The sequence below is a fragment of the Fictibacillus solisalsi genome (assembly GCF_900103485.1).
Classification (GTDB): domain Bacteria; phylum Bacillota; class Bacilli; order Bacillales; family Fictibacillaceae; genus Fictibacillus_C; species Fictibacillus_C solisalsi.
Genome location: NZ_FNHW01000001.1, coordinates 500,324 through 728,040 on the forward strand (window position 1 = coordinate 500,324; position 227,717 = coordinate 728,040).

General features: G+C 44.5%; 243 protein-coding genes, 5 riboswitches and 1 other annotated feature (2 of these 249 running past the window's edge). Of the genes, 160 read left to right on the plus strand and 83 right to left on the minus strand.

Going from position 1 to position 227,717, the window contains the following annotated elements; genetic code table 11:
- From BLT53_RS02585 to BLT53_RS02595, 3 genes are all read right to left on the minus strand, one after another.
- A protein-coding gene (locus BLT53_RS02585) for an FAD-binding oxidoreductase (protein ID WP_090232552.1) crosses the window boundary here: on the minus strand, window positions 1-1,012 show its 5' portion. It extends 347 nt beyond the left edge of the window; 1,012 of the gene's 1,359 nt are visible here — the first part of the coding sequence; its start codon is at window positions 1,010-1,012; its stop codon lies off the left edge, out of view.
- Window positions 1,013-1,151: 139 nt separating this feature from the next.
- Window positions 1,152-2,261, minus strand: coding sequence for an AI-2E family transporter (locus BLT53_RS02590; RefSeq protein WP_090232554.1), 1,110 nt, complete (start codon window positions 2,259-2,261; stop codon window positions 1,152-1,154).
- A 41-nt stretch (window positions 2,262-2,302) separates the two neighbouring features.
- Window positions 2,303-2,749: a DUF4385 domain-containing protein gene (locus BLT53_RS02595; RefSeq protein ID WP_090232555.1), complete on the minus strand. Its 447-nt coding sequence runs from the start codon at window positions 2,747-2,749 to the stop codon at window positions 2,303-2,305.
- A gap of 213 nt (window positions 2,750-2,962) precedes the next feature.
- Here BLT53_RS02595 and BLT53_RS02600 point away from each other — a divergent pair, with 213 nt between their 5' ends.
- The 4 genes from BLT53_RS02600 (at window position 2,963) to BLT53_RS02615 (ending at window position 6,126) form a co-directional block, all read left to right on the plus strand.
- Entirely contained in the window at window positions 2,963-3,151 is a 189-nt protein-coding gene (locus BLT53_RS02600) for a hypothetical protein (RefSeq protein WP_090232557.1), read from the plus strand.
- 27 nt (window positions 3,152-3,178) lie between these two features.
- Window positions 3,179-4,117, plus strand: a complete 939-nt coding sequence (locus tag BLT53_RS02605) for a nucleoside hydrolase (protein ID WP_090232558.1) — start codon at window positions 3,179-3,181, stop codon at window positions 4,115-4,117.
- Window positions 4,114-4,554, plus strand: a complete 441-nt coding sequence (locus tag BLT53_RS02610; protein WP_090232560.1) for a GNAT family N-acetyltransferase — start codon at window positions 4,114-4,116, stop codon at window positions 4,552-4,554. The genes BLT53_RS02605 and BLT53_RS02610 overlap by 4 nt, the downstream gene beginning before the upstream one ends.
- Window positions 4,555-4,746: 192 nt before the next feature.
- Complete coding sequence (locus BLT53_RS02615) at window positions 4,747-6,126, plus strand: L-cystine transporter (protein WP_090232561.1); 1,380 nt, start codon at window positions 4,747-4,749, stop codon at window positions 6,124-6,126.
- Between the two features lie 92 nt (window positions 6,127-6,218).
- Here the strand turns inward: BLT53_RS02615 and BLT53_RS02620 are convergent, their stop codons facing one another.
- Complete coding sequence (locus tag BLT53_RS02620; protein ID WP_170834202.1) at window positions 6,219-6,593, minus strand: avidin-fold protein; 375 nt, start codon at window positions 6,591-6,593, stop codon at window positions 6,219-6,221.
- A 196-nt stretch (window positions 6,594-6,789) separates the two neighbouring features.
- Here BLT53_RS02620 and BLT53_RS02625 point away from each other — a divergent pair, with 196 nt between their 5' ends.
- Together BLT53_RS02625 and BLT53_RS02630 are read left to right on the plus strand one after the other, a co-directional pair.
- The gene (locus BLT53_RS02625; RefSeq protein WP_090232568.1) at window positions 6,790-9,549 is read left to right on the plus strand and encodes a response regulator; all 2,760 of its coding nucleotides are present in this window, start codon (window positions 6,790-6,792) and stop codon (window positions 9,547-9,549) included.
- A gap of 12 nt (window positions 9,550-9,561) precedes the next feature.
- The gene (locus BLT53_RS02630) at window positions 9,562-10,416 is read left to right on the plus strand and encodes a CheR family methyltransferase (protein WP_090232570.1); all 855 of its coding nucleotides are present in this window, start codon (window positions 9,562-9,564) and stop codon (window positions 10,414-10,416) included.
- 40 nt (window positions 10,417-10,456) lie between these two features.
- On the opposite strand, the gene BLT53_RS02635 is transcribed toward BLT53_RS02630, so the two are convergent.
- On the minus strand, window positions 10,457-11,617 hold the full coding sequence (locus BLT53_RS02635; protein ID WP_090232571.1) for a SpoIIE family protein phosphatase: 1,161 nt from the start codon (window positions 11,615-11,617) through the stop codon (window positions 10,457-10,459).
- A 191-nt stretch (window positions 11,618-11,808) separates the two neighbouring features.
- Here BLT53_RS02635 and BLT53_RS02640 point away from each other — a divergent pair, with 191 nt between their 5' ends.
- Window positions 11,809-12,264: an OsmC family protein gene (locus tag BLT53_RS02640; RefSeq protein WP_090232573.1), complete on the plus strand. Its 456-nt coding sequence runs from the start codon at window positions 11,809-11,811 to the stop codon at window positions 12,262-12,264.
- Between the two features lie 30 nt (window positions 12,265-12,294).
- Here the strand turns inward: BLT53_RS02640 and BLT53_RS02645 are convergent, their stop codons facing one another.
- A complete protein-coding gene (locus BLT53_RS02645) occupies window positions 12,295-12,831 on the minus strand; it encodes a GNAT family N-acetyltransferase (protein ID WP_090232575.1) in 537 nt (178 codons plus the stop codon).
- A gap of 165 nt (window positions 12,832-12,996) precedes the next feature.
- Between BLT53_RS02645 and BLT53_RS02650 the strand changes: the two genes are divergently transcribed.
- The 10 genes from BLT53_RS02650 to BLT53_RS02695 all read left to right on the plus strand — a co-directional run bounded on the left by BLT53_RS02650 (window position 12,997) and on the right by BLT53_RS02695 (window position 27,737).
- Entirely contained in the window at window positions 12,997-13,524 is a 528-nt protein-coding gene (locus BLT53_RS02650) for a DinB family protein (protein WP_090232576.1), read from the plus strand.
- Between the two features lie 89 nt (window positions 13,525-13,613).
- Window positions 13,614-15,776 (plus strand): type IA DNA topoisomerase, encoded by a 2,163-nt coding sequence (locus BLT53_RS02655; RefSeq protein WP_090232578.1) that lies wholly within the window; start codon window positions 13,614-13,616, stop codon window positions 15,774-15,776.
- Window positions 15,777-15,872: 96 nt separating this feature from the next.
- Entirely contained in the window at window positions 15,873-16,541 is a 669-nt protein-coding gene (gene rpiA / locus BLT53_RS02660; RefSeq protein WP_090232579.1) for a ribose-5-phosphate isomerase RpiA, read from the plus strand.
- A 71-nt stretch (window positions 16,542-16,612) separates the two neighbouring features.
- Window positions 16,613-16,837, plus strand: a binding site (T-box leader).
- Window positions 16,838-17,162: 325 nt separating this feature from the next.
- Window positions 17,163-19,082 (plus strand): threonine--tRNA ligase, encoded by a 1,920-nt coding sequence (gene thrS, locus BLT53_RS02665; protein WP_090232581.1) that lies wholly within the window; start codon window positions 17,163-17,165, stop codon window positions 19,080-19,082.
- Between the two features lie 309 nt (window positions 19,083-19,391).
- Window positions 19,392-20,744, plus strand: a complete 1,353-nt coding sequence (locus tag BLT53_RS02670) for an aspartate aminotransferase family protein (RefSeq protein WP_090232582.1) — start codon at window positions 19,392-19,394, stop codon at window positions 20,742-20,744.
- A 7-nt stretch (window positions 20,745-20,751) separates the two neighbouring features.
- Window positions 20,752-22,263 (plus strand): pyridoxal phosphate-dependent decarboxylase family protein, encoded by a 1,512-nt coding sequence (locus BLT53_RS02675; RefSeq protein ID WP_090232584.1) that lies wholly within the window; start codon window positions 20,752-20,754, stop codon window positions 22,261-22,263.
- Window positions 22,257-24,020 (plus strand): IucA/IucC family protein, encoded by a 1,764-nt coding sequence (locus tag BLT53_RS02680; RefSeq protein WP_090232585.1) that lies wholly within the window; start codon window positions 22,257-22,259, stop codon window positions 24,018-24,020. The genes BLT53_RS02675 and BLT53_RS02680 overlap by 7 nt, the downstream gene beginning before the upstream one ends.
- Window positions 24,010-24,603, plus strand: coding sequence for a GNAT family N-acetyltransferase (locus tag BLT53_RS02685; RefSeq protein ID WP_090232587.1), 594 nt, complete (start codon window positions 24,010-24,012; stop codon window positions 24,601-24,603). Before BLT53_RS02680 ends, BLT53_RS02685 begins: the two co-directional genes overlap by 11 nt.
- Complete coding sequence (locus BLT53_RS02690; RefSeq protein WP_090232588.1) at window positions 24,572-25,948, plus strand: lysine N(6)-hydroxylase/L-ornithine N(5)-oxygenase family protein; 1,377 nt, start codon at window positions 24,572-24,574, stop codon at window positions 25,946-25,948. The genes BLT53_RS02685 and BLT53_RS02690 overlap by 32 nt, the downstream gene beginning before the upstream one ends.
- Window positions 25,935-27,737: an IucA/IucC family protein gene (locus BLT53_RS02695; RefSeq protein ID WP_090232590.1), complete on the plus strand. Its 1,803-nt coding sequence runs from the start codon at window positions 25,935-25,937 to the stop codon at window positions 27,735-27,737. The genes BLT53_RS02690 and BLT53_RS02695 overlap by 14 nt, the downstream gene beginning before the upstream one ends.
- A 44-nt stretch (window positions 27,738-27,781) precedes the next feature.
- Here the strand turns inward: BLT53_RS02695 and BLT53_RS02700 are convergent, their stop codons facing one another.
- Complete coding sequence (locus BLT53_RS02700; protein WP_244520338.1) at window positions 27,782-28,972, minus strand: AGE family epimerase/isomerase; 1,191 nt, start codon at window positions 28,970-28,972, stop codon at window positions 27,782-27,784.
- Between the two features lie 153 nt (window positions 28,973-29,125).
- Between BLT53_RS02700 and BLT53_RS02705 the strand changes: the two genes are divergently transcribed.
- Genes BLT53_RS02705 through BLT53_RS02725 form a run of 5 tightly spaced genes read left to right on the plus strand, consistent with a single transcriptional unit; the run spans window position 29,126 to window position 32,831 of the window.
- Window positions 29,126-29,884, plus strand: a complete 759-nt coding sequence (locus tag BLT53_RS02705; RefSeq protein ID WP_090232593.1) for a hypothetical protein — start codon at window positions 29,126-29,128, stop codon at window positions 29,882-29,884.
- Between the two features lie 3 nt (window positions 29,885-29,887).
- Complete coding sequence (locus BLT53_RS02710) at window positions 29,888-30,274, plus strand: GntR family transcriptional regulator (RefSeq protein WP_090232595.1); 387 nt, start codon at window positions 29,888-29,890, stop codon at window positions 30,272-30,274.
- Window positions 30,267-30,974 carry an ABC transporter ATP-binding protein gene (locus tag BLT53_RS02715; RefSeq protein WP_090232596.1) on the plus strand — a complete coding sequence of 236 codons (708 nt, stop codon included), beginning with the start codon at window positions 30,267-30,269 and terminating at the stop codon, window positions 30,972-30,974. The genes BLT53_RS02710 and BLT53_RS02715 overlap by 8 nt, the downstream gene beginning before the upstream one ends.
- Complete coding sequence (locus tag BLT53_RS02720) at window positions 30,971-31,897, plus strand: ABC transporter ATP-binding protein (protein WP_090232598.1); 927 nt, start codon at window positions 30,971-30,973, stop codon at window positions 31,895-31,897. Before BLT53_RS02715 ends, BLT53_RS02720 begins: the two co-directional genes overlap by 4 nt.
- A 28-nt stretch (window positions 31,898-31,925) precedes the next feature.
- Window positions 31,926-32,831: a DUF2705 family protein gene (locus BLT53_RS02725; RefSeq protein ID WP_090236658.1), complete on the plus strand. Its 906-nt coding sequence runs from the start codon at window positions 31,926-31,928 to the stop codon at window positions 32,829-32,831.
- 38 nt (window positions 32,832-32,869) lie between these two features.
- On the opposite strand, the gene BLT53_RS24905 is transcribed toward BLT53_RS02725, so the two are convergent.
- The 3 genes from BLT53_RS24905 to BLT53_RS02735 are packed head-to-tail and all read right to left on the minus strand — an operon-like array spanning window position 32,870 to window position 34,405.
- Window positions 32,870-33,025, minus strand: coding sequence for a hypothetical protein (locus BLT53_RS24905; protein WP_170834203.1), 156 nt, complete (start codon window positions 33,023-33,025; stop codon window positions 32,870-32,872).
- Window positions 33,026-33,077: 52 nt separating this feature from the next.
- Window positions 33,078-34,109: a glycosyltransferase family 2 protein gene (locus BLT53_RS02730; protein WP_090232601.1), complete on the minus strand. Its 1,032-nt coding sequence runs from the start codon at window positions 34,107-34,109 to the stop codon at window positions 33,078-33,080.
- 32 nt (window positions 34,110-34,141) lie between these two features.
- Window positions 34,142-34,405, minus strand: coding sequence for a hypothetical protein (locus BLT53_RS02735; RefSeq protein WP_090232603.1), 264 nt, complete (start codon window positions 34,403-34,405; stop codon window positions 34,142-34,144).
- 154 nt (window positions 34,406-34,559) lie between these two features.
- Between BLT53_RS02735 and BLT53_RS02740 the strand changes: the two genes are divergently transcribed.
- Both BLT53_RS02740 and BLT53_RS02745 read left to right on the plus strand, forming a co-directional pair.
- Window positions 34,560-35,186: a LysE family translocator gene (locus BLT53_RS02740; RefSeq protein ID WP_090232604.1), complete on the plus strand. Its 627-nt coding sequence runs from the start codon at window positions 34,560-34,562 to the stop codon at window positions 35,184-35,186.
- Window positions 35,187-35,286: 100 nt separating this feature from the next.
- On the plus strand, window positions 35,287-35,580 hold the full coding sequence (locus BLT53_RS02745) for a DUF5658 family protein (RefSeq protein WP_139168362.1): 294 nt from the start codon (window positions 35,287-35,289) through the stop codon (window positions 35,578-35,580).
- 95 nt (window positions 35,581-35,675) lie between these two features.
- Here the strand turns inward: BLT53_RS02745 and BLT53_RS02750 are convergent, their stop codons facing one another.
- The gene (locus BLT53_RS02750) at window positions 35,676-36,944 is read right to left on the minus strand and encodes a DHH family phosphoesterase (RefSeq protein ID WP_090232607.1); all 1,269 of its coding nucleotides are present in this window, start codon (window positions 36,942-36,944) and stop codon (window positions 35,676-35,678) included.
- Window positions 36,945-37,081: 137 nt separating this feature from the next.
- On the opposite strand from BLT53_RS02750, the gene BLT53_RS02755 reads away from it, so the two are divergent.
- From BLT53_RS02755 to BLT53_RS02795, 11 genes are all read left to right on the plus strand, one after another.
- Window positions 37,082-37,675, plus strand: coding sequence for a nucleotidyltransferase domain-containing protein (locus BLT53_RS02755; RefSeq protein ID WP_244520340.1), 594 nt, complete (start codon window positions 37,082-37,084; stop codon window positions 37,673-37,675).
- Between the two features lie 5 nt (window positions 37,676-37,680).
- Window positions 37,681-37,920 carry a hypothetical protein gene (locus BLT53_RS25330; protein ID WP_244520341.1) on the plus strand — a complete coding sequence of 80 codons (240 nt, stop codon included), beginning with the start codon at window positions 37,681-37,683 and terminating at the stop codon, window positions 37,918-37,920.
- Window positions 37,921-38,158: 238 nt separating this feature from the next.
- Complete coding sequence (locus BLT53_RS02760) at window positions 38,159-39,133, plus strand: S8 family peptidase (protein ID WP_090232609.1); 975 nt, start codon at window positions 38,159-38,161, stop codon at window positions 39,131-39,133.
- A 34-nt stretch (window positions 39,134-39,167) separates the two neighbouring features.
- Entirely contained in the window at window positions 39,168-39,305 is a 138-nt protein-coding gene (locus BLT53_RS24910; protein WP_170834204.1) for a hypothetical protein, read from the plus strand.
- Between the two features lie 316 nt (window positions 39,306-39,621).
- Window positions 39,622-40,179 (plus strand): cysteine hydrolase family protein, encoded by a 558-nt coding sequence (locus BLT53_RS02765; RefSeq protein WP_090232611.1) that lies wholly within the window; start codon window positions 39,622-39,624, stop codon window positions 40,177-40,179.
- A gap of 157 nt (window positions 40,180-40,336) precedes the next feature.
- Window positions 40,337-41,029 (plus strand): response regulator transcription factor, encoded by a 693-nt coding sequence (locus tag BLT53_RS02770; protein WP_090232613.1) that lies wholly within the window; start codon window positions 40,337-40,339, stop codon window positions 41,027-41,029.
- The gene (locus BLT53_RS02775; RefSeq protein ID WP_090232614.1) at window positions 41,007-43,241 is read left to right on the plus strand and encodes a sensor histidine kinase; all 2,235 of its coding nucleotides are present in this window, start codon (window positions 41,007-41,009) and stop codon (window positions 43,239-43,241) included. The genes BLT53_RS02770 and BLT53_RS02775 overlap by 23 nt, the downstream gene beginning before the upstream one ends.
- Window positions 43,242-43,366: 125 nt before the next feature.
- Window positions 43,367-44,308: a magnesium transporter CorA family protein gene (locus BLT53_RS02780; RefSeq protein WP_090232616.1), complete on the plus strand. Its 942-nt coding sequence runs from the start codon at window positions 43,367-43,369 to the stop codon at window positions 44,306-44,308.
- A gap of 222 nt (window positions 44,309-44,530) precedes the next feature.
- Complete coding sequence (coaA, locus tag BLT53_RS02785; RefSeq protein WP_090232617.1) at window positions 44,531-45,496, plus strand: type I pantothenate kinase; 966 nt, start codon at window positions 44,531-44,533, stop codon at window positions 45,494-45,496.
- A 258-nt stretch (window positions 45,497-45,754) separates the two neighbouring features.
- Window positions 45,755-46,399, plus strand: coding sequence for a methanogen output domain 1-containing protein (locus BLT53_RS02790; protein WP_244520342.1), 645 nt, complete (start codon window positions 45,755-45,757; stop codon window positions 46,397-46,399).
- 110 nt (window positions 46,400-46,509) lie between these two features.
- Window positions 46,510-47,298: an alpha/beta fold hydrolase gene (locus tag BLT53_RS02795; RefSeq protein WP_090232621.1), complete on the plus strand. Its 789-nt coding sequence runs from the start codon at window positions 46,510-46,512 to the stop codon at window positions 47,296-47,298.
- 39 nt (window positions 47,299-47,337) lie between these two features.
- Here the strand turns inward: BLT53_RS02795 and BLT53_RS02800 are convergent, their stop codons facing one another.
- Complete coding sequence (locus tag BLT53_RS02800) at window positions 47,338-47,535, minus strand: cold-shock protein (protein WP_090232622.1); 198 nt, start codon at window positions 47,533-47,535, stop codon at window positions 47,338-47,340.
- 220 nt (window positions 47,536-47,755) lie between these two features.
- Between BLT53_RS02800 and BLT53_RS02805 the strand changes: the two genes are divergently transcribed.
- The gene (locus tag BLT53_RS02805; RefSeq protein WP_090232624.1) at window positions 47,756-48,124 is read left to right on the plus strand and encodes a LapA family protein; all 369 of its coding nucleotides are present in this window, start codon (window positions 47,756-47,758) and stop codon (window positions 48,122-48,124) included.
- Window positions 48,125-48,173: 49 nt separating this feature from the next.
- Here BLT53_RS02805 and BLT53_RS02810 read toward each other — a convergent pair whose 3' ends face one another.
- The 4 genes from BLT53_RS02810 to BLT53_RS02825 form a co-directional block, all read right to left on the minus strand.
- Window positions 48,174-49,151: an aldo/keto reductase gene (locus BLT53_RS02810; protein ID WP_090232625.1), complete on the minus strand. Its 978-nt coding sequence runs from the start codon at window positions 49,149-49,151 to the stop codon at window positions 48,174-48,176.
- A 126-nt stretch (window positions 49,152-49,277) separates the two neighbouring features.
- Window positions 49,278-50,702 carry an alanine/glycine:cation symporter family protein gene (locus BLT53_RS02815; RefSeq protein WP_090232626.1) on the minus strand — a complete coding sequence of 475 codons (1,425 nt, stop codon included), beginning with the start codon at window positions 50,700-50,702 and terminating at the stop codon, window positions 49,278-49,280.
- A gap of 130 nt (window positions 50,703-50,832) precedes the next feature.
- Window positions 50,833-51,186 (minus strand): DUF2512 family protein, encoded by a 354-nt coding sequence (locus BLT53_RS02820; protein WP_090232628.1) that lies wholly within the window; start codon window positions 51,184-51,186, stop codon window positions 50,833-50,835.
- A 60-nt stretch (window positions 51,187-51,246) separates the two neighbouring features.
- A complete protein-coding gene (locus tag BLT53_RS02825; protein WP_090232629.1) occupies window positions 51,247-51,456 on the minus strand; it encodes a hypothetical protein in 210 nt (69 codons plus the stop codon).
- Window positions 51,457-51,615: 159 nt separating this feature from the next.
- Between BLT53_RS02825 and BLT53_RS02830 the strand changes: the two genes are divergently transcribed.
- Window positions 51,616-51,858: a hypothetical protein gene (locus BLT53_RS02830; protein WP_090232631.1), complete on the plus strand. Its 243-nt coding sequence runs from the start codon at window positions 51,616-51,618 to the stop codon at window positions 51,856-51,858.
- A 54-nt stretch (window positions 51,859-51,912) separates the two neighbouring features.
- Here the strand turns inward: BLT53_RS02830 and ade are convergent, their stop codons facing one another.
- The 8 genes from ade to BLT53_RS02870 all read right to left on the minus strand — a co-directional run bounded on the left by ade (window position 51,913) and on the right by BLT53_RS02870 (window position 60,684).
- Window positions 51,913-53,652: an adenine deaminase gene (gene ade, locus BLT53_RS02835; protein WP_090232632.1), complete on the minus strand. Its 1,740-nt coding sequence runs from the start codon at window positions 53,650-53,652 to the stop codon at window positions 51,913-51,915.
- Between the two features lie 66 nt (window positions 53,653-53,718).
- Entirely contained in the window at window positions 53,719-55,068 is a 1,350-nt protein-coding gene (locus BLT53_RS02840; RefSeq protein WP_090232634.1) for an NCS2 family permease, read from the minus strand.
- A 242-nt stretch (window positions 55,069-55,310) separates the two neighbouring features.
- Complete coding sequence (locus tag BLT53_RS02845; protein WP_244520343.1) at window positions 55,311-55,628, minus strand: XdhC family protein; 318 nt, start codon at window positions 55,626-55,628, stop codon at window positions 55,311-55,313.
- Window positions 55,610-56,434, minus strand: coding sequence for an XdhC family protein (locus tag BLT53_RS02850; RefSeq protein ID WP_090232636.1), 825 nt, complete (start codon window positions 56,432-56,434; stop codon window positions 55,610-55,612). The genes BLT53_RS02845 and BLT53_RS02850 overlap by 19 nt, the downstream gene beginning before the upstream one ends.
- On the minus strand, window positions 56,431-58,725 hold the full coding sequence (locus BLT53_RS02855; protein ID WP_090232637.1) for a xanthine dehydrogenase family protein molybdopterin-binding subunit: 2,295 nt from the start codon (window positions 58,723-58,725) through the stop codon (window positions 56,431-56,433). The genes BLT53_RS02850 and BLT53_RS02855 overlap by 4 nt, the downstream gene beginning before the upstream one ends.
- Window positions 58,706-59,599 carry an FAD binding domain-containing protein gene (locus BLT53_RS02860; RefSeq protein WP_090232639.1) on the minus strand — a complete coding sequence of 298 codons (894 nt, stop codon included), beginning with the start codon at window positions 59,597-59,599 and terminating at the stop codon, window positions 58,706-58,708. The genes BLT53_RS02855 and BLT53_RS02860 overlap by 20 nt, the downstream gene beginning before the upstream one ends.
- Entirely contained in the window at window positions 59,599-60,198 is a 600-nt protein-coding gene (locus BLT53_RS02865) for a nucleotidyltransferase family protein (protein WP_090232641.1), read from the minus strand. The genes BLT53_RS02860 and BLT53_RS02865 overlap by 1 nt, the downstream gene beginning before the upstream one ends.
- A gap of 3 nt (window positions 60,199-60,201) precedes the next feature.
- On the minus strand, window positions 60,202-60,684 hold the full coding sequence (locus tag BLT53_RS02870) for a (2Fe-2S)-binding protein (RefSeq protein ID WP_090232642.1): 483 nt from the start codon (window positions 60,682-60,684) through the stop codon (window positions 60,202-60,204).
- A 175-nt stretch (window positions 60,685-60,859) separates the two neighbouring features.
- Here BLT53_RS02870 and BLT53_RS02875 point away from each other — a divergent pair, with 175 nt between their 5' ends.
- The 15 genes from BLT53_RS02875 (at window position 60,860) to BLT53_RS02945 (ending at window position 73,653) form a co-directional block, all read left to right on the plus strand.
- Window positions 60,860-62,182 (plus strand): nucleobase:cation symporter-2 family protein, encoded by a 1,323-nt coding sequence (locus BLT53_RS02875; RefSeq protein WP_090232644.1) that lies wholly within the window; start codon window positions 60,860-60,862, stop codon window positions 62,180-62,182.
- A 95-nt stretch (window positions 62,183-62,277) separates the two neighbouring features.
- The gene (locus BLT53_RS02880) at window positions 62,278-63,750 is read left to right on the plus strand and encodes a dihydroorotase (protein ID WP_090232646.1); all 1,473 of its coding nucleotides are present in this window, start codon (window positions 62,278-62,280) and stop codon (window positions 63,748-63,750) included.
- Window positions 63,751-63,764: 14 nt separating this feature from the next.
- The gene (locus BLT53_RS02885) at window positions 63,765-64,355 is read left to right on the plus strand and encodes a cysteine hydrolase family protein (protein WP_090232647.1); all 591 of its coding nucleotides are present in this window, start codon (window positions 63,765-63,767) and stop codon (window positions 64,353-64,355) included.
- A 6-nt stretch (window positions 64,356-64,361) separates the two neighbouring features.
- The gene (locus tag BLT53_RS02890; protein WP_090232648.1) at window positions 64,362-64,931 is read left to right on the plus strand and encodes a UbiX family flavin prenyltransferase; all 570 of its coding nucleotides are present in this window, start codon (window positions 64,362-64,364) and stop codon (window positions 64,929-64,931) included.
- Window positions 64,928-66,268: a UbiD family decarboxylase gene (locus tag BLT53_RS02895; protein ID WP_090232650.1), complete on the plus strand. Its 1,341-nt coding sequence runs from the start codon at window positions 64,928-64,930 to the stop codon at window positions 66,266-66,268. The genes BLT53_RS02890 and BLT53_RS02895 overlap by 4 nt, the downstream gene beginning before the upstream one ends.
- 18 nt (window positions 66,269-66,286) lie before the next feature.
- Window positions 66,287-66,550: a BMC domain-containing protein gene (locus tag BLT53_RS02900; RefSeq protein ID WP_276203838.1), complete on the plus strand. Its 264-nt coding sequence runs from the start codon at window positions 66,287-66,289 to the stop codon at window positions 66,548-66,550.
- A gap of 16 nt (window positions 66,551-66,566) precedes the next feature.
- Window positions 66,567-67,439, plus strand: coding sequence for a hypothetical protein (locus tag BLT53_RS02905; RefSeq protein ID WP_090232652.1), 873 nt, complete (start codon window positions 66,567-66,569; stop codon window positions 67,437-67,439).
- 12 nt (window positions 67,440-67,451) lie between these two features.
- Window positions 67,452-67,769 (plus strand): BMC domain-containing protein, encoded by a 318-nt coding sequence (locus BLT53_RS02910; RefSeq protein WP_090232654.1) that lies wholly within the window; start codon window positions 67,452-67,454, stop codon window positions 67,767-67,769.
- Window positions 67,770-67,835: 66 nt separating this feature from the next.
- Window positions 67,836-68,114: a BMC domain-containing protein gene (locus BLT53_RS02915; RefSeq protein ID WP_090232655.1), complete on the plus strand. Its 279-nt coding sequence runs from the start codon at window positions 67,836-67,838 to the stop codon at window positions 68,112-68,114.
- Between the two features lie 2 nt (window positions 68,115-68,116).
- On the plus strand, window positions 68,117-68,842 hold the full coding sequence (locus BLT53_RS02920; protein ID WP_090232657.1) for a hypothetical protein: 726 nt from the start codon (window positions 68,117-68,119) through the stop codon (window positions 68,840-68,842).
- A gap of 12 nt (window positions 68,843-68,854) precedes the next feature.
- Complete coding sequence (locus BLT53_RS02925) at window positions 68,855-69,133, plus strand: EutN/CcmL family microcompartment protein (protein ID WP_090232659.1); 279 nt, start codon at window positions 68,855-68,857, stop codon at window positions 69,131-69,133.
- A gap of 4 nt (window positions 69,134-69,137) precedes the next feature.
- Entirely contained in the window at window positions 69,138-70,958 is a 1,821-nt protein-coding gene (locus tag BLT53_RS02930) for an adenine deaminase (RefSeq protein ID WP_090232661.1), read from the plus strand.
- Window positions 70,958-71,641, plus strand: coding sequence for a cyclase family protein (locus tag BLT53_RS02935; protein WP_090232663.1), 684 nt, complete (start codon window positions 70,958-70,960; stop codon window positions 71,639-71,641). The genes BLT53_RS02930 and BLT53_RS02935 overlap by 1 nt, the downstream gene beginning before the upstream one ends.
- 11 nt (window positions 71,642-71,652) lie before the next feature.
- Window positions 71,653-72,279 (plus strand): DUF1989 domain-containing protein, encoded by a 627-nt coding sequence (locus BLT53_RS02940; RefSeq protein WP_090232665.1) that lies wholly within the window; start codon window positions 71,653-71,655, stop codon window positions 72,277-72,279.
- A 39-nt stretch (window positions 72,280-72,318) separates the two neighbouring features.
- Window positions 72,319-73,653 (plus strand): 5'-deoxyadenosine deaminase, encoded by a 1,335-nt coding sequence (locus tag BLT53_RS02945; RefSeq protein WP_090232667.1) that lies wholly within the window; start codon window positions 72,319-72,321, stop codon window positions 73,651-73,653.
- Between the two features lie 6 nt (window positions 73,654-73,659).
- Here the strand turns inward: BLT53_RS02945 and BLT53_RS02950 are convergent, their stop codons facing one another.
- The 5 genes from BLT53_RS02950 to BLT53_RS02970 form a co-directional block, all read right to left on the minus strand.
- A complete protein-coding gene (locus BLT53_RS02950) occupies window positions 73,660-74,787 on the minus strand; it encodes a Ger(x)C family spore germination protein (protein ID WP_170834205.1) in 1,128 nt (375 codons plus the stop codon).
- Entirely contained in the window at window positions 74,787-75,899 is a 1,113-nt protein-coding gene (locus tag BLT53_RS02955; RefSeq protein WP_090236661.1) for a GerAB/ArcD/ProY family transporter, read from the minus strand. The genes BLT53_RS02950 and BLT53_RS02955 overlap by 1 nt, the downstream gene beginning before the upstream one ends.
- 9 nt (window positions 75,900-75,908) lie before the next feature.
- A complete protein-coding gene (locus BLT53_RS02960) occupies window positions 75,909-77,408 on the minus strand; it encodes a spore germination protein (protein WP_090232670.1) in 1,500 nt (499 codons plus the stop codon).
- 126 nt (window positions 77,409-77,534) lie between these two features.
- Complete coding sequence (locus BLT53_RS02965) at window positions 77,535-78,560, minus strand: C40 family peptidase (RefSeq protein ID WP_425284694.1); 1,026 nt, start codon at window positions 78,558-78,560, stop codon at window positions 77,535-77,537.
- Between the two features lie 180 nt (window positions 78,561-78,740).
- Window positions 78,741-79,037: a PAS domain-containing protein gene (locus BLT53_RS02970; RefSeq protein ID WP_090232672.1), complete on the minus strand. Its 297-nt coding sequence runs from the start codon at window positions 79,035-79,037 to the stop codon at window positions 78,741-78,743.
- A gap of 134 nt (window positions 79,038-79,171) precedes the next feature.
- On the opposite strand from BLT53_RS02970, the gene BLT53_RS02975 reads away from it, so the two are divergent.
- Together BLT53_RS02975 and BLT53_RS02980 are read left to right on the plus strand one after the other, a co-directional pair.
- Window positions 79,172-79,537, plus strand: coding sequence for a winged helix-turn-helix transcriptional regulator (locus BLT53_RS02975; RefSeq protein ID WP_090232673.1), 366 nt, complete (start codon window positions 79,172-79,174; stop codon window positions 79,535-79,537).
- A gap of 70 nt (window positions 79,538-79,607) precedes the next feature.
- Window positions 79,608-80,270, plus strand: coding sequence for a VOC family protein (locus tag BLT53_RS02980; protein ID WP_090232675.1), 663 nt, complete (start codon window positions 79,608-79,610; stop codon window positions 80,268-80,270).
- A gap of 39 nt (window positions 80,271-80,309) precedes the next feature.
- Here BLT53_RS02980 and BLT53_RS02985 read toward each other — a convergent pair whose 3' ends face one another.
- From BLT53_RS02985 to BLT53_RS02995, 3 genes are read right to left on the minus strand one after another with little or no spacing between them, the layout of a single operon-like run.
- Window positions 80,310-81,392 (minus strand): Ger(x)C family spore germination protein, encoded by a 1,083-nt coding sequence (locus tag BLT53_RS02985; protein WP_090232676.1) that lies wholly within the window; start codon window positions 81,390-81,392, stop codon window positions 80,310-80,312.
- Window positions 81,385-82,482: a GerAB/ArcD/ProY family transporter gene (locus BLT53_RS02990; RefSeq protein WP_090232678.1), complete on the minus strand. Its 1,098-nt coding sequence runs from the start codon at window positions 82,480-82,482 to the stop codon at window positions 81,385-81,387. The genes BLT53_RS02985 and BLT53_RS02990 overlap by 8 nt, the downstream gene beginning before the upstream one ends.
- 35 nt (window positions 82,483-82,517) lie before the next feature.
- Window positions 82,518-84,035 (minus strand): spore germination protein, encoded by a 1,518-nt coding sequence (locus tag BLT53_RS02995; protein WP_244520344.1) that lies wholly within the window; start codon window positions 84,033-84,035, stop codon window positions 82,518-82,520.
- A gap of 143 nt (window positions 84,036-84,178) precedes the next feature.
- Between BLT53_RS02995 and BLT53_RS03000 the strand changes: the two genes are divergently transcribed.
- Complete coding sequence (locus BLT53_RS03000) at window positions 84,179-84,625, plus strand: GNAT family N-acetyltransferase (RefSeq protein ID WP_090232681.1); 447 nt, start codon at window positions 84,179-84,181, stop codon at window positions 84,623-84,625.
- A 19-nt stretch (window positions 84,626-84,644) separates the two neighbouring features.
- Here BLT53_RS03000 and trhA read toward each other — a convergent pair whose 3' ends face one another.
- The 6 genes from trhA to BLT53_RS03035 all read right to left on the minus strand — a co-directional run bounded on the left by trhA (window position 84,645) and on the right by BLT53_RS03035 (window position 89,013).
- On the minus strand, window positions 84,645-85,286 hold the full coding sequence (gene trhA / locus BLT53_RS03005; protein ID WP_090232682.1) for a PAQR family membrane homeostasis protein TrhA: 642 nt from the start codon (window positions 85,284-85,286) through the stop codon (window positions 84,645-84,647).
- 87 nt (window positions 85,287-85,373) lie between these two features.
- Entirely contained in the window at window positions 85,374-86,084 is a 711-nt protein-coding gene (locus tag BLT53_RS03010) for an amino acid ABC transporter permease (RefSeq protein WP_061968659.1), read from the minus strand.
- Window positions 86,085-86,098: 14 nt separating this feature from the next.
- The gene (locus BLT53_RS03015) at window positions 86,099-86,752 is read right to left on the minus strand and encodes an amino acid ABC transporter permease (RefSeq protein WP_090232684.1); all 654 of its coding nucleotides are present in this window, start codon (window positions 86,750-86,752) and stop codon (window positions 86,099-86,101) included.
- A 63-nt stretch (window positions 86,753-86,815) separates the two neighbouring features.
- Complete coding sequence (locus BLT53_RS03020) at window positions 86,816-87,571, minus strand: glutamate ABC transporter substrate-binding protein (RefSeq protein ID WP_090236662.1); 756 nt, start codon at window positions 87,569-87,571, stop codon at window positions 86,816-86,818.
- 68 nt (window positions 87,572-87,639) lie between these two features.
- Window positions 87,640-88,368, minus strand: a complete 729-nt coding sequence (locus BLT53_RS03025) for an amino acid ABC transporter ATP-binding protein (protein WP_090232685.1) — start codon at window positions 88,366-88,368, stop codon at window positions 87,640-87,642.
- A gap of 222 nt (window positions 88,369-88,590) precedes the next feature.
- On the minus strand, window positions 88,591-89,013 hold the full coding sequence (locus BLT53_RS03035; RefSeq protein ID WP_090232689.1) for an organic hydroperoxide resistance protein: 423 nt from the start codon (window positions 89,011-89,013) through the stop codon (window positions 88,591-88,593).
- A gap of 181 nt (window positions 89,014-89,194) precedes the next feature.
- Between BLT53_RS03035 and BLT53_RS03040 the strand changes: the two genes are divergently transcribed.
- The 4 genes from BLT53_RS03040 to flgM all read left to right on the plus strand — a co-directional run bounded on the left by BLT53_RS03040 (window position 89,195) and on the right by flgM (window position 90,645).
- Entirely contained in the window at window positions 89,195-89,434 is a 240-nt protein-coding gene (locus BLT53_RS03040) for a hypothetical protein (protein WP_061968669.1), read from the plus strand.
- Window positions 89,435-89,591: 157 nt separating this feature from the next.
- On the plus strand, window positions 89,592-89,933 hold the full coding sequence (locus BLT53_RS03045) for a hypothetical protein (RefSeq protein WP_061968671.1): 342 nt from the start codon (window positions 89,592-89,594) through the stop codon (window positions 89,931-89,933).
- A gap of 193 nt (window positions 89,934-90,126) precedes the next feature.
- Window positions 90,127-90,366, plus strand: a complete 240-nt coding sequence (locus tag BLT53_RS03050) for a hypothetical protein (protein WP_061968674.1) — start codon at window positions 90,127-90,129, stop codon at window positions 90,364-90,366.
- 18 nt (window positions 90,367-90,384) lie between these two features.
- Window positions 90,385-90,645 (plus strand): flagellar biosynthesis anti-sigma factor FlgM, encoded by a 261-nt coding sequence (flgM, locus tag BLT53_RS03055; protein WP_090232690.1) that lies wholly within the window; start codon window positions 90,385-90,387, stop codon window positions 90,643-90,645.
- A gap of 36 nt (window positions 90,646-90,681) precedes the next feature.
- On the opposite strand, the gene BLT53_RS03060 is transcribed toward flgM, so the two are convergent.
- The gene (locus tag BLT53_RS03060) at window positions 90,682-91,098 is read right to left on the minus strand and encodes a phage holin family protein (RefSeq protein WP_090232692.1); all 417 of its coding nucleotides are present in this window, start codon (window positions 91,096-91,098) and stop codon (window positions 90,682-90,684) included.
- A 269-nt stretch (window positions 91,099-91,367) separates the two neighbouring features.
- Between BLT53_RS03060 and BLT53_RS03065 the strand changes: the two genes are divergently transcribed.
- The 3 genes from BLT53_RS03065 to BLT53_RS03075 all read left to right on the plus strand — a co-directional run bounded on the left by BLT53_RS03065 (window position 91,368) and on the right by BLT53_RS03075 (window position 94,300).
- A complete protein-coding gene (locus BLT53_RS03065; RefSeq protein ID WP_061968683.1) occupies window positions 91,368-91,643 on the plus strand; it encodes a hypothetical protein in 276 nt (91 codons plus the stop codon).
- Window positions 91,644-91,797: 154 nt separating this feature from the next.
- Window positions 91,798-92,832, plus strand: coding sequence for a YkvI family membrane protein (locus BLT53_RS03070; RefSeq protein ID WP_090232694.1), 1,035 nt, complete (start codon window positions 91,798-91,800; stop codon window positions 92,830-92,832).
- Between the two features lie 124 nt (window positions 92,833-92,956).
- Complete coding sequence (locus BLT53_RS03075) at window positions 92,957-94,300, plus strand: APC family permease (RefSeq protein WP_170834206.1); 1,344 nt, start codon at window positions 92,957-92,959, stop codon at window positions 94,298-94,300.
- 207 nt (window positions 94,301-94,507) lie between these two features.
- Here the strand turns inward: BLT53_RS03075 and BLT53_RS03080 are convergent, their stop codons facing one another.
- The 3 genes from BLT53_RS03080 to BLT53_RS03090 all read right to left on the minus strand — a co-directional run bounded on the left by BLT53_RS03080 (window position 94,508) and on the right by BLT53_RS03090 (window position 96,193).
- The gene (locus BLT53_RS03080; protein ID WP_090232696.1) at window positions 94,508-95,449 is read right to left on the minus strand and encodes a YecA family protein; all 942 of its coding nucleotides are present in this window, start codon (window positions 95,447-95,449) and stop codon (window positions 94,508-94,510) included.
- Between the two features lie 143 nt (window positions 95,450-95,592).
- The gene (locus tag BLT53_RS03085; RefSeq protein ID WP_090232697.1) at window positions 95,593-95,823 is read right to left on the minus strand and encodes an IDEAL domain-containing protein; all 231 of its coding nucleotides are present in this window, start codon (window positions 95,821-95,823) and stop codon (window positions 95,593-95,595) included.
- Window positions 95,824-95,950: 127 nt separating this feature from the next.
- The gene (locus tag BLT53_RS03090; protein WP_090232698.1) at window positions 95,951-96,193 is read right to left on the minus strand and encodes a hypothetical protein; all 243 of its coding nucleotides are present in this window, start codon (window positions 96,191-96,193) and stop codon (window positions 95,951-95,953) included.
- 160 nt (window positions 96,194-96,353) lie between these two features.
- A riboswitch (TPP riboswitch) is annotated at window positions 96,354-96,456 on the plus strand.
- Window positions 96,457-96,540: 84 nt separating this feature from the next.
- On the opposite strand from BLT53_RS03090, the gene thiD reads away from it, so the two are divergent.
- The 9 genes from thiD to BLT53_RS03135 all read left to right on the plus strand — a co-directional run bounded on the left by thiD (window position 96,541) and on the right by BLT53_RS03135 (window position 103,678).
- Window positions 96,541-97,347, plus strand: a complete 807-nt coding sequence (thiD, locus tag BLT53_RS03095) for a bifunctional hydroxymethylpyrimidine kinase/phosphomethylpyrimidine kinase (RefSeq protein WP_090232699.1) — start codon at window positions 96,541-96,543, stop codon at window positions 97,345-97,347.
- Window positions 97,344-98,162 (plus strand): hydroxyethylthiazole kinase, encoded by an 819-nt coding sequence (thiM, locus tag BLT53_RS03100; protein ID WP_090232701.1) that lies wholly within the window; start codon window positions 97,344-97,346, stop codon window positions 98,160-98,162. The genes thiD and thiM overlap by 4 nt, the downstream gene beginning before the upstream one ends.
- Window positions 98,162-98,842, plus strand: a complete 681-nt coding sequence (thiE, locus tag BLT53_RS03105; protein ID WP_090232702.1) for a thiamine phosphate synthase — start codon at window positions 98,162-98,164, stop codon at window positions 98,840-98,842. The genes thiM and thiE overlap by 1 nt, the downstream gene beginning before the upstream one ends.
- A 64-nt stretch (window positions 98,843-98,906) precedes the next feature.
- Complete coding sequence (locus BLT53_RS03110; protein WP_090232703.1) at window positions 98,907-99,149, plus strand: hypothetical protein; 243 nt, start codon at window positions 98,907-98,909, stop codon at window positions 99,147-99,149.
- A gap of 115 nt (window positions 99,150-99,264) precedes the next feature.
- Window positions 99,265-99,867: an ArsR/SmtB family transcription factor gene (locus BLT53_RS03115; protein WP_244520345.1), complete on the plus strand. Its 603-nt coding sequence runs from the start codon at window positions 99,265-99,267 to the stop codon at window positions 99,865-99,867.
- Window positions 99,864-100,115, plus strand: coding sequence for a hypothetical protein (locus BLT53_RS03120; protein ID WP_090232705.1), 252 nt, complete (start codon window positions 99,864-99,866; stop codon window positions 100,113-100,115). The genes BLT53_RS03115 and BLT53_RS03120 overlap by 4 nt, the downstream gene beginning before the upstream one ends.
- Before the next feature lie 24 nt (window positions 100,116-100,139).
- Entirely contained in the window at window positions 100,140-100,721 is a 582-nt protein-coding gene (clpP, locus tag BLT53_RS03125) for an ATP-dependent Clp endopeptidase proteolytic subunit ClpP (RefSeq protein ID WP_090232706.1), read from the plus strand.
- 113 nt (window positions 100,722-100,834) lie between these two features.
- Complete coding sequence (locus BLT53_RS03130; protein ID WP_090232708.1) at window positions 100,835-102,358, plus strand: MDR family MFS transporter; 1,524 nt, start codon at window positions 100,835-100,837, stop codon at window positions 102,356-102,358.
- 93 nt (window positions 102,359-102,451) lie between these two features.
- Window positions 102,452-103,678, plus strand: coding sequence for an MFS transporter (locus BLT53_RS03135; RefSeq protein WP_090236667.1), 1,227 nt, complete (start codon window positions 102,452-102,454; stop codon window positions 103,676-103,678).
- A 41-nt stretch (window positions 103,679-103,719) separates the two neighbouring features.
- Here the strand turns inward: BLT53_RS03135 and BLT53_RS03140 are convergent, their stop codons facing one another.
- Complete coding sequence (locus tag BLT53_RS03140) at window positions 103,720-103,947, minus strand: hypothetical protein (RefSeq protein WP_090232710.1); 228 nt, start codon at window positions 103,945-103,947, stop codon at window positions 103,720-103,722.
- Between the two features lie 204 nt (window positions 103,948-104,151).
- On the opposite strand from BLT53_RS03140, the gene BLT53_RS03145 reads away from it, so the two are divergent.
- The 4 genes from BLT53_RS03145 to BLT53_RS03160 are packed head-to-tail and all read left to right on the plus strand — an operon-like array spanning window position 104,152 to window position 107,958.
- Window positions 104,152-104,871 carry a ThuA domain-containing protein gene (locus BLT53_RS03145; RefSeq protein WP_090232711.1) on the plus strand — a complete coding sequence of 240 codons (720 nt, stop codon included), beginning with the start codon at window positions 104,152-104,154 and terminating at the stop codon, window positions 104,869-104,871.
- Between the two features lie 23 nt (window positions 104,872-104,894).
- On the plus strand, window positions 104,895-105,932 hold the full coding sequence (locus tag BLT53_RS03150; RefSeq protein ID WP_090232713.1) for a Gfo/Idh/MocA family protein: 1,038 nt from the start codon (window positions 104,895-104,897) through the stop codon (window positions 105,930-105,932).
- Complete coding sequence (locus BLT53_RS03155; RefSeq protein ID WP_090232714.1) at window positions 105,929-106,993, plus strand: Gfo/Idh/MocA family protein; 1,065 nt, start codon at window positions 105,929-105,931, stop codon at window positions 106,991-106,993. Before BLT53_RS03150 ends, BLT53_RS03155 begins: the two co-directional genes overlap by 4 nt.
- Window positions 106,990-107,958, plus strand: coding sequence for a sugar phosphate isomerase/epimerase family protein (locus BLT53_RS03160; RefSeq protein ID WP_090232716.1), 969 nt, complete (start codon window positions 106,990-106,992; stop codon window positions 107,956-107,958). The genes BLT53_RS03155 and BLT53_RS03160 overlap by 4 nt, the downstream gene beginning before the upstream one ends.
- 35 nt (window positions 107,959-107,993) lie before the next feature.
- Here the strand turns inward: BLT53_RS03160 and BLT53_RS03165 are convergent, their stop codons facing one another.
- From BLT53_RS03165 to sspL, 4 genes are all read right to left on the minus strand, one after another.
- Window positions 107,994-108,404 carry a YtxH domain-containing protein gene (locus BLT53_RS03165; RefSeq protein ID WP_170834207.1) on the minus strand — a complete coding sequence of 137 codons (411 nt, stop codon included), beginning with the start codon at window positions 108,402-108,404 and terminating at the stop codon, window positions 107,994-107,996.
- Window positions 108,405-108,528: 124 nt separating this feature from the next.
- On the minus strand, window positions 108,529-108,714 hold the full coding sequence (locus BLT53_RS03170; protein WP_090232719.1) for a cold-shock protein: 186 nt from the start codon (window positions 108,712-108,714) through the stop codon (window positions 108,529-108,531).
- A gap of 69 nt (window positions 108,715-108,783) precedes the next feature.
- On the minus strand, window positions 108,784-109,752 hold the full coding sequence (locus tag BLT53_RS03175) for a helix-turn-helix transcriptional regulator (RefSeq protein WP_090232720.1): 969 nt from the start codon (window positions 109,750-109,752) through the stop codon (window positions 108,784-108,786).
- Window positions 109,753-109,915: 163 nt separating this feature from the next.
- Window positions 109,916-110,053 carry a small, acid-soluble spore protein L gene (gene sspL / locus BLT53_RS03180; protein ID WP_061968733.1) on the minus strand — a complete coding sequence of 46 codons (138 nt, stop codon included), beginning with the start codon at window positions 110,051-110,053 and terminating at the stop codon, window positions 109,916-109,918.
- Between the two features lie 130 nt (window positions 110,054-110,183).
- Between sspL and gnd the strand changes: the two genes are divergently transcribed.
- Both gnd and BLT53_RS03190 read left to right on the plus strand, forming a co-directional pair.
- Window positions 110,184-111,080, plus strand: coding sequence for a phosphogluconate dehydrogenase (NAD(+)-dependent, decarboxylating) (gene gnd, locus BLT53_RS03185; RefSeq protein WP_090232722.1), 897 nt, complete (start codon window positions 110,184-110,186; stop codon window positions 111,078-111,080).
- A gap of 73 nt (window positions 111,081-111,153) precedes the next feature.
- Window positions 111,154-111,672, plus strand: a complete 519-nt coding sequence (locus BLT53_RS03190) for an acyl-CoA thioesterase (protein WP_090232723.1) — start codon at window positions 111,154-111,156, stop codon at window positions 111,670-111,672.
- Window positions 111,673-111,828: 156 nt separating this feature from the next.
- Here the strand turns inward: BLT53_RS03190 and BLT53_RS03195 are convergent, their stop codons facing one another.
- Entirely contained in the window at window positions 111,829-112,035 is a 207-nt protein-coding gene (locus BLT53_RS03195) for an alpha/beta-type small acid-soluble spore protein (RefSeq protein WP_061968741.1), read from the minus strand.
- A gap of 220 nt (window positions 112,036-112,255) precedes the next feature.
- Here BLT53_RS03195 and BLT53_RS24625 point away from each other — a divergent pair, with 220 nt between their 5' ends.
- From BLT53_RS24625 to BLT53_RS03210, 4 genes are all read left to right on the plus strand, one after another.
- The gene (locus BLT53_RS24625) at window positions 112,256-112,699 is read left to right on the plus strand and encodes a hypothetical protein (RefSeq protein WP_139168363.1); all 444 of its coding nucleotides are present in this window, start codon (window positions 112,256-112,258) and stop codon (window positions 112,697-112,699) included.
- Window positions 112,596-113,384 carry a membrane protein insertase YidC gene (gene yidC / locus BLT53_RS03200; RefSeq protein WP_090232725.1) on the plus strand — a complete coding sequence of 263 codons (789 nt, stop codon included), beginning with the start codon at window positions 112,596-112,598 and terminating at the stop codon, window positions 113,382-113,384. Before BLT53_RS24625 ends, yidC begins: the two co-directional genes overlap by 104 nt.
- 108 nt (window positions 113,385-113,492) lie before the next feature.
- Entirely contained in the window at window positions 113,493-114,272 is a 780-nt protein-coding gene (locus BLT53_RS03205) for a Cof-type HAD-IIB family hydrolase (protein WP_090232727.1), read from the plus strand.
- 131 nt (window positions 114,273-114,403) lie between these two features.
- Window positions 114,404-115,279: a patatin-like phospholipase family protein gene (locus BLT53_RS03210; protein WP_090232728.1), complete on the plus strand. Its 876-nt coding sequence runs from the start codon at window positions 114,404-114,406 to the stop codon at window positions 115,277-115,279.
- Between the two features lie 38 nt (window positions 115,280-115,317).
- Here the strand turns inward: BLT53_RS03210 and BLT53_RS03215 are convergent, their stop codons facing one another.
- From BLT53_RS03215 to BLT53_RS03225, 3 genes are read right to left on the minus strand one after another with little or no spacing between them, the layout of a single operon-like run.
- Window positions 115,318-116,280, minus strand: a complete 963-nt coding sequence (locus BLT53_RS03215; protein ID WP_090232730.1) for an ABC transporter ATP-binding protein — start codon at window positions 116,278-116,280, stop codon at window positions 115,318-115,320.
- Window positions 116,281-116,297: 17 nt separating this feature from the next.
- Window positions 116,298-117,080, minus strand: coding sequence for an ABC transporter permease (locus BLT53_RS03220; RefSeq protein ID WP_244520346.1), 783 nt, complete (start codon window positions 117,078-117,080; stop codon window positions 116,298-116,300).
- Window positions 117,081-117,083: 3 nt separating this feature from the next.
- On the minus strand, window positions 117,084-117,869 hold the full coding sequence (locus BLT53_RS03225) for an ABC transporter permease (RefSeq protein ID WP_090232731.1): 786 nt from the start codon (window positions 117,867-117,869) through the stop codon (window positions 117,084-117,086).
- Between the two features lie 210 nt (window positions 117,870-118,079).
- On the opposite strand from BLT53_RS03225, the gene BLT53_RS03230 reads away from it, so the two are divergent.
- Window positions 118,080-120,140: a peptidoglycan D,D-transpeptidase FtsI family protein gene (locus BLT53_RS03230; RefSeq protein ID WP_170834208.1), complete on the plus strand. Its 2,061-nt coding sequence runs from the start codon at window positions 118,080-118,082 to the stop codon at window positions 120,138-120,140.
- 131 nt (window positions 120,141-120,271) lie between these two features.
- On the opposite strand, the gene BLT53_RS03235 is transcribed toward BLT53_RS03230, so the two are convergent.
- Window positions 120,272-120,364 carry a YjcZ family sporulation protein gene (locus BLT53_RS03235; protein WP_090232735.1) on the minus strand — a complete coding sequence of 31 codons (93 nt, stop codon included), beginning with the start codon at window positions 120,362-120,364 and terminating at the stop codon, window positions 120,272-120,274.
- 207 nt (window positions 120,365-120,571) lie between these two features.
- Here BLT53_RS03235 and BLT53_RS03240 point away from each other — a divergent pair, with 207 nt between their 5' ends.
- The 12 genes from BLT53_RS03240 to BLT53_RS03290 all read left to right on the plus strand — a co-directional run bounded on the left by BLT53_RS03240 (window position 120,572) and on the right by BLT53_RS03290 (window position 129,372).
- Window positions 120,572-120,667 (plus strand): YjcZ family sporulation protein, encoded by a 96-nt coding sequence (locus BLT53_RS03240; RefSeq protein WP_090232737.1) that lies wholly within the window; start codon window positions 120,572-120,574, stop codon window positions 120,665-120,667.
- A 117-nt stretch (window positions 120,668-120,784) separates the two neighbouring features.
- A complete protein-coding gene (locus BLT53_RS03245) occupies window positions 120,785-121,327 on the plus strand; it encodes a copper resistance CopC family protein (RefSeq protein ID WP_090232738.1) in 543 nt (180 codons plus the stop codon).
- 22 nt (window positions 121,328-121,349) lie between these two features.
- The gene (locus BLT53_RS03250; RefSeq protein ID WP_090232740.1) at window positions 121,350-121,868 is read left to right on the plus strand and encodes a MogA/MoaB family molybdenum cofactor biosynthesis protein; all 519 of its coding nucleotides are present in this window, start codon (window positions 121,350-121,352) and stop codon (window positions 121,866-121,868) included.
- Between the two features lie 143 nt (window positions 121,869-122,011).
- Entirely contained in the window at window positions 122,012-122,185 is a 174-nt protein-coding gene (locus BLT53_RS24630) for a Fur-regulated basic protein FbpA (RefSeq protein ID WP_139168364.1), read from the plus strand.
- A gap of 133 nt (window positions 122,186-122,318) precedes the next feature.
- The gene (locus tag BLT53_RS03255) at window positions 122,319-122,732 is read left to right on the plus strand and encodes a CBS domain-containing protein (RefSeq protein ID WP_090232741.1); all 414 of its coding nucleotides are present in this window, start codon (window positions 122,319-122,321) and stop codon (window positions 122,730-122,732) included.
- A 60-nt stretch (window positions 122,733-122,792) separates the two neighbouring features.
- A riboswitch (cobalamin riboswitch) is annotated at window positions 122,793-122,993 on the plus strand.
- A 131-nt stretch (window positions 122,994-123,124) separates the two neighbouring features.
- A complete protein-coding gene (locus BLT53_RS03260) occupies window positions 123,125-125,392 on the plus strand; it encodes a ribonucleoside-diphosphate reductase subunit alpha (RefSeq protein ID WP_090232742.1) in 2,268 nt (755 codons plus the stop codon).
- Window positions 125,393-125,402: 10 nt separating this feature from the next.
- The gene (locus tag BLT53_RS03265; protein WP_090232744.1) at window positions 125,403-126,440 is read left to right on the plus strand and encodes a ribonucleotide-diphosphate reductase subunit beta; all 1,038 of its coding nucleotides are present in this window, start codon (window positions 125,403-125,405) and stop codon (window positions 126,438-126,440) included.
- 130 nt (window positions 126,441-126,570) lie between these two features.
- On the plus strand, window positions 126,571-126,966 hold the full coding sequence (gene crcB / locus BLT53_RS03270) for a fluoride efflux transporter CrcB (RefSeq protein ID WP_090232745.1): 396 nt from the start codon (window positions 126,571-126,573) through the stop codon (window positions 126,964-126,966).
- Window positions 126,963-127,319 carry a fluoride efflux transporter CrcB gene (gene crcB / locus BLT53_RS03275; protein ID WP_170834209.1) on the plus strand — a complete coding sequence of 119 codons (357 nt, stop codon included), beginning with the start codon at window positions 126,963-126,965 and terminating at the stop codon, window positions 127,317-127,319. Before crcB (BLT53_RS03270) ends, crcB (BLT53_RS03275) begins: the two co-directional genes overlap by 4 nt.
- Window positions 127,320-127,361: 42 nt before the next feature.
- Complete coding sequence (uptA, locus tag BLT53_RS03280; protein ID WP_425284647.1) at window positions 127,362-127,952, plus strand: undecaprenyl phosphate transporter UptA; 591 nt, start codon at window positions 127,362-127,364, stop codon at window positions 127,950-127,952.
- A gap of 91 nt (window positions 127,953-128,043) precedes the next feature.
- Window positions 128,044-128,226 (plus strand): hypothetical protein, encoded by a 183-nt coding sequence (locus BLT53_RS03285; protein ID WP_090232747.1) that lies wholly within the window; start codon window positions 128,044-128,046, stop codon window positions 128,224-128,226.
- Between the two features lie 78 nt (window positions 128,227-128,304).
- A complete protein-coding gene (locus tag BLT53_RS03290; RefSeq protein ID WP_090232749.1) occupies window positions 128,305-129,372 on the plus strand; it encodes an NAD(P)H-dependent flavin oxidoreductase in 1,068 nt (355 codons plus the stop codon).
- A gap of 42 nt (window positions 129,373-129,414) precedes the next feature.
- On the opposite strand, the gene BLT53_RS03295 is transcribed toward BLT53_RS03290, so the two are convergent.
- From BLT53_RS03295 to BLT53_RS03315, 5 genes are all read right to left on the minus strand, one after another.
- A complete protein-coding gene (locus BLT53_RS03295) occupies window positions 129,415-129,711 on the minus strand; it encodes a DUF948 domain-containing protein (protein WP_170834210.1) in 297 nt (98 codons plus the stop codon).
- Between the two features lie 84 nt (window positions 129,712-129,795).
- Entirely contained in the window at window positions 129,796-130,575 is a 780-nt protein-coding gene (locus tag BLT53_RS03300) for an IucA/IucC family C-terminal-domain containing protein (protein WP_170834211.1), read from the minus strand.
- On the minus strand, window positions 130,547-131,368 hold the full coding sequence (locus tag BLT53_RS03305) for an ABC transporter ATP-binding protein (RefSeq protein WP_090232752.1): 822 nt from the start codon (window positions 131,366-131,368) through the stop codon (window positions 130,547-130,549). Before BLT53_RS03305 ends, BLT53_RS03300 begins: the two co-directional genes overlap by 29 nt.
- 11 nt (window positions 131,369-131,379) lie before the next feature.
- Window positions 131,380-132,426, minus strand: coding sequence for a FecCD family ABC transporter permease (locus BLT53_RS03310; protein ID WP_090232754.1), 1,047 nt, complete (start codon window positions 132,424-132,426; stop codon window positions 131,380-131,382).
- On the minus strand, window positions 132,423-133,430 hold the full coding sequence (locus BLT53_RS03315; protein WP_090232756.1) for a FecCD family ABC transporter permease: 1,008 nt from the start codon (window positions 133,428-133,430) through the stop codon (window positions 132,423-132,425). Before BLT53_RS03315 ends, BLT53_RS03310 begins: the two co-directional genes overlap by 4 nt.
- A gap of 197 nt (window positions 133,431-133,627) precedes the next feature.
- Here BLT53_RS03315 and BLT53_RS03320 point away from each other — a divergent pair, with 197 nt between their 5' ends.
- From BLT53_RS03320 to BLT53_RS03335, 4 genes are all read left to right on the plus strand, one after another.
- Window positions 133,628-134,545 carry an ABC transporter substrate-binding protein gene (locus BLT53_RS03320; RefSeq protein ID WP_090236675.1) on the plus strand — a complete coding sequence of 306 codons (918 nt, stop codon included), beginning with the start codon at window positions 133,628-133,630 and terminating at the stop codon, window positions 134,543-134,545.
- A gap of 204 nt (window positions 134,546-134,749) precedes the next feature.
- Window positions 134,750-135,637 carry a permease gene (locus BLT53_RS03325; RefSeq protein ID WP_090232757.1) on the plus strand — a complete coding sequence of 296 codons (888 nt, stop codon included), beginning with the start codon at window positions 134,750-134,752 and terminating at the stop codon, window positions 135,635-135,637.
- A gap of 14 nt (window positions 135,638-135,651) precedes the next feature.
- Window positions 135,652-136,494, plus strand: coding sequence for a TIGR03943 family putative permease subunit (locus BLT53_RS03330; protein WP_090232759.1), 843 nt, complete (start codon window positions 135,652-135,654; stop codon window positions 136,492-136,494).
- 99 nt (window positions 136,495-136,593) lie between these two features.
- Window positions 136,594-136,908: a hypothetical protein gene (locus tag BLT53_RS03335; protein WP_090232760.1), complete on the plus strand. Its 315-nt coding sequence runs from the start codon at window positions 136,594-136,596 to the stop codon at window positions 136,906-136,908.
- 128 nt (window positions 136,909-137,036) lie between these two features.
- Here BLT53_RS03335 and BLT53_RS03340 read toward each other — a convergent pair whose 3' ends face one another.
- The gene (locus BLT53_RS03340; protein ID WP_170834391.1) at window positions 137,037-137,669 is read right to left on the minus strand and encodes a deoxynucleoside kinase; all 633 of its coding nucleotides are present in this window, start codon (window positions 137,667-137,669) and stop codon (window positions 137,037-137,039) included.
- A gap of 208 nt (window positions 137,670-137,877) precedes the next feature.
- Here BLT53_RS03340 and BLT53_RS03345 point away from each other — a divergent pair, with 208 nt between their 5' ends.
- Both BLT53_RS03345 and BLT53_RS03350 read left to right on the plus strand, forming a co-directional pair.
- Window positions 137,878-138,501 (plus strand): DsbA family oxidoreductase, encoded by a 624-nt coding sequence (locus tag BLT53_RS03345; protein WP_090232763.1) that lies wholly within the window; start codon window positions 137,878-137,880, stop codon window positions 138,499-138,501.
- A gap of 470 nt (window positions 138,502-138,971) precedes the next feature.
- Entirely contained in the window at window positions 138,972-140,210 is a 1,239-nt protein-coding gene (locus BLT53_RS03350; protein ID WP_244520347.1) for an MDR family MFS transporter, read from the plus strand.
- A gap of 173 nt (window positions 140,211-140,383) precedes the next feature.
- On the opposite strand, the gene BLT53_RS03355 is transcribed toward BLT53_RS03350, so the two are convergent.
- The gene (locus BLT53_RS03355) at window positions 140,384-140,725 is read right to left on the minus strand and encodes a hypothetical protein (protein ID WP_090232765.1); all 342 of its coding nucleotides are present in this window, start codon (window positions 140,723-140,725) and stop codon (window positions 140,384-140,386) included.
- Window positions 140,726-141,496: 771 nt separating this feature from the next.
- On the opposite strand from BLT53_RS03355, the gene BLT53_RS03360 reads away from it, so the two are divergent.
- Window positions 141,497-141,709: a hypothetical protein gene (locus tag BLT53_RS03360; RefSeq protein WP_090232766.1), complete on the plus strand. Its 213-nt coding sequence runs from the start codon at window positions 141,497-141,499 to the stop codon at window positions 141,707-141,709.
- Window positions 141,710-141,749: 40 nt separating this feature from the next.
- Window positions 141,750-143,003, plus strand: a complete 1,254-nt coding sequence (locus BLT53_RS03365) for an ATP-binding protein (RefSeq protein ID WP_090232768.1) — start codon at window positions 141,750-141,752, stop codon at window positions 143,001-143,003.
- Window positions 143,004-143,055: 52 nt separating this feature from the next.
- Here BLT53_RS03365 and cspD read toward each other — a convergent pair whose 3' ends face one another.
- Entirely contained in the window at window positions 143,056-143,256 is a 201-nt protein-coding gene (cspD, locus tag BLT53_RS03370) for a cold-shock protein CspD (RefSeq protein ID WP_061968810.1), read from the minus strand.
- A gap of 267 nt (window positions 143,257-143,523) precedes the next feature.
- Here cspD and BLT53_RS03375 point away from each other — a divergent pair, with 267 nt between their 5' ends.
- The 9 genes from BLT53_RS03375 (at window position 143,524) to map (ending at window position 151,943) form a co-directional block, all read left to right on the plus strand.
- On the plus strand, window positions 143,524-144,201 hold the full coding sequence (locus BLT53_RS03375; RefSeq protein WP_090236677.1) for a GntR family transcriptional regulator: 678 nt from the start codon (window positions 143,524-143,526) through the stop codon (window positions 144,199-144,201).
- 75 nt (window positions 144,202-144,276) lie between these two features.
- Window positions 144,277-145,176, plus strand: a complete 900-nt coding sequence (gene hpaI, locus BLT53_RS03380) for a 2,4-dihydroxyhept-2-ene-1,7-dioic acid aldolase (RefSeq protein ID WP_244520460.1) — start codon at window positions 144,277-144,279, stop codon at window positions 145,174-145,176.
- Window positions 145,176-145,967 carry a fumarylacetoacetate hydrolase family protein gene (locus BLT53_RS03385; RefSeq protein ID WP_090232770.1) on the plus strand — a complete coding sequence of 264 codons (792 nt, stop codon included), beginning with the start codon at window positions 145,176-145,178 and terminating at the stop codon, window positions 145,965-145,967. Before hpaI ends, BLT53_RS03385 begins: the two co-directional genes overlap by 1 nt.
- On the plus strand, window positions 145,951-147,465 hold the full coding sequence (gene hpaE / locus BLT53_RS03390) for a 5-carboxymethyl-2-hydroxymuconate semialdehyde dehydrogenase (protein WP_090232772.1): 1,515 nt from the start codon (window positions 145,951-145,953) through the stop codon (window positions 147,463-147,465). The genes BLT53_RS03385 and hpaE overlap by 17 nt, the downstream gene beginning before the upstream one ends.
- A 42-nt stretch (window positions 147,466-147,507) precedes the next feature.
- Window positions 147,508-148,983, plus strand: a complete 1,476-nt coding sequence (gene hpaB / locus BLT53_RS03395) for a 4-hydroxyphenylacetate 3-monooxygenase, oxygenase component (protein ID WP_090232773.1) — start codon at window positions 147,508-147,510, stop codon at window positions 148,981-148,983.
- 11 nt (window positions 148,984-148,994) lie between these two features.
- Window positions 148,995-149,978, plus strand: coding sequence for a 3,4-dihydroxyphenylacetate 2,3-dioxygenase (hpaD, locus tag BLT53_RS03400; RefSeq protein ID WP_090232774.1), 984 nt, complete (start codon window positions 148,995-148,997; stop codon window positions 149,976-149,978).
- Between the two features lie 15 nt (window positions 149,979-149,993).
- Complete coding sequence (locus BLT53_RS03405; RefSeq protein WP_090232776.1) at window positions 149,994-150,260, plus strand: pyridoxamine 5'-phosphate oxidase family protein; 267 nt, start codon at window positions 149,994-149,996, stop codon at window positions 150,258-150,260.
- A 216-nt stretch (window positions 150,261-150,476) separates the two neighbouring features.
- Window positions 150,477-151,079, plus strand: a complete 603-nt coding sequence (locus tag BLT53_RS03410; protein ID WP_090232777.1) for a TVP38/TMEM64 family protein — start codon at window positions 150,477-150,479, stop codon at window positions 151,077-151,079.
- Between the two features lie 117 nt (window positions 151,080-151,196).
- The gene (gene map, locus BLT53_RS03415) at window positions 151,197-151,943 is read left to right on the plus strand and encodes a type I methionyl aminopeptidase (RefSeq protein WP_090232779.1); all 747 of its coding nucleotides are present in this window, start codon (window positions 151,197-151,199) and stop codon (window positions 151,941-151,943) included.
- A 174-nt stretch (window positions 151,944-152,117) separates the two neighbouring features.
- Here map and BLT53_RS03420 read toward each other — a convergent pair whose 3' ends face one another.
- Window positions 152,118-152,966 carry a bifunctional 5,10-methylenetetrahydrofolate dehydrogenase/5,10-methenyltetrahydrofolate cyclohydrolase gene (locus tag BLT53_RS03420; RefSeq protein ID WP_090232780.1) on the minus strand — a complete coding sequence of 283 codons (849 nt, stop codon included), beginning with the start codon at window positions 152,964-152,966 and terminating at the stop codon, window positions 152,118-152,120.
- Window positions 152,967-153,020: 54 nt separating this feature from the next.
- A riboswitch (ZMP/ZTP riboswitch) is annotated at window positions 153,021-153,110 on the minus strand.
- Between the two features lie 131 nt (window positions 153,111-153,241).
- Here BLT53_RS03420 and mgtE point away from each other — a divergent pair.
- Window positions 153,242-154,600 (plus strand): magnesium transporter, encoded by a 1,359-nt coding sequence (mgtE, locus tag BLT53_RS03425; RefSeq protein WP_244520348.1) that lies wholly within the window; start codon window positions 153,242-153,244, stop codon window positions 154,598-154,600.
- A 48-nt stretch (window positions 154,601-154,648) separates the two neighbouring features.
- Here mgtE and BLT53_RS03430 read toward each other — a convergent pair whose 3' ends face one another.
- Window positions 154,649-154,852: a hypothetical protein gene (locus BLT53_RS03430; protein WP_090232782.1), complete on the minus strand. Its 204-nt coding sequence runs from the start codon at window positions 154,850-154,852 to the stop codon at window positions 154,649-154,651.
- Window positions 154,853-154,977: 125 nt separating this feature from the next.
- On the opposite strand from BLT53_RS03430, the gene BLT53_RS03435 reads away from it, so the two are divergent.
- Together BLT53_RS03435 and BLT53_RS03440 are read left to right on the plus strand one after the other, a co-directional pair.
- The gene (locus tag BLT53_RS03435) at window positions 154,978-155,487 is read left to right on the plus strand and encodes an NAD(P)H-dependent oxidoreductase (RefSeq protein WP_170834212.1); all 510 of its coding nucleotides are present in this window, start codon (window positions 154,978-154,980) and stop codon (window positions 155,485-155,487) included.
- Window positions 155,488-155,685: 198 nt separating this feature from the next.
- Window positions 155,686-156,471 (plus strand): GNAT family N-acetyltransferase, encoded by a 786-nt coding sequence (locus BLT53_RS03440; protein WP_090232785.1) that lies wholly within the window; start codon window positions 155,686-155,688, stop codon window positions 156,469-156,471.
- A 68-nt stretch (window positions 156,472-156,539) separates the two neighbouring features.
- Here the strand turns inward: BLT53_RS03440 and BLT53_RS03445 are convergent, their stop codons facing one another.
- Window positions 156,540-156,959 (minus strand): MarR family winged helix-turn-helix transcriptional regulator, encoded by a 420-nt coding sequence (locus BLT53_RS03445; protein ID WP_090232786.1) that lies wholly within the window; start codon window positions 156,957-156,959, stop codon window positions 156,540-156,542.
- 390 nt (window positions 156,960-157,349) lie between these two features.
- On the opposite strand from BLT53_RS03445, the gene BLT53_RS03450 reads away from it, so the two are divergent.
- The 13 genes from BLT53_RS03450 (at window position 157,350) to BLT53_RS03505 (ending at window position 176,411) form a co-directional block, all read left to right on the plus strand.
- Window positions 157,350-157,994, plus strand: coding sequence for an N-acetylmuramoyl-L-alanine amidase (locus tag BLT53_RS03450; RefSeq protein WP_090232788.1), 645 nt, complete (start codon window positions 157,350-157,352; stop codon window positions 157,992-157,994).
- Between the two features lie 95 nt (window positions 157,995-158,089).
- Window positions 158,090-158,212: a hypothetical protein gene (locus BLT53_RS25575; RefSeq protein WP_280138790.1), complete on the plus strand. Its 123-nt coding sequence runs from the start codon at window positions 158,090-158,092 to the stop codon at window positions 158,210-158,212.
- Between the two features lie 218 nt (window positions 158,213-158,430).
- Window positions 158,431-160,041 (plus strand): ribosomal protection-like ABC-F family protein, encoded by a 1,611-nt coding sequence (gene abc-f, locus BLT53_RS03455; protein ID WP_090232790.1) that lies wholly within the window; start codon window positions 158,431-158,433, stop codon window positions 160,039-160,041.
- Between the two features lie 87 nt (window positions 160,042-160,128).
- Window positions 160,129-160,962 (plus strand): STAS domain-containing protein, encoded by an 834-nt coding sequence (locus BLT53_RS03460; protein ID WP_170834213.1) that lies wholly within the window; start codon window positions 160,129-160,131, stop codon window positions 160,960-160,962.
- Window positions 160,963-161,074: 112 nt separating this feature from the next.
- Window positions 161,075-161,278 carry a WYL domain-containing protein gene (locus tag BLT53_RS03465; RefSeq protein WP_090232793.1) on the plus strand — a complete coding sequence of 68 codons (204 nt, stop codon included), beginning with the start codon at window positions 161,075-161,077 and terminating at the stop codon, window positions 161,276-161,278.
- A 24-nt stretch (window positions 161,279-161,302) separates the two neighbouring features.
- Entirely contained in the window at window positions 161,303-161,671 is a 369-nt protein-coding gene (locus tag BLT53_RS03470) for a YhjD family protein (protein ID WP_090232795.1), read from the plus strand.
- A gap of 46 nt (window positions 161,672-161,717) precedes the next feature.
- Window positions 161,718-162,356, plus strand: coding sequence for a serine/threonine-protein kinase (locus BLT53_RS03475; RefSeq protein WP_090232796.1), 639 nt, complete (start codon window positions 161,718-161,720; stop codon window positions 162,354-162,356).
- 115 nt (window positions 162,357-162,471) lie between these two features.
- Complete coding sequence (addB, locus tag BLT53_RS03480; protein WP_090232798.1) at window positions 162,472-165,972, plus strand: helicase-exonuclease AddAB subunit AddB; 3,501 nt, start codon at window positions 162,472-162,474, stop codon at window positions 165,970-165,972.
- A complete protein-coding gene (addA, locus tag BLT53_RS03485; RefSeq protein WP_090232799.1) occupies window positions 165,969-169,733 on the plus strand; it encodes a helicase-exonuclease AddAB subunit AddA in 3,765 nt (1,254 codons plus the stop codon). Before addB ends, addA begins: the two co-directional genes overlap by 4 nt.
- A gap of 28 nt (window positions 169,734-169,761) precedes the next feature.
- Window positions 169,762-170,937, plus strand: a complete 1,176-nt coding sequence (locus BLT53_RS03490; RefSeq protein WP_090232801.1) for a metallophosphoesterase family protein — start codon at window positions 169,762-169,764, stop codon at window positions 170,935-170,937.
- Window positions 170,934-174,332, plus strand: a complete 3,399-nt coding sequence (locus BLT53_RS03495; RefSeq protein WP_090232802.1) for an AAA family ATPase — start codon at window positions 170,934-170,936, stop codon at window positions 174,330-174,332. Before BLT53_RS03490 ends, BLT53_RS03495 begins: the two co-directional genes overlap by 4 nt.
- A gap of 220 nt (window positions 174,333-174,552) precedes the next feature.
- Window positions 174,553-175,227, plus strand: coding sequence for a YIP1 family protein (locus BLT53_RS03500; RefSeq protein ID WP_090232804.1), 675 nt, complete (start codon window positions 174,553-174,555; stop codon window positions 175,225-175,227).
- 14 nt (window positions 175,228-175,241) lie between these two features.
- On the plus strand, window positions 175,242-176,411 hold the full coding sequence (locus BLT53_RS03505; protein ID WP_170834214.1) for an efflux RND transporter periplasmic adaptor subunit: 1,170 nt from the start codon (window positions 175,242-175,244) through the stop codon (window positions 176,409-176,411).
- 145 nt (window positions 176,412-176,556) lie between these two features.
- Here BLT53_RS03505 and BLT53_RS03510 read toward each other — a convergent pair whose 3' ends face one another.
- Complete coding sequence (locus BLT53_RS03510; protein WP_090232808.1) at window positions 176,557-178,332, minus strand: B12-binding domain-containing radical SAM protein; 1,776 nt, start codon at window positions 178,330-178,332, stop codon at window positions 176,557-176,559.
- 150 nt (window positions 178,333-178,482) lie between these two features.
- Here BLT53_RS03510 and BLT53_RS03515 point away from each other — a divergent pair, with 150 nt between their 5' ends.
- The 4 genes from BLT53_RS03515 (at window position 178,483) to BLT53_RS03530 (ending at window position 182,015) form a co-directional block, all read left to right on the plus strand.
- The gene (locus tag BLT53_RS03515; RefSeq protein WP_090232810.1) at window positions 178,483-178,776 is read left to right on the plus strand and encodes a 4a-hydroxytetrahydrobiopterin dehydratase; all 294 of its coding nucleotides are present in this window, start codon (window positions 178,483-178,485) and stop codon (window positions 178,774-178,776) included.
- 23 nt (window positions 178,777-178,799) lie between these two features.
- Window positions 178,800-179,696: a fumarylacetoacetate hydrolase family protein gene (locus BLT53_RS03520; RefSeq protein WP_090232811.1), complete on the plus strand. Its 897-nt coding sequence runs from the start codon at window positions 178,800-178,802 to the stop codon at window positions 179,694-179,696.
- Between the two features lie 67 nt (window positions 179,697-179,763).
- Entirely contained in the window at window positions 179,764-181,188 is a 1,425-nt protein-coding gene (locus BLT53_RS03525) for an NAD-dependent succinate-semialdehyde dehydrogenase (protein WP_090232813.1), read from the plus strand.
- A 38-nt stretch (window positions 181,189-181,226) separates the two neighbouring features.
- Window positions 181,227-182,015 (plus strand): SDR family oxidoreductase, encoded by a 789-nt coding sequence (locus BLT53_RS03530; RefSeq protein WP_090232815.1) that lies wholly within the window; start codon window positions 181,227-181,229, stop codon window positions 182,013-182,015.
- A 115-nt stretch (window positions 182,016-182,130) separates the two neighbouring features.
- Here the strand turns inward: BLT53_RS03530 and BLT53_RS03535 are convergent, their stop codons facing one another.
- On the minus strand, window positions 182,131-183,324 hold the full coding sequence (locus BLT53_RS03535) for an ornithine--oxo-acid transaminase (protein ID WP_170834215.1): 1,194 nt from the start codon (window positions 183,322-183,324) through the stop codon (window positions 182,131-182,133).
- A gap of 147 nt (window positions 183,325-183,471) precedes the next feature.
- On the opposite strand from BLT53_RS03535, the gene BLT53_RS03540 reads away from it, so the two are divergent.
- Entirely contained in the window at window positions 183,472-183,834 is a 363-nt protein-coding gene (locus BLT53_RS03540) for a DUF1516 family protein (protein ID WP_090232818.1), read from the plus strand.
- 63 nt (window positions 183,835-183,897) lie between these two features.
- Here the strand turns inward: BLT53_RS03540 and mtnA are convergent, their stop codons facing one another.
- From mtnA to BLT53_RS03555, 3 genes are all read right to left on the minus strand, one after another.
- Complete coding sequence (mtnA, locus tag BLT53_RS03545) at window positions 183,898-184,944, minus strand: S-methyl-5-thioribose-1-phosphate isomerase (RefSeq protein ID WP_090232819.1); 1,047 nt, start codon at window positions 184,942-184,944, stop codon at window positions 183,898-183,900.
- Between the two features lie 5 nt (window positions 184,945-184,949).
- The gene (gene mtnK / locus BLT53_RS03550; RefSeq protein ID WP_090232821.1) at window positions 184,950-186,161 is read right to left on the minus strand and encodes an S-methyl-5-thioribose kinase; all 1,212 of its coding nucleotides are present in this window, start codon (window positions 186,159-186,161) and stop codon (window positions 184,950-184,952) included.
- A gap of 79 nt (window positions 186,162-186,240) precedes the next feature.
- A riboswitch (SAM riboswitch) is annotated at window positions 186,241-186,396 on the minus strand.
- A gap of 101 nt (window positions 186,397-186,497) precedes the next feature.
- Window positions 186,498-187,283 carry a carbon-nitrogen family hydrolase gene (locus tag BLT53_RS03555; protein WP_090232823.1) on the minus strand — a complete coding sequence of 262 codons (786 nt, stop codon included), beginning with the start codon at window positions 187,281-187,283 and terminating at the stop codon, window positions 186,498-186,500.
- A gap of 99 nt (window positions 187,284-187,382) precedes the next feature.
- Here BLT53_RS03555 and BLT53_RS03560 point away from each other — a divergent pair, with 99 nt between their 5' ends.
- From BLT53_RS03560 to BLT53_RS03590, 7 genes are all read left to right on the plus strand, one after another.
- Window positions 187,383-188,555, plus strand: a complete 1,173-nt coding sequence (locus BLT53_RS03560) for a pyridoxal phosphate-dependent aminotransferase (protein WP_090232825.1) — start codon at window positions 187,383-187,385, stop codon at window positions 188,553-188,555.
- 80 nt (window positions 188,556-188,635) lie between these two features.
- Window positions 188,636-188,742, plus strand: a riboswitch (SAM riboswitch).
- Between the two features lie 83 nt (window positions 188,743-188,825).
- Window positions 188,826-190,067, plus strand: a complete 1,242-nt coding sequence (gene mtnW / locus BLT53_RS03565; protein WP_090232827.1) for a 2,3-diketo-5-methylthiopentyl-1-phosphate enolase — start codon at window positions 188,826-188,828, stop codon at window positions 190,065-190,067.
- The gene (locus BLT53_RS03570) at window positions 190,064-190,726 is read left to right on the plus strand and encodes a 2-hydroxy-3-keto-5-methylthiopentenyl-1-phosphate phosphatase (RefSeq protein ID WP_090236680.1); all 663 of its coding nucleotides are present in this window, start codon (window positions 190,064-190,066) and stop codon (window positions 190,724-190,726) included. The genes mtnW and BLT53_RS03570 overlap by 4 nt, the downstream gene beginning before the upstream one ends.
- Window positions 190,723-191,349: a methylthioribulose 1-phosphate dehydratase gene (locus BLT53_RS03575; RefSeq protein WP_090232828.1), complete on the plus strand. Its 627-nt coding sequence runs from the start codon at window positions 190,723-190,725 to the stop codon at window positions 191,347-191,349. The genes BLT53_RS03570 and BLT53_RS03575 overlap by 4 nt, the downstream gene beginning before the upstream one ends.
- A 35-nt stretch (window positions 191,350-191,384) precedes the next feature.
- The gene (locus BLT53_RS03580) at window positions 191,385-191,921 is read left to right on the plus strand and encodes a 1,2-dihydroxy-3-keto-5-methylthiopentene dioxygenase (RefSeq protein ID WP_090232830.1); all 537 of its coding nucleotides are present in this window, start codon (window positions 191,385-191,387) and stop codon (window positions 191,919-191,921) included.
- Window positions 191,922-192,046: 125 nt separating this feature from the next.
- Window positions 192,047-193,390: an FAD-dependent oxidoreductase gene (locus tag BLT53_RS03585; protein ID WP_090232831.1), complete on the plus strand. Its 1,344-nt coding sequence runs from the start codon at window positions 192,047-192,049 to the stop codon at window positions 193,388-193,390.
- The gene (locus BLT53_RS03590) at window positions 193,387-194,415 is read left to right on the plus strand and encodes a class I SAM-dependent methyltransferase (protein ID WP_090232833.1); all 1,029 of its coding nucleotides are present in this window, start codon (window positions 193,387-193,389) and stop codon (window positions 194,413-194,415) included. Before BLT53_RS03585 ends, BLT53_RS03590 begins: the two co-directional genes overlap by 4 nt.
- A 19-nt stretch (window positions 194,416-194,434) precedes the next feature.
- Here the strand turns inward: BLT53_RS03590 and BLT53_RS03595 are convergent, their stop codons facing one another.
- A complete protein-coding gene (locus tag BLT53_RS03595; RefSeq protein ID WP_090232836.1) occupies window positions 194,435-195,547 on the minus strand; it encodes an AI-2E family transporter in 1,113 nt (370 codons plus the stop codon).
- 158 nt (window positions 195,548-195,705) lie between these two features.
- Between BLT53_RS03595 and asnB the strand changes: the two genes are divergently transcribed.
- Window positions 195,706-197,556, plus strand: a complete 1,851-nt coding sequence (gene asnB / locus BLT53_RS03600) for an asparagine synthase (glutamine-hydrolyzing) (protein WP_244520350.1) — start codon at window positions 195,706-195,708, stop codon at window positions 197,554-197,556.
- A gap of 33 nt (window positions 197,557-197,589) precedes the next feature.
- Here asnB and BLT53_RS03605 read toward each other — a convergent pair whose 3' ends face one another.
- Window positions 197,590-199,347, minus strand: coding sequence for a glycoside hydrolase family 13 protein (locus tag BLT53_RS03605; RefSeq protein WP_090232837.1), 1,758 nt, complete (start codon window positions 199,345-199,347; stop codon window positions 197,590-197,592).
- Between the two features lie 156 nt (window positions 199,348-199,503).
- Between BLT53_RS03605 and BLT53_RS03610 the strand changes: the two genes are divergently transcribed.
- Window positions 199,504-200,547, plus strand: a complete 1,044-nt coding sequence (locus BLT53_RS03610; RefSeq protein WP_090232839.1) for a LacI family DNA-binding transcriptional regulator — start codon at window positions 199,504-199,506, stop codon at window positions 200,545-200,547.
- 39 nt (window positions 200,548-200,586) lie between these two features.
- Here the strand turns inward: BLT53_RS03610 and ligD (BLT53_RS25335) are convergent, their stop codons facing one another.
- The 4 genes from ligD (BLT53_RS25335) to BLT53_RS03625 form a co-directional block, all read right to left on the minus strand.
- The gene (gene ligD / locus BLT53_RS25335; RefSeq protein ID WP_244520351.1) at window positions 200,587-201,501 is read right to left on the minus strand and encodes a non-homologous end-joining DNA ligase; all 915 of its coding nucleotides are present in this window, start codon (window positions 201,499-201,501) and stop codon (window positions 200,587-200,589) included.
- Window positions 201,474-202,427, minus strand: coding sequence for a non-homologous end-joining DNA ligase (gene ligD, locus BLT53_RS25340; protein WP_244520461.1), 954 nt, complete (start codon window positions 202,425-202,427; stop codon window positions 201,474-201,476). Before ligD (BLT53_RS25340) ends, ligD (BLT53_RS25335) begins: the two co-directional genes overlap by 28 nt.
- A gap of 9 nt (window positions 202,428-202,436) precedes the next feature.
- Window positions 202,437-203,264, minus strand: a complete 828-nt coding sequence (ku, locus tag BLT53_RS03620; protein WP_090232841.1) for a non-homologous end joining protein Ku — start codon at window positions 203,262-203,264, stop codon at window positions 202,437-202,439.
- 106 nt (window positions 203,265-203,370) lie between these two features.
- A complete protein-coding gene (locus BLT53_RS03625; RefSeq protein WP_090232842.1) occupies window positions 203,371-204,240 on the minus strand; it encodes an SDR family oxidoreductase in 870 nt (289 codons plus the stop codon).
- A 160-nt stretch (window positions 204,241-204,400) separates the two neighbouring features.
- On the opposite strand from BLT53_RS03625, the gene BLT53_RS03630 reads away from it, so the two are divergent.
- Entirely contained in the window at window positions 204,401-205,552 is a 1,152-nt protein-coding gene (locus tag BLT53_RS03630; protein WP_090232844.1) for a histidine kinase N-terminal domain-containing protein, read from the plus strand.
- Between the two features lie 118 nt (window positions 205,553-205,670).
- Window positions 205,671-206,903, plus strand: a complete 1,233-nt coding sequence (gene hmpA / locus BLT53_RS03635; protein ID WP_090232845.1) for an NO-inducible flavohemoprotein — start codon at window positions 205,671-205,673, stop codon at window positions 206,901-206,903.
- Between the two features lie 42 nt (window positions 206,904-206,945).
- Here the strand turns inward: hmpA and BLT53_RS03640 are convergent, their stop codons facing one another.
- Entirely contained in the window at window positions 206,946-207,083 is a 138-nt protein-coding gene (locus BLT53_RS03640; RefSeq protein ID WP_244520352.1) for a DUF3941 domain-containing protein, read from the minus strand.
- A gap of 44 nt (window positions 207,084-207,127) precedes the next feature.
- A complete protein-coding gene (locus BLT53_RS03645) occupies window positions 207,128-207,994 on the minus strand; it encodes a DegV family protein (protein WP_090232848.1) in 867 nt (288 codons plus the stop codon).
- A 157-nt stretch (window positions 207,995-208,151) separates the two neighbouring features.
- On the opposite strand from BLT53_RS03645, the gene BLT53_RS03650 reads away from it, so the two are divergent.
- A complete protein-coding gene (locus BLT53_RS03650; protein WP_090232850.1) occupies window positions 208,152-209,003 on the plus strand; it encodes a YitT family protein in 852 nt (283 codons plus the stop codon).
- A gap of 178 nt (window positions 209,004-209,181) precedes the next feature.
- On the opposite strand, the gene BLT53_RS03655 is transcribed toward BLT53_RS03650, so the two are convergent.
- Window positions 209,182-209,439 (minus strand): NifU N-terminal domain-containing protein, encoded by a 258-nt coding sequence (locus BLT53_RS03655; protein ID WP_090232852.1) that lies wholly within the window; start codon window positions 209,437-209,439, stop codon window positions 209,182-209,184.
- Between the two features lie 19 nt (window positions 209,440-209,458).
- A complete protein-coding gene (locus BLT53_RS03660; protein ID WP_090232853.1) occupies window positions 209,459-209,911 on the minus strand; it encodes a GNAT family N-acetyltransferase in 453 nt (150 codons plus the stop codon).
- Window positions 209,912-210,036: 125 nt separating this feature from the next.
- On the opposite strand from BLT53_RS03660, the gene BLT53_RS03665 reads away from it, so the two are divergent.
- Window positions 210,037-210,645 carry an SGNH/GDSL hydrolase family protein gene (locus BLT53_RS03665; protein WP_090232856.1) on the plus strand — a complete coding sequence of 203 codons (609 nt, stop codon included), beginning with the start codon at window positions 210,037-210,039 and terminating at the stop codon, window positions 210,643-210,645.
- A gap of 29 nt (window positions 210,646-210,674) precedes the next feature.
- On the opposite strand, the gene BLT53_RS03670 is transcribed toward BLT53_RS03665, so the two are convergent.
- The 3 genes from BLT53_RS03670 to BLT53_RS03675 form a co-directional block, all read right to left on the minus strand.
- A complete protein-coding gene (locus BLT53_RS03670) occupies window positions 210,675-210,935 on the minus strand; it encodes a DUF3813 domain-containing protein (RefSeq protein ID WP_090232857.1) in 261 nt (86 codons plus the stop codon).
- The gene (locus tag BLT53_RS24915; protein WP_170834218.1) at window positions 210,936-211,079 is read right to left on the minus strand and encodes a hypothetical protein; all 144 of its coding nucleotides are present in this window, start codon (window positions 211,077-211,079) and stop codon (window positions 210,936-210,938) included.
- Window positions 211,080-211,196: 117 nt separating this feature from the next.
- Window positions 211,197-212,012, minus strand: a complete 816-nt coding sequence (locus BLT53_RS03675; RefSeq protein WP_090232860.1) for a Cof-type HAD-IIB family hydrolase — start codon at window positions 212,010-212,012, stop codon at window positions 211,197-211,199.
- A 139-nt stretch (window positions 212,013-212,151) separates the two neighbouring features.
- Here BLT53_RS03675 and BLT53_RS03680 point away from each other — a divergent pair, with 139 nt between their 5' ends.
- The 15 genes from BLT53_RS03680 to BLT53_RS03755 all read left to right on the plus strand — a co-directional run bounded on the left by BLT53_RS03680 (window position 212,152) and on the right by BLT53_RS03755 (window position 226,310).
- Entirely contained in the window at window positions 212,152-212,421 is a 270-nt protein-coding gene (locus BLT53_RS03680; protein WP_090232861.1) for a hypothetical protein, read from the plus strand.
- A gap of 118 nt (window positions 212,422-212,539) precedes the next feature.
- A complete protein-coding gene (locus tag BLT53_RS03685; RefSeq protein ID WP_090232863.1) occupies window positions 212,540-213,304 on the plus strand; it encodes an alpha/beta fold hydrolase in 765 nt (254 codons plus the stop codon).
- Between the two features lie 48 nt (window positions 213,305-213,352).
- The gene (locus BLT53_RS03690) at window positions 213,353-214,633 is read left to right on the plus strand and encodes a molybdopterin molybdotransferase MoeA (protein ID WP_090232864.1); all 1,281 of its coding nucleotides are present in this window, start codon (window positions 213,353-213,355) and stop codon (window positions 214,631-214,633) included.
- Window positions 214,603-215,124: a molybdopterin-guanine dinucleotide biosynthesis protein B gene (gene mobB, locus BLT53_RS03695; RefSeq protein WP_090232866.1), complete on the plus strand. Its 522-nt coding sequence runs from the start codon at window positions 214,603-214,605 to the stop codon at window positions 215,122-215,124. Before BLT53_RS03690 ends, mobB begins: the two co-directional genes overlap by 31 nt.
- A complete protein-coding gene (locus BLT53_RS03700; protein WP_090232867.1) occupies window positions 215,121-215,588 on the plus strand; it encodes a molybdenum cofactor biosynthesis protein MoaE in 468 nt (155 codons plus the stop codon). The genes mobB and BLT53_RS03700 overlap by 4 nt, the downstream gene beginning before the upstream one ends.
- Complete coding sequence (locus tag BLT53_RS03705) at window positions 215,585-215,821, plus strand: MoaD/ThiS family protein (protein ID WP_090232869.1); 237 nt, start codon at window positions 215,585-215,587, stop codon at window positions 215,819-215,821. Before BLT53_RS03700 ends, BLT53_RS03705 begins: the two co-directional genes overlap by 4 nt.
- A gap of 336 nt (window positions 215,822-216,157) precedes the next feature.
- Window positions 216,158-217,204, plus strand: a complete 1,047-nt coding sequence (argC, locus tag BLT53_RS03715) for an N-acetyl-gamma-glutamyl-phosphate reductase (protein ID WP_342027839.1) — start codon at window positions 216,158-216,160, stop codon at window positions 217,202-217,204.
- Between the two features lie 26 nt (window positions 217,205-217,230).
- Window positions 217,231-218,448 (plus strand): bifunctional ornithine acetyltransferase/N-acetylglutamate synthase, encoded by a 1,218-nt coding sequence (gene argJ / locus BLT53_RS03720; RefSeq protein WP_090236682.1) that lies wholly within the window; start codon window positions 217,231-217,233, stop codon window positions 218,446-218,448.
- A gap of 13 nt (window positions 218,449-218,461) precedes the next feature.
- Entirely contained in the window at window positions 218,462-219,211 is a 750-nt protein-coding gene (gene argB / locus BLT53_RS03725; protein WP_170834219.1) for an acetylglutamate kinase, read from the plus strand.
- Window positions 219,208-220,362 (plus strand): acetylornithine transaminase, encoded by a 1,155-nt coding sequence (gene argD / locus BLT53_RS03730; RefSeq protein WP_090232876.1) that lies wholly within the window; start codon window positions 219,208-219,210, stop codon window positions 220,360-220,362. Before argB ends, argD begins: the two co-directional genes overlap by 4 nt.
- Before the next feature lie 71 nt (window positions 220,363-220,433).
- Window positions 220,434-221,513 carry a carbamoyl phosphate synthase small subunit gene (locus BLT53_RS03735; RefSeq protein WP_090232877.1) on the plus strand — a complete coding sequence of 360 codons (1,080 nt, stop codon included), beginning with the start codon at window positions 220,434-220,436 and terminating at the stop codon, window positions 221,511-221,513.
- On the plus strand, window positions 221,506-224,649 hold the full coding sequence (gene carB / locus BLT53_RS03740) for a carbamoyl-phosphate synthase (glutamine-hydrolyzing) large subunit (protein WP_090232879.1): 3,144 nt from the start codon (window positions 221,506-221,508) through the stop codon (window positions 224,647-224,649). Before BLT53_RS03735 ends, carB begins: the two co-directional genes overlap by 8 nt.
- Window positions 224,646-225,590, plus strand: coding sequence for an ornithine carbamoyltransferase (argF, locus tag BLT53_RS03745; protein WP_090232881.1), 945 nt, complete (start codon window positions 224,646-224,648; stop codon window positions 225,588-225,590). The genes carB and argF overlap by 4 nt, the downstream gene beginning before the upstream one ends.
- Before the next feature lie 55 nt (window positions 225,591-225,645).
- Window positions 225,646-226,041 (plus strand): hypothetical protein, encoded by a 396-nt coding sequence (locus tag BLT53_RS03750; RefSeq protein ID WP_090232882.1) that lies wholly within the window; start codon window positions 225,646-225,648, stop codon window positions 226,039-226,041.
- Between the two features lie 89 nt (window positions 226,042-226,130).
- On the plus strand, window positions 226,131-226,310 hold the full coding sequence (locus BLT53_RS03755) for a YjzC family protein (RefSeq protein WP_090232884.1): 180 nt from the start codon (window positions 226,131-226,133) through the stop codon (window positions 226,308-226,310).
- Window positions 226,311-226,333: 23 nt separating this feature from the next.
- Here BLT53_RS03755 and BLT53_RS03760 read toward each other — a convergent pair whose 3' ends face one another.
- Complete coding sequence (locus BLT53_RS03760; protein WP_090232886.1) at window positions 226,334-227,506, minus strand: M20 family metallopeptidase; 1,173 nt, start codon at window positions 227,504-227,506, stop codon at window positions 226,334-226,336.
- Between the two features lie 62 nt (window positions 227,507-227,568).
- Window positions 227,569-227,717, minus strand: partial view of a YjzD family protein gene (locus tag BLT53_RS03765; protein WP_061968958.1) — the 3' portion only. The gene runs 43 nt beyond the window's last position; 149 of the gene's 192 nt are visible here — the last part of the coding sequence; the start codon falls outside the window, past its right edge; its stop codon occupies window positions 227,569-227,571.

Here is a 227,717-nt window from a genome sequence, read left to right on the forward strand (position 1 = left end):
GCCAAATGGTCGTTTGCTGATTGGGTGCATTTTCAAGAAATTGTTTCATGGTTTCAATGGCCTTATCAGGAAGTGCCTCATAAATAAATGAACCCGAACGCTTGAAGGGAGCCGCAAGATTTCCAGCCGGGGAATTAAAGAAGTTTACGGCTTCTATATATGGGATGGACTTAATCATCACAGTTAATGGAGTACCGGTCTTCAATAGAGGTGTAATCAGCTTTTCCAATTCCTTTGGGGAACCGGTGAATTCGCCTGAGGCAGTAATGGTTCCTGAAGCAAAAAGTTCGATTTGGGAAGTCAGGCGACTGTCGGTAAACGGAGCCCAGTTTTGCCAGGAGTTATAGGAGGCATGGAAGTCTTCCCAATTCCAGGTGATTGAGAAAATGGATACGTTGCCCACAGGATATACCCTGAACTTAAAGGCTGTAACAATGCCGAAGTTGCCGCCTCCTCCGCCGCGGCATGCCCAAAATAACTCACGGTGCTTCGTATGACTGGCACAAATGACTTTTGCACCATGTTTTTCGCAAGGAACGACGATCTCTATTTCTTCAATGCTGTCACATGTTAAGCCATAGGCGCGGGTTAGCATACCAATTCCCCCGCCGAGTGCCAGTCCACTGAGACCTACGTTATGGGATGTACCTGCAGGAATCGTTACCCGGTTGTCCCACAGCTGCTGATAAACCGTTCCCAGTTCAGCGCCTGCTTGAATATAAGCCATTTGCTGCTCAGGATCATACACAATATCTTTCATTTCACTGACATCAATAATGAGACCGCGGTTTACCAGAGAAAAATTTTCATAGCTGTGCCGACCGCTTCGGACGCGGAAAGGGGTTCTGTGTTCCCTCGCCCACTTTAGAGCATTTTTTACGTCGCACCGGTTTTGGCAAAAAACTATGATGCAAGGATATTTTTGAATGCTAAGATTCAAGTTTTGCCTGTCTTTACGATAGGAGGGACTTCCTGGTACAACAATTTTACCTGTTAGTCTTGTCCGGCTCAATTTTTCATTCCCCTTGTTCACATGGATTAAATAAACCTAGACCTATAGTATGTGAGCAAGTGAAATTCGGTTTGGACAGCTTGCATGGCAGATTTACGAAAACAGCCCGCCGTTTATTGGGCGGGCGCGTTCGTTTATATTAATCTACAATTTTTATGCCATTGTGTTCCTTTTCTCTGTTTAATTGGTACAGCCGGTACGTATGACTCACAATGACTTTTAGCAGGGCATAGAACGGAACGCCGAGAATCATTCCGAGAAATCCTGCCATATTTCCTGCAACCAGAAGGATAAGGATTACTGTTAGCGGATGGACATCGAGTTTTCTTCCCATTATCAAAGGTGACGTAACATTACCGTCGATTTGCTGTACCACAATGACCACGATGGCTACTTTCAATGCCATGAACGGAGACATGATCAATCCGATAATGATGGCCGGAATAAACGCGATAAAGGCACCGAGAAACGGAATGATATTCGTAATCATGGCCGTAATGGCAAGTATCAATGAATAATCAAGACCGATGATGCTGTAGCCGATATACATCATAACTCCGACGAGAAATGCAGCAATCGCCTGGCCCTGAATATAGGAGCTGAGCGCCTCGTCCATATCTTTTAGAATTCGTTTCGCTTCGGAAGCTTGTAAATAGGGAAGAACATTCTCAACCCGGCTTCCGAGACCTTCACTGTCTTTAAGCATATAGAAAACGATGAATGGTACAGTAACGATTACCGTTGCAATGCTGGTAATGATCCCAATTAAGCTGGTTATTTTGTCACCGAGGTTATTGGCGAAATCCTTAGCGTAATCACTCGCTTTCTTTGTGATGCTGTCCAGGGTAAGATACTCGTTTTGCTGAAAGCGCGAAAACCATTCATTTTGCTTCAGTCCATTGATTTTATCGTTAAGAGCGTCCACGATCTGCGGCGTATTTTTAATAAGTCCCTGAAACTGATTTTGCAGCTGTGGCCCCAAAAGAAAGACAAGAAGAGTTCCAAGCCCGATAAATAAAAGATAGATTAACAGTATGGATAAGGCTTTGGGCACACGATGCTTTCCAAGGTAATAGACAATGGGTCGAAGCAAATAAAAAATAACTCCGCCAATCAAAAACGGAAAAAACAAGGTTGTGAAGATGATTTCAAGCGGCCGGAAGATAAAGCTTACTTTGGTCGAGAGAAAAATAATGATTAGAATAATAATAATACCGTATCCAATCCGAAAATATTTTGAGTTTGGCATTTAATCACCTCTGATTTAAATGGTATGTCGTTGAGCGGGCTTTATCCATAGCGGCGTTGGTGTTCTTTTTTACATTTAAGATATTCTTCATCTTCTCTGGCCATTTTCCATTTTTTCATGAAGATGGCTGCCGATTCTGCTTTGGTTTCATCGATTTGTCTATCGTTTATCTTGCCTTCTTTATCGTATTTTCTCCCACCTTTATAATTCGTGTATCTTCTGGCCCTGGTATAGCCCATCTGCAAAAATTTTCTTGCCATATCCATTCCCACAAGATCATTCTCCTTTTTGTATTCCAAAAAAAGCTGATAGATTTTCTCGGAGGACACTTTTGCAATTTCGGGAGTTTTGAAACGCCAATGAGGGAGAATTTCACTTTTGTAAGGTTCAACGAGCAGGACTCCTTGCTCTCCTCTGCCAACTTTGTATTTTTCCGGGTGCTTGCGGAAATCAATGTGCTTAAAATCAAGATCATAATCAAATCCCATCTATAGCGCCTCCTCCTAATATCACCATACTTCCCGTTTCTCTCTATTCTTAAAACGTTTAAGGGAAAGAGCGGTTTAGCTGCATGGTGAAAATTACATGGCCTGAAACTATCAGTATATTGAAAGTTTATTGAATATTATTCCCCCCCTATTGGCATTTTGGGTTCCCTGATTTACTATAAGGGATAGTTAAGCGAGGAAAGAGGGATAAGGATGGGGTATATCATAATAGCTCTCATCGCAGGTGTGCTGATAGCAGCTTTAACCATATTTATTGGTCTGCAAAAGGATGCAAAATATGGTTCTTCCACGAAAAGCAATTTAACGAGACTTACGGCCATCTATGTTGCGTTGATTATTTTTTGTCTTATCGGTCTTGGGTTGTACATAGGAAATCTCTGATCAATGATTACGAAAGGAAGAGCATAAATGAAATTAACCATACTTGATGTCGATACGGGAATAGATGATGCACTGGCCATTGCTTATGCCGTAAATTCCCCAGAGCTGAACATCCTTGGCATTACAACTGGATTTGGGAACGTTTCCGCCGAAGAAGCGACAAGGAATACGTTCCAGGTTCTTCAGCTTCTGGGCAGAAATGATATCCCGGTGATAAAGGGAGCGGACCAGCCGTTCCGAAGAGAAACGACACGGCACAGAGCGTATGATGTGCATGGAAAAGACGGACTCGGAAATATAGGACTTCCAGATCCCGCGGCAATTGTCCCGGATACCCATGCCAGTGATTACATCATATCCATGGTGAAAAAGTACCCAAATGAAGTCACTCTGGTGACTGTAGGGACTCAAACGAATATGGCATTGGCGATAGAAAAGGATCCTTCGATCATTACTATGGTAAAAGAGGTTATCATCATGGGCGGCGCGGTCACTGTCCCGGGAAATGTTACGTCTTATGCTGAAGCTAATTTTTATGCTGATGCGGAAGCTGCTGATTATGTTCTTCGTTCCGGACTGCCTATTACTCTTGTGGGCCTCGACATTACCATGCAAACTCTTTTGAAAAGAGAGTCCCTTGAAGATTGGAGAGGCAGAGGGATTGAGATTGGAACGGCTTTTGCAAACATGTGCAGTTTTTATATGGATTTCTACGAACAAAACAATCCCCATCTTGGCGGATGTGCACTGCATGACCCGCTCGCTGTTGCGGTGGCTGTTGAGCCCTCCTTTATTAAAACAAAAACGATGCAGGTAGATGTTTCAACAAACAAACAAAACTTGGGCCAAAGCATTGGAAAGGATTCACAACAGGGAATTAAGGTAGGGCTGGAAGTGGATAAAGAGGCTTTTACCTCGCATTTTCTTGAACGTATTTTGCCTTGTGAAAAGGAGCAGCGAAAATAATGAACATTAAATCAATTACACCCGAACAAGCCTATCCGGTAAGGCACAAAATCCTTCGGCCCAACCAGACCATTGAGGATTGCCACTTTCCGGGTGACCATGAACCAGACACCTTTCATTTAGGCGCATTTATCGGAGATGAACTGATTTCCATTGCTTCTTTCTATAAAGAAAAACATCCTGATTTGGACGGTCATGTCCACTACCGTTTACGAGGGATGGCAACATTGGAAAACTTCCGTAAAGAAAAAGCGGGTAGCAGCTTGCTCGCAAGTGGCGAAGAAATCCTTAAACAAAGGAAGAGTGACCTCTGGTGGTGCAATGCAAGAACAGGCGTGGCAGGGTATTATAAAAAAATCGGTTTGCAGGAACACGGAGATGTTTTTGAATTGCCTGGAATCGGACCGCATATCGTCATGTGCAAAAAACTTTCATAACCCGGTGCACATAGAGGAAAACATCCTGGCATATGATGTAACAAATCCATACCGCACCTGAATTTGCTGATCAGACATGCTGAAGGCTCGCTTTTTTAATGAAGTGGGTCTTTTTTTGTATCAAAGAGGGGAGGGAAGGTAAGTAAAGTTCTGCGGTAGGGATACTGGCATTTAACAAGGAGGAAAAGTACAATGACCGTTTTCTTAATTGTTGTTAACATTGCCGTTTTGCTGCTGATCGCAGGAAGCCTTTATTACTTGCAGAAAAAGCAGGTTTCTTTTTCCAAAAGAGTGTTTACGGCCTTGGCTGCCGGTATCATCTGGGGACTTATTCTACAGTTTATTTATGAGCCATCTTCTTCGGTCCTGACCCATTCAACCGACTGGTATTCAATTATCGGGGGAGGCTATGTTAAACTTCTGCAAATGGTCGTAATGCCGCTTGTCTTTGTGTCTATTCTTTCAGCATTCACCAAGCTGAAATTAACGAATAATGTGGGGAAAATCAGCGGTTCAGTGATTGGAATCCTGATTGGAACTACTGCCATTGCCGCTGCCATCGGGATTGCAGCAGCTCTTTCCTTTAACTTGGAGGCAGTACACCTTTCAAATGGCAGTGCAGAAGCCGCCAGGGCGGCAGAACTGCAGACCACATTTGAAACGGTGAAGGATAAAACCTTGCCCCAGCAGGTTCTTGATCTCCTGCCTGCAAATCCATTTCTTGATTTTACTGGCGCCAGGCCAACATCCACCATCGCAGTTGTTATCTTTGCAGCCATAATTGGGGCGGCTTATCTTGGCGTAAAACGGAAGCAGGAGGAGCACGCGGCTCTTTTTGCAAGCTTTGTTGATGCCATTCACTCCATCGTTATGAGGGTTGTAACGCTCATTCTCCGGCTTACGCCCTATGGTGTGCTTGCTTTGATGACAAAGACCGTGGCTTTAAGCAATCTTGACGCGATTGCCAAATTGGGTAAGTTTGTGGTTGCCTCATATGTTGCTCTGGCTTTAATGTTCGTGATTCATTTACTTTTCATCGCTTTTTCGGGGCTGAACCCCCTCACCTATATTCGAAAGGCTATCCCCGTGCTGTCGTTTGCTTTTACATCCAGAACGAGTGCCGGGGCGCTTCCACTGAACATCAGTACCCAAAAAAGCCTCGGAGTGCCTGAGGGCATTGCCAACTTTGCTGGTTCCTTTGGACTTACCATCGGGCAAAACGGTTGTGCAGGAATCTATCCGGCGATGCTGGCGGTGATGATTGCTCCGTCTGTGGGAGTGAATCCGATGACCCCATCCTTTATTCTTAGCCTGATCGTGATCGTTGCCATCAGTTCTTTTGGTATTGCCGGTGTGGGAGGAGGAGCGACATTCGCTGCACTTCTTGTCCTTTCCTCTATGAACCTTCCGGTCGCTTTGGCAGGGCTGCTCATTTCGGTTGAGCCGCTGATTGATATGGGCAGGACCGCGCTAAACGTAAGCGGAGCTATGACAGCGGGGATTTTAACCAGCAAAGCCCGAAAAGAACTCGATACCTCCGTTTACCATTCTCCGGTTCAAGAACTGGAGTGATGAGGAGCAAAAAACCTGGAGATACGGTTCTCCAGGTTTTTTGCAATTTAGCCGGAACCCTTTGTAGAGGATTCCGGCTCCTTTCATGTAATTTAGTTAAAAATGATTTGCGGTGTATAAATCATCTCAGAGACTTCTTCCACAGCAATGACTTCTTGACGGCTTTCTTCTCCAGATGGAGTCCACGTTTCGGTGAGTTGAAGTCTTCCATCGGGCAGAATATGTGGAACAGCGGTGCATTTCCCTCCTCTAATTTCATGGTCCTGGTTGATGTGGCTGTAGGTCATTTGAATGCTCCCGTTTTCATCAACCATCCCAACCATATTTCCCTTCAGGATATCACCGCCGGAGTAGGTTGCAGTAAGGATTGGCCCCTCTTGTTTATATGAAAAATAGGTTTTGGACGAAACTTCACCTTTTTTTGCTTGTCGAATCGTTACAAACTGGCGGTTATTGTAATCAATCATTTAACGCGTCCTCCCTTTAAAGTTTTAAAGATAATGATATCAGAAGAGAAAGAAAATTAAAACAGAAAATTCTGTTTTTTTATTATTTTCGGGAGGATTTCTTGTTGGCTTGATGAATAAGTTCTTGCTGTCTTTATTGGTAATACTTGTTTATAATAGATTACGTGAATATGACTTTAAAAAGGCGGATGATAGAATGACAGGGAGAAAGAGATTCGGTATCCGGGGTAAGATATTTACCGGATATCTCGTCATTATTCTGTGTCTGGTCGTTTCAATAATCGCAGTAAACAATCAAATTTCCTCCATGCAGACGGAGCGGAATTATATTATTAACCACGACATTGAGGTGCACGGGCTTACGAATGAAATTGAAAAGCAAGTTCTGGATATGGAAAACGGGCAGCGCGGTTTCATCATTACAGGAGATGAAAGCTATCTTGAGCCCTATAGCATGGCGGCAAGTGATTGGAAAAGTAATTACAACAAATTGTATGATTTAATTTCCGATAATCCATCACAGCAAAAAAGGCTGCAGGATATCCGCGATAATATCAATGAATGGATTCAATATACGGCTGAACCTTCCATACAGATGAAGAGAGAGGGCCAGGATGGAGATATCCTTTCTTTTTTCAAGAAAGATACCGCCCGGAGCAAGGGAGTAGAAGACATCCGCAACCAGTTTGATACGTTCCGGACAACGGAAAAAGGATTCACCAAAGAGAGGGCGGACAAGCTTGATAACCAAAATGCTGTATTGAAGACAAGCTTATATGTACTGTTGTTCTTTGTTGTCCTTGTATCTGCGGCGATTGCTGTGTTTGTTTCCGGTTCCATTGTAAAGACCGTAAAGGCGGTTGTACGATCCATATCCGCCATGTCATCGAACGGTGATGTCACCCAGAGGATCAATGTGAAAAGCAGGGATGAAATCAGAGATTTAGCCGATGCGACAAACAGCCTGCTTTCCGTTGTTGAAAGCAGAGAATGGCTCCAGTCAAGTACAAATGAAGTAGTAGAGCGTTATCAGGGAACGTCTACGATTAAAGTGCTTGGTGAAAAGTTTATTACAGGGGTTGCCCACTTTACGAAGGCATCCGCGGGGGCTATTTATATCCGTGAAGGAGAAGGCGGTAAGGCTTCTTTTATGAAAAAAGGGGCTTATGCTGCTCCGATGAATTCGGCCGGACGGGATTCCTTTAAACTTGGAGAGGGGCTTATCGGCCAATGCGCCGCTGAAAAGCGCCTGATGGTAATTGATCATCTTCCGGACGACTATCAGCTGATTGGGACTGGACTTGGTGATGTTCACCCAAGAAGTTTGCTGATTGCACCGGTAATGTTTGAGAATGAAGTTATTGCGGTATTGGAGCTTGCTTCTCTTGAAGCATTTACCCAAGAACATATTGATCTTGTGGAAAATACTACGAAAACATTCGGACTAACCATTGACAGTGTTATTCGCCGAATGGAAGTTGTGCGCCTGTTGAAGGAATCCCAGGCTATCACTGAAGAACTCCAGGCTCAATCGGAAGAACTTCAGACGCAATCCGAAGAGCTGCAAATGCAGTCTGAGGAATTACGCATGATCAATGAGCAACTCGAACAGCGCTCCATTGAAGCTGAAGGGAAATCAGCGGAACTTCAGCAGGCAAAAGTGGAACTCGAAGAAAAGGCGAAGCAGCTTGCATTAAGTTCCCGTTACAAGTCTGAATTTCTGGCCAACATGTCCCATGAGCTGCGTACACCACTCAATAGCATCCTGATCCTGTCTGAAATGCTTGCCGAGAATTCTGCAAACGGACTTTCCTCAGAGGATGAGGAGTTTGCACGGGTTATTCATTCATCCGGACAAGATTTATTGAACCTGATTAATGATATTCTGGATTTATCCAAGGTGGAGGCAGGCAAGCTGGAAATGCATTTCAGCGAAGTAAACATGAGCGAATTGCCTTCTCAGATTGAACGGAATTTTGGCCATATGGCCGATAAGAAAGGGTTAACCTTTGATGTGAAAAAAGATTCGGATGTTCCAGATATCTTTTATACGGATGAAAAGAGGTTCCAGCAGATTATCAAAAACCTGCTTTCCAATGCATTCAAGTTTACAGAGGAAGGCAGTGTCTCGCTGCATATAGTAAAAGACAAGGCATTCCATCCGCAGGTGGGCGCCGATCACTGGCTGAAGCTCTCGGTAAAAGATACAGGGATCGGAATTCCGAAGGACAAGCATGATCTGATATTTGAAGCCTTCCAGCAAGGGGATGGGGCGACTGTTCGGAAATACGGAGGAACCGGTCTGGGTCTCTCGATTTGCCTGGAATTTGTTAAACTGCTTGGTGGGCAGCTGGAGCTTGAAAGTGAAGAGGGAGAAGGAAGCACCTTTACGCTTTACATCCCGAGCCTGCCGAACGGGCTTATGCATAACGCTCCGATTCTGGCGATGGAGGAATCAGAAAGCGAGGTTGCCGCTGCCATTTCGGACGATGCAGCACCCGCAAAAGAAGTGAAGGCAACCGATGACTACACCATCCAAGAACAAGAAGATATCTCTGTTAAAGAGGATGAAAGCTTCTTTAAAGGCAAAACGGTATTGATTGTCGATGATGACCACCGTAACATTTTTGCGTTAAAAACGGCTCTGGAAAATGAAAAAATGAATGTAATAACAGCGGAAAATGGTACTCAATGCCTGGAAATGCTTGGAAATGAAAATGACGTTGACCTGATTTTGATGGACATTATGATGCCTGTGATGGATGGGTATGAAACGATGAGAAGAATCCGCGCAAACGAGCGCGTGGCCAATATCCCAATCATCGCCCTGACCGCTAAAGCCATGAAGAGTGACCGGGAAAAATGCTTGGAAGCAGGGGCTTCGGACTATATCAGCAAACCGCTTAAAATTGAACAGCTGTTTTCTGTCATGAGAGTCTGGATAATAAACAAGTAAGGAAGAACACGGATGAACAATCAAGTAATGTTAAGTGAAGAAGAACTGGACATCGGATTAGTGGAATGTATTGAAGTCGATTTGCTGCTTGAAGCGATTTACCGTTTGTCCGGCTTTGATTTCAGAAAGTACATGAAGTCCTCCATCATCCGGCGGATTCAAAACCGGATGAGACTGGAGCGGATTGGCACCATTACGGCACTTCAGGAAAAAATTATTCATGAAAAGGGATTTTTAGAAAAGATCCTCAACGATTTTTCCATTAATGTAACCGAAATGTTCCGTGATCCTTCATTCTTTCGTTCGTTTCGCCAAAAAGTGGTTCCTGAGCTGAGGAAGCTGGAGAGCATACGCATTTGGCATGCAGGATGTGCAACCGGTGAGGAAGTCTATTCCATGGCAATCCTGCTTGAAGAGGAAGGGCTTGCGGATAAAACCACAATCTATGCTACTGATATGAATGAAAATGTACTTCAAAAGGCAAAACAAGGAACCTTTTCTTTGGTGAAAATGCAGACGTACACGAAAAATTACATGCAGGCTGGCGGAACAGAGGAGTTTTCCGAATATTACACAGCGGATGACCATTTTGCTTATTTCCGTCCCTCTCTTCTGAAGAACATCAGCTTTGCCCAGCACAATCTGGTAACGGATTCCTCGTTCAATGAGTTCCATGTGATCATTTGCCGGAACGTGTTGATTTATTTTACAAGCGAACTGCAAAACCAGGTTCAAAATTTATTTTATGAAAGTTTATGCCCGGGTGGTTTTCTTGGTCTTGGTGACAAGGAATCGCTAAGGTTTTCAGAAAAGACGCCGCATTACATGGAGTTCGACTGCACCGAAAAAATATATCAAAAACGATAAAAGACGGGCTAATGGCCCGTCTTTTTCTGTTACTATTTTTTTATAAGATGGACGTTACTTTGCTTGCCTGTGCCTGAATCATCAGAATACACATATCATCCTGCTGGTTGCCAAGTTCTTCTTCCGGGATCACCAGGTGGATTGGAGACGTAATCGTTTGATTCCACTTTTGTGAAGCGATGTATTGCAGCTTTTCGAGCAGCACATTTTCATCTTTATTGGCCTCAACCACTCCGTCTGTAAAAAGAAGGAGCTGGATGTCATTCTCAAAGTGGATGGTGGATTTTGTCACCTTCATCTGGTCAAAAAAGCCAACAGCACAGCTGCCTCTCTCCAGCATGCAAAGTTCGGAATCATCGACTAAAACATAGCCTGGAGGGTGGCCGGCATTGACATATTCCACAGTCTTGCTTTCTGTATCGATTACAAGATAAATGCAAGTGAAATAATAATTGTAAAAGTTTTTTTGATTATAAAGCAGTGCCATATACCGGTTCAGCTCTTTGATCACGAGTTCAGGATCTTCAAGCATCTTGATCGCATCCCTCATAACGGAGGAGATGTACATACAGACGAGAGAAGAGGACAAGCCATGACCCATCATATCCAACAGAATGACGCCGTATCGGTGGTCATTGAAACGGTGCCAGTAATACATATCACCAGCCAGCTTAAAAGAAGGCAGATGGGATACATTGATTTGAATATTGTCCTGAAGAAGAGGGGGATTCAAGAGACTCCGCTGAACCTGCATCGCCAAGTCCAATTCATCCCTGATTTTTTTCTCCTGCTCCATGTGCCAGTCTTTTTCATACTTTAAGCGGAGGGCGACACGAATACGGGCAAGGAGCTCAATTTTATTAATTGGTTTTGTTATGTAATCCATACCCCCGACATCCAACGCCTCAGCCAGTTTATTGGCGTCCTCGAGTGCGGTAATAAAGATAATGGGGATATCCTTTAACCGCTCGGTTTCCTGAATGCGCCGGCAAGCCTCGATTCCGTCAGTTTCCGGCATCATGATATCAAGAAGAATCAAATCAACGTCTGGCTTGGCAGCCTGGGGTTTGTCGATTTGAAGATAATCAAACAGCTGGCCGGCCGATGAGAGAGACACCGTATTTTCATAGCCGGCACCTTTTAATATTTTATCAATAACAAATAGATTCACAGAATTATCATCTACCATAAGAATGGTCATGGACGGTTTTCTCCTTCAATTAATCTTATCTATTCAACCAAATGAAATAAACATCACGTCATATTCTATTATTATACTAGAAATGCGGAAGAAAGGTATTATTTACCCTTTAGCATGCAAAAACCATGAGAGAACGATGAACAACTGATAAAATCATAGTAATGGCATTCATGTAACGAGGAGGAACTGAAATGGCACAACATTCATTTCACTTAAAAGCAAACTGGCCTGGTCTTCGCAATGATGTAGGAGAAATAGAGAGCGGAAATTTAACAACAAAGATTTCCATCCCGACGGAAATGGATGGTCCAGGTGTAGGAACCAATCCGGATGAAATGCTCCTTGGAGCTGCGGCAACTTGTTATATTATTACGCTCGCTGCGATGATGGAGCGCAGCAAGCTTGAAAAAGAGAGTTTAACGATGGAATCAGAAGGAATTGTTGATGTGACCAAAGGGGTTATTACCTATAGAAAAATTATTCACCGCCCTCTTATTGTATTAAAGGCAGATGCCTCACAAAAGGACAAGGAGCTGGCGCAACGTCTTGCCGAAAAAGCAGAAACATCCTGCATGATCACAAGGGCTATCCAGGGTAACGTGCAAGTCAGCCTGCAAGCAAAGGTGATCACCGGGCAAAATCAATAAACCAGCACAATTGTGCTGGTTTTAATTTGTTTACATACCAGCCCATTCGTGTTCCAGGATACTGTAAAGAAGTGAATCCCGCCAGCCGTTCTTCATTTTTAAATCTTCTCGCATCGTCCCCTCTTTTGTCATTCCGAGCTTTTCCAAAACGCGGATGGAGCCGGTGTTTTCGGGGTGGCATGTTGCGTAGATCCGGTGAAGGTGAAGAACCGTATACCCTAAATGAAGAAGAAGGGCCCCAGCTTCTGTAGCGTACCCGCTGCCCCAGAAATCAGGGTGGATGATATATCCGATTTCCCCGATCTTATTTCCGAAATCCCGTATGTTCAGCTCTGCTACACCGATTAATTCTTCCTTTTCCTCTTCAATGACCGCAAATGCGAACCGTGACCTTGGGCTTTGTTTGGTATCCCTGATCGCCTGATTTACAAACTTCAGTGTATCTTCTTCTGAATTAGGTCCCCATGGCTGATAGCGGCAGGAAATATCGAGACCTGCATAGGAATGGATGGATTTCCAGTCTGTCTGCCTTAATTCACGCAAGCGGATTCTTTGTTGAACTGCCATGAATGGTGGTCCTCCAATATAAAAATTGTTTACTTAATAGAATAGTTCTTCACAGAAAGATGTTTTCCTGTTTCATTGAATGATATGTCCCAACAGAGCAGGAAGATCTTTACTCTTATCGAATCCATTAGGGGTATCTATTAATCGAAAAAGGGTGATGGGAGAATGGAGAATTATTCTTTGAAAATCATGGATTATCATCATTGGGCCAACCAAAAATGGTTTGAACACTTAAAAAAGCTTCCTGATAGCATGCTGACTCAAAAAATCACCAGTGTATTTCCAAGCCTGATGGATACACTTGTTCATATGCTAAAAACAGATTTTATCTGGCTATTGGCCATTTCAGGCAAGGAATATGAAGAAACCATCGGCATGTTAAATGAATTCAATGAAAAATTGCAGGGCATGTCACTGGCCGGACTGGAAAAACAATTTAATGAGATCACCGGACAATATGTATCCTTTCTGAACGGAATTGATGATCCGATACAGACCATTACGATTGCTCATCCGAAATTTGGTGAGGCTAAGGCACCCCTGCAGGACCTCATTGGCCATGTGGTTAATCATGGCACCTATCACCGCGGCAATCTGACGGCCATGCTCCGGCAAATGGGTGAGGCAGGGGCTCCAACCGATTATATTTTTTATTTGTATGAAGAACAGGCGTTATTCGCTCACAAACATTAAAGCAGTAGAACATTTCTATTCTTAAGGTGAGAGTGCTATAATAAAAAGGAGTACAAATGTTCGAAGTTTTCGTTTTCTAGGAGTGAAACATGAAGTTAATTATTGCGGAAAAACCATCACAGGCCCAGGCACTTGCAGGGCCTTTTTCTAAAGTGAAAAAACAAAAAGGCTTTTATGAGATTCCTCCTCAAGATCCCTTTCCTGACGGAGCTTATTTAACCTGGTGTGTGGGACATCTTTTGGAGCTGGTGCCGCCCAAGGAGTATAAACCGGAATGGGAAAAGTGGAAGCTTGATACATTGCCGATGATGCCGGAGCGGTTCCGTTACAAAGTATCTCCATCCAAATGGGATCAGTTTCAAATCATTAAAAAGCTGGCATTTGATTCAAAGGTTACCGGGATTATTGGAGCGACGGATGCAGGGCGGGAAGGGGAGCTCATTTATAAGTCGCTTCTGATGAACATGAACTGCAAAAAACCGGTGATGCGTCTATGGATTTCCTCCTTGACCAAGAAAGCGGTCCTCGAGGGATTCCGTCATTTAAAAAGCGGGCAGGAAACGCTGCCTGTCTTTTTTGAGGCGTATTCCAGGGCATGTGCGGACTGGCTCGTGGGATTAAACACTACAAGAGCGTATACACTGCTTATGCAAAAAAAAGGAATAAGGGAAACTTTCCCAACCGGAAGAGTTATGACACCCACTGTTGCTTTGGTGGTGAAACGAGAAGCTGAAATTGAAAATTTTAAACCAGAGTCATTCTTTGAAGTCATTGGGGAATTTGATGTGAACGGGAATCAGTATAGCGGAAAATGGCAGGAAAAAGAAAACAGCCGTCTCAAAACAAAAGAGGAGGCAGAGGCGATCGCCGAACGAACCAAGGATCAGCGCTGTGCGGTTGCCGATGTTAGAAAGGAACGAAAAGAATATCCTCCGCCTATGCTGTATAACCTTTCTGCTCTGCAGGCAAAAGCTAATCAAATCTACAAATACTCGCCTGAAAAAACGCTGAATATTACAAGTGAGCTGTACTTAAAAAAGATGGTCAGCTATCCGCGGTCAGACAGCTCCTATATTACGGAGGAAGAGGCAAAAACACTGCCAGCGATATTGCAAAAGCTTGGCCAGCATGAAAATTATAAACATTTATTGCCCGCCCCCAAACGTTCGCTGATGGGAAATCCGCGTTTTGTGAATGCAGCAAAGGTTTCTGACCACTATGCCATCATTCCCACGGAAAATGTGGCAAACCCTGAAAAACTAAGCAGGGATGAGCGGAATATCTATGACCTGATTGTAAGAAGCATAATCGCTGCCCATTATGATAAAGCCGTTATGGATACTACTACGATTGTAACGAAAGTCAATAACCGCGATGAGTTTATATCCAAGGGAAAAGTAATTATACAAGAGGGCTGGCGCAAGGTCCTGTTTGAAAAAAACACTAAAAAAGAAGACAATGAAGAAAATGCTGTATTACCTGATGTCCAATCAGGGGAAACTGGTACAGTGGAACAGGTAGGCATCCGGGAAGGAAAGACGCAGGCCCCCAAGCGATATACTTTGGGAAGCCTGGTGACCCTAATGAAAACAGCAGGAAAGATGATCGAAGATGAAGAGCTAAGCAAGGTACTAAACCAGGTCCAGGGGCTTGGAACGGAAGCCACGAGAAGCAGTATCATCAAAAAAATTGAAGAACTTGACTATATTCGTGTTCAGAAAAATCAAGTGTTTGCGACTGAAAAAGCAAAAGCATTAATTATTGCCATCGGTGAGGATTCCATTTTAACCTCGGCGGAAACAACAGCACTCTGGGAGCAGCGCCTGCATGAAATTGGAAAAGGCAGAGCGGATGCTAAGCAATTTATGGATATGACCAAAAGGATGACAGAGAAAGTGATCAAGGATGCTATTGCGGCGTCCGGGAGCTGGAAAGTGGAACATTTGCCCGTGTCCAAGACGGCGAAAGCGGCAAATGAGCCTCTCGGAATGTGTCCGTTTTGCGGGAAAGATATTGTCCATATTGCCATTAAACGCAGTGATTTTTACGGCTGCAGCGGCTATAAGGAAGGATGCAAATTCACGATTTCGGGCAGAATCGCCAAAAAGAAACTGTCACCTGCACAGGTGAAAAGGCTTTTGGAAAAGGGTGAAACCACCAAGCTCAAAGGGTTTAAAAGCAAGCAGGGTAAACCATTTGCAGCTGCTCTTGCCCTGAATAAAGAGACAGGAAAAATTGAGTTTAAAATGTAAGTCGAAGCGTGTTCACTTTTAGGTCTGGCTTTTACCGGTTATGATATCCTAAAGTCAGAAGGGCAGACGAAACCAAACCCAAAAGGAGACAGGGCCATGAATCAAAAACAACTTGCAGGCGAAAAAGCAGCCGATTACATCGAAGACGGGATGACGGTCGGACTTGGCACAGGCTCCACCGTGTTTTATACAATACAAAAGGTAGGAGAGGCTGTGAAAAACGGTCTTCGGATAAAGGGTGTATCAACGTCAGCTTCTACAACCAAGCTGGCTCAATCTCTTGGTATACCGCTTGTCTCGATTGATGACGTGGATAAGATCGACTTAACCATTGATGGTGCGGATGAAGTAGATCCCGAGCTGAATGGCATTAAAGGAGGAGGAGGGGCGCTTTTGTTTGAAAAAGTGGTTGCTAATGCCTCCGCCAAAGTAATTTGGGTGGTGGACCCCGCCAAGAAGGTGCAAACATTGGGGAAATTTCCTCTTCCTGTGGAAGTGATACCGTTTGGTGCACAGCGTTTATTTCGATATTTTGAAAAACAGAGTCTTTCGCCGGTGATCCGGAACAAAGAAAACGCCCCTTATGTGACTGACAGCGGCCATTATATTATTGATCTTCATTTGGAGGAGATTCGCGAACCCGGGCAGCTGGCAACATGGCTTGACAGTCTGACGGGTGTAGTAGAGCACGGCCTGTTTTTGAATGGTGCCGATCTTATCGTGGTCGGTGGGACTAACGGTCCGGAAATCATTGAAAAAAAATAAGGACACTTAAAAAAATTCTTGTATCATTTTGGAATATGCTGTATATTCTATTTTAATAAAACCGAACGGTTAAAAAAGCATTGAAAGGAACATGAGCCATTCTGTACGGTTGCACAGAGAGGAAGGGTGCTGAGAACTTCCCAACGCAGCGGAACGGCTTACCATCCTAGAGCTGTATGGGTGAACACAGTAGCCTATACCGCAGACGCTGCGTTAAAGCTAAGGAGCCATCAAATAGCCATGATGTTTGATGGGAATCTGGGTGGAACCACGGGTAAAACGCACTCGTCCCTTTGTTTGGGATGAGTGCGTTTTTTATATTTCTCATCTCCTAAATCGAAATAGTGTAGAACAGGACAATATCTACTGCCAACCGGTCATACAGAGAAGGAAGGAGAGCTGAGAACTTCCTGACAAAGGGGCATCGATTACCGCCTGGGAGCTGAATGGGTGAACTGGATTGACTAGCTTATTCCGCAAATGCTGCGTTAAAGCAAATGGAGCCGCCATTGACCGGTAATGGCGGGAACCAGGGTGGAACCACGGGTAAAAGCACGCTCGTCCCTAGATTTGGGATGGGTGTGCTTTTTGTTATTTAAAAACAGAATGGAGAGATGAAAAATGAAAGAAAATGAAATCAGCCTTCAGTTCCCCGATGGTTCCCGGCACAGCTATCCACAAGGAATATCGGTTCAAGAAATTGCGGCTTCCATCAGCCGGGTATTAAGCAAAAAAGCAGTTGCCGGCAAGGTAAATGGACGGCTTGCAGATCTCAGCACATCTCTTGAAGAAGATGCGGACATTGAAATTATTAGTCTGCAATCTCCTGAAGGCGAAGAGGTTTTAAGGCATAGCGCAGCCCACGTTCTTGCACAGGCGGTTCAACGGATTTACGGTGAGGTGAAGTTTGGGGTCGGCCCTGCCATTGAAAATGGATTTTATTATGATTTTGATCTACCAGTTTCCATCTCTAAAGAAGACCTTTCCGCCATAGAATCTGAAATGAAGAAAATCATTGCCGAAAATTTACGGATTGAGCGATTATCGGCAACAAGAGACGAAGCCGCCCGCTACTGGCAGGATAAGCAGGATGAACTCAAGCTTGAATTGCTTCGTGATATTCCTGAAGGAGAGGTGATCACTTTTTATAAACAAGGTGAATTTCAGGACCTTTGCCGGGGGCCTCACCTTCCTTCAACAGGCTGGATTAAGGCATTCAAATTAACTTCGGTTTCTGGTGCCTACTGGAGGGGAGATTCCGATAACCGGATGCTGCAGCGGATTTATGGCGTTGCGTTTTCTTCTAAAAAGGAACTGGAAGAGCATCTGCAGTTCTTGAAGGAATCTGCCAAACGAAATCACCGGAAGCTTGGTAAAGAACTGGAGTTGTTTATGTTTTCCGACGAAGCTCCAGGAATGCCGTTTTTCTTGCCGAAAGGACAGGTGATCCGAAAGGAACTCACTGGATTTTTACAGAAATTCCAGGACATTGGCGGGTTTGAAGAGGTCAGGACTCCGCTGATGATGAACCAGAGGATGTGGGAGAAATCGGGCCACTGGGGGCATTACAAGGATAATATGTATTTTACGAACGTGGATAAATTAAGTTATGCACTAAAACCCATGAACTGCCCTGGCCATATGCTGATTTACAAAAGTAAGCGGCGCTCCTACCGGGAACTTCCGTTGAGGTTGGCAGAGTTTGGACAGGTGCATCGCCATGAATACAGCGGTGCGTTGAACGGACTCTTGAGAGTCAGAACGTTTTGCCAGGATGACGCTCATATTTTTGTAACACCTGAGCAAATTGAAGAGGAACTGGCATCTGTTATGCGAGTTGTCAATGAGGTCTACAGCACATTTGGCTTTTCTTTCGAAATCGAGCTTTCCACACGGCCTGAGGATTTTATGGGAAATGAAAGGCTCTGGGATCAAGCTGAAAGCGCTCTGGCAACTGTATTGCAAAAGGCAGGTTTCTCTTACCGGATCAATGAAGGAGACGGCGCGTTTTACGGTCCGAAAATTGATTTTCATATCCGAGATGCCATAAACAGAAGCCATCAATGTGCAACGGTCCAGCTGGATTTTCAAATGCCGGAAAAGTTCGACCTTCATTATGTGGATGAGCATAATGAAAAGCGACGTCCGGTAGTCATTCACCGTGCGGTTCTTGGTTCCATTGACCGCTTTTTGGGTATTCTGATTGAACATTATGCTGGAGCCTTTCCGGTTTGGCTTTCTCCGGTGCAGGTGAAAATTATTCCCATATCGCTTGATGCGCATTCGGATCATGCAAAGGAGCTCCTGCAACAATTAAAAGATGCAGGAATCAGAGCAGAAGCGGATCTCAGAGAGGAGAAACTGGGCTATAAAATTCGTGAGGCGCAAATGCTGAAAACTCCGTATACTCTCGTAATCGGTGATGAAGAAGTCAAAAACCAAGTAGTCAGCGTAAGAAGGTACAGCGAAAAGGCGTCTCGGTTTATGAAACCGGATGATTTTCTAAATAAACTCAAGGTGGAAATTGAGAATAAAAAATAACGTGTAAGAGAGAATTTCTCATGCAAATGAGAAATCTCTCTTTTTCTATTTTTTAGTACAAAAGTGCTATTACTTCTCCTTCGATAAGTGGAGAAAGGTGTTTCAGAACTATTGCCCTCAACAAGGGCTAAAATCCATGGCATGTAATGAATTTAGGCATACTTGGCAACCAGATAACCGTATGGTTTGCAAGTGGAACTTAAGTGATAATGGTTCTCAAGTATGATTGACGATGAGAATGGTTTTCATTTAGAGTAGAGGATGTAAATGTTAATGAAAATCATTATCAATTAAAGGAGTTTGAGATAGATGGCTACACAACAATTAACAAAGAATGAGTTTCTTCTAAAACAGCAGGCGCACAGAGAATCCAATGCCCGTTCATATCCGCGCAGAATTCCTATTGCGATCGAAGAAGCAGAGGGTATTTTTGTAAAAGACGTGAACGGAAAAATCTATTATGACTGTTTGGCAGGCGCGGGAACTCTGGCGCTAGGACATAACCACCCTGTGATAATCGAGGCTATACAACAAGTGATCAAGGACAAGCGCCCTCTTCATACGCTTGACCTTACCACCCCGGTCAAGGAAGAGTTTGTGACCGAGCTGTTTGACAGCCTTCCGAAGGAATTTGCCCCAAAAGCTAAGATCCAATTTTGCGGGCCGACAGGTGGAGATGCCATTGAGGCAGCCATTAAATTAACAAAAACTGCAACAGGACGGCAAAGCATTCTATCCTTCCAAGGGGGGTATCACGGATCCACGCATGGCACAATGGCACTCAGTGGCAACCTTGGGCCAAAGGAGAAAGTAAGAGGCCTTATGCCGAATGTTCACTTTTTGCCATATCCATACACTTACCGGGATCCGTTCGGTATTGGCGGAGAAGAGTCACATCGCATCAGCTCGCAATACATCGAAAATCTGCTCGATGATCCGGAAAGCGGAATCCTTGCACCAGCAGCCATGATCCTTGAAGTCGTTCAGGGGGAGGGCGGCAGCATTCCGGCACCTATTGAATGGCTGCAGGAGATGAGAAGAATCACCAAAGAACGGGGTATACCTCTCATTATTGATGAAGTGCAGACAGGAATCGGAAGAACAGGGGAATTCTTTGCTTTTGAACATGCCGGAATTGTACCGGATGTACTCGTTCTGTCAAAAGCCATCGGAGGGAGTTTGCCACTATCCGTTGTGGTTTATGATAAAGCACTCGACCAATGGTCACCGGGAGCTCACATTGGGACGTTTAGAGGGAACCAAATGGCGATGGCAGCAGGCACAGCCACCCTTAACTTCATTAAAGAGCAAGACTTGTCCGGGCATGCGAAAAGGATGGGAGAGCTTCTTAGTGAAAAGCTTGAGCAAATTCAGTTATCTTATCCGCAAATCGGCGATGTGAGAGGGAGAGGATTGATGATTGGTGCGGAAATCGTCAATCCGGAAGGCAAGAAAGGGAAAAACGGAAGCCATCCTGCTGCTCCATCGCTCGCCAGTGCGATCCAGCGTGAATGCTTCAATCGCGGGCTGATCCTTGAAGTCGGCGGACGCCATGGCAGTGTGGTTCGTTTTCTGCCGCCGCTTATCATTACAGAAGAGCAAGTCCTGGATGTAGCCTGGATATTTGAACAGGCCATACAGGAAGCTGTCAATGGAGAGTAATTAACATATGACTACAGTGGTTAATATAAAAACGAAATTTGATGACTTGTTTATCAAGGAAGGATTGAGCGGCCAGGATGCCTACCTTCAAGCAATCGATCAGACAAAGAAGGTAGTTGCGGATGTTTCGGCTCAAGCGAGAGGGCCGTTTTCCGGAGAAACGCCACAGATGATTCAACGTGCGGTACAAGAGATGAAACTGGCTACAGAAAAAGGCCAGCCGCTTGAAACGGTATTGGAGGATGTAGGGACATTGCTTCTTCACAGCATCCAGGTGAATCATAAAGCATGCATCGGGCATCTTCACTGTCCCCCGCTCGTTCCTGCCCTTGCGGCTGAAGTGGTGATCAGTGCGGGCAACCAATCTCTGGATTCATGGGATCAAAGCTCAAGTGCCACCTATCTTGAACAAGAGTTGATTGACTGGCTTTGCAACCGCCTTGAATTGGGGGAAAACGCGGATGGAACGTTTACCAGCGGAGGAACACAATCGAACTATATGGGCCTTCTGCTCGCAAGGGATGCATATTGCGAAAAGCGATGGAACTGGAATGTACAGAAGAAGGGATTACCCCCTGAAGCTCGCCGGTTACGAATCCTATGCTCGGAAGCCGCTCATTTTACGGTGAAAAAATCCGCTTCACAGCTGGGTCTTGGTGAAGACGCAGTGATACTGGTGAGCACAGACCCCCATCAACGAATGTCTTTAACAGATCTGAAAGAGAAACTTCTAATCTTGAAAGCTGAAAGTCTGCTGCCTTTTGCACTGGTCGGGACGTGCGGGACCACCGATTTTGGAAGTATTGATCCTCTCTCTCGGATGGCAGAAGCAGCAAAGGAAAACGGTTTATGGTTTCATGTGGATGCAGCCTACGGAGGAGCTCTCATGCTAAGCCATAATGACCATCACCGGCTTCGGGGAATACAACAAGCCGATTCGATAACCGCCGATTTTCATAAACTCTTTTTTCAGCCGATCAGCTGCGGTGCTTTCTTGGTAAAGGAACGGAAGCATTTTAAATACATCAGCTACCATGCCGATTATTTGAATCCTGAACAGGATGAGGAGGAAGGATTGCTCCACCTTGTCAATAAGTCGGTACAGACGACCAGAAGATTTGATGCCTTAAAACTGTTTATGTCCCTCCGGGTGGTGGGATTGGATCGTTTTGGCGAGATGATCGACCATACCATTGAAATCGCAAGGAAAACAGCACAGCTTATGAAGGAAAGCAGATTCTTTTCGGTTTTAAATGCCGAACCAGAAATTAATGCAGTTGTTTTTCGCTATGAACCTTCGTTTCTTAAAAACAACTTTGATGTAATAAACAAACAGATTCATAATGAGCTTCTTCATGGCGGAAGAGCCTTGTTGGCGAAAACCATGCATGAGGGAGAGCTCTATCTTAAATTTACATTGCTTAATCCACGAGTAACTATGGAAGACATGAAGAAATTGATCACCGATATTGCTGAATTGGGCGAAACCATCTATAGAAGGGAAGGAAAAACATCGTGAACAGCAAGCAGCTTGCAGAGCAGGCAACCATTCAAAGCTTTCTGAACTGTTACTTGCGTGAGACAGGGGATTCGAATGAAAAGAAAGCGGGCATGATCTGGATCAGCACCCTGGAGAGCCAAGACATTGAGGTCTTGATTCCAGTAAAGTATTGGTCTCCTACAGGAAGGCACCTGTTTTCCTTTCCCATCATGTATCAAAGCAGAGGAGGAGGGAAACCAGTACCGGCTGATTACCTCAGTCTGGTTTCACTGCTTTCAAAGGAGCTCTTGCTGAAGCAAGGCAGAGAAGATGCGGAAGACGAGCTTGTTCTTCGCATCATACTGAGCTGCAAGAACATGAAGGAGACGATCCAACAGAGATTTGAAGATGCAGCAAAGTTAACGAAAGAGGAGTTTACATTTATTGAAGCGGAGCAATCCCTTCTTCTGGGCCATCTGCTTCATCCGACTCCCAAAAGCAAACAAGGGATGCTTCCCGGGGAGGAAAAGATCTACTCACCAGAATTTAAGGGGGAATTTCCGCTGCATTACTTTAAGATCCATCGTTCTCTCGTTCTTCAAGATTCCACGTTGAGCCATTCTGCGGTGGAAATTATAAGGCGCATGCTTCTGGATGATCCTGCCGTGCCCCACGAATTTGTAGTGGAGCATTGCATGGATGAGGACTTCCATCTCGTGCCAGCTCATCCGCTTCAGGCGAGAGAGTTGGTTGTACAGCCAGCCGTCCGCAACCTGATTGAGCAAGGCAAGATTGTTGATGTCGGCTGTACGGGAAGTCCGTTTACACCCACATCCTCACTGAGGACGGTGTACCGCAGTAATTCCAAATACATGTTTAAGTTCTCAGTGCCTGTAAAGATTACCAATTCGCTAAGAGCCAATAAACCGAAAGAGCTTGAACGGGGCGTCGAAATTTCCCGCCTGCTGCATACGGAACTGGGTACTAAGCTTGAAAATCGTTATCCCGGTTTTCTGATCGTTGAAGATCCAGCCTATCTTTCTGTTCGGACAGGAGAAGAGGAAACAGGGTTTGAAGTTGTCATCCGGGAAAATCCTTTTTATGAAAATGAACGAAATGCCAGCCTCATCGCGGGATTATGCCAGGATCATCCGTACGGCGGGAAAAACCGGTTGTTCTCGATCATTCAATCGATTGCACAAAAAGAAAACCGAACGACAGAGGATGTCAGCGCCGATTGGTTTGAATCCTACTTAGATCTTTCTCTGGAACCGATGCTGTGGCTGTATAAGCAATACGGATTAGCGTTAGAGGCCCATCAGCAAAATTCCATCGTCCAGCTTTCAGACGACGGATATCCAGCTGCGTTTTACTACAGAGACAATCAGGGTTACTATTATGCGGAATCCAAGGCCCACAGACTGAAGCAGCTTCTGCCGGATTTAAACCGCAAAAGTGAAACCATCTGCTCTGATGCCACGGCAGAGGAGAGATTTCAATACTATCTCATTTTTAATCATCTCTTGGGATTGATCAACGGATTCGGAACAGCAGGACTTGCAGATGAAACAGCCTTGCTTAATGTTCTGCGAAAATCTCTCGCTCGCCACAAAGGAAACGGAGCCGGCCGGCTGGTGAAAAGCCTGCTGAATGAACCGGTCCTGCCGTGCAAAGCCAACCTGTTGACAAGACTTCATGACAAAGATGAGCTCGTCGGATCACTGGAGGAGCAATCGGTATATGTAAATGTAATCAATCCAATTGCGCAAAAGGCAGGGGTCACACATGGTGTATGAATTTGAAACGTTTGACGATGCGCTCAAAAACCGGATTTCCTTTCGGCGCGTGAATTTTGAAAAAGACGCCGAGCTTCTGCATAAGTGGATGAACGAAGAGCATGTGATTCCTTTTTGGAAGCTCGACGGACCAAGAGAAACTTATTATAAGCATTTGGAAAAAGCCCTTTCAGATTCGCACCAAACTCTGTATATCGGATGCATAAACGACAAGCCGATGAGCTATTGGGAAGCGTACTGGATAAAAGGGGATGTGGTGGAAAACGCGTATCCATCCGCCCCTTTTGATCAGGGCATTCATCTATTAATAGGAGAGAAGGAGGATTTGGGCAAGGGGTATTCATTGCCTCTGCTGAAGGCGATGGTAAGGCATCAGTTCCAGGAGCAGGACACCGAAAAAGTCATTGCGGAACCGGATATTCGGAATAAGAAAATGATACATGTTTTTGAAAAATGCGGTTTTCGCGCAATCCAACCGATCGAGCTGCCGGATAAAACCGCGCTGTTAATGTTTTGCACAAGAGACGAATTTCACAGGAGGTGGAGTTACCTTGACAAGGAAAGAGCAAAGGCACATCTATGATGCGGTTGGAATTGGAATCGGCCCGTTTAATTTAGGAATGGCAGCATTGGCTGAAGGAACAGGGCTTGATTGCCTGTTTTTTGAACAAAAAAGTGAATTCAACTGGCATGAAGGAATGCTGATCGAAGGGACCACCCTTCAGGTGCCGTTTCTGGCAGATCTGGTCAGTATGGCCGACCCGGCGAATCCATTCAGCTTTCTTTCATATCTGCACGAGCAGGGTCGCTTATATCACTTTTATTTTTTGGAAAAGTTTCATATTCCGAGAAATGAGTACAATCATTACTGCCAGTGGGCAGCCAGTAAGCTATCTTCCTGCCGATTCGGCATGAAGGTCGAGGAAGTACTGCCATTTAGATCGGAGGACGGTTTTCTCTATAAGGTCTATGTACGGGACGAAAAAACGGATCAAGTGACATCCGTACTCGCACGCAACCTGGTCATGGGAATCGGGACGAAACCCTATCTGCCGCCACATGCGGAATTGATTTCAGGCAGATCAGTCTTTCATTCATCACACTATTTGAAAAGAAAACATGAAATTCTTAGCGCCCGTTCCATCACAGTGGTGGGATCCGGACAGAGTGCGGCCGAAATTTTTCTTGATATTGCCCGCAGCATGGATGATGAGGCGTGTCAGCTTAACTGGCTGACCCGTTCAAAGGGATTCTTTCCCATGGAATACTCGAAGCTGGGGCTTGAATATTTTTCACCAGATTACATTGATTTTTTTCATGCTCTTCCTCAGGAGAAACGGGATGCGCTCCTAACTCAGCAGGATTTGCTGTATAAAGGCATCAGCGCAGAAACCATAGGTGAAATCTATGATTTGCTTTACGAAAAATCAGCAGCCGGAAAGGAAACCTCTTTTCATCTCCAATCCATGGTGGAGGTCAAGGGAATCGATCTGTCGGATTCCACTCATGTGCTTCACTGCCAGCAATGGGTGACGGAAGAAGCCTTCCAAAAGGAATCGGACGTGGTCATTATGGCTACGGGCTATAAACCGGCAGTCCCATCCTTTCTTAGTGGTCTGGAAGATTATATTGAATTTGACGATCAGGGAAGATTCCAGATTGAACGGGATTACCGTCTGAAAAGCCACTTGCATACAAAGAACGAGATTTTTATTCAAAACGGAGAAATGCACACACACGGAGTGGGGGCACCTGATCTCGGACTGGGTGCTTACCGCAATGCAGTGATATTGAATGCCATTGCAGAAAAGCCGTTGTACCCGATTGATAAGAAAAATATATTTCAACAGTTTATGGGTGAAACCATGCAAAAAGCCGAAGCAAAAGATCAAAACAGCAGAGGGGGACGCACGCATGTTTTTTCTTGAAGAGTTAAAGCAAAATCTGAATCGCGAGAACTGGGTTGACGCCAACCAAAGGCTGCTCGCCAAGATGATCGCCGAATATATGTATGAGGATATGATTTATCCTGAACAGGTCGAAGGAAACACCTATTTATTAAAGATCGGCGAGTGGATTCAATACCGGTTTCAAGCAGAGGCCCGTTTGTTTAACAGCTATTCCGTAGACTGGGAAACAATCGAGAAATACAGCAATGACACCTGGGAGCGGGCAGACAGTGCCGTGCAGTTTATCCTGGATATTCAGCAATCCATCGGGATGTCGGCAGAAACAGCAGGACACTTGATCAAAGAATTGAACGCCACACTGCTTGCTGATGTGAACCTTATGGTTAACCATACAAAAAGTGCCGATGAGCTAGCTGAACTGGGGTATGAAGAGCTTGAAGGAGAAATGAAAGGGCACCCATGGATTACATACAATAAGGGCAGAATCGGCTTCGGATATGATGATTATTTGAAGTATGCGCCGGAAAACCAGGAGGATGTACAGCTATCCTGGATCGCTGTTAAAAAGGAGAGAGCTTCCTTCCAATCGGTTTCAGACACAGTTTATGAATCTCTATTGAAGTCTGAGCTTGATCAAGAGACACTCCATTCCTTTCATGGGCGTATGGAGGAAGAGGGCTGTGACCACAGGCAGTACTTCTATATGCCTGTACATGAATGGCAATGGAAAAACGTGATCATCCAGAATTTTGCACAGGAACTGGCTGCAAAGATTATCGTTCCTTTAGGAAATGGACCAGATCGATACCTCCCGCAGCAATCCATCCGTACGTTTGTTAACACCTCACAAAAAACAAAACATCATGTGAAGCTTCCGATGAGCATTCTGAACACGCTCGTGTATCGTGGATTACCCGCTGAACGAACGGTGATTGCCCCCAGGATTACTGAGTTTATCAAAGGCATAGCGGATAAAGACCGATTTTTAAAGGAAGAGTGCCGGGTAATTCTTCCCGGGGAGAATGCCAGCATCAATGTGGATCAAATTCATTTTTCAGAGTTAAAGGGAGCCCCATATCAATATCTTGAAATGCTTGGTGTGATATGGAGGGAAAGCATTCATAAGTATACAGAGGAGGGGGAGCGTCCGATTACGCTTGCGGCACTGGCGCACGCTGATGCTTCAGGTAAGCCATATGTGCAAAGCCTTATGGAGAAATCAGGATTGTCTCCGGAGGAATGGATCAGGCAAATGTTTCATGTGGTTATGCCGCCGTTGCTTCATTACCTGTATCAGTATGGCACCGTTTTTTCTCCGCATGGCCAGAACACGATCCTTGTGCTGAAGAATTACAAGCCGCACCGCCTTGCGATTAAAGATTTTGTCGACGATGTCAACATCAGCGACCAACCATTTGCAGAGTTGGAGTCTCTTGGGCCGGAGCTGAAAGCGGTATTGCGCAGCGAGCCCCCTGAAGGGCTGACTCAATTTATATTCACAGGGTTGTTTATCTGCCATCTTCGTTATTTGGCGGATCTGCTTGTAAAGAACGACCTTCTGAAGGAAACCTCATTCTGGCGGCTTCTTGCCGAGGAAATTTACGTTTATCAGAATAGATTTCCACATCTGCAAGAACGGTTTGCACTGTTTGATTTTTTCCAGCCTAAACTTACAAAACTCTGCCTCAACCGGAACAGAATGGTGGAGTACGGGTATGGAGATGGAGAGGACAGGCCACATGCCTCGGAATTCGGAAAAGTCAGCAATGCATTGCACCTGTTTGCAAGGGAAAAAATTCCCTCATAACTCATAAAAGCCGGTGATCATCGAATGGATCACCGGCTATTTTATTATAGTGTTTTAAGGATTTCATAGAAGGCGGCGGCAGGGTGGTAATCTGTTTTGGGAGCTCTAGATTTCGTATTACTGTATTTCTGGTTCTCCCGGTTCAGAAGCTTGTACCATCCGCCATGTTCATGATCGATAAAATTCTTGGAGGCATAGTCCAGCACGCTTCCATACCATTCTTTAAATTCCGCTTGTCCGGTGCGGCGGGCAAACAGAGCAGAGGAAGCCAAGGCCTCAGCAACGACCCAATAATTTTTGTCATGGTCAATTGGCTGTTTGTTTGGATCAAGAGAGTAAAAGAATCCTCCAAACTGTTTATCCCATCCTCTGTTCATCCCCTCCCGGTAAAGCTCAAGCGCTCTTGGAAGCATCCAATCTTGGGGTAGATGCCGTTCCAAGAGCAGAAGGAGTTTGCTCCACTCAATGGAATGGCCAGGGATAAAACCATACGGTCTCATTTCATCTTTCGTATTTCCTTTGTTATAGCTCCAATCAATTCGCCAGTCCTTATCAAAATGTTCCCAGATCATGCCCCCGGATTGTGCTGCGAGTCCTAGTGTGACATTGCGTGCAAGAAGAACGGCTCTGTCGAGGAACTTTTGCTGTCTGGTTGTTTCATAGGCAGCGATTAATGCTTCGCACATGTGCATATTGGCATTTTGTCCCCGGTAAGGGGATAATGCTCCCCAATTTTCCGAGTAATGATCTTTATACAGTCCGTAATCCCGGTCCCAGAAATGCCTTTCAATCTCGTTGAATATGCTGCTGGCCAAATGCTTGGCATCGTCAATGCCGGCTTTTTGGGCCATGATGGCAGCGAGAAAAGCAAAGGCATGGCCATACATATACTTTTCCTTGTTTGTCGGAATCTGTCCTATTAATTCCAAATAAAAGCCACCATGTTTTTTGTCTAGATGATGGCCACAGAGAAAGTCCAGGCCTTTTGCTGCTGCTTCTTTGCACCAGGCCGGCCCTCCAAGTAAAGCTCCCGTGCTGAAAAGATAAATAAACCGGGAAGTGCCTACCAGATGCTTATTTTCTTCTTTCAAAACGCTTCCATCTTCTTTAAATGTATGTAAATAACCGCCGTTTTTGCGATCCATGCAGTTTGGGTAATAAAAGTTCAGAATGCTCATCACCTGTCCGGTCAGCCATTCTTTATCCCAGCCTTTTTCCGTGTATATGTCCGTCAAGCACATTCCCTCCCGTTCTTTCGTTTCAAGAGTCGTTTTTCCCTGAAATGAAAAAAAACAAACAATATTGGGTTTGACATTTTCCGTTGTACCGGTGTATTATATCACTAGTACACTAGTTCATTGGAACAATTTTGAATGGAGGTCTGCTGAATGAATCCTTGGTGGGGTCAATTGGCGAAGGAGTATCGTTTGGGAAGAGGAGGAGCTATTGGGGCTCTGATTGCTCTTTTCTTGTATCTTGGAATCGGGGTGTATGCATCCTGGAGAATGGGCAATCCAGAGACCTTTCTTGCGTTTTGTGCGTTTGCCCTGATGATGCATGTCCTTTATATGGCAGGTTATATGTGTGTAAGTTTAATTCGCGAACAACGGACGCTTCATCTTTGGCTGCAGACTCCGCTGCCGGCTTATAAGCTTTTGCTTGCGAAACTTTTGAACGGATGGGGAGCGCTGGCTTTTTCGCTTTTCATTATAAGTGCAATCACACTGCTTTCGGGGACCATGGTTGTTAACCTATTTGAACTGGACCCGGAACTCACTTGGCGAGATGTGATTTCCACAGGCATTTTAATCGATATTCACATCTTGCTGATTGCGCTCTATATCGGCATCGGTTTAACGTTTCTATGGGCCATCTACCTTGTTGTATCCAAATCCCTTGGAAAGGTGAGTGGCAATGTCATCGGTATCTGCCTTTTCTTCTTCCTTCCATGGCTGATGTCCAAATGGGAGGGTACAGGATTGTTTCATGCTTTGTTCATCTGGGGAAAGGTTGATCTCAATTTCAGTGATGTCGCTTATGTAGCCTTCAGGCATGTATATATCGGTTATTATTTCTATCATTTTCTCCTGGCACTCTTACTCCTATTCATAGCGAGCTGGTTGATTGAACGTAAAGTTGAGGTGTAGCAAATGGCTGAGGATTTTAATGCGTCAAAACCTATATATTTACAGTTAGCAGACCGGATCAATCGGCAGATCCTCAGAAAGGAACTGGAAAACGGGCAAAAATTACCTTCAGTACGGGAGATGGCGATTCAGTCGGGGGTAAACCCCAATACTGTTCAGAGGACGTACAGTGAATTGGAAAGGATGGGCAGTGTGGAATCCAAAAGAGGGCAGGGGACGTTTGTGACAGAAGATCAATCCGTGCTTAGTCAGCTTCGGCAGCGTTTAAAGAAAGAGCAAATCTCTTCATTTTTCGAGGATATGAAGGAAATGGGTTTTACATCAGATGAGATGATTTCAGGTTTGAAGGAATACATTTCCGATGAAGAGCGGGGTGAAACGAATGATTGAATTTAACCATGTGACGAAAAAGTACAGAAGTCAGGCAGCGTTGAATGATTTTTCACTTTCTTTGCCTGCCGGAAAAATCATTGGTCTTGTGGGAGAAAACGGAAGCGGGAAATCCACCGCTCTTAAACTCATTTCAGGGATAATCTCCCCAACCAAAGGAAGTGTAACGGTAGACGGGGAAGTGGCAACACGGAGGATCAGCAGCAAAGTTTCATATTTATCGGAACTGGATGCCTATTATACCTTCTACACCGTTGGGGAAACCGTCAGCTATTATGCGTCTCTTTACAGTGATTTTAACCAAAGAAAAGCAGAAGAAATTCTTGACTACATGAAGCTCGACCGCAGGAAAAAAGTGAAAGATTTATCAAAAGGCAACCGTGGCCGTTTGAAAATAGCAGTGACGCTGGCACGCGAGGTTCCGGTTATTTTAATGGATGAACCCCTGTCCGGCCTGGATCCCATCGTACGGGATGCGATTGTAAAAGGCCTGCTTTCCTTTATTGATTTTGAAAAGCAGACCCTAATTATTACGACACATGAAATCAAAGAAATCGAACCCATTCTCGACACGGTTGTCCTCATTAAAGATGGAGTTCTATTAAAAATGGAAGATGTGGAAGAACTGAGAATGGAACAAAATGTTTCGATCGTTGAATGGATGAAGCAGGTATATCAGGATGGAGGGATAGACAAATGAGCCAAAAACCATTGGTAGAGCTTAAGGATGTAAAAAAGAGAATTGGCAAAAAAGACATTATCCATGGTTTGACGTTTGATATATATGGTGGGGAGGTGTTTGGGCTCCTAGGGCCAAACGGTGCAGGAAAAACAACGACAATACGGATGATGGTAGGATTGATGTCGTTAAGCAGCGGACAGATCCTGATCAAAGGAAAAAATATTGAAAGTCAGTACAAACAAGCCGTTTCAGAAGTTGGTGCAATTGTTGAAAACCCGGAAATGTACAAATTTCTGACAGGCTATCAGAACCTCATTCATTACAGTCGCATGGTTAAAGGAGTAAGTAAGGGGAGAATCGCAGAAGTGATTGAACTCGTTGGCTTAACCAATAGAATACATGAAAAAGTAAAAACCTACTCCCTTGGAATGAGGCAGAGACTCGGACTTGCTCAGGCTCTGCTGCATTCTCCATCGGTCCTTATTCTGGATGAACCGACAAACGGCCTGGATCCGGCCGGTATCCGGGAAATACGATATTATCTTCGGCAGCTGGCTGAAAAAGAGGGTATCGCAGTAATCGTTTCGAGCCATCTGCTCTCTGAAATGGAACTGATGTGTGACCGGATTGCCATTATTCAGAACGGAAAGCTGATTGGTGTACAAAGCACAAAAGAGTTTGTCGAGAGCGGGACAGAAAGAAAGGTTCGTTTTCTCGTGGATGAGGTGGCGGCTGCACGGCATGCCGTCAGTCATCATATCAAGGCTGAACGGATGACACTCGGCAATGGGTTCATCGAAGCTGAGATGGAACGGGAGCTGATTCCTGAAGTAACCGCAACTCTCGTTGTGGAAGGGGTAAAAGTTTACGGAATCTCAACTGAAACAAAAACACTTGAAGATAAATTCCTGGAAGTAACGGGAGGAAAAGAAATTGTCTAATTTTATTGGCTTGATCCGAAATGAAAATATGAAAATATACAGACGGATGGGAAATCTCATCATGATCGTTCTTCTGATTGGTTTCATTGGACTCACCGGGATCCTCACCAAAACAGACAAAACAAAACCTGTGAGTGATAATTGGAAGCAGGAGCTGAAGGCAGAGAATGCTTCCATGCAAAAAGAGATTAAAAAAGAGCCGATGATGAAAAGCCATTATGAGAGGAATATCGCAATCAACGAATATAGGGTGACCCATGATATAAAGCCTATGGATGCCAAAAGCCAGTGGTCGTTTATCGGGGAGAGTCCTGATGCCATCCAGTTTATTTTGATTTTTACGATCATTGTGGCGGGTGGTATGGTTGCCAGTGAATTTTCATGGGGAACCATTAAGCTTCTCTTAATCCGGCCGGTCAGCAGAAGCACGATCCTAGCATCCAAATATGTTTCAACCTTGCTTTATGCTCTTCTTCTCATTGTAATTACGTTTGTATTTTCCTGGTTATGGGGAGGCATCCTTTTTGGGTTTGAACTAGGCCCTGAGACTCATTTGAGTTATGCGGACGGAAAAGTGATTGAGGAAAACATGATAGGGCATATGTGGAAAGAATATGGATTTGCGAGCATTCTGTTGTTAATGATGGCAACCTTTGCTTTCATGATGTCCACCATCTTCCGCAACAGCTCGCTGGCTATTGGTTTTTCCATCTTTTTATCAATGTCAGGCACCGTAGCGGTCCAGCTGTTGTCCAAGTATGATTGGGTGAAATATGTCCTGTTTGCCAACGTGGATTTAAAGCAATATTTTGATGGAACACCTTTTATAAAAGGAATGACCCTGAATTTTTCCTTGGCAGTGCTTGCGGTCTATTTTGTCCTGTTTGTAGCGCTTTCCTGGTTGGTATTCAAAAAAAGAGATGTTGCTGCATAAAGAAAAGGGAAGCTGGCAGATTGCCAGCTTCCTTTTTTTCATTCTTCATCTTCCTCGTCTTTTACGGCATCTTCTATTTTACGGGCATTACCCTTGGCATTTATCATTTCAAGAACCTCATTAAGTCCTGATTCCTCACTGACATTCTCTGTTTCCGGATGTTTAAGAATGTTTTCTTCCTTTTTATCTCCCATGAAATAACCTCCTTTTCTTCGTGATACCCTCTACCTTCAAAGCCTACACCGGTTAAGAGAGCTTTCTGCTTGATCTCAGTCTGGTCCGCAGCGGGGTTTCTGATGTTCTTTTCTGTTGAAGTGCTGTGCGGTGGAGGCCGCTTTCAATACAATAACGCGGCCTTTTCTTCACTTCTTTAAATACTTTTCCCACGTATTCACCAATGAGCCCGATTGCCATCAGCTGCAGCCCGCCGATCAGCCAGAGGGAGAGGACAATGGATGTCCATCCGGGAACCGTGTATCCGTTCATTTTTTGAAAAAGGGCGAAGAGTCCCGCAGCGGCACTGATGAAAAAAAACAAAAAGCCGCAAGTGGTAAGAAAACGGATCGGCTTGACACTGAAGGATGTTATGCCATCAAATGCAAAAGCAAGCATTTTACCGATAGGATACTTCGATTCTCCTGCTGCCCTTTCTTTTCGATCATAATAGACTTGGGCAGAAGGAAAGCCGATAAGAGGAACAATGCCCCTCAGAAAAAAATTCCTTTCATCGTAGCGTTCAAGTTCCTTGAGGGCTCGCGTACTGAGGAGACGGAAATCCGCATGGTTGTAGATGAGTTCAACGCCCAATTTACCCATCAGCTTATAGAAAACTTGTGCCGTCTGTCGTTTGAACATTGTATCACTTTTGCGCTGGCTCCGGATCCCGTAAACGACATCATAGCCTTCGCGGAACTTCAGGATAAATTGGCGGATGACCTCCACATCATCCTGCAGGTCGGCATCAATGGAAATAATACAATCCGAAAAATTTTTGGCCTGATCCATTCCCGCAAGCAGTGCGTTTTGATGGCCTGCATTCTTTGCCAGCTTGACCCCGCTGACATGCCGGTTGGTTTTATGCATGGTGGAGATGAGCTCCCATGTTTGGTCCTGGCTGCCATCATCCACGAATAGGATGGTGCTTTCCATGGAGACCAGCGATTCCGATATCATACCCAAAAGGACGGCTGTTAGTTCCCGTGCGGTAATCATAAGCACTTCTTCTTCGTTGTAGCATGGAACGACGATGGCAAGGACCGGGGGTTTATTTTTCTGCATGTGTCATTTCTTCCTTCCTCCAAGCGGCGGGGTTATTCATAACGGGTAGCTTCAATGGCGTTCGTGGTTTCTTGAAGATGGCGAAGGTGTTCACGGGCATGAAACAGCATTTGGGCCTGTTCTTTTGATAATCCATCCGTTTCACGCATTTGCTGCACCCTTCCATGGGCTTGTTCGAGAAGTTGTTTGGCCTGCTGGAATTCTGAGGGATTGTTGCTTCCCTGTGCTTCTTCGATGGCTTTTCTCGCATTTTCCACACTTTCTAACGCACGGGTGTACAGGTGTTGATCCTCCATTTACACTTGGCTCCTTTTCTTCTTTATTATTAACATGCGTTTTGGAGAAATTTGTTATTCGTTCTTTCCCGATTTCCTCTTCAAAAAAGGTCGTACAACCTTCTTGGCTTGAATAGACTTGTACTAATTCAAAAAAAACAGGTGGAGGGCTGAAGTGGGAATTTTGATAAAATATATGCTCTTGGGACTATCATTGGCTGCACCAATCGGACCGATTAACGCTGCTCAAATGGATAAGGGCATCCGCAGCGGGTTTTGGCACGCTTGGATGGTAGGACTGGGTGCTACCACCGCAGATGCCATTTATATGGCATTGGTTTATATGGGGCTGGTTCATTTTTTGGAAGCGCCGATGATTAAAGCCTTTCTATGGTTGTTTGGGTGTTTTGTTCTGATCTATACCGGGATTGAGAGTTTCAGAAGTTCGGCAGTAATGGTGCTTTCAAAAAAAACGGAACAGGAAAAAATGAGAAAATGCTTTTTGTCCGGTTTTTTTATGTCATTGACCAATCCGCTTACCATCCTGTTTTGGTTGGGGATATATGGATCTGTCCTGGCGGAAACCGCTGCCGTTTCTCAAACAAAGCAGCTCATTCTGTATAGTTCAGCTATTTTTGGCGGCATTTTACTATGGGACTTTGCGATGGCGCTGGTTGCCAGCAGCTTTCGCCGGTTTCTTGCCGATACACTGCTGACCATGATCTCCCGGCTATCAGGTATATCATTAATTGGTTTTGGTCTTTATTTTGGATATGAGGCATTTAAGTTTCTATGGAGGTAATACGTTACCAATAAACCATTTGTGAAAGTATGAAGCATCTGAGAAAATGAAAGAAATGCTGATGAGGTGCTTTGGTGCAGTGGGAGGAGTGGTGCAGCCGATGAAATTGTATAAGTGGATCTGCTATTTGCTTGCCGTGTTTAATGTTGCGGATGCGTTTTTAACGTTCAGGCTGCTCGAACGGGGAGGAAACGAGTTAAACCCGATTATGAGGCTTCTCTATCATTTTCACCCATTGGCTTTTTTGGGAGTAAAACTTTTATTCTCGATCCTTGTCATTCTTTTGTCTTTTCTGCCGCTGCGCGGCAAGTACAGCATCTTTGTGTATCTTGCTTTCAGTGCCTATCTGCTTTTAATGGGATGGCACATTTATATACTGGTTTTTCTTTCATAGCAACAAAACAGCGCACCAGCTGTGAACTGCCGCTTAATTTTAGAGTGTGCCTAAAATTAGGGGGGCAGTTCACAATTGCCGGTGCGCGTATATTTTTATGCTTTGTTGAGATGGGAACGGAAACGATCCAGCATTTCACTGTAGTTTGCCGATGTCTCTTCAAATGGTGTATGAAGCCGGTTGCTTATATATTCGACTGCTTTGTCGTCATTCAAAAGCCATGAACTGTATTGCCGTTTCACGTAGTTTTCGGCCGATTGAAAATCAGAAAAAGTTTCTGAAGCCGGTTGATGATGGTGAATAAGTTTCCAATGTTGATCGCTGTCCTTGAAAACGATCGTCGTCTCTTTTTTATGATTAATGAAAATGATTCCTTTTTCATTTTCTTTAACATTTTGTTCATTGTCATGGGCGTCGGGCCGTCTTGGCGGGATTTCAAAAGCAGGGAGAACAAATCGCTGAAATCCTTCCGGAGAAAGTGTGCATCCTGAAGCTTTAGGATGTCCGCCTCCTCCAAATTGCGCTGCATATTTGGATACATCCACATGGTCATAAATGGTACGGAATCCTGCTCTTTTGCCCCCGATGTTCAAGATCACGATTAGATCCAGATGAGGATTTTCACGATTCAATTCATTCCCCAGCTCCGAGTGATGGCTTTCTGCATGAACGATGCCAATTCGGTAAGGCTCGCTCCCGGTTTCGTAAACTGAATCCCATGTTTCTGCCATTTGCCTCTGCTTTTTCTTGATATACGCTTTCCTGCTGTCCTCCTCAAGCTGAAGAATGGTTTCTTCGGTTTGTGAAAAACGGAAGTGTTCTTCTGTTTTCAAACGCTCAATCATATTCTTTTCGAACTGTCCTTGAGGAAGAAGGAAAAACAAGTCGTTCAGACGCTTGGCATCCTCGTTTTCATTTTCAAACCATTCCCAGGTGTCATACTGTCTGACGAGTTCAACAAATTCTTTTAACGCCCCGACGTCTTTCAGAAGTCCCTTTTCAATAAAATGTTCATAAAGAAGGGAAGTGGCTGAGGTAAGCTTACCGTCATCCTTTTTTGCTTCAACAAAGCCCCACTCATAGCCGTTAAAGTGGTCGGCCGTAACATGGTGGTCGATCAGCTGGATTTCCCGTCCATCTTCAAATTCTTCTTCCAGCTGGCGGGCTACCTCGTCATTTACTGCGATATCCGTTATGTAAACAGGAGTATTCTTGTGTTGTTCCAGTTGTATATAATCGGCCACACGACGATTGATGTTTTCGTGTGAACAGTAGAAAGTCTCTACGTTTTCCTCTCCGAGTGCAAGCATTGCAACAATGCCGCAGGATTTTCCATCCAGGTCATTATGTGAAAAAAGTTTCATTTCACAAACGCCTCCTTTCTATTTTCCTATTCAATAGTATAGGCACGGGGCCTTTCTTTCAACCCAAAAAGGAATTTTCAGAAGATAGCCGAATACAAGTAGAACAGCTTATATTATTGCTTGAAAGGAAAGAAAACATGCAGTCATTAACCAATCGTGCCCGTCAAATGGCAGAGGTCTACCAAAAAAACAAAAAAATCGCAGGTGTTTTACTTGCCGGATCGGTTTCAAGAGGATGGGATGACAGCCATTCTGACATTGAGCTTCATATTTTTTGGAAGAAACCGCCGGAAGACAGAGAGCGCCATCAACCCATTGAAGAGGTAAACGGTGAGATCATTGATTTTCACCCATACGAAGAGGAAGAGTGGGCGGAAACGTATCTTGTCAATGGCGTAAAATTCGAAATCAGCAGCTTTCTTGTAAGTACCATTCAGGAAGTTCTTCAGCAGGTTGTTCGACAGGCGAATACAAACTATGATTTTCAATGTCTGGCTGCTTCTTTTAAAGATGGAAAGATTCTTTTTGAGGAAGAAGGAACGCTGTCTGCGTTAAAAGAAGAAGTGACGGCTTACCCGGCAGCGCTGTCTGAGAATATGATTATCGAAAATCTTGAATTGGGAAGCCGGTGGAACAACCGCAATGCCCTGTTGTCTCGCAAAGATTGGCTCATGTATATGATTTATTGGCCACAGTTCAAAAACGAATGCTCGGCATTTTGTTTGGTTTGAATGGCATGTATGTCCATCATCCTGCATTCAAATGGCTGAAGCAGAGCATAGATGAAATGAATATCGTGCCTGATCAATTAAATGAAAGATTCACATCGATTCTTACAGACAACCCGGAGGAAAGTTTGTCTACTCTTGAAGGAGTTGTGGAGGAGGTGTTTGCCCTGGTCCAGAGGCACTACCCTCATCTGCCTGTAACAGAGAGAAGAAAACAGGCTGCATTTACAAGACCGCAGCGTCCTTGACGTTCCTGTAACTAATTACCTATTTGAACAGAATTGTACGATCTAATTTCCTTATGTGCCATTATTTAGCATGAACCTAAATTCTCATTTTTCTGAAAATTATTGTTTTTATCTACTAAGGGTGCTACAATCAATGCAAACACCTATTCCCCTTTCTTTAAACCTATCATTTGGGAAAAAGGCGGTTTAAAAAATCTTTACCTGTTTTACCATCATCTTTTTAAGGGAGGAAGGACGAATGAGTCAAGTTCATTTAATTCCTTTTAAGTTAGAAGAAGTTGTACAGACAGCCGGTGAAGAAATTCCGTACGGTATTCAAATGATCAATGCTCCTGCTGCATGGGAGCAGGAATACAAGGGGAAGGATGTGGTCGTCGCTGTTCTTGATACAGGCTGCGATGTAAACCATCCGGACTTGAAAGACCGGATTATTGGAGGAAGAAATTTTACGAGTGATGATCCTGAGGACTATTTGGATGGTCACTATCATGGAACACATGTAGCAGGAACGATTGCCGCAACTCTGAACAATAAGCTAGGAGTTGCAGGTGTAGCGCCTGAAGCAAAGCTTTTGATTCTCAGAGTTCTTGGAAAGGACGGAAGCGGTAGCTACCAGGGAATTATTGATGCCATCAACTATGCTGTTGAATGGCGTGGAGACAATGGCGAAAGAGTCCGAGTCATTTCCATGTCCCTTGGCGGACCGGACGATATTCCCGAAATGCATGAAGCCATCAAGAATGCCACTCAAAACAATGTTATGGTCGTCTGCGCAGCGGGCAACGAAGGCGATGATAATGAACGCACTGATGAGCAAGCCTATCCAGGGTATTATAAAGAAGTAGTCCAAGTCGGTGCGGTAGATGAACAAAAGCATCTGGCAAAGTTTTCAAATACAAATGATGAGATCGATCTGGTAGCCCCGGGAGTCAATATCCTTTCTACCTATCCTGGTGAAAAGTACGCCAAGCTCTCAGGTACATCCATGGCTACACCTCACGTTTCCGGTGCCGTGGCTGTCCTCATCCTGAAAGAGGAAGCAGAATTCGGCCGGGAGCTGACGGATCCCGAAATTTATGCCCAGCTTTGTAAGAATACCCAAACGATTGGCCTGACGAAAAAAGGAGAGGGAAACGGGTTGCTTTACTTCAAAATGGGTGAAAGAAACGGATCCGGCAACAAAAAAGAAGAAACAGCAACCGTTCAAAAGTAAGGCGGCTCCCAATTTTTTAGAGGGGATGTTGATCATGGCGGTTTATCATGTACTGTCCTTAATGATTGGCTTTGCCACGCTGACACTAAAACTGGTGGAGGAGCGAAACCGCAGACTTAGAAAAACATCACTTCCTTCCAAGAAGGAACAACCCAAACGAAAAAAAGCCTGACATTAAAAGAAAGCTGTTTCTCACAAGAGAATCAGCTTTTTTGTTTTTATTTTGCTGAGCCAGGCTGCCTGCTAAACCAGCTTTTATAAACAAAGATTTCATATCCAATCCTCCAAATCTCGTAATCTCCTAAATGATACCATATATTACAAGGGGAATCGCGTAAAATAATAGAATTTTTTGGATTGAAGGAAAACTTGTATCCTTTAAAGAATAGATAGAGCAGAGTATGGCAAAGGAGGCGGTTTATATGAAAAAAGAGAGGGTTATGGAGAATGGGAAGAGTACTGAGAAAAAATAAACAGGAGATGATGGTTTGAAGCAAGCCTTGCTAATTATTGATGCACAACAGGAATTAATGGATGGAAATGAAGAGAACGAGGAAGTCTATCAAAAAATGGAAGTCATTGATACGATTAATAAGGTTATTAAGAAGGCCGAGGATTTAAATGTACCTGTATTGGCTGTACGTGACCTGGACATTGCTGGAGGCAGTGGTGAAGGATTTCTTGTTCACAGCGAGATTCAATTGCCGGCAGATACCCCTTTCTTTGACAAACGTGCGACCAGCGCTTTTTATGGAACCGGGTTGCTGGAGCATTTACAAAAACAAGAGATTGAGCATCTGGTGATTGCGGGATGCAAAACGGAGCATTGTATCGATACCGCTGTTCGTATGGCAACGGTGCAGGGGTTTGATGTCACCTTGATTAAGGAAGGGCATTCCACCACATCCTCAAAAAGCTTGCGTGCCGTAGAGATCATTCAGCACCACAATGAAATCCTTCACGGCCATTATAATGTAGACCATTTTTCCATGGTAAGAAGTGCTGGCGAAACCGTATTCGAACCACTTCATTACAAGTACCGATAATAGCTTAACGAACACAAAGAAGACCTCATGGGGGTCTTCTTTTTTATATTAAGAAAGTCTTAAGAATTATACTGACTGATTGTTAAGATTTACAGGTTAAGATACAGGTAATCCACAAAACAGGACATGGTATAATTTTGAAGGGAGCGTGAGAAAAATGAGCGAATTTACAGTATTGGTTGTAGATGATGAAAAAGAAATCAGAGATGCCATTGAAATCTATTTGAAAAATGAAAAGATGAATGTCCTGCAGGCATCAGACGGCATAGAAGCCATTGAACTTTTGAATGAAGAAATCGTTCATTTAATCATACTGGATATTATGATGCCGCGCCTTGATGGCATTGCGGCAACGTTTAGGATCAGGGAACAGAAGAACATTCCGATCATTATGCTCAGTGCAAAAAGTGAGGATACGGACAAAATCCTCGGACTTCAAATTGGAGCGGATGATTATTTAACAAAGCCCTTCAATCCTATTGAACTGATTGCCCGGGTGAAATCCCAGCTGAGAAGGTATATGACGCTCGGGATGTATGAGGGAAAGAACTCGATCATAAATCTGAGCGGTCTTACTCTTGACAAGGATGCGAGAGAAGTGGCCATTCACGGGGAGGCTGTGAAGCTGACTCCAATCGAATACAGGATTGTAGAGCTTTTGATGTCCTATCCTGGGCGTGTATTTTCGATACATGACATTTATGAACGAGTCTGGCAGGAGCCCTGCTATAATGCAGAAAATACAGTAGCCGTTCATATCAGGAAAATCAGAGAGAAAATAGAGATTGATCCAAAAAATCCAAGATATTTAAAGGTGGTATGGGGCGTTGGGTACAAAATGGAAAAGTAGGCTGAGGTGGGGTGCATGGCTGCTCTTATTTACAATCGGTTTGAGCGGTACTTTAACCTTCCTGTCCCAATGGGATGCCTATCTGGGAAAGAGTTACTTTGATACGGATGAATTCCAAAGTGAGTACAATACGTTTCTGGGATATCTCCATATTTCCGAAGTCAGCAATTTGACAGGGGATGAGATGAAAGAAAGAATTACCGTTTCCGATGAGGAAATGGAGGAATACCGCTTCAGATACGGTGAGCTATCTGACCAAATCAATAGCATTCAGGAACAGTACAGACCGCAGCTGGAAGAGGCGAGAGCGGATCATAATCAAAAGCTTGAAAGCTATTATCAAAAGCAAAGAGACAAAAAGATTGAAGACATACAGAAAAATTTTGACAGTGAAAAATATGTAAAAGAGAAAGTGAAAAAGGAAAAAGAGAAGCAAATCGATCATTTTATTGAAAATAAACAAGAGGTAAAGAGGCAGTTCAAGCAATGGAATTCTTCTTTTGATTACTATTTGCAAAATAATGAGAGTGCTGAAGTTTTTACCAATCTCTCCTCTTCAAATAAACAGGATGCCTATCAAAAGTTAAACAATGGCAACATGCAGTTTGTTCAGGAATACAAAAGTGCAAAGGATCTGTCCATCTCAGACTACATGCCGCCCTCGGACGACACAGGAGAGGGTCCAAATTATGAAAAAACTGTTACTGATGTTTTATCTGATGAAAATCCGGTGCTGATCGGAAAAATTGGTGTGCCGAAATCTTTGCCTAAAACCAGCATGATTTATGAGCAGTATCATATGTTCAAGATCAATCAGCTCTTTTTTTACATCTACAGTTCTGTGGGTGTGGTTGGTTTCGCGATAAGTATCTGGCTTGCAAGAAAATACCGTTTGCTGGGTGCAATTGGTGAACTGCCAATTAAAAACGTATACCGAAAAGTGCCCATTGATCTAAAAGTAGTGTCCTTACTTCTATTTGTATTTGTTCTCTTGGTATCAGTCGGTAACATTTTTACGTTTACCTTATACGGCGACTATTCAGTCATGATCAAAAATACACTTTTTGATCTTTTATTTACAAGTATTATTGCAGGACTCATCTTGATTCAGGTGGTTTGCCTCCGTGCAGAGATAGATGAAAAGGGCTTGACCAGAGAGGATTGGAGAAATTCTCTCATTTACCGATTATGGATGGATGTGCTGAAGGCGTTTCATTCATTGGGATTTGCTTTTCAAATTCTCGTTTTGCTTGTCATTGTCTTTGCTTCCGGTTTTGGTGTGGGCTTTATTATGTACAACGAGCAGCTTATCGCACTATATCTCATACTCTTTTTGGTTGTTACGGTTCCGGCGCTGTTATTACTGCTACGGAAGGTTTCCTACTTAAACCGGATTGTCATACATTCTTCTGACTTGGCTGCCGGGAAAATGGAGCCGGATTTGAAGGCGAAAGGAAATTCTCCGCTTGCCGGTCTGGCAAGGAACATTAACACACTGAAGCACGGAGTAAAGGCACTGCAGAAGTCCGAAGCCAAAAGCGAACGGCTGAAAACAGAGTTGATCACCAATGTAAGCCATGATTTACGAACACCGCTCACTTCAATCATTACTTACACAGAGTTGTTAAAAACACCGGATCTTGATCAGGACAGCCAAAAGGCATACGTTGAAATTATTGACAGGAAATCAAAACGGCTCAAAGTCTTGATTGATGATTTGTTTGAAGCATCAAAAATGGCAAGCGGAAATATTGAACTTGTTCGAACAAAAGCAGATATTGTTCAAATGCTTCAACAGGCACTTGCCGAAAATGATGAAGCCATAGAGAAATCCAATTTGCAGTTCAGACTGTCATTTTCTGAGCATCCAATCCATGCGAATGTGGATGGTCAAAAAATGTGGCGTGTATTTGATAATCTGATCGGAAATGCGTTGAAATATTCTCTTGATCAAACCAGGGTATATATCGAAATTGAACAAAGGCAGGATGAAGTCATCATCTCATTTAAAAACATTACAAAATATGAATTGGGAGGCAACACGGAGGAGCTGTTTGAACGGTTCAAAAGGGGGGACACGTCACGCCATACGGATGGCTCGGGGCTTGGCCTTGCGATTGCCAAATCGATTGTTGATCTGCATGAAGGACAGATGGATGTAGAAGTAGATGGAGATTTATTTAAAGTGATAATCCGCCTGGATGCGGTATAAAATGAAAGATAGCTAAAGAAGCGGCATTGTCCGCTTCTTTTTGATATCCGGAAAAATCTTTTGTTTACATTTCTATAAGGTTCTGTTTTATTATAGGAATAGACTGAATGTAAGAGGTATAACTTATGCTAAATGTTTATTACACTGACACCGCAAACCAACTAACAGAAGTGGATGACATACAAAAAGGATGCTGGATCAATCTTATTGCACCGACCAATGAAGAAATTAACTGGGTGGTTGAAAAAATAGGTATAGATCCGGACTTCCTGAGAGATGCCCTGGATGAAGAAGAACGTTCAAGGGTAGAAAAAGAGGGCAATACCGTAAGTGTTATCGTGGACCTGCCGATTTTGGATTCAGACGAAAACGGAGTCCAGTATGATACCTTTCCACTTGCCATGATATCCACCGATTCTCATTTTATAACGGTTTGCCTAAGGGAAAACCCCATTCTGGAGCTGTTTGCCAAGCGCAAAGTAAAAAACTTTTTCACGTATAAAAAAACGCGTTTTGTGTTTCAGCTGCTTCAGATGATTGCTACTTATTATTTGCGTTACCTTCGGCAAATCAACCGGAAAACCGAGCAAATTGAATATGAATTACGGCAGACACTGAAAAATGATGATCTTTTTGAACTGCTCCGGCTTGAGAAATCTCTCGTATATTTTGCCACATCTCTTAAATCCAATGATGCTGTACTTGAAAAATTGCTGAAGGTCAGCTACTTGAAAATGTATGAAGAAGACAAGGATCTGCTGGAAGACGTAATTATCGAAAACAAGCAGGCGATTGAAATGAGCCTTATTTACAGAAATATATTAAAAAGCCTTATGGATGCTTTTTCTTCGGTAATATCAAATAACCTGAACGTAGAAATGCGCTTTTTAACGTCCATTACCATTATTCTTGCTTTGCCTACCATGGTAGCAAGCTTTTATGGAATGAACATACCGCTGCCTTTCCAGAAATATCCACATGCTTTTTTTGTAAGCCTGTGTGTGGCTTTTACCATATCAGGATTGGTTGCCTTTATCTTTTGGAAAAAGCGCTTTTTCCGGAAATAGAAAATCATTCTGCGAAAGGGAACTTTTCTCAATAAAGTTTCCTTTTCGTTTCGTTGAAAGAGAAAACGCTTTCCTGTTAAAGGCAAATGGGTTTACAATCAGGTTATCTTATCTTTAAAATTATGTTAACATTGTAAAGCGATATGAACTTAAAAGACATGTATCCTATGAACGATGATATAGAATATTAAGCATAGTGATCCAAAAAAGGAGATGCCAGCAATGAGCCAGACCATGTTAGAGAATGAGTCGCTGTCTCCCTACCTTTCTTTTACAAGGGAAGAATGGGCGGGCTTGTATTCGGCCGATATACAACCGTTAACAGAATGGGAAGTGTCGGAACTTCAGGGAATCAACGAAAACGTATCCCTCAATGAGGTCTCGTCTATTTATTTGCCATTGTGCCGGTTGCTTAACCTATATGTCACCTCTTCACAGCAGCTTCATCTGCAATCAAATGCATTTTTGCGCAAGCAAATGAAGAAGCCGCCGTTCATTATCGGAATTGCAGGCAGTGTAGCGGTAGGCAAAAGCACAACGTCCCGGATTATCCAGGCGCTTCTGTCCAGATGGCCCAATACGCCAAAGGTTGAACTTGTTACCACAGACGGCTTTCTTTATCCCAATGCTGTTTTGGAACAAAAAGGGCTGATGGGGAAGAAAGGATTTCCAGAAAGCTACGATTTAAAAGGACTGATCCAGTTTTTGTCCCAATTGAAATCAGGAAAGCCGGTAGTCGAAGCTCCCATCTATTCTCACTTGGAATATGATATCCTGCCAGACCAGGTACAAACCATTTCTGAACCCGATATCGTTATTGTTGAAGGTATTAATGTACTGCAGGTCCCGAAACAAAAAAGAAGCAAAAAACAAAATACACAAATATTTGTTTCGGATTTCTTTGATTTTTCCCTTTATGTGGACGCGGACGAAGAGGAAATCAAGCAATGGTATGTGGATCGATTTAAAATTTTGAGAAATACCGCTTTTCAAAGCCCGGTATCCTATTTTCACCGTTATGCGGATCTGAATGATGAGGAAGCAGTTGAATTTGCACTCAATATTTGGAATACAATTAATGGATTGAATTTGCGTGAAAACATCCTCCCGACTAAGTATCGGGCGCATCTCATTTTGGAAAAAGGAAAAAACCACTCTGTATCCGGTGTTAAAATGAGAAAAATGTAATTGGAAAAGACGGCCAAAAGCCGTCTTTTTTTATGAACTCTTTGGAACTGCACATAGCGGGACAGGAAATAGGGTATAAAGTAGAAGCCGATCGATAACAGAGCCTATATTACAAAAATTGTATCTATTTCCTCATTTTTAAGAAAGAGGATATAGAGTATGGTAATAGTACAATACTTACTAAAAAGTAACTTATTATCTTTTGGCGACTAAACAGCAACTGCTTTTTGAATGAAAACCCGCATGGGAGCTGATGTTGTGAAAGATTATGAATTGAATAAACATGTCTTTTTGGCCAAACTCATTACACAATATGCAAGAGTTCATCGGAAAGCAGTAGGTCCTGTTGCCGAGGAGTATATCCGTCAGATTGGATTACGCACGGGAGAATGGATTGAGGGCTATTACAAGGAATACAACAGTCCGTGGAGTATTCAGCAATACGTCGATATTCTGATCGATTTGAAAAATAAAATCGGCGGTCAATTTGAAATCATGTCCATCGATGGTGACCGAATCGTCATGAAGGCCATTCAATGCCCGTTCGGAGATGACGTTACTGATGCTCCCCACCTTTGCATGATGACGTCCAGCGTATTCGGCGGGATTGCTGCGAGACATTTTGGTTATGGGAAAGTTTCACTCAGGAAACAAATGGCGCTTGGTCACGATAACTGCGAAATTGCCATTTATTTAACGCCGGATGATGCTGAAGAGGGGATTGAGTATAAGGATTTGGCCATTTCCCCTGCTCAGTCGGACCCTTTTCTCTGGGAGGAAGAAACCATCACCATGTTGAACGAGGAGCTAAAGCGAACGGATGAAATGATGATCAAATTGCTGGATGAGTTGGAAGAATTAAGGGCAAAGGTAAAAGAGGATGGAAAAAGCGCATGCGATTGACAATCAGGAATGTTAATGCGTGTGGTGCCAAACCGCACTCTTTTTTTATCACACCCACACGTTTGAAAGAATGTATGAAAGGTTAAGAAGAACTAAAGGAGTGAAGTACCATGAAAACCAAAACAGCTAACCTAGACAACAGAAAACTTGCCTATATCGATGAAGGAAAAGGAGAAGCCATCGTGTTGCTTCACGGTTTTTGTGGAAGCCATGAATATTGGGAGGAAGTGATCCCTGAGCTAGCTAAAGAATACCGTGTAATTGCACCTGATTTGCGGGGGCACGGAAAATCATCAATCAGTGATTCTGCATGTGCAGTCGAGGATTTTTCTGAGGACATCAAGGAGTTGCTCGGGCAATTAGGATTGGATAAAGTCACGATGCTGGGTCATTCACTGGGAGGTTATATTACTTTAGCGTTTGCTGATCATCAAAGCAACCGGCTGAAGGGATATGGACTGATCCACTCAACCGGATTTCCAGACGATGAAGCCGGCCGGGTGAAGAGAGACCGTACCATTGAGCAAATCAAGGAAAAAGGAATCAAGTCAGTAATTGATCAATTGATACCCAACCTGTTTGCACCGGATACTTTGCTGACAGAGAAAAAAGAGAAGGCAATAAGAATCGGATATGAAACTCCGCCGGAAGGAGCGATTGCCGCGTCCGTTGCCATGAAAAACCGGCCGAATCGAAACGGCGTTCTCCAGAACTCCAACATTCCCGTTCTCCTGGTGGCTGGTGAAAGCGATCAAGTGATACACCCGGAAAAAACATTTTCGGTGTCCAAGGAGAATATCACCCAGACAACATTAAAAGGAGCCGGTCACATGGGAATGTACGAAGCCACGGATACTCTGATAGATGAAATTTTAGAATTTATGAAAAAAATAAAATAAAAAAAGGCTCCTGAATCTCAGGAGCCTTTTGTGTATTCCTTACTTTTGAACGTTTGCAGCTTGAGGTCCGCGAGCACCTTCAGTGATTTCAAACGTTACATCTTGACCTTCTTCAAGTGATTTGAAACCTTCGCCTTGAATAGCAGAGAAGTGTACGAATACATCGTCTTGTCCTTCAACTTCGATGAAGCCGAAACCTTTTTCTGCGTTGAACCATTTAACTTTACCTTGTAACATAGATGTTCCTCCTGTGTGGATAAATCCACGATTTATTACTATTCCTGCTCAAATATCATTCAAGACGCAAACCACTGCGAAGAAGTCATGTACCGAACAAAAATAACTGTTTCTACTGTAACACTCTTTAACCGAATACGCAAGAGTGTTAAGGATTTAATCATATTTTTATTTAAAAGTTCAGAAATGGGGAATAAGAGCTAAGAAGGAGGAGGATAGAATGAAGGCACAAGGATACTTAATCTTTGGATTGCTGTTTGCCTTATTGATTGCGGTTTTTGCTGTTGTAAATGGCAATGATGTAAGTTTTAATTATATTTTTGGGACAGTCAAATGGCCCCTTGTTCTCGTTATACTTGGTTCAGCGGCTGTTGGCGGCTTGGCCGTAGGCTTTTTTGGCATTCTGAAAGTGGTTCAGTTGAGAAACCGGGTCAGGCGGCTTGAATCCCAGTTGAAGAAGCAAGAGTCCTTGCAAAAGGAGACCATTGCTGATAATGATCAGCAGGAATCGATGGATGAAACACTCAATGAGCCTCAGCGAAGGTACCGTGCTGTCGAGGAGCCAAAAAGAAGCCGGTCTCAGATCTAATTCTGAGACGGCTTTTTTTGAGGAACATTTCACTCAACAGGAAAATGGGTTAAGGCAGCTTTACACCTCTGGAGGACACATAGAGTTCGTACCACTCTTCACGGGTCATGATTTCAGAGATGCGGATGGCATCGGCTGAATCCTTGATTCGCTGAACATTGGTCGTCCCAAGTACGGGCTGGATCCTTGCAGGGTGGCGCATTAGCCAGCCAAGAACGATGGCTTCAAGCGTTGTTTCTTTTTCAGTTGCCATTTTGGCTACCAATTTCTTGGTTTGAGCTTCTGATTCCGTTAATTCTATGGAACTGTTTCCGGAAAATATCCCTTTAGCCAGTGGGGACCATGCCTGAATTTGAATGTCATTTCTCATGCAATGCTCCATCAGTCCGCTTGTAAAATGAACGGACAACCCAGCTTCCTGGTTGACATGAACGCCTTCATCTGTAAAATCCACTTTGTTTAAACTCATTTCAAGCTGGTTAACAATCAGCGTTTCATCCATAAAGGCTTCCAATAGTTCAATTTGAGCCTGGTTCATATTGGATACGCCGAAATGGCGCACTTTACCCGAGGATTTCAACTGTTCAAAAGCTTCCGCCACTTCTTCAGGTTCCATTAGCGGATCCGGGCGGTGAAGCAGGAGAATATCTAAATAGTCAACAGAAAGCCTTTTCAAAATCTCATCTACAGAAGTAAGGATGTGTTCTTTTGAAAAGTCATACCGCCCTGGGCCAATATCATCCGCAAATCGAATTCCGCATTTGCTCTGGATTACCATTTGTTCACGAAGGCTCGGATTTCCCTGCAGGACGCGCCCAAAAGCCTCTTCCGCTTTGCCCATTGTATAAATATTGGCATGGTCAAACATGGTAATGCCTGTTGAGAGAGCGGCATCCACAGCCTTTTCGGTTTTTAATACTTCATCATCGGAAAGGGGGCTTCGGTCCCAGTTTCCGCCAAACCCCATACATCCCAGTGCCAATCGGCTGGATGTAATTCCTCGTTTTTCCAAAGGCATTTTGCGCATTATGTAACCTCTTTTCACTTGGATAGTATCTATCAAGATCATTGTAGTCAGGCAGCGCCAAAAACTGCAACTATTACGATCAGGTAAAACAAAGCCTGCTGTTGTCTTCAGCAGGCTTTGTTCTAATTATGCGTTATGCTGGTCAGAATCTCCCCAGCATTCCACGTTTTTTAAACCAGGAATGCTGTTATTGGTAAACACCGGATCTTTCCCTTGCTTCTTTTGTGCTTTGTAATGACGTAATGCCGCAAAGGCAAATTTGCCAAGAAGGGCAATGGCGATCAAGTTGATGATGGCCATCAGACCCATAAACAGGTCAGCAAGGTTCCAAACGAAGGTCAAATCCGACAGTGAGCCGAAAATTACCATCCCCACAACCGCTAACCGGTAGAAGAAAAGCCAGGTGCGGTTCGTATTCATGAATTCGATGTTGGATTCCCCGTAATAATAATTACCGACAATGGAACTAAAGGCAAATAGCAAAACAATGACCGCAACTAAAATAGTAGCCCATGATCCGATCTCATGGCTTAACGCAGCTTGAGTCAGAACAATCCCGTCGCTTTCATTGGATTTGAACATTCCGGACAGCAAAATAATGAATGCGGTGGAACTGCAAATAACCAGGGTATCCACAAACACACCGAGAGACTGGATGAGCCCTTGTTTTACCGGGTGGGTGACATCAGCAGTCGCCGCAGCATTCGGCGCGCTACCCATGCCGGCTTCGTTGGAGAATAATCCACGTTTAATTCCCTGCATCATGGCAGCTCCTACAGCTCCGCCGAGAATTTCTTTAAAGCCCGAAAATGCATCGTTCAAAATCAATCCAAACACACCTGGAATCTCAGAAAGGTTGGTGAGGATAACAAACAAAGCCAGTAGAATGTATAATCCGGCCATGAACGGAACCATTAATTCGGCTACCTTGGCAATTCGTTTAATACCGCCAAAGATGATGACAGCTGTTACTACCGTAATAATCAATCCTGTCCATATCTTGTCCACATGAAACGCATTTTGAAACGCGTTGGAAATCGTGTTTGCCTGAACGGAGTTAAAGGCAAGACCAAATGTGATGGAAATAAGAATGGAAAAAATGATTCCCATCCAGCGGGCATTCAGCGCTTTTTCCATATAATAGGCGGGACCGCCGCGGAACGTCCCGGTCGCCACGTCCCGGACTTTATAAATTTGTGCCAGGGTGCTTTCAACAAAAGCTGAAGCAGATCCGATCAATGCAATGAGCCACATCCAAAATACTGCTCCAGGCCCTCCGGTGGTTATGGCGATGGCCACACCGGCGAGATTTCCTGTTCCCACTCTGGATGCCGTACTAATGCAAAATGCCTGGAAGGAAGAAACCCCTTTTTTCTCTCCGGAATCTCTGGCACCCTCGCCAAGCAGACGGAACATTTCCTTAATCATTCGAAACTGTACAAATCTCGAGCGGAAGGTAAAATACAAACCAATCCCGACCAGCATGATGATCAGGACATAGCCCCATAAATAATCGTTTGAAAAATCAAAAATCCGATTAAAGACGTCCATGTCATTTCTCCTCTCGTGTGTGCAATGATGTAGTTGACATACAACTTCCAATTTAACAAACCCTTACATATATAGCAATCCTACCGAAAAAAACTGCATCTCCCGATGACGGGGATGCAGTCTGTTCTTATTAGCTGTAAGAGTGCCTCATTTGGTCGGACACGATCTGTTTGTGAATGAGAAGTTCGACGAGGGAGTACGCAAGAGCGATTAAAAATGCGCCCCAAAGTGAAACGTAGGCACCAGCCATAAAGGAGCTGATTAAATAAACCAGCAGATACGAAAGAACAAAATCCGCGATAAACGTTAACCAAAAGGATAAACGGGGCAAAAATATATATTCCATAAGTACCGCCAGCGGAGCCAAAATAATTGTGATGATCAGAAAGGGAAGCGGCTTATTGAAGCTCACTCCTTCAAACCAAAAGGTGCACAGAAGAAGAATCAGCGGAATGCTGATCACCTTCAGCAGTAAACTTTGCATAATGACAATCCTCCTTTGTCCACCTTTATTTTTGACGTATTGTTTAAAATTATGCTGATATTACAGATTATTGTTTTGCTGGCTGATTTCTCCTTCGTCCAGATAAAGGTTAACCCGTTCCAGGTTTTTATGTTCGTTGACTGAATCCCCCGCTGCATAATCTTCCGATCCAACTGGGTGATCGGCAGATCTTCCTGCAGCAATTGTCATTTCATCTTTTTTTGGAGCATTGGAAAGCATACTTTCAGTAACGGTGGGTTTCTTTTTCATATTAGCCTCCTTACAGTCAGTGCTATTGCAGCTGTTTTCAGTTAGCGTACTCTGTATCATCAGTCTTTATGCCGCTGAAAAAGGAATGGACAAAACTAACATAAAATAAAAAGATACGGGGTATAACTTAATTATCTTGAATAGTGGAGGTAGTTGCCCATGGAGTACTCTTTGTATAAGAAGGATGGAGCCTTTCCTTGCGATGTAACGATTGATGTGGATAATAATATTTATACCGTCCGGGACAGCGATACAACAGGCCAGATCTTCCAAAGTGCACCAGAAGTCGCCTCCTGGATTAAACAAAATTGGGCGCCCGATCAGTTCGAAAAACCTGATGATTACTATGATTTAGTCAATACACTCGAATCATCGCTGCAGGAAGATGAAATGGGAATCTAAAAAAGCTGAAGCCAGACAATGGTCTGGTTTCAGCTTTTTTTAGAGTGGGGCCTTTTATTCGGTTACAGAAATAAAATCAAAGGAGTGAACGTTGAATAATCCTCCATCGGTCAGCTTCAGTTCAGGGATGACAGGAAGAGCCAAAAAAGAAAGAGTGAGAAATGGATTATAATCCTGTGCGAAGCCGATGCGGCGCAAGGCTAAATTTAGCTGCTTCAGTTGTTTATAAACTTCCAAATGGCTCTGGTTACTCATCAAACCTGAAAAGGGAAGTGGCAGGGACGCGAGAATATCTCCCTCCTCGATTACTGCCAGCCCGCCTTTCATAGTATCCACGGCCTTCAGCGCTGCAAGCAAGTCTTGATCGTTTGTCCCGGCTGCAACAATGTTGTGAGAGTCATGGGCAACAGTGGATACAATCGCCCCCGAAGTGAGGCCGAGCCCTTTTACAATGCCATGGCCTATGCGGCCGGTCGCGTGATGTCGTTCTGCAACAATAAGCTTTAACTGGTCTTTGTTCACATCCGGCATGAATACGCCGTTTGAGAAACTTACGTGTTCTTTCACATGCTTCGTTACAATACGGTTGGGGATGATTTGAATGACATTCGCTTTTTTCTGGCCTGAGATGGGAACCGCCAAATCCTCGATGTCAACCGGTTTCAACTGAACACTGTTGGTGACGGTTGAGGGTGGGGATACGGGTTTTGGAGAAGGTTGAATCATTTTTCCATCCGAAGCTACTTTTACTCCATTCTTATAGACGTCCTTAATATGAAAACTGGTAAGGTCGGTCAACAATATAAAGTCGGCATCAAATCCCGGGGCGACAGCTCCTTTTTCCTTCAATCCGAAACATTCAGCGGCATTAAGGGTAGCCATTTGAATGGCAAGCAAAGGACTGAATCCTTTTTCAACCGTGAGTCTGATATTATGGTCAATACTGCCATGGTCCATCAGATCATCAAGATGTTTATCATCAGTGACGAACAGACATCGCCGGGCGTTTTTTTCTGTCACCGCATCGAGCAAGGCTGTTAAATCTCTTGCTGCGGATCCTTCACGCAACATGACATACAGCCCCCGGGACAGTCTGTCCCGAACTTCCTGTGGAGTCACGCATTCATGGTCGGTACGAATCCGTGCCGTTCCGTACACATTGATTCCATCGGCAGGAATCCCTGAGGCGTGGCCATCAACATGCTTATTATGTAGCAATGCATCTGAAATTTTCCTCGTCATTTCCTTTTCACCAGAAAAGACGGCAGGATAGTTCATAACCTCGCCAAGACCGATGACGCGTTCATGCTTGTAATAGGGATAAAGGTCTGAAGCGGTTAATTCTGAACCAGCATGTTCAAATGGGGTGGCAGGTACACAGGAAGGAAGCCCGATTAATACATCTAGAACGATGTTTTCAGATGCTCTTAACATGTAATCGATCCCATCTGTTCCGCTCACATTTGCAATTTCATGTGGATCCGCCACAACGGTCGTCACCCCGTGCGGGACAACGATATTAGAAAACTCCTCAGGCGGAACCATGGCCGATTCAATATGAACATGTCCGTCAATCAAGCCGGGACAAAGATATGCACCCTCTGCATCTAGTTCTGTTTTGCCTTCATATGTTCCAATTCCAACAATTTTACCTTGGCTTATCGCTACATCCGCCTCAATGACTTCAAGATTGAATACATCGATTATTTTCCCATTTTTAATAACCAGGTCGGCAGGAACCTTTTTGGAAGAGACAGCAAGCAATTGTGAAAGGTGGGATTCTTTATTGTTCATGGTTTGGCTCCTTTCGAACAGTAGTGGACCGGGCAGCAATCCTTGTACCCGGCCCATGATGGGATATTAATGGCTTCCCCAAATAAAGTTAATAATGAACGCGATACTGATCACATACATCATCCAGTGCATGTCTTTATGCTTTCCAACCGCAAGTTTTAAAACCGTATAGGAAATAAATCCGAATGCAAGCCCTTGGGCAATGCTGAAGGTCAGCGGCATGAGGATAATGGTCAAAAAAGCAGGGATGACATCCGTAAAATCGTCAAAGGAAATGGATTTAATTTCGCTGAGCATCAAGGCACCAACCAGTATTAAAATGGGTGCAGTTGCTACCGACGGAACAAACGAGATAAGAGGAGTGAAAAGAAGAGTCAGGAAAAACAGGATGCCGGTTGTTAATGCCGTCAGTCCCGTGCGGCCGCCCTCCGAAATGCCCGTCGCATTTTCGACATAGGCGTTCATTACCGTTCCTCCCATGGCCGCGCTGGCCATGGTGCCGATTGCGTCGGCTTGCAGGGCCCTGTCCAGGTTTTCAATTTTCCCATTTTCATCAGCAAGTCCGGCTTTATTGGAGAGACCAATAAGGGTTGCCAGATTATCAAATAATTCAACGATCGTAAACGAAAATAAAATCGACAGGATGCCGTACGCAAAAGCGCCTTTCAAGTCCATGGCAAGGAAGGTTTCCGAGAGGCTGGGGAGAGACAGGGAAGCAATGTCTTTCACACTGTGTGGATAGTCAATAAAGCCCGTCACCATGGCCGCTATGGACGTCACAAGGATGCTGATCAATAACGCGCCTTTCCATTTCTTTGACAGTAAAAACGAGGCAACAAGCAATCCGAACAGCGCAAGGAGCGGTCCTGTCTCTGTTATTTTACCCAGGCTTACAAAAGTATCTTTGTTGGAAACAACAATCCCTGCATTTTTCAAACCAATGAAAGCGATAAATAAGCCAATTCCAACAGAAATCGAGGATTTCAATATTGAGGGTACACCATCAACAATCCTTTCGCGGACACCGGTTATTGTTAAAATAAAGAACACTAGCCCGGAGATAAACACAGCTCCCAGAGCGGTTTGCCAGCTTAGGCCGGCGCCAAGGACGACGGTGTACGTAAAAAAGGCGTTCAAGCCCATACCAGGTGCCACGGCAACAGGGAAGTTCGCCCAAAGTGCCATTAACAGCGTACAGAACACACTGCCATAAATCGTTGCTGCTAAAGCAGCTTCCTTTGGAATACCTGCATCCGCCAGTATGGAAGGATTGACAAAAATAATGTAGCTCATCGTCAGGAAGGTTGTGATCCCTGCAAGAATTTCCGTCCTGGTTGTGGTTTTTCGTTCTTCCAGCTTAAAAAAACGGTTCAAAGAAAATTCTCTTCCGGCTCTCTCTTTTCCTGCTCCTGGCATAAAAATACACCCCTTTTCTTATGGTAGAATCCTTTAACCTTAAGTAATTAACCGATTTGAAGGGGAAGAATTCCTTTGATGACTATAGTTCTTCCAGTGCAGAGGGGGTGAGACAGGTTAATTTGTACATCCTATGTAAAAAAAACAGGAATATTCTCCTGTTCTTTAAGGGTGGTAAAGACACATAAACCATTTTATTAGCTTTTGTTATTTTAATCGTAAAAATAAACGCTTTTGTTTTTTTACAGAAGAGGCTCAATAAAAACGGTCATAATTCCTCCGCAAATCCCGCCGTCTTCATAAAGTAGGCCGCTTGTCAGATCGACTTTATGTGTAACAGGCTGTCCTGTTTTGATCACTTCCAGTGCTTTATCAATCACCTCTCCTTCACCGCAGCCTCCGCCAATCGTTCCGATGAGCGCTCCCGTTGATGTGATGATCATTTTTGAACCCTTTTTACGTGGCGTTGATCCTTTGGTAGAAACAATTGTGGCGAGAGCGGCCGGTTTCTTGATTTGCAAAAAGGTGTGAATCATGGTGATCATTTCGTGTTCCCGCAACGTTTTGTCCCCTTTCTGAACCCCTTTTTTGCCAATTCGCGAATATGAGAGCTGAGCGGCTCTCCGCTCTTTTTATTCCTGACGGCAAGGATTTCAGCGAAAATGCTGACCGCAATTTCTGCCGGAGTCTCTGCTCCGATATCCAATCCAACAGGGGTATGAATGTGGGTAAACGATTCTTTGGGAAAATCAATGCGGAGCTGTTCAAATACACCAGCAATTCTGCGCCTGCTTCCAATCATGCCGATGTAAGCAGGCCGGTCCTTTCTGGACAATAACTGCTGCAGGCTCAGAACATCGAACTGATGCCCTCGCGTTAACAGCAGAATGTAAGTGAAGCTTTGCAGGGGAACATTTTGAAAGTAGGAATGAAAAGATTGGCAGCACACCTCGTCTGCACAAGAAAATCGTTCTTTATTCGCAAAGGAAGGGCGGTCATCAACAACAGTCACCGAAAAGCCCAGCATTTTCCCCATTTGTGCGACCGGTTCCCCGACATGGCCGGCTCCCGCAATGATCAGATGTGGTGAAGGGGGGAAGGCTTCATGAAAGATGGTGTGCCGTTTATTTTGCCAGTAAAAATCAAGGGAAGTTGTGTGCTGCTGTAAAAAAGAAGGGGCGCAAAATGCAGCGGTGGCATTTGTTAAATCATCGGACACCCCTTTTTCTCCATAAGCGGTTTCAGGAAGTAGAAGAATGCGTTTGCCGGTCAGATCAGGACCCGCTTCTGTAAATGTGACAAGAGATACCGCTGTCCGGTTTAAGATGGCTTCTGAAAGTTTATGGTAAAGGGCTTCTTTTTTCATTGACGCACATCCCGGGATTTCAATGCCTTATAAATTCGTTCGGGTGTAGCAGGGAGATGCATGATTCGTACACCTGCAGCATCATATATCGCATTCATGATGGCGGCGATAATAGGAATCATGACAACCTCTCCAATGCCTTTTGCTCCAAAAGGCCCGGTCTCTTCCGTACTTTCGACCGGGAAGGTTTCGATAACGGGGGTCTCCCTGATGGTGGGTATGATGTAGTTTGTAAAATTAGCTGTTTGGTGATAACCGCCGTCCATTAAAACATCCTCATATAGCGTGTAGCCGATTCCCATGACAGCACCGCCCTCCGCTTGCCCCTCAAGACCCTGAGGATTAAGCACTTGTCCGGCATCGGGTATGGAAACGACGCGGAGGACTTCTGTTTCACCGGTAAGTGTATCAACTTCAACTAAAGCAAGATGAGTTAAATATCCGTATAAATGATGAGGAGCGCCTCCTGATTGGGGGAGTTCTTCTTTTTCCTTGGGAAGCATGAAATGGCCCTCTACCTTTGTTGAAAGCCGGTTTTCATGAAGGTAGGCATATAGTTTTTCATAGGTTGACACTTGTTCCCCATTCTTTGTCATGGCGTAATATTCATTTTCACCGATCAGTATGTTCTCCGGTTCCACCCTATGCTGGGCAGAAGCTGCTTCAGTCAGGACACGAATCATATGGGGGACAGCAGCAGCGATCGCTTTGCCTCCTGTATACGTGGAACGGGAGGCGGTAACGGTTCCGCTGTCGAGCGTTTCTGCTGTATCGCCCTGGATGACTGTTATTTTTTCAATGTCACAGTTTAAAAGCTCTGCTGCCACCTGGGCATAGACCGTGCTGTTGCCTCCTCCGATATCCTCACAACCGACCCCCACCTTAAACGTCCCATCCGGCAACAGTTCAATAGTGGCAGCTCCATAGTCCGGCAGACCGATTCCCATCCCGACCGCATGAAAAGAGGTGGCAATCCCGATTCCCCGTTTTTTCCACGGCTCACTGATGTTTTTTTTATACATTTCCCTGTTTTTCCAAAGCTCACATGTCTCGGCGGTTTCCAGTGTTTTTAATGTCCCTACGCTGGTTTTTAATTCATGCCCGATGCTTGAGCGCTCTCCTTTTTCATAGGCATTTTTCTTTCGAAGCTCAATGGGATCCATGCCAAGTTTTTCGGCGATCATATCCATGTGGGTTTCAATGGCTGCACATACCTGATTGACGCCGAATCCTCTGAATGCTCCTGAGATTCCGTTATTGGTATAGACGCAAAATCCTTCGAGATCAACATTCGGAATCTTGTAGGGGCCGCAGCAATGTTCAATCGCAAGCGCGATGACCGCACCTCCAAGCGACGCGTAGGCACCGGTATCTGCAACAGCACGCACCTGATTGGCAAGCAGGGTGCCGTCTTTTTTTGCAGCTGTTTTCATTTCTACCTTGAACGGATGCCGTTTGATGCCTGCGATAACGGATTCTTCACGGGACAAATGAATTTTAACCGGACGGCCGCCGCTATGAAGGGCAAGAAGGGCCAGGTAGATTTGGACAGTTATTTCATCCTTCCCACCGAAAGCTCCCCCGATCGGATGGGAAATCACCCGGATTCTTGCGGGATTCATGGCGAGAGCGCGGGCAATCTGCAGGCGGTCCCTGTAGGCATACTGCCCGGGGCAGCGAATGGTCAGCATTCCGTCCGGCTCCTGGATTCCCCATCCGCCTTCTGTTTCAATAAAGGCATGCATCTGGCGTGGAGAATAGAAAGTATTTTCCAGAATCACATCCGCTTCTTCAAAGGCCGTGTCCATGTTGCCGTTTTTTATGATGACATGGCTGTGGATATTGCCGTTTTCGTGAAGGGAGGGAGCATTGGAAGACATGGCAAATTCCGCATCAGTCACCGGGTTAAGCCGTTCATAATCCACTTCAATGAGCGAGATCGCATGTTCAGCAATCTCTTTTGTTTCTGCAGCAACCAAAGCAACCGCATCCCCTGTACAGCGAACCACATCACGGGCGAGGACAGGCTGATCCGGTACAACAATGCCAAATCCGTTAAAGCCCGGAATGTCTTTGTGGGTTAAGACACAGACAACACCCGGTAATGATTCGGCCTTTGACGTATTGATGGATTTGATTCTTGCATAAGGATACTTGGAACGAAGGACTTTCCCCCAAACCATCTGTTCAAAATGATAATCTGTCATATATTTTAGCGTGCCTGTTACTTTTTCCGGTGCATCCATCCGGGGCACTGGTCTGCCAATATATTTAAAATGGTTTTCTTTCATTGTCTGCCCACCTTTTTATTAAACGGTACAATCCTCTTTCTAAAAGGGCACTTGCCATATCTCGCCGGTAGGAAGCCGAGGCCCGTATATCAGAGATTGGCATGACTTCCTTCCAAGCAACGCTGCTGATATTGGAGATCATGTCAGGTGAAAGTTCTCCAAGTGTGAGCATTGCTTCACATTTTTTTGCTCTCAGGACGGTAGGGCCGACGGAACCAAACGCAATTCGGCCGCCTAAACATTCCTTTGTTCCTTCTTTCATGGACAGGCTGATCGCCACATTGACGATGGAAATTGATTGGGCTTTGCGCGGGCCCAGCTTTTGAAAAAGGCCGATGTCATGTTTACCGCGGACTTTAAATGAGATTTTCGTGATGATTTCATTGGGGAAAGCAACAGTTTTACCTGGTCCGACAAAAAAATCTTCTGCGCTGACTTGCCGTTTTCCGGTTATTGAGGTGAGTTCAATGATGGCACCTAACGCAAAAAGAGCAGGGATTGTATCGCCGGCAGGGGAAGCGGTGCCAATATTTCCGCCAATTGTGCCCATATTTTGCATCTGGGCTGCTCCGACTTCCCGGCAGGCTTGTACGAGGACATCGGCATGGTCCTGCAGGAGGGGAGATGAGATGATTTCTGAATGGGTGGTCAACGGTCCGATATGGATTTCATCTTTTTCGATCGTGATGAATTTCAGCTCATCGATGTTTTTCAAATTCAGCCAGTAGTCATGCTGCCATTTTCCTTCCTTCATGCGAACAACTGCATCGGTTCCCCCGGCCAGCAGCCGAAAGCTGGCTTTTTCATTCTCAAGAAGATAAAGGCATTCGAGGAGAGAGCGGGGTGAAAGCATATCTATCTCTGAAGCATACATTACAGATCCTCCCTATAAGCATCTTCATAATCGCTCGGTGTGTTGAAATTTAAAAGAATACGAGGGTCCGCGGTTTCCTGCAGTTTAACCTTGTTGTGATGCTTTTTAACGATGTTCCGCAGTCCTTCTGTCTCTTCTGCAATCAGGGTCAGCTCTGAATAAAGAGGGCTTGGCAGAAGGATCGGGTGCCCCCGTTTCCCGTTATAAACAGGAATGATAATAGATTCTGGATCGGACTTGTGAAGCTTGTCCATTTGGCAAAGAATGTGAGGCGAAAGAGGCTGATCAACCGCAGCAATAAGGACACCGGTCGAGTTCTTATCCATGGTATGCCATCCCATTTTGATGGATGAGCACTTTCCTGAAGAATAGTCGTTATTCATCACTATTTTCACAGAGTTGCCATCGAGTTCCCTTCTTAATTCGGCAGCTCGAAAGCCAAGTACCACTACTACATCCTTTATCCCTGAGTTTTGAATGGTTTTTACCTGATAAGCAATAAGAGGCAACCCCTTCCATTGAAGAAGGGCTTTTGTTCGGTTCATCCGGAAAGAGCAGCCTGCCGCAAGCAGAATACAGGATAGGCTGGAGGTGGTCATGCTTTAAAGGTCCCTGAACGTTAGCTGACTTTGAGCTGCTGTTTGAACGGCCTTCAGTATTTTTGTATAGCCTGTACAACGGCAAAGGTTGCCGCCTAATGCCTGCTTGATTTCGTCGAGGCCGGGCAGGTGGCCGATGCTGTTCAAATATGATCTTGCAGATACGATCAGACCTGGCGTACAGTACCCGCATTGGGTGGCCCCCTCATCCATAAACGCTTGCTGGACGGGATCCATATTTTCCGGTGTGCCGATACCTTCCACTGTTATGACATTTTCTCCATGAACCTGGCCGGCGAGCACGAGGCAGGAACATACCGGCAGGCCATTCATCGACACGGTACAGGAACCGCATTCTCCCTTGCCGCAGCATTCCTTGCTGCCGGTTAAACCCGCATCTTCCCGGAGAACGTCGAGCAGTGTTTTCGAAGGACTGCATGTAACCGAAACTTCTGTTCCATTTACGAAAAAATCAATGGTCTTCAATGTCCGACCTCCCAATATAATTTTAGGACAATCAACCAACTCTTTTTGGCTGGCACTAAATCAAGTTTGTACAAATATAGTAGTGTTTTTCAAAAATATTCCTATTTTCATAGCTTTTAAGGGGGTGATCAGAAGATATTCATTTGGAATAACAAACATCTGGGAGGGAAGCAGAATGGCACAACTAAAAACGTGGAAAGTAGGTGTACTTGGTCTGCAGCATGTTCTTGCCATGTATGCCGGAGCGGTAATCGTACCGCTCATTGTTGGGCCTGCTATTGGGATGAATGCCCAGCAGCTGGCCTATCTGATATCCATTGACCTGTTCACCTGCGGAATTGCCACCCTGCTACAGGTCATCGGAGGCAGGCATTTTGGCATCAGGCTCCCGGTCATTCTCGGCTGTACATTCACCGCCGTGGCACCCATGATCGCCATTGGAAAACTCGAAGGAATTACAGCGATTTATGGCGCGATCATCGTCTCGGGACTGGTCGTCATGGTGCTCTCACAGTTTGTTGGCAAAATCCTTAAATTTTTTCCGCCTGTTGTAACAGGTTCAGTTGTACTCATTATCGGGGTGTCGCTGATTCCGGTTGCCATGAACAATGCGGCAGGTGGACTTGGATCAAAGGGATTTGGCAGCCTGGAAAATTTGACACTCGCCTGTTTTACATTCCTGCTGATCATTCTAATTAACCGGTTTTCCAGAGGCTATGTCCGGGCAATCTCTGTACTGTTATCTCTGATCGCGGGTACGGTACTTGCTTCCATAATGGGGCTTGTGGATGTCACCCCTGTAAAAGACGCGTCCTGGTTTCATATGGTACAGCCATTTTATTTCGGAATGCCTGAATTTCACGTTTCGGCCATACTCACCATGTCTATTGTCGCCATTGTGAGCATGATTGAGTCTACCGGTGTATTTCTCGCGTTAGGAGACATTTGCGACCGGAAGCTTGAATCCCGGGACATTAAGAAGGGCTTAAGGGCAGAAGGGTTTGCCATTGTGATTGGCGGCATTTTTAATTCCTTTCCCTATACCTCCTTCTCACAGAACGTTGGTCTTGTGGCTTTGACAAAAGTAAAAACAAGAAATGTGGTCATTGCCGCCGGCGGCTTTTTATTACTTCTGGGCTTGCTTCCCAAGATTGCGGCTCTCACCACCATTATTCCAACGGCAGTCCTTGGCGGGGCGATGATTCCGATGTTTGGAATGGTCATAGCTTCAGGTGTAAAAATGCTGTCACAGGCCGATTTTTCGAGCAACGAAAATCTTCTGATTGTCGCCTGTTCGGTAGGAATCGGGCTTGGAACTGCCGTAGTTCCCATGGTGTTCAGCGGGCTTCCGGACAGTGTAAGGCTCTTAGTGGAAAATGGGATCGTCATTGGAAGTTTAACTGCGATTTTGCTGAATCTAGTATTTAATTTCAAGTCTATGAATATACATGAGCAGGAAAGGATGAACCAGCTGAAAGCCGATGGGGACGTAATATAACAGCTTATGTAGGGTACGGGGGCTGCGAGCCGGCCCCCTGCCAGTACTGTTCCTTTCACTGTTTTGTTCTAAAAAAGTCTAAAGGAGAGTCGGAAATGGATCTGATTTTAAAAAATGCAATGATTCCACAAGGAGACCGTACGGTAATCACCAACATCCTCGTCCATGAGGGCAGGATTACCGGCTTTTGCAATGATATTCAAACCTTTAATGCGGACAAGGTACTCGACATGGAGGGCAAACTGGTGGTTCCAGGCTGTATTGATCCGCATACTCATTTTATGGATCCAGGGTTCACCCACCGGGAAACGTTTGCAACAGGTTCGCGGTCAGCGGCAGCGGGGGGATTAACGACCATTATTGATATGCCGTGTTGTTCCAAGCCCTCTGTAAGGGATGGGGAAAGCTTTCAGAAAAAAATCGGTCCAATCCGGGGACAGGCTTATATTGATTATTGTTTCTGGGGCGGCATGACCGGAGAAGATGCCCGTAACGGCTGGATCGATAACATCTATCCACAAATCGATGAAGGTGTTGTTGCGTTCAAGGTGTACATGACGCCATCGGTGCCAACCTTCCCAAAAGTGTCCGACGGGGAGATGCTGGAGATTTTTCAGAAAGTCGCAAAAACAGGAATGCCGATAGGGGTTCATGCGGAGAACTATGATATTTGTACGTTCTATACAGAGAAGCTGAAGAACGAAGGAAGGGAAGATGGCCCGGCCTGGGCAGAAGCACGGATGGCGCTAGCGGAAAAGGTAGCCATTGAACTTATTATCAGTTATGCAGAAGCAACGGATGCGCGTGTTCATGTCGTTCATATGAGCACTAAAGAAGGCGTTAAACTGGTGCGGGAAGCGAAAAAACGTGGTGTTAAGGTGACATCAGAAACGTGTCCTCATTACTTGATGCTGAATGCACAGGACTCCATGACCGAAAGAGGAACCTTTGCCAAAATTGCTCCTCCACTAAGAGGTAAGGATGATAACCAGGCTCACTGGCAGGCGTTGGCAGATGGAACCATTGACTTTGTAGGAACAGATCATGCGCCATATGAAATCGCAACTGAAAAGGCGGCAGCCGATTCTTCAATATGGAACAGCTTCCCTGGCATTCCGGGTGTGGAAACCATGGTTCCGATCCTGGTCAGCGAGGGATTGAACAAAGGACGGCTGTCACTATCTCGTTTTGTTGAAGTAACAAGCAAAAATGCGGCGGTTCATTATGGCATCTACCCGAAAAAAGGAGCCATGGAGATCGGGAGTGATGCGGACTTTACGGTTATTGATCTTGATCATGAGTGGATCATTGATGAAAAGCAGACAGAGTCAATGGCTAAATACAATCCATTGCACGGAATCAAGCTCAAAGGGCGCCCGGTGCAGACGATCGTCAGAGGAACCGTTGTATATGACTATGAAAAAGGCGGGATAACAGGTACAGCAGGATATGGAGAATACGTGAAACGCCAAAGCATCCAGCGCCTTGAGCGAACGCTGAAGTATGAAAACTATGAAATTGCAAATCTGCCATCAGCCGCACGGCAGCAGCTGGAAAAAAGCAAATAAGAAAGGAGATGCCTATGGAATTGAGGGGAAAGAAGCATGTGGTCGTGGTGATTGACATGCTGAATGATTTTATTGGGGAAAAAGCGGCCCTTCGCTGTGAAAATGGAGAGAAAATCGTTCCAGCCATTAAAGAGCTCGTGGACTTTTGCCATGAAGAGAATATACAGGTTGTGTTTGTCCAGGAAGCGCACCGAAAAAACGACCGTGATTTCCGCGTCCGGCCGGTTCATGCCATAAAAGGAACATGGGGCTCGCAGTTCATTCCCGAACTTCAGCCTGATGAAAGCAAGGGAGACTATGTGGTTCAAAAAAGAAGGCACAGTGCGTTCAGCTATACCGATTTTGATTTGTTCTGCCGGGAAGAGGAAATTGATACGGTCGTTCTGACAGGGGTATGGACCAATGTGTGCGTGAGGAGCACCGGTTCTGACGCGCTTTATCATGGATACAATGTGATTTGCCTGTCAGATTCCACAGCCTCCAAGGATGATTCAATGCATGAATCCGGACTCCGGGACATTGATTTATTCGGAGACATCATGACAACGAAAGAATACATGGAAGCGGCAAGAAAAAAGTTCTCGAATAACAACCAGGTCGTTTAATCTGTCATGGGCCAAAACAAACGGATCATTGTCGGTATAACAGGAGCGAGCGGTGCTCTGTATGGCTACTCGCTCGTCCGGGCCCTGCATCAGCTGGGAATCGAAACCCACCTGATCATTACAGAGATGGGAGAAAGGGTGCTGCAGTTTGAATGCGGGATCAGTATGGAGGCACTGAAGCCGTATGCAGAGATTCACAGCAATAAAAATTTATTTGCTTCAGTCGCCAGCGGTTCTTTTTTAACAGATGGGATGGTGGTTGTCCCTTGTTCGATGAACACGCTCGGTTCACTCGCTAACGGTGTCGGCGATACATTGCTCAGCCGGGCTGCGAGCGTCGTGCTGAAGGAGAGAAGGCAGCTGATCGTTGTACCAAGGGAAGCTCCTTTCCATCTCATCCATCTCCAGAACATGACGAGGCTTGCGGAGGCAGGAGCCTGCATTATGCCCGCTTCGCCAGGTTTTTATCATAAGCCGAAGGAGATTTGGGAGCTGGTGAATTTTATGTCCGGGAGAATTCTGGACATGTTGGGAATTGACCACGCGCTTCTGCAGAGATGGGGGGAGAACGCATGAATCCAGCCACACTTCGTGCATTGCTGGACCGGTGGGATTCCGAACAAAAGCTTCTCCGTGTAAAAAAAGAGGTGGATCCGCTTTATGAACTGGGAGCGGTACTTAACTCAAAACAGGGAAAACAGCCGTTTTATTTTGAAAACGTAAAAGGCTATCACTCGCCCATGGTCGGAGGCCTCGGGGGAGACCGCCAGCTTTTGGCTGACAGTATTGGTGTTCATGTCAACCAGCTTATTCCGAAAATCATCCAGTCGATTGTATCTCCCGTACCAACCAACCTGGTGGCATCAGCACCTGTACATGACAATGTCATTCTGGGCTCGTTCGATCTGGATACTCTTTTCCCTATCCCTACGTTTCATGAAGAAGATTCAGGATCTTATTATGTTTCAGGCATTCTTGTGGTGAAGGACCCTTCAGGCCTAAAACGTTACACGTCCATCAGAAGGATGCAGTTTCTTGGAGAGAACAAGACCAGTGTTCTTATTACTTCCCCCGAATTGCTTCATCAATTCTATGATTATGAAAAGCGGAATGAACCAATGGAGGTTGCTGTTATGTTTGGTGTTGTTCCGGCCGTGGTTCTCAGCTCACAAATTAGCACGCACTTGTACCATACTGACAAGCTTGATGTAGCGGGAGCATTGATCGGCCAGGCGCTGGATGTGGTTCAGTGCCGGACGGTTGATCTGGAAGTTCTCGCCGAAGCCGAGATTGTGCTGGAAGGGAGGGTGCTTCCTCATGAAAGGGAGCTCGAAGGACCGTTTGGTGAGCTGGCCGGATATTATGGAACCCGTGCTTTGCAGCCTGTGATTGAGTTTTCTGCGGTTACGTACCGGGATCAGGCCATATGCCAGACGATTTTTCCATCAAGTTATGAAGAACGGCTGCCCATGGCGCTCGTACGTGAAGCCACGCTTTATAGCACGGTCAGACAGACTGTGCCCAATGTAAAAAAAGTTCATATCACCATGGGTGGTGTTGCCAGGTTCCACGCGGTGATTCAAATTGAAAAGGTAACAGAAGGGGACGGGAAGCAAGCTGCACTTGCGGCTTTTGCCAGTGATAAGGATTTAAAGCATGTGATCGTCGTGGATGAAGATGTGGACATCTTTAACCCTGAAGATGTAGAGTGGGCGCTGGCAGTAAGGGTGCAGGCCGACCAGGATACTTTCATTGTTCCGGGTGCAAAGGGCTCACCTCTTGAAGCCTCTCACAACCTTAGAGGGGTTTCGGCGAAGATGGGTGTGGATGCAACGGTTCCTTTGGGCAGCAAAGACGCGTTTAAGCGGACCTCGGTACCATTTGGTCCCATTGATTTAGGAGATTATCTGTAAACAGGGAGGAACGCGGGATTGAATGCGATCGGCATGATTGAAACACGGGGACTGACGGCGGCTGTTGAAGCGTTGGATGCAATGGCTAAAGCAGCAAACGTTCAGTTGACCTCATTTAAAAAAGTAGGTTCAGGACTGGTTACGGTCATTATCGAGGGAGATGTGGCTGCTGTTTCGTCCGCCATTGAAGTGGGCAGGCAGGCTCACATTCAAACAGGGGGGGAGCTCATCTCATCGAATGTAATTCCACGGCCTCATTCCGAACTGGCAAAGATTTTGTAGGGAGAGGTGGAAGCTCATGTCGGAATTTATGCGTGCAATTGTTCAAGAAGTGCTGCGCCCAGCTGAACAGCCTGAACGGCCGCCAAAAAAGAAAAAAGAGCCTCCTGCAGTTCAACAAAAGCTGCACCGGCCAAACTATCAGAATGCCATGCGGGAAAAACGGTTGAACGAGTTGAAGGGAAACCATGAGAAGATCTCAAACCCGGGTGATGAGCTTGTTTCCCGTCTGAATATCCTCACACTTGCCCAGGGAGCTGAGAGAGGAACAACGGTACCTGCAAATCATGGGACCAAAAACACCTCCGGCCAGCCTTGCGGCCGGCTGATCGGATCAGCCCCATCAGGCCTGGCAGCCTGGCTCTATTCAAATCTTCCGCATGAAAAGCTGGAATGGTTTCACCGCCCGATTTCCGCTAGAGGAGTTGCCGTTTTTTCCGCTCCTGTATCATCTCCCGGACAGCTTGTTATCCTTCAGGAAGAATTAACCCGAACGGGGGGAGTGAAATATTTTATTCAATGGGACAAAAACGGAAAGAAAGCTTTTCTTTTGGAGCTCTTTCATAACGATTGTAACCTACTGGAAACCACTGCAGAAAACGTGTGGCAAGCTTTAAACCGTCAAACGAAAAAAAAGACTAAACTTTTTTACTTGGAGCAGCCGGGATCGTGGCTGTTGAACCAACTGGAGCTTACGGGAATCAGAGGTGCTGTTGCCATTATGGAAGGTTTCGGCCGGTATGAATCCTATTCTCTTCTTTTGCCGGTGCTTCAAGAGCTGGCGTCAATCAATATCAGGTACAAGATCGAGGAGAGCTATCTGGTTCTTTATGGCGCTCATGAACAGCTTGCCAGCTATTTACCCGGTTTATTCGGAGAAATCCAACAGTAAGGGGTGGGAAATGTGCATGCATTGGGCATGATTGAAACGGTCGGATATTGTGCTGCTGTATCCGCAGCAGATGCCGCTGTAAAAGCGGCAGATGTTAAAATTGCCGCGATCGAAAAAGTGATTGGTGTTCAGGGGGCATTAGGCGTTACCCTTCACCTCAGCGGAGATGTAGCCGCTGTTGCCTCAGCGGTTGATGCAGGGAAAAAGGAGGCCGAACGGGTGGGGAAAGTCATTTCAGCCCATGTCATTCCAAGCACTCACAGCAATGTGGCCGAAAAACTCCTGTCCCGGTTTAAGCTGAATGCTGCGAAAGAAACGGAGAGGGCTTAAATGTCTGAAGGTAATGAGCAAAAAGCATCCACGGTGCCAATCCAAGAAAACAGGAGGAATAATAGAATGGGCGAAGCGTTAGGCTTGATTGAAACAAAAGGCCTGGTCGGTGCAATTGAAGCGGCAGACGCCATGGTGAAAGCTGCCAATGTGGAAATCTGCGGGTACGAAAAGGTAGGATTCGGTCTGGTAACCGTCATGGTAAGAGGGGATGTTGGTGCGGTAAAAGCGGCTACAGATGCGGGGGCAAGTGCTGCGAGCCGTGTGGGGGAACTGGTATCGGTACATGTCATTCCCCGGCCGCACAGTGAAATTGAAAGAGCCCTGCTGTCTAAAGGAGAATAAGTGTGTATGGCGCCAGGCAGAGTACGGTCGTAAAGAATACCCTGCTTGAACTGCTTTTTTCGGAGGGTAAGGGAGTTCCGCGTGTCACCTCACTCTTAACCTACCATTTCACAGGGATGGAGGAAGGGTGGATGCTCCTCAGGGAAGCGGGGAAAAAGAGAATCCGGATGGAAGTCGTTGCAGAAGGAACGCTGCTGCAGCATTTTAGGATTGCCAGCCTGGCTGCTGCGTGCCGTCACGACGCCCTATATCCGGAATCCTTTTTAACAGAGGATGTGCTTTGGAGAACCGACTATATCCTGATACCAGTTCTATCATTTTCTCTAGTATCCGACCTTTTGCGGTTTAATGACCAAAGAACCTTTGTACGCTTTATTTTGCAGGCCTTGCTTAACGGTAAAAAAGTAGTTGCGCTGTCATGCGGTGCAAATCCGTTTCATCCGGTGTTTGCCAAAAAAAATCTGGACCAAGGAACCGTACCCTTAACTGACGAGCTTTACATGCAACTGACTCAGCTTAAAAAGCTGGGCATCAAAGTAGCGGGTTCAGATAACAGCGTGCTGTCCTGGCTGGAAGAAAAGGAAAAAAACGCTGTGATTACGGAAGCGGATGTGCTGCAGGCTTCAAAAAAGGGCCAGAAATTTATCACAGTAGGGAAGCATGTAATCATTACACCGTTGGCAAGGGATGCGGCAACACAATACAAAATTTTGATTGCCAGAAAATAAGGGGAAACGAATATGTACATGGGCGTCGTGATTGGAAGAGTAACAGCTACACGAAAGGATGACAAATTGATTGGCACAAAGCTGCTGATAACACAGCCGATCGGCATGGGCGAATCCGAAAGCGGCATGCCGATCATTGCTGTAGATACAGTAGGTGCAGGTGTAGGAGAAAAGGTTCTTTATGTTACGGGTAGCATGGCGTCACGGGCGGCGGCCGATAAGGATGCGCCCATCGATGCAGCTATTGTGGGCATCATTGACAGTCTCGATTGGGAAAGGCAGGGAGGTTAGGAATATGGACACAAAAGGTATTAAAGAAGCCATTCAATGGCGGAAACTCATTGATGTGCTGCTTGATGCCAACCAGTATGCAGACACCATTTTAAAGGGCGGCCAGTTTATTAATGTCATCACACGTGAAATTTATCCAGCCGATGTGGCCATAAAAGGAGAATATATTTTATTAGTTGGGGATTGCACAGACCTGGAAGGACCTTCAACCAAAGTGGAAGATGTGGCCGGTATGTATATCAGCCCTGGTTTTATTGATTCTCATATGCATTTTGAAAGCGCCATGCTCACAGTTACTGAATTTTCCAGGCTGTCTATTCCTACCGGAACGACAACAATTGTTGCTGATCCTCATGAAATTGGTAATGTGCTCGGAGTTCTTGGCATGCAGGAAATGGTCAAAGAAGCAAGAAACCTGCCAAACACGGTCTATTTTACCGTTCCATGTTTAACGCCGGACGCTCCGGGACTGGAAACAGCAGGAAGGGACATCGGATCAGGGGAGATGGCAGAACTGCTGAATGATCCTCTCGTACTGGGAATCGGTGAAATTCAGGGTTTCAGCAATGTCAGGCCGGTCTACCAGCACGCACCAGAACTCATTGATGACCTTCTTGCGTCTGTTTCCTACGCAAAAAGTATCAACAAGACGGTGGAGGGAAATGCACCGGCTTTGTTCGGTAAAGAGCTCGCGGCCCACATTATTAGCGGGGGAACCCACATTTCCTGCCATGAGACGACGACCAAAGAAGAAATGGTGGAAAAGCTGCGCAATGGTGTCAGTGTGTTCATGAGAGAAGGATCATCCCAGCGGAATATGGCAGAATGCATCAGGGCCATCACGGAAGAAGGAATGGATTCCCGGCGTGCGATCCTGGTATCTGATGATGTAGTACCGGAAGATCTCATGGAGATGGGCCATATGAATGACATTGTGAAAAGAACCATTGCACAGGGAATCGATCCGGTCGAGGCGATCCAGATGGTGACCATCAATGCCGCTGCCCATTTTGGGTTTAAAGACAGGGGTGTGCTTACTCCAGGGAAAAAGGCCGATATTGCCGTCATCCATGATTTGATGAACATGACAATCGATTCGGTATATCTCAAAGGAAAAAAGGCTGCACAGCAAAAGGAACTAATCATCGATCTTCCTGTTTACCAATACCCTGAAAGTGTCAAACGCTCTGTCAAACGAAAGCCGGTAAAAATGGATGATCTGGTCATTGAGGCTTCCGGGTCCAGGGCACATGTCCGGGCCATTAAGTTAATCCCTGACCAAAATCTAACTGGTTCGGCACAATTCCAGTTATCGGTTCGTGATGGAAAGGTCCAGCCTTGCCTTCAGCAGGATGTATTGCCGCTATTGGTTATTGAAAGGCATGGCCGATCAGGGCGTACTGGAAAAACCTTCCTTAACGGATTTCAGTTGAAACGGGGTGCAATCGCTGGAAGCGTGGCGCATGACACGCACAATATCATCGTTTGCGGCACCAATTACGAGGATATGGTAACGGCGGTGAACAGGGTAATTGCCATGAGTGGAGGTATTGCATTGATTCATGACGGACGAGTCGTTGGTGATTTGCCGCTGAACATCGGAGGATTGATGACTGACGAGATGACAGGGCAGGAAGTCAGTACCCGAATTGCTGAACTTCACCGGCTGGCAGAGGAGGAATTAGGGTGCGGCATCCATGTTCCTTTTATGCATCTCTCTTTCCTGTCGCTGGTAACCAGCCCGGAATGGAAAATAACAGATATGGGATTGATCGACGTGGACTCCTTTACGATCCTTCCTACTGTGTTGAAGGAGGAAGGATGATGGGGGTAAAACTTGTTGACTTGTCGCAGGAGATCTACCAGGGAATGCCTGTCTTTCCTCTTCATCAAAAAACGATGATCTTTCCCAACCTTTCTCATGAGGAAAGCATCGAAAGAATAGGTTTTCCCTTTGCTACGAACAATCTTCTCATTAATGAGCACGGACCGACCCACAGCGACGCAACTTACGAGTATGATCCCGGTGGGAAGTATATTGACGAAATGCCGCTTGACTATTTTTACGGACCAGCGGTTTGTCTTGATCTCTCCTCCATTCAGCCGGAAGACTATATTACGCCAGTTGAACTGGAAAATGCCCTGGACCGTTCCGGACAGCTCCTTCAAAAGGGAGATATATGCCTTCTGTATACAGGGCATTATAACCGTGCCTATGGAACAGAGGAATGGCTGACACGGTATACCGGCCTCGATTATGAAGGTGCCCGATGGCTTGCTGAAAAAGGGGTGGTAAACATCGGAATTGATGCACCGGCCATTGACAATCCGCTGGATTTGGACTACTCAGGGCACCTGATCTGCAAGGAATACGGAATTACCAATACGGAGAACCTCTGTAATCTTGACCAGGTCGCGAATATGCGGTTTCTCTATTTTGGCCTGCCACTAAGAATCCGCAAAGGAACGGGATCGCCTGTGCGGGCTGTAGCTGTTTTTATTGAATAGGAGGAGTAGCCATGTCCATTCACGATACCTACCGAATTAAGGAGGAAATCTTGATTCCGGCTTATGAGGGCAGAAGCGCTCTCATAAAAGCAGGGGAGGAGCTTGTCATTATTGATGTGGAAGGAAAGCAGGTCGGGGACTTTGTCTGCTTTTCACTTCAAGATCCGGATGAATATGTCTCGCCAGTTCATATGAGGGCCAGTTTAAGCAGTATTTCACTGAAAACAGGTGATATGCTGTACAGCAACCGCAGGCGGCCGCTCATGCAGCTTGTCCAGGATACAGTGGGCAAACATGACTTTTTCTTTCCGGCCTGTGATTATTACCGGTACAAGGTAGACTTTGGCCTTGAAGATCATCCGAATTGCCATGATAACCTAAAAGAAGCGCTGACCTATTATTCCCTTGGTCATGTACACGTGCCTGATCCGATCAACTGGTTCATGAATAATGTCCTTGATGAGAATGGAGATTACATCATCAGCGAACCGCTTTCCAAGCCTGGTGATTTTGTGAGGGTAAAAGCCCTGGAAGATGTAATTATCGCCTGCTCCACCTGTTCACAGGATCTTGCACCGGTGAACGGTTTTCGCGTCACAGAACTCAAACTTCAGATTTTGAATAAAGCACGCGCATAACCAAGGAATCATGCTATTGCCGGGATAAGGAGGAAAAGCATGTCTTCATTGCTCATAAAAAACGCTGAAATCATCACCATGAACGAAAAAGAAGAAATCGTGCATGGTGACCTATTTATTGAGGACAATCGTATTAAGGAAATTGGACATGGGCTTGCCTCCGAGGCTGATGTCACCATCGATGCGAAGAATAAAACGATTATTCCAGGCTTTGTCCAAACGCATATTCACCTGTGCCAGACTTTGTTCAGAGGACAAGCAGATGATTTGGAATTGTTGGACTGGCTGAGGCAAAAAATATGGCCGCTTGAAGCTTCTCACGATGAAGAATCCATCTTTTATTCGGCCTTGTTGGGGGCAGGGGAACTGATCCAGAGCGGCACAACCACCATCGTGGATATGGAAACCGTCAATCATGCGGACTTTGCCTTTCAGGCGATCTCACAAAGCGGGATCCGGGCATTGTCGGGAAAAGTGATGATGGATAAAGGCACGGAGGTACCTGGCCCCTTGAGGGAAAGTACATCAAAGTCCTTACAGCAAAGCGCTGACCTTCTGGAAAAATGGCATGGCAGGGAAAATGGCCGCATTCAATATGCCTTTTGTCCCCGTTTTGTTGTCTCCTGCACCGAGGAGCTCCTGACAGAAGTGCGGGACTTATCAAAGCGGCATGATGTGTTTGTGCATACTCATGCTGCAGAAAATCGGGGTGAGATTGCCATTGTCGAACAGGAAACTGGGATGCGAAATGTGGTATATCTCGAACATATTGGACTAGCAAACGAAAAATTGATTTTGGCCCATTGTGTGTGGCTTAATGAGGAGGAAAAGAGCATTATCAAAAAGCACAGAGTAAAAGTGAGCCATTGTCCAGGCTCCAATCTGAAGCTTTCTTCTGGAATCGCGCATGTGCCGCAAATGCTGGATCAGGGTATTTTTATGAGCCTGGGCGCGGATGGTGCTCCCTGCAATAACAATTTGGACATGCTGAATGAAATGAGGCTTGCTGCTCTTATCCAAAAGCCGATTCACGGACCAACCTCGATGAATGCAAAAACCGTATTTGAAATGGCCACCATCGGCGGAGCGAAAGCCGTAGGCATGGAACAAGATATCGGAAGTCTTGAAGTTGGCAAAAAAGCAGATCTCGCCATCCTGAATCTTAATGATTTTCATATGTATCCTTCCTATGGGACAGATACCATTTCACGGATCGTTTACTCAGCTACACGTGCAGATGTTGAAACGGTTATTATTGATGGAAATATTGTGATGGATAATCGAAAGTTGAATACGATGGATAAACATACGGTTCTTAAGGAAGCGAATAAATGCATCCGCAGACTGCTGAAACGAAGTGAAGGAATTTGTTAAAAAGGGCTAATCAATTACCCCTGTGCGAAGCAGTTGAAAATCCACGTCGACATTCACTTTTATGCCGGAAACCTCTTTGTGCCATTGATCTCTTGTTAAATTTGAGTTTCTGACAGAGCTTCGGTAGGTTTCACCAAAACCAAACGGATCTGATTCTTTGGAAAGGGCATATTTGATCACATCGTCTGCTTGTTTTTTTAATTTATTCTGTATCACGTTCTGAACAAAGACCATGTTTTTCGGGTCATCCAGATTTACCGGGACACGGATCTCGAGCAACCTGGCCCTGATCTTTAATGAGACGTTAAATTTCTTTTCTTTTGCATTGATTACGTTTATTTTGCTGCTGCTTTGCAAGGTATCAATGGCAACAGGAATCCCCCTCTTTTCTTTTTTGGGCAAGATGGGATCCAATGAACCCTTGGGAAGCAGGAACTCCATATTGCCGCCATTATATCGCCCATTAATCAGTTTTATATAGTAGCCTTCTTTGGTGTTTAATTTTCCGACCATTCTATCATTTTTCATAAGGGCAATACCATGGATTTTTACACTCTCTCCTTTTCTTTTCAGAATGGGAGCGACCGGATCAAAGCCAGCTGCATAGTGGCCCTTCATGAATTCATGAATGGTAGGTGATGGAATTTCCTCGTTCTTGATATTTTGGTCCAGAAGCCTGAACAGGTATTCTCCAATATCGGGGATATTTTCATACTGGTAGTTAAGAATATCAGCCGAGGTCGGTTCGGCAATACACATGTAAACCATTTCGCTGATGGAGGGATCCCGTGCGAGTGAGTCTGCGAAATTGATCAGCCCTTTTTTGGCAAGTCGGTCACTGAACAGGGCAACCCGCAGCTGGCCGGATCGGATTTTCCTTGATGACCGTAAATTTTCCAGGTTGACGATGCCTTTGCTCGTGTATCCTTCGTCTGTCATAATATCTACGTTTTGCAGCGCATCAGGATCGACCTGAAGGATTGCCGCTGTTCCTTTGATTTTTCCATTTCCATCCTTTGCATCATCATAGCCAACAGCAGTGATCAAGCCGACACGTTCAAGGATTTTTGGTTCGGTGCATCCGGAAAGAATCAATGAAAATATCAATAATACAATAAAGGGAAACGTCTTCATTAGGATTTCCTCCCTATCCTCTCTTTGTATGTTTTCTTGATCCATGTAACAGCAAACAACAGGAATGGGTAGCAGAAGACCACCACAAAAGCAATTTTTGCAAAAAAACCATTGAGCATATTAACATCATTTGTGGTTTTCACAAAGCAGACGGGGATGATAATGAGCAAGGAAAACCAATAGATGTAACTCTTCTCATTGCGATGGAAGACCCGGCTCATGCCCCGGACTGCACACCACAAGTACATCCCCAGGTTCGGAAGGATGATAAGCATCCAGAAGGTTATGGCGAGATATTCGAACCGTTCAACAAAGGGAAAATGAATGATTTTAAAAAGGGTCAGAGTCGCCCAGATTGTGTTTTCCAATTGTCCCCCACTGAAATAAACGAGTGAAACAACCATTACCGCTAAGTAAACAAAAAGGGTATACGCTAAACCGAATGAAGAAAACTTCAGTGTCTTTTCTTTTTCTTTGATATACGGGTTGAGAATGTACAATACTTCTAAACCAACGATGGTAAAGGTCGTTTTGTAAGCACCCTTCATCAAATGACTTACGTCCGCTTCCATGATAGGAAGCAAGGAACGCCAATCCGCATATTCAATGGGAAAGAATAAAAGCAGAAGCAGCCACGCACTGAAAATAACACTGAAAAAACAGATGCCGACCAGCACCCTGATTCCGCCGGTCACCGTATAGATGACCATCAGAACCAATGTGAGTGCCACAAACCAGGCTGCAAGCTGCGGAAACAGCCAGGCCTGGATGACTTCAACATAATTGCGAATGATGATGAAAAAGGCAAATAGGCAATAAAGCATGTAAAGAGCACTGAACAGCCCTCCAATCCATTTGCCGAACACATCATAATGGATGCCATAAAGATCAGTATTTTTATAATAGGACAGGGTTTTCACCATGATCCAAAGAACGAGCAGGGACCAGATGCCAGAAATGAAGACCGAGATCCAGGCATCATGTCCGGCGCTTTTGTAGATGGCTCTCTGAAATCCCTGCAGGCCCACTCCGACCTGCACCGAGTGAATAACAAAAAATAAAAGGAGTGCACTTACAGAGTGCTTGGGACGCTCTGACAGATTAATTTTCATGACCGTCACCTAACCTTCTCCTTCAGAAGGAGGAAATTTGTACGAATCTTGGGGACGGGTAGCATCGGGACGCTTATATAAAAATTGTGCTGGAAAGCGAATAATACTATCTTTCCAGTCTTTGTAACGCGGAGGATAAAAGGGTGCAAGGTATGGAACACCCAGGGTAGACTGGCGAAGCAGATGAATCAAAATAAAACAGAATCCCAGCATGATGCCGTAAAACCCCAAAAGACCTGCGATAATGATGATTGGAAAGCGAAGAAGGCGAATAACGTTCCCAAGCATGTAGCTTGGGCTAGTAAATGAAGCAAGGGCGCTGAGCGCAATCATAATGATGAGGATATTGCTTGTAAACCCCGCTTGAACAGCTGCGGTGCCGATGACGATACCTCCAACGATACCCATGGTTTGCCCTACCTTGGTAGGCAGTCTTGCTCCGGCTTCCCTTAAAAGTTCAATCACGATTTCCAGCAGCAACGTTTCAAAAATAGGCGGAAAAGGAACTCTGGACCGGGATTCCCCCAGTGGAACAAGCAGCGGTTGGGGTATCACTTCATAATGATAAGTTAACGCTGCAACATAAAAAGAAGTTGCAAATATCGAAAGGACCATGGAACCAATTCGAAGCAGACGCAAAAAAGTAGCAATCTGCCATCGGATATTCTGGTCTTCTTTGCTTTGAAAGAATTCAATCAGCGGATTTGGAAGGAGCAGAGCATGAGAACTTCCATCAATTAAAATCGCTATTTTTCCATTCATCAGCTGAGAAGCTACCCGGTCCGGCCGCTCGGTTAGAATGCTTTGTGGAAAGATGGACAGGGAATTATCCTCGATGAGCTCCGCAAGCACTGGAGTATCTATGAGCGAGTCAATAGAAATTTTTTGGATCCGGTCCTTAACGGCAGTTACCAGCTCCTCCGATGCAATTTCTTTCAGATAAACGATGGATGCTCGTGATTTGCTTTGATGACCGATCACTAGCTGGTCATGACAAAATGAAGTACTTGAGATAAGTTTGCGAAGCAGGCCGATATTAGTGGAAAGGCTTTCGTTAAATGCTACCTGCATTCCGATGACCTGGGATTCAAGCTCTGGTGTGCTTAGTGACCGTGTAATGGATTGCGGGGTAGAAGCGAGAAGTACTCTTGGCGTACCATCAAAATGAAGCAATGTACTCCCATTAAGAAGAGACTCTAAGGCTTTCTCGGGATCTTTCTCATCATTCACATCGCCGACAGAAAGAGTGGAATACAATTCTTCTAAAGAATGGATCTCTTTATTTTGAACGGGCTGCAGAATTTGTTCGCGAAGTATTTGGCCATCAATCAACGGCTCCAAATAAAGCACAGTCAGATGAGGACAGACTTCTTTAATGACAAGATCGGCGGCCGAATGAAACTGCTGGCGGAAAAAAGAGATCACCTCTTCTTTGGAAGCAGGAAAACTCTTAATGGTCTTCTCATTCCCGGAAGGCCCCTGTTCTTTTTTTCCTTTTTTTAAAAACATGGACAAAGCCCCCCTTTGGTATCTCTTAACAGAGTAGGCTAAACGGGAGGTATTTATACGGAAATTTTTATAAGCAAAAAAAACACGAGCCTTTTCACAAAAGGAAAAGCCCGTGCTTCGATTCGATTAATTTTCTGGAAGGTAGCGTCTTGCTCCGGCATATTCCTGAGCGTAGATTCCTTCGATTTTATCAATTCTTACAGTAGTACTCGAGTTTGGTGAATGAATCATCATGCCGTTTCCTGCATACATGCCGACATGGTGGACACTGCCTGTTCCGTTGTTATAGGCAAAGAATAACAGGTCTCCAGGCTGCAGGTCTTCTTTTGCAACAGGTGTGCCTGAGCGGGACTGAGGTCCTGAGTCCCTTGGGATCGTAATGCCTGCGGCTTTATAAAGCGTATGAGTAAATCCGGAACAGTCGAATCCGAATCCGGAAGTACCCGCCCAAAGGTACGGCAGCCCGAGGAACTTTTTGCCTTCATTCACCAGGTCCTCGCCTGTAGGGGTGGGAATGGATTCATCCGTCAGGTAAACTCGTACATCCTTGCGGTCAAGGTAGCGTGTTTTTCCTTCTGGTGTCATTACCCCGATTGAATTACCTTTTACTTTAGAGATCGGAAGTCTCGTATTGTAGCTGATTTCAATTTGTTTTGTTTTTAAAGAAGCGTTTTTATACAGCCAGGCGGTAGGGCTTTTAACGAGCGCAAAAGGCGTTGCTGCTTCTTTCATTTTAGAGAACTTTTTGTTGTACACGAGCTGTGATTTCGGCATCCAGCCGGGATAGCCGGCTTCCAGTCTTGGTGTTGGCTGCCCGTCAACTGCCACTTTTACCCAATCACCCTGCTGATCGGTAATCGTGACTTTGTTTCCGTACAAAGCCTGTGTTTCAAGTGGTCCTACAAGCCATAATTTATCCTCGTACGTCATGCTCGTTGTCCATTTTCTCAAATCAACCGGATTGCTCAGGGAAGGCGAGTCCAGTGGCCTGGTTTGTGCAGGCTTTGTCCAAAGCGTTGCCGCAGCTACATCAACATAAGCGGTCGTAGGAGATAGGTCCTTTGTCTGCGGCGCATCTGCACCTTTCGCTGTTCCTGTAAACATTGAGAAAATTAATCCTGCTGCAAAAAGTGTTCCTGTCCATTTTTTTATGTACTTCATGTTGAGCCTCCTTTTTCTGTAGATATTAAAAAATTCCGTTAAAGGAGAACCGTTTCCTTTTTTATCAGAAATTTTTCGTTCGAAAGTCATGGTTCGGAAGAAGGGAATAGTAAAAAAGTAAGTGCTTTTTACACAACGAAAAATCCTTGCAGGATTTAGAGCCTGCAAGGATTAGCGTTTATACGAAAGTTGGATATTCAAGGAATGGGCAAGATTTTTTAAGACATAGGGGCCAAAAAAAAGAACTTCATTGGTGGATTTATTTACACTGAGTATGGTTTCTCCCACGATGGAAGAGGCCGTACGGTAGGCCAATATATCATCGAAATACTCTATTTTTATTGCTGAACCCGCCTCCGAAGCGGAGTGAAGCAGATTAAGTACGACCGGAAGATCATCAGGGTGAACATACGTTTTTCCAGCTTTGTGAAGCAGAGATATGTTAACATGAAGTTTTTCTTTCTTCATACATTTTCCTTTCATGGAATCTGTTCTATACTAAGTATACTGGTACATTGGAAATTTAAATAGTATGTACTTTTTTGATAGGTAGTTACTTTTTGGATACCATGGACCACTAATTGATTAGGGGGATTGGATTCATGAAGGAAAGAAAAAAGCAGTATTTTCACCCAATTGAAGTAACATTGGATGTGGTCTGCGGGAAGTGGAAGGGAGTCATCCTTTGTTTGTTGCAGGAAAATGACTACCGCTTTGGGGAATTGAAGGACCAGCTTTATTCTGTCACTCCAAAGGTTTTGACGCAACAGCTAAGAGAACTTGAGGAAGATGGCCTGATTACCCGGACTGTATATCCTCAAGTGCCTCCCAAAGTGGTCTATTCGCTTACACCATACGGAAAGGATCTTGAAGATACACTGCGGATGATGGAGAAATGGGGACAGTCCCACCAGCAAAGAGTAGGGGACAACTTCAACGAGGAAGTAAGCGAAGCAGAACTGTCTTAAGAATTTAGACCAACTCCTAAGAGCAACAAAGGTTTCAAGACTTGCCTTTATCAAGATGGGAGGTACCTGAGTGAAGATAAAAGAAGTGATCCTCCGCACCCATTGTATGGAAGATCAAAAAAACTTTTACCATGATGTGCTGGGTTTGCCTCTGCTGAAGAGCCGTTTACCCGGTTCCTTAAGAATCGGCGCAGGTGCTTCGGTGCTCACTTTTCTTGAAGGGACAGAGGAATCGTATTACCATTTTGCGTTTACCGTTCCTGATAACCGATTTTCGCAGGCGAAAAAATGGGCTAGCACCTTTGTCCCTTTAAATACGGTCGAGGATAAAGATGAAATATATTTTGCCAATTGGAATGCGCATGCCTGTTATTTTTACGACCCTGCAGGCAACATTGTCGAGCTGATCGCCAGGCATACGCTGAAAAATGGCACTGAGCATCCATTTACCAGCCGGGATATTTTGAATATTAGCGAAATAGGCATGCCTGTGGATAATGTAAAACAAGCAGCAGAACAGTTGAAAAAGGAATTAAACCTGAATATATACCATAATGACAGTGCATCGTTTGCCCCTCTTGGAGACGCAGACGGATTGCTGATCCTGTCCGATAAAGAAAGAAATTGGCTCGGTTCTGGCAAGAAAGCAAACATTTATCCGGCAGAAATCATTATGGAAGAAGGCCGGACGAAAACCAGCCTGAATGGGTATCCATATACGTTGATGAGTTAAAAAGAGCCGGCGCATGTAAAATGATGTGCCGGCTTTTCTTTATTCCACAATACCGCCCTGTGTGACTTTAATTTTGGCTTTGACATGAACAGGGATGTCAGGGTACTTTTGATTCCATTCTTTAAAATCAAAACGTCTGGCCCTGCTTCTTGCTCTGTCGCCCAAACCGAGAGGGTCAATTCCTTTTTTTTGCAAACGGTCCACCATCTTTTCGGCATCCTGTTCCGTTTGTTTTTGGATGGTTTTTTCAATCATTTTAATCTTTTTTTCTTGGTACAGGGGGGTGCCTGCCGCATCATTAACCTTTCCCGTCACACGGATGGTGATATTTATTTTTGGGTTGGTATTAGCATTGTAAATATCATAATTGACGTGTGATGACAAATTTTCCAGCGTTAAGTAATTTTCTTTACCCAGCTTATATTCATGGGAACCCTGTCGGAAGTTTTGATACAACAGTTTAAAAATAAAGGAATCCTCAAAGCTGATATGGTCAACGTACTTCGAATGATCAAACAAGGCAACACCCGCAATACGGATATGGCCATGCTTTTCTTCAAGGAGAGGCATGAACGGATCGCTGCCTTTTCCATAATAGCTGTAATTAAAATGGTGAAAGTTGGCTCTAGGAAAAGTAAGCTCCATGTTTTGCTCAATCATCCGTTTCAGGTAGGCGGGAACAATCTCACCAACCGGATATTCTTTTGATAACATGTCCTTTGTCGACCCTTTGGCCACCGCGAGGTAGATGTTTCTTCCGACAGATGGGTCCCGCTGCAGGGAATCGATGATCTTGGTGATTCCGCGGCTCGCAAGTTCTTCGTTAAATATGATTACAGACACCCTTCCTGAGGCGAATGGCTTGGGTGTTTCCGCCTGCAGGATCTGCCGGATATTTCTGCTTGTATGGGACCGGGCCGAATAAGTGGTGCTTGATAAGACCGCCTGTTCGCTCCCGCCTTCGGTTGTCGGTACGGAAACCGTGGCTTGAATTTTATTTCCGCTGGCATCATCGTAGCCAACCACACCGACAAGCTGAATATCTTCCAGTACTTGCTTTTGCGGAGTGCAGCCAACAAGGAAAAGTAAAATGGCGGCCATCATCAGTTTTGCTTTAGGCATCTTTTTTCCTCCTGACTTTCAGAACGAGCCAGTGCAATACAAATAAAAGAGGAATGTAAAAATAGATGATATAGTAGCCTGCTTTAGAAACGAGGCTGTTTAGTAGGTCAATTTCCTGCCGGTCTTTGAAAAAGAGGGTCCCTGCAAATATCAGAATCAGAACGGGAATGAGCGTGTGTTTTTGTTTGATCGAATAGACGCGTTTAAACCCTCTCGTCACACACCAGACAGCGATACAGACATTGGGAAGAACGACAAACAGCCACATGGAGATCCCGATGTATTCAAATCGCTCAACAAAAGGAAATTCAACAATTTTCCAGAGCGTAAGTGTCGCCCAGATGGTATGTTTCAACTGGCCCTGGCTGTAATAGGCAAACGATTCAACCGCTGTGATGGTATACACTAAAATGGTGAAAAACACACCCCATTGCGACCATTTCTCCGACTTTTCGGGATGTTTAATAAATGGATAGTACAGCAAAAGCATTTCGAAGCCAAGATAGTTCAAGGTCATCGTTTTTGTTGCGACAAAAAAATCGGTTACGGAATGGTCGAAAAGAGGCAGAATGTTGTAAATATGAGAGTCTTTGACGGCAAAGTATTTTAAAAAGATAAGAGGTGTACCAAGAATAACGCTAAAAAATCCAAGTGCAGTAACGATACGGAAGCCCCCGCTGACAAAATAATAGACAACACCCAATAGAATCAGGGAAATTCCCCATATGTTAATGTGCGGAAACATCCAAACCTGGATGACTTCAATGTATGTTCTTAGGACGGTAAGGGCCAAGAAGCCCGAATACACAGTGAATAAGGTGCTTAATGCACCGCCGATGGCTTTGCCGGCAATGTCCTCATGTACGGCCACAAGGTCACCACCACTGTTTTTTAACATGCGGTAGCTCATCCATACCAGCAGGTGGATAAGAATTCCACCAGTAATGACTGCCATCCATGCATCATGTCCCGCGGATTTGGCTATATATCGTTGAAATCCCAGTACGCCAACCCCAACCTGCATAGTATTAATCAGGTAAAATGCAAAATAAGGGGAAACTAATTTATTTTCTTTTGGCTGCAGATTCATGGTCCCACCCTCTTTTGTATGTGTCATGAAGCGGATTATTCTTCAATGTCATTTTTCTGTAAGCCGCGTTGGGAATTAAAACGTACCGGATCCTCAGGCCGCATCTGCAATGGACGGAGACTTTGGCGGTTAAATGGGAGCCGGAATAACGCATCCTTTAAATCGGTCATCCTCAAAGGAAACAGTGGAGCGAGAAATGGCCGTCCCAGGGATGTAAGACGCAGCATATGCCCCAAAACAAAGGCAGAACAAATGGCCACACCAAGCAATCCCCAAAATTGGGCAAAAATTAAAAAAGGAAAACGGATCAAACGGATGGTATTACTCATCTGGTAGACGGGTGTCGTAAAGGATGCGAGCGCAGCAAGCGCTACGATAATCAGCAGGACATTGCTCGTTAATCCTGCCTGTACGGCTGCTGTTCCAATACAAATACCGCCGACAATCCCGATCGTTTGTCCCACCTTTGAAGGAAGACGGGCTCCAGCTTCCCTTAAAAGCTCAATCGCCAATTCGAGAATAATGGCTTCCACGATCGGGGGAAAGGGGATGCCTGACCGTGAGGCGATCAAAGTGCCCAGCAGGTCGGTCGGTATCATCTCATAATGAAAGGTTAGAACAGCAACATAAAGTGGTGTGGACAGAACGGAAAAGAGTACGCTAAAAAGGCGGATCATCCTGAAAACAGAAGCAATATGCCAGGATAAAAAATAGTCTTCAAATGCGGAAAAGAATTCAACCAGCGTAGTTGGCCCGGTCAGAGCGCTTGGAGAACCATCGACAAGGACAGCAACTTTTCCTTCTGACAATACGGCAGCTACCCGGTCAGGGCGTTCCGTATTAATAAGCTGTGGAAACGGTGAGTATTGGTTGTCTGAAATCATTTGAAGAATATACGAGCTGTCCAGAATATGATCATATTCAATGGCTGAAATCCGCTGTTTCAATGTATTAACGTTTTCCATATTCACAATGCCGTCAATATAAAGAATAACCACGCGCGTTTTTGACAGCTTGCCAACTGTTACTTCCTTTACGTGAAGTTCAGGGATCGGCAATCTTTTCCGAACCATATTGATGTTGACTTCGAGAGTTTCGGTAAATGCCTCTTTTGGACCCACAACACTGAATTCTGTTTCGGGTACAGAGATTTGCCGCTTTTCAGTGGTAGCAGCCGGGATGAGCAGGCAATCGCTTTTTCCCGGACGGGACTGAACAATGACAGAACCAGTCAGCAGGCTGTCCATTATGGTCTGGACATCGCTTGTATGTTCAATGTTTTCCACAGGAATTTCCCGAGAGAGCTCTTTCAATGATAAAGAAGAATACCTGGTTAAATAAGGAATGAGATCCTTATGTACCAGATCAGGATTTACCATACTTTTATAATAAGAAATCGTAAATGGATGCTTATCGCTTTTCGTAAACGAAACAAAATCCTTTGAAGCACCGCATTTTTCCATCAGCTGTTCGAAGGTAAGCCGGGTTTTAGTTTGCCTGGGAGACTGGTTTTGTGAACGATCCTGTTTTTTTTGCCGTCGTTTTCCGAACATAAATAGATTCATTCCCTCGTTTTAAGAATATCTATTTGTATATCATTCCATTTGAGGCAGTCTCTATTCACATCAAAAGAAGGACAGATCCATTAATTTTTTATTATACTTGGAGCAAGGATGAACAATTGGGGGTAAAAAGAATGGAATGGAAAAAAGGAAACTATGTCATTTCCACGGATAAAACCTGGCTGAATGTAGAAATGATCCATAAGTTTTTATCAGAAGAGTCGTATTGGGCAAAAGGGATTAAGATCGAAAGAGTACGGCGTGCTATTGAAAATACGCTTTGTTTTGGGGTATATGAGATGAAAAATGACCAGCCTGTACATGCCGGTTTTGCCAGGATATTGACTGACTATGTAACAACAGCCTATTTATGCGATGTGTTTATCGATAAAAGGTACAGGGGGAAAGGTCTCTCCAAATGGCTGGTTCAAACCATCATTTCCTTTGAAGACCTTCAGGAGGTGCGAGGGATGCTGCTGGCCACAGAGGATGCGCATGGACTCTACCGCAAATATGGATTTGAAGTGGTGGATGCTGGACGTTACATGAAAAAGAAGATAAAAGAAGAACAGCAGAAATGATATCTGCTGTTCTTCTTATTTACGAGAGCTTTACTATATACAGCATGAGTATAAAATGAGAAGCACTCCCGGCAAGGACAAACAGATGCCAAACGGCATGATTATAGGGAAACTTGCGCCAAACGTAGAAAAAGGCACCAACGGTATACAAAATTCCTCCGGTAAAAAGCCAGGCAAGAGCTTCTTGTGAAAGGTTGAGGATCACACGGTTAAAGGCAAATACAATGAGCCACCCCATCAGTACGTAACCAATGGTGGAAAGAATCACAAACCGTTTGGTAAAAAAGATTTTAAAGGCGACACCGGCAAGGGCAATTCCCCAGACAGTTCCAAACAATGACCAGCCCAAGGCTCCTTTAACGACAAGCAGAAGGATAGGGGTGTAGGAACCTGCTATAAACAGATAGATGGCGGAATGGTCCATGATCTCGAAAATATCTTTAACTTTGCCTTCAGGAAAGCTGTGGACAAGCGTGGATGCTGTATATAAAAGCAGCATCGTTACCCCGAAAATAGCAAAGCAGGTGATAGCAAGCGGTGTTCCCTGATCACTGGCAAATACAATAAGAAGAATCAGCGCGACGATGCTAAAAACCGCTCCGATTCCATGCGTGATGGCATTGATGATTTCTTCACGCTTCGTATAGGTGAAAGCCTCCATTTTTTCACTTCCTTTATTCCGGACTATAATGATGTTTCACTCATTCTAACACAGAAAAAGAGCTCAAGTGAATTTGAGCTCTTGTCTTTACATCATTTCTCCGGTCTGCTGTTTGGCAGGCAATACTTTCCCTGTCGATTTCCGGTTGGTGCGCTCTTTCATTTCAAGGCGTCTTGCAACCAAAGACAAGGAATAGTTAACAAGAAAATACATCACGGCGATCAGGAGAAAAATGGGGATAACATAATTAACATTCTTTCCATTTACAATCTGAGCATTGTGAAGCAGCTCTGGCAAGGAGATTACAACGGCCAGTGATGTATCTTTCAACAGGGAAATAAACTGGCTGACAATCGGGGGAACCATACGGCGCAGAGCTTGAGGGAGAATAATATGCTGCATGGTCTGCATATATGTGAGACCCGACGACCGTGCGGCTTCAATCTGCCCTTTTTCAATGGAATTCAGTCCGCTTCGAACAATCTCGGAAAGCATGGCGGATTCAAAAATGATAAGAGCTGTGATGGCAGCCATTGTTACGCTTAATTTAATTCCGACCTCAGGAAGGGCGAAAAACGTGAAGAAAATGATCAGCAAGAGAGGAAGGTTTCTGATCACTTCCACACAGACCGCAACAATTCTTGATAGAACAGGAATCTTGGCATAACGCAGGATGCCAAGGATGCTTCCAATGAGAAAGCTGAAAATAATAGCGATAAAAGCGACGAGCAGCGTTGTACCCAGACCTTTCAACAAAAAGAGCAGATTCCCTGAGGAATAAGCACCGATGAAATCCATAGAGCCCCTCCCCCTTATCCGCTTACCGCCAGGCGCCGTTCAAGGTATCCGACGAACAAGCTGAGCGGAATCGTTAATATGAGATAGAATACGGCGACAAAGATATACACGTCGAACACGACATAGGTGGCTGATGAGATGGAATCGCCAAAATACATAAGATCCAATCCAGCCACAACTCCCAGAATCGATGAATTCTTTACAAGATTAATAAACTGATTGCCCAGAGGCGGAATAACTATCTTAATCGCCTGCGGCAAAATGATGTATCTCATCGTCTGAATATAGGTGAGGCCCGACGACCGACCGGCTTCCATCTGGCCCTTGTCCACCGAAAGGATGCCAGCGCGAATGGCTTCGGCAATAAAGGCCGCTGTATAGATGGAAAGGGCAATGGTCCCAGCCTGAAATCCGGAAAGTTCCATCCCCAGGCTCGGCAATCCATAGTAAAAAATAAACAGAATAAGAATAAGGGGGATATTACGGACAAATTCGACAAATGCGGTGCCGGCCGCCTTGAGCACCTTCATGGGGGAAATTCGCATTACCGCAATGATAACACCCAGAATAAAACTGAAAATTAAAGCGAGGAGGCTTGCTTTCAGTGTATTTCCGAACCCTTGCAAATACGTGTCAAGGTTATTTGTGAGAATTGTAAAATCAAGCATTTTTTCCCTCCTTTATGAAAGAAGAAGAGATGGACACAGGGGTCCATCCATCTTCACCGGACTTTATTGTTCTTTAATCCATTTGCTTTTGATTTTGTCATATTCTCCGCTGTCCTGAATTTCCTTAATAAAGTCATTTACATATTTAGTGAATTTGTCATCGCCTTTATTCAGGGCGATACCATATGGCTCATCGGTAAATGGCTCACCTACCAGTGTATAGTTGGGATCCTGGTCAGCCATGCCGTACAGGATAGAGTTGTCGGTGGTCAATGCCTCCCCTTTGCCGGCTTTCAGAGCGGTGAATGCTTCCGCGTAGTTTTCAAATTCCAAAACCTGTGCTTCAGGAGCCTTTTCTTTTATGTTCTGAACAGAAGTGGAGCCTTTTACTGCAAGGACTTTTGTACCTTTTTTAATATCGTCGATGCCTTTGATCGTACTTCCTTTTTTCACGAGAAGGGACTGGCCGGCTTTAAAATAAACGTCAGAGAAATTCACTTCTTTTTTACGTTCAGGGGTGATGGTCATGGTAGCAATGATAGCATCGATATCACCGTTTTTAAGCATTTGCACACGTGTTTTTGAGGTGACTTCCTTGAGCTCCAGTTTTTTCTCATCTCCAAAGATCTTTTTTGCAAGTGCTTTGGCGATATCAATATCAAAACCTTCCACTTTGCCGCTAGACGGATCTTTGTAGCCGAACAGGTTGGTATCATATTTGACCCCGACGACCAGTTTTCCACGTTTCTTTATTGCAGAAAGCGTATCCTTGGATTCTTTTCCTCCTGTTTTTTCTGAACTGCCGCATGCGGAAAGCATGCTGATGATCAGTACAAAAATAAGTGCAATCAGCCAATTTTTCTTTGTTTTCAAATGGTTCAGCTCCTTTAATGGTTTAATACTCTGCTTAAAAATAAGCGGGCCCGGTCTTCCTTGGGATTGGAAAAGAAGGCAGCAGGCTCGCTGTCTTCAAGAATCCGGCCATGGTCCATAAATACGACACGGTTCGCTACTTCACGGGCAAAACCCATCTCATGCGTAACCACGACCATCGTCATGCCGTCTTTCGCAAGTGTTTTCATCACATCAAGTACCTCGCCGATCATTTCGGGATCAAGAGCAGAGGTTGGTTCATCAAAAAGCATGATATGAGGTTTTAAGGCGAGACCTCTGGCAATGGCCACGCGCTGCTGCTGCCCCCCGGAGAGCTGGGACGGGTAGGAATCTGCCTTGTCCGGAATTCCCACTTTATTCAAGTAGAACATTGCGGTTTCATTTGCTTCTGCTGTGGAAATACCTAGGGCCTTTCTTGGAGCGAGGGTAATGTTTTCAAGTACAGTCATATGAGGATACAAATTAAAATGCTGAAAAACCATGCCGATTTCTTTACGAAGGTCATTAATGTTTGTATCTTTGCTTTTTAACCCTTTTTTGTTAACAATAAGTTCACCATCCGTAATCGTCTCAAGCCGGTTGATGCAGCGGAGCAGGGTGCTTTTCCCAGACCCTGATGGGCCGACGACAACAACAACTTCTCCTTCTTTAATTTCCAGGTTAATATCAGTGAGAACCTGAAAATCACCGAAATGTTTGTTCACATTCTTAAATGAAATCAATCCAATCCCCCTTTTTATGTATTAAAACTCAGGTAGTTGTATTCCTGAAGTTTTTCAAAAGTTTTTATTTTAGGAATCTTGTGAAAATATTTCGACCATCTGTTACAAAATTCCTTTTTTTTCTTCTTATTATTTTTGGAAGGGATTTTTACATAGGAAGAAAGAGAGGGAAAAGAAGCACAAAAAAACTGGTCCCCCATACAGGAGACCAGTGCTAAACTCTTAAACGGCCTTTATTTCCACTTCAATATTTCCGCGTGTTGCTTTGGAATACGGGCAAACCTGGTGAGCTTCATCGGCCAGCTTTTGTACATTGGCTTGTTCCTGACCCGGTATCGCCACCTCTAAAACAACTGCCAGTTTGAATCCGCCATTCGGCTGGTCTTTGCCAATGGTTACATTGGCTGTCACCTTACTGTCGGAAACATCCACTTTCTGCTTTTTGGCGACCAGCTGAAGTGCACTTTGGTAACAAGCCGCATATCCGCAGGCGAAAAGCTGTTCTGGATTGGTTCCTTCTCCTCCTGAGCCCTGCAGCTCCCTTGGCATGCTGAGTTTAAGATCCAGCTTGCCGTCCTCGCTGGAAACATTTCCTTCACGTCCGCCCTGTGCTGTTGCCCTGGCTGTATATAAACCTTGGTCCATGCTTCATCACTCCTTGTATTCGGTGGCAGCAAACTGCCCCAATTTGTTCTACACACCTAAACATTATCTTTTTTCTATCTTTTTAAACCTTTAATTTGAAAACCGCATCTTAGCTGCAGTGGGAGTTTATGAATTCATAATTTGGGAAATTATGAACTAAACAACTGTTGGAGGGAAAGGCATGGAAATTAATGAACATATACGCAGCTTAATGGAAAATCCGGAAAAAGAATTTGAGTTTCTTCAGGAAACCAACCTGCCTGGAGCAAAAAACGATCTTGTGAGAATAAGGTATGTCCCACAGGGAGACAATGGCTTTTTTCAGGCCACCTTTTATGATGATGAGAGAGAAATTGTGGGATCAAGGGTTTTTGACGAAGTGGAGGATGCGATCGTTTTTATCGAGAAAAATAAAATCTGACTTCTAAGACTCTTGGTTCAAGCACACCAAAGAACAAATTTAAGCGGCTCCCCGGCAATGGGAGCCGCTTTATAATAATTGTTTATAGCATACAGGTTTAAAGGTCTGCCGCTAACGGGAATTACATCTAAAAGAAGCCAAGGAGGGAGCCTTTGCGATGGATGAAAGGAAATTAACATTCTATGTTAACCCTAAAGGTGATATAAACACTGTTCCTGCCGATGAAAGCATTCACCTTTTTGAGGTTCATGCAAATGAAGGGGAAATTGAACAGTTACGCGGCCTCTTTCAAAAATTGCATGAACACAACAAAAAGGAAGGGAAAGATCTCTTTTCTTCGAGTACTCATTTTAATGAATTTTACGGCGATCTAGATCGAAGAGAAGATAATGAGCTCATGTTTGAAATTTACCGTCAGATCTATATGCTTGGTACCGAAAAGACGAAGGCAGAAGTGGAAGAAATGGGTGTTATTCCAAAGCTGAATGAACTGCGATAGACGTTCATCTTACGGAGATGGACGTTTTTTATACAAAATTTACTATTTTTTTTATAAGATACCCCTTATAATATAAGAATGATTCGAAGACTATGAGAAAAATATCTTTTTATGTGTTTACAGCAGTTTTTCATGGGGTATTTTCATACATTTATCCATCACTATACACAAAATGGGGTAAGGGAAGAGTAATATGAAAACGGTTAAACAAGAAGATATTCAACAATGGGTCGAAAACCATCTTGAAGATTATAAAAACTTTACTCCTTATTTATTTACACAGGAGTATATTCATTTTTTTTGTGAATCAAGGCAAAATGAAAAAGAATTTGAAATAAAGTATGATAAGAGCGGCCAGAAACTGTATATGCGTTATCTGGAGCCTTCTGAAATTGAAGATGACTGGGTATGTGTAGGAAATGTATGCATATAAAATAAAGGGGTTAACAGCATGAAAATCAATGGCATTCAAAGGGTGGATCAATCGTATAAAACCACCGAAGCGATAAAGCCTCAAAAAGCTTCAAAGCCATCTTTACAGGATTCAGTTGAGATTTCCCGGGAAGGGCTGCAATTAAATCAAACAACGGCAGGAATTTCAAGCGAACGGCTGGCAAAGGTAGAGGAACTTAAACAAAAAATCAATGCAGGGAAGTATCAAATCGATCCGGAGAAAATTGCGGCTAAGATTGCTTCTTATTATCAGAAATAAAACCAGATTCATACCGAAAAACAGATTGGCAGAGAGCTAGTCTGTTTTTTTTTCTTTCCCCTCTTCCTTTTGTTTTAAAACCAGGAACGCTTTTCTGATCACAGGGGGCAGGGGTATATTTGTCCGGCCCGCATTTTCGATGATGGACAGCAATTCATTGGATAAATAAAAAAATATGGTGGCATCACGAATGTAATGACCGCCAAAAAGAGTATCGAGTGAGTGGGCAACAGCTACAATGCAAAAAATAGCGATTTTCTTTAAAATTCCTTTGAAGCCAAACGAACTGGAAAGTTTTCCTTCATAGGCAGAAGCAATAATACCTGTCAGATAATCAAGTAAAGCTAATATTACAAGAGCATTGATCAATGGCGACATCGGACCAAAAAAATAACCTGCATAAGCGCCTGCCAGTGCAGAGCAGGATTTAAACAGCATTTGAACTCTACTCATGTAGACCCACCTCATAGTTTCCAAAATAAAAATCTAGTATTGACTATTAGAATATGATAGAACGTAATAATTGGTTCCTTTACTGAAAAATTGTGGCTGATAGTAACCTTTTATGTCGTTTATGTAACAAAATTTGAGGGTAGGTAAAGTTTATTGAAAAGTAAATATAATATTTAAAAAAATCCAAAAAATCAAAGAAAAGACACGCACATTTCTGTTACAATGAAGAAAATCTTTAAATGAGAAAATCTTTATAGGAGGTTTTTAATGTGAACAAAATTACCCTTGGTCTTCCTCCACATTGTCACAAAGTTTCTTTTGACGGAAAGGTTTTTAAAATTAAAGGATTTAACAATGAAAAAATGGTCGTTCCGGTGTCAGGTACGGAAAGTGCAGAAGTGAGACAGGTCAATGAGGAAACCGGGATGTTAAATATAGTTGGAAAAGACAGGATATTAATTTCGATGGAAATGCCTTTACGCTTTTGCGAAATCGGCAAAGGCTGGCTCCTTGATAAATTGCCGAAACGCAAAAAGAAAAAATAGGAAAAGGGCACGTGAGTCGTCTCTTCAGGCGGCAAATCACGTGTCCTTTTTGTTTGGATTGGTGATCCCCGCTTTGCTTTGCCCGATGTCCTTCTAAATTTCCGGTACAGGCCATACATATTAACGAAGAGGACGAGCGGAGCTGGAGGAGATTATGCAAAAAAGAAAAAAACAGGTTATTCAAATCGGTGCAACCTATATCGGCACTATCGTAGGGGCAGGTTTCGCGACGGGAAGAGAGATTGTTGAATTCTTTACCATTCATGGTTCGGCAGGCTTTGCCGGCATTTTGATCAGCGGTTTTTTATTTATCTTTCTTGGTACAAAAATCATGCTCCTTGCCCGAAAGATCGGAGCGGAAACGTATGAGTCGTTAAACACGTATCTTTTTGGAGAAAGATTTGCCGCAGGGATTAATTTGCTTATGTTTGTCATGTTGTTTGGTGTAACAGCTGTCATGCTGTCAGGTACTGGAGCATTATTTACTGAACAGCTTCATTTGCCGTTTCATGCCGGAATACTGCTCACCGTTTTATTATGCTTCATCGTTATGCAACGGGGGATGGAAGGTATTTTATGGACTAATTCGGTTATTGTCCCCATTATGATTCTTTTCTCCATTATTATATCGGTGTCCATGCTTTTTTCACCGATTGAGGCACCCCTGATCCGCTCCGAGGATTTTACCGGGAATTGGAGATGGCTGTTCAGCCCGTTTACTTATGCTGCGTTTAATTTGACACTGGCACAAGCGGTTCTTGTGCCACTAAGCCGGGAAGCTGAGGATGATTCAATCATCCGGTGGGGTGGTTTTTTAGGAGGGCTTGGATTGACCTTCATCCTGTTAAACAGCCACTTTGCCCTTTATCTGGTGCCTCAATCGGTTCAATATGAAATCCCTGTTGCCGAGATTATCAGCCGGCTCGGGATCTTTGTGCATTTGTTGTTTTTGCTCGTGGTATATGGTGAAATCTTCACTACGCTGATTGGAAACCTGTTCGGGCTTGTCGCTCCTCTGAAAAAATCATTCAAGCTTTCATCCAATTTCATTTTGCTGTTGTTAATGGGCGGGGGGTACTTAATCAGTTTGTTTGGGTATTCTTCACTTCTTCACTATCTTTATCCGTTGTTTGGGTTGGTTGGGCTCGCTTATTTGCTGGTGATCACGTTGAAAAAGGATTTTAAATAGAGGGATTTTTTTGAATAGAATTACTATTTTTGGTTATAGTGACAGGACTTAAACGCTGTGATAAAGTTTTAAAAAAGAAAGTCCTTCTAGAGTAGACAAAAATAGTTTGGGAGTGGACAGCAGCGTGAATACAGAAGCAGATCTGAAAAAAGATATCGGCCTTTCCGTAGCGATGTCAATTGTTATTGGTACAGTAATCGGTTCCGGGATCTTCATGAAACCGGGAAAAGTCATTGAATATGCAGGAGGATCAAGCATGGCGCTCCTGGCCTGGCTGCTCGGTGGACTTATCACTCTGGCAGGAGGCCTGACCATTGCTGAAGTAGCCACGCAGATCCCAAAGACAGGCGGACTGTATGTTTATTTAGAAGAGGTGTATGGAAAGATTTGGGGCTATCTGAGCGGCTGGATGCAAACTGTGATTTACGGTCCCGCCATCATAGGAGGTCTTGGTCTATATTTTGGCTCTTTGCTTGCCCACTTGTTTGGATGGAACGAAAAAACAGGACCGTGGATAGGTATTATTACGGTTGTTTTTCTAGCTGTGGTCAACAGCTTTGGCACTAAGTATGGTGGCATTGTACAAAACATAGCAACGATCGGAAAATTGCTCCCGATCGTGTTAATCGTTGTGTTTGGCATTTGGAAAGGTAATGAACATGTTCTGAATGCAGGCAGCGGCTTTACTGGAGAAATCAGTATGGGAGCTGCCATTCTGGCAACATTGTTTGCTTATGATGGCTGGCTGATGGTTGGGTTTGTGGCAGGAGAAATGAAAAATCCTGCTAAAATACTGCCCAAAGCGATCATTGGCGGGATTCTGTTTGTAACAGTGGCTTATCTGCTGGTAAATGTAGCAATGCTCCATGTACTTCCGGCAAGCCGTATTGTGGAATTGGGGGAAAATTCAGCTGGAACCGCGGCTTCCATATTGTTCGGAGAAATAGGCGGAAAATTGATTGCCGTCGGTATCGCTGTTTCCATCTTTGGTTGTTTGAACGGAAAGATATTAACGTTCCCCCGTGTAACCTATGCGATGGCGCTTCGCAAACAGCTGCCGGCGTCCCGTTTCTTTGCTTCTGTTTCTGAAAAGTTTGGAACACCGATTCCGGCAACCGGGCTGCAGGTTGTGTTAGCCGTTGTCCTCATGCTCGTATCAAACCCGGATTATCTGTCTGCCATGGCTATATTTGCTATTTATATCTTTTATATTTTTGCATTTTATGCTTTGTTTGTTTTAAGGAAACGAAACAAAGGGAAAAAAAGATCGTACAGTGTACCCCTGTTTCCAATCATTCCGGGGTTTGCCATCATCGGTGCCAGCTATATTGTGATTGCTACGATTATTGACAGTCCTGCTGACAGCCTCACGGCGATTGCTGTCACACTGGCCGGATTGCCCTTGTACTGGTACCTTAACAAAAGAAACCAGACGGAACACGAACCGCAACTGCAAAAGAAAGCGTAGTATATTCCCGTAAAAAGCTCTGCTGATTTTCAGCAGAGCTTTTTCATTAGGTGCCAAAATTGAAACAGTCAACCAGCAAAAAAAACCGAAAATATTAAAGTGTACTGACCCTTTTTTGGCTAATCTCTCTGTAATATACGTTCAACGATTTGCGAAAGAAAAACAATCCAGCAGAAAGTTAAAAGAACCTGCCATTGGCAGGTTCTTTTATTGAATAATCGTTTTCAACTGACGATATTTAGCGGAAAGACTGGATGCTGAAATATCGTAAGAAGCAGCTGTTTCCGCCTGTGATGCGCCTTGTTCTAAAAGATGCTTGCTGACATAATAATGCAGTGCTGCAGCGAAAAGCTGTTCTTTTCGAATGGTCAGCTTTTGACTGTTGTTCCATTGAACCCAAAGGGGAAGCGCCTTTTCATAAATTTCAGAAGAAGCGGTATTTTTCAGCAGAGCTAATACGGAATCATTGACCGGATCAGCAGGCTCGTTGGACAAAAGAATATGAAGAACATGGGGGAAATCGTCCTTCATTGTCAATTGTTCTGAATGCAGGATCTGCAGTTTCTTTGACAAATTGGAAGGAGAAACAGGAATTTTTGCATAATCAATGTAAAATTCACAATGTTCTCCTGTAACGATCAGTGAACCTGCAAGAAGTGACTGCACTTCAGGAAGGGATTCGGAATGGATTTCAACCGTATATTCCTGATCCGTGAAGTAATCTTTGAGCTTATATACGTTCCGGTTTAACTGTTCCTGAACGGTATACAGTGAAGGGGTGGTGTTCTGCCATTTTTTCACTACTTCGTATACCTGATGCTCTTCTTTTTCTTTTTGTTCCATAAGGTACAGCTCTACAGGTGTTTTGCCATTCCGAACCGATGAATGAAAAATGAGCCAGCATACCATCAAGTTCGCGTATGTTTCCACCTGCTCCTTATCAACATTAAATTGCTGGATAAAATTCCGTGTTTGTTTTCCCATGTCTTCATGAAAGTTGTCAAAAGCAAACTTTGCCAGCCCTTCCAGGTGACGGCTGATTTCAACCATTTGTTTCATTTTTGTTGTGGTCAGCGATCGCTGACAGCAATGTTTATATTTTTTCCCGCTTCCACACGGACAAGGATCGTTTCGTCTTACTTTACTCATGTTTCCCTCCGTACATACTGCTCGTGTTGTAAATAATCACCTTGTAAATACTAGCATAAACGCGTGATAATGCAACTTATTGCACTGCAGCACAACCGGGAAAGGGCAAAAAAAAAGAAATCAAACCAAAAAGGTTTGATTTCTTATCCAAGGAAGCGAAGGTACTCATCGGTCAATTCCATAAACCTTGCTTCATCTCGTTTCTCAAGGGCTTCATCTATTTGTTCTTTATAACGTTTAATTTGATAGGCGTGCAAGGACTCATCAAGGATCATCTGAGCAACCATATTAAAAGCGAACGGTTCATTTTTCTTCTGAAGTTTGTATTTCACAAGATCGTTCATATCTTTATTATACGACGTATTATCTTTCATGCTCTATTCCTCCTTGAATATTTTTGCAATAGCTTGTGTGATTAAAGCTAATGCTTTAGTGGGTTTTTACTAGTATACTTATCCCAAGAGATAATAGCAACTATTTAATTCTGAAAATTTAGATTTATTATTGTTGATTTTCCAGATTTAAATCAGCCAGCACCTCATCCACGGAATGGAAAGTCTTACTTTCCAGCTGTTCACCGCCTTCCATGTCAAAAACTCGCAATTCATAAACTTCTTCTGTCGGGATATATTTGACTTCGACTGGATTGGTATAATTCTTTGAGAAGGTTTCTTCTGACTGAGCATGACTGTATACATCTTCTGGGTTGTTTTTTAAATTTTGCAGCTTCTCTCTTATATTCATAATTTCTCTCCCTCCAGAGTATCAATCGGGTGTTGTATAAAATATGCCCGTAACGTGCTCTTTTTAAACTCCGTTCATTAACTTTTCGACATATTTCATTTTTCGGATTTGACGCTTTTATTGATGTCAGCTACGATAGAGAATAATTAGTATTTATATGAACAACCACTAGGGGAGCTTGTGAAAGCTGAGAAAAGAGTGAACTTTGACCCTTTGAACCTGATACGGATCATACCGTCGTAGGGAAGTGGCTTAAACGAACGACCAGTTAAAAATGATGTTTAAGCCGCCTTCTTTTTGAGGGCGGCTTTTTATACGAAGTCAAAAAAAAGAAGGAGTTTTCTATAATGTCCAACACACCAAAAGCATTAACCATAGCAGGATCGGATTCAGGGGGAGGAGCGGGCATACAGGCGGACCTGAAAACTTTTCAGGAATTAGGCGCATATGGTATGTCGGTCATTACAGCCGTCACTGCCCAAAATACGAAAGGCGTCCAAAATATTCATGCCATACCGGTTGAAATGGTGGCAGATCAGTTGAAAAGTATTGCAGACGACCTGCGGCCAGAATCGCTGAAGACAGGCATGCTTTTCAGTGCCGAAATTATTGAGGCGGTATCCTCACATATTGAGGAATATCAATGGACAAATGTGGTGGTTGATCCAGTGATGATTGCCAAGGGAGGGTCAGAACTGCTTAAGAAGGATGCAATAGAAGCTCTAAAGAAACACCTTCTTCCCCTCGCTGATATCCTCACTCCAAACATCCCTGAAGCCGAGCAATTGACTGGAAGAAAGATTGAGAACAAACAGGACAGAGAAGACGCAGCAAAATTTCTTCATGGTCTCGGAGCAAAGAAAATTGTCATTAAGGGCGGCCATCTTCCCAATGAAAATGAACCGGTGGATTTATATTATGACGGGGAACGAATGATTGAGTTTGAAGGAAAACGCATAATCACAACACAAACCCATGGAACAGGCTGTACATTTGCTGCTGCGATAACAGCGGAGCTTGCTGTTGGAAAATCTCCGATTGAAGCGGTGGAAACCGCCAAAACCTTTATACAGGAGGCGATCAGCGCCCCCCTTCATCTCGGAAGCGGCCATGGACCGACCAACCACTGGGCATACAGGAGGAAATACCAATGACAAAATTACCACATCTTTTAAAAGAAATTCGATTGAAGAAACCACTCATTCATCATATAACCAATCAGGTAACGATGAATTTTCTGGCCAATGGAATTCTCGCTGCCGGAGGAAGCCCGATGATGGCCCATCACTATGAAGAAGCAGCAGAAGCAGTAATGGCTGCTGACGCTCTTATATTAAATATCGGAACGGTTGAGCCAGACCTGGTGAAAGGAATGATTCTCGCCGGAAAAAAGGCGAAAGCCAATGGTATACCGGTTGTTCTTGATCCGGTCGGGGCAGGATTGTCCTTATTAAGAAAAACGGCTGTTGCAGATATTATGGATGAAGTTTCTCCAAATGTAATTTGCGGTAATGCAGCAGAAATCGCATTTTTAAGTGGAGAAAAATGGAGCGGGAAAGGGGTAGACGGGAGTCTTGCAGAGGACAGCTCGGAACTGGCCCGCTATGTGGCCAACCGGTTGAATTGCATCGTCGCCATTACGGGGAAAGAGGATATCATGAGTGACGGGTCAGAAACGATGATCATAAGAGGAGGGCATGAAATGCTTTCCTATGTGACAGGGACGGGTTGCTTTTCCACCTCTCTGATTGGATTGTTCCTTGCAAAGTCAGTAACGGCTGATTTGACTACATTGGAACGGGTGGCAGCATCGCTTACTTACCTGGGCCTTTGTGCAGAACGGGCGGTTTCCGCCGCGCGCGGGCCAGGAAGCTTTCAAACGGCATTCTTGGATGAGCTATATCTTCTAAATGCTGAAGAACTGGATGAGGCTGGAAGATGGGAAACTGTGCTTGGAGGGAACAACTAATGGATAAGGCCGTTCTAAAAGAAAAAATGAAGGTATACTTTATTATGGGAAGCACCAATTGTTCAACAGATGCCAAAGAAGTTCTCGAGCAGGCACTGATCGGTGGAGCTACACTTTTCCAATTCCGTGAAAAAGGGGAGGGCTGTCTGGATGGAAAAAGCCGGGCAGAACTTGCCATGGCTTTACAGAATGTCTGCCGCCGGTACAATGTTCCATTTATCATTAACGATGACATCAAGTTAATGAAGAAGTTGAACGCAGACGGACTGCATGTGGGCCAGGAAGACGGAGACCTCGAGGAAATCCGTAAAGCTTTTCCGGGAAAACTATTGGGTGTTTCGGTCCACAATCTGAATGAAGCCCGGCATGCCCTTGAAATTGGGGCCGATTACCTCGGAGTCGGGCCTGTTTATCCTACAGGAACAAAAACAGATACGCGGCCGGTAATGGGGTATTCAGTGATTCGTGAATTGCGGGACAATGGAATAGATGCGCCAATCGTCGGTATTGGCGGTATCCATGCGGACAACGCATCAGGAGTCGTTCAGTCAGGTGCAGATGGAGTGGCAGTTATTACTGCCATCAGCAACCATCAGGAACCGGCGGCAGCTGCAAGTGAACTTCTAAAAGCGGTAGAAAAAGCCAAACAGAATCACTCTTCAAACAAATTTATCAAATAGGAAGGGCACTGTTTCCATGCGTGTTCCGTACAATGAATGGACGTTGCATGAAAGAGGTGTCTCTATGAAAAAAAGGAGCAAAGCTTGGTCATATGCCGAGATGGTGCTTTTACTGTTGAGCTTTTTAAGTGCACTCTGGAACGGGATTTATGTAAACAGCCCTTCCGTCCTTTTTGCCATCCTCGCAGTAGTTTTCTTGTTCAGGGCAGTGGAACGGTATTATTTTAAGCTGAAATTGGAATTCTATTTTAATTCAGGCATGGTGCTGGTTTTTATTATTTTGGCGGCTTTGCCGTTCATCAATTGACAGAAGCCTTTCGCTTCTGTTTTTTTTTGTTTAAAACTTGAAAGGTTTGACAAAAATAAGCCTAACGTAATAAAATAATTTTACGTAATACATTTACTTTAAGTGAGGTGAAGCTGTGAACCAGAAGGCTCAGATTAAGGAAACGTATTTGATCACACTGCCCGAGCAAGCTGCAGCCCTTTTGCATCCCATCCGTTCGGAGATTGTGGCCGCCTTGAAAGTCCCTGCTTCAGCCACGGAAATTGCCAAAGCGCTTAACGAAACACCGCAAAAAATAAATTACCATTTAAAAGCGCTTGAAAAAGTAGAGCTGGTGCAAAAAGTGGGCACAAGGAATGTCAGAAATTTGGTAGAAGTACTATATCAGGCAGTGGCAAAAACCCTGGTTTTGTCTGAATCACTTGGCCTTTCGCCGGAAACTTCGCAAAAATTACAGGATCAGCAAGCCCTTGCTCATGTATTATCATTGACTGAAGCCATAAAAAAAGATGCCCTGCAACTCATGGAACAAGCGGAAGAAACGCAAATTCCAAGCGCCGTTCTTCAGGCTGCCGTCAATTTATGCGGAGAAGATCAGCGGAATGAATTTATGAACGAATATTTCTCACTGCTTCATCAGTTAATTGAAAAGTATCAATCAGGAGAAAAGGAAAACGGCGAGGAGTACCAGGTGTCTATTGCTATTTATCCAAAACCTGAAGGAGGAAAACAGGGATGAGCAAAGTGAAGAAGCAGCCCTCTCTTGTATGGGAAAAGAACGGGAAAAAAAAGCTGCAGGATGAAAAAGTGATTAACCTTTATGAAAGAAAAAATGAGCAAGATGAAAAGTCCAGGGAAGAGCTGCGAACGGAAATCATGATTGAAACAGAAGGTAAAAAGCCATCAAAGGTGGTTTATGTCACGTCCGGGTTTGGAAAAATTGCTGCCGGCAGCACGGGATCTTCACCGTACTGCATGGCATCGTAAGAAACGTACAGGAGGAAAATGATCATGAACTTAGTTCCAATGGTTGTTGAGACCACAAACAGAGGCGAACGCTCGTATGATATTTATTCGAGGCTTTTAAAAGACAGAATTGTGATTATTGGAAGTCCGATTGATGACAATGTTGCCAATTCGGTCGTTGCGCAGCTTCTATTCCTGGCAGCTGAAGATCCTGATAAAGATATTTCTATCTATATTAATTCTCCTGGGGGATCTGTTACTGCGGGTTTGGCAATTTATGACACGATGCAATTTATTAAACCGGATGTGTCCACGATTTGTATCGGGATGGCGGCATCCATGGGTGCCATCCTGCTGATCGCCGGAGCAGAAGGAAAACGGTATGCGTTGCCAAATGCAGAAGTCATGATTCACCAGCCGCTGGGCGGGACAGAAGGCCAGGCGGCAGACATGATTATCCATGCAAAACGAATTATTCAAACGCGGGAGATTTTAAATAAAATTATCTCCGACCGCTCAGGTCAGCCGGTAGAACGGGTTGAAAAGGATACGGACCGGGACTTCTTTATGACAGCCCAGCAAGCTCTGGACTACGGCATTATTAACAAAGTAATTGAAAAACTATAGGCGTAAAAGAAAGAGCTCATGAGCTCTTTTTTTTATTTCCCTGGCAGGAATCGATCTTTCCAAAGAGAAAAGAATAGAGCTGTCCATTATTAAATGACAAGGAGAAAGAATGAATGGTAAACCAACAAAGCAACAAGAAGTTTGTCGTCGCTGGCCTTCTGCTGGGAATTTTGATGTCAGCCATGGATAACACCATTGTGGCTACGGCGATAGGAACCATTGTTGCGGAATTAGGGGATTTTGAGAAATTTATCTGGGTCACTTCCGCTTACATGATTGCTTCTGTGGCAAGCATGCTGATTTTTGGTAAGCTGTCTGATATGTATGGCAGGAAAAAGTTTTATATTACCGGACTGGCCCTTTTTATTCTGGGATCTGTTCTTTGTGGAATGGCAGAAACCATGACACAATTGAGTTTGTACCGGGCGATTCAGGGAGTGGGAGGCGGCGCGCTGATGCCGATAGCCTTCACCATTATTTTTGATATTTTTCCTGTAGAACAGCGCGGGAAAATGACGGGGCTGTTTGGAGCGGTCTTTGGCATGTCCAGTGTTTTTGGTCCGCTTCTTGGTGCGTATTTAACAGATTATTTGGACTGGCGCTGGATTTTCTATGTAAATTTGCCGCTGGGCCTTCTATCCCTCTTTTTCATCATCAGGTTCTATTTTGAATCTCTGGAACACCGTAAGCAAAAAATTGATTATCTTGGTGCGGTTTTGCTCGTTGCCTCGCTTGTCAGTCTGATGTTTGCATTGGAATTTGGCGGAAAGGAGTATGCCTGGGGTTCGGCACTTATTCTTTCATTGTTGGCGGGGTTTGCCGTTCTTTTCGTTCTGTTTATTCAGGCTGAACGCCGGGCGGCAGATCCTATTGTTTCCCTGGCCCATTTTAAAAAGAGGCTCTTTCTCTCCAGCCAGGCGATCGCTTTCTTTTATGGTTCAGTGTTTATTTTGGCAACGATGTATATTCCCATTTATATTCAGGGAGTTTTTGGCGGTTCAGCGACGAATGCGGGTCTGATCTTGATGCCCATGATGATCGGGGTTGTTGTGGGAAGCCAGACCGGCGGACGAACGGTGATCCGCTCTTCCTATCGGAAAGTTATGATGTTCTCGGGTGTTATTTTTCTGATTGGCGTTTATTTGCTCAGTACGATGGATGCGGGCACTTCAAGAATGCTGGTTACGCTGTATATGGTGCTTGCCGGAATTGGAGTGGGCTTCTCCTTTCCTGTGCTCAGCATGGCTTCGGTTCATAAGTTGAACGCCAGACAGAGGGGGTCCGCCAATTCCCAGAATGCATTTTTTCGACTCATCGGCATGACGCTGGGCATCACGATTTTCGGAACCATTCAAAACAATTTGTTAAGTGATCGGCTGAAGGATGCCCTGCCTCAATTTGGTCAGTTTCAAAAGTCAGTGGACTCAAGGGCGCTATTGCAGCCGGAAGTGCGGAAACAGATCCCGCCGGAGGTTTTGGACAAGTTGACGGATATTTTGGCAAACTCTATTGCCGACACGTTTGGTTATTCGCTGATTTGTGTTTTCTTTGCGCTGCTGTTTATCGTTTTTATGGGGCAGGCCCGCGTCAAGGAATCGGATGAATCAATGAGTAAAGGAAAAGTATCAGAGGGGTAACCTCTGATACTTTTTTTACTGTTAAAAAGCGGTGAACCATGCTAACCTTTTACAATATAAATAGTTTACAGAAAGAAGGAAGAAAGAATGGCAATGGCTTCCGTAAAAAAAGAAGCTCCCACAACGGAAACGATTTACAAGGTTTTATTTGCGATTAGTTTTGTCCATTTACTGAATGATGCGATGCAATCAGTGATCCCAGCCATTTTTCCGATACTGGAAAAGTCGATGAATCTGTCGTTTGCACAGCTCGGATGGATCGCGTTTACCCTAAATATGACCTCATCCATTATGCAGCCCGTTGTCGGGTGGTACACCGATAAAAAAACATCACCTTTTTTGCTTCCGCTTGGCATGGCTTGCAGTCTGGCTGGTATGGTGGGCATCGCTATTTCCAGCCATTTTTCATACATTCTGCTCTCCGTTGTTTTTATCGGACTTGGTTCTGCAGTATTTCACCCGGAGGGCTCACGAGTGGCCTACATGGCAGCAGGACAACGGAGGGGGCTTGCCCAATCCATTTATCAGGTTGGAGGGAATACCGGCCAATCGCTGGCACCGGTTATGACCGCTCTGGTTTTTGTACCTTTTGGCCAATTTGGTGCCATCTGGTTTACGCTCGTCGCTGCCTTGGCGATCGCAGTGCTCATTTTTGTATCAGGCTGGTACCGTTCAAGGCTGGGTGATTTTCCTCGTATTGTCAACAAAAAGAGGAAAAAGGAGGCGAACTCCAAACGAAAGAATCACATTACGTTTGCTGTGTGCCTACTTGTTTTTCTTGTCTTCGCACGTTCGTGGTATGTATCGGGTATTTCGAATTTCTACCAGTTTTATTTGATTAAAAACTATCATCTTTCCATTTCGCATGCGCAGTATTACATCTTCGTCTTTTTGGCTGCAGGTGTGGCGGGTACGTTTTTTGGAGGTCCCCTTGCCGATCGTTTCGGAAAACGGAACATGATTTTCTGGTCCATGCTAGGTTCTGCACCTCTTGCCATGCTGCTTCCGCATGTTAGTCTGGTTTGGGTTTATCCGATTTTTTTGCTGCTTGGGTTTATCATCATGACCAGTTTTTCAGTGACCGTCGTTTACGCCCAGGAGCTTCTCCCTGGTCGTATCGGAATGGTTTCGGGTCTCATTGTAGGGCTTGCTTTTGGGATGGGAGCGCTGGGCTCTGTGATTTTGGGGAATTTAGCGGACTTGTACAGCGTACGTTTTATTATGCTGCTGGTCAGTTTCTTGCCATTTGCAGGAGTATTGACGTTTCTCTTGCCAAGCGATCAAACGGTGAAGGCATGGGAGATGGAACAAACCAGGTAACACGTGAAGAGCCGGCGCCATATAGCGCCGGCTCTTCACGTTTATCGGTTTCCTTCTGGAGGATTAAGCTTCTTTTCGGAAGAAGAGGTACTTTTCGTTTCTTCCTTGTTCCGTTCTTCCGCATTTTCATCCTTTATGTCTTCAAGAGGGAGATCATCGGTTGGCATGACGAGCTGATCACGTTCCAGCTGTTTTTCCTGGTTCTTTTCAAAGGCATTATTTCTGTCATTCCGGTTCAGCAGTTCTTTTTGCTTTTTATCATTATCCATATGAAATCTCTCCTTTTTTTGTATGTACTGTAGTAATAGCCTTTCCGTAATTTTTAAAACCTTTTTTATTTTTAGCAATTGACAAAAACACAATGTCCATTAAAATATAGGTAAACGTTTACATCGATTGTTCTTTGGAAATTACGTAAACGTTTACCCTTTTGAAAGAACAGGATTTCTACATAAATTAAAGGAGTGTAACCAATGAAGGTAACCATTTGGAACGAGAACCGCCATGAAAAAAAGAATCCGGCAGTACGCGAGGTGTACCCGGATGGAATTCATGGAGCCATTCAGCAATTTTTAGAAAATGAAGGAATTCAGGCAGGAACCGCTACACTGGATGAAGAAGGGCATGGCTTGAGTGAGGAAGTACTGGACAATACCGATGTTCTTATCTGGTGGGGCCATATCGCCCATAATGAAGTATCGGATGAAGTGGTGGAGCGGGTCCACCAAAGAGTGCTTAATGGTATGGGACTCGTTGTCCTTCATTCCGGGCACTTCTCTAAGATTTTCAAAAAATTAATGGGTACCTCTTGTGACCTCAAATGGCGTGAAGCAGATGAAAAGGAACGCCTTTGGGTCGTTGATCCTTCTCATCCGATTGCTGCCAATATCGGACAATATATCGAACTGCCAAAAGAAGAGATGTACGGGGAACATTTTGACATTCCAGCTCCAGATGAACTCGTATTTGTAAGCTGGTTTGAAGGCGGGGAAGTGTTCCGCAGCGGGTGCACATACAAGCGTGGCCAAGGTAAAATCTTTTATTTCCGACCAGGGCATGAAACCTATCCGACCTATCACAATAAAGAAATTCAGCAGGTTATTGTCAATGCCGTTCAGTGGGCAATGCCTACAGCTAGTGAAAAACCAGTTTACGGAAATGCCAAACCGCTTGAAGCTATTGGCGTAAAATAATTACACAAGGAGTGAACGAAGTAATGATTAAAGTAGGAGTTATTGGATGTGGCAGTATTGCCCAGCATCGACACTTGCCAGAGTACCAGCAAAACCAAGAGACAGAAATCGCCGCTGTATGCGATATCAATCAGGTCCGCGCCGATCAAATCGCCAAGGAATATGGAGCAACAGCCTATTATTCCTATGAGGAGCTCTTAAATGACCCGGAAATTGAAGCGGTCAGCGTATGCACTCCCAATTACCTGCATGCACCGATTGCCATTGCCGCCCTGAACAGTGGCAAGCATGTATTATGTGAAAAGCCGATGGCCACCTCTCTTGAAGAAGCAGAGCAAATGATTCTGGCCAGCGAAAAGAACGGCAAAAAATTAATGATCGCCCACAATCAGCGTTTTGTACGCTCACATGAAAAGGCGCGTGAGATCATACAAAAAGGTGAGCTAGGGAAGATATACAGCTTCAGAACCGCGTTCGGCCATCCAGGACCAGAAACATGGAGTGCCGATGGAACCAACAGCTGGTTCTTTAAAAAAGAACAAGCCTTTATTGGAGCTATGGGAGACCTTGGCGTTCATAAAACGGATTTGCTCCGATTTCTTTTAGGAGAAGAAATCGAAGAAGTTGCTGCTTTTGTGGAAACGTCTTCAAAAGAAAATGCTACGGTGGATGATACGGCCGTTTGTGTTTTAAAAACAGAAAGCGGAGTCATTGGCACACTTGCCGCAAGCTGGTCCTATGTTGCCAAAGAAGATAATTCTACGATCATTTACGGCGAAAAAGGGATTCTCCGCATGGAAGAAAGTCCTGAATATTCATTGGTTGCACAGTACAAGGATGGTTCTGTGGTTAATTACTCACTGGGCCAAATTCAGACCAACGACTCCGGAGGCCAAAATGATTCCAGGGTCATCGCCAAATTTGCAGAATGCATTTTAAATGATGAGATGCCAGCTGTTTCCGGGGAAGAGGGTAAACGCTCACTTGCGGTAATTATTGCTGCATTAAAAGCCAGCGAAACGAAGAAGAATGTTAGCCTTGCCAACGGAGTACTTGCATGAATATGTTGAAAATCGGTTTTATCGGAGTCGGTGGGATTGCAGAATCGCGGCATATCCCAGCCGTACGCAAATTGGCCGAGAAAGCAGTCATCACAGGTGTGAGTGATGTTAATCATCATCGTGCCCAACAGATTGCAGAAACGTATAATATCCCGGGAGTTTATGAAAATTATCACGACCTTCTGGAAAACGTGGATGCTGTATTTATTTCAACGCCGAATAAATTTCACGCAGAAATCTCGGTGGCGGCACTTCAGGCAGGTGTGCATGTTTTTTGTGAAAAGCCGATGGCGCTCTCCACCAAGGAATGTGATGAGATGATAAAAGCTGCCGAGGAGTCCGGTAAAGTACTGTCTATTGGCTATCATTACCGCTTCATGAAAAATGCACAGGCAGCGAAGAAAGTTATGCTGGAAGGCGAAATTGGCGAGCCGCTCGTCATTAGGGCACAGGGCTTGAGGCGTCGAAAGGTTCCCGGCTGGGGTGTTTTTACAAACAAAGAATTGCAGGGTGGCGGCAGCTTAATTGATTATGGGTGTCATCTCCTGGATTTAGCACTCTGGCTGATGGGTGATTCAGTGCCGGTGGAAGTAATGGGCTCCCAGTACAATCTGCTTAGCCGTACACCTAAACAAGTGAACTTGTGGGGAGATTTCGATCATAGCACCTTTGAGGTGGATGATCATGTAACAGGCTATGTCCGATTTGAAAATGGGGCTTCTCTGTTATTGGAAACCTCTTGGTCTGCCAACATCAAAGAAGACCTGGAGAATGTGAGCATTTCCGGAGAAAAAGGCGGTCTTGATGTCTTTCCTTTTCACTTGAATCAAGCCAAACATGGCCTATTGCTGAATTCGGAAGCCGCTTTTATCCCGGGAGATGATAATCCGGGAAATCCGCAGGCTGAGAACTTCGTGGACTGCTGTCTCGGACTGGCGGAGCAGGTCGTAAAGCCTGAAGAAGCAAGAAGAGTGTCAATGCTGATTGAAGCCATTTATGAAAGCAGTTTAACTGGAAGCAGTGTGAAATTAAATGAGCGAAAGGAAGTGGAGAGTCAATGAAGTTAGGAGTATTTACGGTATTGTTTTCTGAAATGTCCTTTGAACAGATGCTCGATCATGTGAAAAAAGAGGGAGTAAAAGCAGTGGAAATTGGAACGGGGAATTACCCGGGAAACGCTCACTGCAAGGTGGACGAACTTTTGGACAGTGAAGAAAAAAGAAAAGATTTCCTTCACCAGGTAGAATCAAGGGGTTTGATGATCAGCGCCTTAAGCTGCCATGGAAATCCTCTATCCCCAGATGAGGAATTTGCCCGTGTTTCCCACGAGACATTTGTTAAAACAGTAGATTTGGCCAGTCTTCTCGGAATTCCGGTTGTGAACTGCTTTTCGGGTGTGCCTGGGGACCATGAAGGGGCTAAGTACCCTAACTGGCCGGTCACCCCTTGGCCAAACGAATATGGTGATGTCCTGAAATGGCAGTGGGAAGAAAAATTAATTCCTTATTGGCGGGAATGGGGACTATATGCTAAAGACAAGAACGTGAAAATTGGCCTGGAATTGCATGGCGGTTTCCTGGTACATACACCGTATACGCTTTTGAAATTGCGTGAAGAAACATGTGATGCCATCGGTGCCAATCTTGATCCAAGCCATTTATGGTGGCAAGGAATTGATCCTGTTGCAGCAATTAAAATTCTCGGCAAAGCGGATGCGATCCACCACTTCCATGCCAAGGATACGTATATTGACCAAGATAATGTGAACATGTATGGATTGACAGATATGCAGCCATATGGTGAAGTCAGGTCACGAGCCTGGAGTTTCCGTTCTGTAGGCTGCGGGCATAGTGTCCAGGAATGGTCCGACATGATCAGCGCGTTACGAACCTATGGCTACGATTATGTGGTTAGCATTGAGCATGAGGATCCGCTCATGAGCATCAATGAAGGGTTTGCCCGTGCAGTGAAGAATCTGAATGACGTAATAATTGAAGAGACGCCTGCAGAAATGTGGTGGGTATAAAATAAAAGAAACGAGCCTTTTGAGGCTCGTTTCTTTTATTCGCCAAGAGTGGTTTTGGATGCTTCCGGAGAAGGGGGAAGCCCAGGCTCTGATTTAACAGTAGGCGTAGTATCATTTTTCTTGTTTTTCATGGAGCTTACTTTTTCTTTCGCCTGTGATGTTACCTGGGTTGCTTTATCCTTTACCGACTCCATCATATTTGATGCTTTCTCTTTACCGGCCATTGTTCCGAGCTGCGTTTGAAGTTTGGCTTCATCTTTCATTCGCATGGTCTTTTCTTTTAGATTCGAAGTTTGGCTGGATATGCCAGCACGCATTTCTTTGCCGGATTTTGGTGTTAATAAAAGAGCAGTTGCGGCTCCTACTAAGCCCCCAACAAGAACACCTGTGGTAAATCCGGATTTTTCTTTGCTGTTATTAGTTGTAGTTGTGTATTCATTGTTCATTGTCGAACTCCTCCTTTTCATAGTTTTTCTATACCCGGCATGAAATGATGATAAACCTTAAAGCATAACAAGAAAAAGGACCATAATACCTCTCGCATAATGCGGGCATATGGTCCTCATCTCTTTATTTCAGCTCTGGGAGCATGCGGATTTCCTGAGTCATTTTTGACTTGCAAATCGGGCAATCAGGTGTTTCTTGCAGCGAGTAATCAGCTCTCATCCAGCATGTGCACTCTTCATTTTCACATGCCCAAACTTTAGTTTCTACATCAGGAACTGGTTCGATTGGGTTTTTGGAAAAAAAGGCCATGGGTATCCCCCTTAAGTGTAATACTTACATTATACTCCTTTTTGGCGACTTTTATGAGTAAAATAACTTTCAAACTTTCAAAGCCGGTGTTATCCTTTCATAGATTTGAGCCATTTCGTCCGTTTTTGCACGCAAATAATCCACTAATTCAGAAGGGCTGACCACGTATGCATCAGCTCCGAACGCCCATATCCACTCGGCATAAAGGGGGAGAGCCTCCCGCGGAATAATGGCTTCAATTTGTCCTGAACGTTTGGAGGATAATTTGGTGTCTTTTCGTAAAACAGGGTGATTCAACGCTTTGTTTGCCCCGTTACTATTAAGATTCACATGCAGGTTGAGCTTCTCGAGCGGAGAAACAAGCTCATTCCATTGGCTGACGGGGAGAGCCGTATTACCGGTTAAAGGGTGACATTCATTTTCGATTGCAGCAGTCTTTATGTTTTTGAGATTCAACAGATGAACCGTTTTGTCAGTGGGGTTATAACAGGGAGAATACCAGTTGTACCCGTTCTCAATAATCCCAATCGGTTGAAGGATGCTAATTCTGAGATCTCCTGACAATTCGTACTCAACAGTGATTACACGCTGTTCTATGGCCGCCTGGAAGAACAGCGGCAGATGAACAGGAACCTGGTCAGAGAGTAGCATTTTGCCCTGCCACTTTTTCTCAATGTTGCTCAATTGTTTTATGCCGTCATCTGACAAAAAATTCATCAGTTTTTCTTTAACCGATTGAGCCTCCTTGCTGTATGGGAAAGAATCACTCACTCCCAGGCTTTGCAGCGCAAATAAAAAAGAGAGGGCTTCTGATTCGGAGAATCCGATTGGAGGAAGTATTTTCTCTCGCATCAGGGTGTAGCCGCCATGCGGACCGTATTCGGATAAGATGGGGAGGCCCCGATCGATTAAATGCAGCAGGTCACGCTGGATGGTTCTTGGGGACACCTTAAATTCATCAGCCAGTTCCTTCAATGTAAACTGTTTTTTTTGGTTAATAAATAATAATAGCTGTTCCAGCCTTTTTGCTTTCGCCATTGCTTCGTCCTTTTATTCTGAAAGTAGTTGTTCTAGTATTTATATCGTTCAGGACTTCAAATGTTTTACATTGCTTTTCATATTATTTTCCAGCACGGTGGACAAAAAAAGCACGGTAGTATACGTGTGATACACCGTGCATAAATGAAATCCTGAGCTGAAATTAACGTTTCGTATTGCTCTTTTTTGCCCGGTTTTCAAGTTCGGTTTTCGGGTCTTGGGCGAATTCAGCATCCTCACTTGTTCCTTGTGGCGTAACTCCTGTTGCTGCCCGTCCTTTTCCGCTGCTTTTCTTTGTCATACGATCACCTCCCTTTTATTATCGTGGCCAACCCTAAAGGAATCATTCGTTAAATTCAGGTTAAAGCTTAACCTTTTGTGGAATAACTAGTGGAGTAGGAAAGCTAAAGATTACAGAGGAAGTGATGTAAATGGAAATCGGTCTAGTTGGTTTGGGAAAAATGGGTTTTAATATTGCCCAAAATATGCTTGATCACGATTTTAAAGTGATCGCTTTTGATACGAATAAGGAAACCGTTGATAAAATATCCTCTCATGGTGCTACCGGAGCCCATTCTCTTGAAGATTTGACCAAAAGCTTCACCGGCCGCAGAGCAATCATCCTGCTTGTTCCTGCGGGCCCTGTTGTGGACAGTGTGATCGGGGAGATTGTTCCTTATCTTGATTCAGGGGATATCATTGTTGATGCAGGTAATTCAAAGTACAAGGATACACTGAGAAGGTATGAGGAACTGAAGGAAAAAGGAATTCACCTGGTGGATTGCGGAACGAGTGGCGGTACGGAAGGGGCACGTCACGGAGTTTGTGTCATGGTTGGTGGAGATGAAGAAGCCGTGGATTACATCGCTCCCCTTTATGAAAAAATTTCTATCGAAAACGGTTTTATGAAGACCGGGAAAGCAGGAAGCGGTCACTTCTTGAAAATGGTCCACAATGGTATTGAATATGGCATGATGCAGGCGATCGCTGAAGGGTTTGAGATCCTGGATAAAAGTGATTTTGACTATGATTATGAAGCGGTTGCAAAAGTATGGAATAATGGCTCGGTTATTCGTTCATGGCTCATGGAGCTTATGGAAAATGCATTTTCCAAGCAGCCGAAGCTTGAAGATATCCGGGGGGTCATGCATTCGTCAGGAGAAGGTATATGGACCATAGAAGCTGCGCTTGATTATCAGGCAACGGCTCCAGTCATTGCATTATCCCAATTTATGAGGTTCCGATCACTTGAGGACGATACTTTCCACGGGAAAGTAGTAGCAGCACTCCGAAATGAATTTGGCGGGCATGCTGTCGTCAAAAAGTAAATTGTAAAAAAACCTTTGCTTTATTGCAAAGGTTTTTTTCATATAATGTTATATAGGAGTGTGATATATAAGCATGATAACAGAGAAATTTGTCAGAGAATCGAGAACGGTCAAATCAAGTGTGGTGCTGCCCCCGGACACCAATAATCATGGTACATTATTCGGGGGGAAATTAATGGCCTATATTGACGATGTGGCAGCAATATCAGCCATCCGGCATGCAAGATGCAATGTGGTTACCGCATCAACAGATTCCGTGGATTTTCTTCATCCAATCAGGGTGGGGAATTCCGTATGCCTGGAATCCTTTGTCACATGGACCCATAAAACATCTATGGAAGTATTTGTTAAAATCATTTCAGAAAACCTGTTTTCGGGAGAACGAAAAGTGTGCGCGGTTTCTTTTTTAACCTTTGTTGCGCTTGGGGAAGACGGCAAACCGACACCAGTTCCACGGGCTGTGCCGGAATCTGCGGAAGAAAAGTGGCTTCACCAGGGAGCTGGCGAACGTGCTGTTAACCGGAGGAAGAGAAGAGAGAACAGCAAAAGGCTAGCCGAGGAATTTGGCACTCAAAAACCGTGGGAGCAATAAAAATATTTTTTCGAAGAGTGTCTTTTCTTTTTTAATTGGAGCTCATCGTGTTATAATGAAATTACCTTTTTCCAGCCAGGGATACAAGAACCCTGGCTATTTTTGTGAACAAAAAAGAGCGGGAGCTTGTCCCACTCTTTTATAGGAGAGTAAAGATTAACGACGGAATCCGCCACCAAGTTGTTGTTCAGCCATTTGTACAAGACGCTTAGTGATCTCACCACCAACTGATCCGTTAGCGCGAGAAGTAGTGTCTGCACCTAGTTGTACACCAAATTCAGAAGCGATTTCATACTTCATTTGGTCAAGAGCTTGTTGAGCTCCATTCACCAATAATTCGTTAGAGTTGTTGTTTCGTGCCATATGTATCACCTCCTTGTACTACTAGTTTGTATTACTACTTTGAAAATATGCATGGAAATAATAAAATTTTTTCAGTCACCTTTTATAAAGGTTTTCGTATAGTATGTTATCCCCCTATACTTTATCAGGCGCCGTGATGACCTCCCACACGGCGCTTTATTTCTGTCGATTCTATGACACCTGCTCCTGTGCTATCTTTTTAGACGCTAAGGAGTTATACTTGTATCAAAAGGGGGTGAGTCCAATCGAACCGATTCTTGAACTTTTGTGTGAAATGGATGTTATGCTGATTTCATTGGGTCTTACGCTGGCGGTGCTTGGCATCAGCAGGCACCTGATCATGCAGTGTCCTGATACGATTAAGCGAAGCAGCCAGTTAAGAATTTCAGACACAGCCTGCACACGTAATCTTCAAAATACACCGAGCACTGTTCAAAACTTTTGTTTCATGAGAAACCGGATTGCTCTTAGGAAATACCGGAAAGAAGCACCGGATGATAATGACAGCCATTCCTTCTTGTCCTTTTTCATAGATGGAAAAACAACAAGGAGGAAATGCAATGATTCAAAAGAAACAACGATCAGGACTCGCACACGGATTAAAATTTTTAATTGCTATTTTGGGAATATGGGTGCTGGCGGGCTGCAGCCGAGCGCCGGTTAATGCACAAAGCCACGGCGTATGGAGCCACTATTTTGTCTATCCATTCTCTGAAGTAATTCAGTTTGTGGCTACTTTTTTTAACGGAAATTATGGACTGGCTATCATTTTTTTAACCATAATCATTCGCTGTCTGTTATTGCCCTTTACCATTTCGCAAACAAAAAATCAGCAAAAAATGAAAGAGCTTCAGCCGGAAATGAAGCGCATCCGCGAAAAATACAAGGGAAAAGACAAGGAAACACAAGTAAAAATGCAGCAGGAAGTTATGGCATTGTATCAAAAACATGGTGTAAACCCGGTTTCGATGGGATGCTTGCCGCTGTTGATTCAGATGCCGATTCTTTTAGCTTTTTACTATGCGATCATTCGTACCAAAGAGATTGCCGCACATAATTTCCTTTGGTTTAATCTGGGTACACCCGATCCTACACACATCCTGCCGATTATCGCTGCCATTACAACCTTTATCCAATACAAAATTATCAACAGGCAGCTCGAACAGGCCAATCCGCAAATACAGATGATGGGCTATATTATGCCAATGATTATCGTATTCTCGGCATGGAAGCTATCTGCTGTACTGCCGCTGTACTGGATTGTGGGTAACATTTTCATGACGGTCCAGAGCATTGTGTTGAACCGCAAACGGAAAAATATGCAAACTGCAGCGAATCCAAATTCCTAATTGGTAAGAACCCTTCGAACATCGGAGGGTTTTCTTTTTGGATTCAAGGAGTTGACAGACCGCTTATAAAAATTCATCATATAGGGAGAGAAATAAGGAGTGGTAGAGATGAGAGATAAAATGGTGTTCTTTGATATTGACGGAACATTGATTGACGAAACCACCGGAAAGATTCCGGATTCTACAAAAGAAGCTCTTCATAAATTAAGGGCAAATGGCGTTCATACAGGAATTGCAACGGGACGCGCTCCTTTTATGTTCAAACATCTGCTGAAAGAATTGGAAATGGATTCGTTTATCAGCTTTAATGGTTCATATGTTGTTTTTGAAGGTGAAGTGATCTATAAAGCCAATCTGGATGTCGAGCGTTTGAAACACCTTGAGAAGCTTGCTGTAGAAGCGGGCCATCCTCTTGTTTTCCTGGATCATGCCAGTGCGACAACGAATCTCGAATATGCGGAAGTCGTTTATGAAAGCACGAAACACCTTCTGCCGGAATATCCTCAGTTTGATCAAACCTACTACCATAACAATGATGTGTATCAGGCTTTGTTGTTCTGTGACGAAGGTTTTGAGCAGCCTTATCGCAAGGGATACAAAGGGACCTTTGATTTTATCCGCTGGCACCAGCATGCAATTGATGTTATGCCATATGGAGGATCGAAAGCTAAGGGAATTGAAGAGCTCCTGAAGCGTACCACCATTCATAGGGAAAACACCTTTTCCTTTGGTGATGCGTTAAATGACATCGAAATGCTTCAATCGTCCGGAATGGGGATTGCCATGGGCAACGGAAGGCCGGAAGCCAAACGTGCGGCTAACTATGTAACTAAACCAGTTGGAGAAGATGGAATTTGGCATGGCTTAAAATATGCTGGTTTAATCTAAGATAAGTGGCGGGTATGCTTTTTGAGTATGCCCGCTTTTGTGTATATAGAGGGGCGGCCAAAGCAAAACATTAGCTTTTTTCTTTTTTATTACATATAGTGTACTATTATATAGAAAAGAGGGATTTTAGGATGAATGGAACAGGTCTTGTCCTCGAAGGCGGAGGTATGAGAGGCGTTTATACGGCGGGGGTCCTGGATTTCTTTATGGACAAGGAACTTTATTTTCCTTATATCATTGGTGTTTCTGCCGGTGCTTGCAACGCCACTTCCTATATCTCCAGGCAAAGGGGAAGAAACCGGGTAGTGAACATTGATTTTGTGCGCCACCCGCAATATATATCCTATAAAAACTGGCTGCTCAGAGGAAAAGGTCTATTTGGGATGGATTTCATATTTGATGAAATTCCAAATATCCATGTACCTTTTGATTTTAACAGTTTTAAAAAGGCGAAGGAACGGTTTGTAATCGGAACGACAAACAGTGAAACAGGAGAGCCTGTATATTTTGAAAAGGCCGACCATGAGAAGGAAATACTTACAGTCCTTCGTGCATCAGCTTCTCTGCCTTTTATGGCTCCTGTGATTGAATATCAGGGAAAAAAGTTGCTTGATGGCGGTGTAGCCGATCCAGTGCCCATTCGGAAAGCCAGAAAAGATGGAAACCTGCGCAATGTAATTGTGTTGACCCAAAACGAAGGTTACCGAAAAAGCAAAACCAGGATGGAGTGGCTGGCGAAGAGAATCTACAGCCGGCATCCTGGAATGGCTGAGGTATTGTTGAAACGCTATGTGCATTATAATGAGACGATGGACTACATTGAAGATCTTGAGAAGAAAAGCGAGGTATTTGTCATTCGTCCAAAAGAAAAGATGGAGGTTGGCCGAGCCGAGCGGAATCCGGTAAAACTAAATGCCCTTTATGAGCGTGGCATTGAGGATGCTATGAATATGTACGATCAGCTTGAAGAATGGCTCTCCGAAAAAACAATCTCTAAATTATCATAAGAAGAAAGAAGAAGCACCGCTGCCCTTGCGGTGCTTTTTTAATAAAAGTTTTGTATAACTTCTTCAATGTCGGGCTCTTTCATTTGAATGTCCTTTGGGGTACCCCATTGGGATATCTCCTGCAAAAGAGCTGGAGATGTGATTTTTGAGCGATCATACAGAATGGTTAACTCGGAGCCGTTCTGCTCTATTTTTTCAACTCCGCTGATATTCTTCGGGTTTACGTGTTCATCATACAGGACTTTTAGAATGCTTGGCAGACCAATATGGTTTTTCAGCTGTTCCAAGGAACCATCCAGTACGGTTTTCCCCTGATTAATTACAATCACACGGCTGCATAACTGTTCAATATCATCCATGTCATGTGTGGTCAGAATAATGGTTTTTTGATGAGAAATGTTCATTTCTTTCAGGAATTCCCGGATGTTTTTTTTGGCTACTACATCCAGGCCAATGGTCGGTTCATCCAAAAAGAGAACGGATGGATTGTGAATCATGGCCGCTGCGAGATCAGCGCGCATCCGCTGGCCAAGAGACAGCTTTCTGACAGGAGTTTCGAGAAACCGGCCGATTTCGAGGATGTCATCATACTGCTTCAAAAAGTGCCGGTAATCTTGTTCATCAATCTTGTACATCGCTTTCAGGATCTCAAACGAATCTTTAACCGGAAGGTCCCACCATAGCTGGGTTCGCTGTCCAAAAACGATCCCGATGTTCCGGGCAAGCTCTTTTCGTTCCTTTTGTGGGTCGATGCCTAGGACAGTGGCTGTTCCTGAACTCGGATGCAGAATTCCTGACAGCATCTTGATCGTTGTAGATTTGCCTGCCCCGTTCGGACCGATGTAACCTACAAATTCCCCCTCATCTATTTTGAAAGAAATGGAATCCACGGCATGCTTGATTTCATACTTTGCGGAAAATAAAGAACGCATACTGTTCAGGATTCCGGGTTTTGACGGATATATTTTAAAGCTTTTTGTAAGCTGTCGGGCTTCAATCATCTAAGAGCTCCTCCTTTTTATGTTCCGGTACTATGATAAAATCGGATCCCAAAATTCCAAAAGGCTGATGCCAAATAAAAAAATAAAAGTGCCACAAGAACGGGCAGCAGCAGGTAATAGATGCTTCCGCCTTTGTTCAGTAAAAACAACATGGGAACATAATTGATAAAAGCCACGGGAATGACGGTGAAAAAAATAAATTTCAGCCAGCCGGGATAAATGTTCATCGGATAATTGGCCGCATTAAAGGGGGCGTACAAGGTGAACGTTTGAAAATCCTTGATCCGCTGCGTCCAAAATGCGATGGTTGCCGTTACTAAAGCGAGTGAAAACGAGATTATCCAACCGCATACCAATATGACAGGAAGATAAATGAGCAGCATCGTAATAGAATGCGTGTGGCTGATGTGGTACAGCGAAAGAGCGATGATGATCATTCCTTGCAGGGCGCCTCCAATTCTTGAAAGGTCAAGGTTTTTTGAAAGCAGCAGGACAAGGGGGGATACCGGCCGAATCAGCAGACTGTCAAATTCCCCTTCAATCATATACTTTTCAAACTCATGAATTTCAGGAGCTACGGTTCGGTACAGGGAAAGGGAGACAGAAGAAATGCCGTAGAGAATGCCCACCTCATACAGATTCCAGCCTTTGACTTCATTGAAACGGTTTAATATAGCAGCAAGCATCAAAAAATCAATCATCATTACGATCCCGTAGGAGACCATGGAAAAAACAAAGTTCATCTTGTACTGCATGCGGGAGCGTATGCTGGCACTCACAAGTTTTATGTATAGCTTCAATTTTCATCCCCCCTGGATTTCAACCTTCTGCCGTGCTGCAGCAGTAATCCCATGATTTGCAAAAAGAAGAACCAACAGCCATCCGGTTTGCAAAATCAGTACCGAATGATCCGCTTTTTCCAGAAAAATAAGAACCGGGTAGTATACGACACCGGCAAAAGGGAGCCACTTTGCCAGTTGGGACAAAAATTCAGGCAGAAACGTAAGCGGAACCATTTGTCCTCCAAGAGAGAACATTAAGGTGAGAATAATAAAATGAGCCCATGACCATGATATTTCTGTGGTCCAGCAAGAGCTGATGCCGATCAAATAAAAGATATTTAGTGAAATGCCGATGGCGAGAAGAAGGGAAAGCAGACTGTAAACAAGTGTGGTCCAGTGGGAGGGTACATAAAAACCAACAGTCAGTGAGAAAATCAGTCCAATGGGGAGGCTTCTGAATAAGGCATTGTAGGCGATTCTGCCACCCTCCTGGGAAACGACATAAAAATAGTAGCTGACCGGCCGTGCAAGTTCTATCGATATGGCGCCGTTCCGGACACCGAGCTGGATTCCCAGCCCTGCAGTCAAAAAAACAGTCATCCACAAGATGCATTGACTGGCACCCATATAATACGTCATGTCCAATATGCTGTACGGGCTTTTTTGCTCTTTGCCCGTCAGGACCCCGGTCCAAATGGCTATATACACGAAGCCAAAGATCGCCGATGCAGCATTGTTGATCAAGTGCGAAAGCCGATATTGCATATTGATGGCAAAACTTTTGCGAAAAAGATGCCAATAAACCATCCGCTGCCTCCTTTTTACAAGGTTTTTACAAACAGGATTATTAATATAGCAAATTATATGAATCGAATCAATAAGCTGAATATTACGTCGGATAAAAATTTTTTAGAAAGAAATTCCTATGAAAAACTTGGAATTACTATTAATATTTAGTAATCTATGAGTGGAAGCTTTTGTAATATTATTGTAATAATATCCTTGGAGGACAGATGGATGGAGACACAAACCAAAAAGAAAAAGAATCATCTCCCTTTTCGGCTTAATATCTTATTCATTGCAGTTTTTTTACTTTTTTCAATCTTGATTCTTCGTCTTGGCGTACTTCAAATTGTTAATGGTGAGGAAAAGAGGCAGGAATCAGATGCTATTAAAAAGGAAGAAGCAAAGAAAGAGGCGCCTCGCGGGAAAATACTGGACAGGTATCAGCGTGTTGTTGTGGATAACAAGCCCTACTTCACACTGACCTATACCAAAACGAGCAGCACGAAGCCCGAGGATACCTATAGGGTGGCGAAATGGCTCTCACAGCACATAAAAGTCGATATCAAAAAAATCCCGGAACGGGACAAAAAGGACTTTTTTATCGTAAAGAACGGGGTTGCAGAACTGCTGAAGGAAAGGCTAACTTCAGCTGAAATCAAAAAACTGAACAATGAAAAAGAGTATAAGGTGCTGGTTGAGCGAATTACCAAGGAGGATTTACATACACTTACCAAAAAAGATCTGGAAATACTTGCGATCAAACGGGAAATGGACGCTGGGTATGCCTACTCTGCTTCTCCAGTAAAGAAGAACCTGACCGATCGGGAAATTTCAATCATTTCCGAGAATCTGAACCAGCTGCCGGGCATTGATATCATGCCGGATGCCGACAGAACCTATCCGTTTGGCGATTCGCTGAAAACGATTTTTGGACGTGTGAAACAGATGCCTAAAGAGCAGCAAGAATATTTCGGTGCCATGAATTATGACCGGACAGACCAGGTTGGCGTGAGCGGGCTTGAAGCTCAATATCAGGAAACCTTGAGAGGGACAAAAGAAAGAAGTATTTATCTTACCAATCCCAAAACAGGAAAAACGCTTGGTGAACCAAAAATCATTCCAGGCAAACGCGGAAAAGATCTGGTATTGACCATCGATATGGATCTGCAGGAAAAGATGGAAAAAATTCTGGAAGAAGAAATAAGGAAAGGCAGGGCTGACCGCGGAAATGAAATGATGAAGTCTGCCTACATCGTTATGATGAACCCGAAAACGGGGGAAGTCTATTCGATTGCCGGGAAAAAGATGGACAAGGATGGAGCATTTGTGAATGATTCGTACGGTGCCTTGTTCGATGCCTATGAAATGGGTTCAGCCGTCAAGGGTGCAACCGTGTTGACTGGACTTCATAAAGGGGTGATTCATCCCGGGGAATACATCTATGATGCGCCTTTGAAATTTGGATCATTGACGAAAAAGTCGCATGCGAATATGGGAAGCATCAATGACTTAACCGCTTTGAAGCGATCATCCAATGTCTATATGTACAACATTGTCATGCGCCTCGGAAAATTCAGTTACAGTTCGAAAAGCTTTTATGGTGACAACCGTTATCTTGGGTTTGATGTGATGCGCTATTATTTCAGCCAATTCGGTCTGGGAGTCAAGACAGGCATTGATTTTCCAAACGAATCTACAGGATATAATGGCGGCTACACCGACCAGCTCGGTAATATGATTGATATGGGGATCGGTCAGTTTGATACATATACCCCGATCCAGATGGTGCAATATGTATCCACGATTGCGAATGGCGGGTACCGCGTACAGCCAAGGCTTGTTAAGGAGATTCGTGAGCCTCAAACGGAAAATCATATGGAAGGAAAGCTCGTTAAACGGTTTGAATCAAATGTCCTGAATGAACTGGACATGGATAAAAGCTATATCGAAAGGGTGCAGGAGGGATTCTGGGAGGTTTACCATTCGCCTGGAGGCACTGCAACAAAGTACTTTGGTAATAATCCGAAGTACCATAATCCTGCGGGTAAAACAGGTACCGCACAGGTGAAGAAATATGACAGCAACGGGAATTTTATCGCAGATAAGGATAATTTGACGCTCGTCGGCTATGCGCCGTTCGATAATCCGGAAATTGCCTATGCGATAATTGTTCCAGACGCATCTCCCTACAGCGGCACACAGGCGGTCAATAAGCACATTGGCCAGCGCGCCCTTGAAACCTATTGGGAGCTCAAAGAAAAAACAAAGAACACGGAGAAAAACAGCGATTAATAACAAAAAGAAGCACTGGGCAATCGCTCAGTGCTTTAAAAATGGGTTTTGGGTTTTTGGAAAAAGATTTGCGTTAATCGTAGTTCATTAATGCACAAGGAAAAGATCTGCATCTTTTCCTTGTTCGTTTGTTAGCAGAACGCACATGCACAGCCAACGATGATAAGAAGCACGAACAGTACCACGATCAAGGCGAAACCACTGCCACCTACTGCGAATCCCATAGTATTTACCTCCTTTTTAGAAACTCCAACATTTCCCTAACAGTATATGGAGTCTTGTCATTTATGTATGGACAAATGCGGATAACGATCAAAAAAAGGGCGAGTTTTGTTTTTAAAAAATAGACTCTTGCACCGTTTCACAGAGCACGACCGCTTCATATGTTATGGATGTAGATCATTAAATATCTCGAAAGAGGAGGCAACAAAATGTCATTTGGACACGGATGCGGAAGTGGATTCGCTCTTATTGTGGTGTTGTTCATTTTGTTAATAATCATAGGTTGTGCATGCGCGTTTTGCTAAGCCCTAATCAGGCATAAGTCGAAAAGACCACTCAGATTACTGGATCTGAGTGGTCTTTTTTGGGGATTTCCTGTACAGTATATATAGGTATGACAAGCACGCAAAAGGAGAGTTCACATGCAAAAATACATATGGCTGCTGGCCGCAATTTTCTTTTTCTCAACCGCTTCCAGTGTCTCTGCACACACCGGCCTGGAATCCTCTGATCCGAAAGAGGGCGCTGTAGTCAAAGAAGATCTTAATAAGATCACGTTAACGTTTGAAACTAAAATCGAAAATTTAAGCACCATGAAAGTAACTAGAGATGGAAAACCGGTAGATATTAAAACAACTGTGAACGACAGGGTTTTGATGGGCACTTCACCGGATTCTTTTGAAAACGGAAAGTATAACGTGGACTATAAAATCATTGGTGCTGATGGGCATGTGATTGAAAAGGGATTTTCTTTTACCGTAGACCAACCAGAAGAGAAGAAAGAAGCGAAAAAACAACCCGAAAAAAGCACTGAAAAAGCACCGGTAACCAAACAAAAGGAACAATCAGAACAAAAAGCAGAGAAAGCAGAAAGCAAAACCACTTCATCTGCCCCGGTATTTATCGTTATTGTCGTCATTGTCATTGCCATTGTGGTATGGCTACTTAAAAGAAAAAAGAAGTAGAATCGCGAAGAGGGGATAAGATATGAGTGTTGAAGAACATAAAAAAGAATCACCTTCCTCTGTAAGCTGCAAAGTGATTACAGTGAGTGACACAAGGACAGCGGAAACCGATAAAAGCGGCATCTTAATAAAAGATCAGCTCGTTCAAAATGGACACAAAGTTTCGCAGTATGCGATTGTAAAAGATGAAGTGGACGAAATTCGGTCCGCTGTTCTTGAAGGCTGCTTAGCAGAAGACGTTGAGGTCATTCTGATCAACGGGGGAACTGGAATTGCCAAACGGGATGTAACCATTGAAACGCTGGGACCTCTGTTTACAAAGGAAATACCCGGATATGGAGAATTGTTTCGCATGCTGAGTTATACAGAAGACATTGGTTCTGCGGCAATTATGAGCAGAGCCGTTGCTGGGGTCATTGATTCCACCGCTGTTTTTGCAATGCCTGGATCATCGGGCGCGGTATCTTTGGCTATGAAAAAACTCATCCTTCCTGAAATCGGACATGTTCGCAGAGAAATCAATAAAGATTTACCTAAGTAACAGATCCTCTCCTTGTTCCGCCTATCTCATGTCATAAATGGGTACAGCTGCCAATAAATTAGTTATGCGTGACAGACGCTGAAACTTTTTTTATGGCAGCTACGTATACTATGTTATGAAAACGCTTTATCGGGAGGTTTCAGATGGGCGGGATATTGCGGAAAGCGATTGAAGAAAGAAAAAAATATTTGATTCAGATGCTTAAAAAGGCCGGGATCAGCAAGGAGCTGGAATCGCCATTAACCGAACTTGAAGAAGAGTATAAAAGCTGGCTCCATCAACAGGGGACCGTCATAGAACCAGGCAAAAAAGTTTAATACGTTCTCAGTGTGGGAATAAAAGTAAAGCATAAGAGGCCTTCTCAGGGCTTTTTTTGTGTGAAAGAAGATCATGCTTTTTGCTATAGTATATAATGAACAACTGCAATTAAGGGTTAAAGGAGATCACAGCATGAACATCGCTTTTTATCTATTGCCTAAAGATGAGGTAAAATTTTTGAATCCTGAATCGACCATTAGGCAGGCTTTAGAAAAGCTTTCGTATCACAAATATACGTCTGTTCCTCTTGTTTCAGAGGATGGACAATATGTAGGGACCTTAACAGAGGGGGATTTGCTTTGGAAACTGAAAGAGGCCTTTGACCTTGGTTTCCATGATGTCGTGAAAACAAAGTTAAAGGATGTACCACAGCGGGTGAATAATATTTCGGTTTCTATTAATTCGAATATGGAGGATTTAATCACGCTCGCAACCGACCAAAATTTTATACCTGTAACGGATGATGACGGCCATTTCATTGGTATTATCCGGCGGAGAGATATTATAAAATATTGTGCACGTGCCATCTGGGATAACAATAATTAAAGAAAAGGTATTGACAATTACTATATTTAGTGTGAAAGTAAGGTGTGAGGAACTAAATATAGTATTTATGAAACAACAGGTGTCTGTTAAAGACTTAATAGGGAATCCGGTGCAATTCCGGAGCTGTCCCCGCAACTGTCATGTGGACGAAACGGAGATCCACTGTGTAAAGAACGCGCACAAAGCTGTGGCTTTTACATGGGAAGGTCCGGAGTAGGATGAAGCAGTAGCCAGTAGACCTGCCTTTTGTTTCACGGTTTTGATTCTTCGGGGAGTGAGAAACAAAAACGGCACCAATCTGCTTTTTTGTTTTTTACATACTACGTGTCGTTTTTGGGCTCATCCAATGGATGAGCCTTTTATTTTTGTTTGAAAAGAGAGGAGAGCTGTAAATGGCTACAGATATTTCAAGAGTCCAGCAGGTAATTGGTGAACTCCAGGAGATTATAGAGGAATTTCCCCAGTTGAGGAAGAGAGAAGAATACATAGAAAAAGTCTCCTATTTTGTCCATCAGGAGGATTCCACACAAAAAATGCTGAACATGGGGGTTCTTTATGCCCTTGAGAATATTTCGATGGAAGAGCCGGACTGGACCTTTGTCGCAGCAAGAATACACTTGAAAAAGTTGTATCGGGAGGCAGCAAAGAACAGAAACAATGAAACGGGACAACCTTATGGTTCACTGTATGAACTGATTGAGCAGTTGACTGGGATGGGGATTTACGACAGGAGCCTTCTGCGAACGTATTCCAACGCCGAAATCAAAGAGCTTGAGAGCGTAATTGATTCGGATCAGGATCATAAGTTTACCTACATCGGCATTCGGACCCTGGCAGACCGTTATTTGGCCCAATCACATGAGGGCAGTGTATATGAGCTTCCTCAGGAGCGGTTCATGATCGTTGCGATGACACTGCTCTCCAGGGAGCCGAAAGAAAAGCGCCTGAGCCTGGTTAAAGAAGCGTACTGGGCGATGTCGAACCTTTACATGACCGTTGCCACACCGACTTTAGCGAACGCAGGAAAGAGCTATGGACAGCTGTCCAGCTGCTTCATTGATACGATGGAGGATAGCCTGAGGGGAATCTATGATTCTACAACCGATGCAGCCACTCTTTCCAAAGGGGGCGGGGGAATTGCCGTATATCTCGGTAAAATCAGAAGCCTAGGTTCCGAGATTAAAGGATTCAAAGGAAATTCCTCAGGAATCATCCCATGGGCAAAATTGCTGAACCAGACCGCCGTCAGCGTAGACCAGCTAGGCCAGCGAAAGGGAGCGATTGCCATTTACTATAATGTGTTTGGCAAGGATTTGTTTTCATTCCTTGATGCCAAGCTGAACAATGGGGACGAACGACAACGGGTGCATGATTTGTTTCTCGGCCTTTGCATCCCGGATTTGTTTATGGAAAAAACAGAAGCCCGGGATGACTGGTATCTGTTTGATCCCTACATGGTTAAAAAGATAATGGGCTATGAACTGGATGACTATTATGATGAAGTGCCTGGAGAAGGAAGCTTCCGGCAAAAGTACGAGGAATGTGTCCGCGCTGCAGATCAGGGATATTTTGGTGAAAAGGGGTCCGGCGGCTATGATGTTGTGCCGGCAATCGAGATTTTCAAACGCATTATGAGAAGCCAGCTCGAAACAGGTGTGCCTTACATGTTCTACCGGGACACGGTGAATCGTGCCAATCCAAATAAGCACGAAGGGATGATTTACTGCAGCAATCTGTGTACCGAAATTGCGCAAAACGGGTCAGCCACAACCGTGGAAGAAGAGATTACCGAGGATGGAAAGATTATGATCACCAAACGGCCCGGTGATTATGTAACTTGTAACTTAAGCTCCATTTCTCTTGCCAGGGCTGTAAAGGCGGATGTACTTGAACGCCTGGTTCCGATTCAGGTGCGAATGCTCGATAATGTGATTGATCTGAACGAAAACCGCATTGAAGTCAAGCAGGCGGTACTGACCAATCAAAAGTACCGGGCAATCGGACTTGGAACATTTGGGCTTCACCATCTTCTGGCTCTTGAGGGCATACGCTGGGAGTCCGAGGAGGCTGTTCAATATAACGATGAGTTGTATGAAAAAATCAATTACCTGACCATCAAAGCCAGCAATGAATTAGCGAAAGAAAAGGGTTCCTATCCGGCTTTTAAAGAGTCTGATTGGGAGACCGGGACTTATTTTGAGCAAAGAGGCTACCAGTCTGAAAAATGGCTGAAGCTGAAGGAAGAGATTCAGACTTCTGGTATTCGAAACGCATGGCTGCTGGCGGTTGCTCCGAATGCAACAACAAGCCTGATCGCAAACTCAACCGCTTCTGTGGATCCCATTTTCAAAAAAGAGTACTCAGAAGAAAAAAAGGATTTTAAAATTCCGGTTACTGCACCTGACCTGACACCCCAGACAAACTGGTATTATAAATCGGCGTATGAGGTGGACCAGCATTTCAGTATTAAACAAAATGCGGCAAGGCAAAAGCATGTGGACCAATCGATTTCCTTTAACTTTTATGTGAAGAGTACGATCAAGGCAAAAGAGCTGCTGGATCTTCATATGACCGCCTGGAAATCAGGACTGAAGACCACGTACTATACGCGGTCAACATCCGTTTCAGAACTTGAAGACTGTGAGAGCTGCTCAAGCTAGGAGGATAAGGATGAATACATTAAGCAAACGAAAATTATACGATGTAACCGCCCCAAATGCATCAACGGGAATTCTGAATGGCAGAAGTTCAAACGTACTGAACTGGGATGATGTCCGGTACAGTTGGGCTTATCCGATGTACAAGAATATGCTGGCCAATTTTTGGACCCCGTTTGAGATCAATATGTCCGGCGACGTGAAGCAATATCAGCAGCTTTCCGGCGAGGAGAAGGATACGTTTAACAAAATTATCGGGCTTTTGGCCTTTCTGGACAGCATTCAAACCGATTATTCTTCCAGGGCTGCCGGCTATCTCACCGATTCAAGCCTTTCGGCGCTGATGACAGTGCTTTCCTTCCAGGAGGTCGTCCATAACCAGTCCTATTCCTATGTGCTTTCAAGCCTTGTGAATAAGCAGAAGCAGGATGAAATCTTTGAGTACTGGAAGCATGATCAAATACTGCGGGAACGAAATGATTTTATAGCAGAGGGATATACACGGTTTTCGGAAAATCCGACACCGAGAACCTTTATGGAATCGATTGTCTATGATGTGGTCCTTGAAGGCTTGAATTTTTATACAGGCTTTGCCTTTTTTTACAACCTGGCGCGAAACCAAAAAATGATGAGTACGAGCACGATGATTAATTATATTAACCGGGATGAACAGCTTCACGTCCGGCTGTTTTGCCAAATCTTTAAAGAATTGCTGAAAGAAATACCGGAATTGGACAATGAAGAAACAAAGCGTTTTGTACGGGAAACCTTTAAAAAGGGGGCAGAGCTGGAAATACAATGGGCCCGATACATCATCGGTGACCGCTTTGCCGGCCTCAACATGCCGGAGCTTGAAGCGTATATTAAATTTATGGCCAACAAAAGAGTGAATGAGCTCGGGGTAGAACGGCCGTTTCAGGGATTCAGGGAAAATCCGATGAAATGGATCAGAGCGTACGAGCATGTGGACAGCGGCAAGAGTGATTTTTTCGAACAAAAGTCCCGGCAATATACAAAAGTATCGGATGCAAACGGATTTGACGATCTTTAAGCATGATTGATTATTGTTCTCCTGAAAGTAAACATGATAAACTGAATAACGGAGATAATGAACTCCTGCAGGGCTTCCTGCAGGAGTCTGTTTTGTTTAATGAACGCCCATAAAGAAAGGACTGAAGCTTGTGCTTTTGTATATTTGGGTAGGGATTGCCGGTATGGCCGGAGCGCTTTTGCGCTATGGACTGGGCCTTGCGGTGAGTGAGAGCTGGGGAGGAGGACTTCCGCTTGCTACCTTCCTGACCAACATGGCCGGATCATTTGCGCTTGGCTATCTAACGTTCTGGCTCGGGAGACGCCCATCCGCCCATCCGTATACATCCATGGTCGTTGGTACGGGTCTGATCGGTTCGTTTACTACGTTTTCCACCTTTAGTGTAGAAAACATTCAGCTCTTCCAAACCGGCCAGACCGCTACGGCTCTTCTATACATCTTGCTCAGCTTAATCGGAGGACTTTTCATGTCGTGGGCAGGTTTTCGTTTAGGAAGCGGAGTCGCCAAAGGAGGGGCAGCATCGTGAACCACATGTTGCTTGTGGCTGCGGGGGGATTTTTTGGCGCGGTGTTCCGTTTCGGAATTGGCCAATGGGTTATAAAACAAACGTCTACTGCATTTCCTTTGGCAACGTTGTTTGTGAACATTACAGGTTCTTTTTTGCTTGGTTGGATTACGGCGATGGAACCTTCTGATTCTATCAGACTGTTTTTTGGAATAGGATTTATGGGGGCATTTACGACGTTCTCAACACTTAAGCTGGAGAGCATTCAATTTTATCGAAAAAAACAATGGGACGTGCTGATTCTATATTTGGCACTGAGTTACTTCGTCGGTATACTGGCTGCATTGGCCGGGTTCGTGCTGGGCATCCGGTAATACCGGACAAGCTATTATCAATACAGAGAGTAGGGAAACGCATTGAAAGAAATGGTACTGTCACTTTTGGAGTGGATTGTGGGGCTTGGACATCTCGGAATTGCACTTGGTCTTATGGTAGAGGTTATTCCAAGCGAGTTGGTTTTGTCGTATGCGGGCTATCTCATTTCGCAGGGACATCTGAGTTTTGCCGGTTCAGTTATTGCCGGAACAATCGGGGGAACCATCGCCCAGTTGTTTTTATACTGGATGGGGTATTATGGCGGAAGACCCTTTTTGGAAAAGTACGGAAAGTATATTCTGATCAGTCAGAAACAGATTGATTTATCAGAAAGCTGGTTTGAGAAATATGGCAATGGTGTGATTTTCTTTGCCCGTTTCATTCCTGTTGTCCGGCATGCCATTTCAATTCCCGCAGGCATTGCAAAAATGTCATTTTCTAAATTTACGATCTATACCTTGCTGGCTATTATTCCTTGGTCGATCTTATTTATCTATCTGGGAAGCCAGCTTGGAAGCAACTGGGAAGACATTAAAACGATTGCCGCTCCATTTACGAGAGGGATTGCCATTGGCGCCATTGTCATTCTCTTCATTGTCATCATCTTTAAAGTGAGAAAAGGAAAAAAATAAATCTTACTGCTCGTAGAAGGGCCCTGTCTCAAGGGTCTTTTTCTATGTTTATGGTCATACATTTATCAAAAGAAGCGGGCGGGTGAGGAGAATGGATGAGCTGGCGAGAAATAAAATAATCAATGAGGTGCTTATGAGAATGAGAGGGGAACAAGAAAAGGAGGAGGTGGCCAACTGTATTTCCAGAGCCATGAGGGAATGCGGATACAAACAAGAGAATATCCAGCGGGTGATTGAGCGGGTCCATAGTCAGTTCAACCGAAATAAAATGTAAACACGCGGACAGTATGCGTGTTTTTTTGTTACACTTATCGGAGGAATACATAAAAAATAAGGATGGAGCGGTGTAGCTATGAATGAATCCATTACTTCACTTTGCGGCATTCGATATCCTATTGTGCAGGCTGGAATGGCCGGTGGCCCGGCAACGCCGGAGTTGGCAGCGGCGGTTTCCAATGCCGGCGGATTAGGTACGTTGGGAGCGGGTTATATGGCGCCCAACGAGGTAAAAGCCGCAATTAAGAGCATAAAGGAAATGACGGCCAAGCCCTTTGCCGTCAACCTTTTTCTGCCGGAGGAATTTACGTTTCAGAGAGATCAGACTGAAAAAATGGAAGCAACGCTTGAAGGATTTAAAGAAAGGCTGGGAATGGAGAAGTCATCCCGGTTTGCGGGATGGACGTCCCATTTTCAGGAGCAGTTGAATGTGGTAATTGAAGAGAAAGTACCAGTCATCAGTTTTACATTCAATGCACCGAACAAAGAAGTAATCGACAGGCTGAAACAAGAAGGCGTGGTTACGATTGCGACTGCCACCACCGTGGAAGAGGCCGTCCGTCTCGAAGCGGCAGGCATCGATGCGATCTCGGCCCAGGGAAGTGAAGCAGGGGGCCATAGAGGAACATTTCTTGGAAGCGAAGAGCAGGCACTGATCGGCTCAATGGTTTTGATTCCCTTGATTGCTGATGCGGTTTCTGTTCCGGTCATTGGTGCCGGGGGAATTATGGATGCGAGGGGTATGGCTGCCGCCTTTGCGCTTGGAGCAAGCGCTGTCCAGCTGGGTACTGCTTTTTTAACAGCAGAAGAAAGCGGAGCTCATCATCTGCATAAAGAAGCTGTGCTGGAATCGAAAGAAACGGACCTGAGGCTGACCAAAGCGTTTTCGGGCAAAATGGCAAGAGGTATTTCAAATAGTTTTATGGAAGAGATGAAAGCTGTTGACGACCTTCCTCCATATCCTATTCAAAATGCATTGACTTCCGGACTTCGGAAAGCTGCTGCGAGCCAGGGAGAAAAAGGGTACATGTCCCTATGGGCAGGGCAGGGTGCCCCACTGGCTAAAAGAAGGCCAGCGAAGCAGCTAGTCGAGACCCTTATCGCTGATTATAACCGGATTGCAGACGGGCTTGTAAAACTTTAAACCGGAAAAAAGCCGCAGCCCCTGGTCCTGGGCTTGCGGCCTTTATCGTTTTACGGTTTTAAACAACTCCGTCGCGTTCTCTTTTAATTCCTTTGCAGATTCTCCTACACTTTTGATGCTTTGTGTTTTATTGTAGACATCGTATTTCAAATACTCGGTTTTTTCATTGAGCAGTGCGGTCTGGTTTGTCACGTCATTTACCTCCGCCTGCATCAGCTGAGTGGTACGGTTTAAGTTTTCAATGGTTGACTTGCTCGATTTCATCAGCTTAACAGCATAGACCCCAAGGAAGACCAATGCTGCGACAACAATTGCAATGCTAATCCAGATGATGACCAAAATATTGCCCTCCTTCAATCTCTTTATTCTTGTGATACCCATTATACTTATCATACAAACAAAAGCCGGCTGATATTCAAAAGATCAGTCGGCTTTTTTTAATGGGCATGTATTGCAGCAAGTGCCACCGTCTGTCCGATAGTACAGGCAGCATGTTTTTCTCTGCTGAAATCGATGGTCTTCATATCGGGCAGCCAATATGCTGAAAGGATTGGAAGTTGTTCCAAAGTGAAAGCCTTGTGCCTGTTTCACAAGAAATTGGTAGTCGTCTTCTAATCTTTCATGGATTGCAGGAGGGTGGTTCTCGCCTTTCCACGTGTTGTATAACCAGGCCATATAAATTAAAGCATTCTCCCAAAGCATCGTTTTTGATGCTTTTGTGTTTGCTGCCAAGTAATCAAGCATAACCGATATGTTTTCGGCGAAAAGTGTTTCAACAACCGATGATCTCCAATTTTCCCGGTTTCCGACCATAGGCATCCCATCACTGTTTTGAAGGGAAAAAGACGGCAGCCAGCTATGTTCTTTTTCGCCATCTTCCTCGTCAATGATCACCACATTTTCCAGACGGATATCAAATTGCTTATTCAGCATCGACATGGCATAAAGGGAAGAGGTGAGAATACAGAAAACATAGCGCTTAAAGAACATGGAGGCTATGACCCTTTGTTCTTTGGAGCCGATTTTATCACCCACGGTTTCCATATAGGAAAGCATACGTTGCTTATTTAATAAGAGAGACGCTGGAAAGGCAGCCTTTTCCTTTGAAAAATGGAATTTAAAGCTGGAGCGTTTTTCAATATCAGTCTGTTCCAAGAGAGACCAGCCGTTAAGGTTAGGCATATTGTGCTGTGGGTAAGCCATTTCTCGCGATTCTCCCCTTTCCGTATGGAATGCACATTGGTGTGCCGAATAAAGGATCTTCAATAATTTTGCATGGCATATGAAAAACATCGGCAACGAGTTTTTCATTCATGATAGCTTCCGGACAACCTTGAGCTGCTACCGAATGATTCTGGATGGCCACCAGATGGTGGGCATACCTGCAGGCCAGGTTAAGATCGTGCAGGACCATTACAATGGTGCGTTTTTCCCTTGCATTCAGCTCAAAGAGCAGATCGAGTATTTCAATCTGGTGTGTCATGTCCAAATACGTAGTCGGTTCGTCGAGAAGGATGGTTTCCGTTCCCTGAGCAAGGGTCATGGCAATCCACGCACGCTGTCTTTGTCCCCCGGAGAGGGAATCAACACTTCTCTCCGCCAATTCAAGCATATTGGTCGCCGTCAGGGCCTGAGTAACCGCCTCTTCGTCTTTCTTAGACCATTGTTTCAACCAAGATTGGTATGGGTACCTTCCTTGTTTAACCAGCTGAAGAACAGTCAGTCCCTCCGGTGCCACCGGCCCCTGGGGTAAAATGGCCAGCTCTTTTGCCACGTCCTTTGTTGACCGTTTGGCGATGTCCTTCCCATTTAAAAGAATTGCTCCTTCTTCAGGTGCTAGAAGGCGCGCCATGGAACGCAATAGTGTCGACTTTCCACACCCGTTACTGCCGATTAAAACGGTGATTTCCCCTTTTGGTATCGAAAGATTCAGGTCTTGAATCACAGGTTTTTTTCCATAGGATAATGTTAAAGATTCGGTTTGCAGAATGGACATGAAATCGCTCCTTAACCATGATTTTTAAATAGAAGGTAAATAAAATAGGGAGCACCGATGGCAGCGGTGAAAACTCCTGCTGGAACTTCCAGCGGTGAGAGAAGTGTTCTTCCTGCCAAATCAGCAAGCAATACGATAATGGCCCCAAGAAAAGCGGATACAGGAAGCAGAGCGCCGAAGGAAGAGCCAACCAGCCTTCTGGCGATATGCGGCGCGATCAAGCCAACAAATCCAATGGCTCCGGTAAAAGCGACGGCCGAACCGGCCAGAGCTGTACTGATCAGCAGTAATAAAAGACGGTTCTTGTTCACTGAATGCCCGAGACTTGAGGACACATCATCACCCAGCTCCTGAACGTTCAATTTTCTTGCGGATGCAAGCAAAAGAGGTGTCAGGATAAGAAACCAGGGCAAGAGGCTGTATACATCTTTCCAGTTCGTCGCATAAACCGTACCAGTGAGCCAGATCGTTGCCTGCGGAGCGGCATAAATGGGTCCGAGGACGATCATGAGTGTTGTAAGAGCCTGGGCTGCGGTCATCAGGCCCACACCAATCAAAATCAGCCTTACAGGTGATATTCCGCGTTTCCATGCAAGAAGGTAAATCAAGGCTCCCATAAGAAACGCTCCGGTTACAGCCGCAACAGGCAAATAACCGATGCTCACCGTCAAATTGTTGCTTTGGCTGCTGAAGACCGTTATAAAGGTAACGGCTGCAAAGCCTGCGCCGGATGTAATGCCAAGCATATCTGGCGAAGCAAGTGGATTTCGTATGATTCCCTGCAAAATGGCTCCTGACAGGGAAAGGGAAGCCCCTGCAATCACAGCAATTAGGATTCTGGGAAGCCTGAATTCATGTATAACAACATCGTTAATTCCGGCACCAGTCCCAGTCAGGGATTGTATGACTTCGAGAGGAGAGATGTACAGCTCCCCGATCCCAATGCTTACCGACATGATGGCCATTGTCACAAGGACAAGAATCAGTGAAGTGAACAGGGCTTTTTTATCTATTAGAAACGAAAATCTTCTGGACCTTGCTGTAATATACTTGCTCATTTAAATGATCCTTTTCGGGCGATATGAATAAAAAACGGCGTACCGATCAAAGCGGTCATTACACCAACCGGAACTTCTTCCGGAAGTACGATGTATCGGGCACCAATGTCGGCAGTAATCAGCAGTATACCGCCAAATAAAGCGGAAAAGGGGATAACCCAACGATGGTCATTACCGACAAGATAACGGGCGAAATGAGGAACAACAATACCGATAAAACTAATTGGGCCCGCCACTGCGACGGATCCGCCGGCAAGCAGCACGATCAAGACACCAGCCAGAATCTTAAAGAGCAGTGTCCTCTGGCCAAGGCTTTTGGCAACATCTTCACCAAGTAAAAAGGTATTAAGCTGGCGGAACATCAGCAAGGAACCAATCCAGGCAGTCACAAGATAAGGAAGCACAGGATAAAGAAACTCCATTTTTCGGCCCTGTATTGATCCAGCCAGCCAGAAGAGTACTTCTTCCAGCGCTTTTTGATTCGCCACCAGCATTCCTTGTGTAAGAGAGGCAAACATCGCAGCGATAACCGCACCTGCCAGTGTCATTTTTATTGGGGTTAAACCGCTGCGCCCCGCAGAACCCAATATGTATACGGCCAAAGCCGAGACAGCAGCACCTAGAAATGCAATCCAGGTGAATTGCTGAAGAGAACTGATTTGAAAGAATGAGACAGCCATAACGATAAAAAAACCTGCTCCCGCGTTCAATCCGAAAATATCGGTGGATGCGATTGGGTTCCGTGTCACCGCTTGCAGAAGCACACCGGCCAATGCGAGTGAAATCCCAACTGCCGCACCGATCAAAGCGCGGGGAAGACGGGCATTTCGTATAATAAGATGCTGATTGGACCCATTAAAATCAGTAAATGCTGCAACAGCTGTTTTCCAGCTTGTGTCGGTATATCCGAATACAACACTAAGCGCCATACAGACAGCCAACATAAGGACTGCCAAAGCGAGAATGGCAATCTTCGCTTTTGATGATTGAATTACTCCGTTCATAAGGACCTCATAATTAGAAATTTACAATTATAGTTTAAAAAAGATAATGCTGTATGTCAATGAATTTGAAAATCATTATCAATTACTGTTGACTTTTATTTTTACTTTCAGGTATGATTTGTCTGTAAATGAAATTCATTATCAATTGGGGGAGAAAGAATTTGAATACAGTAAAATCTACATATTCAAAATGGGGAATGATTATTGCCATTCTTTCGCTGATGCTTTTGGCAGCTTGCGGGGGGAATGGTGGAAAGGAATCATCCGGAGAAGATTCAAAAGGGTATAGTGTTAAGCATGCAATGGGAACAACCGAGGTAAAGAGCGCAAAACGTGTTGTTGTTTTGACGAATGAAGGAACAGAAGCGGTGCTGGCAATGGGTATTAAACCTGTTGGTGCCGTTAAATCCTGGCTCGGTGATCCATGGTATGATCACATAAAAGATGATATGAAGGGTGTAGAGGTGGTTGGCGACGAAAGCCAGGTTAATCTGGAGAAGATCGCTTCCCTTAAACCAGATCTCATTATTGGAAATAAAATGAGACAAGAAAAAATTTATGACCAATTAAACAAAATTGCACCGACTGTTTTTTCAGAAGACCTGCGCGGTAACTGGAAGCATAATTTCGAATTATATTCCAAGGCTCTAAATAAAGAAAAAGAAGGAAACAAAGTAATCAGTGATTACGATCAACGCGTCAAACAAATCAGTGAAAAAGCGGGTGATAACCTGAACAAGGAAATTTCTATCGTCCGTTTCATGCCCGGGGTTTCCCGTATCTACCTAACCAATACATTTTCCGGTGTAATTCTTGATCAGCTCGGCTTTAAACGTCCAAAGGTGGAAAGTAAAGATGATTTCGTGGCAGAAGTAACGAAGGAACAAATCCCGCAAATGGATGGCGATGAATTGTTTTACTTTACTTACGAAGCAGGGGACGGAGGAGCGACCAAGCAGGAGAAAGAATGGACCAATGATCCCCTTTGGAAAAATCTCAATGCTGTGAAAAAGGGTAATGTTCACAAGGTTTCTGATGCCATCTGGAATACGGCTGGTGGTGTGAAAGCAGCCAACCTCATGCTTGATGACATTGAAAAATATTTGGTGAAATAAGTAACAGATGAAGCTCGTGATGCCATATCACGGGCTTTTTTTATGTTCTGACAGCGCGTTCTGTGTAATAATTCACACGATGCTCCTGTTCAATCAGGAGGATTGCTATAATGGAACGCGTCAATTTCCGTACGAAAAAATATGGACGACTTGTCCATATTGCCGTATAGTTACTGCAGTAGTTTATCATCCAGGAGGCAAGCTATGCTCTTTTTATCATTGCCGCAATCTTTTTTGCAGATGAATACCATTTTTATATCCATACTAATAGAAGCATTGCCCTTTGTGGTACTTGGGGTTTTTATTGCCGGTATCATCCAAATCTTTGTATCAGAGGAACTGGTGGCAAGAATCATGCCGAAAAATCCGGTTCTTGCCGTATTGTTCGCTTCTTTTCTTGGCGCCCTTTTCCCGGCGTGTGAATGCGGAATCGTGCCGATTGTAAGGCGTCTTGTTCAAAAAGGGGTGCCTATTTACGCCGGAGTTGCTTTTATGCTGACAGGTCCAATCATCAATCCTGTTGTTCTCTTTTCGACCTACGTTGCTTTTGGAAGCAACTGGTCCATGCCCTTATACCGTGCCGGCGGAGCTGCTGTAGTTTCCGTTGTAGTTGGTTTGATTCTCGCTTTCTTTTATAAGGGAGATGGACTGAAGATTACAGCAGAACATCACCATCACACGCATAAAAAGCTTTCCATTAAACAAAAACTCGGAGAAACACTGAATCATGCGGTTGAAGAATTCTTCTCCATGGGGAAATACCTTGTGATCGGTTCACTGATTGCCGCAGCGGTCCAAACATATGTGAAAACCTCAACCCTTCTTGCCATTGGCCAGGGACAGGCTTCCTCGTCACTCGTTATGATGGGCCTTGCGTTTGTTTTATCTCTTTGTTCAGAGGCTGATGCGTTCATTGCGTCTTCCTTCAGAAGTACCTTTTCCACAGGATCAATCGTTGCTTTTCTTGTATTCGGTCCGATGCTTGATATGAAAAATTTATTGATGATGCTCTCGGCATTTAAAACAAAGCTGGTGCTCATTACAGTTGTTTCACTGTCTGTTGTAGTATTTTTATATTCGTTGCTGTTCTAAGGAGGTGTAGTGTTATGATGCGGGGATGCCTGTTAATGGGATTTACTTTTTTGATTATGCAGCTTCATGCGACCGGAAATATAAGTAAGTACATTAATATGAAATATTCGTATCTTTCATTCAGCGTTATGTTCGCACTGGCACTTTTGACCATCGTGCAATTTCGGAATGCCATGAAGGAAGACGAAGGGGGCCATAGCTGTGATCATTGCGACCATGATCATTCGGTTGAGGATACTTGGTATAAAAAATTGTTTGTGTATGCCGTTTTTGCTTTTCCGGTCATTACCGGTATCTTTCTTCCAGTCGCCACCATGGATTCAAATATTGTAAAAGCAAAGGGTTTTCATTTTCCGGTCAATCAGGAGTCCAAAGGGGATCCCTATGCACAAAATCAGTTTCTGCGTCCGGACACCAGTGTATATTATGGCCAGGATGCTTATGACAAGCTGATGAGGAAGGAAAAAAAGAAGTATTCGAAATATGATATCCTTGCCTTGAATGATACGAACTTTCTTAAAGGAATGGAAACCATCTATAACTATACGGGGGATTTTGAAGATAAAACCATCTCGTTTAAAGGTTTTGTGTACAATGATCCGGATACGAAAAAGAACCAGCTCTTTGTCTTTCGGTTTGGCATTATCCATTGTGTGGCTGATTCGGGCGTATTTGGAATGATGGTGGAGATGCCGGATGGCGTGAAGCTTAAAAATGATGACTGGATTACGGTAAAAGGCAAGATATCAGAGATCTATTATCAGCCGTTTAAAACAAATATTCCGTATGTAAAGGTTCAATCATGGAAAAAAACTTCCGCTCCAAAAGAGCAATATGTATACCGGGGGAATAATTAAAGCAGATCCTATAGGGTCTGCTTTTTTGTTTAGCAGGGACTTATGACAATGCATGTTTTTGTTGGAAGTGAAACATGATAAAAAGAAAAAGCGGGAGTGATGATTCTGGAAAAGCAGCCGTATTATGTGAACGTGGAAACAGGAGAAGTTCATTCAGACAAAACGGTCTCCAGTTTTGAGTTTGAAATCGAAGCAACGAGTGAAGAGGTAAATCGTCTTACCAAATTATTCAGGGCATGTGATGAAGCTGCGAGGGGTACGTTTTGGCGATCTCATGTTCCTTACGTTCCTTATCACAACGATCTGGACAATCACCGTTATGACCAGGCATTAAAAGACATTTACCAATTTATACATGATCACGGACAGCCATTAACACGGGAACATATAGAATCCATGAGAATTCTTGATTAAGGAAAAAAGCGGCTCTGTACGACAGAACCGCTTTTACTTGACGTATAAAAGAAATAAGCTGCTTAAATGATTACGATAACAGCAATTGAAATATGTTTAAAGAAGCAGCTGATTATTCATTCTTCGGATCAAACGGCTACCGGTTCAAGCGAGAGCAGTTTTTCCTTAACCTGACTGAGGACCTTCTCGGCATCCTGTGGATCATGCACGTCGTATTTCGTGCTGTCTATAATCAAAACCGGCGTTTTCGTATAGTGTTTGATCCATTCCTGATACTTTCCGTGCAAGGTCTTATAATAGTCGAAAAGCTCAGGATGATTTTCAACCTGCTCATAGTCACGTCCGCGGTTTTTGATGCGGGATAAAGCGGTCGGAAGGTCACTGTCCAGATAGATTAAAAGATCAGGTCGCACGTCAGGTGATGGTGCACATTCCTGCATAAGCGTTTCAAGCAAGTCTTTATACGTTTCAAATTCCAGCTTGCTCATATTTCCGGCTTCATGATTCAATTCGGCAAAAATCAGGTCTTCATAGAGACTGCGGTCAAGCACGTTGTCCTGTGCTTTAGATGCCTGCCGAATCGTTTTAAAACGGGTATTCAAAAAATAGATCTGCAGAGGGAATGCCCACCGCTTTGGATTCACATAATAATCAGGCAAAATGGGGTTGTCTCCCACACTTTCATAATATATCTCACTTCCCAGCCCAGAGCTGATCAGCTCGGCAAAGGTAGTTTTGCCTGTTCCTATCATTCCTGCCATTAAAATCACTACAATTTTCCCCCTGTTTGATACTGTGTATATATGTATGTAATTATCTTTATCAATATATAGTGCTATATGGGCAAAGACCTTCTAAATATATCACTTTTACCTCAAGCTGAATAGTACATTTCTGTTGAGAGCTCTGCTATTATATGAATAAGGACAGGGTAATCCCTTTCCGATTATCGCGAGGAAGGTGTGTCAAATGACTGTGAAACTTAAAGTATACTCTGATTTTACATGCCCATACTGCTATCTTGCGGAATCTGTGATTCAGAGCGCCGCGGAAGGCAAGGACGTTGAATTAGAGTGGGTTCCATTGGAACTGCACCCATTTCCTTCGCCAACAAAAGAATGGAAAGATGTGAAAGAAAGCTGGGAGTCTTCCGTTCTCCCCTATGCGAAAGAATTGGGGATCACGATCAAGCATCCTGAAGCAACGTCCTTACCGTATACACATTTGGCCCTTCAAGGGTACATTTATGCAAAAGAACAAGGCAGAGCACAAGATTATGTAAAACGTGTTTTTACAGCTTTCTTTGAAGAAGGAAAGGATATCGGCTCTAAAGACATTCTGACAGAGATTGCAGAACAATCTGGACTCAATCAAGATTCATTTCGTTCTGTTTTGGATTCTGACGAGTATGATCGTAAATTGAACGAAATACGGGAAGAAATTAAAGCTGAAAATATTACCGCAGCTCCAACCATGGTCATCGGTGAGCGGAGGTTAAAAGGGCTTTATCCTCAGAAAGCGGTCGAAAAAGCTATTCGATGCGGAATCAGAGACGAAAAGATGCATTTTTGTGAAGGCGATGAGTGCTATTAAACGTAAAAAGAGCTTTGCAGGTATGGCCTGCGAAGCTCTTTTTTTTCATTCTACGATGAAAAAGGGGGTTGATAGGGATGAGTACAATATATCAAACCTGAAATAGAGAGACTTGATTATGTGATTTTTTTGATAAGCATCAAAGCCTTTGCTTTTTTGAAGAAGAAAAAAAAGCCCTTTGCTTTTTTGAAGAAGATAAAAAAGCCTAATGTTTTTTTGGAACATAAAAAAACCCTTTGCTTTTTTGAAAACATAAAAAAACCCTTCGCTTTTTTGAAAACATAAAAAAAGCCATGGTCAGGGGCTTTTTTTATGTTCTATTTAAAAAAGGGGGGTTACACTCTATTAGACGTAGGATGCGCAAAAAGGTTTCACTATTTATAAGAGAAATTAAAGATAGGTAAGGAATGGAAGTCGTGATAAATTAAAAAGAGAGAGCAGTTAACAAATAGGGACATGGGGTATGATAAATGAAGAATAAATTCTTTCGCCATTGGCATCCAGTAGTAACTACGATTATTATGGGAACCTTTTTTTCAAGAGCGGCTTTTTTTATGACGATGCCTTTTTTGGCCATTTTCCTTCACAGGGAAAAAGGAATGGAGCCGGAGACCATCGGCTTGATTATTGGCATCAGCGCGCTGACCGGGACGTTTGGCGGTTTTATCGGTGGCTATTTATCCGACCGGATTGGACGCTTTCCAGTAATGATTATCGCCATCTTTATATGGAGTGCGGTCTTTGCCGGTTTTGCAGTGGCTGATACCGTTTGGAGCTTTTTCGTTTTGAACTCATTAAACGGTCTGTGCCGGTCATGGTTTGAGCCGATTTCCAGAGCTTTGCTGGCAGATGTGACCACAAAGGAAAACCGGTTGAGTGTGTTCAATGCCCGTTATTTTGCGATTAATGCAGGGGCGGCTCTAGGCCCAGTTACGGGGACCTATCTTGGCAGTTCAAGCTCAATGACGACCTTTTATATTACGGCAGCTGTCTATTTTCTATATGCCCTTGTGGTAATGCTATTAATGAAAAAATATAAAAACAGTCTCCAGCCACAGCTGGAAAAGAAACTAACATTAAAAATGGCGGCTTATGTGATCAGCCGCGACAAAGTGCTGCTGTATTTCTTGCTCGGGAACATTGTGGTGCTCATGGCACAGGCACAAATGGATTCCACACTTGCACAATATATGGGAAGCTCTCCGTTATTTCACCATGGAGTCACGTTGTTTTCCTATCTTATTGTCACCAATGCTGTTACCGTTTTGGTACTTCAGTATCCCGTTACCAGCTATGTGAAGAGATTTGACCCAATGTTTGCCCTGCGGATTGGAAGCGGAGCCTTTAGTCTGGCCCTTCTGGGATTCGGTCTTTCATCGAATTGGATATTCCTTGTTGTTTCCATGGTGATCTTAACTCTTGGGGAGATTATCGTATTCGTGGTCAGCGATGTTCTTCTGGATGATTTGGCTCCCGATCATATGCGTGGTTCCTATTTTGGGGCCATGTCGTTTCGCTCCATTGGTTTCAGCGCAGGACCCTGGATTGGGGGATTGCTGCTCAAGTCGTTCGGTTTTACACATGGATTCTATGTGTTTGGATGCCTGAGCCTACTCTCTCTTCTTGCGCTGCCCCTTTTTCAGATCGGGCAGAAAGTGAAAAACAAAGCTGTGGGCAGTGACAACCATTCTACGTTTGAGACGACATAAAAAGAAGTGACCCTCATTGGGGTCACTTCACCTGTGTCGGTTTTTGATCCTTTTTATGACGTAAGGAAGGACTCTTCTTTTTCCTTCTCTAATTAGTAAGGCAACAACTGCACCTTTTATTCCGCTTTTTATACGAGACATGCGATCCCTCCTTTTGTATACTTCTTTACCCCTTATGGAAGAGTGAACAAACCTGCGACCAACTTTCTTTCAAACGTAGCCCGTTGCCTATACACAATGGACAGGAGGACATAGGATGTAGGGTAGTACACAAAAGGGAGATGAGACTTTGAATAGCAGACAGTTTCAGTTTCCGGGGAGCCAGGGAAGGCGGCAATTCCCGGGAAGCTTTCCACCAGGACCACATCATGGTCAGCAGCAGGGCCAGGGGGCCTTCCCGCCTGGACCGCCACCCGGTCTCGGCGGCCAGCAAGCAGGAAGCTTTCCACCAGGACCACCGCCGACTTTTGTACCGCAAGCATCGCCGTCATCACTGTCGGGGCAGGCGGGGACATTTGCTGTAGATCCTGGAGCAATACGGCCATGTTTGTTCCGGTATGTATTCATCTGGCTAAATAATGGTCACGGATTTTGGGCATGGCTGACTTTTGCTGGCTTTCGCTCGATCGCAGGGTACCGGTGGAATGGTTTTAGATGGAATTACTTTGGCATGGATACAAACCGAATTTCATCCTTTGTCTGTACCTGAAAAAAGCCGTGAGAACGGCTTTTTTGTTGTTATAAAAGGAATAATTGCTCATTCATGACTGGCCAGCCTCCTGTGTCCTTTCTTTGCAGGTCGACAAAATCGTATGGTAATTCCAATTTAGGGATTGAATCTGCCGGTTCGATCGGGAAGGTGAAGCGCCGCATAAAAACATTGTTTCCCGGGAGGTGTATGATACAGCGGGTTTCACTGTACAGCGGTTCAATTCCACAAGTCCCGATATTTGAAATCTTGAAATTTGGCACAGGAAATATCTTAATAGTGAAATAGTGTGTCCACGTTTCTTACCTTTGCATAAGATGTTTATTACAATAAAAAAAGTTTCCCTGAGGAAAGAAAGGGCAAAGATAATGAATTGGAGTCATTTTAACCCATTGAAAAGAGTGGAGAGCTATACTATATTTCTTCATCATCTGGGCTTGTTCAGTGAACAGGATAAGAATGAGATTTTAAAAAAAATCATGCATTTTAATCAAAGACAATCTGATAAATAAAAAGACAAACACAGGAAAAGAGCGGAAGAATAAACTGTTAAAAAGTCATATGGGGGAGAGGCTTTATGCTGAATTCCTGGTTATTCCACTTGTTGGCGTTCCTGGCCATAATTTGTTTTCTTGGCTTCTATTTCATTCCTGGTGCAAATTTTGGTTTTTACTTTATTTCTTTCGTGAGCGGTCTTCTGCTTATGATTCTTTGCTACAATGAAGTAAGGAAGGATTACGATGAATGTGCAAAGTTTGTCAAAAAAGAGAAGGGAAATGGAGAAATCTGAAGAAATATAACTAAATAGGACTGGAGGGAGGAATAGATAGATGATAGAACATATGATCATTAATTTATTGGTCATCCTCGTTCCGCTTATTGCCTTGCAATTTGTATTGTTTGAAAAAAACTCCGATGTCAAATGGCCCAAGGCTTCATTTCTATTTAACATCATCAATGCAGGTGTCATCCTTGTCTGTATGAGTTTCCCTATTCCCTTTGCAGACGGTATTTTTTTCGACTTGCGCTATGTCCCGCTGACCATCAGTTTTTTGTATGGTGGAATTGTACCAGGATGCATGACGGCAGCATTGCTCATCATTTACAGACTCTATCTTGGTGGGGAGGGTTCGGTGACTGCCGTCTTTTTTGCATTGGTGACCGGATGGGTGTTTTTTGCTCAGCATCAAACGTTTCACAGGCTTCCGATCCGGAAAAAACTTTTAAGAGTTTCATTCATTTTATTTGGAATTACGGTATCAAACCTGATCTTTCTTTATATTTATCTTTATCCGACTGGAGGGGTGAAATGGAATACGGCAAAAACAGCCGTCTATACCTTTTACCCAGTGCTGCAGGCAGGTGCGGCTATTGCTGTTGTCTCCTTGATTGAAAGGATCAGACACGCATTGAATCTTCAGCTACAGCAGTCAGAGATGCTTCATTCCGTCGGGCAGCTTGCCGCTTCAGTAACCCATGAGGTTCGAAATCCGATGGCGGTGGCAAGGGGCTTCATGCAAATTTTTCAAAAGGAAAAATACATACCGGAAGAAAAAAAGATATTTTTAAGTATGATGATTGAAGAGATCGACAGGGCTCAAACTATTATTTCCGATTATTTATCACTTGTTAAAACGAATACGTCAAAGATCGATCGGCTGAATATAACCGAATTACTGTCCTCTTTAAAGGGAGTGATGTATCCTTTTGCTTTATTAAAGGGCGTGGAGCTGGTGCAAAAAGGAGAAGAAGAGGTTCATGTTATCGGAGATCAGGGGAAATTAAAACAGATCTTAATGAATATTATAAAAAATGCAATCGAAGCTACACCTGAAGGCGGGGTAGTTACCATGTCCGCAGAAAAGGGTAACGGGGAGATTATTATACGTATATCGGATACTGGAGTTGGCATGGGCAGAGAACAGCTGCGAATGCTTGGCAACCCGTTCTTTTCGACAAAATCAACCGGGACTGGTTTAGGATTAATGGCCAGCTACCGCATGACGGCGGAAATGAACGGACGGATTGAGGCGGCCAGTGAAGTGGGTAATGGTACACATTTTAAAATTATTTTCCCCGCATAATTCTATATAAATAAAAAAGGACCGGCGTGACGCAGGTCCTTTTATTTATGGGTTATCTTTTTACAACGTTAGCAGCTTGCGGTCCGCGAGCGCCATCGACAATTTCAAATTCAACTTCCTGGCCTTCTTCTAATGTTTTGAAGCCCTCGGATTGAATCGCAGAGAAGTGAACAAATACGTCATCTCCGCCCTCAACTTCAATAAAACCAAATCCTTTTTCTGCATTGAACCATTTTACCTTACCTGTTTGCATTCCTAGCCTCCTAAAACTTTGCACCCTGTGCCTTTTTATTACCATAGAACCTTTCAAACATTTACTACAAAGATACTGAATATGTAATCAAAGTCTAAATGGTTGGAATTACTATATCATAGAAAAGTTGTAGGAGCAAGAAGTTTTATCAGAAAAATTAAAATATTTGCCCAGTCCGCCATTCAGGACAGGTCTTTATTTCAAATCATATACGATTTATAAAAAAATATGTTGAAATCATATATGATTCTGAATTATCATAGTATTATGAAAAATAATTCCAAAATTAGTAAGCAACAATACGCGTACAAAGTCATAAAATCAAGGATTCTCGATGGGCGTTATCCACCAGGATACAAAATTGTGATTGATCAGCTGGCGAGGGAGCTCCGAACAAGCGCCATCCCCGTACGGGAAGCCATTCGAAATCTTGAGGCAGATGGTCTGATTCATTTCAAACCATACAGTGGTGCGATTGTTACTCCATTTAACGAAAAAGAGTATTTGGAGACACTTTCCGTGCTAGCCGTGCTCGAAGGTTTTGCAACCGCCATTTCAGCACAGCATTTTCCTGCGGACAGGATTAATGAGCTTACCGAAATTAACGAACGGATGAAAGAAGCTCTCAATGATTTTGATTTTCTGATGTTTGGCAATTGCAACAGGGAATTCCACAGTTTAACGTATCAATATTGCAATAATCACTTTTTGACCGAAAACATTAAATCCACCTGGAATCGCCTGGACCGGGTGAGGAAGATGGGAGCAGCAACGAAACCGGCCCGTGCAAAAAAGTCGATTGAGGAACATGAAGTAATCATTGATATGCTGAGAGGCGCCAGATCCTTTGAAGAAATTGAAGCATATGTGCGAACGCATAAGCTGAACACCGTGCAGGCGTTCCTGGAAGAAAAGAACGACAGGGAGCTAAGAAATTACACATAAAAGGGAAAAGCTGGATTGAATAAAGTCAAAGGAGAGATGAAGGTGAGTGTAAATCACTTTGAAGAAACAAAGCAAATGCTGAAGGGGTCGATTGCCCCTGTGATTACTCCTTTTACCGAGGATGACAGTGTGGATCTCGAAACCTTAAGAGAGCTGGTCAACTGGCATATTGACAGTGGCAGCCATGGAATCTCGGTTACGGGAACCACGGGGGAGCCAAGTTCTTTAACGCTGGAAGAACGGGAGCAGGTAATGGAAACGGCAATCTCTGCAGTTGCCGGAAGAGTGCCTTTTGTACCTGGTACAGGATCAACCAACCATCTGGAGACACTTCATTTAACAAAAGCCGCCCAAGAGATGGGTGCAGACGCCGCAATGGTCATCGTCCCTTATTACAATAAACCGTCCCAGCACGCCTTGTTCAAGCATTTTAAAGCGGTGGCGGAGGCTGTGGACATTCCGCTTATTGTGTACAACATCCCGGGAAGAACAGGTGTTAATCTGGAAGCGAAAACACTGGCCCGGTTGAATGAAGATTGCCCGAATATTATCGGGGTAAAGGAATCCAATAAAGACTTTGAACATGTTAATCGTGTGCTATTAAACTGTGGAAGAGATTTTCTTCTTTTCTCCGGAATTGAGCTGCTCTGCTATCCGATGCTGGCCATTGGCGGCAAAGGCTATATCAGCGCAACAGCTAATGTCCTTCCAGGGAAAGTGGCCGAGGTCTATAATGCCTGGGAAGCCGGGAACGTGGAGGAAGCCATGCAGCTGCATTATGAATTGATGCCACTGAATGATGTTCTGTTCAGAGATACCAATCCGGCGCCGGTAAAAGCTGCCCTTGGCATGATGGGGAAAATTAAACCAAGGCTCAGGCTGCCGATGGATGTGCCATCACAGAGCATACAGGAAGAGATACGCACTGTATTAAACAGCTACGGACTGTTAAACCAAGTAGGGAGTGAATCGTAATGAAGCATGCACGCATAATTTTTGAAGGGCGTGAACGAACGGCAATGGTTCAGGACGATCAGCTGTTGCTGAACTGTGGCCGCGTGATTGCCATGAACGATGCAAAGGCATGGCTGCCTCCATTTATGCCGAATAAAATGATCGGGTTGGCACTGAACTATGCGGATCACGCCGATGAACTCGGATTGGAAAAACCTGCTGAGCCGGTCCTTTTTATCAAGCCGAATAGTTCTTTGGTCGGCCACAAAGCTCCTGTTTACTATCCAGATGGAGCAACCTACATGCATTACGAAAATGAGTTGGCAGTGGTAATCGGCAAAGAGGGAAGAAACATTAAAGCAAATGATGCATTTAATTTTGTAAGCGGTTACACGATCGCGAATGATATAACCGTCCGTGACTTTGTCAACAACATGTACCGTCCGCCGGTCCGTGCCAAAGGGCATGACACGTTTGGACCGCTTGGACCGTATTTTGTGGATGCGGAAGATATTCCTGATGTGAATAACCTGGAGCTGCGTACGTATGTCAACGGTGAATTGCGGCAGCAGGGAAACACAAGGGACTTGATTTACGGTATTGCCGAGCTTATTGAATTTATTTCTTCTTTTATGACGCTTGAGAAAAATGATGTGATCTGGACGGGGACACCGAAAGGCATCTCTCATGTTCATCCGGGGGACACGGTACGTCTGGAGATTGATTACCTAGGCAGTCTGGAAAACAAGATTCTTGATGGACGAAGCAGGAACACGCCGTCAGGAGGTGCGGTTCATGAACAGCAATCTTAAGAATCCGGTGCCGCATTATATTAATGGAGAGTTTGTTATGTCGTTATCCGGTGAGACATTTGCCAATATCAGTCCTTATTCCAATGAGGAATTAAATCAGGTCTCACAAGGGATGAAAGAAGATGTCAATGCAGCCGTTCTTGCAGCGAAAACAGCCTTTAAGAAGGGAGAATGGGGCACATTCAAACTTAATGAGAGACTGAAATACATCTATAAGATTGCAGATTTGATTGACCGTGATATTGACCAAGTGGCCAAACTGGAATCGCTGGATACGGGATTGCCTATCTCTCAGACAAAAAAAATGGTAGGAAGGGCTGCGGATAATTTCAGGTTTTATGCGGAAATGGTTAAAAACCGGATGACGGGTGAGGCCTATCATGTTGACGATGAGTTCATTAATTACACTAGGCAAAAACCAGTAGGGGTTGCAGGCCTGATCACCCCATGGAATGCGCCTTTTATGCTGGAAACGTGGAAAGTTGCTCCTGCCTTGGCAACGGGGAATACTGTTGTGCTCAAGCCGGCGGAATGGTCCCCGCTTACCGCCCATAAATTGGGTGAAATCATCCATGAGGCCGGTCTTCCGCAAGGGGTCTTCAATATTGTACATGGTTTTGGGGAAGAGGCCGGAGCCGCATTGGTAGCTCATCCGGATGTGCAGCTCATTTCATTTACCGGTGAGACGAAAACAGGATCCGAGATTATGCGGAATGGAGCCGACTCTTTAAAGCGGTACTCAATGGAGCTCGGCGGCAAATCACCGATTATTGTTTTTGAAGATTGCGAGTTTGACCGCGCCCTGGATGCTTGTGTATGGGGGATCTTTTCATTTAATGGGGAGAGGTGTACCGCCAATTCCCGGCTCTTTGTCCATGAATCCATAAGTGAGAGGTTTATAGCAGCTCTCAAGGAACGGGTGGGAAATATTATTGTGGGTGATCCGTCTCATGCGGATACAGAGGTCGGCCCGCTCATTCACAGAGATCATTTTGAAAACGTCAAACGATACTTAACCATCGCTTCTCAGGAAGGATGTGAAGTTTACAGCGGGCAGATTCCGGAGCATCTTTCCAACGGCAATTTTGTTCCACCCACCCTTTTATTGAATGTGAGAAACGACATGAAGGTGGCACAGGAAGAGATATTCGGCCCGGTTCTGACTGTTATGACGTTCCAAACGGAAGAAGAAGTCATTGAGCTTGCCAACGATGTTCAATATGGACTTGCGGGCTACGTGTGGACCAATGACATGAAAAGAGGCCACCGTGTAGCAGGAGCGGTGGAAGCGGGTATGTTGTGGGTGAATTCCCAAAATGTTCGTGATCTCCGTATTCCATTTGGAGGTTCCAAAGCATCCGGGATCGGGAGAGAGGGCGGCCATTATGCCTTTGAATTTTACACGGAAATGAAGGTTGTCCATGTGGCCGTGGGAGATCATCACATTCAGCAGTTTGGCAAAAAGAACAAAGCATCTTCAATCCATACAAAGGCATGAAAACAGAAAGTCAGCAAACTATGATTAAAGGAGGGAACGACATTGCCTGCACGCACGGGAGAACAATATATAAATGGTTTGAAAGCGGCAAACAACAATGTGTGGATTCATGGAAAACGGGTGAGCGACGTAACCGAACATCCTGCTTTACGAAATGTTGTACGATCTATCGCGAACCTGTTCGATCTCCAGTATGAAAAAGAAGATAAAATGCTCTATACCTCGGATACGACAGGGGAAAAGGTTGGCCTGTCTTTCATTGCACCAAAAACAAAGGATGATTTGATTGCACGGCGCGGGATGTTCACAGAATGGGCGCGGTATACCGGCGGAATGATGGGCAGAACACCCGATTACCTCAATACGAGTGTCATGGCGTTTGGAACCGCAGACTCTTTCTTCGCCCAGGGAGATCCCATGTTTGCGGAAAACGCCAGAAACTATTACCACTATTGCCGTGAAAATGATGTAAGTCTTACTCATACACTCATTCATCCACAAACCAACCGCTCGAAAAAGCAGTCCGAGCAAAAGGATCCCTACCTTTCTGCAAGAATCGTAGAAAAGAACAAGGATGGTATTGTCGTGAAGGGTGCCCGTCTGTTGGCCACGCTTGGCGGTGTGACGGATGAAATTGTGGTATTTCCTTCTACTCTCAATAAAGCGGCTTCGGAAGATGATCCTTATGCCATGGCATTTGCCATTCCGAACAATACGGAAGGGTTGAAATTCTTGTGCCGTGAATCCTTTGATCAGGGTCGGAATCAATGGGATCATCCATTAAGCTCGCGTTTCGAAGAAAGCGATGCCATCGTCGTTTTTGATAATGTCCTTGTTCCCTGGGAGCGCGTTTTCGTTGGGGGAAGTTCCGATATTTGCAACCGGACCTATGTGGAAACCAATGCAATTGTGCATATGGCCCATCAGGTGGTGGCAAAGAATACGGTCAAAACTGAATTTGTTCTCGGCATCATTCTCAATATTATGGACGCGATTGGCATAGATGTTTTTCCTCACGTAAAGGAAAAAGCTTCAGAAGTAATGCTGATCCTTGAAACGATGAGATCCCATATGTTCCGCGCCGAGCAAAATGCTTCTCTTGATGCCTACGGAAACATGACGCCGGACTTTGCACCGCTCAATGCGGCAAGAAACTGGTTCCCGAAAATGTATCAGCGTATGGTAGAGATCGTCCGTATCCTGGGAGCATCCGGCTTGATGGGAATTCCGACGGAAGCTGATTTTCAGGCAGATGATATCGGAGAACTTGTGCATCGATATACGCAGGGAGCAAATATCAATGGCTATGAGCGTGTCCAGCTTTTCCGTCTCGCCTGGGATGTGTGCATGAGCTCGTTCGGCGGCAGGCAGGCCCTTTATGAATATTATTTCTTTGGAGACCCGGCGAGAATGTCAAACATCTACTATGATGGGTTCAACAAGGAACCATACAAAGAAATGGTTCAGGAGTTTCTGAACCGAGTGAAAACGTCTGACCACAATTATGCCGGGATTTAAGGAGGCGTGTCATGGATTTTAATATTCTTCGTGTGGCCAGGGTGGTCATGAATGTTACGGATTTAAGTAACTCGCGTGATTTTTATGTCAACGCGCTTGGCTTTATTGAAACAGAAAGTGATGACCAGCACATTTATTTAAGAGGATTGGAAGAACATTGCCATCATTGTCTCGTGTTAAAAAAAGCGGAGAAACCAGGTGTCCATTCCATCGGGTACAAGGTTTGGCATGAGGATGACCTTGAGAAAGTTGAAAGACTTTTCAAAAAGAAGGCACTTTATACGGAATGGGAAGAAGCGGGTGCTCAGAAAGCCCTTGGCCGTACGCTCAAAGCGGCTGACCCGGACGGAATACCGTTGGAATTTTTTGCGAAAATGGAAACGGTGGAACGGTGCCTGCAGAAATATGATTTATATAAAGGTGCCAGGATGCAAAGGATCGATCATGTAAACTGCATGGTGCCTGATGTTGGGAAAACAGTGGCCTTTTACAATGATGAACTGGGATTCCGCTGTTCCGAATATACCGCGACTGCAGATGACAGTATTTGGGCCGCCTGGCTGCACAGAAAACCCTCCGTCCATGATGTTGCATTTATGAATGGAGAAGGACCCCGGTTACATCACATTGGTTTTTGGCTGTCCGATCCGATGAGCCTGATCCATGCTTGCGATGTTCTGGCGAGTATGGGGCATGCGGATTGCATTGAGAGAGGACCAGGCCGCCATGGGCTTTCCAATGCCTTCTTCTTGTACATCCGGGACCCGGATGGGAATCGTATTGAGCTGTACAACGGTGATTATCTGACATGTGATCCCGATTTTGAGCCGGTGAAATGGGACATTAACGATCCGAGACGCCAGACCTTTTGGGGCCATAAAGCGCCAGACAGCTGGTTTTCGGAAGCCACTGAATTTATTGATTCCGTATCCGGGAAGCCAGTCGCCCAATCAAAAGCGGTTCTGGCACAGCAAAAACCTGATTTTGTCACATGATAAGGAGCAAATAACATGGCGAAAATGGACGTACCTGTACAACTCTCAAATGAGCTTTTTGAGTTTTTACAAGGGGAAAAACTCGTTCTGCTGGGAACGGTGGAAGCCGATTCAAAGGCCCCTGGTGTTTCGGCAATCTCCTGGGTAAAAAGCTGTGACGAAAAAAGAATCCGGTTTTCGGTGACAACCAATTCCAGAATCATTGCCAATATTAAAGCCAATCCCCAGGTCGTTTTAACAGTTGTAGGGCTTGAAAGCGTCTATTCCATTAAAGGTTTATAAGGCATTAATGGACCCATAAAAAAACTCCCCATTTTGGGGAGTTTTTTTGTGAGGACGACAAGGCTCTGCAGGTATGTGTTACTAGGACGAATGGCGTAAATATGATAAACTAGTTGAAAAGTCTGTCTAATTTTGGCGACATATAAAGAGAACCGCCATGGGATTAAAATAAGCTGAAATGGAAATTATGATGCTATATAGAAGGGAGACCGGGCTATGAACTGGAGTGAGTGGAAATCGTATTTAACGCAAGAAAACATTCTGCACTTTTTAGAGCAATACCGGGATTTAGGTTTTTTGCCCGGTGTGCTTCTCCCCTTGTTGGAGGCGATCATACCCGTATTGCCGCTTTTCATTATCGTAGCTGGTAATGCAGCAGCCTATGGGTTTTGGCTGGGGGCGCTATTATCGTGGCTGGGAGCGGTGCTCGGGTCACTGGTCGTCTTTTTTCTTGTACGAAAATTCGGACAAAAACGATTCCTTCACTTTGTCACGAGGCATCATAAGATTGCGAAGCTGCTGGGCTGGATGGAACGACATGGATTTGGAACCCTTTTTCTCATCTATTGTTTTCCGTTTACCCCTTCTGCCTTGATCAATGTGATAGCAGGGTTGTCAAGAGTTAATCAAAAGACGTTCATGCTTGCGGTGACCCTTGGAAAATTGGTGATGATCGCAATTATATCTTTTATCGGCTATGACTTTTTGGATGTAATAAAAAATCCTTTAAAACTGGGACTTGCGGTATTTGGCATCCTTGTTCTCTGGCTTGGAGGCAAGGTCGTGGAATCAAGAATGAAACAAAGCCACCAGGCGTAAATCAATCATTGATTTGCGCCTGGCGCTGTTTTTCAACATTCAATCAGGGGAACAAATGGAGAAACAAAGAATATAGTAAGTTAACCTACTTATAATGCAAGATGGAAAGGAAAACACATGATTATTTATAAGTCAAAAAGAGAAATTGAAAAAATGAACGAGGCAGGAACCCTTTTGGCGGAGTGCCACAAGGAGATCAAAAAAATCATCAAACCTGGGATGTCAACGTTGGAAATCGATGCGTTTGTGGAACGGTTTTTAAAGAAGAATGGAGCAACTCCCGAGCAGAAGGGCTATCAGGGATATCCGTTCGCTACATGTGCGTCTGTAAATGATGTCATTTGCCACGGTTTTCCGAATAAGAAAAAACTGAAGTCGGGAGATATCGTTACGATTGATATGGTTGTAAACCTGAACGGTTGGCTTGCAGACTCGGCATGGTCATACACAGTGGGTGAAGTTTCAGAAAAAGCTCGGCATCTGTTGGAGGTTACAGAGAAATCCTTATACCTCGGTATTGAGCAGGCAGTGATCGGAAATCGGATCGGCGATATTTCACATGCGATTCAGCAATATGCTGAAAGTGAGGGGCTATCGGTAGTGCGTGAATTTATCGGCCACGGCATCGGCCGGTCAATGCACGAAGACCCTCAAGTCCCTCATGCTGGCCCGAAAGGAACCGGCCCAATGCTAAAAGAGGGCATGGTGCTGACGATTGAACCGATGTTAAACACCGGTAAACGATATGTGAAAATTGATGAGGACGGCTGGACAGCAAGGACGTTTGACGGTTCTCTGTCCACACAATATGAGCATACTCTGGCCATTACGAAGGATGGCCCGCTTATTTTGACGGCACAGTAAATGAGCTCTTGCAAAGAAGCGGCTTTTGGGAGATGTCTTTGTATAATAGCCGCCATTTTGATTCAAATACCCGCTGAAATTTATCATTTACCCGCCAAAGCACCTGTTATATAAACCTAAAAACGGCACAACAAAAGAGCCATGCGCAAGGGCGCCTGGCTCTTTTGTTACTTCTTATCGCTGATTTAGTTTCTTTTCGGCTGCATCAACGGTGTGCTTAAGCAGCATGGAGATGGTCACAGGACCGACTCCGCCTGGAACCGGGGTGATGGCACCTGCATTCTTTTCACATTCTTCATAATCTGCATCACCGATGTTACCGGGATTGTAGCCGGCATCCATGACGACGGCTCCTGGTTTAATCCAGTCGCCTTTAATAAAGTTCGGCTTACCAACGGCAGCGACAACAATATCTGCCTGCTTAACGATTTCCGGCAGGTTTTGTGTGCGGGAATGGCAGGTTGTTACGGTAGCGTTGCGGTTTAGCAGAAGCATGGAAACCGGTTTTCCGAGGATGGGGCTTCTCCCCACGACAACTGCGTGTTTTCCTTCAATCGGGACATCATAGTAATCCAAGATTGCCATAATGGCGGCAGGGGTGCAGGACGGATAGCTTCCAAAGCCGAATGATGTTTGTCCGAATCCCCAGCTTGTCACGCCATCCACGTCTTTTTCAATGTCAATCGCTTCAAAGGCTGCCCTCTCATCAATGTGTGAAGGCACCGGATGCTGAAGAAGTATTCCATGTACCGCTTCATCCTCATTAAGTTCATGAATGGTTTTTAACAGGTCTTCTGTTGTAATTTCGGCAGGAAGATGAATCCTTTTGGAAAGGATGCCCAGTTTTTCACAGGCGTTACCTTTCATTCGTACGTATGTGGCCGAAGACGGATCATCGCCGACAAGAACTGTAGCCAGACAAGGGATAACGCCCCGGCTTGTCAGCTCTTCCACTCTTCCTTTCAATTGTTCCTTGATATCGGTTGCGACACGGGTGCCATTGAGTATTAGCTTGTTTTCCACTCTATTTACCTCCTGAGAATAGAAAAGAGGCAAGGAATAGATACACTGATCCCTTACCCCTGCCCAGACGAACGGCTTTTTAGGTGATGCTTGCAGCTTCCTTGTGGTCAATTCCACACGCTCTCGTCAGTTGCTGCTTTTCTTTATTCTGTTTAGATTATACCCCAAGTTTTCTAAAAGATTCAACCCTGCAAATCTTGATAAAATATCATGTTGCATTCGCAGTTTCTTGGAGATTCTTATATAATAGGAGCATTAATAAAGGGGGTGAATTCGTGTTCAAGGAAATGACGGAAAATCAGATATTGCTTTTTGTCATTAAAAGTTTGAAAGAACTGAGGAAAAAAGAGTTTCAGGAACTGATGGATGAACTCCATCCATATGATGTCGCGGAAGTCTATAAAACACTGCCGGAGAAGCACCGGCATAAATTTCTCACCTTCCTGACGACGAGGCAGCTAGCCTCCCTTATTCAGGAGCTTGACAGCGATCTCCAAGTAGAAATTCTGCACAAATTGGGTATTGAGCGATCATCCCATATCATGAACGAAATGGAAAATGACGATCTGGCCGACCTTCTGAGCAACTTTTCGTTTGATGAAATCCAGGATTTTCTTGCATCCATGAGGGCGGATGAATCCCGGACGGTTCAATCTCTCATGCAATATCCCGCCGATAGCGCCGGCGGGATTATGACCAACCGCTTTGTTTGGATTCCGCAAATGTTTACTGTACGGGATGCGGTTGACAAATTGAAAACTTTTGCGGGCTTTGCGGAGAATATTTATTACTTGTATGTCATTAACGAAGACAAGCAGCTTGCAGGGGTCGTATCCTATCGGGACCTTCTCCTTGCGGATATCAATGACAAAATTGAAGAAGTGATGTTCACCCGTGTCATTTCGGTTCCTGCCGACATGGACCAGGAGGAAGTGGCCAGGACCATTGAACGGTATGATTTCATCGCCATCCCTGTTGTTGATGAAAATGATGTGCTCTTAGGAATCGTAACAGTGGATGACGTACTTGACGTTTTAATCGAAGAAGCAAACGAAGACATCGAAAAGCTCTCCGCTTCCGGTAAATCAATCGATTTTAATACAAGTGCCTTTGTTGCGTCCTATAGGCGGCTGCCATGGCTGATTCTGCTGCTTTTTATTGGTATTATTTCCGGAAGCATTATTTCTGCCTTTGAGAGTACCCTTTCAAAAGTGGTTTCCCTTGCCTTTTTCATGCCGATGATTGCGGGGATGACGGGAAATACGGGCACACAATCGCTGGCTGTCGTTGTCCGCGGACTGGTTTCGAATGATGTTGATAAAAAAGTGGTGCTGCGTCTCATCCTGAGGGAACTGGGTGTGGGACTGATCATCGGCGCCACCTGTGGTATTCTCATTGCACTTGTCGCCTATTTTTGGCAGGGGAATGCCATACTGGGTTTGGTGGTTGGAAGCTCGTTGTTTTTGACCTTAATTATCGGAACGCTGGCAGGGACGCTGATTCCGCTCTTGTTGTACCGTTTCAATGTGGATCCGGCAGTGGCTTCCGGTCCGCTCATCACCACGCTTAATGATATTTTTTCGCTGCTCGTGTATTTTGGTACCGCATCAATTTTTATTTCACACTTAATCTAAAATAACAAACAGCCGCCCAGTCTCTTATGCACTGGACGGCTGTTTGCGTTACCGGGTTTCTGCCAGCCTGTCGACTTCTTCTTTCCATTCCACAATTTTGTTGGAGAATTCACTGAACGGGACATCAAAAGGATAGGACTTGTTCAACAGAATTTTTTCTTCCTCCGAGAGCTTGGACATCGCTTCCTTTAATTCCATGCCGGTACGGGCAAAGAGCTGCAGTGCACGCTCCACATTGTTGAGCATTTCCATTTTTTCAGCCTCCTCTGTTTGCTATACAAATTCCCCTGATATTGGTAATCAAACATCTTTTTTACCAGTGAAAAGGATTTTAAAAGGACGGTGTCGTATAGGAGTTGGGAAGGAGGCGAGACATGATGAATCATTTATTACTGTACTGTCATCCATCCAATCACAGCTTCAATCATGCCTTGCTCGATGTGTATTCGGAAGAACTGGAGAAAAAGGGCCATTCAGTCATTGTAAGGAATCTGTATGACCTGGCTTTCAATCCGATCCTGACTGAAAGGGAATACGAGAATTCGCTGGAAGGCCAATATGAAGCGGATGTGCTTAACGAACAGAAGTATATTGCCTGGTGTGACTGCATCACCCTAATCTATCCGGTTTGGTGGGGGGGTATGCCTGCTTTGCTAAAGGGTTATATAGACCGGGTATTCACCTACGGTTTTGCATATGAGCTGGACGGGGAAGACCCCATTCCGCGGCTAAAAGGCAAACAGCTATTGCGATTTGCACGACCGGTACCCCTTCTAAAATTTATGAGAAGAACGGGATGCATGAGGCAATGGACTTGGCGCGCAACCTTAGTATTTTTGAGTTTTGCGGTATACAGCCCATCCATTCTCTCTATTTTGGCAACGTAATATTAGCCGGTTATGAAAAAAGGCAGAGCATGCTAGAGGGAGTACGCCGCCTTGCCGCGTTAAACGAGAAGAAATAGCAGGAGAGTACGCCGCCTTGCCGCGTTAAACGAGAAGAAATAGCAGGAGAGTATGCGAACTTGCAACCGCAGTAATAAAGAGAGAAGATGCATTTGAAAACGATGAAGGAGAAGAAGGAACATGATTGTGAAGGCAGAAGATACTTTGAACGAGCAGATTATGGATTATCTCGATGAGGAAAAGGCAATGAATCTATTCATCATCGGTGATATTGAGAACTTTGGTTACGATACGGATTTTCAGGATATCTGGGTGGATCTTGGGGAGAAAGGGGAGATACAGGGAATTTTGCTCCGGTACTTTGGAAACTATCTTCCCTACGCAAAAGAGGAGATCGATGCTGCTGGGTTTTCAGAGATTATAAAGGACGGCCCGCCGCTTGATATGCTTTCAGGAAAAAAGGAAATTGTTGATCAGTTCCAGCCAATTTTCTTGTTCACATCAAAAAAAGAATTGTATTTTGCCGAGCTTGAGGAAGGGACCTTCACCATGAAAGGTCTTAAGCGTGATGATATTACATACGCAACGGTTGATGATGTAGACGATATTATCGTGATGCATAGCTCAATCAAAGAATTTCAGAGGAGAGAATCGGCGAGAGAAAGTCTGATTCAGACACTGACCACACAAACCGGACGGACGTATTTTATTAAAAAAGATGGGAGGATGGCGGCTTCCGCGGCAACCACTGCAGAGAATTCCCGTTCGGCAATGATCGTGGGGGTTTGCACCCATGTGGATTACAGGCAGCAAGGACTGGCGAGCCGCTGTACTGCTGTACTGTGCGAAGATGTGCTGAACGAAGGGAAAACCTTGTGCCTGTTCTATAATAACCCAAGGGCTGGGTCCATTTATAAACGAATCGGTTTTAAGGATATCGGAATGTGGAGCATGTATTCCGAATAATCATCCGTTCTTAAAAAGGCAAAAACACTGGTGTATGTGTTTTTGCCTTTTTTTTGTGTGTATGCGGCCTATGACATTCGGTTTAAGTAGTCGATCATATTTTCCATTTCCAGATCTGAAAGGCCCGAAAATTTCTCTTTATAATAATCCCGGCGGATCGCTGACAGCTTTTCAGCAACTGCCTGGCCTTTTTCTGTAATCTTTACATAAACGATTCTTCTGTCGGTCAAGGATCGTTCTCTGGTTATTAAATCTTTCTTTATTAGACGGTCGGTTACCCCTGTAATATGGCTTGATGAAACCTTCATTTCACCCGCCAGCTCAGAGGCTGTAAGGTATTCTTTATCCTTTAATAGATTAAGGACGCCAAACTCATTGGCAGGCACATCATCTGAGAAAAGGTCGTTAATGTCTTTTCTGAAGGTCCGAAAAACAGTCAGGAAGCTATTCTCAAGTTCTGCGATCCTATTTGTGCGGTTATCATTCATAGCAATCACCTATTCTACATTTTAATAAGTATTAGTTATCGACACTCTCTACTTACATAGTATACTTTGCCTGCCAATTACTCAAACATTTATAGGTTTTTGACACAAAATCTCCTGATTTTTCGCTTTTTTTCTCTTTTTTTGTATGGTACCCTCGAAGTGGAAATGAACAGGGATGGGGTTGGACGATGAAAAACAGTACACTATGGTTTTTATTGCTTGGTTTAGGTTTCCTGGCCGGCATTATTTACTGGATCGTGGTTTTTGCTACAAATTAAGAATGGACACATAGAGAGCAGTAGATACAAAAAATTTGTACCCACTGCTTTTTTTTGCCTCTTTTATGAATTTTATCTCTACTTATGGATAAAAAGAAAAAGAGAGATAATTATGGAAACCGAATATAAAATAACCACTATGCTGCTTGACCAGAGATGGAAGCAGCGGCCGGGAGGAAACCGGATTCCAAGGTATGCAGTGGCTCATGATACAGGAAACGAGGGGTCCACCGCTCAGCAAAATTACAAGTATTTTAACAGCAGGAATTTGGAAGCTTCCGCTCACGTATTCATAGATGACCGGGAAATTCTATTGGTCATCCCTCTGAGTGAAAAAGCATGGCATGTCAGGAGTCAGGTGTCAGATGCCAATGATTGGGCAGTAGGAGTAGAACTTTGTCATGGTGGCAACATCATATGGAAGGAAGCCTATCAACGGTATGTTTGGTTTTTTGCATGGCTGTGCCGGAACTATGGATGGAATCCTGACCATTCGGTTAAAGGCCATTTTCAGCTGGATCATGCCAGAAGAACAGATCCAGTAAGCGCCTTTAAGAAATATGGAGTGACATTTCAGCACTTCCTTCAAGCAGTTGAGGCTGAGCTGAACACGATCAGCCCGGTTGATGATGAGAAAAAACACGAAACGCTATACCGGGTACAAATTGGAAGCTACAGACAACGGGAAAATGCATTGGAAATGCTGAAGCTGGCGAAAAAAGCGGGATTTGATCCCGTCATTATCAAAACAAAATGACAGATTAGATTTACTTTTCTGTAAATGATTATTGCTAAGATTCTTTTAACGGTGATATACTATATGTATCTAATAAGAGGAAAGGAGGGTTTGGAATGCTGAATGTTGTGCGTTGTATGGTTGATTGGCTGACAGTTGAAGTCCGTTCGATAACACATGAAATGACTGTTGACGGGAGAAGTCTGTCCAATTTTCATACGATAAACGTACATCAGTAAGTTTTTCCATACCCATCCTTTATACGGACAAACCATGGGCAGGAGTACTTGCTCATGGTTTTTTGTTTGCAAAAAACTTGGTTTTTTGTTTGCAAAAAAACTTGGTTTTTTTTGGAAAAAAACTTGGTTTTTGCTTTGGCAAAAAGTATGCAGCAAGCTGTTACAGCCAGTGTTTGACATATGGGATGGGTAACCACCAAATTTAAGGAGTGTTACCTATGATACTATGTTCGGCACACAACCTGGCAAAAAGTTTTGGCGGCCATGTTGTTTTTAATAACTTATCAATGGAGATTCACGAAGGTGACCGTATCGGCCTGGTAGGCCGTAATGGAACCGGAAAGAGTACATTGTTTAAACTGCTGACAGGGACAGAGCAGCCGGATGAAGGAGAGATTCATCTAAAAAAAGGCGCGACTGCAGGCTATTTGGAACAAATCCCGGTTCAATCCAATCAGGCTACTGTGTATGACGTGTTCATGCAGTCGTTTTCCGAACAGCGTAAGATACAGGAAAAAATCCATGCCTTAACGGAAAAAATGAAGAGTGATTGTGATGAAAAACAACTGGAAAAGTGGCTGAACCGGCTGTACAGCTTGCAGGAAGCCTACGAGGCGATGGGTGGCTATTCCATTGAGTCCAAAATTAACGGTATTTTAAAAGGGCTCGGACTGGAAGAGATTCAGCATCAAACATTTTTCTCCATCAGTGGCGGTGAAAAGACCAAAGTAGGACTGGGTTGTATTCTCCTGCAGGAGCCCGATTTGCTTTTGCTTGATGAACCGACCAACCATCTCGATTTGCGTACAATGGAATGGCTCGAGGATTATTTATTGAAATACAAAGGGGCTGTGGTTTCCATCTCCCATGACCGTTATTTTTTGAATCGTACAGTGAACAAGATCTACGATCTCGAGGATGGTCAGATGATTCTCTATCTCGGCAATTATACTGCTTTTTCAGAGGAAAAAGAAAAGCGCCTCCTCGCTGAGTTTGCTCAGTATCAGGAGCAGCAGAAGCGAATTAAAAAAATGCAGGAAGCGATTAAACGGCTGCGTGAATGGGCCATTCGGGGCGACAATGGTGATCTCCACCGCCGTGCACGCAGTATGGAGCGTGCGCTCGAGCGAATGGACAAGATCAAACGACCCATTCTGCAGCGCAAAAAGGCAGAGATGGCCTTTCAAATGAAAGACCGCAGCGGTAAAGATGCTCTGTCTTTGATCGAAGTGGGAACGGCCGTTGGGGGGAGAGAGGTTTTAAAACAGGTAGACCTTTTTATACGGTTTGGGGAGAAGGTTGCTATTGTGGGCAATAATGGTACCGGAAAATCCACGCTGCTAAAAGCCATCATGGGATGGCGCGAGACAACAGGAATAGTCGAAATCGGAACTTCCGTTAAGTTTGGCTATCTCTCGCAAAGCGGGATCAGTCATCAGCCGGAAGATACGGTTCTCTCAGCCTTCCGTGATGCGGTTGCTGTCGATGAAGGGATGGCGAGGCATCTCCTGGCGAAGTTTTTGTTTTTCGGACAGGATGTGTTTAAAAAGGTAAAAGATCTCAGTGGAGGAGAGAACACCAGACTCCGGTTCGCCCAGCTGGTTCATCAGGATGTAAACTTTCTGCTTTTGGATGAACCCACCAACCATCTGGATATTGATTCCAGAGAAGTTCTTGAAGATGCGATTGAGGAATTTGCCGGAACGGTAGTAACGGTTTCTCATGACCGATACTTTTTAAATAAGCTATTCAACCGGATTGCGTGGCTGAATGAAGGTAATATCCATGAATATCTAGGAACGTATGATCAGGCGAGACAGCAACGCTAGTCGAATTTTCCAGTTTTGTTTCTTTGGGGTGCGGGGATAGTGTATGATGATAGTACAATCATACTGCTGGACATGAGGGATATGTTTATGGAAAAAGAGTTAAAGGAACTCAGTAGTAGCATCATACAGCATAAAGAAGAACTTGCGGCCATTGTCACTGAAAACAGAATACAAAATGGCATCAACCCACCTGACGATGATCAAAAACAGCTTTTGATCGATTGGAGGATTGAATTGTTTCACTATATAGGTGAAGCGTTGTTTTCAGATCTTGCACAATCAGAAAAGAAATTTTTGGAATGGGGCAAAAAGAGCGGTGAAATAGCCGTAAAAATTCAATTGTCATTGGATACGGCTCTCGATACAACACGATATTACAGAACCACTATATTGGATTTTATCAGCAAGGAAGTAGCGAAGCACGGATATACTGGCCAGACTGTTATGAAAGCTGTTGAGATCATTGATCCCCTGTTGGACAAAGTGGTTTACTCCTTCAGTGTCGCCTATGTGGCCTATAACAATCGTTTGCTAAGCTTGGCCCGTGAAGCATTGGAAGAGCTTTCTGTTCCTGTGGTTCGCCTTACGGATTCTGTTGGGATTCTTCCGCTTGTGGGGTCTATTGATACCCATCGGTCGAAGTTTATTATGGAAATCGTATTGAATGAATGTGTGGAAATGAAAATCGATCACCTGTTTATTGATCTTTCGGGTGTTCCGGTGATTGATACTATGGTTGCGCATAACCTGTTTCAGGTTATTACTTCCCTGAAGCTCCTGGGAGTGGCTGTTACATTGACGGGCATGCGCCCTGAACTCGCCCAGACAGTGGTTTCTCTGGGGATCAGCTTTGAAGGTTTTTCCATAGCGGGAAGTCTTCACCAGGCACTCCAGCAAAAGAAGTTTCTGAAAAACGTATGATTTAAAGGGGAATATGCCTATCCTTATAAAGGATAGGCATATTTTTCTAGTTGCATAAAGAACGTTTGTTCGCATATACTGTAAATAAATAACGAACAAGGCGGTGGCTGTTATGAATTCATTGCTGGCGCGTTATGTTTCTGAACAAAATCCTTTTATGATCATTTATCAATCTGGCGGCGGCCAGTTTACCCAGCGTATGGTCTATCCCATTTCCTTTGACAAAGAAACATTAACCGCTTTTTGCTGTCTGCGCAGGCAAATACGAACGTTTAAAGTATCCAATATATTGTCTGTGGCAAAAAACACGGCTTGATACAGATAGTGGAGGAAGCGGAAGATGTTATATGGTGATGAAACGGACCGAGTATTGGTGGATAAGTATATTATGTACCCCATGCTGCTGACCATCTTTAATCGGGATTTAAAAGTGATCGCACAGTCCCCCTTTAAATTAAGGCAGCCCTATATTACCCTGGTAGAGAACGTAATGAATGCCATCAGCTTTGAGCTGAGGGATGTGAAAAAAGAGATGGTGCAGCGGAGGATCAAAGTTTCGGATGGGAGGCCGGTTGATGATATGACTGAATATCAGATTTTTATCAGGGGCTATCAGGAAGTCATGAGGTTTCCCAATGTACATCTCCGGAATAAGGCAGAATTGCTGATGAAACACTTTCTTTTTGGTACGCTGGTAGAGCGAAAATAGCAAATCAGTCTTGACACCGGAGACTGAATGATCGGCAAGGTGAACCATGAAAACGTACATGAAGTTGGCAGAGGAATTAACGGAAAACACAAAAATAGTAAGCCGGGATCCTGGCGATCCTGTCGAAGTGATCGCTCATCCCGAACCTTGGAAAGTGGTGGGCTGCGGCAATTATGCCGCTGTTTTTCTTCATCCCGATTTTCCCGACCTTGTTGTTAAAATTTACGGCAGAAATCCTGAAGGGTTACGGGAAGAGATCCTTGTGTACGAGACACTTGGTGAACACCCTGCCTATTCCCGATGCTACGGCTATGGCGCACGCCATTTGATTCTCAAAAGGATTAAAGGGGTAACCCTCTATGATTGTCTTCATAAAGGAATAAAAATACCAGAGACGGTGATACGTGACGTGGATAACGCCCTGTCGTACGCACGAAGTCTTGGGCTTTTTCCCCGGGATGTGCATGGCAAGAACGTTATGCTGCTGGGTGGACGAGGCATCATTGTGGATGTTTCCGACTTTTATGAACGAGAAAAATGCTCGAAATGGAACGATTTAAGAAAAGCTTACTATAGAGTGTACCTTCCTGTTTTTTATAAATATCCTGTTAAACTGCCGTACCCTGTTTTAAATGCAGTCAGGATCGGCTACAGGTGGTACAAAAAATGGAAACGAAGCTGTTAATGCCTGCTCTTTATACAACACCGTAGCAGGTTTTTTAGAGTGTCCTTATCATTCTTTTACAGGCCATTTTATGAGATAATAACTATAAGATTAACAGTTTGACAGAGGTGAGTTTATGAGTTTGCGGTTTATTCTGGGAAGGGCTGGAAGCGGAAAGACGGAACGCAGTCTGGGAGAGATCAGAGACTCTCTTTTTGAACAGCCCCAAGGCCGTCCGATCGTCTATTTGGTACCAGAACAGATGACGTTTCAATCTGAATATGAATTGGCAAAGACACCTGGTCTCGATGGTATGATGCGTGCCCAGGTGTTCAGTTTTTCCCGTCTGGCATGGAAGATCCTTGGCGATGTCGGCGGGATGACGCGGCTTCATATTACAAGTGTCGGCATGAACATGATGCTCAGAAAGATTATCGAAAATAAAAAGCAGGAACTGAAAGTGTTTAAAAAGGCTTCTGAACAGAATGGCTTTTATTCGCTGATGGAAAACATGATTACGGAATTCAAGCGATACTGTGTGCACCCGGAGCAATTGGAATGGAATGCACAAACGCTTTTGAGTTTTTCGGGCACTGATGAAGGAAGTGTGCTCCGGGATAAACTTTCAGATCTGGCCCTTATTTATGGCGAGATGGAAAAGGCATTAATTTACAAATATATGGATAATGAGGATTATTTGAGGCTGCTTGCTGAAAAAATCCCTCACTCGGAATACATTCAACAGGCCGATTTTTACATAGACGGCTTTCATCAATTTACACCACAGGAACTGGAAGTGCTGCGCATGCTTCTAAAGCATGCCCGCAGTGTCACTGTAGCGCTGACCCTCGATGCTGCAGGGAAAAGTACTGAAAATCCGCATGAGCTGGATCTTTTTTATACCCCGAAAAAGACCTGCTCGGTTATCCGCAAGATCGCTAAAGAAGAAGGTGTGGTGGAAGAGGAGCCGGTGATCCTTGAGGAGTGTCCGAGGTTTAATGGCAGCCCTTCGCTCGCCCATCTCGAAAGCCAGTATGAGCAGCGTCCTGCGCTGGAATTTGGTTTTTCAAATGATATATTCATTTCTTCAGCGGTAAACCGACGTGCGGAGGTGGAGGGGGCCGCAAGGGAAATCCTTACCCTGGTACGTGACAAGGGATACAGATTCAAAGATATCGCCATTTCTATCCGAAACATGACTGAGTACCAGGATCTCATTGAAACGGTTTTTGAAGAATATGAGGTTCCTGTCTTTTTAGATCAAAAGAAACCAATGCTTCACCATCCGCTCATTGAATTGATCCGTTCTTCCCTGGAAACAGTAACAGCCAATTGGCGCTACGAATCTGTATTCCGTGCGGTTAAGACGGACTTGCTATATCCGGAAAACAGCGAGTATACCTCCTCGGAACTTCGGCATGAAATGGATGAGCTTGAAAATTATGTGCTGGCTTACGGCATAAAGGGTACACGTTGGAAGGATAAAAAGCCCTGGAAGGTGCAGCGTTTTCAGGCACTTGAAGAACACCAATTCGTTCAAACTGACGAAGAGATCCAAAAACAGGAAGTTCTGAATGAAGTCCGGCATATGATCGTGTCACCGCTGGACAAGCTTTCCCGGGACCTGAAAAAGGCGGAGACGGTAAGGGATTATTGTGAAGTGCTGTTTGTTTACCTGGAGCGCCTTCATGTTCCGGCGAAGCTGGAGGGTCTCAGCCGCAAAGCGCAGGAAGAGGGAAGGCTTCGTATGGCGCGCGAACATGATCAGGTTTGGGATGCAGTCGTTGAGCTTTTGGATGAAATGGTTGAAATTACTGGAAGTGAAGCCATAAAGCTTGATCTGTGGATCAAAATGCTCGATACCGGCTTGGAAAGCCTGAAGTTTGCGCTCGTTCCTCCGGCCATCGATCAAGTGCTGGCAGGCACCATGGACAGGTCCCGTTATTCGGGTGTGAAATGCCATTTTATACTTGGTGTGAATGACGGTATACTTCCCGCCAAACCAAAGGACGATGGCATCTTGTCCGAAGATGACCGCGATCTGCTCGAAAAGAACGGGGTTGCGCTTGCACCGGGTGCGAGGCGGCAGCTCCTTGATGAGCAGTTTTTGATCTATTTGTCGCTGTCGAACGCAACCGACAAGCTGTATATTTACTATCCGCTTGCTGACGAAGAAGGAAAAAACCTTCTCCCTTCGATGGTAATCAACAGGGTCAAATCGCTCTTTCCCGGAATTTCGGAAACCTTTATCCAAAATGATCCGGAGTATGGCGATGATCTTTCCTACATTCATCATCCGCAAAAGGCGATTTCCTATTTGAACACCCAGTTGCGGGAGTGGAAGAAGGGGTACCCGATTTCAGGACTGTGGTGGGATGTGTACAATTGGACCACGGAACAAGACCAATGGAAGTGGCTTGGAAAAACGGTGCTTGGCAGTCTTTTCTATTACAACCAGGAGAAAAAGCTTTACTCCTCCGTAACAAAAGAATTATATGGCGACGCGATAACGGCGAGCGTATCACGAATGGAGCTTCAGAAGTCGTGTGCCTTTTCGCACTTTCTTTCGTATGGACTGAAACTTCAGGAACGCAGGCTGTACCGGCTTGAAGCTCCCGATATCGGTCAGCTTTTTCATGCGGCATTAAAAAACATGGACGATTATTTGGGAACCCATCAAATGAGCTGGCGTGATCTTTCCATGAAAGACTGCTACAGGCTTGCGGGAGAAGTGGTGGACAGTCTTGCGTTAAAACTGCAAAGCCAGATTCTACTATCAACCAACCGCCATCTGTATATCAAAAACAAACTGAGTGACATCGTGGGCAGAGCATCCCATATGCTGAGCGAGCATGCACGGGCGAGCGGTTTTTCACCAGTGGGTCTTGAACTGGGATTCGGAAAACAGCAGCCGCTTCCGCCTCTTAAATATACACTTCCAAACGGTACTTCCATGGAGATAATAGGAAGGATCGACCGGGTTGATTCAGCGGAAGGTTCCCAGGGGTTGATGCTCCGGATCATTGACTACAAATCAAGCTCGACCGGTTTGAACCTTTCCGAGGTGTATTACGGGATTGCCCTGCAGATGCTGACATACCTGGATGTTGTGATCAGCCATTCCGTGGAGTGGCTTGGAAAAGAAGCACATCCCGCGGGAGTGCTTTATTTCCATATTCATAATCCGTTAGTATCACAAAAGAAATTGCTTACCCTCGAAGAGGTACAGCAGGAACTTTTCAAACGGTTCAAGATGAAAGGCCTTGTACTGGCCGATACCGAAACGGTACAGCTGATGGATACCGTTTTTGAAAAAAAATCGGACATTATTCCCGTTTCCCTCACGTCAAAAGGGTTTCATCCAACGCATTCTTCGGTTGCGACCGAAGAGGATTTTACAACCATGACCAAGTATGTCCGCAAGGTGATCAAAGATGTGGGCACAGACATTACCGAAGGTGTCATTGATATTGCGCCATATCAAATGAAAAACAAAATGCCTTGCACATTTTGTTCCTACAGATCCGTGTGCCAGTTTGATCAGTCACTGGAAGAAAATCAGTATCGTCTGTTAAAGCAGGAGAACGACGATGAGATCCTGGCCAAAATGCGCGAGGAAGGAGGAGAAGGCGAATGATTAAAATTGCGGAAAAACCAAAAGACAGCCTGTGGACGGATGATCAGTGGCAGGCGATTCAGGCGAGAGGACAGGATATTCTTGTGGCCGCGGCCGCAGGCTCCGGTAAAACAGCGGTGCTTGTTGAACGGATCATCACCATGATCAAACAAGAAATCGCTGATGTGGACCGTCTGCTGATAGTAACGTTTACGAATGCAGCAGCTGCCGAAATGAGAAAAAGGATTGGGGATGCGATTGAAAAGGAGCTTTCCCTTCATCCTGCTTCGCTTCATCTGCGAAGACAGCTTGGATTGCTGAACAAAGCCTCGATTTCAACGCTGCATTCCTTTTGCATAGAAGTCCTGAGAAAGTATTACTACCAAATTGATCTTGATCCGGGGTTTCGGATTGCGGATGACACAGAGGCCGAGCTGATCAGGCAGGAAGTGCTCGAAGATCTGTTTGAAGAGCAGTACAGCAAAGAAAATAATCAGGTGTTCTTTAATGTGGTAGATGCCTACAGTTCAGACCGAAATGATGCAGAGCTCCAGCGCCTAATCCTAAAATTGTATGATTTTTCGAGAAGTCATCCGGACCCGGAACTATGGCTTAACCAAATGGCTGCTCAGTATGATGTGAAAGCAGAGAACATTGATGATCTGCCCTGGACAAAAGAACTGCTTGAGGATGTGGCGATGCAGCTTAGAGGTTTGGGAAATGTTCTGGATCGTGCGTTAAAAGCAGCACGTTCCCCAGAAGGACCGGCGCCTTACTGCGAGACCATCGAAAATGACCTCGCCTATTTAAAACGGCTGGAAGAAGCTGCGGGGCAATCCTGGCAGGACTTATATGATGTATTCAGCGACGGCTCATTCGGAACGATGAAGCAGGTTCGTGGAAAAGAAGTGGATCCTGTTATTAAAGAAAACGTCAAAAAAATGCGGGATCAGGTGAAGAAAAGGGTCAATGCCGTAAAAGACGACCTTTTCAGCAGGCCTCCTGAATCCTATGTGATTCATCTGGAAGAAATGGCGCCGGTCGTCAAATGTCTTGTAGAACTTGTACAGGAATTTGGCGTGCGTTTTTTAAGGGAAAAGCAGGAAAAAGGGCTGCTGGACTTCAGTGATCTTGAACATTTTTGTCTTGAAATCCTGAAGCAGCCATCTTCAACGATTGAGAATCCTGTGCCCACCCCGGCAGCGCAGGAATACCGGAACCGCTTTGTGGAAGTACTGGTGGATGAATATCAGGATACGAACCTGGTACAGGAAACGATTGTCCGGCTTGTGAGCAAAGGAAACACGGCTCAAGGCAATTTGTTCATGGTAGGTGATGTGAAACAAAGCATCTACCGGTTCCGTCTTGCGGAGCCCGGCCTTTTTCTTTCAAAATACAAGCAATTTGGCAAAATCCCAGGTGAAGACGCCGGCCTGAGGATCGATCTGGCAAAAAACTTTCGAAGCCGAAACGAAGTGCTGGACGCCTCCAACTATATCTTCAAACAAATCATGAACGAATCCGTGGGCGAAATTGAATACAGCAGTGAAGCGGCCCTGTCTTTCGGTGCTGAGTATTATCCGGAAGCTGAGAGTGCAGAAGCAGAGCTGCTTTTGATCAATAAAAGCTCTCCTGTAAGAGATGAAGACGGAGAGGAAACCGGTGAAAGCGAAAAGTCAGACAGCGAAACCGTCATCCTCGAAGCAAGGGTGATGGCGGAAAAAATCCAACAGCTCATTGGGACTGAAGGAGAATCGCCGTACCAGGTGCTCGACAAAAACACCGGAGGCATGCGGCCGGTAAAATACAAAGACATTGTCATCCTTCTTCGTGCCACAAGCACATGGGCCCCGATTATCCTGGAGGAGTTTAAACGGCAGGGGATTCCGGCCTATGCGGAGTTGTCGACCGGATACTTTGAAGCCATTGAGGTCAATATTATGCTGTCCTTGCTGAAGGTAATTGATAACCCGCTTCAGGACATTCCGATAGCCTCGGTGCTGCGGTCGCCCATCGTCGGTTTAACAGGAAACGAGATGGCGTCCGTGCGACTTGCTGACCGCAAGGGAACCTATTTTGACGCCCTTACTGAATATCTAAACAGCGGTGAAGATGAAAATGTTCGCAGCCGGCTGGCTCATTTTACGAAAAACCTGAACCAATGGAGAGAGGCTGCCCGGCAGGGATCCCTGGCGGACCTTATCTGGCGGGTCTACAGGGAAACGGGATATTTTGACTTTGTCGGCGGCCTTCCCGGAGGCAAACAGCGGCAGGCCAACTTACGGGCGTTGTACGATCGTGCCAGACAGTATGAAAAAACGTCGTTCCGCGGCCTTTTCCGATTTCTTCGTTTTATTGAGCGGATGCAGGATCGCGGAAGAGACCTCGGGGCTGCCCGTGCGCTTGGTGAACAGGAAGATGTGGTCAGGGTCATGACCATTCATAAAAGCAAAGGTCTCGAGTTCCCGGTTGTTTTTGCTGCAGGATTAAATAAGCAATTCAATACGATGGATCTCAAAGAAACCGTTTTGCTGCATAAAGAGCTTGGGCTGGGGACCCGGTATATCAATCCAAGATTCAGAATTGCTTATCCGACACTGCCCCAGCTTGCCATATTGCGCAGAAAGAAAATGGAGCTGCTCGCTGAAGAAATGAGGGTGCTCTATGTGGCGCTGACACGGGCAAAGGAAAAGCTTTTTCTTCTCGGTACACTAAATGACCTGGAAAAGTCTGTTGGCCAATGGGCTGATGTATTGGAAAGCGGGGACTGGGTACTGCCGGACTATGAGCGTTCTCAGGCGAAAACATACCTGGACTGGATTGGACGCTCTGTCATTCGGCACAAGGATGGAGGGGAGCTCAGGAAGTTGCTCCCGTCTGCCCAAACAGGAAGGGGGGAAGTATATACTGATCCCGCCAAATGGAAGGTTAAGGTCTTTGATGCCGCTCATTATGAAAAAGAAAGTGAAGGAAGAAAAGCCCTTCAGGAAGAGATTCTTTCTACGATCCGGGAGTACGAACCGGTGTCGATTACTTCAAAAGAACGAGGAGAAGTGGAGCGGCGCTTGAATTGGAAGTACGTGCATCAGACTTCCACCGTCACCATGTCAAAACAATCAGTGACAGAGCTTAAACGTCAGTATCAATACATTGATGACGAATACAATGGCAGTAAATTAACAGGTGGATTTTCCTCCACCCAGGCGAGCCGTCCACGGTTCATGCAGGAAAAAACGCTGACGGCTGCCGAACGGGGAACCGCCATGCATGCAGTCATGCAGCACATCGATTTATCTCGTCCGGTAACTCCGGACCAGGTGAACGAGCTCCTGGAAAAGATGGTGGCCAGGGAGCTGCTGACACGGGAACAGGCAAACCATGTGGATGCCGTTGCAATTTCGGCTTTTTTTGAAACTGAAATCGGTAAAAAAGTTACACAAGCACCAGAAGTTATTCGGGAAATGCCGTTTAACATGGCACTTCCTGTGGAAGAAGCGGCCTTAAGTTCGAGTGAAGGGGCTAATGATGAAAGAATTCTTGTGCAAGGGGTCATTGATTGTCTCGTTCCTGAAGAAGACGGCTTTCTTTTAATAGATTTTAAAACCGATGCTATTACGAACCGTTTTTCAGGAGGGTTTGAAGGGGCAAGGCCCGTTTTGCTTGAAAGGTACAGAGTGCAGCTTGAACTGTATGGCAAAGCCATTGAGCGTATTTTGAAAAAACCGGTCAAGGCAAGCTATTTGTATTTCTTTGATGGAGCACATTTATTAGAAGTTAAATAGAGTTTTTACGGGAAAAGGAGGAAGTGCAATGAGGCTGCTTCATACGGCTGACTGGCATTTGGGAAGAACACTGGAAGGCCGCAGCAGGCTGGAAGAACAGCAGCAGTTCCTTGATGAGCTGGTACAGATTGCAGAGGAGGAAAAGGTGGATGCCATTATCATGGCAGGCGATGTATTTGATACGGTGAATCCGCCTGCGGCGGCAGAGCAAATGTTTTATGACGGTATGGCCAGGCTCAGTGATCGTGGCAGACGTCCTGTCATTGCCGTTGCCGGCAACCACGATCATCCTGACCGGCTGGCGGCTTCTTCTCCATTGTCGAGGAACCTGGGAATTACACTGGTGGGCCTTCCAACAACACAGCTTTACTCCTACGGGATTGTACGCACACAGGAAAAGCTCAATATTTGTGCGCTTCCCTATCCGTCCGAATCCCGTCTGAAGGAAGTTCTGTCAGATACAGGAGAGGAACTGCATTTAAGAAATCAATATGACAACTGGGTCGGACGGTATTTTAATAGGCTGACAGAAGGGTTTGATCCCCAGGCTGTGAATATTGCAATGAGTCACTTGTATGTTGCAGGCAGCAACGAAAGTGACTCTGAGCGGCCTGTACATATTGGTGGAGCATACACTGTTGCTGCAGAGACGCTTCCCCAAAAGGCGCAGTATGTTGCGCTCGGTCATCTTCACAGGCCGCAAAACGTAAAACGGGCCAAAACAGCCGCCCGCTATTCGGGATCGCCGCTCAGTTACAGTTTTTCTGAAGCGGGACATACAAAGTCTGTAACCATTGTGGACCTGGCACCCGGTAAGGAAGCTTCCATCAGGGAAGTACCTCTTTCCTGCGGACATCCCTTAATGGTTTATCACGCAAAAGGTGTGGCAGATGTCCATCAATGGCTGGATGAAGTCTGTCCGAGCAAGGCATGGGTAGATCTGTCGATTGCTGTAAAGGACAGTATTGCGATGGAGGACATTCAAGCCATACGGAAAGCGCATAAAGGAATTATTCATATTAAACCTGTTTTTGAGGGCATACGGGAGCAGGAGACGTCTGTACAAAAGAATCTGCCAATCGATGAGCTGTTCAAAACGTTTTACGAACGGCAAACTGGGGGCGGTGTGCCCGACGAGAATGTCCTGTCCTTGTTTCTCGAGCTGATTTCCAATGAGGATGAGGAAAGGAGTGCGGCAGAATGAAACCAGTAAGATTGCAGGTTGCAGGACTTCAAAGTTTCCGGGAAAAACAGACGATCGAGTTTGAACAGCTGTGCGGAGGCGGGGTTTTTGGGATTTTCGGTCCCACCGGAAGCGGAAAGTCGAGCATACTCGATGCCATCACGCTCGCGCTTTATGGCAAAGTCGAGCGGGCAGCAGGGGGAACCCAAGGAATCATGAACCATGCGGAAAACGCGTTGTCGGTGTCCTTTACTTTTGAACTGGGTGCCGGAGAAAGCTTATCACGGTACAAGATTGAGCGAAACTATAAGCGAAGCGGAGATCATACGATCCGGACAAGCACCTGCCGGCTCCTTTTCTGTGCAAATGGGGAGTGGACGGTGAAGGCAGACAAGGAACGGGATGTTACCCAGCAGGTTCAGGAGCTCCTGGGACTCACGATTGAAGATTTTACCCGGGCAGTTGTCCTTCCTCAAGGTAAGTTTGCTGAATTTTTATCTCTGAAGGGTGCTGAGCGAAGGCAGATGCTTCAGCGGCTTTTCCAGCTCGAAAAGTACGGAGACCAGTTAAATCAAAAGCTGAAAAAACGGGTGGAAAAATCCAGGACGGAAATGGAACATCTGGCCGCTGAACAGGCAGGTCTTGGCGACGCATCCAAGGAAGCGCTGCGAGAAGCTGAGAAAGCCTGGACAGAGGCAAAGGAAGAGGTAGAACACAAAAGAAGCCATTCCGAGGAAGAAGAACGACGATATGAAAAGAACAAGCAAGTTTGGCAGGCTCAAAAGCACTTAAAAGAGGTTGAAGATGAGGAAAAAAGTCTTCAGCAAAATACGACCCATATCCAGGGTCTTGGACAAAAGCTGGAGAGAGCAAGGCTTGCAGACCTGTTGAACCCATATGGTGCGGAAGCTGAAAAAGCTCAAAAGGAAGCGGAAGACTGCAATAAAAAAGAGCAGGATTTAAGACGGGCAACGGCAGAGGCTAAAAGCGTTGCAGATGAAGTTCAGCAAACATATGAAGCTGCAAAAAAAGAAAAAGATGACCAAGAACCTTCTCTGATTTCCAGGCGTGAACAGCTGCTTTCTGCCATTGAAATGGAAAAGGAAGCGGTAACGAAAGAACAGGCGGCAGGGGAGAAGGAACAACAGCTCAATGACCAGCTGAAGAAGCTGGAAGCTGCAATATCCAAACAAAAGTCTGCCGAGGAGCTGCTGCATCGTGCGGTTGATCGGCAGAACGAATTGCAGAGACAATTAAAGGAAACGATTATTTCTTCAATGGAACGGGACAAAATCAACAGGGCACAAGAAGCGGCATTGAACATGGAGTATGAAGCAAAGCAGGTATCTGAAGCGCAGAAAGCGGTAGATCAAGCCGGGTTGCTCCATCAAACGTCGATTGAAGAGTATCACAGGTTCAAAGACAAGAAAGAGCACCTTGAAACAAAAATTCACCAGTCCAGCTCAAAGGTTCTGGCTGTTTTTCATGAGGTGGCCGAGGTTCAATACATCCAGGAACAATTGTCTTACCATGCAGCCCAATTTGAAGAACAACTGGCAGAACGAAGACAAAAGGATCAGGTAAGGGAGCTTGCATCCCGTCTGTCGCAGCAGCTTGCGGCAGGTCAGCCATGCGCAGTGTGCGGTTCAACCGAGCATCCAGATCCCATAAGGCACTATGAACCGGATCATGAAGCAGAACAACAGATCCGCAAGGTGAGAGAAATCCAAAAACAGACGGGCTCATTGGAAAAAGAAATTTATATGATGAAAAGCACCCTGGAGGGATTGTCAGAGAACCTGCAGCAATACATGGAAGAGCCTGAAGCGGCTGCAAGCAGCCTTCCTTCTTATTTTCCCTCCGTCCTTCCTCAATCTCTTCCTGAACTGGAAAAGCTGGTAACACAAACGTTGACCCAGGTGAAAGGGTTGCGTCAGGATGTGCTTGAGGCGGACGAAGCAGTAAAAAAAATCGTAGCAGAACACAGAGAGCTTTCTTCCCTTGAAGCGACGGTTAAAGCCCAGATGTCTTCTGCTCAAAAAGAAGGCCAGGAACGCCGGCAACGACTGGAAAAGACAGAGAACGCCCTGAAAGCACTGCAAAACAAGTGGCAAAAAGATTTTCCCGATTTTCCCGTTGATCATGTAGAAAAAGAAAAAGAGCGCATTCGCACAATGGATGCCCAACGCGAAAAGATTGAGGAAGGATTGGTTAAATCCGTTCCATTTATTGAAGAAAAAGAAAAAATCATCGAAACGTGCAGGCAGCAGAGTGCAGCAATTGAAAAAAACATAGCAAAGCTCGAGTCAGAACTCGCGAGTTTACGCGAAGACAGCAATGGTTTACGAGTAAAAGTTAAACGGGTTGCCGGAAATGAAACATGCAAGGTGTTACTTGCTCAAACAGAGAACAATCTCACACGTCTGACGGAACAAGTAAAGCAGCTCGAAAAAAAGCTTCAGCAGGCGAGCGAGGCTTACCATGTTTTGGATAAAGACTGGCGTTCGGCGCAGGATGCAAAAGAAAGAAGCAGGCAAAGGAAAGAAGAAGCCTTGGGCCTTTGGGAGGAGAAAAGAAGTTCTTCTCCGTTTGCGGATATACAAGACTTAAGGAGAAGCCTGGCAAACCGTTTGGATCAGCAAGGATGGCAGGCAGAAATTGAAAGGCATTTTGACCGGTGTAAACAAAATGCCTCCGAAAAAGAAAAATTGCTGAGACAGCTGAATGGGCAAACCTTAACAGAACAACAATGGAATGACGTGACATCATCTCTGAAAGCAGTGAAAGAAGAATTACAGAATGCTGTTCAAAAAATGGGTGAAACAGGTCAATACTACAAGACGCTTGAAACCAAGCATGAACGCTATCAAGTATTGGAAAAAGAAAGGAAAAAGACCGAAGACCATTTGAAAACACTTGGAAAGCTTCAAGCTGTGTTCCGGGGCAACAGCTTTGTCGAGTTCGTGGCAGAGGAGCAATTGATTCAGGTGTCAAGAGATGCCTCAAATCGTCTTGGACAGCTGACCAGAGGCAGATATGCAATCGAGGTTGATTCATCCAATGGCTTTGTCATCAGGGATGATGCCAATGGAGGAGTGAAACGGCCGGTATCCACACTATCGGGCGGTGAAACCTTCCTTACTTCCTTGGCGCTGGCTCTTTCGCTTTCCACCCAGATTCAGCTGAGAGGCAAATATCCGCTGGAGTTTTTCTTTTTAGATGAAGGCTTTGGCACACTGGATCAGGAATTGCTGGATACGGTCGTTACCGCACTGGAGAAACTTCATATGAACGCTTTGTCAGTCGGGATTATTTCGCATGTTCCAGAATTAAAGGCAAGACTGACGAAAAAGCTGATTGTAACGCCTGCCAACGGAGAGGGCAATGGCAGCAGAGTAGCCATCGAACAAACATAGAAAAAACGCACTTGGCTGTGATCCAAGTGCGTTTTTAATTGAAGATCGTGATCGACAGTTACAGGACCTTTAGTGGAAGGGTCGATATTCCGTAACTAAATTTATTCAAAAGATAACAATTAGTAACAATAAAATTACGTTATTTGCCAAATCTGAACATAACATTGGTTTAAATTGTGATATGATGGAGAAAAAAGAAGAAGTAGAGGGGGACCATGCGTTGCCGGGTGAAGTGCATTTATTAAAAAGTCTGGTTCGGCCCAGGGAGCAATTTGGTTATTTCCGCCGTTTCAACCAAATGGAAGGTTTTTTTCTGCGTTTTTTAATGATTTGTATTGTGAGTGCTCTTATTACCGCAATTAGTTACTTTCTTTCTGCAGATCATCTGCTAGACATGCCCATCGTCAAGGACGTTCATCTGTCCAAAAACAAGCTGGAGGCAAGTAAATACCTGCTTTTTGTAGCGGGACTGGTTATCGGTTTGATAAAACCAGTTATTGCGGTTGCTTTGATGGCGATTATGTTTCTTCCCTTTTTCAGGGATGTGGGCTTTAAAAAGCTCTTTATCCTTCAATCGATCGTTTATTGTGTTTTTTTAATCTCTGCTGTTTTCAAGCTCCCTTTTCAAGGATTGCTGAATACGGATGAAGTATGGAGCCCGCTCAGCCTGGGAGTGACAGCGAACTATTTCTCAAATAATGCCTTTTTAATCTCTGTGCTTGCCTTTTTGTCGGTGTTTACAGTCTGGGCCTTTTATCTGACCTATGCGGGACTGATTCAGGCAAGCTATAAGTCCAAACCTTATATTTTTGCTGCTGTATCGCTTTTATACATAGGGTTTATGCTGTTGTCCTCAATAACCCATGCACTGCAGTATGGCCAGCTGACATTATAATGGAGGCAATCAACATGAGAAAAAGAATACTGATGACAGGTCTTGCTGTATTTGCATTATTGTTGCTTGCATTCAATATCTGGATTTTTTCCAGGGACGAGGGTGCCTTTGCTCGTGCGCAGAATGTTCACCTTGCTCCTGCGAGAGTCATAGATATTAAACGAGCCATTGTGACCGAGGGAGCTGTTGTCCCTTCGGAAAATGAAAAATTTTACGTGCAAGAAAAGCTTGGATATGTAAAAGAAATTGCGGTAAAAGAGGGAGACGAGGTTACACCAGGCACTGTACTTTTTGTGTATGGAAATACCGAGCTTGACGGTAAAATCGCGGATCTGCAGCAAAAAAAAGAAGAATATACTGTTAAAGAAAAACACTATCAGGAAATGCAAACTGAGCTACAAAGCCAGGCCGATGCATTGCCGGTTGATGATCCCGATTCGGTGAAAAAGAAAGCCGATCTGGACAAAGAACAATCAGAAGCGGCGATGAAAAGCGAGCTTGCAACGACTCGGGCCGCGGCTGTCGATGCGCAGCTGACCCAGTTGAATGAAGAGAAGGAAAACCTCTCCATCAAGAGTAATACAACTGGAGTAGTCAAGTCGGTTAACCAGGGATCATCCGATACAGAAATGCCAATCGTAGAGGTGGTTTCAACCGATGGTGTTCAGGTAAATGGAGAGCTGGACGAAAAAGATTCCATCCTTGTCCAAGCAGGTGAGAAAGTCACAATTGTTTCCCCTGCATTGCCAGGAAAGAAGTGGGAGGGGACCCTGGCGGAATTTCGCGAGGCAACAAAAGTAAAGGGAAAAGCCATCTTTCCTTTTACCGTTAAATTGGACCAGGAGCATCCGTTTAAAACAGGACAGGCTGTAAAGATTGAGCTGAAGCCAGTGATCAAGGAAGATGCTGTTGTTATTCCTGAAACTGCCCTGATGAAGGAAAAAACAAAACCCTTCGTCTTTACGGTGGAAAAGGGTTATCTGAAAAAAGTTCCTGTAAAAACGGGCTTGGAAAATGGCTCATGGATCGAAATCACATCAGGCATCAAATATAACAACAGCGTTGTTTCCGACCCGACCCCTTATCTGACCGAAAATACGGAAGTATTTACCTCCGAAACGAAGAAAGACGATACTAAAAGCAAAAATTCCGTAAAAGACACAAAAAAGGCTGCCCAACAATAGGGCAGCTTCTTTTAATGCATTTTTCTAAAATATTGTTGATTGGGTGGATACCATACCAAGTGCTTCATTGCTTCGTTGATTGTAATGCAAGGTGCAAGCATGATGAAACTTCGTATTTTCGTGCGGTTCCGACATGAGCCTTGAATTAACTTAAAGCAGAACGTTCTCCCAAATCGATTTGATCCAAAGGGAAGCTATAGTGCTCAGGTTCATGCGTTTTAGGGTGATAGTAGATCAGGGAAATCACCTGATCTTTTTTCACTTCCCCGGTTGTTAAATAATGATTCAGATCAAATGGCACAAGGTCCAGTACCGTGTGCTTCATTAGATCCTTTTCACTCAGGCTGTATGATTTGAATGCGGCAGAAAGACGTTCCGGATTGTGCTTCAGCCACCGGTGGTAGGGTTCGAGATCACTTTTTGAAAGTGTTTCTTCCCACCATGAACGGTGAGGACGGTGTTTTTTTCGTGAAAAGTAATCGTACTTCATTAGAGCTTCTATGATCTCATTATGGGTGCCGCGCTGTATTAAAAACTCCTTCAGGCGGGCGAACAGATCCTCCAGCTGATGGCCGATTCTGGACCAGCCTTTGCTCTCCCAGTAATCCCCGAATTCCTGGAAGAAGTCAAATGGTGAGTCGAACACATGGTAGATTAAGTACTTCAGTGTAGCATCCATCCGGTGGTCATTCCAGTACTTTTCAAGCACATCTTCCACCCGTTTAATCTTGATAATGTCATCGAAGCTGAGTACATTGTTGCCCAGAATCTCATAAGGTGAGTGGTTCATATATGCGTAATCATGCCGGTCTGCTGTCAGGCGCAGACCGGTACCGCGCAGCATTTTTAAGAATCCGAGCTGTACTTCTTCCACGCCAAACGCGAATACATCATTAAAGGTTTTTCGGAAAGATTGATAGTCTTCATCGGGCAACCCTGCGATCAAATCCAGATGCTGAGCAATTTTCCCGCCTTCTTTTACGGTCATGACAGTACGCGTCAGTTTTTCAAAATTCTGCCGGCGCTGAACAAGCTCGTTAACATGATCGTTTGTTGATTGCACGCCAATCTCAAACCGGAATAACCCGGCGGGGGCGTGTTCATTCAAAAAGGCAATGACTTCCGGCCGCATGATATCCGCCGTAATTTCAAACTGAAAAACGACACCCGGCCTTCTGTTATCAATTAGAAATTGAAACATCTCCAAGGCATAATCGCGTTTGATGTTAAACGTGCGGTCCACAAATTTAATCGTTTTCGCACCATTGTCCATTAGAAAAATAAGATCGTTTTTAACCTTTTGGATATCAAAGTACCGCACACCAACTTCAATGGAAGAAAGGCAAAAGGCGCAGGAGTAAGGACAACCGCGGCTCGTTTCAAAGTATGTTACCCGCTTGGACAACTGATCCAGGTCCTCTTCAAACCGGTAGGGTGTTGCGACTGTTTTAAGATCCAATTTTTCCCTTGGCGGGTTGATCGTGGGTTTCCCGTCTTTTCTCCAGGCTAGACCCGCCACTTTTTCATAGCGCTTCTCTCCTGAATGTTCGGTAAGAAAATGCTTAAAGGAAACCTCTCCTTCATTGACAATGATGAAATCGGCATCCGGAATCCGGTCCAGCCAGTGGGGAACGTCATAGGAAACTTCCGGTCCGCCGAGTACGATGGCTGTTTCTGGGCTGATCTTTTTGATCATCTCAATTACTTTTATCGTTTCTTCGATGTTCCAAATATAACAGCTGAAACCCAATACATCTGGTTTTTTTATATACAGGTCACTCACGATATTAATCGCAGGATCCTTGATGGTATACTCGGCCATTTCTACGTGAAAATCTGGTTCACTGTATGCTTTTAAATACCTGAGGGCCAGACAGGTATGAATGTATTTTGCATTGAGTGTGCTCACTACAATGTTCACGGCAATCCCTCATATCTGCTAGATTTAATCAACACATAATTTTAGCATAGTTGATCATGGAAATAAAATGCTCCTGTTAACCGAAAATTTTGACGTTTCAATTATTCGAGAGGTATAGTTTTACTATAGGCTATGAAAGGAAGAACAGAGATGACTGAACTGCTTACCCTTCAGGAAATCGACCGATTTGCCAGCAGATACCCCGAATGGAAACTGATTCCGGGGAAATGGATGGTGAAAAAGTACAAGTTTGATAACTATTTAGACGGAATTGAATTTGTCAGTGAAGTAGGACAGCTGGCCGAGAGCTTTCAGCATCACCCGCATATTACCATCAATTACAAACTGGTTACCCTGAAATTAAGCACTTGGAATGTAAACGGGCTGACCCAGGCTGATATTAAGATGGCTGTTTTATTTGACGAAGCGTTCAGTAAACTTTAAGTATTGGAGGAGAAGGTTTGAAAATGAAACTAGTAACTGCCAAGTATCAGGGGGACATTTTTTTAGGAAAGCTGATTGAAGAGGAAAATGTGGTTTTCAATCTGTCGCTGGCTGCTCAGGAGAAAGGAATGGAATTTCCGGAATCCATGCTGGAAGGACTTCAGCTTGAAGAGAAGTTTTTGGAAAAGATTTACGAATTATCGAAAGCCTATCGAGAGAATTTGCTGTTTACATATGGTTTAAATGACCCTGATTTAGAGTGGATGGCTCCCATTCCAAGACCGGTGAAAAACATATTTTGTGTAGGAAAGAACTACAGAGATCATGCAGTTGAAATGGGTAGTGAAGCAGATATCCCCGAGCATGTGATGATCTTTACCAAGGCACCTACAACAGTTATCGGACATCAAGCAGATATTCTGCGCCATGAAGAGCTAACCGATGAACTGGATTATGAAGGTGAACTGGCGGTGGTTATCGGGAAAAGGGGCAAGGGGATTACCTGCGATGCGGCGATGGATCATGTGTTTGGCTATACGATCATCAATGATGTTACGGCGAGGGATCTTCAGAAAAAGCATAAACAATTTTTGATCGGAAAAAGCCTTGATGCATCCTGTCCAATGGGGCCTTGGATTGTGCCGAAAGAGGACATTCCCAACCCGCATGAACTGAAGATTACAACTAAAGTCAATGGAGAAGTAAGACAGGACGGCAATACAAGAGATTTTATCTTTACCATTCCGGAAATTATTGAAACCCTGTCTAAAGGAATGACCCTTGAACCGGGAGATGTAATTGCGACGGGTACACCTGCAGGGGTGGGCAAAGGATTCAAGCCGCCAAGGCTGTTGAACAGCGGTGATACCATTGAAATAACGGTCGAAGGCATCGGAACGCTCGTCAATAATGTGGTTTAATTTGTTTTAAGTCCCTCGGTAAAAGGAAAAGTAGATAGGTATTCAATGCTTAAGGGAGGCCATGAACATGGACAAGTTGTTATATATTAATGGAGAATGGACAGGTAATAACCTGGAGAAAATCAAAGTGCTGAATCCTGCGAATGGTGATCTGGTTGGAACGGTATCCTCAGCAGGAAAAGAAGAAACGAGAGCAGCCATTGATAGTGCGTATGAAGCGTTTGGGCCGTGGGCAAAATTAACGGCTTACGACAGAGCTTCCTATCTGGATAAACTCTATGATATGATGATCGAACAAAAAGAGGAAATTGCGGAACTCATGACACGGGAAATGGGCAAACCGATGAAGGAGTCTCTTGGTGAAGTTCAGTATGCCGCATCTTTTATTAAATGGTTCGCAGAAGAAGGAAAGCGGGTATACGGCAGAACGATCCCTGCTTCTGCAGAAAATAAACGTATGCAGGTTCTGAAACAGCCGGTTGGGGTTGTTGCCGCGATCACACCGTGGAACTTTCCCGCTGCCATGATCACACGCAAGCTTGGTCCTGCGCTTGCGGCCGGCTGCCCGATTATCATAAAACCGCCAAAGGAGACCCCGCTTACGGCCATTAAACTGGTGGAGCTTTGTGAAGCGGCAGGATTCCCAAAGGGAGTCGTCAGCCTGCTTACCGGTTCATCTTCACTCATCGCGGGTGAATTGATGGATAGCGACAAAGTGAAAAAGATTACGTTTACCGGATCGACAGAAGTAGGGAAAATGCTCATCGAGCAAAGCGCAAAAACCGTTAAGAACGTGTCCATGGAACTTGGCGGACATGCTCCTTCGATCGTTCTTGAGGATGCCGATCTTGAGAAATCAGTGAAAGGGATCATTGCCTCCAAATTCCGAAATGCGGGTCAAACGTGCATCTGTATTAACCGTGTGTATGTTCACGAAAAAATATATGATGAGTTTACGAAAAAGCTGGTTGAAGAAACAAGCAAGTTAAAGGTCGGCAATGGAATGGAAGAGGGCACGGATATCGGCCCTATTATCAACCGGGACGGCTATGAAAAAGTTAAAAAGCATGTCGACAATGCCGTTGAAAAAGGGGCAGAATGCTTACTTGGCGGCAAAGGGCAGGATGAAGGAAATGCGTGTTTCTTTGAACCGACCGTTTTAAAAGATGTGAATCACGACATGCTTATCATGAACGAAGAAACCTTCGGGCCGGTGATTCCGGTGCAAAAAATCACTTCGGATGAAGAAGGCATCAAGCTTGCCAACAGCAGTCCGTTTGGCCTGGCAGCTTATATTTATACAGAAAGCATGTCACGGGGCACACACTTGGTCGAAGGATTAAATTACGGGGTCATTGGTTGGAATGACGGTGTTCCTTCTGCTGCCCAGGCGCCATTCGGCGGACTGAAAGAAAGCGGTATTGGAAGAGAAGGTGGAACAGAGGGCATGGAAGCCTACCTGGAAACCAAATACGTAAGCATCGTCATCTGAGTTTAATAAATGAATAAATAAAGAGGGGGAAGAATGAAATGGATTTGGGGCTAAAAGATAAAGCAGTAGTGGTTCTTGCTTCGAGCAAAGGGCTAGGAAAGGCAACAGCTATGAGATTTGCAGAAGAAGGGGCCAACGTCATGATCACAAGCCGTGATGAAGCCGCATTAAAGGCAACAGCAGAGGAAATCAGAGAAAAAACAGGCAGCAAAGTTGAATACAAGGTATGTGATATCACGAAAAAAGAGGAGATCACCAGCCTGGTCAGTGCGGCAGCGGAGACGTTTGGCACCATTGATGTATTGGTCAATAATGCCGGAGGTCCACCTGCAGGCAATTTCGATGCCTTTGGTGACGAGGAATGGGAATTTGCCTTTCAGCTCACCTTGTTAAGCCTGGTCAGAACCGTGCGTGAAGTCCTTCCGCACATGAGAAAAAATGGCGGTGGCCGCATCATCAACATCGCCTCCTCATCCATTAAACAGCCGATTGACGGATTGACCTTATCTAACACCTTCAGAGCGGCGATCAACGGGTTATCCAAAAGCCTGTCACAGGAACTGGGGAAAGATGGAATTCTGATCAATACCATCGGGCCGGGACGAATCGGAACCGACCGTCTTCAGGAGCTGGATGGCAAAATCGCCGAGCAACGGTCTATAAGCCAAGAACAGGTGAAGGAAGAAATGGTGAAAAACATTCCGCTCGGCCGCTACGGAACGCCGGAAGAATTTGCGAAAACCATCGTATATTTGGGTTCAGAAGCCAATACGTACATCACAGGACAATCCTTTTTAATTGATGGCGGCATGGTCAAGGCATTATAGAGTAAAAGAGCTTTAGTACTGCGAGTTTCATACGGTGCTGAAGCTTTTTTTGAGGATAATTGGATGTAATTAAAAAAACAGGCTGGATAAATCTCCAGCCTGTTACAATTGGATCTTATTCCGACAAGACTTTTTTGATACGTCCGATTGCCCAGTTGAGGTCCTCTTCAGAGATGATGAGAGGAGGTGCAAACCGGATGACATTTTCATGGGTTTCTTTGCAAAGAAGTCCTTCTTCTTTCAGCTTCTCACAATATGGGCGGGCCGCTTCACTCAGCTCCACGCCAATAAATAATCCCCGGCCGCGCACTTCGGTAATCTTCGGATTATTAATAGACCTTAGCTCGTTCAAAAAGTGCTCGCCGAGCTCAAGGGAACGGTTCACAAGGTTTTCTTCTTCAATAACTTCCAGTGAGGCAATGGATACCGCTGAAGCCAGTGGATTGCCTCCAAATGTGGAGCCATGACTTCCTGGGTTGAATACGCCAAGAATATCGTTGTCAGCGGCTACGCAGGAAATTGGCATTACTCCTCCGCCCAATGCTTTTCCGAGAATGTACATGTCAGGAACAACATCTTCCCAGTCACACGCAAACAGTTTTCCGGATCGTCCCAAACCAGATTGGATTTCATCTGCAACAAAAAGGACATTGTTTTCCCGGCAAAGCTCACTAGCATGTTTCAGGAAGCCCTCAGGAGGAATGACAATCCCGGCTTCTCCCTGAATGGGTTCCATAATAAAAGCAGCCGTATTCGGTGTGATGGCTTGCTTCAACGCTTCAAGGTCACCATAAGGTATCAGCTTGATTCCTGGCAGCATCGGGCCAAATCCTCGTTTGTACTCTTCATCAGAAGACATGGAAACCGCGGTCATTGTTCGCCCGTGGAAGTTTCCTTCACACACGATGACTTCCGCCTGATTGGCTGGAACACCTTTCACGTCATACGCCCAGCGGCGGACGGTTTTTATTGCGGTTTCAACTGCTTCGGCACCTGTGTTCATCGGCAAAACCATATTTTTCCCTGTGAGTTTTGTTACTTTTTCATAAAAGTTTCCAAGCTGGTCATTATGAAAAGCACGGGAGGTCAGGGTGATGCGGTCCGCTTGAACCTTTAACGCCTGAATGATCTTCGGATGCCGGTGCCCCTGGTTCACGGCTGAATATGCGCTTAGCATATCCATATACCTGTTGCCTTCCGGATCATAAACCCATACGCCTTCGCCTTTAGAGATGACAATTGGAAGTGGGTGATAATTCTTCGCCCCGAATTGTTCTGTTTTGGAGATGATGTTTTCTGTTTTAATCATATCTCTCACTCCAATCTGAGTATTGTGAATTCCTTTACATTATAGCAATGAAAAGGCTTTCTTCCTACCCTTACTTCCGCACGGGAAGCGCGCTGGAACGCTTCATGGTATAGTAAAGTGAAGAATTATACATAGGAGGAAATAAATATGTTACATTTCCACGTTTTTTCTTGGGCGGCTGCGCTGGTTTTATTTTTTCTGACTTATACACTATACAAAAGAAAAAATAAAAAAATTTCCCGCATTTTGCATATGATTGTCCGTCTTCTGTACATAACTACCATCTTTTCCGGTGGAATGCTTATCTATCAATGGATCCAGGGGGGTGCGGTAAATATGGGACCGCTCATTATTAAAGGGGTCCTCGGTCTGGCAGTTATTGGCTTGTTTGAAGTGATGCTGCTGGGTGTCAAACAAAATGAGGATAAAAAATCCCGCTGGATTACACTCATTTTGGCTTTGGCACTTGTCTTTTATTACGGATATTCGGTTTTGCCGATGCATTTTTAACAAAAAATGAAAAAACTCGTACCCCGCAGGAACTGTCATGAAGGAGTACGAGCTTTTTTTTGGTTATTTTTTTAATTCCGCCAGTGCTTCCTTATAATTCCCGCGGGCAATGCCTTTTTCCGTAATGATGGCTGTGATGTATTCATGAGGTGTCACATCAAAAGCCGGATTGAAAACTTTTACGCCTTTGGGTGCAATAGGGACACCTTGTACATGGGTAACTTCCTCTGCAGGACGTTCTTCGATCGGAATATCATCGCCTGTCGGGGTGTTCAGGTCGATCGTTGAAAGGGGAGAGGCAACATAAAAAGGAATGCCTAACGCCTTTGCCTGGAGGGCAAGTCCGAACGTCCCGATTTTATTTGCTGTATCTCCATTGGCTGCAACACGGTCACATCCTACGATTACAGCACTCACCTGTTTTGTTTTCAACGTATGTGCGGCCATGTTATCCGTAATCAGCGTAACGTCAACGCCGGCCTGTTTTAATTCCCAGGCGGTTAAGCGGGCTCCCTGGAAAACGGGGCGTGTTTCGTTGGCGTATACCGAGAGATTCCATCCCTTTTCTTTTGCCAAATAAAGAGGAGCGAGCGCCGTACCATATTTTGCGGTTGCAATCCCGCCTGCGTTGCAGTGAGTCATAAGGCGGTCTCCGTCGCATAACAGGGTTAATCCGTTCTCACCAATTTTGCGGCAAATCTCCTCATCCTCCTTCTGAATCAGAAGGGCTTCCTGTTCAATACGTTCAACTGCCTCTTTGGTCTCCAGGACATTGGCTACCGAAGCTGTAATGCGGTCCAGTGCCCAAAATAAATTGACAGCAGTAGGTCTGGATGTCGAAAGGAAGGCGATTTGATGGTTCAGCTGTTCTTTAAATTCAGGAAAAGAAAGGAAGGTATGGCTTTTTGCCCAAAGGACAATTCCAAACGCAGCAGCAATTCCAATGGCCGGGGCACCTCTTACGTTCAATTTTTTGATGCAGTCCCACACCTGTTCAATTGTGGTGACATTAATATAAACCGTATGATGAGGCAGCTGCTGCTGATCCAAAAGAAGCAGGTGATCCCCTTTATAGCGTAAGGATGAAATTTGCGTTTCTGTTGTACTCATATGAATTAAACACTCCTGATGCTAGTAATAAATTCTTCAATATTTTTAATGCGTTGTTTGTTTTTGACCCAATCCCGGCCCAGTTTAAGGGCCTTCTTTTTAAGCAGGATTTGTTCATCGAAATCTGCAATGGAATCCAGATCCGCAACATGGGCCAGGCCAATGGTCCGGCGGATGACTTCACAGCCCGCAAAACCAACCATATCTGTAAATATACTTTCCAGGACCTCATCTTCAAAGCCCGGGAGTTTGGTTGCCAGCTCCACACCCTCGTTTCTCCAGAGTCCTTTGTACGTATCCGTAAAGGTATTCCATGTGTCTCTGATTAAGCCTGAAAGGTACAGCTGGTATTCGGCCCTTTTTTCTTTGTCCTTGATATGAGCCCGCTGAGCGATATGGTTCATTGCGATATTCGCAAAAAAGTGGGCAATATCAAAGCCTTGCGGACCGTAGTAGGCAAATTCAGAGTCGATAATTTTGGTGGATTCCTCTGTTACAAAAATACTCCCAGAATGCAGATCTCCATGAAGCAAAGCTTCGGCATGAGTCAAAAATTTAAGTTTGAGCCGGGTGGCTTTGTTTCTAAGCGTCGCATCATTCCAGAGTTCGGAGACCGCATCCTGTAGTTCTGCAGGATAATCATTGGTTTCAATATCATAAAACGGATCGGTGAACACGAGATCTTCGGTTATTTTGCAAAGCTCAGGATTGGTAAACTGCTGGACTAATCTTTTTTTCTCAAACGGATGTAAATAAAAATCACTAGTGTAGAACAGGTTTTTCGCAATGAAAGTTCCGATATGCTGAGCAAGGCTCGGGTAGGTTACACCATCAATCAAGCCTTTGCGCAGAATCACATGGGAGGACAGATCCTCCATGACAGTGACGGCCAGTTCGTTGTTCGTATAAAGGATTTCGGGAACATGTTCAGGCGAGAACTCGGCGAACTTTTTCAGCGAATCACTTTCAATACGTGCCCTGTCCAGGGTAAGCGGCCAGCTCTCTCCAACGACTTTTGCATACGGAAGCGCCTGCTTGATAATCACGGATTTTTTGGTAGCCGGTTCAACCAGTCTGAATACAAGATTCAGGTTGCCGTCACCGATTTCATTGACCTCCAGGGAACTGTAATCACTGAACAAGTCGAGTTCTTGGGATAGTTCTATCACAGTTTGCTCATTTAGCGGTGTGTAGGCTTGTTTTGTTGTTGTTGCCATAGGGTTTACCTCCGAAAGATAAATGTAAAAAAGGCCTCTTTTCTTGAAGAAAAGAGGCCTGGATGTATAGTGTCCACGCCTCTTATCTTGCAAAGCTTAAGCTTTGCTGGAATTAGCACCGTGCCATGCTGGAAGTTCCAGGCTTCAAATAAAGACGCCCCATTTCACAATGGTATTACGGTCGGTTGCTGGGTTTCATCGGGCCAAAATTCCCTCCACCTGCTCTTGATAAGAGACATTCATCATTAAGTTGTTAGAAAACACAGAATGCAATAATAATTTACAAGTGCTATCATACAGCTTTCAAAGACAGCTGTCAATTTTATTTTGATAAGATTAATAGTGTTCGGGTCTGCGGTCCTCAAAAATAGGGATTCTGCTTCTGACTTCATCCACAAGATCTGTGTCGATCTCGGCAAAAAGAAGAGTTTCATTCTCACCATCTGCTTCAGCAATGACGTCTCCCCACGGATCGATGATAATAGAATGGCCGGCAAAGGCGTTATTGTTATCCCGGCCTATTCTGTTGCAGGCGATCACATAGCATTGGTTTTCAATGGCTCTCGTCATTAAGAGATTTCGCCAGTGAGAGAGCCTCTGTGCAGGCCATTCGGCGGGCACGAATAGAAGGGCTGCACCATTGAGAACATGTGCGCGAATCCATTCCGGAAAACGGATGTCATAACAGATGACTCCAGCAGCCGGGATGTTCTCCAGCATAAAATTCCCCTTTTTCGAACCGGGAGCAATGAATTTCTCTTCCTGCATCAGGCGAATCAAATGCAGTTTGCTGTACTCTCCAATTTGCTCACCCCGACGATTAAAGGCGTAAAGTGTGTTAAAAATGCCCTTGTCTGTTTTATTGGCAACAGAGCCGGCAATGATATTGATGCGGTGCTGCCGGGCTAAACCGCTCATCAGCTTTTTCAGACTATCCCCGTTGGCATCTCCAATTTCAATAAGACGCTCCAGATCATAGCCGGTCGTCCAGAGTTCCGGCAGTACAACGATATCTGCGTTTAGTTTTGCTGCTTCTTCAATTCTTTGTACGGCTTTTTTAATATTCTCTTCCGGCAATCCAAGCTGGATGTCCATTTGGATCAGTGCTACATTCAGTTTCATGCGTATCCCCCATTAAAAACGTTTTGACAGATTTTCAATAAGCGTATAACATATTGGATTAGAATTTCAAGAAAATTACGAATGACAGGATGTGTGAATGTGAAACGTTTCCAGCAAGCAGATGCGTTAGAACGCCTGCCTGAACAATTTTTTGCCAAGCTTGTGGGAAAAGTAAGTGCGGTTGCGGCCCAAGGGCATGATGTGATTAATCTTGGACAGGGGAACCCTGACCAGCCGACACCTCCACATATTGTAGCTGCCTTGCAGGAGGCAGCGGTTAATCCTCAATACCACAAATATTCTCCCTTTCGGGGCTATGATTTTTTGAAAGAAGCTGTAGCTGTTTACTATAAAAACGAGTTTGGGGTAGGGGTTGATCCGAAAAAAGAAGTGGCTGTGCTGTTTGGCGGAAAAGCCGGTCTCGTAGAAGTGGCGCAATGTTTTTTGAACAAAGGAGATACCGCTCTGGTGCCGGATCCAGGTTATCCGGATTATTGGTCGGGCGTCGCCATGGCGGAAGCAGAAATGAGCATGATGCCGCTGAAAGAGGAAAATGACTTTCTTGTTGACTATAACGAAATTGACGAAGAAACGGCCGACCATGCCAAATTAATGTTCCTCAACTATCCAAACAATCCGACAGCAGGTGTTGCCAATCCGCAATTTTTCAAAGAAACCGTGGACTTTGCCCAAAAGCATGACATTCTGGTCGTTCATGATTTTGCCTACGGAGCCATAGGGTTTGATGGAGAAAAGCCCGTCAGTTATTTGCAGACGCCTGGTGCCAAAGAACAGGGAATTGAGATTTATACATTGAGTAAAACGTATAATATGGCAGGCTGGAGAGTCGGGTTTGCGATAGGAAATGAGAGTGTGATAGAAAGCATTAATCTGCTTCAGGATCATTTTTATGTCAGCCTGTTTCCGGCGGTACAGGAAGCAGCGGCAAAGGCACTGCTTGGTCCGCAGGATTGTGTCAGGGAGCTTGCCGATATGTACGAAAAGCGGAGAAATGTTTTTATTTCCGGGCTGCAGGAACTCGGGTGGGATGTTAAGGCACCCAAAGGATCCTTTTTCTGCTGGCTTCCCGTGCCTGAAGGACATACCTCTGAGAGTTTTGCAGATTACTTGCTGGAGGAGGCACATGTTGTGGTCGCTCCGGGCATCGGATTTGGCAAAGAGGGAGAAGGCTATGTAAGGGTGGGTCTCCTTACGGATGAAGAGCGCTTGAAAGAAGCGGCTGATCGGATCCGCGCATTAAATATATTTTGAGATTTTGATAGATTGACAGATTTTTTATAACCTGTCATAATCACTAGTAATTCTAACATTCGAAGTAATATGAACATTTTCTCTTATCAAGAGCAGGTGGAGGGACTAGCCCGATGAAGCCCGGCAACCGGTTATCCTAAGGATAAACACGGTGCTAAATCTTGCAGCGCATGCTGGGAGATGAGAGGAAGCGGCATCCTTATGTCTATAATGCCTCTTCCCTCGGGAAGAGGTTTTTTTCGTGTGAATTTATGTTTTTGGAGGGATACAATGGCGTCAGTAACTGCGACCTATCTTGTTCATGACCCTAAAGGTAATTTTAAAAAAAAAGCGGAAGGAATTGCACTGGGGTTAACCGTAGGCTCCTGGACCGATCTGCCGGATCTGCAAAAGGAGCAGCTTAGAAATCATAAAGGCAGTGTGACAGAGATCATAGAATTGCCGGAAGATGCCCGGGTAAACCAATATTTTGGTTCGCCAAGAAAGCAGGCACTTCTGAAAATCTCTTATCCTGCTGCAAACTTTTCTCCCGATCTTCCAGCGATATTAACCACTGCTTTTGGAAAGCTTTCATTGGATGGCGAGGTAAAACTGATCGACCTGGAATTTTCAGAAGACTTAAGCAGCGCTTTTCCTGGACCAACCTTTGGAATTGATGGCATTCGAAATCAGCTTGGTGTTTATGAACGACCGTTGCTCATGAGCATTTTCAAGGCTGTGATCGGCAGGGATATGGATTATTTTAAACATCAGCTGAGAGAGCAGGCGCTTGGCGGAGTTGATTTAGTCAAGGATGATGAAATCCTGTTTGATAATCCGCTGACCCCATTTGAAGAACGTATCAAAACAGCCAAACAAGTACTGGACGAAACGGAAGAGGAGACCGGACATAAAACACTGTATGCCGTTAATTTAACGGGACGGACATTTGAATTAAAAGACAAAGCGAAACGTGCAGCCGAGCTAGGCGCAAGCGCCCTGTTATTTAATGTTTTTGCCTACGGACTGGATGTGCTGCAAAGTCTTGCGGAAGATCCCGAAATTAATCTGCCCATCATGGCCCACCCGGCAGTTTCAGGTGCACTGACGCCATCCGAGTTTTACGGCATTTCCAACCGGCTTCTTTTAGGAAAGCTGCTGCGGCTTGCTGGAGCGGACTTGGTGCTGTTTCCGTCGCCATATGGCAGTGTGGCCCTGAGGAAAGAAGACGCTGTTGGCATCGCTGCAGAGTTGACAGAAAAGCACGCATACTGGAAAGGTGCTTTCCCGGTGCCGTCAGCAGGAATCCATCCTGGATTGACCCCTCTTTTGCTTCAGGACTTTGGCATCGACAGCATTATTAATGCCGGCGGCGGAGTTCACGGGCATCCAGGTGGAGCCGTTGCCGGAGGAAAAGCATTCCGTGATGCGATTGATGGCTTGCTGCTTAACAAATCGCTGGAACAAATCAGCGAGGAGAGCGAGCCGCTAAAAGCAGCATTGAATCTATGGGGCGGTCTGGTGAAATCATGAGCAGGAATCGGATTATTTTTTGTGATTTTGACGGAACCATTACCGAAAAAGACAACATCATCGACATCATGAAGAACTTTGCTCCCGAAGGATGGGTGCCGGTCAAGGATAAAATACTGCAGCAGGAAATATCCATCAGGGAAGGCGTCGGACAGCTTTTTTCCCTTATTCCTTCCAGCCAAAAAGAGGAAATTATTCAATACATTCTTTCCACGGCAAAAATCAGGGATGGATTCCAAGAATTTGTTCAGTATACGAAAGACAAAAATATCCCTTTGTACGTAGTAAGCGGAGGAATTGATTTTTTTGTTTATCCGATGCTTAAAAATATAGTGGATGAGAAACAGATCTATTGCAACGGCAGTTCGTTTGCAGGGGAGACTATCGAAATTCTTTGGCCGCACAGCTGTGACGGACAATGCAGCAATGACTGCGGATGCTGCAAACCGGCTATCTTAAGAAGTTTTGATTCCTCTTCGTACGAAAAAATCGTGATTGGGGATTCTATCACCGATTTACAGGCAGCCAAAATGGCAGACAAGGTGTTTGCAAGGGACTTTTTGAAAGAGAAATGCGAACAGGAAAATATTGCTTTTGAACCTTTCACTACGTTTTATGACATTATTGCGTATCTGCAAACAAAGGAAGTGATCATTTGAGATCGTTGGGGGAATTGTGGAAAGAACTGGCTGATGTTAAGGACGAACTGGCTTCACGGGACTGGTTCCCGGGTACAAGTGGAAATTTGTCCATCAAAGTTAGTAGCAATCCTATTACTTTTTTGGTCAGCGCAAGCGGCAAGGATAAACGAAAACGAACAAATGAAGATTTTGTTTTAGTGGATGTATTGGGTAAAGCCGTAGAAGAAACCCATCTGCGTGCTTCAGCTGAAACCGGGTTGCATGCAAAAGTGTATCAGCATACCGAGGCGGGCTGTTGCTTGCATATTCACACTGTCGATAACAATATTATTTCCGAGCTGTATGGCGATCAGGGGGAAATCACCTTCCGTGGGCAGGAATTAATCAAAGCATTTAACATATGGGAAGAAGATGGATCCATTACTGTGCCGATCATCGAGAATCCGGCAGATTTGTCTGCTCTTGCAGAACGTTTTGGAGAAGCCATTACTCATGATACAAAAGCTGTTCTGATCAGAAACCATGGTGTTACGGTATGGGGGAAAAATGGATTCGAAGCCAAAAAACACCTCGAGGCATTGGAGTTCCTTTTTTCCTACCATGTCAAAATGAGATTACTACAGCCTCAGTATGCATTATAAAGCAGCAAAAAAATAGTTTAAAGGGGGATGCCAATATGGCACAATTACGTTTTCATGATAATAATGAACGAGTGGAAGAGCTGGACAAAGTAAGCAGTTATTTGGAAAGCCAGGGTGTAATCTATGAAAACTGGGATATTGAAAGGCTGCCGTCTCATCTGAAAGAAAACTATTCATTAACCGATGAGGAAAAAGCAGAAGTGATCCAGGTGTTCAGAAGTGAAATCGATGAACTTTCAAAGCGCAGAGGATACGTCACAGAGGATGTTATTTCATTATCTCCGGATACACCAAATCTTGATGAGCTTCTGAAGAACTTTTTGGCCGAACATCATCATTCCGATGATGAAGTACGGTTTATCGTTAGCGGACACGGTATTTTTGCCATTGAAGGTCCGGAAGGCCGCTTTTTTGATGTAGAGCTGGAGCCAGGCGACCTGATTTCCGTTCCTGAAAACTATCGCCATTACTTTACATTGATGGACGACCGGCAAGTCGTTGCTGTCCGAATCTTTAAATCCAAAGAGGGCTGGGTGCCGATTTACGACAAAGAGGAAGCCCCCGCAAAATAAATTAAATGACATGCTGTCATGAAGGAAGGAAACTTCTTTTGTGGCAGCTTTTTTTATATTTTATTTAAGGTTTATACAAGGTGGGTTGGTGGTAGTTATTGTCATAAAGGTGGTGTAGGAAGGGAATGGTATATCAGGTGGTTATCATTGGCGGGGGAGTTGCCGGTTTGACACTGGGCCTTAAACTCGCCAGGTCCAATGTGGAAACCTTAGTCATTGAAAAGCAAAGCAGAGCATCGCATCTCTATAAGGGCGAGCTTCTTCAGCCAAAGAGCCTTTCTCATTTTGACCGGCTGGAAATCCTTCCTCTCATTCTTGATAATGGCTATGTGCTTCCTGAGATTGAATTCATTGAAATGAACCGGAAGAATGGACGGCTCATCCCTCAGGCAAACAATGTTTTCAGTTATGAGATACTGGACCCGCCTTATAATTATGCATGCATGATTGATCACGAAAAACTGAAATCAATTATTTTAAAGGAAGCACAATCTTTCCGAACCTTTCATTACATGAATCAGTCCAAGTTTCTTACATTTAAGGATGAACAGACAGCTCTTGTGGAAACCCGGGGCGAAAGACAGGAAATTCGTGGAGCGATCTTTGTGGGAGCAGAAGGCAGGGGTTCGCGGGTTGCCAGGGAAATGGGCGTTTCCTATAAAGAATATGCATATAATCATCAGTTTTTAACGGTGTCTTTTCCAAGACCGCCCGATTTAACCAAGGCCGAAATGTTTTCCTGGCAAAACCGATTTCTTGGGCTTTTTCCATTGCCTGATGGAAGAGTGCGAACCGTTCTTCTGATCAAGCCGGGCGAACTGAAAGAAATGAAGAAAAACGGCCTTTCTTCCTTTTATGATGCCTATACCGATTTTCTTCCCTCACTGGAAGGCTATGTTGACCAGATCGACTCCTGGAACAAAATCCAGTTGATGATTCCTTTTCGCCATCATGCTTCGCGGTATGTCAAACAAAATAAAGTTCTGATCGGAGACGCCGCCCATACCGTTCACCCCATGGCTGGTGAAGGCATGAATATGGCCATACAGGATGCAGATATATTGGGTGAGCTTCTCGTTTACCTAATACGTGGACATAACCTTACACAAAAGGAATTGCAGTGGTATGAAGAAGTAAGAAAACCAAGAGCTGAATTTATGATGCGGCTGAGCCATCAGGCGGCTCTTTTTTATTCGTATCCGTTTGACTGGTTTCAGAAGCTCCGAAAAAAAGGAATTGAGAAGACAGGCGCATTTTCGCATCTCCATTTTAAACAAATGCTGAATATTTCGGGGATGGGCATGCTGCCGTTTACCATCGGAGACCGTCTGCAGCAGGCAGGTATTCCAGCCCCAGTGAATGGGAAATTAAAACGCAGCAAAAAATCCTACTATTTTGCTCAGGAGGAAGATTACCCCTGGGCGTATACAAGAGCCTCCGGATCAGGGAAGAAGGGGAAAAGACAATGATACACGACTGGATCAAATTATGGAGAGCCAGAAGCTGGATGAAGCGAAACCAATCCTTTCTTTATACGTGGCATGCCTATGTTGGCTATACATTGGATCTTTTTAACGCCTTTCAGCAGGCAGAGGATACTGCGCGTGTGGCGGCAAGAATGCAACTGAACAAGCTACTCCTTGAGCGCTGGATTGAAGTGGGGCTTGCCATCGGCCATCTGAAGCGGAAAAGGGACGGAAAAATCATTTCTTCCAGAATGCTTAAGCAGTATGTTTCGAAGGAAAGTCCCTATTCTGTTGGAATCCTATTAAAGGAAATGCTCGAGCTTCACATACCGGTTTTGCTTTCCTACCCTGAATTGATGAGAGGCAAGAAGTCAAAACTGTTCGCCGAAGAGGAGTTCGCCTATACTGTCGCGGAAACATCTACATTAATTGAAAAACTCGCTTTCCCCAAAATCCATCAGGTGTTAAAACGGAAGGGGATCCGTTCGGTTCTCGATTTGGGTTGCGGACATGCGGGGTATCTTCAGAAAATGGCCTCAAAAAATCCGGAAATGCGGCTGACAGGTGTGGAAAAGAATAAAGAGGTATATGAAGAAGCCCTGAAACGGTGCAATGAATATACCCAATGTATTGAATTATTTCAAGGCGACCTTAAACAATTTACGATCTCAGAAAAGGTAGAACTGATCATGATGAACAACCTTCTGTATTATTTTCCTCCGAAAGAACGCATCGATATTATGTGCAAGGCGAACTCTCTGCTCACAAATGGCGGGACACTGGTCATCATTACACCGCTTTCGGACTATAAAAACGGGAACGCATTTGCTTCCGCTTTTAACAGCTTTATGAGTGCACACGAAAATTTGTATCCGCTTCCTTCCTATAAAGAGATACAAAATGCTGCGGTTCAAAGCGGCTTCAAGATCGAAGAAACCAGACCCATCATAAAAGAAGGGGCATGGTGTATGATTTGTCTGGAGAAAAAAGCGGTGGCTGCCGCAGAGCAACAGCAAATGACGTGCTGATTTCAGCACGTCATTTGTATTAGGAAATTATTTTTTTGTCCTGTTCGATCGATTGTTCTTTACGAAGCTTGATAAGGCTGTAGGTGTGAAGAACGATAACCTTCAGCACGGCATAGACAGGGACCGCAAGAATAAGTCCCAAAAGGCCGCCGAGGGAGCCCGAAACAAGGAGTATGGAAATAATGGTCAAAGGATGGATATCAAGCTTTTTCCCCATTACCTGCGGAGAAATGATATTTCCTTCAATCTGCTGTGCAATGACCATAACAATGAGCACCTTAACAATCATAAATGGTGAATCAATGACCGCCACAATCAATGCAGGAATTACCCCAATGATCGGCCCCAGAAAAGGAATGACGTTCGTAAACATGGCGATGACCGTGAGCAGCAATGAGTAGTCAATCCCGATAATCAGATAGCCAATATACAAGAGGATTCCCACACATATACTGACCAAAATCTGGCCCTGTATATAAGAGCTCAGTGCCATATCCATGTCGGCCAAAATTTTTGTGCCGTTTTTTCGCTGTGTCGGCTGAAGAAGACGAAGGACCATCTTTGGTGCCTTTTCTCCCTCCTTCAGCATGTAATAGAGGATAAAAGGTACGGTAACAAACACCATGATAATGTTGGTGAGCACACCGATAAAGTTTGTCACGCTTGTTCCGATCATCGAAGCACTTTTGGACAGATAGCTTGTTACCTTATCCGAAATGTCATTGACGCTGAACTGGCTGTTTTCAAGAATACGGTTTACCCATTCATTGTTTTGCAGCTCCACCACTTTGCCCCGGATCGCATCGATCAGTCCTGGTGTATTATGGATCAAGCTGTTGATTTGCCGCTGGAGAACAGGGCCAACGGCATAGGAGAGCAGAACAAACAATCCAATCGCAGCCAAATAAATGAGTAAAATGGAAAGGGATCTTGGCACCTTTCGTTTATGAAGGAAGTTAACGATCGGTCTGAACAAATAATACAGTACCCCCGCCAGCAAGAATGGAAAAAAGAGGGTCTGGACAAGGACAACAAGCGGGCGGAAAACAAAATGAATTTTTGTTCCAGTTAAAATAATTAGAAAGATCAATAGTATCGCATATCCGAATCGGAATGCTTTGGACTGTGGCATAGCTTCACCTGCGTTCACTAGAGTATTGTATCTATTATATATGGTAGTCTGACAGGTTTTCAATCCTTGAAAAAATGAACCAATATCCCCTTGCTGCATAAAGTAAGTATTGGGCGTTTATGTCTGGAGAAATCAGCTCAGTTCGAGAAAGGGTGATAATGGTGTGTGGAATAACGGGATGGATTGACTGGCAGCGCAACATTTCACAGGAAAATAAAACTTTGATAAAAATGGCAGCGACCCTTTCCAAACGGGGACCGGATGCATTGAATGTTTGGAGTCTTACACACGTGGGATTTGGCCATGCGAGGCTGGCAGTAGTGGATTTGGAGGGCGGCACGCAGCCGATGACCAGAGAAGCGAAAGAGGCGACCTGCACCATTTGCTATAACGGGGAACTCTACAATACGGAAGATTTGCGGAAAGAATTACTGAAAAAAGGATATCGTTTTGAAGGGCATTCGGACACCGAGGTGCTATTAACCTCGTATATCGAATGGGGAGAAGCATGTGTCGACCATTTTAACGGTATATTTGCTTTTGCCATCTGGGATGCCAAAAGAGAAACCTTGTTTATGGCCCGTGACCGTCTTGGCGTGAAACCATTGTTTTATTCATTATCGGGTGGTCGTTTGTTGTTCGGTTCCGAATTGAAGGCCATTCTTGCTCATCCTGATGTAAAAGCTGAGGTGGAACGAGAAGGATTGCAGGAGGTTTTCGGACTTGGCCCTTCCAGAACCCCAGGTCACGGTGTGTTTAAAGGAATTAATGAACTCCGGCCTGGCCATGCAATGAAATTTGATCGTTCAGGTGAGAAAATATGGCGGTACTGGAACGTGAAAAGTGAAAAGCATCCGCACTCCTTAGATGAAACAGTGGCCAATGTCAAAGAATTGGTTACCGATGCGGTTGAACGGCAGCTTGTAGCAGACGTGCCGGTTTGCACCTTTTTATCCGGCGGTCTCGATTCCAGTGCCATTTCGGCAATTGCCGCCAATCATTTCAAGCGGGAAAACAGGGGTCCTCTTCATACCTTCAGTATTGATTATGTAGATAATGATAAATACTTCAAAGCGAGTGATTTTCAGCCGAATGCCGATGGCCCATGGATCGAGAAGATGGTGGAAGCGACGGGTTCTGTTCATCACAGCTGTATTATCGACACCGACCTGCTCGTCAATCATCTGAAGGAAGCTGTCATGGTGAGGGACCTGCCGGGAATGGCAGATGTAGATTCTTCGCTGATCTGGTTTTGCAGGCTGATCAAAGATCAATCAACCGTTGCGCTTTCTGGCGAATGTGCGGATGAAATCTTTGGCGGGTATCCCTGGTTTCACAAACCGGAGGTCATGAACCGGCCGCTCTTCCCCTGGATGAGTTCGACAGCAGAACGGGAAAATCTTTTGCAAGATCATTGGAAGAATAAACTGAATTTATCCTCTTATGTAAAACAGCGTTATGAAGAATCACTAAAAGAAATGCCAGGGCTTGAAGGTGAATCAGGAGTAGAAGCAAAGCGCAGGGAAATCTTCTATTTGAACATGATTTGGTTCATGACCACATTGCTGGACCGGAAAGACCGCATGAGCATGGGAGCATCTCTAGAAGTGCGAGTTCCTTTTGCTGACCATCGTATCGTAGAATATGCATGGAATATCCCTTGGGAAATGAAGATGCTTCAAGGAAGAGAAAAGGGACTTCTTCGAAAGGCACTTGAAGGCCTGCTTCCTGAAGAAGTACTCTACCGTAAGAAAAGCCCTTATCCGAAAACACACAATCCGAATTATACACAGAGTGTGAAGGAGTGGCTTCAATCCATAATCGACAAACCGTCTTCTCCACTTCTGGAACTGATTAAGAAGGAAAAAGTCCAGGATATCATTGATAGCAATGGAGAAGCATTCAAGGTGCCGTGGTTTGGCCAGTTGATGACCGGACCGCAGCTTATGGCCCACCTGGCCCAAATTGATACCTGGTTTGACACATACAATATCAACATTCTTGATTGAAAAAGCCGCGGAGTTACCTTCCGCGGTCTTTTTTTAGTTTGCGTTCCATTTGATTATCAGAAAATCATCAGGTTCCACCCTTGCCTCTTCGGATTTTAGTGTTTCGTTGGTCCAGATATTGATCAATGGGTCTGCTGACCCAAAGAGAGCAGGATTCAGCGTTAGCTCACTTGATGAGGTATTAAATGCAAACAGCAGCTTTTCATCACCGGCTGCTTTTACATAGGTCAGCAGATTAAGAGTGTCTTCGGAGGTAAGAAAAGAGATGGGGCTTTTAGCACTGAACGATGGAACTTCCTTTTTCAGGCGGATCAGCTTTTGAAGACCTGCAAACAATTCATGATTTTGGGCATCCGGATTCCATTCCATGCATTTTCTGCAGCCCGGGTCCCGTCCGCCTGTCATCCCGATTTCGTCACCATAATAAATGCAGGGTGTTCCTGGGAAGGAAAGAAGCAGCACAAACAGTTGCATAACCTTTTTTGTATTTCCTCCTGTTACAGTCAAAACCCGTTCGGTGTCATGTGAACCCAGCAGGTTAAACATCACCTCATTTACATTTTCAGGATAGGAGTGTAAGATGCCGGATATCTTTTTGGTGAATTCAAGCGCATTGATGTTGGAGCGGGCAATATAATCCAGGGCCAGTGATGAAAAAGGATAGTTCATGATCGCATCAAACTGGTCCCCCTGAAGCCATGGCAGGGCATCATGCCAAATCTCTCCAAGAATATAGGCGTCCGCTTTGATGCTTTTTACAGTTCTTCGAAACTCACGCCAAAATTGATGGTCAACTTCATTTGCTACATCAAGCCGCCAGGCGTCAATATTAAATTCTTCGATCCAGTACCTCGCAACATTTAATAAGTAATTTTTGACCTCAGGATTTGCAGTATTTAGCTTTGGCATGGTTTTTTCAAACGCAAAAGTGTCATAGTTCGGTAATGGATCAGTGACGACAGGATATTCCCTGATATGGAACCAATTCTTATAATTTGAGTTCTCCTGGTGGACGAGCACATCCTGAAATGGGCCAAAGTAAAAGCCGCTGTGATTAAAAACGGCGTCCAGCATGACTTTTATGCCTTTTTCATGGCACGCATCAACCAGCTGCCGAAAATCTTCCTTAGTACCGAACTGTGGATCAATTTCTAAATAATCGATGGTATCATATTTATGATTGGATGTTGCTTTAAAAATTGGAGTGAAATAAATACCGCTTATGCCAAGAGACGAAAGATGGTCAAGATGCTGCAGGACGCCTAGAAAGTCTCCTCCGAAAAAGTTGGCGGGAGTGGGCTCGGAGGAACCCCAGGCCAGCGTCCCCTCCGGGTCATTGGAGGATTCACCATTGGCAAACCGCTCGGGAAAGATTTGATACCAGACCGTGTTTTTTACCCAGTCGGGAGCCTTGAAAACGTCCACTGGATGCAGGAAGGGAAAGCAAAAATAGGGTGCGATGTCATTCGTAGGTGCTGATTCGAAAACCCCTTTTTCTGTAAAAACGAATGTTTCGTTTCCGTCGCTGAGCTCGAAGCCGTACCTCATTCTTCGGAACCCGGGACGTACGGAAGCCAGGTAATAATCAAAATACACATCCGTACCTGTTTTTATCATAGGTTCTTTCTTTTGCAGCCAGTTTCCGTCTTTCCATTCGTAGGGATCGCCATAAATCAGTTGAACGGACCCGATGTCGTTCTTTTTGGTTCGAAGACGGATATGAAGGGTCTGTTCGTCATAGGCATAAGCAAAATTGTTTTTGGGGCGATGATATAATGCTTCTTTTAGCACATTTCTCCCTCCTCAATACGGTTCTGGAACCAGATGGAATTTGTATGTAGTATACCGCATTTTGAGGGAGGAGGAATATGCTTTTATTGGCGATTGCTGTTCTTTTTCCGTTCCTTTGATTAAAATAGAACTACAACAAACGGATGGAGGATAATGATGACCGCTACCATTAAAGATGTCGCTAAACTGGCAAGTGTGGCTCCGTCCACCGTTTCACGGGTTATCGCCAATAATCCAAGAATTTCTGAAAAAACGAAACGGAGAGTAAGGGAAGCGATGGACCATTTGGGGTATCACCCTAATTTCAATGCAAGAAGCCTTGCCAACCGAGCCTCCCAGGCCATTGGTCTGGTAATGCCGGGTTCTGCTGATAAAGCATTTCAGAATCCGTTCTTCCCGGAAGTAATCCGCGGAATCAGCACCATCGTTCATGAAAAGGAATATGCACTCTACATGTCGACGGGACAAACAGAAGAAGAAATTTATGATGGTGTCGTGCGAATGGTGCAAGGGGGAAGGGTAGACGGAATTCTTTTGCTTTATTCAAGTGTGGATGACCATGTAATGAACTATCTGATCGATAAAAAGTTCCCGTTTGCCCTTGTAGGAAAGCCATTGAAAAATGAGCAATCCATTACGCATATTGACAATGATAACTTTCAGGCTGCAAGAGATGTGGCGGACTACCTTATTTCTCTGGGTCATGAAAAAATTGGTTTTGTAGGAGGAAGCTCCCGACTGGTTGTGACGATTGACCGGCTGCTCGGCTACGAGAAGTCACTCCGAAGCCATCGGCTTTCTTATCGTGAGGAATTTATCATCCATGAGGAATTTCTGGAAAAAGGGGGACAGGAAGCGATCAGAAAATTGATGGCGCTGGATGAGCCTCCAACGGCGTTGCTCGTCATGGATGATTTGATGGCTTTTGGGGTCCTCAGAACGCTAAATGAGATGCAGCTTTCAGTACCGGATGATATTTCCATTGTAAGTTTTAACAATTTAATGCTCGCCGCTTTTTCTACCCCGGGTCTTACGTCAGTGGATATCAATATTTTTCAGCTCGGTTACGAAGCCGCGGCGTGCTTAATGGATCTGATTTCAAAGCCGGACCAAACCCCCATGCGAGTTGCAGTTCCCTACCGTCTGATCGAACGGCAGTCCTGTAAAGCAAAAACAGCCCAAAAGGAAGAATCGGTATAAGAGAAACAGCTCCGGATTTTTATCTTCCGGGCTGTTTTTTTATAAGCCCTGCTCGTTCAGCCATTCCAGAACAGGACCAAACGGCTGGCTGGTTTTTGCTTTTTCAAATTCTTCAAACGGATCTCCGTTTTCCATAACCCGACGATGGATGCCGGGCAGAGGGAAGGCTTCTGGCCGAAGATCACGAGTGAGTTCTTGCCAGTGGATAGGGGTCGCCACCAATGCCTCTTCGTTACCTCTCACTGAATAGGGAGCAATGATTGTTTTTCCTTCCGCATGCTGGATGAAGTCAATGTAGCATTTGTTTCCTCTGTTTTTTTTAAGCCTTTCAATGGTAAACCACTGGGGCTCCTTCGTAATTAAATATTGGGCAAGAAAGTGGGTAAACTTTCTTGTGTCATCAAATGTGAAACGAGCTGCCGGCAAGGGGATATAAACCTGCAGTCCTTTATTGCCGCTTGTTTTGATGAATGTTTTCAATTTCAGCCTGTCACACACTTCCCGGATCAACAGGGCTGCTTCCACTGATAAAATAAAATCATCCCTTGAAGGCGGATCCAAATCCATGACAATTTCTGATGGATAGGATGTCCCGTTTTTCCTGAACGGAATATGCAGCTCAAAGGCAAGCTGATTGCCGAGCCACAACAGGGTTTGAAGGTTATTGCAGACGATATAGTGTATCCCGTCCTCAAGTATGGTTTCCACAAAATCGGGAGCATAATCCGGACAGTTTTTTTGATAAAATCGTTCATCTCCCGCACCGTGCGGGTATCGAATGACTGTTAATGCCCGATTTTGCAAAAATGGGAGAAGGAAAGGAGCCATTTTAGCCAAATATTCAAGATAGTGGAGCTTTATTATGCCGAGCTTTGGCCAGAGTGGTTTATCAGGAGACGTGATTCCCACCTTAATGCCATTGATAATTACTTCCTGCTGAATATTTTTTCCCATGTACAGTCCTCCCAGTTGACATCGAAACGAAAGGCAACAAACCGGGGATGCCTCAACTGATGCTTATAAATTTCCAGGTATTCCAGCTCAACGCATATGGATGGAGAAACGGTAATGAACCGGGAATCTTCGGTGACTTTATTTTTTTTCATAACCTGTATCAGGCTTTCCCGTTCCTGGGGTGAAATTCCGTTGGAAAATAAACCGGCAAGAACTGGTTTTTCTTCTTCAAGTGCGGCTACATGAAAAAAACCGTTGGATTTCTCGTAAGCAGTAATGAAAAATACACCTTTTTGCGGGTTTTTAATTTTTACCCACTTTTTGGTCCGCGCACCAGGATCGTAGGTGCTGCCACTAACTTTCGCGATGATTCCTTCACCATTTTCATCTTTAATATGTGACCAGAGTGGACCACTCTTTGTATAGGAAGGTACAAGAGCAATCCGGTCATTCTTTGCCAGTTGATCTGACAGGTGATCAAACAGGCTGCTTACCATTTCCTTTCGTTCTGATAGCGGTTTATCGGTAATTGTCTCTCCACGGATATGTACCATATCAAACACAACATAAGTAGAGGGAGTATGCTTTGAAAAATACTGGATCTTTTCTGGATTTTTTAAACGGCCCCTTTTTTGCAAAGGTTCAAATGAAGCTTTATAAGGAGATTGCAGAATGCAAAGTTCTCCGTCAACAACAAGCGGCAAAAAAGAGCGGATGCTTGGTGTGAGCGATAGTAATCTTTCAGCGACCTCCGGAAAAACAGAATTAAGGTTATGGCCGTTTCTGCTAAAAAGTGTTACATTGCTTTCCGTCCATTTGGCAATGCACCGGTAGCCGTCGTATTTGGTTTCATATATCCAGCCGGAGGAAGTTGGGATTTCGCTGACCAGGGAAGGAAGCATCGGTTTGAAAGGTATACTGTGCATAAAATGCAATCAGGCTTTCTTCTTTTTGGGTTTCGTCTTTTTTGGTTTGGTTTCCGCTTTTTTTTCTCCTGTCTTTGACTGGTCAATACTAGCTTGCAATGCTTCCATCAAATCAACTACATTGGTACGCGGCCGTTCTTCTGAAATCTGAACTTCCTTTCCGGAAATTTTACTGTCAATAATTTCGAGAAGCGCTTCCCGATATTCATCTTTGTATTTTTCAGGCTCGAATTCAGTGGTCAGCTGTTCGATCAATTGCTTGGCCATTTCCAACTCTTTATCATTCACCTGTACTTCTTCGTCGATACCGGGAACATGGTCTACGTTCCTGACTTCATCAGGATAATAGATGGTTTCCATTACAAGTCCCTTGTCATAGACCCGGACAGCGGCAAGACTTTCTTTGGAGCGGATCGTTATTTTGGCAAGGCCTATCCGTCCGCTTTCTTTCATCGCTTCTTTTAACAAAGTGAAAGGTTTCGCGCCATTTTCGCCAGGTCCGATAAAATAGGATCGATTAAAATAAATAGGGTCAATTTCCTCCAAAGACACAAAATCGATAATTTCAATGGATTTATTTTTAATGCCCGCGATTTTATCGAGATCTTCTTTTTCAATCAGGACAAATTTGCCCGGCTCATATTCATAGCCCTTCACAATGTCCTCTTGTTCAACATGCTGCTCACAAACAGGGCATGTTTTTTCATATTTGATGGGATTATGGCACTTTTTGTGCAAGTATCTCATTTTAATATCTTTATCTTCTGTTGCGGCAAACAGTTTGATCGGGATATTTACCAGCCCGAAGCTAATACTTCCTTTCCACATGGTATGCATTGTCAACACCCTTTCGTAGCATTCTTTTGCTTAGTTTGTGACAATGCCGGGTGGTTTTATCCAAACAAAAAAAGCCGATAAAACATCGGCTTTTATAAAAATTCTATTATCCGTTGACGACAGTGCCTCCATTGATGTGAATCGTTTGCCCGGAAACGTAGGAAGAATCATCACTTGCAAGATAGACGTAGGCTGGAGCAAGTTCTTCTGGCTGACCAGGACGCTTCATCGGTGAATTCTGGCCGAATTTGTCCACTTCATCAGCAGAAAACGTTGCTGGGATAAGTGGGGTCCAGATTGGGCCGGGGGCCACGGCATTCACACGGATGCCTTTTTCCACGATTGAATTGGAGAGAGCACGTGTAAATGAAAGGATGGCTCCTTTGGTGGAAGAATAATCGATCAGCTTCGGATTGCCTTGATAGGCAGTAATGGAAGTCGTATTAATGATCGAACTGCCAGCTTTTAAATGTTTTAATGCCGCCTTTGTCAGATAGAACATGGAGAAGATATTCGTTCTGAACGTTTTCTCCAGCTGCTCGGCAGTAATGTCTTCAAGACTGTTTTGGGGATGCTGTTCACCGGCATTGTTTACAAGAATATCAAGCTTTCCAAATTCACCGACAGTCTTTTCAATAACGTCTTTGCAGAAGTTTTCATCACCAAGATCACCGGAAAACAGTATGCAGCGAACGCCTTCCTGTTCTATGAGGGACTTTGTTTCTTCCGCATCTTGCTGTTCATCCAAATAAACAATGGCGATATCTGCACCTTCTTTGGCGAAGGCAATGGCGGCTGATTTGCCGATTCCGCTGTCTCCGCCTGTCACGATTGCCGCTTTCCCTTTTAGCTTTTCACTGCCTCTGTAGGTTCTGGCATCTGATTGCGGCTGGGGAGTCATTTCAGTCTCGGTTCCCGGCTGGTGAGACTGGTGCTGGGCGGGAGGGTCTATTTTTCGGTTTTGTTCATCGCTCATGCGTCATCGCTCCTTTATCCAATGTTTGAATACGATGTTATTCTTCCACAATCCTGGAAGCCTAAAACCTTTTTTAAAAAAAGCTGGACAGATATTGTTCATCTTTTTAAAGTGTTGCATAATGAATGAAAAGACATGAGAAAAGAGAGGCAGTGGTTTCATGATAGGTGTAGAAACATTAACCGTGGAACAGCTCGACTTCGCAATTCGTCACTTGCGTACGCATCATGAAATAATTGTTTCTGAATGGCTGGATTGCGCTATGATCAAAAAAGCCGATCCCTTTTATACAGAAGTAATGAGAAACGGCAAAACAACACTTTATTTGCTGTGTCAATATCTTGAAAACCCCGACATTGAATTGATAAAGGATTTCACAAAAAAGATTGCTCCTGAACGGATTGAGGCCAAAACCGATATCAGTGAATTTGTATTCAATATCAATTCAGGAAGGCAAATTGTTCACGAACGTATCTTTATCCCTGATTTCGGCCCGAATGAACAGCGATGGATCAGCCTCATGATTAATCAGTTTTTTGATCATCTTCTTTATTTTGCGATTAAAGAATTTTCGGCACTTAACGATCTCATCATCGAAAACAAGAATCAGTTTATCCAGGAGATGCATAACGACCGGCTTACGATTTTAGGGCAAATTGCTGCTAGCTTTGCTCATGAATTTCGTAATCCGCTGACTTCTATCAAGGGCTTTATTTATTTATTGGGCTCGGAATTAACTCCTTCACCCAAAACGGATTACTACACCTCCATCATAAATAGTGAACTGGAAAATCTTCAGGAAAAAATCAGCCAGTTTCTTTTGCTGTCAAAAATGAAAGGGCTCGACGACTTAATTTCCGTATTTGATTTGTCCGCCTGTCTCCATGAAATGATCGATTTCATGTATCCGCGTTTTCTTGAAGTCAAGATTAACTTAACAGCAAACATTGCCCCGGATCTGAAAGTGGAGGGAGATAAAAATCAGCTGAAACAGGTGATTTTAAATATCCTGAACAATGCTGTTGAGGAATTGTGCGATTTGCCGGAAGAACGGATCATCCAGGTGAGCGCTTTCCTGATGGGTTCCAGAATCGGTCTGGAGATATCGAACAATGGTTCACAAATCCCGGCTCACCTGCTCGAAAATATTTTCGAACCCTTTATCACAACCAAAGAGCTTGGGACAGGGCTTGGATTATCGGTTTGTAAACAAATCGTTGAAAAACATAACGGTAAGATCATAGTATCCTCCAATGAAGAACAAACCATCTTTTCAATCTCACTTCCTCAAGCCCAGGAAAAAACATCTTAACGGATGTTTTTTTAGTTTTCACAAATCTGACATGAGAAAAGTGATTGCAATCACAAAGTGACCTTCATCGCTTTTTTATAATGTATTTGTAAATAACAAACACAAAGGGGTCTTTAACATGCTGGATCAAAAAACAATTGATATCATCAAATCAACTGTGCCTGTTCTTGAAATCCACGGAAAAGCAATAACAACAAGATTTTACAGTAACTTGTTCACCAAACATCCGGAGCTTTTAAATATTTTTAATCATGCCAACCAAAAGAAAGGCCGTCAGCAAACGGCTTTGGCGAATGCCGTCTATGCAGCGGCTGCACATATTGATAAACTTGAAACCATTCTGCCGGCAGTAAAACAAATTGCCCAAAAACACAGAAGTCTGGGAATTAAGCCAGAGCATTATCCTATTGTCGGCGAAAATCTCCTCATTGCAATCAAGGAGGTTCTGGGAGACGCAGCGACTCCCGAGATTATTGAGGCATGGGGAAAAGCATATGGGGTAATTGCAGATGCCTTTATCGGTGTAGAACGTGATATGTATGAAGAAGCAGAACAACAGCCAGGCGGCTGGGAAGGGTTCAGGGATTTTGTTGTCGACCGGGTGGAAGAGGAAAGCTCTGTGATTACTTCCTTCTATCTCAAACCGGCCGACCAGAAGCCCATTGCTTCGTATAAGCCAGGACAATATATTTCTATCAAATTTCAGATCGAAGGGGAGAAGTATACTCATATCCGCCAGTACAGCCTTTCTGATGCACCGAATGAAGGGTATTACAGAATCAGTGTGAAAAAAGAAAGCCTGGGAGAAGTACCAGGTAAGGTATCTGTTCATCTTCATGATCACATAGAAAAGGAAAGCATTCTCCAAGTCAGTGCTCCAGCCGGAGAATTTTACCTTAATGAAAATAGCACTGCCCCTGTGGTTCTCTTGAGCGGTGGGGTCGGCCAGACCCCTATGGTCAGCATGCTGAATTCACTTGTAAAAAGTAATGCCAATCGCCAGGTTACTTTTATTCATGCGGCGATTGACAGCAAACACCACGCGTTTAAAGACCATGTTCGAAAGATAACCGATGAACATGAGACTATAAAAAGCTATGTGGTTTATGAGAAGCCGCTTGAACAAGATAAAAATCAGGAGTCGTATGACAAGGAAGGCTTTGTAAATGAAGAGTGGCTGAAAGAATTGGCTCCGGATCCAAAGGCGGAATATTACTTTTGCGGACCGGTTCCTTTTATGAAAGCTGTATACCGCATCCTTACGAATTTAAATGTACCTGAAAGCCAGATCCATTTTGAATTCTTCGGACCGGCCGAAGAACTGACTGAACCAGAAGTAGTAAATGCCTGATTTCATAAAACAAAAAAACATCCATTACGGATGTTTTTTGTTTTATAAATGATCTGTTTCCTTGGAGAATGAATGCTTTCCAGCTCTTTTATTTTGCTGTTCTGCTTCGTTTTTCAGTTGAATCTCCGCTTGATGGTCTTGTTTTTTCTTGTTATCGTCTTTTGTGTACTTATGTGCCAAAGATATCGCCTCCTCATGATTAACATGAACGAGGATAACAGGCATTATGCATCCCTGAAGGGTTTTGTCATAAAGAACATGGCTATGGTTCCTGGTCCCGCATGAGAGCCAATGGCACACCCAATCATAGAAATCATGATCCGCTCACAACCTGTTTCTGCTTTAATCATTTCTTTCAGCGAATTTGCCGCTTCCTGATCGTCCGCATGACTGATACCAATAATCTGGTCACCCCAATCGGTTCCGCGTTCTTTCATCAGTTCGATCATCCGGCCAAATACCTTCTTTTTCCCCCGTATTTTTTCGATTGGAAACAATTTTCCGTCTTTCATGTGAAGGACAGGTTTAATTTTAAGAAGGCTCCCCATCATGGCCTGTGTTTTGCTGACCCTTCCGCCGCGCAATAAATATTCAAGGTCATCTACGGTAAAAATATGCTCAGTATGATTTTTACAATATTCAGCTGTAGTGATTACGTCATCAAAGGAACCTCCTTCCTTTGCACGTTTGGCAGCCTGATATACGACTAGCCCAAAACCAAGGGAAGCGCATTGTGAATCGATGACCGAAAGCTGTGCATCAGGGAATTCTTCCATAACTTCCTGGCGAATCAGCTCGGCCGTCTGGTACGTGCCGCTCAATCCTGAGGAAAGGGTTATGTATACACAGGGAGTGTTTTCTTTTGCGTATTGTTGGAACGCTTCTCTGACCAGCAGCGGAGGAACCTGGGATGTTTTTGGAGCCGCTCCTTCACGCATTTGGTTATACAACTGGACGGGCTGTATGGTTTTCCGGTCATATTCTTCCCGGTCAAGGATCGTAACGACTAATGGGAGCATCGTAATATTAAATTCATCGATGATGTGCTGCGGTAAATCACAGCCACTGTCTGTTATGATCTGGACGTCCATATCAATCACCTGCACTTTTTTATGTATGATACGTTAAGTGTATACTTCACCCCATGTAAAGGCAATAGATTGTTTCCCTGAAACCTATTGACTATGCATGGTAATTTTGATAAAAACAGATAGTTGGACAAAGATATAATTTGAAAGGAATTCCTCCATGAACTACTCACCACTCCAAGAGCTAAAGAAAATTATCGTCATTGTTTTCGGTGCGGCGCTTAATGCGGTTGCCCTTAATCTGTTTTTAATACCGGCCAAAGTATATGCCAGTGGATTTACAGGTGTGGCTCAGCTCGTATCCTCACTCCTTGTTCATTCCCCTGTACCGATTTCAACGGGTGTGCTTTTGTTTATTTTGAATGTTCCAGTTGCTATTATCGGCTGGATGAAGGTCGGTAAATCCTTTACGATATACAGTTTTTTCTGCGTCTTTATGATGTCTTTTTTTCTGGAAATCATACCTGTAGCTGAAATATCCGAAGACATTCTCCTTAATGCTGTATTCGGTGGAGTGATCGCAGCGGTCGGGGTCGGCTTCACATTGAAATACGGTGCCTCAACCGGAGGGCTGGATATTGTGGCCATGATTTTGTCACGCAAGCACAATCGTCCCATTGGCACGTATTTTCTGATTTTAAATGGTTCCATCATTTTGGCGGCCGGTTTGCTGTTTGGCTGGGAAAAAGCACTTTACACCTTGGTGACTTTGTATGTGAGCACAAGGATCATCGATGCGATTCATACCCGCCATGAAAAATTGACGGCCATGATCGTTACGAAAAAAGGCAGCGAATTGAAAGAAGCCATTCACTCCAAACTGGTTCGGGGAATTACCATCGTGCCCGCAAAGGGAGCCTTTTCCAATGAAAATAAAGAGATGCTTGTTATCGTTATTACCCGTTATGAACTCTACGATCTCGAAAATATCCTAAAAGAAGTCGATCCCAGTGCCTTTACCAATATTGTCAATACTACAGGAATCTTTGGACTGTTCCGGAAGGATGATTGAACAAAATTTCAATAGGTTCGTCTTTTCGAGGTCATGGTTGAAAAGTTCATCGGAGTGCAAGGTCCTAGACTCCTGGAAAATGATCGCATGTAAAGCGCACAACCTGGAACGGATATCAACCCTCCACAAGACAACAAAGCAAAAGCGGACCTTCACATGAAAGTCCGCTTTTTTGTGCTTATAATGTTTCGAGTACTTCTTTAATATGGGGAACAAGTGTCTCCCAATCCGCTTCCGCAAATTTGTTAACTGTTAAAAAATCTTGAAATCCAAAAATGGATTCAACTCCATCAATGGCTAGAAGGGATGCCGCAAGGGGGGAATCAGATGTATCTCCTGCTCTGGCAGACAATCGTCCCTCAAGAAACGGCTGGCTTGCAGAGAATTTTAATGCATTTGGATTGGGTGTTGGTTCAATGGCGAATTCAAGGGCCATGTAATCATCTCCTGTTCAGTTAAAAGTTAAATCGATAACGTTGTGAAATAATGTCGTGAAAATCAAGTGAATTATAAAGGTGCTTTGTGACAGAATTGTTGATCCCGGTTTCCAGATCGATTGATTTGATGCCTTCCCGTTCTGCCCAGTGTATCAAATGAAGCAGAATCTTACGAGCAATTCCTTTATTTCTGGAGTCTTCACGGACAAAAAGTTCGTTCAGCCACAGGTACGGCCCGCCAAGAGGAAGACTGATTCCTATGTTGTAAAAAGCAACGCCCAGGACTTCTCCGTCTTCCTCCGCAATGATAACTCCCGAATTTGACTCTTCTTTAATCGCAAGGGAAATGCCGTTTAATACTTTCTCATAGCTTCCGTCGTCTTCGGATCGTGTTCTTTGTTGAGAGATAAGATCCGCAATTTTCTTTGTAACCTCATCAGAAGCAGTAGCTGGTACTTCATAGACAAACATCGAGTTCCTCCATGCAAATAGGTTTTGTAGCTACATTATAACAAAATATTCTCTTTGCGACTGTGAGCAAATGAAATTTACAGGCGAATAATTATGAGGAGGAAAAAAGAGCAGGAGGAAAGCTCATGAAAACATTAGTATGTTTTGGAGACAGCATTACAGCTCACGAAATAAATGATGATGATTCACTGAGACTGACCTCGCAAGTGCGTCTGTCGTTTAATAAGTGGAATGTAATTAATGCAGGTGTACCAGCTGAGACAACGAGATTGGCCTTAACCCGATTTCAGGAAGATGTCCTGAGGCATGAACCTGATTTGGTTACAATCCTTTTTGGAGCAAATGATGCAAGCACCCACCGTTTAATTGATGTGGAAGAATACAAGAACAATTTAGTTTATATGATCGAAAAGCTTGGACCGTCAAAAGTAATTTTGATATCGCCATCGCCAGTGAATGAGAACCAGCAGCATGCCAGAACGAATGAGCGTACGCAACAATATGCGAAAGCTGTAAAAGAACTGGCTGAAACATATAATACTCATTTTATCGATTTATGGACAGAAATGTCTGGCCGGAACTATAAGCAAATGCTGGTCAATGATGGTCTTCACTTTAATAAAAAAGGCTATAAACTGTTAGCGGGTCTGGTCATTCAACAAATGGAAAAGTTAAAAAAAGCTAAGAAAACAAAAAAAAGGTTTGCCTCAATGGCAAAAATACAAAAAGGCTGAGAGAGGACCTCTCAGCCTTATTTTTATAGCTATTGCTGGCTGTTGTTTTTGGTTTGATCCAGTTCTTTCTGAAGTTCAGCCAACTGCTGGCGTTCAGCATCGGAGGAATCTGCCATTGCAGATGAAATGATGTTTTCCGCTACCGAAATATCTTCATTGCTGAAATCGTTGGATTGGGCGCTCAGTTGCTCATGTTGAGGATTGTTCTGATGTTGATGCTCCTGCTCATCATGTTTGCCAACGAGGTTGGAAACAGCTTCTTTTGCCCGTTGAAAAATATTGTTTCCCATTTAATTACCTCCCAACGTTATATTTTTCTGCACTTCTTGCTGTGTTTCTTTGATTTCTTTATTCAGGTGCTGCTCTGCATTTACATGCTTTACTGCGTCTGCCCCTTGCTGCACCGCCCGCTTTGATTTGCTGTGTTTGCTCATGGTGATGACCTCCTCAAAGGGTTTAGTATAGTTTTTGCAGCTACTTGAGTTTTATGTAGAAAAGGAAACATTCCAAAAATAAACACCCCGGCAACTTTTTGCCGGGGTGTTTGAGTATTACATATTCAGCGCAAGGACTTCCTCCAAATAAAGAGCAATTCCATCTTCTTCATTGCTTTTAGTCACATAATTTGCGATGTTTTTCAGTTCGGAAATGGCGTTGCCCATGGCAATTCCATGGCCTGCATATTCGATCATCTCCAGATCATTATCTTCGTCTCCAAAAGCGATGATTCTTTCTTTGGGGATATTGTAATAAGCCGAGATTTTTTGTAAACCAACGGCTTTATTAAGTCCGGAACGAATGACTTCAATAATATTCCAGGGTGCTGCCCATACACGCTGATCAATCACTTCTGCATGTTCCTTCCTCAGCTGCTCCCGCAATTCGTTTACATGGTGATCCTGGGGATGAATCAGCAGGGATGTAGGATCATCATTCAGTCTTTCGTTCAGATCGCCTGTTTGCGCTGGATTTTCACCCATGATGAACGTATCGACGATTACTTGGTCTTCTTTATGAAGATATACATCGTCCAGTACTTCTGCCATTATATTCTTCACTAGGAAATCCTCTGCTGTTTTAATCACCTTTTTTGCCTGTGACAATTCCAATGGAGAGTGGTATACACCAAACGATGGATTATGCGGATGATGAACAAATGCTCCGTTAAAATTAACGATGGGTGTATCCAGTCCGAGCTCCTCATAATATTCCGTGCTTGCACGGTAAGGGCGGCCGGTCGATATACAAACAACATGCCCCTCCTGCTTCGCCTTCAGAACAGCATTTTTAGTACGCTGTGAAATGACTTTATTGTCGTTCAATAATGTGCCATCCAGATCAAGTGCAATTAAATACGGTTTCTTCATTAGGGTTCCTGCCTTTTCGTCGATTTCAAATTAAGTGTAATGGTTTCCCATCTGACTGTCCAATATCAGTCCAATATTAGGAAGTTTTACACAGACTGTGTGAGGGTAATGCTAACAATATAAGAGGAGGAGATTTTCCATGAAGAAAAAATACTTATTGCTCTCAGGCTTTGCAATTTCCGCTGCAGGAGTCACTTCCTACCTGTTAAGAAAAGGATCAAACCGTACCATGGCCAAAATGATGGCCAATGAGGTACTGGAAAAAATAATACCATTTATAAAACAAGAAGATAATACGAATTTACCTTTAAAAAAAGCGGGTCATCCTGATCCTTATGATTACGAGGATACAAAAATGGTTGGAGAGGGAAGCATGTATCCCGTGAATTATTACAATAAAAAACAGTAACAATGAAAATAATAAATGGACTCAACATTTCGATGAACCCGTGAAAACGGGTTTTTTTATCGGCAAATTTCATTTAACTTGTTATGATATAAAAAGAATAACGATGAAGGAGAAAAATATGGTAAACATTGAATCGCGTTCTATAAAATCCATTCCTGTGCTTCATGCTTTTGATGAAAAGAAGCAGGGCGATAAACTTCCATTAATGATTTTCATACACGGATTTACAAGTGCAAAGGAGCACAATCTTCATTTCGCCTATTCGCTTGCAGAAAAGGGATACAGAGTGATTCTTCCAGATATGCTGCATCATGGAGACCGGATGAGTGATGTTTCCGCAGACAGGAGAATGTATTCCTTTTGGGATATTGTGATTCAGGGAATTCAAGATGTAAATACCCTGATTAAAGCACTGAATGAAGAAGGACTGATTGATCCTGAAAGAGTAGGTCTTTCCGGGACGTCCATGGGAGGAATTATAACCTTTGGCGCCTTGTCTCAATATCCGTTTATTAAAGCGGCGGTCACGCTTATGGCAACACCGGGATATGAAGCATTTGCTTATTGGCAGATTGAAAAAATGAAGCAGCTTGAAATCTCCCTACCCTATTCCCAGGAAGCGCTGGCGAAGATCATGTCGATTATCAAACCATTTGATTTGACCGCAAACATGAAGAAACTGGATAACCGTCCCTTGCTTTTATGGCACAGCAAAGTTGATCAGGTGGTTCCGTACAGCCAGAGCTATGAATTTTACCAAAAAGCAAAACCGCTCTATAAAAATCCTGAAAATATTCAATACATATCCGATGAAACATCAGGTCATAAAGTCTCCAGGACGGCTTATCTCGAAGCAGTGAAGTGGTTCATCAAACATCTATAATTCTCAAACATCTATAATGCTCAAACAACTAAAAAAGAGGTGAACAGCATGCCGATTGAAAAAAGGGAAATTATACAGGTTTGGGACGCCGTAGCAAGAGTCCTGAAGTATCAGCTGGAACTTCCATTGGAATCGGTCAGCCTTGAGGAAAGTGATGGCCGCTACCTTGGTGAAGATATTTTGGCCACACATGATGTTCCGCCTTTTGACCGCTCCCCTTACGATGGTTTTGCCATCCGGGCAGAAGACACAGCAGGGGCATCCAGGGATGAGCCTGTGAAGCTCAACGTGATTGATTCCATCGGTGCGGGCCATGTTTCGGATAAGGAAATAAAACAAAACGAGGCAGTGAGAATCATGACGGGCGCTGCCATTCCAAAGGGAGCAAATGCGGTCATCATGCTTGAACTCGTGTCCGAAAAAGAAAAGAATATGATCTCGATCTCACGGAAAGTCGAGGAAGGCGATAATATTTCCTTGCAGGGAGAGGACACGCCTGAAGGGACAACGATCCTAAAAAAAGGCACCCGTATTCATTCGGGTGTAATTGCCGTGCTTGCGACGTTCGGATACCATACAGTCAAGGTTTTTAAAAAGCCCGTTGTTGGAATTCTGGCCACAGGTACGGAACTTTTGGACGTGGAAGAAGAATTGGTCCCGGGGAAAATCAGAAACAGCAACGCTTACATGATTGCTTCGCAAATCAAAAGAATGGGAGGAGATCCCCGGATTCTCGGAAAATTGCCGGATGACTTTGATGAAACGTATGCGGGCATTCTGCAGGCTATGGAAAAAACAGACCTGGTCATCACCACAGGCGGAGTTTCCGTCGGAGATTTTGATCATTTGCCAGCCATTTACAAGAAAATGGGAGCTGATCTTCTTTTTAATAAAATCGCTATGAGGCCTGGAAGTGTAACCTCTGCGGCAGTATTCGAAGGAAAGCTGTTGTTTGGCCTTTCCGGAAACCCGTCGGCCTGCTTTGTAGGCTGTGAATTGTTCGTAAGGCCTTATATGCTTGGTTCCTTACATGCCCAAAAGGTCCACCTTGGTGCTGTGACGTCTATCCTCCAAAAGGATTATCCAAAGCCCAATCCTTTTACTCGATTTGTCAGGGGCAGGGTGGAATGGAACGGAACTGCCGCAGCTGCTTCACCTGTCGGGCTGGACAAGTCGGGGTCAGTATCCTCCCTGTCAGAGGCAAATGCTCTGATCGTTCTGCCAGGAGGGTCAAGAGGTTGGAAAAAAGGATCACAGGTGATGACCCTTTTATTGGAAGGTGAAGGAAGTGTCTGGCCATGGGATCAAGCATTAAAATCCAGATCGTAGGATATAAAAACAGTGGAAAAACGACTCTGATTGCAAACCTGCTGCAAGCAGCTGCCATAGAAGGCCTTCGGGCAGGAACTCTAAAGCACCATGGCCATGGCGGCCGGATCGCATTTCAGGATGAAAACAGGGATACAGGAATCCATCGCAGCGCAGGAGCCGTTGTTTCAGGGGTGCAGGGGGAAGATACGTTTCAGCTTTGTCTTGACCAGCCGCTTTCATTCTCAGGGCTGATTCGTTTATACGAGCCTCTTGACCTTGATCTCCTGTTGATCGAAGGGTTTAAGGAAGAACAGCTGCCGCGTGTAGTTTTACTAAAACAAGATGAAGATGTGGAACTGCTTGACTGCAGTACACATGTCCTGCTGGTTATTACCTGGCCATCGGTATCAGCAGAACTGATTCCGCAGGTGTATCCTGTTTACAGACTGAACGAACAAGAACGATATATCGATTTTCTGAAGGATTGGATGAAAGGGATGAACACATGAAGCCATTTGAAATAACAGAAAACACCATTTCTGTTCAGGAAGTTGTTGATAAAGTTATTCATCCCGATGCAGGTGCAGTGAATACCTTTATCGGGACTGTACGGGAAATGACAAAGGGGAAGAGAACCACTTATTTGAAATATGAAGCATATATTCCGATGGCCGAAAAACAGCTAAGCAAAATTGGGGAAGAAATTGCCGCCGAATGGCCAGATTCGAAATGCGCCATCACTCACCGGATTGGTGAACTGGGGATTTCAGAGATTGCTGTTGTCATCGCTGTCTCCACACCCCATCGCGCCCACTCATTTGAAGCGTGCCGGTATGCGATAGAACGGATTAAAGAAATCGTGCCAATCTGGAAGAAAGAGCACTGGGAAGACGGAAGTATGTGGGTTGGAGATCAGTTGGAAACCACTTCCTATTCAAAAGGCCACCCGGAAAGTGAGGGGGAATCAAAATGATAAAAGTATTGTTGTTTGCCGGCATGCAGGAGCGTGCAGGGAAAAGCGAAATTCAACTGAATGAACCGCATCTTCTTGTTTCGGAGATTAAAAGAAAACTGGAAACTCAATATGATTTTCCGCAAATGTTTACAGGCTGTCTTTCCGCAGTCAATGAAGAGTTTGCTGACGATGATACCGAAGTCCGTTCAGGAGATGTTGTCGCTTTTATTCCGCCTGTCAGCGGAGGATAAAGAACCGGATTTTTGATCCCATTCCTCTGAACATGAAAAGCATAAAAGAGTGCCATTCGCATGGACCCCATTTAAGAAGCCCTCTAGACAATAGACGGGCTTTTTACATTGCCTGCAGTATCCCACTAATTCTTTCAAACGCCATCCCTCCTTATTTCATATCCCATTCGCTATTTGGACTTGTTGATTTCCGTGAGTAACAGTCATTCAACTGTTTTTTTAGTATAAACCCCAAACAAACGACCTACAAATCAAAAAAATAAAAAAATTTATAAATATACAGTTGAATTTATCTTTATACATACATATAATGATACATAAATCAAAAACATTGAGGTGGGGTCGTTGAAAGTCGGTATTGTAGGAGCTACTGGCTTTGGTGGACTGGAACTTATCCGACTGCTGAAGCAGCATCCTGAAATAAATGAGCTTATTTTGTATTCGTCCAGCAAAAAAGATGAACAAATACAATCAGTTTATCCCCATCTAAATGGATTGGCTGAAGGTACACTGCAGGCGATCGATCATGAAAAAATGCCGGAACAGGTTGAAGTATTGTTCAGTTCTGCGCCGACCGGTGTATCTGCGAGTCTGTTGCCTCCTTTGCTTGACAAGGGAATGAGGATTATTGATTTGGCGGGAGACTACCGTCTTAAGAAACAAGGAGAATATGAGCAGTGGTATAAAAAAGAACCGCCTGAGCGAAAGTGGGTGGAAAAAGCGGTATACGGAATGCCAGAATACAATAGGGAAAACATCAAGTCGGCCCAGCTCATTGCCAATCCCGGTTGTTATCCAACGGCAGCTCTGCTTGGATTGCTGCCGCTTGTTACTAAGAATTTAATAGATACAAAGTCGATCATCATTGATGCTAAGTCAGGGATTTCCGGAGCAGGTGCTGTTCCTTCTTTTACGGCACATTTTCCGGTTGCCAATGATAATCTTCAAATCTATAAAGTGAACCGGCACCAGCATATTCCTGAGATCGAACAAATGCTTCATCACTATTCCAAAACAAAGGATCCCATAACCTTCAATACCCATCTGGTCCCGATGACCCGTGGAATCATGAATACCATGTACGCTACGGTAAATGAGGGGACGACGGAACGGGAGATTGAGGATACATTTTCTGAATATGCCGCGCAGCATCCATTTATCAGGCTTTCACCACAGGGAACGTTCCCTTACACAAAGCAGGTGTATGGAAGTAATTATTGTGATATTGGCTGGTCATTCGATACACGGACAAACCGGATCACAACGGTCGCTGTTATCGATAACCTAATGAAGGGTGCAGCGGGTCAGGCTGTGCATAATTTCAACTTAATGAACGGGTTCCCGGAAAATGCAGGATTACAAGCAAGTCCGTTGTTCCCATAAATGAGAGGAGAGTTGATGTGGCTTCAATCGTATCAACCTTAAAAAAAGTGACAGGATCAAATATTACCTTGCCGAAAGGATTCTCTGCCGCGGGAATCAACTGCGGCATTAAATACAAGAAAAAAGATTTAGGCATCATTCTGAGTGAAAAACCGGCCGCTGCAGCGGCAGTTTATACGACCAATAAAATCAAAGCAGCACCGCTTGCAGTAACAAAAGAAAGTATCGAAACCGAAGGAATCCTGCGGGCTGTGATCGTCAACTCAGGCAATGCCAATGCGTTTACCGGCACTCAGGGAATCCTAGATGCCTATGCCATGCGAAGCCAGGTTAGCGAAGTGTTTGGCTTGAGCGAGTATCATGTAGGCGTGGCTTCAACAGGAATCATCGGTGAAACAATGCCTATTGATACAATTCTTGCGGGGATTAGAAAGCTTCATCCCCAATCCAGACTAGAGAACGCCCTTGAGTTTAGCCAGGCGATTTTAACAACAGATACAAAAACAAAAAATGCATGCTATTCCTTCCAGGTTGGAGAAAAAGAAGTGGTGCTGGCCGGAACAGCGAAAGGCTCAGGCATGATTCACCCTAACATGGCAACTATGCTTTCGTTTATGACCACAGATGCCAACATCTCATCCGAGAACCTTCACTATGCCCTAAGAAAAGTAACGGATCAAAGCTTTAACTGTATTACGGTGGACGGGGAAACTTCAACAAATGATATGGTCCTCGTCATGGCGAACGGATGTGCCGGAACCGAAGAGCTGACACCTGAGCATCCAGATTGGGGAACGTTTTTGCAGGCATTGACTCTAACTTCGACAGATTTGGCAAAAAGTATAGCCAGAGATGGTGAAGGGGCAACCAAATTGATTGAAGTCACCGTAGAGGGAGCTGCAAGCGATCAGGAAGCGCGGATTGCGGCAAAATCCATTGTGGGTTCACCGCTTGTAAAAACCGCGATTTTCGGCTGTGATCCTAACTGGGGAAGGATTGTAGCTGTCCTAGGTTATGCCAATGTTGAAATTGTTCCAGAACAGATTGATTTGTCGATCGGTGGTTTTCCAGTTCTGTTAGCCAGCGAAATTTTACCATTTGATGAAGAAGGCATCTCTTCCTACTTGAGCGGCAGTGACATTTCTATCTCCGTGAACCTTCATGCTGGAAATGGAAAAGGCAAGGCGTGGGGATGTGATTTAACGTATGACTATGTCCAAATCAATTCAAGCTACACAACGTGAGGGGGAGAAGGTATTGGATCAAATCGTAATCATCAAATGTGGCGGCAGTGTTCTGAAATCTCTCCAGCCTTCGTTTTTTCAGCGGTTGAAGGAAATGGAGGAAGAAGGCAAGAAAATCATTTTGGTACACGGCGGTGGGCCGGATATCACCAAATACATGAATGCCTTATCCATTCCTGTTCAATTTATTGACGGGGTAAGGCGGACCTCTGGGCAAGCGGCCGAAACGGCTGAAATGGTGCTTGCCGGACAGCTTAATCCTTGGTTTGTGTACCAGTTGAACCAGCTGGGACTGAAGGCGATTGGGCTAAATGGAAACGATGGAGCGTTATTGGAATGTGATTATTTAAAGAAAGAACAATGGGGCCATGTGGGCAAGGTGGTATCTGTAAACAAAGGAACGCTGACACAGCTCATGAGTGCAGGCTTCATACCGGTCATCGCTTCGGTGTCCAGAAATTTAATCGGTGATATTTTGAACCTGAATGCCGATACGGTAGCCTTTGAAGTCGCTTCAGCCATGGAGGCAGAGTCCTTGATTTTCGTAACGGATGTTGACGGCATTCTTGCAGAAGGCAAGACGGTTGAAAAAGCAACCACGTCTTCCATCCTGAAGCTGATCGAGACCGGCATTATAACAGGTGGAATGATACCGAAAGTTGAAGCAGCATTGAATTGCCTACAGTCCAAAATAAAAGAAATTCAAATTGTCGGCAAAGAGCTGAAGGGTACGTTGATTGTCAAAGAGGAGGTTTTCTTATGAGCGCGTTGTTTTCCAACTATGGCAGATGGAACCTGGAAATTGAAAAAGGCAGCGGATGCCAAGTGACGGACACACAAGGAAAAAAATATCTGGATTTTACAAGTGGAATCGGGGTTTGCAGCTTGGGCCATGTTCATCCAGCAGTAACAGAAGCAGTTACCGAACAGTTGAACAAACTGTGGCATACCTCCAATCTGTTTCAATCATCCCTGCAGGAGCAAACGGCAGAACTGCTCACCGCCCCTACTCACCTAAGCAAAGTCCTTTTTTGTAACAGCGGAGCAGAGGCGAATGAAGGAGCCATTAAATTGGCCAGAAAATATACAGGAAAAACAAAAATCATCACCTGTCTTCAATCGTTTCACGGAAGAACATACGGTTCAATGTCAGCCACCGGACAGGAGAAAATCAAGGCGGGCTTTGGACCTATGGTGGAAGGATTTGAACACGTTCCGTTTAATGATTCTAACGCACTGGATCAGGCAGCAGATGCCGATACGGCAGCAATAATGATCGAGGTTGTCCAGGGAGAAGGCGGGATCAACCCGGGATCGGTGAATTATTTGAAGTATATCGGAGAGCTATGCAATAAAAAGGGCATTCTTCTGATCATTGACGAAGTGCAGACGGGAATAGGCAGAACAGGAAAGCCCTTTGCTTTCAGCCATTTCGGTCTTGAACCTGACATCGTAACAGCAGCAAAGGGGCTCGGAAACGGTTTTCCGGTGGGTGCCGTTATCGCAACAGAAGAAGTAAGCAGCGCATTCGGGCCAGGCAGCCACGGTACCACTTTTGGCGGGAATCCATTGGCCATGGCAGCAGCCAGTGCAGTGATGAAAGAAGTATTTGAACCATCGTTCTTGGAAGAAGTTCAGAAAAAGGGTGAATACCTGAAGGAAGAGCTTCAAAATAGACTATCAACCTATGAAGAAGTTCATGAAGTCAAAGGGCTTGGGCTGATGGTCGGGATCCAATGCAAGGGAAAAGTAACAGATCTGATCACAGAGCTTCAGCAAAATGGAATTCTTGTATTGTCTGCCGGAGAGCATGTTTTACGGCTCCTGCCTCCGTTAACTGTATCCTATGAAGAATTAAGGATGGGAATCGAAGAAATCAGCAAAGCAATAAAGAAACAAACAGTGACTGCATAAAGTCTTCTTTTTATACACTTTTATGTATAAAAATCCAATGAAATAAATGTATATGCAAAGGAGAAGAAACGATGAAAGGATATTTGCAGCTTTCCAATGGGGAGAGCTTTGAAGGACAATGGCACGGAACCCCGCAGTGCACGAGCGGAGAAGTGGTGTTTTTTACAGGAATGACTGGCTATCAGGAAGTGTTGAGTGATCCTTCCTATCACGGACAAATCGTAGTGTTTGCTTATCCACTGATAGGAAACTATGGAATTAATGGAGAGGATTTTGAATCCATTGTTCCTCAGCCGGCAGGTGTGATCACGTGTGCCGCAGATGAAACAGGCCATCACTATCAGTCACTGGAACCTTTATCGGCATTGCTTAATAAACATGGTATTCCGCTGATCAGTGAGGTGGATACCCGTTCACTAATCAAGCTGATCCGTGCAGAAGGCGACATGAAGGGTGTACTGTCATCCAGCCTGCAGCATATCGAGCAGTATAAAGAAAAGAAAGGCGTGCAGGGCAAACTGGTAAAAGAGGTTTCCGTCCAGGAAGCTGAAACTCACGGGAAAGGCAAATACCATATTGTCCTTCTTGATTTTGGTTATAAAAAATCCATTGTTGAGGCACTCGTAGAAAATGGATGCAAAGTAACAATTGTCCCATTTGATGAGAAAGAAGAAGTCATTCATAAATTAAAGCCAGATGGCCTGCTGTTCTCCAACGGACCAGGGAATCCGAAAGAACTGGCTCCCTACATGCCGGTATACCGAAGGCTCGCTGAACTTTATCCTTCATTTGGTATTTGTCTCGGACATCAGCTGTTGGCACTTGCATTCGGAGGAAATACCCAAAAACTGAAATTCGGCCACAGAGGGGCAAATCATCCGGTTATCAACCTTAAAACAAACAAAGTGGCAATGAGCTCCCAGAACCATGGCTACGTGGTGGAAGAGGGAAGCCTGATTTCTACGGGATTTCATGTTCTCTATAAAAATATTAATGATGGAAGTGTGGAAGGAATGTATCACGATACCTATCCCGTTGTGACCACCCAGTTTCATCCCGAAGCGAATCCCGGACCAGAAGACCACGCCCATTTGTTTGCCAGCTTTCTGGAATTAATTCGTGAAAAGAGGAGCGAGAAGATTTATGCCTAAGCATCAAGAGATTCATAGTGTCCTGGTCATTGGATCAGGGCCAATCGTCATCGGCCAGGCAGCTGAATTTGACTATGCTGGCACCCAGGCCTGCGCTGCGCTGAAAGAGGAAGGAATTCACGTCATTCTGGTAAATAATAATCCGGCTACTATTATGACGGATGAAACGTATGCCGATAAAGTCTATTTTGAACCCATGACTGCCGAATCAGTGGCCAACATTATTAAAAAAGAACGGCCTGACGGTCTTTTGGCATCAGTGGGAGGCCAGACCGGACTAAACCTTGCCATGGAACTTCAAAAAAGCGGTGTTCTTGATGAACATAATGTCACACTTCTTGGAACCAATCTGGATTCCATTACAAAAGCAGAAGACCGTGAATGCTTCAGAACGCTCATGCACGAACTGAATGAGCCTGTGCCGGACAGCCAAATTGTAACGACACCACAGGAAGCCATTGATTTTGCACTGGAGATTGGGTATCCGGTAATCGTACGCCCGGCTTATACGTTGGGAGGTTTTGGTGGGGGGACCGCTCAAACGGAGGATGAGTTGACCCTCATTATCAATAAGGGACTTTCAGCAAGCCCCATTTCCCAGTGCCTGATTGAAAAAAGCATTGCAGGCTACAAAGAGATCGAATATGAAGTAGTCAGGGACGCCAATGATACATGCATAACGATCTGCAACATGGAAAACATTGATCCGGTTGGCATACACACCGGGGATTCGCTCGTAGTGGCGCCAAGCCAGACGATGACAGACCAGGAATACCATATGCTGCGGTCTTCAGCGATAAAAATTATCCGTGCACTAGGAATTATTGGCGGATGCAATATCCAGTTTGCCCTGGATACTGAAAGCAAACAATACTATTTGATTGAGGTTAACCCGCGCCTCAGCCGATCTTCTGCTCTTGCCTCAAAAGCAACGGGTTACCCAATCGCCAAGATTGCTGCCAAATTGAGCGTGGGATATCACCTTCATGAACTGAAAAATCCGGTAACCGGTACAACTTATGCAAGCTTTGAACCGGCTCTTGATTACATTACAGTGAAAATGCCGCGATGGCCTTTCGATAAGTTTCCGGAAGCAGAAAGAAAGCTCGGAACACAAATGAAAGCAACAGGAGAAGTCATGGCGATCGAGAGAAATCTTGAAGGAGCCCTCCAAAAGGCCGTCCGCTCCCTGGAGCTGGATACAGAAGGCTTTTTTCTAAAAGAATTGACGGCTTTGGGTACTTCGGAGCTGAAAAACCTTCTCGTTTCTGCCGATGACCGCAGATTTTTTGCGATTCTGGAGCTGCTCAACCGGGGAGTGTCAGTGGAAGAAGTACATCAGCTCACGCAAATTAATACATTTTTTCTTTATGCATTTAAAAAACTGGTGGATCTGTATCAGGAAATCCAGTCAAGCTCTTTCGCTGCTGCTGAAAAAGAACAGATATCCGCTTGGAAAAAAGCCGGATTCACTGATCAAGCTCTCGCCCAGGCGTGGAGTGTACCTGAGGAGAAAGTCAGAGAAAAAAGGAAAACGGCAGGAATTGTTCCCACTTATAAAATGGTGGATACCTGTGCAGCGGAGTTCATGGCCAACACTTCTTATTACTATTCCAGTTGGAGCGGAAAAAACGACAAGGCTCCGAGCGCCAAGGAGAAGATCGCCGTTATCGGTTCAGGTCCCATCCGTATCGGCCAAGGGGTAGAATTCGATTACTGCTGTGTACATGGCGTACTTGCCCTGCAGGAAGCAGGATTTGAAACCATACTGATTAACAATAATCCTGAAACAGTGAGTACGGATTTTGAAGTGGCGGATGCGCTGTACTTTGAACCGCTCTCTTTCGAAGATATTATGAACGTTCTTGAATTTGAAGGAGCACAAAAAGTGATTCTTCAGTTTGGAGGACAAACCGCGATCAACGTGGCAAAAGAGCTCGAGGAAGCCGGTATTGAAGTACTGGGATCCAAAGCGGACCTGATTGATGAAATGGAAAACCGTGAACGTTTTTATGGCTTCCTGAAAAACGTGAATATACCGCATGTTCCTGGAGAAACAGCTTTTGACTTCCAGGAGGTTCTGAATTGCGCGATGAACATTGGGTATCCTGTGCTGCTTAGACCTTCATATGTAATTGGAGGGAAAGGGATGGTCATTGTAAAGAACGAGGAAGAACTGAAAACGTACCTCGCACATCATACCATCGAGTATCCGGTACTGGTGGACCGTTACATTTCCGGCAAAGAAGCAGAGGTGGATGTTCTTTCGGATGGAATCCATGCATTCATCCCGGGAATCTTTGAGCATATTGAACCCGCAGGTGTTCATTCAGGCGACAGTACAGCCATTACTCCACCGGTAAGCATAGAACCCGGCATCATTGATCTTATCGTTTCTTATTCAAAGAAAATTGCAGCTTCTATGGAATTCAAAGGAATATTCAACATTCAATTTGTCATTAATGGACCGGACGTTTTTGTACTGGAGATCAATCCACGGGCTTCCCGTACAGCACCGATCTTTAATAAAATCTCAGGTGTGAATATCATTCAGGCCGCGGTTCATGCCATGCTGGATAAAACCCTTGTGGAACAGGGAATCCATGCAGGTCTGCATAACAGCCATTTTACAGCGGTAAAAGCGCCAGTTTATTCCAACATAAAACTTCCAGGGCTGTCACCAAAGGGAGCACCGATTATGCGTTCAACAGGGGAGGTTCTTGGAATGGGGAAAAGCGTTGAGGAAGCTGTGCAAAAAGTGCTTGCAGGCACCAATCCTACAGCAAGAACCGGTGAGGGAGGCCACCCTGTAAGTCTTTATGCGGATATGAACAAGGATACACTGACACTTAACGAGACAAATATCCTTCAGAGATGGAAGGACCAAGGGGTTACCGTTATCCATCCGGAGGAGCGCTCATTTGAAGAATGGGTGTCATCCCGGGACAACGGCATTTATTTTTCGGAAGGCAAAGATAAAGAGGCCCTGGTGAGATTGAAAAAAGCCAGTCTTTCAGGAAAATACGTATTTACTCAATGGGAAACATGCGCCTTTTATCAATATGGGCTTGTACCAGCGACGGATCAGGTTTTTCATATCAAAGAAATTCAGGAAGGAAAGGAAGTTCGACTATGAATCCAGCAATTACTCATAAAGAAACCAGTCTGAAAGGAAAGCATCTCCTTACCCTGGCAGATTGGAGTTCAGAAGAAATTCAGCAGATCCTGAACTATGCGATTCAGTTGAAAAAGGAAAAGCAGCCAAAACAGGTGCTGGCAGGCAAAACACTGGGCATGATTTTCGAAAAATCATCAACGAGAACAAGAGTTTCATTTGAGGTGGGAATGCTGCAGCTCGGAGGTCATGCTCTTCATCTCAGCTCGCGAGATATTCAGATGGGAAGAGGAGAATCAATTGCGGATACTGCAAAAGTACTTTCCCGTTACCTGGACGGCATCATGATCCGAACATTTCAGCATGAAATCGTGGAAGAGCTTGCAGCGCACGCAGATATACCTGTGATCAATGGCCTCACTGACGACTATCACCCATGCCAGGTACTTGCAGATTTAATGACCATTCTGGAATACAAAAAAACATTTGCGAATCAAAAGCTCGCGTATGTGGGAGACGGAAACAACATGGCGCACTCACTCATGATAGGTTCTGCAAAAGTAGGGCTCAACTGCACGATTATTACGCCGGAGAACTATGAACCGAAACAAGAGATTGTACAGAAAGCCAAAGAAATTGCCCAAAAAACTGGTGCGGAAATTGTCGTTACTCACGATTTGAAAGAGGGTATCCGTGATGCAGATGCAGTTTATACCGATGTTTGGGCAAGCATGGGCTGGGAAGCCGAAGCCGATGAACGTGTATCCGCTTTTCAGGATTACCAGGTAAACCAGGAGGTTCTTGCGCTGGCCAAACCGGATTATATCTTTATGCATTGCTTGCCTGCACACCGCGGTGAAGAAGTGACAGCTGAAGTGATTGACGGGCCAAATTCGGTCGTTTTTGATGAAGCGGAAAACCGACTCCATGTTCAAAAAGCGCTAATGGCATCTGTCATGTAAGGGGATGAACACATTGGGGCTGGGTGAATAACATGAATTAGTAAGGAGGTGCCCCATGTTTAACAACCAAAACCCTTATTATACTCAGCAGCAAGTCCACCAGCAGCAAACAGGCTATCAGCAGCAAGGCTTTCAGCAGCAAGCTTACCCCAACCCTCAAATGATGAAAAAAATGCAGAAGCTGTGCCGGAAAAGTATTCAGCACTATGTCACCGTCACCTTGCTGGACGGTAGCATGTATGAAGGATTTATTGAATTTATGGACGGTCAGAATATTTATTTTGCTTCTCCCATCGTGGACGAGGGGCAGAACAGTGAAAGAGAAAACAGTGATACGGAACTGGATTACCCTTATTATGGTTTTGTACAGCCGGTAAGAAGCTATGAGATCGAACGGTTTATCATTCCTTTATCCAATCTGGCGAACGTGATGCCGGTTACGTATTACTAAAACAAAAAGACTTTTGCCAGCCGTAATGGCTGGTTTTTTTATGCTTAATTGGGCATAGTAAAATACAAAAATATAAAAGGGGTGATCATATGGGGCAATCTCATCAATTCAAGCATGGACAAAAAGCGCCGAACAATGGCGTTTATGTCGAAATCGGTGAAACGGGCAGCATGGTAAACGATCCAAAGGAAGTTAAACTCAGCGCAGGTGATTCCTTTCCTGAGAATTCAAACCATAACCGCGTATGGACCTATAAACGCAAACCATAAGGCGAAGAAAAAAAGGGACTGTCTCAGGCCCTTTTTTCTCTGTTTTGAAATTCTTCTTTTACATTCTGAAGGAGATGGGGATCTGTTAACAAATCGTATCCGGTCAGTGCCAGCGTTTTAGCGCCGATTAGCATCGCGTTATAGCCCTGCTCCGAATTGGCTGCATCACAAAACTCGGTTGTATGCAGATTATGAGAACCATCGGTTATTTTGATGTAAGGATGAACAGCAGGAACGACTTGGCTTACATTTCCCAAATCAAGAGATCCGTGGTCATTTCCGGTTTCAATTTCCTCTACGGGAATGCCTAGTGATGCAAGATTTGTTGTGAATGTATCTGACATCACTTCATTCGTAAGCAAGTTTGCGTAGCCGAGCTCATAATGAGATGATTCCCATTTACAACCTGTACTAAGTGCTGCCCCTGCAGCACAGTCCTTTACTCGGCGGACGAGATCAGGAAGCTGTTCAATTGTAGCCGCACGTATATAAAATCGTGCCTGGGATTTATCAGGAATAACATTGGGAACAGTTCCTCCGGCTGTAATAACACCGTGGATTCGTACATCGGGAGTCACTTGCTGCCGGAGTGCATTGACACTGTTGAACAATGCAATTACAGCGTCGAGAGCATTGATCCCTTCGTGGGGAGAAGCCGCGGCATGTGCTGATTTCCCTTTAAAATCAAATTGCAATGCTTCCATGGCCATGCTAGAGCCGCTTCGTTCAAAAGCCTTATACGGATGGCACATCAGGGCTGCATCTACACGGTCAAAGTAGCCTTTTTCCGCCAAGTGAACTTTCGCACCACCTGTTTCTTCTGCAGGTGTACCGTAAACAATAACTTTACCACCGGTTTCCTTGATCACTGTGCTTACTGCAATTCCTGCAGAGGTACTCATGGTACCAATCAAATTATGCCCGCATGCATGGTTAATATCGGGCAAGGCATCATATTCAGCAAGGTAGCTGATCACCGGGCCGGGTTTTCCGCTGTCATAAGTCGCAATAAACGCTGTTTCCATTCCCTCAATGTTACGCTCTACTTCAAATCCAAAGTGTTCCAGGGTTTCAATTAGTTTAGCGGAGGACTTTATTTCTTCATAGCCCAGCTCGGGATGATTCCAGATGTATTGTGCAACTTCTTTAAAAAGTGGATACTGTTCATCGAGAAATGCTGTTAGAACCTCTTTCATGCTAGATAACCTCCTATATGATGAAAAAAAGCCCTTCACAGATTGTGAGGGGCTGCTTTTTATTACTCTGCCGTTTCTGCTTCAGCGGGAAGTACGGCACCAATGATGATGACAAATACGGCAAATACAACACCGAAAACAGATGCAGTCGAAAATGTTGCAGAGTCATATTTTCCGCCCTGCATCGATTCCAGTACGTAAAAAGCCATAT

Bases quoted from the DNA above. Each gene is read 5' to 3' on its own strand.
- BLT53_RS02590 (WP_090232554.1), bottom strand. From the start codon at position 2,261: ATGCCAAACTCAAAATATTTTCGGATTGGATACGGTATTATTATTATT.
- BLT53_RS02595 (WP_090232555.1), bottom strand. From the start codon at position 2,749: ATGGGATTTGATTATGATCTTGATTTTAAGCACATTGATTTCCGCAAG.
- BLT53_RS02600 (WP_090232557.1), top strand. From the start codon at position 2,963: ATGGGGTATATCATAATAGCTCTCATCGCAGGTGTGCTGATAGCAGCT.
- BLT53_RS02605 (WP_090232558.1), top strand. From the start codon at position 3,179: ATGAAATTAACCATACTTGATGTCGATACGGGAATAGATGATGCACTG.
- BLT53_RS02615 (WP_090232561.1), top strand. From the start codon at position 4,747: ATGACCGTTTTCTTAATTGTTGTTAACATTGCCGTTTTGCTGCTGATC.
- BLT53_RS02620 (WP_170834202.1), bottom strand. From the start codon at position 6,593: ATGATTGATTACAATAACCGCCAGTTTGTAACGATTCGACAAGCAAAA.
- BLT53_RS02625 (WP_090232568.1), top strand. From the start codon at position 6,790: ATGACAGGGAGAAAGAGATTCGGTATCCGGGGTAAGATATTTACCGGA.
- BLT53_RS02630 (WP_090232570.1), top strand. From the start codon at position 9,562: ATGAACAATCAAGTAATGTTAAGTGAAGAAGAACTGGACATCGGATTA.
- BLT53_RS02635 (WP_090232571.1), bottom strand. From the start codon at position 11,617: ATGACCATTCTTATGGTAGATGATAATTCTGTGAATCTATTTGTTATT.
- BLT53_RS02640 (WP_090232573.1), top strand. From the start codon at position 11,809: ATGGCACAACATTCATTTCACTTAAAAGCAAACTGGCCTGGTCTTCGC.
- BLT53_RS02645 (WP_090232575.1), bottom strand. From the start codon at position 12,831: ATGGCAGTTCAACAAAGAATCCGCTTGCGTGAATTAAGGCAGACAGAC.
- BLT53_RS02650 (WP_090232576.1), top strand. From the start codon at position 12,997: ATGGAGAATTATTCTTTGAAAATCATGGATTATCATCATTGGGCCAAC.
- BLT53_RS02655 (WP_090232578.1), top strand. From the start codon at position 13,614: ATGAAGTTAATTATTGCGGAAAAACCATCACAGGCCCAGGCACTTGCA.
- rpiA (WP_090232579.1), top strand. From the start codon at position 15,873: ATGAATCAAAAACAACTTGCAGGCGAAAAAGCAGCCGATTACATCGAA.
- thrS (WP_090232581.1), top strand. From the start codon at position 17,163: ATGAAAGAAAATGAAATCAGCCTTCAGTTCCCCGATGGTTCCCGGCAC.
- BLT53_RS02670 (WP_090232582.1), top strand. From the start codon at position 19,392: ATGGCTACACAACAATTAACAAAGAATGAGTTTCTTCTAAAACAGCAG.
- BLT53_RS02675 (WP_090232584.1), top strand. From the start codon at position 20,752: ATGACTACAGTGGTTAATATAAAAACGAAATTTGATGACTTGTTTATC.
- BLT53_RS02685 (WP_090232587.1), top strand. From the start codon at position 24,010: ATGGTGTATGAATTTGAAACGTTTGACGATGCGCTCAAAAACCGGATT.
- BLT53_RS02695 (WP_090232590.1), top strand. From the start codon at position 25,935: ATGTTTTTTCTTGAAGAGTTAAAGCAAAATCTGAATCGCGAGAACTGG.
- BLT53_RS02705 (WP_090232593.1), top strand. From the start codon at position 29,126: ATGAATCCTTGGTGGGGTCAATTGGCGAAGGAGTATCGTTTGGGAAGA.
- BLT53_RS02710 (WP_090232595.1), top strand. From the start codon at position 29,888: ATGGCTGAGGATTTTAATGCGTCAAAACCTATATATTTACAGTTAGCA.
- BLT53_RS02715 (WP_090232596.1), top strand. From the start codon at position 30,267: ATGATTGAATTTAACCATGTGACGAAAAAGTACAGAAGTCAGGCAGCG.
- BLT53_RS02720 (WP_090232598.1), top strand. From the start codon at position 30,971: ATGAGCCAAAAACCATTGGTAGAGCTTAAGGATGTAAAAAAGAGAATT.
- BLT53_RS02725 (WP_090236658.1), top strand. From the start codon at position 31,926: ATGAAAATATACAGACGGATGGGAAATCTCATCATGATCGTTCTTCTG.
- BLT53_RS24905 (WP_170834203.1), bottom strand. From the start codon at position 33,025: ATGGGAGATAAAAAGGAAGAAAACATTCTTAAACATCCGGAAACAGAG.
- BLT53_RS02730 (WP_090232601.1), bottom strand. From the start codon at position 34,109: ATGCAGAAAAATAAACCCCCGGTCCTTGCCATCGTCGTTCCATGCTAC.
- BLT53_RS02735 (WP_090232603.1), bottom strand. From the start codon at position 34,405: ATGGAGGATCAACACCTGTACACCCGTGCGTTAGAAAGTGTGGAAAAT.
- BLT53_RS02745 (WP_139168362.1), top strand. From the start codon at position 35,287: ATGAAATTGTATAAGTGGATCTGCTATTTGCTTGCCGTGTTTAATGTT.
- BLT53_RS02750 (WP_090232607.1), bottom strand. From the start codon at position 36,944: ATGAAACTTTTTTCACATAATGACCTGGATGGAAAATCCTGCGGCATT.
- BLT53_RS02755 (WP_244520340.1), top strand. From the start codon at position 37,082: ATGCAGTCATTAACCAATCGTGCCCGTCAAATGGCAGAGGTCTACCAA.
- BLT53_RS25330 (WP_244520341.1), top strand. From the start codon at position 37,681: ATGTATGTCCATCATCCTGCATTCAAATGGCTGAAGCAGAGCATAGAT.
- BLT53_RS02760 (WP_090232609.1), top strand. From the start codon at position 38,159: ATGAGTCAAGTTCATTTAATTCCTTTTAAGTTAGAAGAAGTTGTACAG.
- BLT53_RS24910 (WP_170834204.1), top strand. From the start codon at position 39,168: ATGGCGGTTTATCATGTACTGTCCTTAATGATTGGCTTTGCCACGCTG.
- BLT53_RS02770 (WP_090232613.1), top strand. From the start codon at position 40,337: ATGAGCGAATTTACAGTATTGGTTGTAGATGATGAAAAAGAAATCAGA.
- BLT53_RS02780 (WP_090232616.1), top strand. From the start codon at position 43,367: ATGCTAAATGTTTATTACACTGACACCGCAAACCAACTAACAGAAGTG.
- coaA (WP_090232617.1), top strand. From the start codon at position 44,531: ATGAGCCAGACCATGTTAGAGAATGAGTCGCTGTCTCCCTACCTTTCT.
- BLT53_RS02795 (WP_090232621.1), top strand. From the start codon at position 46,510: ATGAAAACCAAAACAGCTAACCTAGACAACAGAAAACTTGCCTATATC.
- BLT53_RS02800 (WP_090232622.1), bottom strand. From the start codon at position 47,535: ATGTTACAAGGTAAAGTTAAATGGTTCAACGCAGAAAAAGGTTTCGGC.
- BLT53_RS02805 (WP_090232624.1), top strand. From the start codon at position 47,756: ATGAAGGCACAAGGATACTTAATCTTTGGATTGCTGTTTGCCTTATTG.
- BLT53_RS02810 (WP_090232625.1), bottom strand. From the start codon at position 49,151: ATGCGCAAAATGCCTTTGGAAAAACGAGGAATTACATCCAGCCGATTG.
- BLT53_RS02815 (WP_090232626.1), bottom strand. From the start codon at position 50,702: ATGGACGTCTTTAATCGGATTTTTGATTTTTCAAACGATTATTTATGG.
- BLT53_RS02820 (WP_090232628.1), bottom strand. From the start codon at position 51,186: ATGCAAAGTTTACTGCTGAAGGTGATCAGCATTCCGCTGATTCTTCTT.
- BLT53_RS02825 (WP_090232629.1), bottom strand. From the start codon at position 51,456: ATGAAAAAGAAACCCACCGTTACTGAAAGTATGCTTTCCAATGCTCCA.
- BLT53_RS02830 (WP_090232631.1), top strand. From the start codon at position 51,616: ATGGAGTACTCTTTGTATAAGAAGGATGGAGCCTTTCCTTGCGATGTA.
- ade (WP_090232632.1), bottom strand. From the start codon at position 53,652: ATGAACAATAAAGAATCCCACCTTTCACAATTGCTTGCTGTCTCTTCC.
- BLT53_RS02840 (WP_090232634.1), bottom strand. From the start codon at position 55,068: ATGCCAGGAGCAGGAAAAGAGAGAGCCGGAAGAGAATTTTCTTTGAAC.
- BLT53_RS02850 (WP_090232636.1), bottom strand. From the start codon at position 56,434: ATGAAAAAAGAAGCCCTTTACCATAAACTTTCAGAAGCCATCTTAAAC.
- BLT53_RS02855 (WP_090232637.1), bottom strand. From the start codon at position 58,725: ATGAAAGAAAACCATTTTAAATATATTGGCAGACCAGTGCCCCGGATG.
- BLT53_RS02860 (WP_090232639.1), bottom strand. From the start codon at position 59,599: ATGTATGCTTCAGAGATAGATATGCTTTCACCCCGCTCTCTCCTCGAA.
- BLT53_RS02865 (WP_090232641.1), bottom strand. From the start codon at position 60,198: ATGACCACCTCCAGCCTATCCTGTATTCTGCTTGCGGCAGGCTGCTCT.
- BLT53_RS02875 (WP_090232644.1), top strand. From the start codon at position 60,860: ATGGCACAACTAAAAACGTGGAAAGTAGGTGTACTTGGTCTGCAGCAT.
- BLT53_RS02880 (WP_090232646.1), top strand. From the start codon at position 62,278: ATGGATCTGATTTTAAAAAATGCAATGATTCCACAAGGAGACCGTACG.
- BLT53_RS02885 (WP_090232647.1), top strand. From the start codon at position 63,765: ATGGAATTGAGGGGAAAGAAGCATGTGGTCGTGGTGATTGACATGCTG.
- BLT53_RS02890 (WP_090232648.1), top strand. From the start codon at position 64,362: ATGGGCCAAAACAAACGGATCATTGTCGGTATAACAGGAGCGAGCGGT.
- BLT53_RS02895 (WP_090232650.1), top strand. From the start codon at position 64,928: ATGAATCCAGCCACACTTCGTGCATTGCTGGACCGGTGGGATTCCGAA.
- BLT53_RS02905 (WP_090232652.1), top strand. From the start codon at position 66,567: ATGTCGGAATTTATGCGTGCAATTGTTCAAGAAGTGCTGCGCCCAGCT.
- BLT53_RS02915 (WP_090232655.1), top strand. From the start codon at position 67,836: ATGGGCGAAGCGTTAGGCTTGATTGAAACAAAAGGCCTGGTCGGTGCA.
- BLT53_RS02925 (WP_090232659.1), top strand. From the start codon at position 68,855: ATGTACATGGGCGTCGTGATTGGAAGAGTAACAGCTACACGAAAGGAT.
- BLT53_RS02930 (WP_090232661.1), top strand. From the start codon at position 69,138: ATGGACACAAAAGGTATTAAAGAAGCCATTCAATGGCGGAAACTCATT.
- BLT53_RS02935 (WP_090232663.1), top strand. From the start codon at position 70,958: ATGGGGGTAAAACTTGTTGACTTGTCGCAGGAGATCTACCAGGGAATG.
- BLT53_RS02940 (WP_090232665.1), top strand. From the start codon at position 71,653: ATGTCCATTCACGATACCTACCGAATTAAGGAGGAAATCTTGATTCCG.
- BLT53_RS02945 (WP_090232667.1), top strand. From the start codon at position 72,319: ATGTCTTCATTGCTCATAAAAAACGCTGAAATCATCACCATGAACGAA.
- BLT53_RS02950 (WP_170834205.1), bottom strand. From the start codon at position 74,787: ATGAAGACGTTTCCCTTTATTGTATTATTGATATTTTCATTGATTCTT.
- BLT53_RS02955 (WP_090236661.1), bottom strand. From the start codon at position 75,899: ATGAAAATTAATCTGTCAGAGCGTCCCAAGCACTCTGTAAGTGCACTC.
- BLT53_RS02960 (WP_090232670.1), bottom strand. From the start codon at position 77,408: ATGTTTTTAAAAAAAGGAAAAAAAGAACAGGGGCCTTCCGGGAATGAG.
- BLT53_RS02970 (WP_090232672.1), bottom strand. From the start codon at position 79,037: ATGAAGAAAGAAAAACTTCATGTTAACATATCTCTGCTTCACAAAGCT.
- BLT53_RS02975 (WP_090232673.1), top strand. From the start codon at position 79,172: ATGAAGGAAAGAAAAAAGCAGTATTTTCACCCAATTGAAGTAACATTG.
- BLT53_RS02985 (WP_090232676.1), bottom strand. From the start codon at position 81,392: ATGCCTAAAGCAAAACTGATGATGGCCGCCATTTTACTTTTCCTTGTT.
- BLT53_RS02990 (WP_090232678.1), bottom strand. From the start codon at position 82,482: ATGAATCTGCAGCCAAAAGAAAATAAATTAGTTTCCCCTTATTTTGCA.
- BLT53_RS02995 (WP_244520344.1), bottom strand. From the start codon at position 84,035: ATGTTCGGAAAACGACGGCAAAAAAAACAGGATCGTTCACAAAACCAG.
- BLT53_RS03000 (WP_090232681.1), top strand. From the start codon at position 84,179: ATGGAATGGAAAAAAGGAAACTATGTCATTTCCACGGATAAAACCTGG.
- trhA (WP_090232682.1), bottom strand. From the start codon at position 85,286: ATGGAGGCTTTCACCTATACGAAGCGTGAAGAAATCATCAATGCCATC.
- BLT53_RS03010 (WP_061968659.1), bottom strand. From the start codon at position 86,084: ATGGATTTCATCGGTGCTTATTCCTCAGGGAATCTGCTCTTTTTGTTG.
- BLT53_RS03015 (WP_090232684.1), bottom strand. From the start codon at position 86,752: ATGCTTGATTTTACAATTCTCACAAATAACCTTGACACGTATTTGCAA.
- BLT53_RS03020 (WP_090236662.1), bottom strand. From the start codon at position 87,571: ATGCTTTCCGCATGCGGCAGTTCAGAAAAAACAGGAGGAAAAGAATCC.
- BLT53_RS03035 (WP_090232689.1), bottom strand. From the start codon at position 89,013: ATGGACCAAGGTTTATATACAGCCAGGGCAACAGCACAGGGCGGACGT.
- BLT53_RS03040 (WP_061968669.1), top strand. From the start codon at position 89,195: ATGGAAATTAATGAACATATACGCAGCTTAATGGAAAATCCGGAAAAA.
- BLT53_RS03045 (WP_061968671.1), top strand. From the start codon at position 89,592: ATGGATGAAAGGAAATTAACATTCTATGTTAACCCTAAAGGTGATATA.
- BLT53_RS03050 (WP_061968674.1), top strand. From the start codon at position 90,127: ATGAAAACGGTTAAACAAGAAGATATTCAACAATGGGTCGAAAACCAT.
- flgM (WP_090232690.1), top strand. From the start codon at position 90,385: ATGAAAATCAATGGCATTCAAAGGGTGGATCAATCGTATAAAACCACC.
- BLT53_RS03060 (WP_090232692.1), bottom strand. From the start codon at position 91,098: ATGAGTAGAGTTCAAATGCTGTTTAAATCCTGCTCTGCACTGGCAGGC.
- BLT53_RS03070 (WP_090232694.1), top strand. From the start codon at position 91,798: ATGCAAAAAAGAAAAAAACAGGTTATTCAAATCGGTGCAACCTATATC.
- BLT53_RS03080 (WP_090232696.1), bottom strand. From the start codon at position 95,449: ATGAGTAAAGTAAGACGAAACGATCCTTGTCCGTGTGGAAGCGGGAAA.
- BLT53_RS03085 (WP_090232697.1), bottom strand. From the start codon at position 95,823: ATGAAAGATAATACGTCGTATAATAAAGATATGAACGATCTTGTGAAA.
- BLT53_RS03090 (WP_090232698.1), bottom strand. From the start codon at position 96,193: ATGAATATAAGAGAGAAGCTGCAAAATTTAAAAAACAACCCAGAAGAT.
- thiD (WP_090232699.1), top strand. From the start codon at position 96,541: ATGTCCAACACACCAAAAGCATTAACCATAGCAGGATCGGATTCAGGG.
- thiM (WP_090232701.1), top strand. From the start codon at position 97,344: ATGACAAAATTACCACATCTTTTAAAAGAAATTCGATTGAAGAAACCA.
- thiE (WP_090232702.1), top strand. From the start codon at position 98,162: ATGGATAAGGCCGTTCTAAAAGAAAAAATGAAGGTATACTTTATTATG.
- BLT53_RS03110 (WP_090232703.1), top strand. From the start codon at position 98,907: ATGAAAAAAAGGAGCAAAGCTTGGTCATATGCCGAGATGGTGCTTTTA.
- BLT53_RS03120 (WP_090232705.1), top strand. From the start codon at position 99,864: ATGAGCAAAGTGAAGAAGCAGCCCTCTCTTGTATGGGAAAAGAACGGG.
- clpP (WP_090232706.1), top strand. From the start codon at position 100,140: ATGAACTTAGTTCCAATGGTTGTTGAGACCACAAACAGAGGCGAACGC.
- BLT53_RS03130 (WP_090232708.1), top strand. From the start codon at position 100,835: ATGGTAAACCAACAAAGCAACAAGAAGTTTGTCGTCGCTGGCCTTCTG.
- BLT53_RS03135 (WP_090236667.1), top strand. From the start codon at position 102,452: ATGGCTTCCGTAAAAAAAGAAGCTCCCACAACGGAAACGATTTACAAG.
- BLT53_RS03140 (WP_090232710.1), bottom strand. From the start codon at position 103,947: ATGGATAATGATAAAAAGCAAAAAGAACTGCTGAACCGGAATGACAGA.
- BLT53_RS03145 (WP_090232711.1), top strand. From the start codon at position 104,152: ATGAAGGTAACCATTTGGAACGAGAACCGCCATGAAAAAAAGAATCCG.
- BLT53_RS03150 (WP_090232713.1), top strand. From the start codon at position 104,895: ATGATTAAAGTAGGAGTTATTGGATGTGGCAGTATTGCCCAGCATCGA.
- BLT53_RS03155 (WP_090232714.1), top strand. From the start codon at position 105,929: ATGAATATGTTGAAAATCGGTTTTATCGGAGTCGGTGGGATTGCAGAA.
- BLT53_RS03160 (WP_090232716.1), top strand. From the start codon at position 106,990: ATGAAGTTAGGAGTATTTACGGTATTGTTTTCTGAAATGTCCTTTGAA.
- BLT53_RS03165 (WP_170834207.1), bottom strand. From the start codon at position 108,404: ATGAACAATGAATACACAACTACAACTAATAACAGCAAAGAAAAATCC.
- BLT53_RS03170 (WP_090232719.1), bottom strand. From the start codon at position 108,714: ATGGCCTTTTTTTCCAAAAACCCAATCGAACCAGTTCCTGATGTAGAA.
- BLT53_RS03175 (WP_090232720.1), bottom strand. From the start codon at position 109,752: ATGGCGAAAGCAAAAAGGCTGGAACAGCTATTATTATTTATTAACCAA.
- sspL (WP_061968733.1), bottom strand. From the start codon at position 110,053: ATGACAAAGAAAAGCAGCGGAAAAGGACGGGCAGCAACAGGAGTTACG.
- gnd (WP_090232722.1), top strand. From the start codon at position 110,184: ATGGAAATCGGTCTAGTTGGTTTGGGAAAAATGGGTTTTAATATTGCC.
- BLT53_RS03190 (WP_090232723.1), top strand. From the start codon at position 111,154: ATGATAACAGAGAAATTTGTCAGAGAATCGAGAACGGTCAAATCAAGT.
- BLT53_RS03195 (WP_061968741.1), bottom strand. From the start codon at position 112,035: ATGGCACGAAACAACAACTCTAACGAATTATTGGTGAATGGAGCTCAA.
- yidC (WP_090232725.1), top strand. From the start codon at position 112,596: ATGATTCAAAAGAAACAACGATCAGGACTCGCACACGGATTAAAATTT.
- BLT53_RS03205 (WP_090232727.1), top strand. From the start codon at position 113,493: ATGAGAGATAAAATGGTGTTCTTTGATATTGACGGAACATTGATTGAC.
- BLT53_RS03210 (WP_090232728.1), top strand. From the start codon at position 114,404: ATGAATGGAACAGGTCTTGTCCTCGAAGGCGGAGGTATGAGAGGCGTT.
- BLT53_RS03215 (WP_090232730.1), bottom strand. From the start codon at position 116,280: ATGATTGAAGCCCGACAGCTTACAAAAAGCTTTAAAATATATCCGTCA.
- BLT53_RS03225 (WP_090232731.1), bottom strand. From the start codon at position 117,869: ATGGTTTATTGGCATCTTTTTCGCAAAAGTTTTGCCATCAATATGCAA.
- BLT53_RS03230 (WP_170834208.1), top strand. From the start codon at position 118,080: ATGGAGACACAAACCAAAAAGAAAAAGAATCATCTCCCTTTTCGGCTT.
- BLT53_RS03235 (WP_090232735.1), bottom strand. From the start codon at position 120,364: ATGGGATTCGCAGTAGGTGGCAGTGGTTTCGCCTTGATCGTGGTACTG.
- BLT53_RS03240 (WP_090232737.1), top strand. From the start codon at position 120,572: ATGTCATTTGGACACGGATGCGGAAGTGGATTCGCTCTTATTGTGGTG.
- BLT53_RS03245 (WP_090232738.1), top strand. From the start codon at position 120,785: ATGCAAAAATACATATGGCTGCTGGCCGCAATTTTCTTTTTCTCAACC.
- BLT53_RS03250 (WP_090232740.1), top strand. From the start codon at position 121,350: ATGAGTGTTGAAGAACATAAAAAAGAATCACCTTCCTCTGTAAGCTGC.
- BLT53_RS24630 (WP_139168364.1), top strand. From the start codon at position 122,012: ATGGGCGGGATATTGCGGAAAGCGATTGAAGAAAGAAAAAAATATTTG.
- BLT53_RS03255 (WP_090232741.1), top strand. From the start codon at position 122,319: ATGAACATCGCTTTTTATCTATTGCCTAAAGATGAGGTAAAATTTTTG.
- BLT53_RS03260 (WP_090232742.1), top strand. From the start codon at position 123,125: ATGGCTACAGATATTTCAAGAGTCCAGCAGGTAATTGGTGAACTCCAG.
- BLT53_RS03265 (WP_090232744.1), top strand. From the start codon at position 125,403: ATGAATACATTAAGCAAACGAAAATTATACGATGTAACCGCCCCAAAT.
- BLT53_RS03285 (WP_090232747.1), top strand. From the start codon at position 128,044: ATGGATGAGCTGGCGAGAAATAAAATAATCAATGAGGTGCTTATGAGA.
- BLT53_RS03290 (WP_090232749.1), top strand. From the start codon at position 128,305: ATGAATGAATCCATTACTTCACTTTGCGGCATTCGATATCCTATTGTG.
- BLT53_RS03300 (WP_170834211.1), bottom strand. From the start codon at position 130,575: ATGGCTTACCCACAGCACAATATGCCTAACCTTAACGGCTGGTCTCTC.
- BLT53_RS03305 (WP_090232752.1), bottom strand. From the start codon at position 131,368: ATGTCCATTCTGCAAACCGAATCTTTAACATTATCCTATGGAAAAAAA.
- BLT53_RS03310 (WP_090232754.1), bottom strand. From the start codon at position 132,426: ATGAGCAAGTATATTACAGCAAGGTCCAGAAGATTTTCGTTTCTAATA.
- BLT53_RS03315 (WP_090232756.1), bottom strand. From the start codon at position 133,430: ATGAACGGAGTAATTCAATCATCAAAAGCGAAGATTGCCATTCTCGCT.
- BLT53_RS03320 (WP_090236675.1), top strand. From the start codon at position 133,628: ATGATTATTGCCATTCTTTCGCTGATGCTTTTGGCAGCTTGCGGGGGG.
- BLT53_RS03325 (WP_090232757.1), top strand. From the start codon at position 134,750: ATGCTCTTTTTATCATTGCCGCAATCTTTTTTGCAGATGAATACCATT.
- BLT53_RS03330 (WP_090232759.1), top strand. From the start codon at position 135,652: ATGATGCGGGGATGCCTGTTAATGGGATTTACTTTTTTGATTATGCAG.
- BLT53_RS03335 (WP_090232760.1), top strand. From the start codon at position 136,594: ATGATTCTGGAAAAGCAGCCGTATTATGTGAACGTGGAAACAGGAGAA.
- BLT53_RS03340 (WP_170834391.1), bottom strand. From the start codon at position 137,669: ATGGCAGGAATGATAGGAACAGGCAAAACTACCTTTGCCGAGCTGATC.
- BLT53_RS03345 (WP_090232763.1), top strand. From the start codon at position 137,878: ATGACTGTGAAACTTAAAGTATACTCTGATTTTACATGCCCATACTGC.
- BLT53_RS03350 (WP_244520347.1), top strand. From the start codon at position 138,972: ATGAAGAATAAATTCTTTCGCCATTGGCATCCAGTAGTAACTACGATT.
- BLT53_RS03355 (WP_090232765.1), bottom strand. From the start codon at position 140,725: ATGTCCCCGCCTGCCCCGACAGTGATGACGGCGATGCTTGCGGTACAA.
- BLT53_RS03360 (WP_090232766.1), top strand. From the start codon at position 141,497: ATGCTGAATTCCTGGTTATTCCACTTGTTGGCGTTCCTGGCCATAATT.
- BLT53_RS03365 (WP_090232768.1), top strand. From the start codon at position 141,750: ATGATAGAACATATGATCATTAATTTATTGGTCATCCTCGTTCCGCTT.
- cspD (WP_061968810.1), bottom strand. From the start codon at position 143,256: ATGCAAACAGGTAAGGTAAAATGGTTCAATGCAGAAAAAGGATTTGGT.
- BLT53_RS03375 (WP_090236677.1), top strand. From the start codon at position 143,524: ATGAAAAATAATTCCAAAATTAGTAAGCAACAATACGCGTACAAAGTC.
- hpaI (WP_244520460.1), top strand. From the start codon at position 144,277: ATGCTGAAGGGGTCGATTGCCCCTGTGATTACTCCTTTTACCGAGGAT.
- BLT53_RS03385 (WP_090232770.1), top strand. From the start codon at position 145,176: ATGAAGCATGCACGCATAATTTTTGAAGGGCGTGAACGAACGGCAATG.
- hpaE (WP_090232772.1), top strand. From the start codon at position 145,951: ATGAACAGCAATCTTAAGAATCCGGTGCCGCATTATATTAATGGAGAG.
- hpaD (WP_090232774.1), top strand. From the start codon at position 148,995: ATGGATTTTAATATTCTTCGTGTGGCCAGGGTGGTCATGAATGTTACG.
- BLT53_RS03405 (WP_090232776.1), top strand. From the start codon at position 149,994: ATGGCGAAAATGGACGTACCTGTACAACTCTCAAATGAGCTTTTTGAG.
- BLT53_RS03410 (WP_090232777.1), top strand. From the start codon at position 150,477: ATGAACTGGAGTGAGTGGAAATCGTATTTAACGCAAGAAAACATTCTG.
- map (WP_090232779.1), top strand. From the start codon at position 151,197: ATGATTATTTATAAGTCAAAAAGAGAAATTGAAAAAATGAACGAGGCA.
- BLT53_RS03430 (WP_090232782.1), bottom strand. From the start codon at position 154,852: ATGGAAATGCTCAACAATGTGGAGCGTGCACTGCAGCTCTTTGCCCGT.
- BLT53_RS03435 (WP_170834212.1), top strand. From the start codon at position 154,978: ATGAATCATTTATTACTGTACTGTCATCCATCCAATCACAGCTTCAAT.
- BLT53_RS03440 (WP_090232785.1), top strand. From the start codon at position 155,686: ATGATTGTGAAGGCAGAAGATACTTTGAACGAGCAGATTATGGATTAT.
- BLT53_RS03445 (WP_090232786.1), bottom strand. From the start codon at position 156,959: ATGAATGATAACCGCACAAATAGGATCGCAGAACTTGAGAATAGCTTC.
- BLT53_RS03450 (WP_090232788.1), top strand. From the start codon at position 157,350: ATGGAAACCGAATATAAAATAACCACTATGCTGCTTGACCAGAGATGG.
- BLT53_RS25575 (WP_280138790.1), top strand. From the start codon at position 158,090: ATGCTGAATGTTGTGCGTTGTATGGTTGATTGGCTGACAGTTGAAGTC.
- abc-f (WP_090232790.1), top strand. From the start codon at position 158,431: ATGATACTATGTTCGGCACACAACCTGGCAAAAAGTTTTGGCGGCCAT.
- BLT53_RS03460 (WP_170834213.1), top strand. From the start codon at position 160,129: ATGGAAAAAGAGTTAAAGGAACTCAGTAGTAGCATCATACAGCATAAA.
- BLT53_RS03465 (WP_090232793.1), top strand. From the start codon at position 161,075: ATGAATTCATTGCTGGCGCGTTATGTTTCTGAACAAAATCCTTTTATG.
- BLT53_RS03470 (WP_090232795.1), top strand. From the start codon at position 161,303: ATGTTATATGGTGATGAAACGGACCGAGTATTGGTGGATAAGTATATT.
- BLT53_RS03475 (WP_090232796.1), top strand. From the start codon at position 161,718: ATGAAAACGTACATGAAGTTGGCAGAGGAATTAACGGAAAACACAAAA.
- addB (WP_090232798.1), top strand. From the start codon at position 162,472: ATGAGTTTGCGGTTTATTCTGGGAAGGGCTGGAAGCGGAAAGACGGAA.
- addA (WP_090232799.1), top strand. From the start codon at position 165,969: ATGATTAAAATTGCGGAAAAACCAAAAGACAGCCTGTGGACGGATGAT.
- BLT53_RS03490 (WP_090232801.1), top strand. From the start codon at position 169,762: ATGAGGCTGCTTCATACGGCTGACTGGCATTTGGGAAGAACACTGGAA.
- BLT53_RS03495 (WP_090232802.1), top strand. From the start codon at position 170,934: ATGAAACCAGTAAGATTGCAGGTTGCAGGACTTCAAAGTTTCCGGGAA.
- BLT53_RS03505 (WP_170834214.1), top strand. From the start codon at position 175,242: ATGAGAAAAAGAATACTGATGACAGGTCTTGCTGTATTTGCATTATTG.
- BLT53_RS03515 (WP_090232810.1), top strand. From the start codon at position 178,483: ATGACTGAACTGCTTACCCTTCAGGAAATCGACCGATTTGCCAGCAGA.
- BLT53_RS03520 (WP_090232811.1), top strand. From the start codon at position 178,800: ATGAAACTAGTAACTGCCAAGTATCAGGGGGACATTTTTTTAGGAAAG.
- BLT53_RS03525 (WP_090232813.1), top strand. From the start codon at position 179,764: ATGGACAAGTTGTTATATATTAATGGAGAATGGACAGGTAATAACCTG.
- BLT53_RS03530 (WP_090232815.1), top strand. From the start codon at position 181,227: ATGGATTTGGGGCTAAAAGATAAAGCAGTAGTGGTTCTTGCTTCGAGC.
- BLT53_RS03535 (WP_170834215.1), bottom strand. From the start codon at position 183,324: ATGATTAAAACAGAAAACATCATCTCCAAAACAGAACAATTCGGGGCG.
- BLT53_RS03540 (WP_090232818.1), top strand. From the start codon at position 183,472: ATGTTACATTTCCACGTTTTTTCTTGGGCGGCTGCGCTGGTTTTATTT.
- mtnA (WP_090232819.1), bottom strand. From the start codon at position 184,944: ATGAGTACAACAGAAACGCAAATTTCATCCTTACGCTATAAAGGGGAT.
- mtnK (WP_090232821.1), bottom strand. From the start codon at position 186,161: ATGGCAACAACAACAAAACAAGCCTACACACCGCTAAATGAGCAAACT.
- BLT53_RS03555 (WP_090232823.1), bottom strand. From the start codon at position 187,283: ATGAAACTGAATGTAGCACTGATCCAAATGGACATCCAGCTTGGATTG.
- mtnW (WP_090232827.1), top strand. From the start codon at position 188,826: ATGGCGTCAGTAACTGCGACCTATCTTGTTCATGACCCTAAAGGTAAT.
- BLT53_RS03570 (WP_090236680.1), top strand. From the start codon at position 190,064: ATGAGCAGGAATCGGATTATTTTTTGTGATTTTGACGGAACCATTACC.
- BLT53_RS03580 (WP_090232830.1), top strand. From the start codon at position 191,385: ATGGCACAATTACGTTTTCATGATAATAATGAACGAGTGGAAGAGCTG.
- BLT53_RS03585 (WP_090232831.1), top strand. From the start codon at position 192,047: ATGGTATATCAGGTGGTTATCATTGGCGGGGGAGTTGCCGGTTTGACA.
- BLT53_RS03590 (WP_090232833.1), top strand. From the start codon at position 193,387: ATGATACACGACTGGATCAAATTATGGAGAGCCAGAAGCTGGATGAAG.
- BLT53_RS03595 (WP_090232836.1), bottom strand. From the start codon at position 195,547: ATGCCACAGTCCAAAGCATTCCGATTCGGATATGCGATACTATTGATC.
- asnB (WP_244520350.1), top strand. From the start codon at position 195,706: ATGGTGTGTGGAATAACGGGATGGATTGACTGGCAGCGCAACATTTCA.
- BLT53_RS03610 (WP_090232839.1), top strand. From the start codon at position 199,504: ATGACCGCTACCATTAAAGATGTCGCTAAACTGGCAAGTGTGGCTCCG.
- ligD (WP_244520351.1), bottom strand. From the start codon at position 201,501: ATGGGAAAAAATATTCAGCAGGAAGTAATTATCAATGGCATTAAGGTG.
- ligD (WP_244520461.1), bottom strand. From the start codon at position 202,427: ATGCACAGTATACCTTTCAAACCGATGCTTCCTTCCCTGGTCAGCGAA.
- ku (WP_090232841.1), bottom strand. From the start codon at position 203,264: ATGCATACCATGTGGAAAGGAAGTATTAGCTTCGGGCTGGTAAATATC.
- BLT53_RS03625 (WP_090232842.1), bottom strand. From the start codon at position 204,240: ATGAGCGATGAACAAAACCGAAAAATAGACCCTCCCGCCCAGCACCAG.
- BLT53_RS03630 (WP_090232844.1), top strand. From the start codon at position 204,401: ATGATAGGTGTAGAAACATTAACCGTGGAACAGCTCGACTTCGCAATT.
- hmpA (WP_090232845.1), top strand. From the start codon at position 205,671: ATGCTGGATCAAAAAACAATTGATATCATCAAATCAACTGTGCCTGTT.
- BLT53_RS03645 (WP_090232848.1), bottom strand. From the start codon at position 207,994: ATGGACGTCCAGATCATAACAGACAGTGGCTGTGATTTACCGCAGCAC.
- BLT53_RS03650 (WP_090232850.1), top strand. From the start codon at position 208,152: ATGAACTACTCACCACTCCAAGAGCTAAAGAAAATTATCGTCATTGTT.
- BLT53_RS03655 (WP_090232852.1), bottom strand. From the start codon at position 209,439: ATGGCCCTTGAATTCGCCATTGAACCAACACCCAATCCAAATGCATTA.
- BLT53_RS03660 (WP_090232853.1), bottom strand. From the start codon at position 209,911: ATGTTTGTCTATGAAGTACCAGCTACTGCTTCTGATGAGGTTACAAAG.
- BLT53_RS03665 (WP_090232856.1), top strand. From the start codon at position 210,037: ATGAAAACATTAGTATGTTTTGGAGACAGCATTACAGCTCACGAAATA.
- BLT53_RS03670 (WP_090232857.1), bottom strand. From the start codon at position 210,935: ATGGGAAACAATATTTTTCAACGGGCAAAAGAAGCTGTTTCCAACCTC.
- BLT53_RS24915 (WP_170834218.1), bottom strand. From the start codon at position 211,079: ATGAGCAAACACAGCAAATCAAAGCGGGCGGTGCAGCAAGGGGCAGAC.
- BLT53_RS03675 (WP_090232860.1), bottom strand. From the start codon at position 212,012: ATGAAGAAACCGTATTTAATTGCACTTGATCTGGATGGCACATTATTG.
- BLT53_RS03680 (WP_090232861.1), top strand. From the start codon at position 212,152: ATGAAGAAAAAATACTTATTGCTCTCAGGCTTTGCAATTTCCGCTGCA.
- BLT53_RS03685 (WP_090232863.1), top strand. From the start codon at position 212,540: ATGGTAAACATTGAATCGCGTTCTATAAAATCCATTCCTGTGCTTCAT.
- BLT53_RS03690 (WP_090232864.1), top strand. From the start codon at position 213,353: ATGCCGATTGAAAAAAGGGAAATTATACAGGTTTGGGACGCCGTAGCA.
- mobB (WP_090232866.1), top strand. From the start codon at position 214,603: ATGGGATCAAGCATTAAAATCCAGATCGTAGGATATAAAAACAGTGGA.
- BLT53_RS03700 (WP_090232867.1), top strand. From the start codon at position 215,121: ATGAAGCCATTTGAAATAACAGAAAACACCATTTCTGTTCAGGAAGTT.
- BLT53_RS03705 (WP_090232869.1), top strand. From the start codon at position 215,585: ATGATAAAAGTATTGTTGTTTGCCGGCATGCAGGAGCGTGCAGGGAAA.
- argD (WP_090232876.1), top strand. From the start codon at position 219,208: ATGAGCGCGTTGTTTTCCAACTATGGCAGATGGAACCTGGAAATTGAA.
- BLT53_RS03735 (WP_090232877.1), top strand. From the start codon at position 220,434: ATGAAAGGATATTTGCAGCTTTCCAATGGGGAGAGCTTTGAAGGACAA.
- carB (WP_090232879.1), top strand. From the start codon at position 221,506: ATGCCTAAGCATCAAGAGATTCATAGTGTCCTGGTCATTGGATCAGGG.
- argF (WP_090232881.1), top strand. From the start codon at position 224,646: ATGAATCCAGCAATTACTCATAAAGAAACCAGTCTGAAAGGAAAGCAT.
- BLT53_RS03750 (WP_090232882.1), top strand. From the start codon at position 225,646: ATGTTTAACAACCAAAACCCTTATTATACTCAGCAGCAAGTCCACCAG.
- BLT53_RS03755 (WP_090232884.1), top strand. From the start codon at position 226,131: ATGGGGCAATCTCATCAATTCAAGCATGGACAAAAAGCGCCGAACAAT.
- BLT53_RS03760 (WP_090232886.1), bottom strand. From the start codon at position 227,506: ATGAAAGAGGTTCTAACAGCATTTCTCGATGAACAGTATCCACTTTTT.